Here is a 230,686-nt window from a genome sequence, read left to right on the forward strand (position 1 = left end):
TGAAGTTGACCTGACTTTTGGAATACGCCAGCTAAGTGGTAATGAATGAGGGGGTGCGTTCAACGCAACAGCGTCTTTTTGTGGATATGGGTAATTATTTGGCATGTTTGCCGAACTTAAAACCGGTTAACCTCAAGGGTAACCGGAGGTGCAATATTGCCGTAAGCGCTGTGAACATTACTTGCGACTATTGAGCAATAAGCTCATATGCAAAATATGGGCAAGTGTTGCTATTTATTGTTTCTTAAATCGACATAAATAATCAATATAACAACATATTGTAAATAAAATATAACAGTTTATAGTTGAGCCGCACTCACTCAAGCGACTGAAATCAGTCTAGGCGGTAAAATGAAGAAACCAAACAAGCTGTATAGAAAACTCGCCTTGGGTTTTTTATTTATTCTCGGTCTGCTCAGCTTCCTACCAGCAGAATTCGTATTGGCTACCTTGCTGTTTATTGCTGTGACCTATGGCGGCGTGGTGGTGATCAAATTAGCCACTTCTTATGACTTAAAAGACAAACGGGAAAACAAAACCTAAGCTGCCATCGTTCTCGCACCGCAAGTCACTTAAATCCGTGGTATGTGATTCAATGCCACGGGCCGCCTATTCTCCAACGCTGCACCCGGCTGTACTGTCGTCGCCTTCTCTACCCTGCCACGAAATCGACGACAGTAGTTACTTTTTGGGGATGGTAACGGTTAACACACCGTTACGGTATTCCGTTTGCATCCGCTCCGAATCAACCGGCCCCGGCAATGTCAACAGCCGATGAAACTCGCCTACAAAGCGTTCCCGATATCGGTAGCTGTCGTTTTTGTCATCATCCTGTTGCTTGCCCTGCTCGGTTTTAATCGTGATATTCAATAATTGCCCGTCGAGTTTTACAACTATCGACGCTTCATCGGCGCCCGGCGCGTTCACGGTCACCCGATAATGGTCGGCCTTATCCTGCAGATCGACCTCGGGTGTTTTGCTTAAGCTTCCTAGCGGTGCGTTTAAATGGAAGCGCGAAAACGACTCACCGAACATTTTTTCCACTTCATCCTGCATACGCTGCATCTCTTCATAAGGATTCCATGGCTGGCTATTTAAGAAATCCTCTTGGGGCAATGGCTTTGGTGTCAGCGGCTTAGGTATATTCGGCCGGGTGCCTGGAGAAGCTTTAATTGATTGATTTTGCGATGCGAGTTGATCGACCCGCGCATTTAAGTGGTACAGCATATAAGCTTGAATACCTAGAATGACGACTAACACAGTTGCTATTACTGCAAAGGTATTGTTTTTCATTATAAATCCTCCCAAATCAATGCCGCCCATACGACAAGACCAAGGAGAGTTTGTTCAGCGCATTTTATCGATTCGATAGGTGAAAATCTAACAGAACGAAACGCTGCCGATTAATGTATGGCGTTTTGCTGCTGGGGTTGCATCGCTGCCACTAAAGCCAAATGGGCCGGCGCATCGAACAATATGCGCTGTTCGGTAAAAAACTCGCCGGCTGCATCAATGGCATCCAATAAGATGGCTATTACGTAACGCTCGGCATGCGCCGATTCCAGCATTTTTGCGGGCACCGCCGCTTCTATTCTCAGCGTCTGAGTATCTTTTTCGAAAGAATGTAACCGTAATCCTTCAAAATCGGCTTTTTCCAGCCGGCTGGGTAACAAAAAAACGATATTCAAAATAGGCAGTTTGTTTTGAATCGGTTGATTCATAAACCCGGCCCAATCGATAGCGACTTTTGTAATGGCTTTGAATAGCGTACTCTCGTCAAGAGCGCGATCCGGAATCATCGATGAAATATGCAATGTCATAGTAATCTCTTTATTAAACCCCAACTAAGACAAGCAATACCTATTCCAATACCTTAGCCGGTAGGTCATTAAGGCAGCACCGGTGTAATCCACCAACGTATTGCGTATTACTGTTTGAATTCACTGGTATTTTAAAATTACTCGCTGAGCCAAACACACCCGGAGTGAGCCGTACAGTGCATGAGCATGGTCAAAGTATTGATGCCAAGCTTACAAAACATCTGCTTATATCGGTTTTATGAGCCATAACGAACAATCTTGTCCGCTACACTGAAATGAGCGCTCAAGTCTGCTGTCCGCGGTTAACATTCGGAATGCATTATGCTGAAAATCCCGGCTATAGCAGCCATACCCGTGGTGATATTGCCATTATTTGAGTTCGGGTTCATTTCGATAAGGTTTCAATGATCCGCTTTATCAAATTAATAGAGGCCGTTATCGCCTATAGACATATTTATTAATTCGATAAACTCATCGAAACTTAACATTTTATCTGTACGGATGTTTTCGTTACCATGCCCCCCCAAACGCAACACGGTTAAAACCATTTTCAATTTTCACGGAGCCCAATATGACAGATGCGGAGGGGGGCGATTTATTTAAATTAGCGCAGAGTCAGAATATCGCGCAGCTTATCGAATCGTTGCTGAGGGATATTCGCTTTGGCTCGATCGAACTGGTCGTGCATGACGGTCGTGTGGTGCAAATCGAGAAACACGAAAAATTTAGACTGAATCACTAGGCGTCAAGCCTTGCAAACTTAAGCCTAAGCTGACCGGACCGCCGGAAGTTAGGGTGATTAGAAGCACTTAATTACTTTAATTTTCACGGGAGAAATCAGCCATGAAACGGCATGTTTTTAGCTTTAATAGCAAAACCCGGTTGGCAAGCGCATTGCTAATATTACCGCAGCTTGCCGCTGCCGAAGACTATTACCGCAAAACCAAAGGCTATCGTGTCGAGCCGGATTCCGATCCGCCGGCTTATGTGCGTAACCTCAGCAACACCCAGTTTGAACAATTCCGCGATGTGGAATGGCTGGATGTAGGTCTGGATTTTCGTACCCGTTATGAGTACCGGGAAAACGATCTGCGCCGGCGTAATGATCCAACCAGCGGGGCGACCTTGAATAGCTATCGTAATGATCCGGATAATCTCTGGTTGCTGCGCACCCGCGCTTACTTGGGTGTCAAAGATATTCTGGACCCGTTGCGGTTTGCGCTGGAATTCGAAGATGCTCGCAGTTATAGCGGGATTTACGAAAAAACCGATGCCGATATCAATGAGTTTGAACTGATCCAAGGCTATGCCGAATGGTATTTCAATCAGGCTTTGGGGCATAACCGGCCGCTCAGCATTCGGGCCGGCAGGATGGCTTTCGAACAATTGGACCGGCGTTTCATTGGCAACAACCAATTTCGCAACACCACCAATAACTTCGAAGGCTTCAGGGTCCGTTTCGGCAAAAAGCAGAATAACTGGGATTTGGATACCTTTGCCCTGCAACCCGTTGAGCGGTTGAAATACGCTTTCGACCGTCCGGATGAAAACACCTGGTTTTACGGCGGCATTTTAAGTTTGAAACAATGGTCTGACTTCATCACCATCCAGCCCTACTTTCTGGGCCGCAAGGTCGCTGGCGACCCTTACAATCCGGTGGCGCTGAATCGGGTCAATGACCAGGCTATCTACGCGCCGGGTTTGCGGGTGTACGGCGTCTTCGGCAACAGCGATTTTGATTTCGACGCTAATATCAACAAGCAATTCGGCCGCAAAGGCGCCACGAAAATCGTTGCCGGCAAATCGGTGCAGGTCATGGAACAGCATGATGCCCTGGCCTACTCGCTGGAAACCGGCTACAGCTTCAATCAGGACTGGAAACCGCGCGCCAGTTTGTATTACGGCTATGGCAGCGGCGACAAAAACCCCGGCGACAACATCAATCAGCGTCTGGATACCTTTTATGGTTTCAATCAACCCTGGTCGCGTAACGATTATTTCTCCTGGGACAACATTCATGCGCCTAAGGCACGCCTGGAGTTTACCCCGTACAAAGAGCTACGTATCGACATGGGTTACAACGCCTATTGGCTGCAAAGCGAAACCGGCGGCTGGAGTCGGGCCAACCTGCGTGACAGAACCGGTCAGAGCGGTAGTTTTCTGGGGCATGAATTCGATATCCGTTTGCGGCATCAGCTCAACCCTTATGTGGATTGGAGCCTGAGCTATGCCCGCTTTACGCCCGGTGCTTACACAAAGTCTTTCGACAAAGGTAACACCGCCAACGGTCCGTTTAGCAGCGAACCCGGTAACTTCTTTTACGTTGAAGTCTCGTTGAACGCCTTTGGTGGTGGCAAGCCGAAATATCAATAAACCAAGATAACGCCACGCCTGGGCGCGCTGACCTGACAAAGCAGTATCGCTAAATAATCACCAACAACCGCAGGCTGCTCTCAACGATCCGGCCTGGGTGCGTATTGGGCTGGTGACTATCAGTGTGTTGGTCATGACCTTGTTTTTACTTTTACCGCTGACGCTGCTGCCGATCGAAGCCTTGCCAAGGGCGGATCGGCGTTTGCCGCCGGTTTGAGTTTCGCGGCAAAAGCCCGTTTGTCACGTTGCTTGATTTGCCGTTTTCGGTATCGCCGATAATTGCCGGTCTGATTTATGTGTTGATTTTCGGCGCACATGGCTGACTAGGGCCCTGGCTTGCCGAGCATGACATCAAAATCATCTTCGCGGTGCCGGGTATTATCCGGGCGACGTTGTTCGTCACCCTTCCCTTCGTGGCGCGGAAATTAATCGCGTTGATACAGGAAACAGGGTCATGCAGCGGTTCCGTCCAGGCGCGCCAAATCAGCTGTTTGGGTACATCGACGATGCGCTGAAAAGGTCAACCCTGGCAAGTCGAATAGTTTTATTTTGGGTCTCCTGTATAAGAATCTTCCTGTTTATTGCAAAGCGTTTTAAGGTGTTTGGAACAATAATCAAACGGTGGTCAACGAAATAGACCCGCCGCGAAATTATTGTTGGCTACTCGCAGTGATAAGGATAATTGCGAAGAATAATCGCCTATGGCTACGCAGAATCGACACGGCTGCGGGATCATCGGCACAAAATCATTCCGCCAACGAGGCAACCAAGGGAGGCGCAGGGCTTTGTTGTAATGCAATTTTACGTCAGTGCCTGTTTAATGGATAAAGGCAGAGGGCCTTGCTCGAATACGGCCTCGAACTGATCGACCGGCACCGGTCGGCTCAGTAAGTAACCTTGATAATGGCGACAACCGTACTGCAACAGCAAAGCCAGTTGCTCCTTGGTTTCCAGACCTTCGGCGATCACTTCCAATCCAAGATTTTGCGCCATACCGATGATGGTTTGAATGATCACCGCTGCGCTGGGATCGCTGGTAATATCGCGCACAAAACTTTGGTCGATTTTAAGTTGATCCAGTGGCAAACGTTTTAGGTACGCTAATGACGAGTAGCCTGTGCCGAAATCGTCCATCGAGAAGCGTAGGCCCAAGTTCTTCAATATCTGAATTTTTTCAATGACGTCTTCCGCGCCAACCAGCATGACGCTTTCAGTGAGTTCCAATTTCAACAACGAGGCGATATCGTCATACCTGGCCATTAAGCGGCAAACCTTGGCGGTAAAGTCCTGTTGGTGGAATTGTACCGCACTGACATTCACGGCCAATTGCAATTGGCGCATATGCGGATGGGTTTGCCAGCTGCGCAGTTGCTCGCAGGCCATTTGCATCACCCAATCGCCGATTTCGATAATCGCTCCTGTTTCCTCAGCCAAAGGTATGAAGACGCCGGGCGATACTTGCCCACGCTTGGGATGCTGCCAGCGGAGTAAGACCTCGGCACCGGTAATGTGACCCAGGTCGTCGGCTTGCAATTGGTAATACAGCTGAAATTCCTTTAATGGCATGGCGCGCAGCAAATCGGCCTCCAACTCCAGCCGGGTCATGATGACGGACTGTAGCGCCGGATCGAAAAAACGAATGGTATTTCGCCCGGCGATCTTGGCCTGATACACCGAGGTTTCGGCATGTCTTAACAAGGTTTCCAGGGTATCCAAGTGTGCCAGGAATAAGCTGATCCCAATACTGAATGAGGCCGAACGCTCGCGTCCATTTAACCGATACGGCGGCGTCAGCGCTTGCTGTAGTTTTTGAGCGATCTGTTCGGCCTGAATGGCCGCCTCGTCCCGGATGGACGGCAACGGCCAAATCAACAGCATGAATTCGTCCCCGTCGTAACGTGCCACGGTATCGCCCTCGCGAATACAGGCTTCCAGTCTTCTTGCCGTATCGATCAGAAATCGGTCGCAGGCCTGGTAGCCGTAATAATCATTGAGTTGCTTAAAATGATCGACATTCAGCGTCATTAAGGCGCCGTATTGGCCGGTGTGGGTGCCCATCGCCATGGCTTGTTGGATACGGTCCAGCAATAACCCACGATTGGGTAAACCCGTCAACCCGTCATGAAGCGCAAGATATTCGGCCCGCGTATCCGCCTGCTGCCTGTCCGCAATCAACCGCGAGGTGTATTGATCGTTGTTACGGCACAGCACAATGGCCCGTTCCAGGTGCGACATGATCGGTTCAAACATCAGCGTCAGCGGCAAGCCGGTTTCGGGCATTCGGGGCGCGATCAAAATAATCACGCCCAATTTCCCTATCGGCAACCGCAGAAAAGCCTGGTAACGACCTCGGGTCGCCGGCATGCAGGACAGCAGCTCGGCTTGGCCATCCAGTTTTACCGCCGGCCCCAAAAGTAATTGCTTGGGTAAGGTAAATTGTTCGCCGACATGCTTGATTAATCGATAATCGCCGACCGCTGCGTCCAGCGTCGTAGTGACAAAATCCTCGCCGCCAACTTCGGCAACCGGCAGATCCAGGCAAATAAACCCGGCGGGAAAAGACGTGTAATACAGCAATCGTTGCAAGGTGCGGCTCAACAGCGATGCCACACTGACTTCGCCGCCTATCGCCAACGCCATTTCATAAAGTATCGGGATGATTTCGTCGCGATTCATTGGCCAATTTCCCAGTCGGCCGTCACCAAGGTGGCATTTTGAAATAAAGGATAACCCCATAGCGTCGACTTGCCGATCTCACCCAAGGCGAGTGCGCCGGCCACGGCGGCGGGCCGGGTCACTTCGCTGAACAGACGCAGTTCTTCGACAGCGGCTGCCTGGCCCATATGCTGCCGGCGACCGGCGCAATAAAACAACAGCACGCCATTGGCCTCCGGATTACCCCGCAACTCAGTCAAACCCTGTTGCAAAGTCTCCACGGTGTTCACTGAATCGACCCGAGGTGCCGCCAGTAAAGTCAACATGGAATGGGCCGGTACTTCGCCTATGCAAAATAGTGCGTTGTCCTCATCCAACATCACCGGAATACGCACCAGGGTGCAATGGTTGGCCCGCAGTATGCCGAACGGGAAATGCACTGCGTAGCTATAAAAATTTTCCCGGGTGATATCCACCCCGAACTCCGCACGCACCAATTCCTGATACACCTCGAACGCCGGCCGCCAATCGATATGAATAATGCGGTTACCATCCGTCGAAGTGGCGTGCAAGGACTGAGCCTGGGTTTGGTAACCATGCTCCAGAACCGCGCCCCGATGCGGCTTGAGCAAGATCACCAACACGGCGTTTCCCACCAGGCGGTAGCTATCGAACAGGCACGGCATCGCTTGAAAGCTCTCGCTGCCCGCATTTACGCCGGCGTAATGCACCCGGTTGGCCAGCCGCAGGTATAGTTCGTCCAGCAGCGTACTAATATGAGGTAGCAGTCCGTCCAGCAGCAAAAACAGCGTGGCAGGAATGTCATCGATCAATTCGGGACTAACGCCCAAAGCAATGGCCTGCGCGGATGCAAGCGTATCGTCGAGCACCCCGGTGTGCAGTGCCACGTAGGGCATGATGTCGAAACGTAACAGGCAAATACCGCTACAGTGAAATTCGTTGCCGTAAATCAATTGTGGAAAAATCGCTCCGCAGAGTGGGATTTGATGACGGCGGCACAGGGCTTGCAATTTGAGTACTTGGCTTTTTTCGGCTTCCGGAACCATGGCGAGAACCCCCATATTCGGGAACTCCGTCCGCCAATTCAGCAGCAGGGCCTCGATTTTAAGCTTGTCGATAGAGGAAAAATAAATCATGCCCGCGCAGCCCATTCATCACCCCGTTCTGTAAACCATAGCGTAAGGATATCCAGCAATCCGCCAAATGTAAAACACTGCATTTTCATAGAGATATAGCCGAACGAGGACCTTGGAGGGCGCTTGACCGGTGTCCGATCAGCTTATTGCCTAGCCATCCGAGGTTAGAGATGATATACGGAAATCCTTCAAAAACTTAGCGCTGATTCATGTATCAGCCCGTTGGGCACGATTTATGTGTCCACACCGAATAGCAACAACAGCTTATAACCGGTGGGCAGAAAAGCGTTGCCCACCCTACGTCTGTTTTGATGCTTTTACCGGCGCGATGAGTTTACCTGCTGCCCGCGATTTCCGTTCGGCCATAGGCGCTGAATTCGTTTATGGCACACTCCCAAAAAGGCCTAACCTATAAATCCAGTTTTAACTTACGGCCGCCGCTAATGCTAAAGCCCTCGCGCCGATAAAACCCCAAGGTCCTGTCGAATTGCGGCAGCGGCGGCGTAGTCACCTCCAACCGCTTCCAACCTTTAGTCGCACCAAATGCCTTGGCCCGCGAAATCAGCTTGAAGCCGACCTGCCTGGACCGATAAGCCGGACGCACATACAGCTCCGGTATGGTGCCGAAAGCGCCTTCCGCATACAGCGCATAACTTTCATACAAGGCCACGAAGCCCACTGCATTGTGCAAGCCGTCGTAAGCGACAAACACCACGTAGTGCTGTTTTGCCAGAAAATCCCGCAGCCGGGCGACGGTTGCCGGCAGATCAAAGTTGAAGGCCCGCACGTCGATCCGCCGCATGATTTCTGTAAGCAGTTCACCGACCATGACTGCAATTTCTCCGGCATCCGTCTCGCTTGCACGCTGAATGGTGAATTGCGTATTCATATTTGCTTATTGAAATGGCTGTGTCAGTTTCAGAATACGTCGCCGTTTTGGCACTGGCCGTAACCGCCGCCGCCCGGCGTTTCGATCACGATAGTGTCGCCGGCTTCCACCTGAATTTCGGCGCAGCCGGCCAGTTGTTCGCAGCGGCCGTCTTGGCGAATCAGCCGATTCGCGCCTAATCCGCCGGCGGCTGCGCCTTTTAAACCGAAGGGCGGCAGTAATCGATGGCTGGACAGGATGCCGGCCCGCATGGCTTCGCGAAACTCGATGCGTCTGATAACCCCGTCGCCGCCTTTATACTGCCCTGCGCCGCCACTGCCGGTACGTATCGAAAATTCCCGCAACAGCACCGGAAAACGGGCTTCCAGTATTTCCGGGTCGGTGATGCGCGAATTGGTCATGTGGGTGTGGATGGCATCGGCACCGTTAAAACCAAGGCCGGCCCCTGCCCCGCCGCAAATGGTCTCGTAATATTGGAAGCGCGCATTGCCGAAGGTAAAGTTGTTCATGCTGCCCTGCGAAGCGGCCAGCACGCCCAAGGCCCCGTACAAGGCGTCGACGATGTATTGCGAGGTCTCCACGTTGCCGGCCACCACTGCCGCCGGATAATCCGGATTGAGCAGGCATCCGGGCGGAATGACGATCTCCAACGGCTTTAAACAGCCGGCATTCAATGGAATATCGTCGTCCAGCAAGCTTCTAAACACATACAACACCGCCGCCCGGCACACTGCCGCCGGGGCGTTAAAATTGCCGGGCATTTGCGGCGAGGTACCGCTGAAATCGATGCGGGCGCAGCACTGCTCGCGGTCTATGCTGACCGCCACCACGATGTTCGCGCCCTGATCCATCGGGTATTCGAAGCGCCCTGCTTCCAGCCGGATCAATAATGCCCGTACGCAAGCTTCGGCATGATCCTGCACATGTTGCATATAGGCCTTTACCACCGGCAAGGAATACGTCGCGACCATGGCCGATAACTCCTGCAGGCCTTTTTGGTTGGCGGCGATTTGTGCTTGCAGATCAGCCAGATTCTGCCCCGGATTGCGGGCCGGATTCGGGTTGCTGGTCAGCCATTGTCTGACCGCCTGTTCCTGGAATTGGCCTTGTTCCAATATCCGCAAGCCGGCGCTGATCACCCCTTCGTCGTCGATATGCCGGCTGTTGGCCGGCATGGAGCCCGGCGAAATGCCGCCGATGTCGGCATGGTGACCGCGTGAAGCCACAAAAAATAGCAATTGCCCGCCGTCAGCGTCAAACACCGGCGTCACCACGGTAATGTCGGGTAAATGGGTGCCGCCGGCGTAAGGCGAATTCGACAAATAAGCCTCGCCGGTCTGAAAATCGCGGCCTTTCAGCGCTAGCAAGGCCTTGACGCTTTCGCCCATGGAGCCTAAATGCACCGGAATATGCGGGGCGTTGGCGATCAGCTGCCCGCCCGCATCGAATACCGCGCAGGAAAAATCCAGCCGCTCCTTGATATTTACCGAGTGCGCGGTGTTTTGCAGCACAAAACCCATTTGTTCGGCTACCGACATAAAGCGCCTGTTAAAGATTTCCAGCAACACCGGATCGCGTTGGCTACCGACGGTTTGCCAGCCGGGTAAGCCAATACGGCGCGTCAACAGCAACTCGCCGCCAATTTGCAATTGTGCCTGCCAGCCGGGTTCGATGACGATGGTCGAAGTGGCTTCAAGCACAATGGCCGGGCCCGCCAACGGCGCTTGCGTGGATAAATTTTCCCGGCGATACACCGGCGATTGGTGCCAGGCATTTTGACTAAAGATGCCTGTGATGCTTTCGGCTTGCAGGCTTGGCTGCTCGCTGGCGATGGCGGACACATCCGCAACCGGTGTTTCCCGTCCGATGCACTCGACTTCCAAGGCCGCTAATAACAACGGTCGGCGGGCAAAGCAAAAGCCGAATTGCCGGCGATACCGGGCTTCGAACTGGCTGCGTATCAGCTCCGGTTCGGCAAAATCCAGCGTTAGCGCGGTGTCGGTACCCTGGTAGCGCAAATCCAGCCGCCACCGGCTGCCGATCTGTTCATCCGCCAAGCCTTGTTCGCGTAAGGCCGCCCGGCCTTGCCGCTCCAATACCGACCACTGCTGTTTCAGCGCGACAAAATCGCTTTCCTCCCAGGACTGTTCAAGCGCCTGCTGTTTGACCACCCGAAAATCCGCCAACCCCATGCCGTAAGCGGACAGCACTCCCGCCAGCGGATGCAGCAATATGGTATTCATGCCCAATCTATCCGCCAATAAACACGCGTGCTGGCCACCGGCGGCGCCGTAACAACACAAGGCGTATTCGGCCAAGTGATAGCCTTTTTGCACCGAGATTTTCTTGATCGCTTCGGCCATGTTTTCGATAGCTATGCTCAAAAAACCTTCCGCGACTTGCTCCGCGCTGCGGCCATCGCCGCTGACGCCGTTAATCCGCGCGGCCAGATCGCCGAACAGTTGCCGCACCCGTTCCGCGTCGGGCGGTAAATGGCCGTCCGCACCGAATACGGCCGGGAAATGCGGCAACTTGCCAAGCAGCAAATTGGCATCGGTCACCGTCAACGGGCCACCGCGCCGATAACAGGCCGGCCCCGGATTAGCGCCCGCCGATTCGGGGCCGACCCGGTAGCGAAAACCGTCGAAACACAGAATCGAGCCGCCGCCGGCGGCGACGGTATGTATGGCCATCATCGGCGTGCGGATACGCACCCCGGCCACTTCGGTATCCAGCGTGCGCTCCAGTTCGCCGGCATAATGGGCCACATCGGTGGAGGTGCCGCCCATGTCGAAGGCGATGATTTTTTGCAACCCGGCCCGTTTGGCCACTGCCACCGCGCCTATCATGCCACCGGCCGGGCCGGACAATATGCTGTCCTTGCCTTGAAAATCGGCGGCCCGCACCAGCCCGCCGTTGGATTGCATGAACAGCAAACGACTGGCCGGACAGATCGTCGCCAACCCCTGCTGCAATTGGCGGATATAACGTCGCAATAAAGGCGATAGATAAGCGTCCAGCACCGTGGTATCGCCCCTGCCGACGATTTTCGGCAGCGGGCTGGCCTGATGGGACAGGGAAATTTGCCGGAAACCGATCTCCCTGGCCACGTCGGCCACGACCAGTTCGTGCTGTGGATAACGCCAGGCGTGCATCAGCACGATTGCAATTGCACGTATGCCTTGCCGGTAAACGGCCTGCAACTGCTGTCGCACATATTCCGCATCCAGCGCTTGTAATACCTCACCCTGCGCGCTGACCCGCACATCGATTTCAAGCACGCGTTGATACAGCGGCTGCGGGCGCTGGATATTCAGCGCAAAAATATCCGGCCGGTTCTGATAGCCGATCCGTAAACAATCCTTGAAACCGCGATTGATCAGCAGCGCCACCGCCTCGCCCTTACCTTCCAACAAAGCATTGGTACCGACCGTGGTGCCCATCTTGACACTGTCTATACAGGCGGATAAGCCTTCGGGCCCGGTCTGCAGAATCTCCCGTATACCTTGTAGGGCCGCGTCTTGATAGTGTTCGGGATTTTCCGACAGCAACTTACGGGTGACGATGCGGCCTTCCGGCGTATAAGCCACAATATCGGTAAACGTACCGCCTCTATCGATCCAGAATTGCCAGCCTGACATGAAAAAAATTTGTATGAAATGGGGTAGGTGAACCGTTAAACACCCCTCGAAAGAGATGTTGGCGTAATGCGCTGCAGATTATATGTCAATGTGCGGGGACCTAGCGATCACCCGCGGCAAATTCAAGCAATAACGGCGGAAGCTGTGACATATGTTCAAATACTCTGCTGTTTCCCTTACGGCAAACCGGCGTATCGCCCGCTTGATAGTGAAATGCGGCCATTCCGGCAGCAAGCGCGGCCTGGACACCCACTTCGCTGTCTTCCACTACCGCGCATTGCGCGGGCCGGAAACCCATGCTTCGGGCCGCAAACCGGAATAGGCCGGGTTCCGGCTTCCAGCTGCCGACCTCATACGAACTGAAGATACAACCGTTAAAGTAGGCATCCAAACCGCTGACTTGCAAGGCCAGTTGAATTTTGGCCGTCGGCCCGCTGGATGCCACGCATTTCGCGCCCTGAAGTATTTCCAGCATCTCCGGCACGCCCGGCATGGGTTGTAAGTGTTTAGAAAACAGCTCCGCGACCCGCTGGCGGTAATCCCGTTCAAAACCGCCCGGCAGTTTAAACCCAAGGCGTTGCTCAAGATCGGCCAGTATTGTTGCCAATTTATGGCCGCGATAACGTTGAACCAACGTGACCAGCCTGTCATCCAGTTGCGGCAACAGATCGAGAAAGGCTTGATTACATAAACTCTCGCTATCGACCAGCGTACCGTCCAAATCAAAAATGATACAAATATCCCGCATGTCTCTGATTGTCCGATCGCCTTACAAGGGTCAATCTTCTGCGGCTAGTTGCTTGCTGATCACCGTCGGCAGTTGTTTGGGCGCCTTAATGCGTAGTTGTTTATTGATATTAAAGCGACCGAACACCACTTCGATATCGTTAACCGCCACTCGAAACTGTTTGGCCAGAAAACGCACCATGTGATCGGTGGCTTTGCCGTTTTCCGGCGCGGCGGTGACGCTGATCTTGAGTTGATTACCTTTAGGCTTGCCTATCACATCCTGCTTTGCACTCGGCGTACCGAGAATATTCAGTACCAAGATGTCGCCATCCCAGGCGCAAAATGCATCAATCGGCATGCCCTTGCCTGATTCCTTAACCTTTGATTTTTTCGCCTTTGCCATGCGGATGAATATTCAATTACGGAAATGTTGGTTTTTTTATTTCGATGCCAAGTTTGTAGCCGGGTGAGCATGAAGCTTTGGCCACCCGGCTACCGACAAATAAGCACCTGGTTGATTTGAATCACGGGCTCTATATCAGTGTAGTTCGGCATATCGCTTTGCAGTTCGCCGGCATGCGGCAAAAATGCAGCCATAAAGTCTTCAACCGACTCAAACAGAAAATGGCACATGGCTATAAAAGCGGCTTCGCTTCCCGGCTCGGCACCACCGACGCCTTGTTCCACCGAAACCCCTTTAAAGCCCTGATGAGCGGCCAAGCATTCGATAGACCTCGGCATATGCGTGTCGACATAATAAGCAAAATCGAACCTGCCGCCCGGCTTATTCGGGTAAAGAATACTGATTCTGATCATGGATACCTCAAGTAAAAAGCCGTTTTTTCGGTGGTGTGGCATTTTAACCTGCTCAGCTATATATGCCGGTGACGGTCAGATAGTGTCAGTCGCACAGTTTCGCAATTGAAGCTCGCGGCGAAACGGATTGAAACAAGCTGTCGAGCAGCGTTTTGATTGAGAATAATGCCGCTTCAACAACACCCCAAGCACATACAATCAGCGATTCCTGCTAGTCTTTACCAACCGTCAACACCGCCGGCCATCAAATTATGATCAACACCGCCCAACTCAAATGCCTGTCCGTCTTTTCGATTTTTGCACTGATCGGTTTCGGCCCGATTTCTCCAGGCTGTCTGATCGGCATGTACCTGGTATGGAGGCGACCGGAATGGTTTAGCGTGCTGGTCGGCCGCCTCTATAACCATCCCAAAAACGCCGACTTTATCACCTCGGCGCAAACGCGGAAAACCCGAATCAAAAGCTTTATCGGCTTATTGACGCTGTTCGTTATCGACATTATACCCGTGCCGATCACACCGGCACTCGCCTTCATCATCATATTGAGCAGGCCGATGTGGTTTTACATGACAGTTAGGCGGATTTATGGCCTGAGTGCATAAGCTTTATCGCTATGGTGGTGTCGCAATAGCGAAACAATATTCATGCAAGCTTTTCAATCCGCGTGGGCAAAAAAACGTGCCCACCCTATCCGGCTGCTGCATGAATCGTAGGCAAAATTGCCGCGATAGCGGTTATATGGCAATTAACACAAAAATGTCAGGTAACGCTATCGCGCAACCTGACCTACCGGACTAAGCCGCGTTCAGACGTTCCCACGCAGCGCGTGGGAACGAGGAAAAGAAGAACTGTAGGGCGCATAAGCGATAGCGTCATGCGCCAATTTTTTAAATGTCAACCGGCGGAAGGCGCACACTTTTCCGCCCTACCATCACCCACATTTCGACTCGCCACAATTCAAACAAGTCATGCACCCATCCATCAACACCATCGCCTTGGTGGAACACTTGTTGCACAACACCGCCTGCTCCGGAAATGCCGAACTGTCCGATTCGCCGTGCTGGGCTTCGAATTCGGCGCGTTTTTCGGCCAAAAACTGTTGGTGATGGTCGCTGAGTTTCTCCGGTTTAATCATGCCGATGTGTTTCATGTGGGTTTCGATGGCGGAGCCGATTTCCGCTACCAGCGACGGCATGAACACCCCGCCTTTTTTGAAGTAGCCGCCGCGCGGGTCGAATACCGCTTTCATTTCTTCCACCAGGAAGGTGGCGTCGCCACCTTTACGGAACACCGCCGAGATAACTCGGGTCAGGGCCAACACCCACTGAAAATGCTCCATGTTTTTGGAGTTGATGAAGATTTCGTAGGGCCGGCGCTCTTCGTGGGCGGTGCCCAGGTTTAACACCATGTCGTTGATGGTGATGTACAAGGCGTGTTCGGATTGCGGGGTTTTGATTTTATAGGTAGAACCCAGCAGCACTTCCGGCCGCTCGACGTTTTCGTGCATTTCCTCCAACGAGGGTTTTTCCGCTACCGCGGGCGCCGTTTCGGTGTTGTCGTTGGTCAGCACTTTGTAGCCGACGATTTTTTTGCTGATTTTGTGTAGGGTCATGGGTATTCCGTAATCTGTAAGTTGGGCTAGCGAAGCGTATCCCAACATTGATGGCCTTCGTGTTGGGTTACGCCTATCGGCTAACCCAACCTACATTTTTTTTATCAAAACTTGCCGTAATAGCCTTCTTTCAGGGCGTCGAACAAGTTGGCGGCGCTGTGGACTTCGCCGTCGTATTCCACGTCTTCGTTACCTTTCAGTTCCACCACATGGCCGTCTTCCAGGGTGAACTGATAGGTGGTGTTTTCCAGGTCGGATTCTTTCACCAACACACCTTGGAATACTTCCGGATTAAAGCGGAAGGTGGTGCAGCCTTTCAGGCCTTGGTCGTAGGCGTATTCGTAGATGGACTTGAAGTCTTCATAGGGATAATCGGTCGGCACGTTGGCGGTTTTGGAGATCGATGAATCGATCCAGCGTTGCGCGGCGGCCTGAATATCGACGTGCTGCTTGGGAGTAACATCGTCGGCGGCTATAAAGTAATCGGGCAAGTGTTGGCTGGGGTCTTCGCTGTACGGCATGGCTTGCGGATTAACCAACTCGCGGTAGGCCAGCAGCTCGAAGGAAAACACATCGATTTTTTCCTTGGATTTTTTGCCTTCGCGGATCACGTTGCGCGAATAGTGGTGGGCAAAGCTGGGTTCGATGCCGTTACTGGCATTGTTGGCCAAGGACAAGGAAATCGTACCGGTGGGGGCGATGGAACTGTGGTGGGTAAACCGGCAGCCCACTTCGGCCAGCTCCTCCACCAATTCCGGCAGTTCCTGGGCGATTTTTTGCATATAGCGGCTGTATTTGGCGTGCAGCACCTTGCCTGGCAGCTGATCACCCAGTTTGTAGCCGTCGGCTTTCATTTCCGGGCGTTTGTACAGCATTTCGCCGCTGACGGTAAACAATTGCTCCATGATGGGCGCGGGGCCTTTTTCCTTGGCCAGTTCCAGGCCGGCTTTCCAGCCTTCCAGCGCCAGTTCCTTGGTGACTTGCTCGGTAAATTGCAGCGATTCGTCGTTGCCGTATTTCAAACCCAACATGGTGATGGTGGAGCCCAAACCCAGGTAACCCATGCCGTGGCGACGTTTGCCGGTGATTTCCTGGCGCTGTTTCTCCAGCGGCAAGCCGTTGATTTCCACCACGTTGTCCAGCATGCGGGTAAAGATACGGATGGTTTTACGGTAGTTTTCCCAATCGAAACGGGCGTCCTTGCCGAACGGTTTTTCCACGAAGCGAGTCAGATTGATCGAACCCAGCAGGCAGCTGCCGTAGGGCGGCAAGGGTTGTTCACCGCAAGGATTGGTGGCGCGGATGTGTTCGCAAAACCAGTTATTATTCATCTCGTTAACTTTGTCGATCAGGATGAAACCGGGTTCGGCGTAATCGTAAGTGGAAGACATGATGATGTCCCACAAGCGGCGGGCCGGCATCGTTTTGCTGATTCGGCAAGCCACCAGGCCGGCTTCGTTGACCACATAGCCTTTTTTGTTAGGCAAATCGCGCCACACCACTTTGCTAGTGTCGGTCAGATCGATTTGATCGGTGCTGCATTCGCGTTCGGTAATTGGAAACGACAGCGGCCAGGGGCTGTCGTTTTTCACCGCTTCGACGAATTCGCTGGTGATCAGTAAAGACAGGTTGAACTGGCGCAAGCGACCGTTTTCGCGTTTGGCGCGGATAAAATCCACCACGTCCGGATGTGCCACGTCGAAAGTGGCCATTTGCGCGCCACGCCGACCACCCGCCGAAGACACGGTAAAACACATCTTGTCGTAAATATCCATGAACGACAGCGGGCCGGAAGTATAGGCACCAGCACCGGACACATAGGCATCCTTGGGGCGCAGGGTGGAAAATTCGTAACCGATACCGCAACCGGCTTTTAGGGTCAGACCGGCTTCATGCACTTTGGCCAGGATGTCGTCCATGGAATCTTCGATGATACCGGACACCGTGCAATTGATGGTGGACGTGGCGGGCTTATGATCCAACGCGCCGGCATTGGAGGTAATCCGGCCGGCCGGAATCACACCCTTGCGCAGCGCCCACAAAAATTCCTTGTAATGCTTTTCCTGCAAGGCCTTGGTTTTTTCGACTTCGGACAAGGCCTTGGCCACCCGTTTATAGGTATCGTCTATCGTGGCGTCGATAGCGGTACCGTCCTTGGTCTTTAAGCGATATTTGCTATCCCAGATGTCCAGCGAAGCGCTTTGTAGTGGAATTTCGGCATTGATTGGCGTCACAACTTGAAGTTTTGCTGTCATGTATGGGTTCCCTTTGTCTGATGTGTTTTACGGTTCAATTGCAGCAACTGTTTACAAGAACGGCCTAACATCTTGATGTGCAATTGGTTTAAAGCGAAAGACACCACAACAGCCTAAAATACTGCATATAGTGCCTGTGTAAAAATATTAGCACAATATATTGTGTTGTCGAGGGGATTTTTTACTACTCGGGGCTTGACTCGGGCTAAGCTTTTATAGTTCAAAGGCTTAGCGCCGAGTATTAATATTTTGCTAACAAAAAAACTAACTCGAGACTTCGGTGGGCCGCCAATCAGGCTAGTCGCCTTTCATCAAGCTCAACAAATCGTCCGCCGACATTTTGCCGCTGATGTCGGCGCCATCCAGCAAGCTGTCGGCCAAATCGCGTTTATGGCTGTGCAAGGCGACGATTTTTTCCTCAATGGTATTTTTGGCGATCATGCGGTATATAGTCACCGGCCGCTGTTGGCCCATGCGGTGGGCACGGTCGGAAGCCTGATCCTCCACGGCCGGATTCCACCAGGGGTCCATGTGTATCACGTAGTCGGCCGCGGTCAGATTCAAACCGACGCCGCCGGCTTTCAGACTGATCAAAAACAACTCGCCCTCGCCGCGCTGAAAGGCCTCCACCTGCTTTTGACGTTCCTTGACCGGCGTGCTGCCGTCCAGGTATTGATATGCGATGCCGCGCTGTTCGATATAGTCTTTGATCAGTTGCAGATGATCGACGAACTGACTGAACACCAAGGCTTTGTGTTTGTTTTCCAGCAATTCGTCGACGATTTCACCAAATGCCGCCAGTTTGCTGCTGGGCAGTTCAAGTGCGGCATTCACCAAACGGGTATTGCAGCAGCTGCGGCGCAATTTGGTAATGGCGGCCAGGATTTGCAGATGCTTATGCCCGGCCGGACTGTCGGCATTGCTCAGCATGGCCACGCTGTCGCGGCGCAAGGCTTCGTAAAACACGTTTTCTTCCGGGCTAAGCTCGATATAGATCGGAATTTCGGTACGCGGCGGCAGTTCCTGCAATACCTGGGTTTTGGTGCGACGCAGGATAAAAGGCTGGATCAGTTTTTTCAGCTGCTGTTTGGCCTGCGTGTTGCGGTCCCGTTCGATCGGGCCGGCAAAACGCTGATTGAATTGTTCCATGGAACCCAGCAATCCGGGATTGATGAAACGAAACAGATTCCATAGTTCGCCCAAATGATTTTCCAGCGGCGTACCGGTCATAATGATTTTAAACTCGGCGCTCAGATTCATCGCCCCTTGCGAACGGCGGGTGGCGATATTCTTGATCCATTGGGCTTCGTCGAGTATCGCGGTCTGGAAATGGATGTTTGCCAGCATCTCGGCGACTTGTTCCTGCTGCAGCAAACCGTAGCTGCAGATCAGCAGATCGAACGGCTGCAGATTATCCAGCAAGCGCTGGCGGTCGCCGCTACCTAACACCATGGGATTCAAAGTGGGCGCAAAACGGCGGGCCTCGTTTTCCCAATTGGCGCACACCGAAGTCGGCGCCACGATCAGGCAGGGGCCGGCCGGTGCCCGCTCGACCAGCAAAGCCAGGCCCTGCACGGTTTTCCCCAAACCCATATCGTCGGCCAGACAAGCGCCGACCCCCCATTGCGCCAGTCTAGCCAGCCAGCGATAACCGTCGATTTGGTAATCGCGCAATTCGGCCTGAAAGGTGGATGGCAGTTGCGGCCGGTAATCGCGGGCCTGTTGCAGGCGTTGGATATGCTTTTGCCAGTGTTTGTCGGCCTTAAAACCGGCTTCGTCCTGCCAATCTTCCAGTGTCAAAGCCGCCAACGGATTCAAGCGCACATTTTTTCCGCTAATCTCCGCGTAGGCTTTTAAATCTTCCAGACGGCGACGAAATTCGTCCGTCAACGCAATAAACTGGCCGTCTTTCAACTGCAGAAACCGGCCTTGGCGATTATCCAGCAAACCCAGTAACTGCTGCATATCCAGAACCGTATCGTCATTGACTTTTAATTCGCCCTGCAAGGCAAACCAGTTATTGTCGCGCTTGACTTGTACGCTAAAGCCACTGCCGCCGCTTTGTCCCAGCACCTTGAAACGCACGCCCTCGGGCCATTCCAGCAAGGCCTGCGTCTCAGGCAAGGCCTGGGCCTGCAACAAAAATTCCAGGCAAGCTTCCGGGTGTTCCAGCAACCAGTCGCCGGCCGAGTCGCGCTCGGCATCCTGCAAAACCGGACAGGCGTTAATCACGGCGGCGGCCAGGCTTTGTTCCCATTTTAAATCGCGCTGGGTCTGTAGGCGTTTGCCGTCGATTTCCGCCAATACGCTTTCGCCGCCCTGCCCGGGTTGAAAATAGGCGCCGCCGTTGGCGAACGGCCGCACCAACACGGCCGCCCGCAGGCCTTCGCCGTGCGGCAGCAAATGAATGCGCGGCGTGGCGTCGGCATCGACTTGCTCGGCTGTGCTTGAGCTGCCGCCTATATCGGAATGCACGGTCAATAGTCCGGATATGCTGGTCAAGGTCCGCAGCACTTTTTCTTGCGCGGAGGCCGGCACTTCCAGCCCTTTGGGGCCGAGTACGCCGTAGACTTTGTGATGATCTACACCAAATTCAACTACCCGCAAACGGGTCGGGGTTTCTTTACTGATATGAAATTTTTGTTCGTGAAGGGGGGCCGGCTCCAAACTGATTTTGATCTTGTCGGTTTTAGGCAACTTTTTAACCCGTAATTCGGCTTCGCCTTTCACCACGTCGACCCGCACTTCGTGCGCATCGGCCCAAAACAGTAAAGGATGGCCGATGAGCGCTTGCGGGGTGCTGTTATCGAATTCAAAAGAAATTCCGCTGCCGTACCAGCCGGTATCGCGGTATTCCTTGATATGGGCGCAGATTTTGTGATCCTGCTCCGACAGATAATCGAAATTTTGCCGTTCATGCGCCAGGCGCTTTAAAGCAACCGCCCTGCCCTTGCTCCAGCCGCCCTTGGCTTGCTGCTTTTGTTCGCGGGGTTCGATATCGATATGCTTGTCGTGTTCGTCATAACTCAACAGCCAAACCAGACGGGTGGGTTTTTCCGCTTGAGTTGCAGCTTCGCTTTTCTTGTCGCCGACCGGTAAATTCAGCAAAGCGTCCAGCGCCACTTCCCAATCGGCGCGGCTGACAAACAAATCGGCCAACGCAGCACGTCCCTCTGTAAAAAAGCCTGTGTCCCACTGCGGCGATTTGGCCTGCTCTAAACTACTGAAAATTTTCGCCAGCTCAGCCGCCGGCCAGACATAACCGTTAGCAATCAGATGACTATAGAGTTGTTGATCGACCGCCTCGACCTTATTGGTGAAATCGGCCTTAACCCAGAACTTGATCAACTGCAGTAGCATGGGCTGTAGAATTGGCATGTGCACCACTGTTTCCGGGGTTCCGCTTTCCCGAAAGCCACTACTAACCCGATACGTAGCAGGAATGTACAACAGTTGGTCGCGAACCTGTAAATCGCCTTGCAAGTACTGCTGAAACATCAACAGGTATTGATAAACGCCGCTCCAGTAGCCACCCGATTTAATGGCCTGGTTCAGCAGTGTAGTCACTTTATTACGCAGCTTGCCGTCGTTACTTTTTAAGATGGCCAGTGGATAAAATATCCCGGCCAAACCGTAAAAATAAACACTGCGCTGGCCGCTGAGTTTTCTAAGTTGCGACAAGGCTGATTCATATCGTTTTACTGCACTGGTATAGTCGCCGTGTAGAAATTCCAGCATCGCGGCAATCGCCAATAATTCCGGATCATCGGCACCAGTCAGTAACCCGGTAACCTGTTCCCATTCGCCGCGCAATAAATTCAACTCCAGATACAAACGGATAAAAGCGGGATCGGCTCGCCCTTCGTCGCTATGCAGTTGCTGCTGAAAAAACCCCTCCAGCCGCGGATGTTGGTACAAGTAAATCAACTGGTGCAAACAAGCGTATCCGGCCATTTCCTGCAATACCTGGCTACGGTGCGTTTGAAACCAGGCCATATCCAACGGACTTAAAAACCACGATAAAAACAAATCAATATGGCTAGGCAAATTCCCCGGATAACGGCGGCCGATATTCAGGCATTCTTGCATCTTTTGGTAATCGCCCCGGTGAAAATGGATCCGCGCTTCGCGGATGCAATCCTCGGCGGTGTTGTAACGGTAATAGCCCTGGCTGGGCGAGCTGAGCGCGAATACCTGCGCCGCATATTTTTCAAACTCGTTATCGGCGACTAATTGCCGGGTTAGGCTTTCTACCAGGTTACGGGCGCAACGGGTACCGCCGGGACGGACGTTTTCCTCCAACAATCCTTCGGCTATCAATGGCCGCAAGCGGGCCTTGACGGTCTCCGCCTTGAGTACCCTATTGCCTTCCTTGATGCCCAGACCGGCCAGACACTTGGCGATATTGGTCAATGAGCAATAGCCGTAATATACCGCCAGCAAGTTGACCAGCATCTGCAGGTCCCCCGGCAGCGCGCGATAGGCATCTAAAAGCTTGGCTTGGTTGGATGCGTGCATGTACCTAAAAAGAGTGACGTAATCAAATCAATAAAAAAGCCCGCAACCGCGGGCTTTTTGGCGAGACCGCAGCCAGCTTACAGCTTGGCCAACACCTTGGCAATGGTTTCGCCCATCGCGGCGGGGGTTGGCGCAATGGTTACACCCAATTCCTTAAGCATTTCGACTTTTTCCGCCGCCGATTCGCCGGTCGAGGAAATAATCGCTCCGGCATGGCCCATGCGGCGACCTTTCGGAGCGGTCAAGCCGGCAATGTAAGCCACCACCGGTTTGCTCATGTGCGCCTTAGCGAACATTCCGGCTTCCACTTCTTGCGGGCCGCCGATTTCGCCTATCATCATCACCACTTTGGTGTCAGGATCCTGCTCGAATTTTTCCAGAATGTCGCGATGCGAGCTGCCGTTGATCGGGTCGCCGCCGATACCGACCGAAGTGGATACGCCAATGCCCAGAGCCTTCATCTGATCGGCCGCTTCATAGCCCAAGGTACCTGAACGGCCGACGATACCGACGTTGCCCGGCATATAAATATGACCCGGCATGATGCCCAGCATGGATTTACCCGGGCTGATGGTGCCGGCGCAGTTCGGACCAGTCAATACCATGCGTTTTTCCTTGGGGAATTTGCTCAGGAAGATTTTGACTTTCATCATGTCCTGGGTCGGAATACCGTCGGTGATGGAGACGCAGAATTTGATACCGGCCTCGGCGGCTTCCATGATCGAATCGGCCGCATACGCAGGCGGCACAAACACGATGCTGGCTTCGGCGCCGGCCTGCTGTACCGCTTCCTTGACGGTATTGAATACCGGCCGGCCCAAATGGGTTTGGCCGCCTTTGCCCGGCGTGATACCGCCCACCACGTTGGAGCCGTAGGCTATCATTTCCTGCGCATGGAAGGAGCCGATTTTGCCGGTGAACCCTTGGACGATGATGCGAGTGTCTTTATCGATAAAAATTGCCATATTGTTTCCTTATCCTTGCGCCTTACAGGGAAGTAATAGTGTCGCGGGAAGCAGGAGGCTGGTAGCGACCAGCGACTACTTCGTTACGCGCCTGCACCGCTTTCTCGGCGGCTTCCGCCAGTGTTTCGGCCATGATGATGGGTAAACCGCTATCTTTAATGATCTTGCGGCCTTCTTCGACATTGGTGCCGGACAAACGCACGATCAACGGCACTTGCATGTCGATTTTTTTTACCGCATGCACCACGCCTTCGGCGATCCAGTCGCAGCGGTTGATACCGGCGAAAATATTCACCAACATGGCTTTGACGTTTTTATCCTGTAACACCATGCGAAAGGCTTTTTCGGTACGTTCCGCCGAGGCGCCGCCGCCGACGTCCAAAAAGTTGGCCGGCTCGCCGCCCGCCAGTTTGATCATGTCCATGGTCGCCATGGCTAAACCGGCGCCGTTGATCATGCAGCCAATATCGCCATCCAGACCCACATAACTCAAACCGCGATCGGCCGCCGCCATTTCGCGCGGGTCTTCCTGGGTCTTGTCCCGCAATTCGGAGATTTTTTGCCGACGGAACAGCGCGTTGTCGTCGAAGCCCATTTTGGCGTCCAAAGCGACCAATTCGTCGTGCCCCGTGATCACCAGCGGATTGATTTCCACCATATTCGCATCCAGCTCACGCATGGCGCGATAGCAGCCTTGAATCAACTTGACGGCTTGCGGTACCAAATCAGCGTTTAAGCCCAGGGCAAACGCCATTTTCCGGGCTTGAAAATCCTGCAGGCCCACAGCCGGTTCGATGTAGATTTTCTTGATCGCATCCGGGTTGTTTTCCGCCAGTTCCTCGATTTCCATACCGCCTTGTGCGGAACCGACCATGACGATGCGTTCATGGGTACGGTCGATCAACAAACTGAAATAAAGCTCTTTGGCGATATCGGTGCCGGCTTCCACATACAAGCGTAAGCACTGCTTGCCGGCCGGACCGGTTTGATGGGTGACCAAGCGTTTGCCCAATAAGGCCTCCGCGGCTTCGCTGACTTCGTCATGGGTTTTGCACACTTTGATGCCGCCGGCTTTGCCGCGGGCCCCGGAGTGAATTTGTGCTTTAACCACCCAAACATGGCCGCCAATTTCGCGCGCCCGTTGCACTGCGTCTTCCGGACTGTAGGCCAGTCCGCCGGCAGCGATCTTTACGCCATATTCGGACAGCAATTGTTTTGCTTGGTACTCATGTATGTCCATGCATCTCTCTCATCTATTTTTGAATTCATGTGAACATGGCGAAAGATCAAAGACGAAAACACCCTCGCCTTTAGCCTTTAGCCTTTAGCCTTGTTTTTTTGCAATCGCTTCGGCGGCACGCACAATGTTATTGGCCATACGCTCGGAAGCAGCATCGATTAAACGACCGTCCAGCGCAGCAGCACCTTTGCCTTGCGCGGCAGCTTCCCGCAATGCGACCAGAATCCGTTTGGCTTTTTCCACTTCAGCTGCGGGCGGCGTGAAGACTTCGTTAGCCAAAGCGATTTGGGAAGGATGAATGGCCCATTTGCCTTCGCAACCTAAAGCAGCTGCGCGGCGGGCACCGGCTTTATAGCCTTCGGGATCTTTGATATCACCGAAAGGGCCGTCGATAGGACGCAAACCATAAGCACGGCACGCCACGGTCATCCGGCTGATGGCGGCATGCCATTGGTCGCCGGGATAATCGGGATTCAAACCGCCGATATTGACGGTACGGGCCCGGTTGCTGGCGGCATAATCGGCCACGCCGAAATGCAGGGCTTCCAAACGACCACCGATGGCGCCCTGTTTGGCAATATCTTCCACATTGGCCATGCCCAACGCGGTTTCGATCAGGGCTTCGATACCTATTTTTTTAGTCAAACCTTGCTGCATTTCTAGTTGATTCAGCATGGCTTCCACCATGTACACATCGCCGTAAACGCCGACCTTGGGTATCAACAGGGTTTTGATTTTGCTACCGGCCTGTTCGACCAGGTCGACCACGTCGCGCACCATGTATTGGGTATCCAAGCCGTTGATGCGTACGGACAAGGTCACGCCATGCCCTTCCCAGTCCAGGTCGTTGATGGCTTGAATAATATTTTTGCGGGCTTGCAGCTTGTCGTCGGGCGCAACAGCGTCTTCCAGGTCGAGAAACACAAAATCCACACCGCTTGTTAAGGCTTTTTCGAACATTTCAGGGCTGGAACCCGGTACCGCCAATTCGCAGCGTTGAACGCGTTGGGCATTGGCTTCGTATAGTGTGTGGCTCATGTATGTATTCCTACTGGGTTGATATCGACTGGAACATTTCCAGCCCAGGCTATAAATAAAGAACCCGTCATTTTACTTTCAGGGCAGGCAATGTCAATTGCCGTAGGCCCATGAATTCGGCGGTTTTTAACAATCCTTGCTTGCAAACGACTTGCCGAACGCCGGCAAATATGACACTATCCGGCGATTTTTAGCAGACTAAATTTATTCAAAGGAGAAACCTGATGGCGGGTCGCAATCACTTATTTATACCGGGTCCAACCAACTCCCCCCACGAAGTTCTGAGCGCGATGCATGTACCGATGGAAGATCACCGTTCGCCGATCTTTCCTAATCTGTTTAAGCCGCTGCTGGAAGATCTAAAAAAAGTATTCCGCACCGATGCGGGACAATGTTTCGTATTCCCCGCCACCGGTACCGCCGGCTGGGAAGTGGCATTAACCAACTGCCTGAATCCCGGCGATAAAGTATTGATTTACCGCTTCGGCCAATTTGCCCATTTATGGATGGACGCCGCCAGAAAATTGGGCTTCGATGTCGAAGCGCACGAAGTGGAATGGGGCAAGGGCATTCCGCTGGATGCGCTGCAAGCCCGTCTGAAACAAGACACCCATCACGAAATCAAAGCCGTGTTGGCTACCCACAACGAAACATCGACCGGCGTCACCAGCGACATCGCCGGTGTGCGTAAAGCCATGAATGCGGCCGGCCACCCCGCACTGCTATTCGTCGACGGCGTCAGTTCCATTGCCAGCCTGGAATTCCGCATGGACGACTGGGGCGTGGACGGCGCGATCAGCGGCTCGCAAAAAGGTTTCATGCTGCCGGCCGGCGCCGCCATCCTGGCCTTCAGCCAAAAAGCCCTGGCAGCGGTTGAAACCAGCACCTTTCCGCGCTCATTTTTCTCGCTGAAAGACCAGATGAATGCCAATAAAGACGGCTACACGCCTTACACCCCATCAACGCCTATGCTGCATGGCCTGCGTAAAGCGCTGGATCTGTTGCTGGCAGAAGGCATGGATAATGTTTACGCCCGCCATCATCGCCTGGGCGAAGGCGTACGCCGTGCGGTTGCGGCTTGGGGTTTAACAATCTGTGCCCAGCCCGGCTTCGAATCGGATACCGTTACCGCCATCGTGGTACCTGCGGACAAGGATGCCCGCCACGTTATCGGCACCGCCTATAACAAATACAACATTTCACTGGGCGCCGGTTTAACCGAAGTGGCCGGCAAAGTGTTCCGTATCGGTCATATCGGCGATATGAACGATGTATCCCTGCTAGGCGCCATCGCCGGCGTGGAAATGGCCATGCTGGACAACGGTTTCGACATTAAACCCGGTAGCGGCGTGGCGGCAGCGATTGAGTATTATCGTGCAACCGCGAAATAATTAATTTCCTTAAGCTACTAAAAAGGCGCCTATCGGCGCCTTTTTTTTGGCAAACTAATTAAACAAGGCCAAGGCTTTTTTTAGGGTAGACGCCACGCCCCATAATAACGGCAAGGCCACGTATAGCCAGAACAACACCAACCACACTCTTGAGCCGGGCTTTTGTTTGTCGTTTTTCATCACGCCTCCTCCTGTTCACTACCAGGATAAATCCCATCCAACTCATCAAATTCATCGTGCTTCATGTGATGTTTTTCATGTACGGGTTTGATCAATAAATTGCACACAAATCCCAACACCAAAATCCCGGCCATAATGTACATGGTTACATTGTAGGCATCCGCTTTTGCCACACCTTGGTTTATCTGGTATTCCCTGATGTAATTCACCAGCACCGGCCCCAGCACCCCCGCCGTCGCCCAAGCGGTTAATAAGCGTCCATGGATGCCACCGACATACCGGGTACCGAAAATATCCGCCAGATAAGCCGGTATGGTGGAGAAACCGCCGCCGTACATACTCATGATCAAGGCATACAGCAATACGAACATGGCCATATTACCGATCATGCCCATGCTCGGCACCAAAGCGTATAAACAGGCGCCCACCACAAAGAACACGAAATAAGTATTCTTGCGCCCCAGGTAATCCGACGCCGACGACCATAAAAACCGCCCGCCCATGTTGAATAAACTCAACAAGCCGACGAAGCCGGCCGCTGCCGCCGGGGTTACTGTGCCTTTAAACATCTCCTGTATCATTACCGATGCCTGCCCCAGTACACCGATGCCGGCCGTGACATTCAAACACAACACTAGCCACAACAAATAGAACTGCGGGGTTTTCAGGGCTTGGTCGATATGCACATGATTTTGGGTAATCATCTTGTTTTCCACCTGCGGCGGCGTCCAACCTTCCGGTTGCCAATGGGCGGGCGGTATGCGGATAGTCAAGGCGCCTATCAGCATGGAGACAAAATACAGGCCGCCCATCACCAGAAATGCCTCCATTACCCCCACCGAACTGGTGGATTTAAATGCATCCATCAACAACACCGAAAGTGGCGCACCTATCATGGCCCCGCCGCCGAAGCCCATGATTGCCATGCCGGTGGCCATGCCGCGCCGGTCGGGAAACCATTTGATTAGGGTCGACACCGGCGACACATAACCCAGCCCCAAGCCGATACCGCCTATCACGCCGTAACCCAAATAAATCAAGCCGATTTGATGTAGATAGACACCCAGAGCCGCCACCCAAAATCCGCCGCCGAAACAACACGCAGCCACGAACATGGTCAAACGCGGCCCAACCTTTTCCAGCCATTTACCGCCAAAGGCCGCGGACAAGCCCAAAAATACAATCGCCAGGCTGAATATCCAGCCTAGCGTAGTCAGCTTCCAGTCTTCGCCCGCCGATGCGGACACACCGATCACCCGGGTTAAGGGATCGTTAAAGACACTAAATGCGTAAGCCTGGCCGATGCATAAATGTACCGATAAGGCAGCCGGCGGCACCAGCCAGCGGTTAAAGTCGGCACTCGCTGTAATTCGCGACTTGCAGAAAAAGTCAGACATAAAAACTCCCTAAGGTTGTAACGTCTTTGCCGATTGAACAGGTTCGAAGGCATAACAAACCCCCTTAAAATCCACAACAAAGCCCTATGAATAGGTTATCAGGGAAAATCATGAAACCAAAGTGTGTGATTTCACGCAACACTGAGGCATATCCCTTATTTTTCAAGCATTTCCGATTCCTCCGTCCTAGAACGCATTGCCAAAACAGCAACCACCGACTTGAAAAATCGCTCCGTAAGCCATCACTGACAATCTGCAATCAGTTGTTATTACAAGCTTTTACGCTTCACTGACGCCGATCCAGCCAATGCGCACCCAATTATACGGCCACCTTTACATTTCATTGGCACGCATAATGCGTAGACAAAGGCGTTTGCTGATAAGCACCGGCTCGCCAGGAGGGCAGCGCCGTACCTTGTCCGCATCAACATTGCCACACTCGCCGCAAGGCGGGGCCGGAAAGCCACGGATCTGCCACAGATGGCCGGGTTGCATCGAAGTTTTCGTAAAAGCCGCATGTTAAAGCACCAACAGGGATAGCGCCGCAACATTCGGTTTGGAAATTTTCGAATAGCGAAAACAGTAACTGTCAATTCGCCCCAGTACCCAAACCAAATCTTTAGGAGAATCAACGCATGAACGACAAGTTTAAATTCACAGTCCGCACCACATTAATTGGCGCAATATTATCGCTGGCCAGCGCCAGCGCCAGCGCTGCCGGCGCGGTTAGCATTCATACCTGGACGGATGGCGACAACAGCGTGGGCGCGGGTGAAACCATTACCTCCAGCGTATTCAACATGGCGGACTCTGCCGGCGGACGCGCGGGCTGGACCGGAAACCCATCGCTCAATTATTCCGGCTGGGGACATGCCGTCAAATGGCTGGCCTTTGAAGTCACAGCCCCTAATCAGAGTGTAAGCATTACCAGTAGCACATTGTCGGGCAACCGGGATTTCGGTATCACCGCATATGCCTCCAACGGCGCGTTCGATGGCGGCACGGGCGCAGGAGACGGTACACCGCATAGCTACAATGCAGTTGGTGCGCTTGGCGACGATGGCACGACCTGGCTGAACGGTTCCAACGGTAACATGCTGCAGACCCTGGCTTATGTAAACGGCGGCGCAGCTCATAACGGCAGCGAAACCGATTGGGGCGAAACAATTAACAGCGGCGTCAACCAAGTTGGCGACAACACTTATTTTTCGGCGGTTTCCGGCAGCTTCGGCGAAAATTTTGCACAATTGGTCTTCGATAATCTGGCTCAAGGCTGGTACACCGTTGCGTTCGGCGGTGCCAACAACTCTTTGACAGGCTTGGCTTCTTCGGAACTTTCCGTTTCCGTTAACGCAGTACCGCTACCCGGCGCCGTTTATCTGTTTGGCTCCGCCCTGGCGGGTTTAGCGGTTAGCGGCCGTCGTAAATTCAAGGCAGCTTAAAGGGCAGCTCTAGCCTAAGAGCCTGCTCAATAATACTCGCGAGCGAATGAGTCGCCCGCATGCGATAGAACATCGTCGCATGACAGTTCAAACAAGGAATCGATAGCGTGTGCCTCTGCCTTTCAAGCGAACGGTAGAGGCATTTTCGTTTTTAGCTTATTCAGATCAAAAATTCCCGGAGCGCTCCATGTCCCTCAAGCCTTACCCGACATCCATGCTGGTGCTGTCAATCATTGCGGTTACCGGCATGTCCACGCCAGCCCGTTCGGACGGCTTCGGCCCAATGCCGATCAGCCTGAAAAACGTTCCCATTCCGGAAGTACCCGGGCTGCTTGACGGACCGGAACCTATCGTGGTCGATAAAAAAGTCGCCATACAGCTGGGCAAAGCGCTGTTCTGGGATAGCAATGTCGGCAGCGACGGCATGGCCTGCGCCAGCTGCCACTTTCATGCCGGCGCCGACTCCCGTGTGAAAAACCAGCTGGCCCCCGGCGGCGTGTCGCTAAGCGAAACCGCCTCCACCTTTGAAGCGACCGGAACAGACAATTCAGGCGGACCCAATTACACGCTGAAGAAAGACGATTTTCCGTTTCTGCAACGCAGCAACGACTTCGATACCACGTCGCCCATTACATTTCAAACCGACGATGTAGTATCGTCGTCAGGCACATTCAGCGGTGATTACATCGGCGAGGCGCCCTACGGCAGCGGCGACGACATTTGCGACCGTAACGCGGATGCCGTGTTTCATGTCGGCGCTATCGGAACCCGCAAAGTTCCACCGCGCAACGCACCAAGCGTAATCAACGCCGTATTTAATTACCGCAATTTTTGGGATGGTCGCGCCAATAACGTCTTCAACGGCAACAACCCCTGGGGCGACCGCGATCCGGATGCCGGCGTCTGGATCAGCACCAACAGAACCACTGTAAAAAAACAACGTTTGCACCTGATCAATTCTTCGCTGGCCTCTGTGGCGACCGCCCCACCGTTAAACGACAGCGAAATGAGTTGCCGCCAACGCACATTCAAGAGCCTGGCGCGCAAACTATTGGACCGTAAGCCACTGGAAAACCAAAAAGTGCATTACAACGACAGCGTACTAACCGGCTTGACTTTCAGTACCCCCGGCAATTTACTGTCTGGCTTGGAAACCAGCTATCGGATGATGATTATGGAGGCCTTCAACCGTAAATACTGGTCTTATGCCAAACGCGACAACTTCGGCCGTCCCGCAGATCCGAACCAGCCGGCCTACAGCCAGATTGAGGCCAATTTTCCGCTGTTTTTCGGTCTGGCGATTCAATTATACGAATCGACCTTGGTTTCGGACGATTCGCCATTCGACCGCAGCGCTCGCGATGCCCAGGGGGTACCGGTCGATTTGACCGAAGCGGAACGGCGTGGGCTGGAGCAGTTCCGCAACGGCCACTGCGCCATGTGCCATGTCGGACCGACATTTACCTCGGCAACCGTGGCGACCAACGCCCTGCTGGTAAAAACCCATCCCGAGGCCTTCGGCAATGAAATCATCAGCTTGGCGACTTCGAACAACGTGGTAGGACGTAGTCTAAGCCTAGCTGGCAGAACCCTGAGCGACACCGGGTTTACCTCCACCGGCGTCACGCCGCTGGACGGCGACATAGGCTTGGGCGGCGTCGATACTTTCGGTAAACCGTTATCTTTCAGCCTGCAATACCTGCAATTCTTGGCCGCCAACGATAACGGCATTTACGACGGCGAAGTAAGAAACGTCAGACCTTGCGATTTTCAACAGCAACTGGCCGCAGATACCAACAAAACCAGTCGCAAAATGTTTACCGCTGTCGACGGCGTTATGCCGCAAGCCCAAGCAACCGATGACTGCATTCAGCCAAACTGGGCGTACCAACCGACGCCTGCCGCAATTCTGACCGAGCTCAGCAAGGCCGACGCCGGCAAAGCCCTGGCGGTAATGGAAGGCGCGTTCAAAATTCCGGGATTGAGAAATATCGAATTGACCGGGCCGTATATGCATAACGGCGGCATGGCCAATCTTGAGCAAGTGGTAACTTTCTATGCCAGGGGCGGCAATTTCGATACGCCGGGCAAGGATTTCGGCTTTGTGGGCGGCTCGGGCGAGTTGATCACTTCGGCGCAAGCACGCGCCGACTTGGCCGCATTCTTGAAGACATTGACGGACGATCGGGTGCGTTATGAAAAAGCGCCCTTCGACCATCCGGAAATCAAAATTCCACACGGCCACGTCGGCGACCATATGACAGCATTCGGCGGTCACCAATTATCGAACCAACTCGCCCTGGACGAATTTTTAATCCTCGACGCCGTGGGTGCGGAAGGCAAACCGCAACCCAATCTACCCTTTGAAGATTACTTGGAATAGCTCGGCGGCGCGGCGTTAGCATTGCAATTAGGATGTGGTCGTTAATAAACCCGGTGATTTAGATTATGCCAAACCACGCATTTACTCACGCTTGAGAACGCCGCAAAAGGTTGGGTCGAGTGCAAAGCATGTTACAGGCCGGCATTACGGTTGCCGGTCCGCGGACCGGCATTCGCTCAAGCATCGCAGTAGCGAATCATCAATTTTGCACGGTTAAATTTCCGCTTAGTAAGCAATAACCGTGCCCACCCTTGTTTGATGAATTCTAACAACGACCAGCCCGGTCTTTTAGGTCAGGTTGCCACGACAGTGGTTACCTGGCATCTGCAAGCCTTGGTCTTTGAATTGGTCAGGGAACGCTTTCGTTAAAAATCTACACTCCGCTGCAATTCGCGATTGACAACAAAGTCCGATAGAATTTCTCCAAGGCTAGCGGCGATTTCATTCAATGCAAAACTACAAGCTCGGTAGGAAAGCTCACCTTAGGTAAGGTATTGATTTCAATCAAGCTGATTTATACTAATCGCCAAACCTAAGTCTGTCATACCGCCGGGGGGCACCGCATAGTTGCAGGCGATAGGGCAAGGCATGGAGCAATTGCCGGATCCAGGTGCCGGGATGGATTCGCTTCGCGGTCTGCTGCGCCGGCAAACCCGGCCGGAGCGACGGTCGCCAATGCGTGTAATACAATTTAGCTGAAACAGCTTGCTAATCAGGAAAGGAATTGTCATGAGCAAACCCAAAGTTTTGATCACTCGCCGCTGGCCTGCCTCGGTGGAAGCCACGTTACAACAACAGTACGATGTGACTTTAAATCGCGATGATCACCCCTTCACCGTCGACGAATACAAACAGGCTTTGCAAAATTACGATGCGGTGTGTCCCACCGTTTGCGACAGCCTGCCGGCCGACGTGCTCAATGTGCCGAATAAACGCTGTAAAATTTTGGGTAATTTTGGGGTGGGCTACAACCATATCGACATCGCTGCCGCCAAGCAGCAAGGACTGATTATCACCAACACGCCAGGGGTTTTAACCGAGAGCACCGCCGATATCGCCATGACCTTATTGTTAATGTCCGCCAGACGCGGGGCGGAAGGCGACAGAATAGTGCGTGCGGGGCGATGGACAGGTTGGTGCCCCACGCATATGATGAGCAGTGATGTCACCGGCGCCACCCTGGGCTTGATCGGTTTCGGCCGTATCGCCCAAGCCATGGCAGGCAAGGCGCACCATGGTTTCGGCATGAAAATATTGTACGTAAAACCTTCGCCCGCCGACTCAACGATCGTCGATGCGTTACAAGCCATACGCTGCGAAACCATAGAAGCATTATTGCCGCAGTGCGATTACGTATCTTTGCACTGCCCTGGCGGTAACCAAACCCGGCATTTAATCAATGAAAATACGCTAAACCTGATGAAACCCAGCGCGCATTTAATCAATACCGCCCGCGGCGATGTGGTGGATAGTAAAGCTCTGATCAAAGCGTTGCAAGAAAAGCGCATTGCCGGCGCCGGACTGGACGTATACGAAAACGAACCCTACATCGACCCGGGCTTTCTGGCGTTGGACAACGTATCGTTATTGCCGCACTTGGGCAGCGCGACTATCGCCACCCGAACGGCAATGGGCGAAAAGGTGTTGGCCAATTTGGCCGCTTATTTTGCCGGACAAGTGTTGCCCGATAGAGTGGTATAAAGCGAATTCAATGACTGCCGTCATTTGAACTCATTATTGAGAAATAATTCAGCGCAAAGTATCACAGGGCATTTAATCGGCTGGCATCAATTAAACACCGATTGAACTCTGCGCTGAATAGTGACCAGCCTTTAGGCCGCTTTAGTCTTCCTTCGATTAACACCGATCAAACCAAGCAACCCGCTAGCGAATAACCATGCCGCCGCAGGCACAGGCACTGCACTGATATTGACTTTATAAGCGTATGGCGTACCGAAGATATCGCCGCCTATGTCATTACCTCCCAAATAAACCGTGTATGCCTGGTTGGCTTGGGCAAAAAATTCGACATAGCTGCTGTCGCCATGAGTTAAATAGCTTAAACCGCTACCGCCAAAAGGGTTATCGACCATGGCCGGCGCCTCGTTCAATCCGGAAATATAACCGGCATTCCAAATGGAATGGTGATTGATTTCACCGGTGTGCATACCTTCAAAAACGGTAATACCGTAATTGAAAATATTATCTGCCGCGTTCACCTTGGACACTTCAATTCTGACCGTGGTATCCACGGCGGATTTGATTAACCCGAAGTCGGTATTATGCGCCCAGCCTCGGGTAAAGCTAGGGTTCTGCGGATCGGCCTGCCAGGAACCCCAGGCGCCATTGGCGGTGTCCAGATCAACGACGGCACCATTGAATCTACTGGCGGCATCAGCCGCTGATACTTCCAGGGTTTGGCCGGCATTGTCGATCATGGCCGCCCAGTTTAAGGCGTGTTTTTCCGAGGTAAAACCCATGGGTAGTGCGCCGCCCGGCGTGCCTAACCAAGGAATTGGAGCCCCGCCGCCGTCCGAACCGCCCGTCAACACCCAACCATCGGTAGCACCCCAGCTGGCGGTGTTATACATAACCTCCGCGGATGCCGAACCGGCCGCGCCCAATGTCATTGCGGTACCCGCCGCGGCCAACGCAATAGCCTTAACCAATTTTTTTTGTTGCATGAATACTCCTTGTTTTCAAAAATTAAAAATTCAACGAAGCGGTAGATCTATTTCCTCTCTAAATCCCACCAGTCTTCACAATCTATAAAGCAGTTCTCATACCAGTCGGCCACTCCTTAGCTTCATTAGGTATTTTTTCTTTAATTTCATATCGCTACAAAAACTACTACTCGTAGCAAATACTCTTAACCGTCCGGCGTTAAACGCCGAAAAACGGCAACCCCCTAAATTCCTCTAGCTGACTATGTTATATGGCCCAGCTTTTTAGCCTGTTGCTTGATTTGCGATGCGGATAAAAAAGAGCTGCCGGCAAAAACTAAGCCTTAGAAGATCGTTTACGTTGCATCCCCAACAAGCCTGCCATTCCGCTGCCGAACAGCCAAATCGCGGCCGGAACCGGCACCACGGTTGCCTCTAGCTGGCCCGTTACCGTGCTGTCGAAATAAAGATTCTCAGTTTGGCCGGCCGACAGCACAAAGCCGAAGGAATCGACGCCAAAAGCTTGTGCAAAACCGTCGTAAATGGAAGCATGCGAAATATCGAAGTTATCCAAGTCGAAATTTTCATTCGAATAAGCAAATGTAGCGTCCACATCGGCATTTTCGCCGGAAGCTTGGGTCGTTAGCGAATAGCTAAAATCGATGTTGATGTCGAAAATATCGTTTACATCCAACGAAATGTTTTCAAAAGAAATCAACAAATTGGAAAAGTAATCGCTGACCGCCGTACCCAGTTGGATAGTGTCTTGCGCTTGCAAGGAAAGGTTGTGCGATATACCCAGTCCGCTAAACGCTTGGTAATTCGGCGCGTAGCTACTGGCGGCACTTTCCGCGTATGCACCGGAATTGAAAAAATCCATGATCGATAAAGACTGCATATCGCCATTGGCATTGCGGTTGCTTGCCGTAACCGTGTACGAGAAATCAACATTCCCGCTGTAATGACTGGACGCTTGCGCGGATGACGTTAACGCCGGCAGTAAAAAAATAGCTGCCGTTAAAAGCGTTGATTTTCGATTCAAGCTATTCATTGTGTTTCCTGATATTCAAAAATATTGAGCGAAAGGTCATGGTCCGCTTAAATAGCGGGCCATGACCGGCTGAGTTGTCAGCGACCGATCAAGGCGCCAAAAACGGCTCGATTGGGGCAGCCCTACCACTTGCGCCTACGGCCGGCACAACCACTACTGCCTCTTTTGCCAATGCAGCAGACAGCGGGTGACCGGACTGCACGAACTGGTCGTCGCCTTCATGTCCGTTCGGCACGATTAACTCGGGATGATCGAACGGCGCCTGCTCGTAGCGCACTCTGTCGTCGGTCAAGGTTTTTAAGAACGCCAGTAGATCGGCGCGTTTCTGCGCATCGCTACTCATGGGCGTACGCGTTAAAAAGTCGCTTTGGTTGCTGTTATCAAAGTTACCGCCCCGCGCATAAAATTCGATGACTTGTTCCAGCGTCGCCATGCTGCCGTTATGCATATAGGGGCCTGTCAACTCGATATTGCGCAAAGTCGGAATCTTAAAGGCCGCTTTGGCGCCGATTAGCAATTTCTGATCATTCGGGTTATTAAACGCGGCAATAGCAGCATCGATGGTGGGTATGAAAGCGTAGCCAGGGTCTTGGCAATTCTGCCCGCGCAAGGATACTTCCGCCGGTCCTTCCCGGCTACCATCCACTTGTCGGTCCGCGGACAAAGTGAAAAAGGCTGGGAAGTTGATATCGAATCCCAAGTCCCAGCCCAGCGGCGACAAGAACTGGCAGCTATGCACGTGCCTGACGGCCTGGTCTTTAACCTCGCTGTCGTTACCCATTAAGTACTGCACGTATTGCGCACTGTACGACAACGGTTTGCCGAATTCATCCTGGCCGCCCAAACCGGGATCGGCTTCCGGATCACCAACTCCGGTATTAAAAAAGCCGAAATCGATCAGCTTTTGGCCCGTGGGGTTTCGAGTCACATCACGCATCACCACATTAGGTGTATCGGTAATACCTGCGTCCTTGGCCATATCGACCAGATTTTTGCCCATGGCTTCCGGTCCGAAGGCGCGTAAACTATGCTCGGGGCCAAAAAAGGCATTGGCCGTTGGCGTTACCAACAGCGAATTGGAAACGATTGCATTGGTTGTCATTACCGGCCCCGCATGGCAAAGGTTGCAATGGCTTTCGGTGAACACTTCCAAGCCGCGTCTTTCGGAATCCGTCAGGCTAACCGGCTTGTAGGTATCCGGGTCGCGCACGGCGGTATCGATGGGTGCCTGATCGGATACCAGGGTGGATTCGTACATCTGGATCGCCAAACCAAAGAACATCGGGAAATTGGCTTCCATCTGCGTATAAGCCAATCCTCCGCTAGCCGGCGAACCAAAACTGCCTCTTGTGGTATTCGACCAGAATTTCGAGGCGAATGCGGCGCGCACCATATCTTTGTATGTGGCCTTTAAACCGGGTTGCAGATTACCTTCCGTGCTGTTTGTCAGGTTCAAGGTACCGAATACACTGTCCATGTAATGTACTTTTTGATGCTGCAAGGGTTGGCGCAGCAGTAATTTTCGGCCGATATCAGCTATGCCGCGGTTGGCGCATGTCATTTCCAGCTGGCTCATGGCAGTTGCCACGGCTTGAGAAGCCAACGCCGAGTTCTCCAGGTGCAATGCCTGCTTTTGAACCGTGCGCCGATTCACCTGCACCCAGACCCCTGCATTGGGATCGCGGTCGCCCCAGTTATTAGTACCGTTGAAGACGTTGTTGGCCCGACCATCCCAGAAACCACGGTGGTTAAAAACAGCGTTAATTACGCTGGGAGCGTTTCTAGGCTCAACTCGCCGCGTGCCGACGCCATTGACGTTAAAGACCGGGTCCGCGCTACGCTGGCAGTTGTCATTACTGCCGGTAAAAGACGAAACACCGGTAAATTCGCCGCTAAAAGTCCCCGATGACGCAACCGCGTCGTCCGTGGCAAATATTCTACCGCTGGCCTTATCCAGAGGATTGGCGTATCGCACCAAAGGAAAGTCATCCGTATTCAAAGCGTGATTCGGCCCCCCGTTACCTGAAGGTAATGTGTCGAAAAGATTATCGGGATGCGGATTGAGTGTGCCGGGATTAATTTGATTTTTGACCCGGTTATCGGCGCCGGCATGAAAATGGCAAGATGCGCAAGCCATGCCGTCGCTGCCGACATTGACATCCCAGAACAACGCCTTACCTAAAGCAATGGCCATGTCCTTATTCACCACAATCGGGTCCTGGCCATCTGTCAAGCCCGGTACCGGTGGAGTAGGTACACCAATTAACGGCACCGGCAACGGCCCGTGAGCAAATCCAACCTGACAAACAAAGGCACAACAGGCCGACAATAAAAAGACGGATAATTTCATAATTTAACCCTGGTAAAAATATTTCTGCTCCGGTTGCTCAACCTCGGCGATTCCTATTCCATTGAAACCGCCGCGGAATCATTACAAGCCCCATAGCCCCTTAATACGATTCTGTTGGTATCTGACGACTTACATCGATCAAGCCATGCGCCTACAGAAGAGATTCAGCATATAACCGAACCCTTGTTCAGCAAAATACAGGCCACTCCTTAGTTCGCCTAGAAACAACAACTTAGAAAGTATGGGAAATTGATTTAGCTATTTTTGTGCGGGATATGCCGCACTTTTATAAAAAAATACTGCATATGCCTTGCTTTGTATAATCAGTGGGAAAAACAAAAACGTGCGGTTAAATAAGCGTTTTTCGGGGACTAACAGGGGAATTTAAAGACGCGATCAGTTAGGCAACCGGGTATGGCCGGGAGTTTCGGCGCAATAACCCAATGCCTTTATATAAGGCTGCAACAGATCGTCGACGGCATCGAACTCCGATGCGTAATATCGCCAACGCCCTACCGAAGTGGCGTATAAAGGTTGTGAAACTTGGCTGAAGCTGGGACTGGCGATAAATTTTTGCCCGGCTTGCTTATAAAACTGGTCCGCTTGTTGATGCCATGCCAAATCTAAAAATTCAAACAGTTGGCTGAATGTGCCCTGAAAGTCCGCGATACCGTCTTCGTAACGGAACGTCATAACTTCCACACTTAGCAACGGTTTGATATGCAGCCACCATTGCATGGTTTTGGCATACAGCTCGGCGGTAGTGCGCCAATTGAACAAGTGCACGGTCGCCGCGGACGGAATCATGACTTGCATATAGCAACTTAGGCAAACATCACGCGGATCTCTTACCATAAAAATCACTTTGGCGTCCGGGAACACCGCATTGATCAGGCCAACATCAAAGGTATTCATGGTGGTTTTATCGACAAACAAGCCTTGTATCGCATGCTCCCCATATCGCTGCGCGGCCAAACGCCAGTAGAAATCACGTAAATGTTTAATGGTATCCAGGTCGGCCAGACGCAACTGCTCTACCAAATTACCCTTGATAGCGGATATCCGATTCAGCTCGTCCTTCATCGCCACGACCAAATCGGTTTCGTCCGATACGAATACAGTGGGGTTGGTGGACAGAATTTCCTGGGTCAGCGTGGTACCGGAACGAAAAAAGCCTATCAGAAACGCCGGTGCGCGTTTCTCCTCCCGCCACTTTACGCCGGACCAACGCCGCAACAATTCGGCATCGAACCCGGCGGTATATTCGGCCAACAAATCAAACACGAACCTCGGCTCCTGCTTTTGTAGCTCAGGCAAACCGGCCGAGAGCGCCGCCGCCGCATGCAAATGTGCGAAGACCCGCGCGTATTCGCCTTGCTTGTCGTAAATTCTGGCCAGCTCCTTATGCGCGCGAAACGCTAGCTCCTCGCCCGCCTGCATCCGCAGAATACGCAATAACCGCGCAACGGCGTCGTCGTAGCACCCCTTTCCGGCCTCCAGCATGGCGTGCTGAAGATTTAATACCGCGTCGTCCGGCGCTTGCCGCAAAGCCTGCAGGCTGGCGGCAAGCGCCAGCTGATTTTGATTGAGTCGCGAGTAAGTGTGCGCCAATAATTGAAACCCTCTGACATCCTTTTTAATCTGCACGGCTTGTTTGATCAGTTCCAGCGAGCCTGGGTAATCGTTCCAGAATTGCAATTGCTCCACCAGCAGAAGCAACTGCCGGGTATCTCGCTGTTTCCGGCCGGCCTTCGCCAACAAGGCCCCTGCCTTGCGTAAATGTTCAATGCCCTGGCTGTGCTGTTTGACCCAACAAAGCGCCTGCCCGTAACAAGCCAAGGCTTGAGCGTCTTTTGGATTTTCCCGCACGGCTTTTTCAAACCAAACGACCGCCTCCGTCATATTCCGCGCGTTGACAGCCGCCTGGCCGTTTTTTAAATAGGGGGATAAGTTGGGAATTGTTGAAGGTTTTTTGACTGTATCCATACGCTAAGAGAGGATTCTCCTGAATAGATTACGCTAATGGCTAGCGGAAGGCATGTTGCAATACTATCCCGTCAATAGCTAAGGACTGGGGTTGGAATAACTTCCTGAATTGACATCCCCATTCAAAACATCGTCGTTCCGGCAGGGATTGCCGGAACTCAAAAACTTAAAATCGCAGCTAAAACATATAACTCCATTTAGCCGACAAAGCCCCCTCACGCTCCAACTGCACGCCGTTGACATTGTCTTGCAGCGGCTGTATCCACTCCACGCTAAAAGTATTGCCGGCCATGCTGCCGCCCGGAATGGTGGCATTCAACCCCATGCCGATGTCCCAATATTTACCACCGTGGTTGGCCGGCGTATCCATGGTACCGATGGGCACATGTAAGCCATCGTATTCGCCGTGCAGCGAGTCTTGTGTGGTGTAAATGCCGCGCACCGTACCGCCCAGCCAATCCAGAAACTGATAACTGCCCCAGGCGGTGGCCTGCAGCATATCACCCAGCCTATAGCCGGATTCGTTGTGATTTTGCAGCCTTTTAATGCCTTGTATTTGCGCGCCCCAGCCCCAATCATCGTGATGCCCGGTATAGGTTAAACTGGGGGTGAAATCCCAGGTACCGCTACCCAATTGCATGCCGTAATGAATGAACCCTAACTCGAAAGCATGATTAGGCCGTAAATGAATGTCGACATCGCCTGTCGGCGCGGATACGCCCAAACCCAGATGCAGATGATGCAGTTTGTCGTCATACAGCTTGACCAAAGCGGAAATATTGGTATCGCCGATACCGCCGGTCTGGTGTTCGTGGCCGGCATGATTGACAGCAGAACCTACAAGAGCCTTGGCTGGATCAGCATCAGTTGGTTGGGGGGCGTTGGTACCGCCAAGCTCCCGCATATTCATGCTCATATCCATGAAGGTCGGCATCAGCATCAGATTCAGCCAATCGGTCGGCGCGTACATGACCATAAACATATGCATATGCATGGTCATATCGGTGGGCGCGACAAAACACTGTGCATCCGCGCAATTAGGGTTATGCAGCGCATTATTTTGGGTAATGGCAGCATCTGAAATCGGCTGGGTACCCTGCAATAAATTACCGGCTTGTTTACCGTACATGTATTGGTAACCGATCATCCAGTCGTCCGCCATATTCAGCATATGCCCGAACATCAGGCCGGCCGGCTGCGCCGGACCGTGTTGATGATGGTGATGATGGTGGTGTCCGCCGCCGCTTTCAGCCAGACTGCGGCCGAGAGTGTCCAAATCGACCTTCAACGCCGCATTGGCGGAATAGGCGGAAAAATCGGCGTAACCGCCCTCGCCGCCGCTGCCCAGTCTCAAGCCGCCTTGATGGGTGTAATACTCAAAGCCCATTTCCAGATTCAAACCGCGGGCGAATTGCTTGTTTACAATCACGCCGCCGCTTAAGGCGCCATAAGCGGATAAGCGGTGATCGCTGGAAAAGTTAGGGTATTGTTGAATTAAAGCCCGGTAAGCCGCTACATTATTCACATCGCCCGAACCGGCGGTTTTCAGCACCAGATAAGGATGGTAAAAATCCGCCGCGCTCTGGCTGTAATAGCGAATAGTGGGGGTAACCGTCAATCCCCAAGGCAGCGGCTGCACCCATTTACCTTCGAAGGTGTGGGCATTGATACCCCAGTCATCGAAGAAATAGTTGTATTTCAGGTTCATCGCCGCATCCAGCTGCGCTATATGCTGCACATAGCGAAGATTCAGATTGACTTGATTGCGCTTGTTGGGCCGCTGCTCCGTATAGGCCGCGGTATTTGCACCAAGGTACACACCGCTACCCGCGTCGAACGAGTTCGGATCGACGAAAAACGCGTAAGTGGCTTTGTAGGGGTTTTCCATGAAACCACTGCTATGGGTATAACCCACCCCGGCCTCGGCGAGCGCACTTTTGCTCAGCACTTGCGTCACACTCAGATTGGTGGCGATATCCTCGCGTTTGCCGTGCAATGTCCCTTCATTTACGCTCCCGTCATAATAACCGTTATCATCTTTGCCATTTAATTGGTAACCGATAAAGCCAAGATAGGGCAGCGAATCGTGGTCCAACAAGGCCGACACCGTACTGTTGGTATAACTCTGGCTAAAATTCAGGGTCGTCAGTTTGCTATTGAAATCCAGCCGCCCGCCCCAATTGACGAAGCGGGATTCGTAATCGTTTTCCAGCGACAGACCGCCGCCGACGTCCACCGCCGCCTCGTCCCATTCATAACCGAGTTTAAAGTCGCCCTGTTTACGGGTTTCCGGCGAAGCCATGGTCATGGTATGCGTCAATGGCTGCGGGCCGAAGCCGTACGCTTGGTTAAAGTCCGCATCCAAACCTTTATCTAAAACCGGGTTAAAATTTTGATCGAATACCGGAGTCAGAGACTGTATATAGGGGGTGGCGCCGGTTATGGTATCGCCCAAACTAGGATCGGTATGTTTAACGCTACCGCCTCCCCCATAAGCCTTATTGCCGCCGAATCCGGCCGGCGCGGTAGCCACCGGCGTGGCGCCGGACCAGGTGTCTTCGCTGTAGTTGGCGGTAAATCTCCAACGGTCGCGCAGCAAGGTCTTGCCTTGCACATGAATGCTGTCAACCGTAATCGGCGCGAAGTTATTCGGTATTTTTTTCAGATCAAAACCAAATTCGCTGGTAGGTACGCGGGAATAAACATCACGGGGGCTTTCCTCGTAATGCCCGTATTGAATACTGGCTTCGTCGTCGGCCGCCCGCGCGGGTTCCGTCAGTCCGGGCAGCAGCAAGGCCGCCGCGGTCAAAGCCTGCAAGGCCGGACTGATCCGGGCAGCGGCCGGCCTGTTAACCTCGGCAGCCCCGGCGCCTTTCATATAAACGGATGCCGTATTGGCCGGCATGGTTCGGCTCCGTAACGGCACCGGATCCGCGGACGGCATTTTTATATTGCGCAACAGCGTTTCGATGGCCAAACTCAGGCGCGTCCTGTTAATAACAACCACAACCGCCCCCGCTGCCGGAACTGCTGCCTGTCGCCGCTTCCCGCGCGCCATACGCATGGCCGCGCAACTCGGTCTGCAAGGGATTCGACTCCAAGGCCATTTGCGGCTTGGCCAAGGTACCCCGCTCCCACGGCGCCACCGCGCAGCCGCCGAGTAATTGCATCGCCAGCGCCATCGAGACGACGCTTACGGCTCGTTTGAACATAATCATGGACTTTCGTTGAGTAATTGTTTGACTTGTTCTTCCAGTTCAACCGCTTCGCTTTCGCGGAAACCCAAATGCACGTAACGCACCACGCCTTTGCGGTCGATCAAATAGGTTGACGGCATGGCCTGGACGTTGAAAAGTTTAGCGCACTCGCTTTCGCTATCCCATGCCACTTTAAACCCCGCCGGCTGCTTGTTTAAAAAGCTTTCGGCGTCGGCCAGATTTTCGTCCACGTTAACCGCGACAATTTGCAGGCCTTTATCGGCCAAACCCGCATGCAGGCGGTTCATGAAAGGAAAGGATTTTGCGCAGGGCCCGCACCACGACGCCCAAAAATCCACATAAACCACCTGCCCGCGCGCGGCCTGGAAATCCGCTTTTTCATTATTATCGGACGAAGCTATGGCGCAGGCCGGCGCGGCTTGGCCGACGTCGACGGCAGCGGTATCCGTCAAGCCTAGTACGATAAGCAATATTGCGAAACGCAGTTTGAACAAACTCATGGGCATGGCAAAATTTTAGTGTTTTTAATGACTTACCCCCCCACTTATCTTGGAAGGACGCACAAGGCTATTAGGCCTGGACAAGAGCGACGACTATCATGGCGACGCTATCGTTCTTCCCGCTGACGGCTGCCATTATACGGGGATCGATTTTTATCGGAAACACAACACGGCATATAATTGGCTGTAATCGTTACAACGACGGGTGAGCTTATCATGCTAGGCAAGCCTGCCGATCTCGACTGTGGGCAGGGTTAACAATGCGTAACCCGACAAATATCGCCTTTCAATTATCGTTCCGACGCTCCGCGTAGGAATGCAGCCTTAACCGCTCCGCAGTTCTGGACGCTGTAGCATCCGTCACTGGGTTACCAGCAGAGCGCGGGAACCATTAGAAGATACCGCTTTTCAATGCCGGCTTACACGCCGTTAACCTAACCTATTTTTTGTCGCGACGAAGCGTTGCTGCCGCCATGACTGTCACAACGAACAAACCGCCCGACCTCAACAAAGCGCCGGACAAGCTTAGTTATCTTGTACCGGCAACGTAGGCGTAGTGGTTGGGGTGTGGTCGCCACCGGCATTCTCGCAGTGGAATTCGATGTTATAGACTTTATTGCCTGACTGGGTATGGTTGACCAGCATGGTGTAAACGCCGTTGCCGCCGGCGACCTCGACGAAAGGACTGGGGGTCGTATCACCGCCTTTGGAATCGACAGTCGTGGCCGCCGCCGTGCCTTTGACGATAATCAACGACAGTAAATTCGTGCCGGGACTTTTATCCAAAATTTGCGCGGCAAGATTGTGGCTGTTGCCCAGCACCGCATCGTTACTGCACGTCACTTGCCAAACGTCGGTTGCCTGCGCGCCGAACCCGACCCGCAGAGTTTTATTGCTCAGCGTATGCGCGGAAACCGGCAAAACAAATCCCGCCACGGCCAGTGCCAGCGCTGTTTTTAATAAATGCTTTAAATTCATGTCTTTTCTCGTTTAATTGAATGTGATCAACGGCCGGCATTTCCAGTCCCTACCCGCCAATCGAGTTAAAAACCGAACAACCGACCCCGTAAAATATAAAACCCCGGTTTGCATATCTCAATGCACAAGTTCGTCCAGCTTGGCCTTCGCCAGCTGCCTGACCATGGCGTCGCTATCGTGTAAACCCTGACTGAGCAAATCCGGGCTGTCCGTCAACTCAATCGCCTGCATGCGCACGGCAGCATCTACATCGGACATTGCCTGCTGCAATTCGCCTTCGGCGGCTTCGGCGCCATGCCTCCGCACCCAGCCGCCGATAGCCTGCCCGCGCACCAGAGCGGAAGCATCGCTCATAGCATCACGCAACATGGCTTCGGCTTCCTTGTCGTCATTGGCGGCCAATGCATACAAGGCTTCGGCACGGCGGCGCGGGTCGGCGCTTTGCACGCCCGCATATAGCTCCGCATTATCCTGCCGGGTTGACGGCGTTTGCGGCACGGCGGCCGCCACGGCTGGACAATCGGAGGCCTGTCCGGCCGCCGTACTGCCCAAGATCCAGACTTCCTTGGGTTCGGCTGCATCGGCCTGGCCGAACACCAAACCGGAGGATTCCCCCAACAGACACTTCAGCAAAGCCGGCAGCTTTTCAGCGGCGCAGGTTGCCGTCACCGAGGCCGGCGGCAACACGCTGTAATGGATGGCCATGCCGCTGACGCGCTGCAACTCGCCCAAAATCGCCGGCAGAGATACACTTTTAGCCTGCAATTGCCAAACCCGTGCTTCCCGGTCCAGCCGCACCATAATGCTTGGTTTGTCTTCCGCATGCACCACCTGAAAGACGATTCCAACCAACAACACCATTGAACCAGCGAAACGCATAAAGCTAATATTTAGCTCAAATTCCGGATAGCCGACAAATTTGCCGTCACGCAGCAATGCGTTGTTTGCGGCGCGACACCGTAACCAAACCGGCTATAGCTGAGCCAAATAACCAAATAGCACCCGGCACAGGAACAGCAGCCGGCATAGCGACATCACCGCTGATAAACAATTTATAGGCGTGCGGTTGGCTGTTATCGCCGTACGGATAACTGCTCCAGGTATCGCCGAATCCAAAGCCGTTTACCGGATCCGTGGTATCCACATAGCCGGCGGAATAGGTTTCGCCATCCACGAAATCGAATTCCGCTTTAGCCCAATAACTATCGAACGAATTCACCAACAAATAACTGCCTTGAGTGAGGTTTAAAGTGCCGCCAGCATCCGAAATGCCAACTTGGGTTGGATCATTAAGCACAAAGCCGTTTTTAAGTGCGACGCCGAAATCGTTGACGCCGGTGGGGTTGTAGCCCAATACCGGGTTAAAACCGCTTTCAAATGCATCTGCTATAAAATAAGCCGTATTCCATTCGTACTCCCCGCTGACCTCGTTTAGTTTGAACAAGGTAAGTTTGTTATTCAAACCATCCGTCAAAGTATCGGTCCACATGCTCACCGAGCTATTGCTTAACACATCAAAACGAAATTCCTGCATATCGAAGTCGCCGAAAAACGTGTCGTCAAATTCCAGCTGCGCCGCTTGCGCGGAACCGATTGACATACCCAACAAAGCTATTGCCGCAAATTGTTTAATTTTCATACAATCTCCATAAAATAAAAAAAACTAAAACTAACCCTGTCTAAAGTTGACGCTTTGAACCAAGCAACAACCAAGCCAACTTTAATTTAGCCCCTTATCTTCCCTCTGCTATTTCTATATAGCTTGGCTACCGGAGGGGATCGGGCTTATATATCTACTTGTTAATACTCTAATTAGCCATCGAAAAATTAATTTATCGGCATATAACATAGTTAGAATAAGTTATATAACATAGATTAATTAACTAACTAAATGCAGGGCTCAATATCGCCTGTTGCGCACTAAATATGCCCCATCGCATTAATACCACTATTTCTTTCACGGCTTTTATGCGCTATCAAACCTTCCGCAACAACGCAGCTTGATATGCGCATTAAATTAACTTAGCCTTTAAAAAGCCCTTACGGACCTGTTTTTCCGAATTGTATCTATTTTTTCGCACTGCGTTTATTGTCTTTGAACACTAAAATCCTTCAACATTTTCAATTCAATTTCAAAGCCATGGGCACCCCGTGCGACTTGCAGCTATTTGCGCGGAACAGTAGTGCCGCCCAAAAAGTCGCCGATATTGCCATTCAGGATATTCAGCGCCTGGAAATGAAATATTCCCGTTACCGCGACGATAGCCTGTTATCGGAAATCAATCGGGTTGCCGACCTAGGCGGAAGCATTATAGTTGACGACGAAACCGCCGGTTTGCTTAATTACGCCGACGCCTGTTATCAACAAAGCGGCGACCTGTTTGACATTAGCTCCGGCCTGTTACGCAAAGCCTGGCGTTTTGACAAAGGCGAATTGCCGGCACAAAGCTTGATCTCATCGCTATTGGAACGGGTGGGCTGGGAGAAAGTCAAATGGTCGCCGCCTGAATTGACATTTTTAGTACCCAACATGGAGCTGGACTTTGGCGGCATCGTTAAGGAGTACGCGGCCGACCGGGTGGTCACGCTGTGCCAGCAGGCCGGTTGCCGGCAGGGTTTGATTAACCTGGGCGGAGACGTAAAGATCGTAGGTCCGCGCATGGACGGCCAACCCTGGCGGATCGGCATCGCCCACCCGCGCGACAAACATGCTTTATTGGCAAGCTTGGCGCTACATCAAGGGGCGGTGGCCAGCAGTGGGGATTATGAACGCTGCATTATCATGGACGGTAAACGCTACAGCCACGTACTGAATCCGAAAACCGGCTGGCCGGTCGGCTACTTGACTTCGGTCACCGTGGTCAGCGACCACTGTGTGATTGCCGGCAGCGCCTCCACTATTGCCATGCTCAAGGCAGAACAGGGACCGGCCTGGCTAAAAGATTTGGGGCTGCCGCATATTTGGACGGATATTAAAGGCCGACAAGGCGGCTCATTAACATAAAAACCCAACGGGCAATAAGGCAATTTTCACACTGGACCAACCTAGGTTTGCATTCCATCGGGTCAAATGCGGTTCAAAGCAAATGCTTCACAGCCTGCTTTTCTTCGATTAATTCCGCCTCGTTTTCGCGCAATCGTTCCAGACTGAATGCATTCATATCCAGCCCCTTGACGATATGATATTGACCGTTCGCAATCGTGACGGGGAAAGAAAATACCAAACCGGATTCGATACCATAACTGCCATCCGAAGGCACGGCCATGCTTACCCAATCGCCCTCATCCGTACCGCGTATCCAGGTAGACATCTGCATGATGGCGGCATTGGCGGCGGAGGCCGCGCTGGATTGGCCGCGGGCTTTAATTACTTCCGCTCCGCGGTGCTGCAAAGTCGGCATAAACTCGTTGACAAACCAATCCCGTTCAACCAAATCCAATGCCGGGCGCCCTTTAACCAAAGCGTTGTGCAAGTCTGGATATTGCATGCAGGAATGATTGCCCCATACCGTCATATTTCGAATCTCCCGGGTAGGCACACCGCACTTTTGCGCCAACTGACCGACCGCACGGGTGTGATCCAGCATCGTCATGGCGGCAAAACATTCAGAAGCCAAATCCGGGGCATGGTTAATCGCCAAATAAGCATTGGTGTTGGCCGGATTACCGGTAACCAAAACTTTGACATTACGATTGGCGACTTCGTTAAGCGCTTGGCCTTGCACCAAAAAGATTTCCGCGTTCTGGGATAGCAAATCGCTTCTGAGCATGCCTTGTTTACGAGGTTTCGCGCCCACCAGAAATGCATAATCGACGTTATCGAACGCCACCTTCGGTTCGTCGGTGATAATGACTTTATGCAATAGCGGGAATGCGCAATCGTGCAATTCCATCACTACACCTTTCAACACCTCCAAAGCGGGCGTAATTTCCAGCAACCGCAATATAATGGGTTGATCAGAGCCTAATAAATCACCTGCCGCCAACCGAAATAACAATGAATAACTAATCTGGCCTGCGGCACCTGTTACAGCAATATCGACGGGTGTTTTCATAGCTTCCTTAGAGTCTGGGAGTGTGTTCTCGTGAACGACACAACGGCCGCTATTGCACACTCTTTAAAGTTAAGCGAACAATACCACATTCCGGGTTTAATCGAACTGCATTGGATTATAAAGCGATTGAATTAATATGCCTGTATAATGGCGCGCCTTAAATTGAACGCCTTAATTCATCTGGTAAGTTAATGAAAAAACTACTATTTCAATTCGACACTGACACTCATCCTTCAGTTTTTGACACAGTGGTAGCTTACGACGGCGGTGCCGATCATGTCATCGGCCATGGCGGTTTAACCCCGGACAACGTCGGCGGTTTAGTCGACGGCTGTATTTTTACCCGTGCGCCCAAAGACAAAAAAAATACCGCTATTTTTATCGGCGGCAGCAATATGAAAGCCGGCCAGAATCTGCTGGCGGCCGTACAAAAGCATTTCTTTCCGGGTTTTCAGGTATCGGTAATGCTGGACAGTAACGGCAGCAATACCACTGCCGCGGCCGCGGTAGCCAGAATCGCCACCAGTTGCAGCTTGGCCGGCAAAAAAGCCGTGATTTTGGCCGGCACCGGCCCTGTCGGCCAACGTGCCGCCGCCATGATGGCACTGGAAGGCGCCCAGGTCAGCGTTACTTCCCGGCATATTTTTAATGCCGAAAAAGCCTGTTTTGCCATGAAAGAACGTTTTAACGTGGATTTAACCCCGGTCGAGGCGGCGGACTTGGATGCCAGGGCCGCGGCCATTCAAGATGCCAATATCGTTTTAGCCACCGGTGCCGCGGGCGTCGAACTGCTTAAACCGGAACACTGGCAAGACAATCCTGATCTGGAAGTATTGGCCGACGCTAACGCCATCCCCCCTGTCGGCATCGGCGGCACCAACGTCATGGACAAAGGCGAACGCCGTCACGGCAAAATTATCTGGGGCGCCATCGGTTTCGGCTCCTTGAAACTAGCGCTGCACAGAGCTTGTATCGCCCAGCTGTTTACCGATAATAAACTGGTATTGGACGCTGAAATTATTTTCCAGCTCGCCAAGCAAATGGCTTAACTCAAAACCGAATCTCAAATGACTCACAAGGCGGCTATTTTGCATGAACACTGTCTAGCGCTTTTTCAGGCTGGGGTTGCCGCCGCGGACCCGCATGCCGCGGTTCGACAATGCCTGCTGGTCGATGACGACCAATTAAGGATACCTTTAGCACCCGATTCCTGCCAATTCCGCGACGCTCACTGGCAAAAAATTCATATTATCGGCTTTGGTAAAGCAGCTTGCGCGATGGCAAGCGCCGCTCGCCAAGTAATTCCCAAGCATAAATTAGCCGAACCCGGCATTGTAGTGACGACATACGAGAACCTCGAGGCGGTGACGGGGTTTGAAGTCTTGGCGGCGGGCCATCCTTTACCCGACCGGAACGGCCTGAATGCTGCGCAAACCATCGTCGGCAGAATCCAGTCCATCCCGGCGGGAGAGTTGGTTTTGGTGCTGATATCCGGCGGCGGTTCGGCATTGCTGCCCTATCCGGTTGATGGCGTTAGCCTGGCCGATAAAATCGCCGCCACTCAATTGTTGCTGGCTTGCGGTGCTACCATTAATCAAATCAATTGCGTGCGCAAACATTTGTCCCGCCTCAAGGGCGGCGGCTTGGCCCGTTTGACGGCACCGGCCGACTTACATGCGCTGATTCTGTCCGACGTGCTGGGCGACGACTTAAGCAGCATCGCCAGCGGCCCAACCGTAGCCGACGATAGCTCATTCGCCGATGCTATAACGGTTTTTAAAAGTAAACAGGTTTGGGATAAAGTACCGGCCTCGGTTAAAGACTATCTGACACAAGGCGCGGCGGGATTAAGACCCGAAACGCTCAAATCGGCCGATCCGCTGTTAAATACGACCTCGCATACGCTGGTCGGCAGCAACGCCATCAGCGTTACCGCCGCAGCGCACGCGTCTAGGCAACAAGGCTATCAAACCCTGATTTACAGTCAAAACCTATGCGGCGAAGCCCGAGAGGTAGCCGAACAATGGGTTTTAGACGCTAACAGCCTGCTAAGCCGAGGCCTTGCCGATGCCACCGCAATGATAGCCGGCGGCGAAACCACGGTAACCTTGACCGGTAACGGTAAAGGCGGCCGTAACCAGGAAATGGCACTGGCATTTGCCCTGGCGGTGGAGCAACACGGCCTGCCCTGCCGCTGGACATTTTTGAGCGCCGGCACCGATGGCCGCGATGGGCCGACCGATGCCGCCGGCGGTATCGTCGATAGCGACACCTTGCATCGCATCCGCCGCGCCGGCATCGATCCTCAAGCCGCATTGAACCGCAACGACTCCTACCCCGCGCTTAATGCCGCCGATGCGCTGGCCCTTACCGGCGCCACCGGCACGAATGTTGCCGACCTGCAAATACTTTTACTGTATCCTTTTAGCGAATAAACCCTCACCAGGAGAGACTATGTTTAACCCTTCCATGACCATAGCTGGTTTTGACAACGAATTAGCCAAGGCAATCGAACAAGAGCGTCGCCGCCAGGAGGAGCACATCGAACTGATAGCGTCCGAAAACTACGCCAGCCCGCGGGTCTTGGAAGCGCAAGGCACTTTGTTGACCAATAAATATGCGGAAGGTTATCCGGAAAAACGCTATTACGGCGGCTGCGAATATGTGGATATCGTCGAGCAACTGGCCATAGACCGCGCCAAGGAATTGTTCGGCGCCGATTACGCCAATGTGCAGGCACATTCCGGTTCGCAAGCCAACATGGCGGTCTTCATGTCGTTGATTCAGCCCGGCGACACCATTTTAGGCTTGAGTCTGGCCGACGGCGGCCATTTGACCCACGGCGCCAAACCCAACTTTTCCGGCAAACTCTATAACGCCATCCAATACGGATTAAATTCGCAGACCGGCGAAATCGATTACGAACAAGTCGAAGCCCTGGCCCTGGAACACAAACCCAAAATGATTATCGCCGGCTTCTCGGCCTATTCCCGCATCTGGGACTGGCAGCGTTTCCGCGACATTGCCGATAAAGTCGGTGCTTATCTGGTGGTGGACATGGCGCACGTCGCCGGCCTGGTAGCAGCGGGCGTCTATCCCAATCCGGTGCCGATCGCCGACGTGGTGACCAGCACCACCCATAAATCCCTGCGCGGCCCACGCGGCGGTTTGATTTTGGCTAAAAGCAATCCGGAATTGGAGAAAAAAATCAATTCCAACATTTTCCCAGGCATCCAGGGCGGACCGTTAATGCATGTGATCGCCGCTAAAGCGGTAGCGTTTAAGGAAGCCATGAGCCCGGAATTTAAAACCTACCAGCAACAAGTAATCAAGAATGCCCGGGCCATGGCTGAAGTGTTCATGAAGCGCGGTTTCGACGTGGTATCCGGCGGTACCGACAACCATTTGATGCTGGTTTCCCTAGTCGCCAAAGGCATCACCGGTAAAGCCGCCGATGCCGCTTTAGGCCGCGCCAATATCACCGTCAATAAAAACGCCGTGCCCAACGACCCGCAATCGCCATTTGTCACCAGCGGCATCCGGGTCGGTACCCCCGCCCCGACCACCCGCGGATTCAAGGAAGATCAAATGCGGGAAATCGCCGGCATGATGTGCGACGTGATGGACAATATCGAAGACGAAAATGTCATTAGCGCCGTGCGCGATAAAGTGAAATTATTGTGTTCGCGGTTTCCAGTGTATTCGGAAGCTTAATTAACGCGACAAGGCGCCATACATAGCGCGGAAAGATGTTAACCGTAATGCGCCGTATAACTCTCGGCGCATTACGCATTTCACGAATGCACCCTTCCCGAGCTTAGTCCAATAATTGTTTGGGTTGCGCATGTAGTTGATTGTCACAAACCTCTGTCGCGGCACGGTGACAGCTTAATGGGTTTTTCTGGCTCAATGGCTCCAAATCCGGGTGGGCACAAACAGCATGTGCCCACCCCACCACTTCAATACGGAGATTCGAAGCGAATATTTTCGGACCTCAATCCTTAAGCAACTGATCCCGAATCGGTAATTGCCGAATCCGCTGGCCGGTAGCGGCGAAAATCGCGTTGCAAAGTGCCGGCGCGATCGGCGGTACGCCCGGCTCGCCGACGCCACCCAGCGGCATGTCGTATTCGCTGCTAGGCAATAGATGCACCCTGATTTCGCGCGGCGCATCGTCGATGCGGGTCAATTGATAGTTATGAAAATTATCCTGTTGCACGGCACCATTCTTGAAGCTGATTTCGCCCAACACGGCCAAGCTGACACCCATGATACAGGCGCCCTCTAACTGTGAACGTATCCGCTCCGGATTGACTTGCGGGCCGCAATCCACGGCGATATCGATACGAGGTATGCTGAGTTTACCTTCTTCGTCGACGGCGACTTCCGCCACCACGGCAACATAAGTGACGAAACTGTAATGCGCCGCCAAACCAAGGCCGTGGCCTTTGGGCATTTCCCGCCCCCAACCGGCATTGCCGGTTACCGCTTCAATCACCCGCCGCAACCGCCCGGTATCTACAGGGTAGATGTCCGGCGATTCGCCTTGATTCCAGCTATCGCTCAAAGCCCGCGGATCGATGCGCCGGGCCGGGCCGATTAATTCGAGTAGAAACGCCTTATGGTCGCGGCCGGCGGCGGCTGCCAGTTCCGCTACAAAAGACTGGATGGCGAATGCGTGCGGAATGTTTGACACCGAGCGAAACCAGCCGATACGGGTATGCGCTTCCGCTTCCGGGTTTTCGATGCGTACATTGGGAATGGCGTACGGCACGCTAACCACACCCATGCCCAGCTCCACAGGCATTTGGTGTTTGCTGTCCGGACCGAAGGTGGCCGAAATGCTGGGCGCCACCGTTCTATGCAGCCACGCGACTGTTTTAGCTTGGCTATCCAAGCCGGCTTCCAGGCGTTCCACGGATACGGTATGAAAGTAGGAATGGTGCAAATCGTCTTCGCGAGTCCAGGTCACTTTGACGGCTTGGCCGTGCATGGCTTGCGACAACAAGGCTGCTTCGATGACGTAATCCGGTTTGGATTTGCGACCAAACCCGCCGCCCAACAGTGTGACGTTGATGGTGACGTTATCCTCCGGCAATTTCAGCCATTTCGCCACCCGCTCGCGCGATACTTGCGGCGCTTGGGTGCAGGCCCAGACTTCGCAATGGCCTTTGACGATGCGCGCCGTGGCCGCCGGCGGTTCCATGGGCGCCTGAGCCAAATGTGGTGCGTAATATTCGGCCGCCAATGTTTTAGCGGCGGTTTTGAATGCCGCATCGATATCGCCGTCATTACGTACCACTTTACCCGGCTGGCGCGCCGCTGCTTCCATTTCGGCTTTGTATGCTACCGAATCGTAACCGGCATGCGGACCATTTTCCCATTCGATCTTCAGCGCCTTACGGCCCTGTATTGCCGCCCAGGTATTACGGGCAATCACCGCCACCCCGCCCAGCGGATTAAAATCCGCCGGTAATGGACTGCTTTTGAGCTCGACCACCTTGACCACGCCCGGCACTTTCAAGGCTTCTCCGGCATCGTAATTGGACACTTTACCGCCCAACACCATTGGCCTGGCCACCACGGCATACAGCATATCCGCCAGGCGGGTGTCGATACCGTATTGGGCTTGGCCGGTGACGATATCGTGACCGTCAACGATGCGTTGCCGGCCCTTGCCGACGTAACGAAAATTCTCGGACTTTTTGAGTCGCAAACTGTCTCTGGCCGGCACCGGCAGTTTAGCCGCCGCCTTGGCCAACTCGCCATAGCTCAACGATTTGCCGCTGGCAGGATGCAGAACCCGGTGCAATTCGGCGCGCACTTCCGTAACCGGTACTTGCCATTGCGCAGCCGCCGCAGTCTCGAGCATCTGCCGGGCTGCGGCACCTACCCGGCGCATGGGCATGAAGAAATGCCGCATGCTGCGCGAGCCGTCGGTGTCCTGATTGCCGAAACGTGCTTCGTCGCCGGGTGCTTGCACTACTTTTACATGCAGCCAGTTAGCGTCCAGCTCGTCGGCCACCACCATCGGTAAACTGGTGCGTACGCCCTGCCCCATTTCGGAACGATGGCAGACGATCGTCACCGTGCCGTCTTCGGCAATGGCCACGAACACCAGCGGATTGTCTACCCAGCCGTGCGGCATGGCGTCGGCGCCGTATTTTTTCGGTTCTTCTTCCGCCAGCGTCAATATTGGGAATCCCGCCGCCAGCACAAAACCGCTCAGCGCCATGTCTTTTAAAAAAGTACGCCGGCTGATATTGACGATACTCAGGCTATCGGCTTCTTCGCCGGATAAATCGGAAAACGCAACAGGTTGATTCATGACGGATTCTCCATGCTGGCAGCCACTTGTTTGATCGCGGCGCGAATGCGCGGATAGGTGCCGCAACGGCAAATGTTACGGCTCATGGCCTTGTCGATGTCGGTATCGGAGGGATGGGGATTGTGTTTCAGTAGTGCCGTGGCCGCCATTACCTGCCCGGGTTGACAGTAGCCGCATTGCGGCACGTCCAGATTGAGCCAGGATTCCTGAACTTTTTGCCCGGTGGCATCCTCGGCCATGGCTTCAATGGTCTGGATATTTTTATTGGCCAGCTCCGAAAGCGGTGTGACGCAAGCCAGCGCGACCTGACCATCAATGTGCACGGTACAGGCTCCGCACAATGCCATGCCGCAGCCGAACTTGGTACCGGTCAAACCCAGGCCGTCACGCAGAGCCCAAAGCAATGGGGTGTCGGGCGGTAAATCGATGCTATGGCGAATGCCGTTAATCGTCAGCGTAATCATCGGATATGCTCCTTCCAGTTATTGGGTATGCCAGACGTCCATATTTCGGCTCTAGCGTAGCTTTAATTTGAATGGTACACGGGCCATATTTTGCCGTAAAGCATTCAGGCCAAACTAGGGATGCTAGTCTCGGCTGCCGGTTGGTTTGCACTCAAACAACCGCCATGTCCGCCACGCCGAACCAAAATCATTTCCGAGACGATGGACAAGGCAATCTCCTCCGGCAGTTTTGCACCTAAGTCAAGGCCAGCCGGCGCCCGCACTCTGGCAAGCATGCTCTCGTCAAAGCCCTCTTGCCGCAATCGCTTCAATACCAATTGCGCGCGTTTGTGGCTGGAAACCATGGCGATATAGCCGGCCTGGGAATTCAACGCTTGCGTCAAGGCGTCATAATCGCCTTTATGATGCGTGGCGATCACCACATAATCGCCGGCCTGCGGTTGTAGTTGTTGATAACGACTGTCGTTAACAATCACAACGCTGGCGGCGGGAAAATGCGCCGTCTCGGCTTGCGGATCATTCACAATTACCGCAAATCCCAAGCGCTGCGCGAATTCGCATAAATTTTCCACGATGCGGCCATGCCCCATCAACCATAGCTGCGGCTTGGGTAAAAAAGGTTCGACATAAACCCGCATGCTGCCACCGCACGGCATGCCGGCCCCGAAAATTTCATCGGTCAAATCGATATCAATCACACTGGGCTCTCCGCTTTTCAGGCATTTCAAGGCTGTTTGCGACACCATGGATTGCGCACAGCCGCCGCCGATCCAACCGGTAACCACCTGCCCGGACTGATCGATCAGCGCCTTGGCCGCCGGTTTGGCGGAAGACGACCCGAGTATTTCCACGACCGTCGCCAATACGTATGGCTGGCGGGTCTGCTGCAACTCCAGTTGCAGCTCCAAGATATTCAAAGTCACCACGGTCTTCTAAAAGGTAAGGTTAAGTAAATCGGCTGGTTGGTCTATGTCTCTAAGCACACCGGCATCGTCGCCATCGATGATATGCAGCAGTTCCGGGTGCGTCTGAATCAACGCTTTGGCGCCGCTATCGCCGCTCAGCGCGGCCAATTGGTCGGCAAATCGCTCCGAAAATCCCACAGGATGTCCGCGCCGACCTTGATAACATGGCACAACAATAGCTGCACCGCCCCGTAAACAATCCGCCACTTGGCAAATAGTCGCGGGCATTACCCAGGGCATGTCCGCCAAAGCGATTAGCCAGCCGCCGCTTGCCGGGCTGGCTTGTATCGCAAAGGCCAGACTACTGCCCATGCCTTGCCGGGCGTCGGCAAAAATATGCACCTCCGCGCCTTCTGCTTGCAAGCAAGCCATCAGCGCTTCATTTTCGGGACGCACTACGGCCAGCACTTTATCCACGCCAGCCGCCAAATTACGGCAAGCGCGTGCCGCCACCAGATCGCCATTTGGCAAAGTTTGCGTCAATTTATCTTTTCCGAACCGCCGACTGGAACCGGCGGCCAACAGTATGCCGGTAATGTTGCTCATGTTTTATAGATTACGTTACGCGCTTTATAATTCAAAATCCACTTTGCTATTTTCAACCCGATGACCAGCTTTGAAAGACAACTTCCCATTCTTTACAGCTTCCGCCGCTGCCCTTATGCCATGCGGGCCCGTTTGGCCATAACCTATGCCAATACCCCGGTGGAATTGAGGGAAGTACAATTACGTAACAAGCCAGGCGCCCTGTTGACCGCATCTTCGAAAGGCACCGTACCGGTATTAGTTTTGCCATCCGGTCAAGTCGTCGACGAAAGCCTGGACATCATCCAATGGGCGATTCAGATTAACGACCCGGACGATTGGGCGTCCTGCTGGGAGTCCGCCGGTTGCCAAACCCTTATCCAACGCAATGACGGCGAATTCAAATATTATCTGGACCGTTACAAATATGCCGACCGTTATCCGGATCAGTCAATGGAATATTACCGGCAACAGGGAGAATGCTTTTTAGGCGACCTGGAACAACGGCTACAACAAAGCACTTACTTGTGCGGCCCTGGTTTCAGTATTGCGGATGCGGCGATTGCGCCTTTTATCCGCCAATTCGCTGCTGTCGAGCAAGACTGGTTTGCTCACTCTGAATACCATGCCCTGCGGCATTGGCTACGGGTTTTTCTCGATTCGACACTGTTTGCCGGCAGCATGCAACATTATCAACCCTGGACCGCCGATTCTCCACAGCAGCTGTTTGGCCGCGCTGAGTCAAATCGCAGCAATTCACCACCTAAACCGTTAAAATAGCACCCATTATTCCCCAGCCCGCGTCGTTTGGCCCCTACCAGCCAAGGCCGCTAGGCAGCAACCACTTATTCCTTTTCACTAATTCTCGTTGGAGACGTGCATGTCAGACATTGAAATTGCTCAACAGGCCAAGATGCGGCCCATTATCGATTTGGCCGGGGAAACATTCGGCATACCTGCGGAGCAGCTTGATCCTTACGGCCATTACAAAGCCAAGATTTCTCTGGAGTATGTCAACAGTCTGAAGGACAAAACCGACGGTAAGCTGATTTTGGTCACCGCTATCAGCCCCACCCCTGCCGGCGAAGGTAAAACCACCACCACGGTAGGCTTAGGCGATGCCCTTAACCGGATAGGCAAAAAAACCATCATTTGCCTGCGAGAACCGTCCTTGGGCCCTTGCTTCGGCGTCAAAGGCGGAGCAGCCGGCGGCGGTTATGCGCAAGTGGTACCGATGGAAGACATCAATCTGCATTTCACCGGCGACTTTCACGCGATTGGCGTTGCTCACAATTTATTATCGGCTTTGATCGATAATCACATCACCCATGGTAACAAGCTGGACATCGATCCCCGCCGCATCCAGTGGAAACGCGTGATCGATATGAACGACCGGGCCTTGCGGAAAATCACCGTCGGCATGGGCGGTCCGGCCAACGGTTATTTGCGAGAAGACGGTTTCGACATCGTGGTGGCGTCGGAAGTAATGGCGATTCTGTGTCTGGCCACCAGCCGCGCGGATTTAAAGGAACGCTTGGGCCGCATCGTAATCGGCTACAAGTCCGATAAAGTCACGCCGGTTTACGCCCGCGATTTAAAAGCCCACGGCGCCATGGCGGCAATTTTGAAAGACGCCATTAAACCAAACCTGGTGCAGACCCTGGAGAACAATCTCGCCATCATTCACGGCGGCCCGTTCGCCAATATCGCCCACGGTTGCAATACCGTCACCGCCACCAAGACGGCGCTGAAGTTGGCCGATTATGCTGTTACGGAAGCCGGTTTCGGTGCGGATTTGGGCGCGGAAAAATTCATCGATATCAAGTGCCGTATGTCCGGTCTGAAACCATCGGCGGTAGTTTTGGTTGCCACGGTACGGGCAGTGAAATTCCATGGCGGCGTAGCCAAGGACGACTTGAATCAGGAAAACCTGGCGGCAGTGGAAAATGGATTTGCTAATCTAGAACGGCATTTGAGTAATATCCAGAACCACTTTGGTCTGCCTTGCGTGGTCGGCATCAACCATTTCAGTTTCGATACCGACGCCGAAATTAATTTATTGAAACAAAAATGCGAAGCGCTGGGCGCTAAATGCGTGGTCGCAAAACACTGGGCCCACGGCGGTGCCGGTGCCGAGGATTTGGCCCGCGAGGTATTAAATATCGTCGACCGGCGCGAGCCAGCGTTTAGCTTTGTCTACGACGCGGAATTGCCGCTGTGGAATAAAATCGAAGCCATCGCCACCAAACTGTACGGTGCCGGCAGTGTTAGCGCCAGCCCCAAGGTTATGTCTGAAATCAAAGCCTTACAGTCAAACTACGGCAACTTCCCGATCTGCATGGCCAAGACCCAAATGTCGTTTACGACCAACCCCAACGCTAAAGGCGCACCGTCGGGACACAATGTGGAAATCAGCGAAGTGCGACTGGCTAATGGTGCCGGCTTTATCGTCGCCATTGCCGGCGATATGATGACCATGCCGGGCCTGCCGAAAATTCCGGCCGCGGAACGCATCGACATTAGCGATGAGGGCGTGATAAGCGGTTTGTTTTAGTATTTAAAAGACCGGTAAACGCATCTAAAAGCCGAAGCAAATGCTTCGGCTTTTTTTATTTTCGGCATATATTGATCTTACCGAGCCCGGAAAAAAATTCCGCTGCAATAAAAATTGCCCGCAAGAGTGCATCATAGCGACTTAATAAACGAGCGAATAAAACTGACTTCTGAAATTTGAGGGTTTATCGATGCGGCCACTGTGGTATGTTGCGCCTTATATGTTTCATATAACAGGTCGACATCGTGCGGCGTCAGGTAGGCGTATGCGCCATATCCTTTCAAATATAAAAACTCATGATGTATTTGTTCAAAGAAATTGATTCTTTGACTGACTGCTTGATCTTCTAACATGATTTTTCTCCTTGTAATTAGACTAAGCAGCATTGTCTACTTTTAGAAAAAGTTTTCTGTGATTTGGAATTCAATACTCGCCATTTTATTAAGTACGCTAGCTGATGGCCGTCACATTTTGACTAATTATATCGGTAGTTTGAAACCTTTCACCCAACGGATGCCGATTCATAGTCTTCATCGTAATTCAGATTACGGCATCACATTGTAGTCCGGCCACCCTCCAATCATGCAAAACCGTCGTTTCCGGACATAGCAAAGCCGTGTCAAAAACTGCCTTGACAACTACCTAAAGGTAAACGCCGAACGATAAACCGGCACACAAAGCCGATTTAAATGTTAGCGGTGAAGCACGGCTCCTATCCGAACGTATAGCCTGCCATAGGTTTATGCATAATTTGCAATTTTAGACATTAACAATAAACCGGTTAACGCTTGTTGAAATAGATGGCCGTGTTATTCCAAAATTGACGAAAACCGGTCAAGCCAAATTTTCCGCCAACTTGCTCTCAAGTAATTGCTGATAATGGCGTTTTAGAACAGAGTCTTGCGGAAGTTCAATTTTCGGTGACGCTAAAATCGCGGCATCTGAGGCAGTCGCTTCAACCGGTTCGACCTCTGTCGTTTTCTTGACCCGCTTAGTTGGCGCGAACGTAGCGACTAAGGCGCTTTCAACGTGCCGGCGCAATACCGAATCGGTCGGATAAGGATGGGTAATAGCTTGCCGCTCGGCAACTCGTTGCGCCAAATAGTGGCGTTTAAGCACGGAATCTTCAGGAGCTTGATTAGTACTGGCTCGTAAGGATGAGACTGACTCAACCCCGACAGATGCCACTGTCGACTCCGAAAGCGCCAGAACCGCCTCGCTTGCCTCCGGCGCGGAATCAACCTGTTCAACTACAGCGATTTTCGCGGAGCCGGTTTCCGCAGTTGCTTGCTGGTCGTGGCTTCTTTTGACCAATGGCACACCACGACTGGGAAATATTTCAATATCCTGGGGAATGTCCGGATTTAACAATTTTGTTTTTACCCAAAAATACCCGCCGCCGATAACCCCGAGCCCTATCACTAAATCAAACAATACATCCATACTCTTCCCTCTCTCGATTAAATTTTTATACAACCAGAACTCTTGGTTGAGAACCCTGACAGTCTTTTACTGGTTATGGCATCCAAACCATAGGTTTGACGCTTTTTGTTTCCTTATACTTAACAAACAATGTCATTTACCGGGCATTGTTACCGCAATAAAACAAGTCTATATTGTAAACCTCTTCATTTCGCGAGTATTGTACAAATGAACAGTCTATCTAAACACTTATTAACAGGCTTGTTATTTGCCGCGGGCATATACGGCGTTGTGAACGGCGAATTTATTATTTCATCGGCGTTATTTGCCATTACCACCTACACCAGCAGCATTAAAAACCAAAAAAGCTAATTCATGGAGACGGGTGGTATTGAATAGCGAAATCTACCCTGACATAGTATCCGCCTGCTTGACCTAATTTCGGCCTGCAAAAAGCCGGATCTTGCCGCCCATTGCCTGAAAATCACAGCTCATCTTCCAATAGTCGTTTAATCGCCCTCGCCAGCTATAAGCTTTACAGCGTCATATCAAAAGCGACAAGCATTCATGGATGTGTCTCGCCCCAATCCAGCGGACAACTGCACATCACATGTCTGTCACCAAAGACATTATCGATGCGACCCACGGGCGGCCAATATTTGTCGTCATGCTGTTCATTGTCGGGAAAAAAGGCTTTTTGCTTGGAATAAGGCAGCAACCATTCATCCAGTAATAAACGATGGGTATGTGGAGCATTGCGCAGCACATTGTTTTCCCGTTCGGACAAAGCGTTTTCAATCTCGCTAATTTCCTGGCGTATCTGGATCATGGCGCCACAAAAACGGTCAATTTCGGTTTTATTTTCGCTTTCGGTCGGCTCTATCATCAACGTATCCGGTACTGGGAACGATACGGTCGGTGCATGAAAACCGTAATCGACCAAGCGCTTGGCGATATCTTCCACGGTGATATTGGCAGTTTTCTTAAAATCATGGCAGTCGATGATGCATTCGTGAGCTATCCAGCCGTTGGCATCCGTGTAGAGAATTGGATAATGCGGCGCCAGCTTCCGGGCGACGTAATTGGCATTTAGGATGGCGGCCAGTGTGGCTCGCTTCAATCCCGCCGCGCCCATCATGGCGATATAGGCCCAGGAAATGGTCAATATGCTGGCCGAACCCCACGGCGCGGCTGAGACGGTACCTACCGTACCGTGTACGCTCTTAGCTGGATTGACGCCTTCCACTACCGGATGATCAGGCAGATAAGGCGCCAGATGCGAGCGTACCCCAATCGGGCCGACGCCGGGTCCACCACCACCATGCGGAATGCAAAAAGTTTTATGTAGATTCAGGTGCGCGACGTCGGCACCAATGCGGCCCGGCCTGCTCAGCCCGACCAAAGCGTTAAAGTTAGCTCCGTCCAGATAGACCTGGCCACCGTGTTGATGGACGATATCGCAAATCTCCCGGAATGCTTGTTCATACACGCCATGCGTGGATGGATAGGTAATCATTAAGGCCGCTAGCGTTTCCCGATATAAGCTGACTTTGGCGCGCAAGTCATCGACACTGACATTGCCGTTGGCATCGCAAGCCACCACCACCACTTTCAAGCCCGCCAATACCGCGCTGGCCGGATTGGTACCATGTGCCGAGGCAGGAATTAAACAGACATCCCGCTGGCTCTGTCCATTGACTTGATGATATTTCCGAATCACCAGCAATCCGGTGTATTCGCCTTGCGAACCGGCATTGGGTTGCAGCGAAAAGGCATCGAAACCGGTTAAGTCGCACAACATGTCTTCCAGCTCGGCAAACAACTGCTGGTAACCCTGAGCTTGGTATAAGGGCACAAAGGGGTGCATGGCATTGAATTCGTAAAACGAAATGGCCTGCATCTCGGTGGCCGCATTCAGTTTCATGGTACAGGAACCCAATGGAATCATGGACCTGTCCAGCGCAATATCGCGCCGAGCCAGTTTGCGCATGTAACGCATTATCTCGGTTTCGGAATGATATCGACTAAACACCGGGTTTTGCAGAATTTCATCGTCGCGCAGCCAGTCGTCCGGGATACATTCGGCAACCACTTTATCCAGCGCGTTGATATCCGGCATTTCATAACCGGGTGCTGAAAACACCTGCCATACTGCCCGGATATCGTTACGGGTGGTGGTTTCGTCTAGCGAAATGCCGATGTGGTCGGCGTCGATAACTCGTAAGTTGATACCCGCCTCTACCGCTCGCGCCGCGATACGTTTGGCACGATTTGGGGTTCCGACCAACAAGGTATCGAAATAACATTGACTGACGACCTGGTGGCCGTATTGAGTGATACCGGCCGCCAAAATTTGCGCATAACGATGCACCCGCCCGGCGATCATGCGCAAGCCGTCGGCACCGTGGTACACCGCATAAAAGCCGGCAATCACCGCCAGCAATACTTGTGAAGTACAGATATTGCTAGTGGCTTTGTCGCGGCGAATATGTTGTTCGCGGGTTTGCAAGGCCATCCGCAAGGCGATTTGGCCGTGGCTGTCTTTGGATACGCCGATGATACGGCCCGGCATGGAGCGCTTGAATTCGTCTCGGGTAGCAAAAAACGCCGCATGCGGTCCACCGTAGCCCATAGGCACACCGAAGCGTTGCGCACTACCCACCACGATATCAGCACCAAAGCTTGCCGGCGACTTCAATAGCACCAGACTCAACAAATCCGCGGCCACCGTTACCAACGCCTGTTTACGATGCGCGGCGGCAACGGCGCTACCGAGATCGCGAATTTCACCGCTAGTGCCCGGATATTGCAGAATCAAGGCGAAAAAATCGTACCGATCCAAATCGGCATATGGATCGACCACTTGCACCGTGTAACCCAACGAGCCCGCCCGGGTTTGCACGACGGCAATGGTTTGCGGATGGCAGTCCCTATCGATCAGCACAGTATTGGACGTGCCTTTGGCGACCCGGCGTGATAACGTCATGGCTTCCGCAACCGCGGTCGCTTCATCCAACAAGGAGGCATTGGCCAACTCCATGCCGGTCAAATCGATGATCATCTGCTGGAAATTCAACAGGGCTTCCAACCTGCCTTGACTGACTTCGGCCTGATACGGCGTGTATGCCGTATACCAACCCGGATTTTCCAGCACATTGCGTTTAATCACCGCCGGCATAATGGTGTCGTAATAGCCCATGCCTATCATCGACACCAAGACTTTATTGCGTTCGCGCATGTTACGCAGGTACTTGATCACGGCCCGCTCGCTGATGGTTTCGGTCAGTTTCAGCGGTTCATGATTCAAGATATTGGCCGGAATAATTTTTTCCACCAAATCATCGAGCTCGGTTAAACCCAATGCGGCCAACATAGTTTCAATTTGCTGTTGATCGGGGCCGATGTGGCGCGGAATAAAACTGCCGCGCATTTCCAGTTGTTCAAGACGGGGGGCTTTAGATGACATGGCAATTACCGGTGATAGCGGTGGGGAACAAAGGGTAAACGGCTGACAGTGACGGCTATTGGTTTTCCTCGCACTGCCGCGAATAAATGAGTACCAATAGCGGCACGGTCGGTTTGGATTAAGGCCATTGCTACGGGTCTTTGTAACGATGGTGAAAAACTGCCGCTGGTGACGATTCCCACCGGATGATCTTGATCGTCCGTAATTACACAGCCTTCTCTAACTGGAATTTTAGCCTCTACCCGCAAACCAACCCGCAACCGTTGCAAGCCATTTGCTAATTCATTGAGGATATATTCCGCGCCGGGAAAGTCCGCATGGCTTTTTTTAAACAGCCATTTCAAACCTGCTTGCAAGGGCGAAATAGTTTCACTTAATTCATGCCCGTATAGACACAACCCCGCTTCCAGACGCAAGGTATCCCGAGCGCCTAAACCGATAGGCGCTACACCCGGTTCGGCCAACAGCAGCCGGGCAATAGCCTCGGCATGTGATTGATGGACGGAAATTTCAAACCCGTCTTCGCCCGTATAACCGCTGCGGCTCACCCAACATTCAATGCCATTGATACGGGCCCGGCATGTTTGCATAAATCCTAAAGCGACTGCTTCGGCGCAAAACCGACCCATTACAACTGCGGCATCAGGGCCTTGCAAGGCTAATAGAGCCAATTCAGGACAAGTCTGCAAGATGCAGTCTTTGGGTAGTTGCTGGTTGAGATAAGCATAATCCTTGTCTTTACAGCCGGCATTCACTATCAGGCTCAGGCCCCGATCGATACGGGCCACCATGATGTCATCTATTACCCCGCCTGCCGGATGGGTCAAGACCGTATACTTTTGCGCTCCCATGGCCAGATCCACAATACCGCCGGGCGTGAGGTTTTCCAAGGCGTCCGCGGCCTTGTCACCCAAAATCCGGCATTGGCCCATGTGGGAAATATCGAATAAACCGGCCCGACTGCGACAATGCAAATGTTCACGTATGATGCCGTTGCTATATTGCACCGGCATGGTATAACCGGCAAAGGCGGTCATTTTGGCGCCGAGCTCCCGGTGCAAGCTATACAGCGGCGTTTGATTCAAATCCGACACACTTTCCTCCTTCATATGGCGCGTAGCAACACATGGATTATTCTATAACAAAGAAGCTGCATCCAACTGATCGCCGGATTACAATCCATTTTGCCGATTTAGCAAACCAGAAAACTCAACAGAAGCAACCGGCCTGGAAAACAAAAATCCTTGACCATAATCGCAGCCGGCTCTGACTAACAACTCGTACTGTTCGCCAGTTTCAATGCCCTCGGCTATCACTTTGATGCCTAACTTATGCGCCATAATAATGATCGCTTCACATAGCGCCATATCGCTTGATTCGGCTTGCAAGTGACTGACAAACGATTGATCGATTTTCAGATAATCGATATGGAATTTTTTCAGGTAAGCCAACGAAGAATAACCGGTCCCAAAGTCATCCAACGCCACTTGTATGCCGCCATCCTGAAACGTTTGCAGGTGCTCACTGACCTGATGAGTGGCGTCCAGCAGTAAACCTTCGGTTATTTCCACCACAATACTTTGCCCGGGTAAACCAAGCTGCTGTAAATACTGTAACCAGTGTTTCCGATCATAATTCGTCTTACTGAATTGCACAGGTGATTTATTGACACTGATTTGAAACAAGGGGTCGAATTGCTTGCGCCAAACGTCGACTTGCCGGGCGGCAGTGCGAAATACCCAGTCACCGATCTCAACGATCATCCCGGTTTCCTCCGCCAAAGGAATAAACTGCGAGGGACTCACCGAACCCAATGCGGGATGATCCCAACGTAACAATGCCTCAGCTTTGCAGATTTTTTGCGAAACCAGATCAACAATAGGCTGGTAATAAACCGTCAACTGTTGTTTATCGAGTGCACCGTGCAGTTCATTCAGCAACCGCATGCGATTTTGCGCGCGGTGCTGCATGTCTTTGGTAAAAAAACTGAAACAATCGCGCCCCATTTTTTTTGCCACGTACATGGCCTGATCGGCGTTTTTCAATAATTCTTCGCTTTTTTTGGCATCGTCGGGATAAATCGCAATGCCGATGCTGGCCGAAAGATATACCGTGTCATTGGCCAGATTAAACGGATTGGACAGACAGGCTAGAATGCTTTGCGCCAGCGGTTCGATGCAATCATTGTTATCCATCGCCCCCACGATAACGGTAAATTCATCTCCTCCCAACCGGGACAAGGTAAAACGTTCACTCACCACCCCCCGTAAACGCCGGCCGGCTTCCCGCAATAAAATATCGCCCATAAAGTGACCCAAGGTGTCGTTGACATCCTTAAACCGATCAAGGTCGATAAACATCAATGCCATACGTTGATCGTTTTTACGTGCTTTGGCCATTTCCTGTGCCAGCGTATCTAAAAACAGGGTGCGATTGGGCAGCTCGGTTAAGGGATCGAGGTGGGCTTGTTTCCAAATTACCTGCATGGTTTCAACCTGGTCGGTAATGTCCTGCAAAATCATTACCTGATGGCCGACCAATTTATCGCCCAAAAGCGCGACATTCATCAAAATAGTCCGTTTACCGCCATCCTTGCAAATCACATCAAGCTCCATGGGCAATAAAGAGTCCTTGCTGGAAAAGGCCTGCTCGATATGGCGTTGCCAATAATCGATGCAACGCTGCCGGTACTCGTGGTCAGGAAAGGCACTTTCCCACCAATCTTGAAGGTAAATTAAGTCGGCTTCGGTGTATCCGAATGTAGCTATAAAGGCTCTATTCAAATACCGGATGCGTCGCTGTTCATCATAAAGAAGATAGCCGACTGGCGATTCGTTGATAATGGCATGAAATTTAGCTTCACTGGCTTTTAAGGCCTGATTACTCTGATACACGCGCTGATAGGGCAACGCGACGCTGTTCATAAACACCGCTTTATAAACTAAACCGTATGCAACGATTTTATAAATGTGTCCTAAAAAATTGAATACATCGGCGACATCGGCATACAAAGTAAAAAATACTTCGCTCATGGCCATGATTGCCGCGGCCCCGAACAAGCCGGCAACATCGTACACATGCTGTGTATCGGCTTTCCGATAAAAACGAAATGCCAGCAGTAAATACACTAACGCTAATACGTATTCGCAGTTCTTTTTGAATTCCGTTAGCCCCAGTCCGGCAATAAAGGTGCGAGGCATCCATGCCTGATGCCACAACACAATCCAGCCGAATAAACCGACCATCAGCAAAATCACCCCAAGAATCAACCAACGATTCCAGGCATGAGTTAATGACCGGTTAGGCAAAAACGCCACGCTCGACATTGCAACGGCAGCGAATCCCCTGGCCATCAACCAGAAATTGATGGCTTTTTCGGGACTGTTCATGGTGATCAAATCCGGCATTCCCGCATAGGATAAGGTGTGCATCAAATCAAGCATGGCCACGCCTAAAAAACAGCAGGCCAGCAGCATCAAATTAGCGGAATCTTCTTTCTGATAGACGACCCACCCGGTAAAAAATACCAAGGCCGAAATCACAATAGCCAATACTTCGAGAGCGGTATGTAGCGGTACGTAATTTGCCAAACCCTGTAGCGCATAAAGCGGCGGCGAAAACACGCTCGCTATTTGAACGAGCAGTAATATAACCAGCAGCCGCAGTACCGATGTCAATCCTAACGGATTATTCAAATGGCTATCGGGCATAAGATTACGCTTAACCGACTATTACGTTCAGCTCGGCGCGCCGAGACTGTAAATTCTCTGACCTACTTAGCCTACCCGCATCCGACAGCAATAGCCTGACTTGCATGATCCTACCCGCATCCAGTTGGGCCGTTCGACAATGTTGACGACAAAGAGCGCCTCTAAAACCCAGATAATCCGCCTGCAAGGGGAGCAGTCCGGGTATATCGGCTTGAGTCAGCGACCCTGCCAGCCCCGTCAATAAACCCGCCGCTTTACCAAACCCCACAAACTGGGCCAATTCGGATAACGTCATCAACTGCGTCAATGAACCCAGGTTTTTATCCATGGTATCCAGCATAACGCCGGCGAAACCCGCTGACCGTAACGCATGAATCGTGGCCATATCGGGCCGAGTATCGGCAAATAACACCGCAATCAAGCGATGCTTTTGCGCCAAAGTGACAAGTCCATCCATGCAAGCTTGCCAGTCGCCGCCAGGGAAAAAGCCGATTTTGACATAGTCGACGCCCGTGCCAGCCATCGCTTGCACTGCAGCAACCAACAAATCGGCCTGCATAGGTAAATCACCCACCGTGGCACTGATAACATTTCGACCGCTCAAGCGGGAGACGATTGCCGCGACCTCGGACACAGGCAATGCTCCTAATGCCCCTTGGGTGGGTTGTTTCAAATCGACTATATCGACACTAAACGTCTGCATCAGCAACGCCTCGTCCAGATTGCTGACGCTGGCCAACATGCCATTCATGACGCCACCGTTCCTTGTTTATGCTCCTCCATGGCCTGCATTAACCAGCCCCAGGCTTCGAGTTCACGGTCGCCGGCACATTTATCCACTGCTATCCGTAGATAGGCCAGTTCGGTTTGAATTTTCCGCCACGGCAGCCTATCGAGGCGACTGAGCAAAATCGCCGCTTCCAGAACCGCGAACTGGGCTCGATTGAAACCTTGAAAGGGTCTATGTGCGTGCATATAGTCAGCAGTACAAACCAGTCTGGGACGAATGGGGTCGTCTTCCAATTGGCGCATGGATAATTCGATATGGGTCAGCGTATCGGCAAGATAATACCCTGAAATGCTTTTGCAGGGTTTTAACCCCCAATCCCGCCGCCCGGTAAGACAACCGGCAAATATTCGCACATCATCACAATGATTCAGGACCGCATGGCCCGTTGCCAAGATATTATTTAAGGTAACGGAAGGTTTGAATGGCAGAATAACGAAGTTATCCGCCTCCACATGAACACCCATGGGTGCAATATGTACTGTACCTAATGCGCTTATGCTGGTTACTATGGTTTCTTGTATCATCTAAAAACGGTAAACTCGAAAATATTTCTTTAATCACAAACTATCAGAATACCACTACATGCACTCCGTCAACATCTGCGATTTGGCTATTTTGCTTATCGAACCTTCAAATACCCAGCTCAAGGTCATTCTGCAGCATTTGCTTAACGAGGGCGTCGCTAATATAGAGGGGGTAGTCAGCGGTAAGGATGCTATCAATAGTCTACAACACCACCGCCCTGATTTAATTATCAGCAGTCTTTACTTGCCCGACATGACCGCTATTGAATTGATCGGGCAAATTAAACACGATGAATCCTTGAGCCAAATTCCGTTCATGCTGATCTCCAGCGAATCCAGCTTTCAGATTTTGGATGCCATTCGCCAGGCCGGTGTTGTCGCCATTCTGCCCAAGCCGTTTGCCCATCAGGATTTAAAAAACGCCTTGCGGGCGACCATTGAATACATCGACCCTCAGGAAATCGATCTGGAACATTACGACATTAGAAATGTACGGGTATTGGTGGTCGACGACAGTAATTTAGCCAGAAAGCATATTTGCCGGGTATTGAACAATATGGGTATTCAACAGATTACCCAAGCTGTAGATGGTCAAAAAGGCGCCGAGTTATTCGCCCGGGATCAGGATGCCTTTGACTTGATTGTCACCGATTTGAATATGCCGATTATGGATGGTCAGGCCATGATCCAATATATTCGCAAGGATTTGGACAATGCTATTATTCCGATCCTGATGGTAACCAGCGAAGACAATGAAACCCGCTTGAGTAACGTTTACAAAGCGGGAGTTTCCGGGATTTGCGATAAGCCGTTCGATCCACAGACCGTCAAGGAAATGTTATTTCGGGTATTCGAGGCGGATTAGATAACCCAATAGTTTATAAAATTATGCCCTTATGAAGCCACGCGGAACCGACAACATAAAAAAGGGAAGGTTTCAAACCTTCCCTCAAAAAGTATAAGCGGTCGCGTCATTCTTGCCGATTTTTCTAGCAATATGCTCGAAAAAATCTTTAGGCAAAAATAGAGACACTCCGGTTCTTTCTGCCGACAGCCAAAAAGCCCATCATTGCGCTTAAGAACAACCATGCGGCACCAGGAAGTGGAACGGCTGTTAATTGCATTTGTCCATCCAGCTCGAAAAGCTGCCCCCCCGTGGCACTAATACCGCCTACAGTATTATCCCCAGTTGCGACCTGATTAATGATTGGGGTGTTGTTTAATGGCGTTTTTACTTTTACCGAAAACAACGCCGACCCGCCATTGATAGTATCGGGCTCGTAGACATTTGCATTAAAGTTACCGAAAACCCCGGAAAAATCCAAATCAATTTGCTCGAAGCCGACACCGATTACCGCTGGCGCAAAAATCGAACCTACCCCTCCGGTGATGCTGCCGGTAAGAATGGATGCGCCGTCAGCAAAACCTAAATCGTTGGCGAAACTGTAATTAGGATTGCTGTCAAAATAGAGATTAGCTGTACCGCCTGTGATAATTATATCTAGCGAACTCGCGGAAACATTGGTGAATTGACCGGTAAAAGAAGAGCGCACTGTAAGTTCGAACCCGTTACCTGTACCGTTAAAATTAGTGCCGCCCGACACATCAAGCTGCCCTACGTTGAGTGCGGTGCCATCTAAAATATGACTAGTCACTACGGTTTGAAAAAAACCGGAAAAAGTATTGCCTGCGGCTACGGTAGTATCGGGTTTTACTAAGCCGATACCGGGGCCGAAATCGTATGTGTCGAACGGCCCCACACTAGCTTCGTCACCCGTAGCACCGGGTGCAACCGAGTAGTCCGCCGTACCAACCCAGTTGCTAGCATATGCGGCCGGCCCAGCTATCAACGCTCCTGTTACCAATAACAAACACTTTGCAACCGTATTTTTCATGAAAAATCTGTTCATATTAGGTATTCCTTTAACTTATAGAGAAATCTCGTAGCGAAATAAAACGCGACTGATTAGTCACGGATTGTTTCAAGCGCATTATTGCCTAAAAAACATGACAAAACAATTAAGATTCTGTTATGGCACTATTAAGTTTGTTGACAGACTATCGTCGCAATGATAGCCGAAGGGATAATTAAAGCCCAACGAACGTCATCAGTAGCTGAAGTTCCGTTGCCTCCAACTCATAGAACGAATGCGACCTGATTTTTTCCGGCAAAGCCACATCACCATACCTCACGCGTATCAGACGGCTGACTTTTACCCCTTGCGATTCCCATAAACGTCTAACCAGCCGATTGCGGCCTTGCTTGACCGTAACATAAAACCATTTATTAGCGCCTTCGCCGGCGTAAAAACGCACTTCATCGAAATGAGCGGGTCCATCCTCCAACTCCACGCCGCTGCGTAGCCTTTCCATCATAGCTTCATCCACTTCACCCAAAATGCGCACGGCGTATTCGCGTTCGACTTGCCGGGAAGGATGCATTAATCGATTGGCCAGTTCGCCGTTATTGGTTACCAATATCAAGCCGGAAGTATTAATATCCAAGCGGCCAACCGCAATCCATCGCCCCACGGCCAACCGCGGCAATTGGGTAAATATTACCGGCCGCCCCTCGGGATCCCGACGAGTCACTAATTCGCCAACCGGTTTGTGATACACCAATACCCGGGTCGGCTGCTCGGCGTATTTTTCCCATTTCACCACCCGTCCGTTGATTTGCAAATAATCGCCGGGCTTTAGGTGATATCCGGGTTGCACAGGCTGGTTGTTAACGGTGAGTTTACCCTCTTCTATCCAGCGTTCGATTTCTCGTCTCGAACCCAGGCCCGCTCGCGCCAATAATTTCTGAATCCGTTCGCCACCATCGGCCGGTTTAGTGGAGTGTTCTAATGTCGCTGTTACCGGCTTCGATTGCGGCCTGCTGGACGGAGTCGGCTTCCGGCTCTGCGGCTTGACGGAGGATTTGGGTTTCGGCGAGGTCGGTTTGCGATCTTTCACGGGGTTCCTGCTGCGGTGTTTCGTTACTGAAATCCAGATGGCTAATTTCTTCCAAGGTCGGCAATTCATTCAGCGACGATAAATTGAAATAATCCAGAAATTGTTTGGTGGTGCCGTATAAAGCCGGGCGACCGGGCACTTCCTTATGTGCAATAACACGTATCCATTCGCGCTCCAATAAGGTATGAATAATACTGGAACTGACACCGACACCTCGAATATCTTCAATCTCGCCGCGCGTCACGGGCTGGCGGTAAGCAATGATGGATAAGGTTTCCAGTAGCGCACGGGAATACCGGGGCGGCTTTTCTTCGAACAAACGCGTCAGCCAAGGCGCCAGACCCTCTCTAACCTGGAAACGGTAACCGCTGGCTAATTTTTTTAAACCAATGGGCCGGGTTAGATAATCTTGGGCAATCGTCTCTAGCGCCGTTTGGATTTCCAGGGTGTCCGGTTGCTCCAATTCAGGAAAGGTTTCTTGAATTTGTTTGATCGTCATCGGTTTATTGGCGGCAAACAAAATGGCTTCTACGATGCGTTTGATATTCACGTCGAACTCTATCGATGACTCGGATAACGTTGGTTGGTGCTCAGTAATCAGGGGCGTAGCCAGGTTAGCGCGCAGTTTATCCGCCCAGATTGCGGGTAGGCGGGTAACCGGTCGCCGCATCGGCACGGACTTTGAGCGGTGAGGTCTGTCCCGTAATTCAATTGTCCAGATTTCCGGGAATCGGACTGCGGCTTTTCTGGCTTGCACCACGGTAATAACCGGTACGGGTTTGGTTCTGGGCTTACGGGGCTTGGGTTTATGGTCCGGAACAACATTTTCTAATTCTAATAGGACTTCAGGGCGAACTTCGTCAATCGCCGCTACTGCCGTTAGCGCGGATTCTGATGTAAATGCCGGCATAGGGCTCGGGCTGGATGATATCGACGATTCGCTCCTTGGAGAGTTCAAGGATGGCAAGAAACGCGACAACCACCCCGTTTTTTCCTTCACTTCCGGTAAAACACGCTGGGAAAGGGAGCTGATTTGCTCCGTTAAGTTTTTCCAAAATGGCTGCCATTCGTTCACGGACTGATAAGGGCTCTTTGGTTATTTGATGATGACTGAGTTGCTCGACACGTTTTAACACATCCTGAAATGCCAGTAGCAATTCCTTGAGCTGTATATCGGGCAACGCTTGTTGAACAGTCACGGCGGAGACATCGACCATCGCTTCGAAAGTATCGCGTTCATTTCTCGGCAACAAATCGATTTCTTCGGCAACTTTCTTGATGGCTTCGTATTCCTGCAGTTTGCGAATCAAAAATGCTCGCGGATCTTCTTCTTCCTCTTCGCTTTCCGGCTGCCGCGGCAACAGCATACGGGATTTGATTTCCGCCAGTAAGGCCGCCATCACCAGATACTCCGCAGCCAATTCCAGGCGCAAGTTGTCCATCATGTCGATGTAGGCTATATATTGCCGGGTAATCTGGGCAATGGGAATATTCAGAATATCCAGATTCTGGCGCCTAATCAAATACAACAGCAAATCCAGCGGTCCTTCAAAGGCATCCAGAAACACTTCCAGCGCATCGGGCGGGATATATAAATCATCCGGCAAATCCTGATAGGGCTGTCCTTGCACCATTGCCAAGCGCGGAATCGGACTTTCCACCTGGGATTCCAATACGTCAATATTCACAACAGACAGCGCGGTAGCTTCCCACGATGGTTAAACCCACTCATAATCCAGCCAAACTAAAAAACATTTGCTGAGCATAATACAAGGGATAGCCCAAAATCATACTCAACATATTGGTCGCTAACAGCACCAGCAGAATCAAAAAACCCCAACGTTCCAATTTATTATAGCGCCAGGCCCAATAGTCGGGTAACAAGCCGGACAGAATCCGACTACCATCCAATGGCGGGATGGGCAGCATGTTAATCAGCGCCAGCACCAAATTTATGGTGATACCCGCCACCCCGCTATAAATCAACGGCATGGAAACAAATTCCATATCAATGGCAACCCCAATACGTATCAGCAAGGCCCAGGCGATGGCCATCAGCAGATTCGACAAAGGCCCGGCCAATGCCACTATCATCATGGCTTTTTTAGGATTTTTGAAATTACGTGCGTCCACCGGCACGGGTTTGGCCCAACCAAAAATAAAGCCGGTAAAGGTAATCAACAATAAACCGGGCACGATAATAGTACCAACCGGATCGATATGTTTCAGCGGATTTAAGGTCAGCCGACCTTGCTGATCGGCGGTTTTATCGCCGTACTGTTTAGCCATCCAGCCGTGCGCTACTTCATGCACGGTAATGGCAAAAATTACCGGCAAAATCCAAACTGCAATGCGTTGCATCAGCGTTAGTTCGTCCATCATATTCAGTTCTCCAGCATGGGGGCTAGGCCAATACCCTGCCTGACAATCTCGATCACATTATCCGTGCAGGCGATCACGGTGGTCGGCTTGTAGTCGATAATGCCGCCATCGATGATTAAATCGAGTTCGCGGTCCAGTTTTTGACGAATATCATACGGATCGGCCATGGCTTCATCTTGCCCCGGCAAAATCATGGTCGTGGTCAGCAAGGGTTCGCCCAATTGTTCCAGTAAAGCCCGGGCGATATTGTTATCGGTAATCCGCACACCGATGGTTTTCTTTTTGGGGTGTTGCAATCTGCGGGGTACTTCGCGGGTTGCATCCAATAAAAAGGTAAACGGGCCCGGGGTCAGGGTCTTGATCAACCGGTGAGCATCATTACCCATTTTGGTAAAGGTCGACACTTGCGACAGATCGTTACACAGCAAGGTGAAATTATGATTATCGTCCAAACGGCGAATACGCCGTATCGTATCCATGGCCTGTTTATCGCCGATTTGCGCACCCAGCGCATAGGACGCATCGGTTGGGTAAACGATAACCCCACCATTACGAATGATATTAACCGCTTGTTGAATTAATCGTGGTTGTGGATTTTGCGGGTGGATTTCCAGAAATTCGGCCATGTGCGGTTATAAGGCATAAATAAAAAGCATTGTACCTTATCTTTCCGACTGCTTTTTAGCGACTTTGTCGCGCAAATAGACCGGCATGGCCTGTTCGACCGGCACAGCCAGACCGTTGGCAAAATCATAAGCGCCCAATTGCGCAATACAGGTGGCGCGCGGCCAGACCTCGCTATCGATACTTTGCAGGCGTGTACCCAAACGGGCTGTCAAAATTTCGCCATGCACGGCCCAGCCGGAACCCACCCCCGCCCCCTTCAACTCCGGATAAAGCGCTTCGCCGGCTGGCGTGACCGCCTCGTCGCCCCGCAAAACCGCCAAACCCAGCGCATTGCGTTGATAAACGCCCCAAAAAATTTCATTCATGCGGGCGTCCATGGCGGTAAACGCCACATCCTCCGGCCGCCGATTGAAAAAATCCTGGGCGATGGCCGCCAGCGTGGATACCAGTACCACCGGAATATCGGCGCCAAAGGCGATGCCATGCGCCACGCCCGTAGCAATGCGCACACCGGTAAATGAGCCCGGACCGCGACTCAACGCCACGGCATCCAGTTGCTGGGGCCTTAACTGCGCATCGGCCATCAGACTGTCTATCATCGGCAATATCAGCTTGGTGTGCTCGCGCGGCGCCAGTTCGAATTTTTCCCTGATCTCGCCATCGATAAACAAAGCCGCCGAACAGGCATCGGTGGAGGTTTCTACTGCCAATAATTTCAATGCTGTTCCTCGCTGGCGAAAAAACGCCGCACATCCTCAATATCCCGACTGCGTTTCATGGCCGGCACACTATCCAAAAACAGTTGTCCATAGGACTTTTTCAACAGCCGCGGATCACACACCATCAACACCCCTCTATCGTTGACATCACGAATCAATCGCCCCACGCCTTGCCGCAGCATGATGATGGCGGTGGGCAATTGATGCTCGAAAAACGGATTGCGGCCTTGCTTCTCCAGGGCATTCATCCTGGCTTTCAAGACCGGATCGCCCGGGGAGGCGAACGGCAGCTTATCGATAATCACGCAAGACAAGGCGTCCCCGCGCACATCCACGCCTTCCCAGAAGCTGGCGGTTGCCAGCAGTACCGCATTGCCCAATTCTTTAAACTGATCCAACAAGACGCCTTTGGAACGACTGCCTTGCACCAGCAATGGGTGATCAATTTTGCCCTCCAGCAGCTGTGCCGCACGCTGTAAGGCACGGTGACTGGTAAACAGGAAAAACGCTCTGCCGCGACTGGCCTCCAAAACCGGCAAGGCGAACTCAACTATTTTGTCGGTAAAGTCCGGATCACTGGGTTGCGGCAGCCCCTTGGGGTGATAAAACAAGGCCTGATTGGGATAGTCGAATGGACTCTCCCAGCTACGGCCTAATTCACTGCTTAAACCCAAGCTTTTAGAAAAATGCACGAAATTGTTTGCAACACTCAAGGTTGCCGAAGTAAAAATCCAGCTGGCTTTATGCCGGGCCATAAAGCCGCGAAACTCTTTGGCGATATCCAACGGCGTGCGGCTGAGGGTAAACGACTTGCTGTAGGTTTCGTACCATTTGATCCACTGTCCGTCCTTATCCTTGATCAGGGTTTCCAGCTGCATATCCAGCGTTTCCGCCCTATCGAAACAAGACTCCAGGCCTTTGCTGCGCACCGAAGCACGTTCCAGTTGGTTAGTCAGCCGGGCCAGTTGTTTCTGTAAAGACTCCAAAGCTCCGGCAAGCTTGGGATTGGCTTCAATGTCCCGCCAGTCGCCGCGGCGCAATTCCAGGCCAAACGCCAAACGCATATCCTTGACTTCCAATTGCAGATCTTCGCAGGCGGTCCGCAAATCCGGCATATCCTTCGCATCGGCAAAATATTCGGCCAGTGTATCGTCGGCTAGATCGGTCAATTGCTTGCCGCTGAGCGTAACACCCAAAAAATTGGAAGCCGTGTCGGCCAGCTGGTGTGCCTCGTCGATGATAACCACTTCGGCATCGGGCAGTAATTCACCGAAACCGATTTCGCGTATAGACCAGTCGGCGCATAACAGATGATGATTAACCACAACGATTTCGGCTTCCTGCGCCTGTTTACGGGCCTTGGTTAAAAAGCAATCGGCATAATCCGGGCAGTTCTGCCCCAGACAATTATCGGCGGTAGAGGTGGCATGAAACCACACCGGGTCGCCTTCATGCACATCCACTACCTCGGAAACATCGCCGGCTTTAGTGCGTTTGGACCAGGCTTTAATTTGCGCCAGGGCAGCAGCATCTTCCTTGCTGTAGCCAAACGCCGCAGTCAAGGCTTGTTCCAACCGGTAAGTACATAAATAATTGGCACGGCCTTTCAACAAGCTGGCTTTGAACGGGACGCGCGGCAGCGCTTTACGGATCAACGGCAGGTCTTTATTGAACAATTGATCCTGCAAATTTTTGGTGCCGGTGGAAACGATGACCTTTTTACGGGACAAAATCGCCGGAATCAGATACGCAAAGGTTTTACCGGTGCCCGTGCCGGCTTCGGCAATCAAATGCTGCTGACTTTCAATGGCATCAGCGATTGATTGCGCCATTTCAATCTGTCCGGCGCGCGGCGAATAGGCCGATATGACACTTGCCAGCGCACCGTCACTGCCGAATATCTCGCTAAGCTCAATCACGGAAAATTTGCGCCATCAACGACCGAAAAAACTTTCCGACTTGGCTTTAGCGTCTTTGGCGCCTTGATAGTTTTGTTGCATCCGCCGGGCTTCGGCAATCAACAACCAACTTTTGCGTTTTAGATCAAGATCGCTACCAGCCAATAGCGCGGCCTTACCTGCCAATTCTTCCGCCAGTTGCGGTTTATTTTGCTTGATCCTGAGTTGAGCCAATTTGTAGGTAAGCGTGGGGTTGCGTGAATCAATCCGCAGAGCTCGTTCCGTGGAAACCACCGCCGCATCCAAATTACCCGATGCACGATTGCGATCGGCCTCGGTCAATAACGCCAATACCGCGGGTGGCGTGCCTGTGGGTATACGGGCCTCTTCGACGGCAAAGGCTGGCAGTGCCGGCATTGTTGCAATAGCGCCCGGCACGGGGGCCCCGTCTATCTGCGGAATCAGCGGTTCCGCTTGAATTGCAGGTAGACTGGGCTCGACTTTGAAATTGTTCTTACCGTCATCTATTGGGTAAGTCGCCGTACCCGGCAGCTGTTTTTTAGTCGAATAAGCTTGCGGTCTTTGGGCGGGCGCACGAGGAGGTAACGGCTTGGGCCTAACGATTTTAGCTACCGGCTTGGGCGGTTGTTCGTAAACGGTGCTACAACCCGTAGCCAAAAGCACAGCAGGAAAAAGGTATAACAGGACTTTATTGTTCATTTAAAACTTAAGATGCTTATAACTATTAAAAGAGTTCGATATCGTCTTCAGCCGATTTGCCATCGAAATTTGTTGCCGATGCCAACGCCTCTTCAATGCTTTTACCCTGAGGGATCGCATCGAACATGATTATTTGGGTTGCCATGGTGTGGCGCCCAGGTATGTCTTGCTGAAACCCGTGCCATTCAGCCGGATTATATAACCGATAAGGATTTTCTATGCTGGCGGATATGCCATTTTGCCCAACCGACACGTACTGTAAACGCTGCTGAAAGCGATCATGGAATTGAAACGCCGCAATGGACGAGCGGATTTTTTCCCGGGTTGCCGAGCAATGACCTAATGCCGCATCCCGCTGCTCACTGGGTTCTAATCTGGCCAAAAGGCTTTGAATAGCGTTCATATCAGCCGCCATTTCATAAAGATGGCAGCAACACATTCACGGACTGATCGCCGATTCTCATGCTCCCTTCAACCTGGACCGCGGAAACAACCAACAGTTTGACGGTTTCCCGGATTTGGCTCCAATCCGAATCCGACCGAACCTGAACTAATCATTACTGGATACCAAAAACTGATTTAAAAAAGACATACTGCACCATTTGCCAACGCGGCATTCTATTGTAATTACCACACCAATACAAACCACATCCACATTAGTGCGGACCAATCTCAATCGAGTATCCGCCCGGGTTGACGCCAACTCGGCATATGGAGTAGAAATACTTAAAGGCTTACGCTTAATAGCAACACTTTGACCTAGTTTCCCAAGGACGCCATGAATATTCATTCCACTACCAAAAAACTGTTCGTGCTGGATACCAATGTATTAATGCATGATCCCGCTTCTATTTTCCGCTTTCAGGAACACAACCTGTTTATTCCAATGGTGGTATTGGAGGAACTGGATCACGCCAAAAAAGGAATTTCGGACGTATCGCGCAACGTACGCCAAGTCAGCCGGTTTATGGACGAACTGATACGCGATGCCGACCAGCGCACTATTAATGAAGGACTGCCGCTATCGCGCATCGAACACGGTCCCAGCGGAAGTAACAACGAATCTCCCGGCCGCCTATATTTTCAGACCCGGCAATTAAAACACCTGCTACCCGACGATTTACCCGGCCAGATTGCCGACAATTCGATTTTGAGCATCGTGCTGGCACTCAGCAAAGAATACCCGGAGGTGAATGTCATTCTGGTTTCCAAAGACATCAACATGCGTATCAAAGCCGCTGCGCTGCAGATCAATGCCGAGGATTATCACAATGATCAGACCATAGAAGACATCGATTTGCTGTATAGCGGTTCCACTGCCTTGGAAGCTGACTTTTGGGAAGAACACGGCAGCAAGATGGAGTCCTGGCAGGAAAACAATCAAACTTACTACCGCATCCACGGCCCGCACGTCGCCGACTGGTACCCTAATCAATTTCTGTATATTGACGATGTGTCCGGCTTCGAAGCGGTCGTCAAAACCTGCGACGGGGAAACAGCCGTCTTGCAACTGGCCCGGGACTTTCGCACCAAACATCATAGCGTTTGGGGGGTCACGGCCAAAAACCGCGAACAAAATTTCGCCTTAAACGCGCTGCTTGATCCCGACATTGATTTTGTTACCCTGTTAGGCGCTGCCGGCACCGGAAAGACCTTATTGGCCTTGGCGGCCGGCTTATCCTTAACGATGGAACACAAAGCCTTTCTGGAAATCATCATGACCCGGGAAACCATGCCGGTAGGGGAAGATATCGGCTTCTTGCCCGGTTCCGAAGAGGAGAAAATGGCACCTTGGATGGGTGCTTTGATGGACAACCTGGAATTACTTGGCAGCCGTTCCGGTACTACCGACTGGGAACAAGGAGCGTCGCAAAATATGATGATGAACCGGGTCAAGATCCGCTCGCTGAACTTCATGCGCGGACGCACCTTTTTAAACCGGTATTTGATCATTGACGAAGCGCAAAACCTGACGCCTAAACAAATGAAAACCCTGATTACCCGAGCCGGTCCGGGCACTAAAATCATCTGTATCGGCAACCTGTCGCAAATTGATACGCCTTATCTCACCGCCACCAGCTCAGGCTTGACTTATGTGGTGGATCGTTTCAAAGGCTGGGAAAACAGCGCTCACATTACCTTGAAACGGGGCGAGCGCTCGCGCCTGGCCGATTATGCGTCGGATAACTTATAAGCCGTTATAAATCCGCTGAGACCTCGCCCGCCTGCGGCCATGCGGTTATTACGGCTTTAACCAGCGTGGCCAGCGGAATGGCGAAGAACACCCCCCAAAATCCCCACAAGCCGCCAAAAAATAAAATTGCCACGATAATCGCAATGGGATGTAGATTGACAGCTTCCGAGAACAGCAAGGGAACCAGGACTACCCCATCGATTGCCTGGATCACGGAATAAGCAATCAACACATACATGAATTCGTCGCCCCCGCTGACCCCCCATTGCACATAGGCAACCCCCAATACCGGAAAAGTTACCAACGTCGCCCCCACGTAGGGAATAACCACCGACAAGCCCATCAATACGGCCAACAGCATGGCATAGTTTAAATGCAGCATTGAGAAAGTCAGGTAACTGGCAGCCCACAGAATAAAAACCTCGACAAATTTACCTCTGACATAATTAGCGATTTGTGAGTCCACTTCCTGCCAGACTCGCATGGTCAGCGACATATCCCGAGGGAAAAACTGGGCGAACCAACCTATTAATAAATCTTTGTCTTTCAGGCAGAAAAACACCATCATCGGCACCAGGAACAAATAAATAACCGCCGCCAACAAACCCGCAAACGATTGCGCCGACCCCGAAATGACATCTTGTCCATATTTCAACAAGTCCTGCTGAATGGAAAACATGATTTCCCTGATGCGCGCTTGAGTAATAAATTCCGGATATATTTCCGGTAAGCGCATGATCTGGCTTTGGGCGCTGGACACCATTTCGGGAATGCGCTGTACCAATTGTACGGTTTGTTCCGACACCATGGGGACCAGCACGAATAACACAAAACCCAATATGGTTAAAAATGCAAAAAACACCACATGCACGGCAATAATTCTAGGCACTAACCTGCGTTCAGCTTTTCCTACCAGGCCTTCAAGCAGGTAGGCGAGAATAATTGAAGCAAATACCGGCATTAATAGGCCGGACAAACAGTATATCAATACTGAGCCGACCATGAGACTAATGGCTAACGAGACAACTTGCGAATTGGGTAAAAATCGATGAAAAAAGTCCCTGACAAAATCAAGATTAGAAAAATTGGTTTGTTTACTCATTTATACTTTATGGCCTGAAAACAGGCTGATTTATGATTTGTTGACGGGCTAAAAAAGAGTGCAAATTATATAAAGGTGAAAAGCTTATCAAAATTAGCAATTTGGAGGACTTTTTTTACCTCGGCTGCCGCCCCTTTAATAACAACCGCATCTTTGCTACCGGCCACCTTATCACGCAAAATCAGCAACATGCCCAATGCGGAACTATCTAAATAATTCGTCTTGGACAAATCGACCTCTATCTTTTTAATATCCGAGTTGAACTGATTCAAAGCCCCCCTAAACTCCTGGTGTAAACTAAAGTCAAACCGACCGGCGATCTGAATATGCAGAATATCCGACTCGATTTTTGTCTCGAAACTCATTTATTACTCCCGTGGACTTGATGACGCGCGATTAAATTATCCATTTAGAATAACTCAACATCGCCTTCTTCTACTGTAGACTGCGATACAACTTTAGCACCCTGCGCCCGCCACTGCCCCTGCATTGCCTGCAAGCGCTTGATGCCTTCATTCAATTGATGCTCCCAATTGGAACTATCCGTGGTTTTAAACACCCCCATGCCGATAGCCACTTCATCAGCCATGGCTTGAAAATGTTGAGTGTTCGTCTGTAAAAACTCTATCAATTGCCGACACATGTCTTCAAATTGCAGACCTCTAACCGCATCATTGACCGTTATTCCAACGTTATCGGTGAGTTGGGATACCGTCGCAATGCTTTTTGATACTCTTTGATTGATTAAGGTAATAGCGGTCATCATGCCGTCGATTTTATCTTTAGAGCTGATGGCAATATTCATATCCTTGGACGCCATCATTTCAATTATGGATTGAGCCTGATGAATATTATTTTTGGATGCATTTACCACGGTCTTAATTTCTTCACTAAATTTATCGGAGTTTTTGGATAAATTCCGCACCTCATCCGCAACCACTGCAAAGCCTCTGCCCGCTTCACCGGCACGGGCGGCCTCAATTGCCGCATTCAGCGCCAATAAATTGGTTTGGTCGGCAATTTTTTGCACATCTACCAACAATTTTTCCACACGTGCCATGTTGGAACCTACGTCATTAATGACACCGACCATTTCCATACTTTGCTTGCTAATTTGCAATACGTGATCAATGAAAAATCGCAGAACCGTATCGGTTTCCTCGGCAAACTGCTGAAAACTCATAGACCCTTCTTTCTTGACAGTCGAACTATCCAAATCGTTGACCAGGGTATGAACAATACTGGACTGATCAGACGTCAAGTGGTGCAAACTATTGAAACTATTGGACATCGTTTTTACCGCATCCGCCACCATGGACTTGAGCTGTTGCAGGTCATTATTGAAATGGCGTGTTTCTTCGCCCAAACATTGGTTTAAACCTGCCACATAGCGATCGATACAACGATTCAAATTCTCTTCGTCCGGCTTGCTTAATTTAAGCTCAGCAACCTTTTGCAGCTCTAAATGTAAAACAAAGGCCTTTCTTATCCATAGCAAGGCAATCAGCAGAACGAGTAACCAAACCTCGAACCCGGCTGGCAATACAAGTGGTGACAATACCAGCAACAGTGTGAATATCAGCAAGCCGCGGTTAATTATTATAAATTTAGTCATATTGGTATCAATTGATTAACGACATTATGCGCGCAGCGATATTATCCAAGGGTAAAACCTGATGCGCCGCCCCTTGCTTAAATGCCTCTCCCGGCATCCCCCAAACAACAGATGAAGATTCATCCTGAACGATGTTGTAAGCCCCGGCATCGCGCATTTGCAACATGGCTTTAGCGCCGTCGGCTCCCATGCCGGTCAGCATAACGCCGATGGCGTTCTTACCAACATTTTCAGCCACGGATTCAAACAAAACTTCCACGGAAGGCTTATGTCTATTGACTGGAGGCCCGTCGTCCAGACGACAAATGTAGCGGGCACCGTCCCGAGCCACCCGCAAATGTTTATCGCCAGGGGCAATATAAATATTACCCGGCAAGATCAATTGACCATCGGTGGCGATACAGGCATACATCGGCCCCGCCTCATCGATATGCTTGGCAAACGATAAACTAAACGCAACCGGTAAATGCTGTGTAACTACCATGGCCGGAGCATCGGCGGGCAACATTTTTGCGACTTGCTTAATGGCCTCGGTCCCACCCGTTGAAGACCCTACCGCGACAATTTTATCGGTCGTTTTAAAGTGCCTGCTGGGTTTCGACTGAACCTGCACAGCAGATAAACCAAGCACTGCTACTTCCAAGGCTTTAACTTTAGCTTTAGCGGCCATGCGTACTTTATTTATAATTTCATCAGCATATTCTTCCAAAGCTTTTGGCACATCCGCTTTGGGTTTAGCAACGAAATCCACCGCCCCCAACGCCAATGCTTCAAGCGTTACTTCAGCACCCTTGGCGGTCAAGGTAGAAATCATTACCACCGGCATAGGCCTTAGCCGCATTAAATTCCGTAAAAACGTCAACCCGTCCATACGCGGCATTTCGACATCCAAGGTCAACACATCCGGGTTTAACGCTTTAATTTTATCTCTGGCAATAAGCGGATCGCTAGCGGTTCCGACCACTTCAATATCCTCGGTTTCGCTAAATATCCGCGTTAGCATTTGTCTGATTAAGGCCGAGTCATCCACTATCAACAGCTTTACCTTTTCCATATGCATCCTAAAAAAGTTCTATGCTGCTTTCGACCGCAATATTTTTGATTTGCGATCCGTATCGTTTTTCGCGCAACACGATCGTTTCATTATGCAAATCCCTGATTTTTTTCATTCTGACTCGTCCGGATTGCGGATAAAAGTTTACTTTTCGCGGATAAATATCCCCAAGATCTTGCGAAACCAAAGTTAGCGCTTCGGTATCCACATAATCCAATACAAATGCAATATTTCGGGAACCCACATCACCTAAAGTCGCAATCACTTTACCCCCGCCAAATAATTTGACTTCTAAATTTTTTCGTTTGCCCCCAAAGTGCAAAATAGTATTGATCAGGTGTTCCATTGCGAAATTGCCATAACGCATTGCCGTCCCTACCACCGATTCTTCTCTGGAATTTAAACGCGACGAGCTGGTTTCCGGCAACATAAAGTGATTCATGCCGCCGATGCCCAACACCCTATCCCGAATACAGGCTGACACGCAAGAACCCAATACGGTGGTTATCATCTCACCATCCTTGGTTACATAATAATCGCCCGGCAATAACTTGGCAGTAACTATCTGATTTTCTTTATCCCAATACCGATTGATATTTTCAAACCCGGGAATGGAAGCCGGGCTTACCAAGTTCTGGATTTTCATACGTGCGTTTTTTTATAGATGGTGTTCCCTATCAGGGAAAAAGGCGCATCGAGTTGATGTAATGACTCGGAATGACCAATGAATAAATAGCCTCCCTCTGCTAACAAACCAGCGTAGCGGTTTGCCAGGCGTTCCTTGGTTATTCTGTCAAAATAAATCAATACATTACGGCAAAAAATGAAATCGAAATGGCTTTTCATCGGCCAGTCTTGCATCAGATTCAATTGCTTAAAATAAACGATGTCGCGCAATTGAGGCTTAACTCTAACTTTATGGGCTTGCGCGCCCGAGCCTTTCTGAAACCAGCGGTGCAAGCACTCTTCACTGATTGCAGCAACACGGTCGACCGGATACACGCCGTCGGCCGCGGCAGACAACACATTGGTATCCAGGTCCGTGGCCAGAATTTTAATATCCCAGTCCCTGGGAAGGTTTTCTATCAACGTGATGGCTAAAGAATACGGCTCTTCACCCGTGGAACAACCCGCGGACCAGACCCTGATTTGTTTTTGGCCCTGATTTTTTTTTAGTAATTCCGCTAGCAGGGTTTTAGCAACAAACTCAAAATGATGGTTTTCTCTAAAAAACGAGGTTAGATTCGTGGTAACTGCATTTATGAATTCGGTGAATTCCTGGTCCGGATGCTCGTGCAAATACTCGCAATACTGTTTAAAACGGTTAAAACCGAATATCCTTACCCGTTTCGACAATCTTGAGTAAAACATGTCAAATTTGTCATCCGGCACCAAAATGCCTGAATGCTGGTTCGATAGCTTTCTTAAAAAATTGAAATCGTCCAGGGTATATTCAAATTCTCGCGCTTTTTCTTTGACAGCCACTCTATCAATACCCTTTGCAAACGATTATCGAATACCGATCCGAATCAGAAAAACCCGGAGGCGGCTTGATCCACACTTAGCATTTCCGATAACCCTAACAAATTAGCGGCCTCCATGAATTTTTCCGAAGGAAAATCAATGCTCACTTCTTTCTGCAACTTAACCGCGGTCAACTTTAAAACCAACAATAATTGCATCGACGCGGTATCAATCTGTATCACCGCGGACGCATCGATATCGATTTTGTTATAGTCATCCAGCATACGCTGCAACTGTTGATGCAATTGAGCGACAGTCTGAATAGTTTGCACCGGTTCCAATATTATTTGGCATTGCGTTATCGCATCAACTGACTGACTATCCCCTGCTTCATTTAAATGGGGATTGGAGGCAACTATTACGGTTAAGTCATCCGTCAAAGGGGGGGGAGTGTCCGGCGCTGACCGACATGGCAACTCAACATCCTCGGCCTCATGCATCCAGGCTAAAGGATCATAGCCAATCATACTGCTCTCGTCTTGTTCCGCCATTACATTACCCTGCCCTCTAAAAAGTCTCCAGCCAACGCTTCGAAGTCCTTCGCCGAGCGCCATCCCGGACGATATTCAAAGACCGTCTTACCAAAACTTGGGCATTCCGCTAACGAAGCCGTCTCTCGAATTGGTGTTGCCAAAATTTGCGTCGGAAAATATTTTTTCAAAGTACTCACTACATCCTTAGACAGTCTACGAGTGGGTATGTAGCGCGACATCACAAGCTGCAACCGGTATTTTTTATTTAAGACCGTCTCAAACTTTTTGATCGTACCCATTAAATGGGACAAACCTTGCAAGGCTAAATAATCACTGGTCATCGGCACCAAAAGCTCTTCGGCCGCAAACAACGCATTCGCCACCAAAATACCGGAAGAAGGCGGACAGTCGATAAATACCAAATCTCTTTGATCCGTTCCAGACATCAAGGCGTTACGCAATAAATCGCCCCTGTGAGAACCGCCCTGGCTTAACTGCTCAATTTCCTGCAACCGCGGCCCCGCCACAATTAAATTCAAATTCTCCCTGACGGGAATTTGCTGTTGAGCAAACGTGGCATGCCCCAATATAATTTCATCGATTCCTGTCCGTTGCTTCGACACCACTCCCAAAGCAACGGCAAGATGACTTTGCGGATCAAAATCGATCACAGTGATTTTTTTGCCCATTCTGGCCAAAGCATGAGCGAGATTGACGGTTGTTGTGGTCTTCCCCACCCCACCTTTTTGATTGAGTACAGCGATAATTCTGCTTGTCATTTATGCTCTGGTTCAAGAGGCAAAACAGCAATATCCATGAATTCATCCGGATTCAATAACTTATCCACATCCAAAAGCATGATCATGTTCTTTTTACCCACATACATCCCTCTGATATAACGGGTATCAATTTTAGCTCCTAGATTTGGCGAGGCTTTAATCTCGTTTAAGTGGATATCCAATACATCGGATACCGCATCGGCCACGATACCCATGACGGTCGAGCCGTTATTTTCGGTATGTATACACATAACGATAACCACGGTGGTCGGCGTATATTCGATTTTTTCCATATTAAACCGCTCGCGTAAATCGACGATAGGCACAATAGAGCCTCGTAAATTCAAAGCACCTTTCAAATATGCGGGTGTATTCGGAATTTTTCTGATCGGCTCCCATCCGCGGATCTCTTGCACCTTCAAAATTTCAATCCCATATGCTTCACCCGCCAATTCGAACGTCAGGAATTGTTCAGCATGTGCATCAGACGTCGCTTCGTCAGTCATTGTGGCGTACCCATAGGGAGGTGTAGTAAATGAAGCATCATCAAAAATCCTGCCATTCCTCGTCAGTAGCAGCGCTTTTGTAAGATGATTGCCTGGTTGCGGTTGCCGGCATCACATTCGGCTTGGTCACCGCAGCAGCAGATGCAGCTGCACGGGTTTGGTTAGACCTGTCGACAACCGTTCGCTCGTTACCACCGTCCAATTTAAAAAACGACAGTAATTCGACCATACTGGTGGACAAGTCACTCATTGATACGCTGGCGGCGGATGCTTGCTCGGCCAAGGCGGCATTTTGCTGGGTAATTTCGTCCATTTGCGATACTGCCTGATTGACTTGAGCAATCCCGGCCGATTGCTCAACGCTAGCATTTGCAATCGCCGCAACAATATCACCGACTTTTTTCACTCCAGCGACAATTTCAGTTAACGAAGCCCCGGTTTGATTCACAAACTCGCTGCCTGCCCGCACTTTCTGCACGCTGCTTTGAATCAATTCCTTGCTTTCCTTGGCTGCAGTGGCACTGCGTTGCGCCAGATTCCTGACCTCGGTCGCCACTACGGAAAAGCCTCGCCCTTGTTCGCCGGCTCTTGCGGCCTCCACCGAAGCATTCAAGGCCAATAGATTGGTCTGGAATGCGATCTCATCGATCACACCAATAATGTCGGCAATTTTATTGCTGCTATCATTGATTTCCTGCATCGCTGCAACGGCCGCAGCTACAACACCACCGCCTTTTTCAGCCAATTCCCTTGCGTTACTCGCCACCAAATTGGCCTGCTGGGCATTATCGGCGTTATTTTTAACCGTGCCGGTCAACTCCTCCATACTAGCGGCGGTCTGTTCCAGATTGGCTGCCTGCTGCTCGGCGCGTTGCGACAGGTTATTATTACCGCTGGCAATTTCTTGCGAAGAATTATTAATGAAGATGGCCGACTCATTGACTTGGCCGAAAATCTCACTCAGTTTATCGATAGTGGCATTGATATCATTTTTACAGGTGAGATAAACGCCCTGATAATCGCTGGTAATCCGGTTGGTCAGATCCCCTTCAGACATACTTTCCATAGTACTGCCCACATCTTTGAATACGTGCTCAATCACATCGGTCAATTCATTGATACCCTCGCTCAACTTGGCAAAAAAGCCTTGTTTGTCGACCAAGGATAAGCGTTTATCCAAGCGACCGATTTTGACGCTTTCAACTATTTCCTCAATTTCGCGCTCGACTTTGACTTCCCCCGTCCTATCCAGCCATTCCACCACGATACCAATCCGTTCGCCTTCGTCATTTCTGACTGGGTTGGCGACGATATTCATGTGCCGGCCACCAATCTCCAGTGTCGAACTAAAGGTTTTACTTAAACTCGCCAATAAACCGCGCTGATGGGCTGGGTTTTTATGAAATTGATCGATATTAGCCCCCATTAACTTATTGGCGTCGAAATTAGGCAGCTGGGTTCGAATATCGGCTTCCGCGTTTTGGAACATCCCTAAAACAGTGTTATTCATATAAATGATGTCGAGATCATTATTCGCTACCATTACGCAAGACTGCACATTGTCCAGAGCCTGTTTTATCCGGGTTGCTTCGGCGGCCACCTGTTTGGTATAGGCCATATCGGCATTCAACTTCACTTGCATGCCGTACAACGACCGATTGAAGTCCCCTATTTCATCGCCGCGATCAAGATCGATTTTATTCCGAAACTGTTCATCGGCTAAGCGGTAACAGATTTTTGCTGAATCTCCCACGCTGCGGAGGATGCTGTTGATCAGACTAAAGCCCAGCACAGTCCCTAGCAGTAAACATGCGGAATAGATAGATAACTCCAGCCATTGCTGCTGCTGGTAATACGAAAAAAGCGCCCCTAAAATCGGCAGCAGAAATAAAGCATATACAAGCCCGGCTTTTTTCCATGAATTCATGCCTTTAATAGTTTGCCAGACTGCTGCCAAACCGGTCGGCCGCATGGTGGCTTTGTTGGCATTCAGCTTTTCATATAACGCTTCGGCCTGTTGGACTTGTTCCCGCGACGGCGCGTAACGCACCGACAAATACTCGTGCAATTTCCCATTTCTAAAAACCGGGGTGACATTGGCTTCTACCCAATAATAATCCCCGGATTTAGTCCTGTTCTTTACTTGCGCCGTCCAAGGCTTACCCTGTTTCAGGCACTGCCACAAATCCGCAAAGGCAGCCGGCGGCATGTCGGGGTGGCGAACAACATTATGATTGGCGCCAATTAACTCATCCTTACTAAACCCGCTGATTTCAATAAAAGCATCATTGGCATAGGTAATAACGCCTTTTAAATTGGTACGCGTGACCAGGATAGTGCCCGGTTTCATTATCACTTCATGATCAGTCACGGGGTGATTGATTTTCATTGTAAATTCTCCGCTAATCCCCAGCTAAACAGTTCAATTTTTTTAACTTTCTTCGTCATTATTTATGCCCCTGAGGTTATCCACGTCATCTAATTTCAATAATTTGTCGACATCCAATAACATCACCATGCGCTGATTGACCGAAATCAAGCCATTAATAAATTCGGTACTGACTTTGGCACCAAAATTGGGCGAACTCTGGACGCTCTTTTTATCCACGTCAATCACATCGGACACCGCATCCACCACAACCCCCATAACGCGGGTTTTTTCGCTGCTTCTAGCTTGCAGCACCACCACTACGGTAAGTGGCGTATATTGACTATGTCCCAAGTCGAAACGCTCTCTCAAATCAATAATTGGCACAATAGCGCCGCGCAAATTAACCACGCCTTTTTCGTAAGCGGGTGCATTCGGTATGCGAGATACCGGCTCCCAACTACGAATTTCCTGAACGCGTAGAATATCCACAGCGTATTCTTCATTGCCCAAAGTAAAGCTCAGAAATTGGGCGTGCTCCTCTTGAGATCTTTTATCCTGTTGTTCCGCTTGTTTGCTTGTATCCGTCCGGGACATGTTATTCATCTACTGGTTGGCCAGGCGGACTAGGCCTGGAATATCAAGAATTAATGCCACCGACCCGTCTCCCAAGATAGTTGCCCCAGAAACACCCTCTACTCGGCGGTAATTGGCTTCCAACGATTTGATGACTACTTGCTGTTGGCCTAGCAGGTCATCGACAAATAAGCCGCATCTGACGCCCTGGCCTTCCACAACCACCAACAACCCTTCAGTCAGTTTAGTGTGCCTAGCGGATGCCACGTTAAAAATTTCATGCATGCGGATAATCGGCAGATATTGGTCTCGCAATAAAAACGTTTCTCCCTTACCCACCACCCGGTTGAGCCTGTCTTCTTTGATGTTTAGGGATTCTATAATGCTGCCCAAGGGCACGATGTAGGTCTCATCGCCTACCGCAATCGACTGCCCATCCAGAATCGCCAGCGTCAACGGCAAATGGATAGAAATAGTAGATCCTTTACCCAGCGAGGAAATAATTTCAATATTGCCGCCCAGGGCCTGAATATTCCGCCGCACCACATCCATGCCGACACCGCGTCCGGAGATATCGGTGAGTTTTTCGGCCGTGGAAAAGCCCGGCATAAAAATCAATTCGTAGCTTTGTTTGTCGGTCAAAATGACGTCCGGGTCGATCAAGCCTTTTTCGATGGCTTTAGCCCGCAGTTTTTCTTTATCCAAACCTTTACCATCATCGCTGACCTCAATGACGATATTGCCGCCGCGATGATACGCTTCCAGGGTCACGGTGCCGGTTTCCGGTTTCCCGGCAGCCAGCCGCACATCCGGCATTTCAATCCCGTGATCCAGGCTGTTTCTGACCAGATGCACCAGCGGATCACTAAGCAATTCCACCACGGTTTTATCGACCTCGGTATGCTCGCCCAGCAGTTTTAAGTCGATTTTTTTACCCAATTTGCTGCTAATGTCGTGGGCCAGTCTGGGAAATCGGCTGAACACAAAGCTGATAGGCAACATGCGAATATTCATTACGCTTTCTTGCAGCTCACGCGTATGCCGTTCAAGCTGCGACAAGCCGTTTTTGAGCTGATCCAGCTTGCCGAGCTCGAAATGCTCACCCACTAAACTGAGCATGGATTGTGTTATTACCAACTCGCCCACCATATTGATCAACGTGTCGATCTTGCTGGTATCCACCCGAATAGAGCTGGAACCCTTTGCCGCCGCTTTCGGCTCCTCGCTTTTCAGTTGTTTTGATTTTGTAGCGGGTTCCGACCTGGCCGGATCGGTATCGATGGTTTCGGCAACTCGGTTATCGGTTGCTCCAGCACCCAACTGTTCATCGAAAGCGGGTAGAGAGGCAAAGCGAGCCTGCTTGGCCAAATCACAATCCTCTTCAACCCAGTCAAATATCTCATCGATTTCGCTTACCGGCACGTTTCCATCTAACTCCAGTTTCCAGGAAAGATGACATTCTTCCGGATCCAATCCATAAAGATCGGGCATGCCTTGTAAATCAGCTGTTACACGCAAATCGCCCAAGCTCGACAACTCCCTAAACAACCGGATGGGTTCGTTACCTGTTTTCAGCAAATGCAAATGCGGACTAAATGCAATCAACCAACCCGACACTTGATCTTCCTTAGCGGCTGATTCCGGGACTTTTTGCGGATGATTTATGGGAACGGCACCCGCAGGGGAATGATTGTTTAACTCATTATCCAATGACCGTTTATGCGTGCTAACACTTTCCCCATCAATCTCCGCGCCATCTTGAATAGCTTGCAACATCTCGCGCAAACAATCCACCGAACCCAATAACACGTCAACCGCCGGCTGAGTTACCCGTCTGCGGCCATCCCGCATCTCATCCAGCAAGGTTTCCATGAGGTGGGTAAAATCGGACACTGACGTAAAACCGAAGGTGCCGCTGCCGCCCTTGATCGAATGAGCGGCACGGAAGATAGTGTTAATTTCATCGACATTCACGTCACCCATGTCAAGATTCAGTAATCCTGATTCCATGGCATCCAGGCCTTCGAAACTTTCCTCGAAGAAGACCTGATGAAATTGCGCCATATCGATAGACATAATCTTACCTGTTCTGAGATAGTCAGGTGTTTAACCCAAAACTTTTTTGATGGTTTTAAGCAACTGATCGGGATTAAACGGTTTCACAATCCAACCGGTCGCTCCCGCCTCTTTGCCTTGCTGCTTCTTATCCATGCCGGATTCGGTGGTCAGCATCAGCATAGGGATGAACTTATAATTCGGTAAAGCCCTTAACTCTTTAATCAAACTAATGCCATCTTTATTGGGCATGTTGACATCGGTCACCACGCAATCAAAAGCTTGTGATTTGGCTTTATTCAAAGCATCCAGACCATCAACCGCTTCCACAACCGTGTACCCAGCCCCTTTTAGGGTAAAGGAAACCATTTGTCTCATGGATGCAGAATCATCGACTGCAAGTATTGTCGCCACTGTTTAACTCCTAGAACCGTTGAAAAGTAAGCCTATCTAACCCCAAAAAAACCTAATAAACAATCATCGTGTCATAAAACTGAAACCAGCGATGTATTTGTGAGCATTCTATTGAAGATTAGAATCGAAACAATGGACGAGCCTATTTATGCGAACCACTTAACATACACAACAAACAGATGCATTCGATTGGCAACCCTCAAAAAAACAGCGAATGTGTAACTTTTAGATGCCTATATATGTCTGATAAGCAACCAAAAATTAATTCTTGATCTACTATTAGTAGGATAAAAGCATGGCGCGGGGGGCAATCCTCCTCGATACATATACCCGGCTCAAACCTTAACAAACCCATTATTGTGATTCGTTTAACAGACAAAACCTTGCTATGTGTTAGCCTTTCTTTCAAAAGACAATACCGTCACAGCAACTTAAACAGAGGCAACCATGCGTAGTACACATGTCGGAAGTTTAGGTTTTACCTTGATCGAACTTATGGTGACGGTAGCGATTGCGGCTATTTTGCTGGGCGTTGCCGTACCCAATTTCAGTTCGGCCATCGTCCGAAGCCGTTTGACTGCCAACACCAACGAATTCATAACGTCTCTGAATTTAGCCAGAAGCGAAGCCATCAAGCGAGGTCAGCAGGTGGTGGTGAGGAAAACCGGCGCTAATTGGGAAAATGGCTGGCAAGTATTCGTTGACATAGACCGCTCGACAGGGCCCAAACAAAACGTCCTTGATGTCGGCACGGATATTGAGTTGAGAGTTTATTCCGCGTTACCGGCCAATTTCACCCTGCGAGGTAACGGAAACTTCGTGAATTTCATCCGATATCAGCCCAATGGCACCAGTAGTCAGCCGGGTAGTTTTGCAATGTGTAATAACGGATCTACGACAGGAGCCAAGCTAATAATTGTCAACTCGGTCGGCCGGATACGCATGGCGTCGGATGCGGACGATGACGGAATCCCGGAAAAGGAAGATGGCAATGAAATTAATTCTTGCATAGCAGGTTTTTGATCCATGAAAACTAACAACGGCTTTACACTGATCGAAGTTTTGGTTGCCGTCATCATATTAGCAATCGGCCTCTTAGGTTTGGCGGGCATTCAGACTGTCGGCCTAAAAAATAATCAAAGCGCTTACACCCGAAGTCAAGCGACTCAGTTAGCTTATGATATTGCCGACAGAATGCGAGCCAATGTCGCCGGCGCCGCCACTTACACCGCAATTAATCCTCCCGACGCGGCAAGCACTAATAACTGCTTTAACGCCACTGGTTGTACACCCGCTGAAATGGCGGAAAGCGACTTGTTTGCCTGGAACGCTACGTTGACGGATGTTCTGCCGGGCGGTTCAGGCACAATTGTGGTCGCCGGAAACGTCTTTACTATCACGATTACCTGGGACGATGACCATGACGGCGATAATTCCAACAATCCCAGTTTCCAAACCAGTTTCCGGTTATGAGCATTGACAGATTCGCACAGATCAACAACAGCATTTGCAACAAAGAATGCTTAAGTAAAAGTATGGTTCGTCCTAAACAGCTAGGTATGACGTTGATCGAAATTTTAATCGCCATGCTATTAGGGGTATTTTTGTTGGCGGGCGTTTTACAAATTTTTATCAATTCCAAACAAACCTATCGCATGCAGGAAGGCTTATCCAGATTGCAGGAAAACGGTCGCTTTGCTATGGAGTTTATCAGTCAGGATGTGCGGATGGCCGGATTTTTCGGCTGTTTGAGTAATAATTTCAGTATGGCCAATGTCGAAAACGAACTTAATGACCAATCTGATTTTGCCTGGGATATAGCTAATCCCCTGATGGGTTACAATGACGTGGACAATACCTTCGCGGTAATTTCCAATGTCGTAGTCGGCACGGACGTCATCGCTGTACGCGGCTTATCCGGCGATGGCATCCCTTTGATAGCGCCCTATTCCGACGCGGCGCAGATGTTCGTTGACCCCACGTTCAATGCCGATTGCCCGGCAGGCAGCGCAACCACCTGTCACATAGGCGAAATTCTGATGGTGACCGACTGCTCTCAAGGCACTATTTTTCAGGCCACCAACACGACGGACATAGGCGGTGGCAGTGGCGTTAACGTGGTTCACTCAGCAAACAATACCTTTACGCCCGGCAATTCGCCTCCTGCAACTTTTAACAAAAGTTACGGCCCGGGGTCTCAAATTGCCAGACTGCAAACGTACGCCTACTACATCAGACTCAACCCAGGCAATCAACCTTCTTTATATCGTTCGGAATTAACCACAACCGGCAACGATACCAATGCCGTGTCGGCGCAGGAGTTGATCGAAGGCATTGAAGACATGCAGATTACTTACGGGGTGGATACCGATGCGAACGGCACCCCAAATTCCTTTCTACCTGCAAACAACATAATCGCCGCTAACTGGCCTCAGGTAGTCAGTGTCCGAATTAGTTTGTTGGCCAGAACTATTGAGAACAATCTATCCGCTAACCCAGTACCCTATGACTACAATGAAGCCAATAATATAATGCCCGCGGACCGCCGCTTGCGTAGGGTTTTTACCACTACAATTGCCTTGCGTAATCGCCTGCGCTAAACGAGGAGACCAGTATGCGAATCAACTCAAGCGCTCAATCCGGTGTGGTTTTAGTCGTCGGTTTAATCATGCTACTGCTGCTGACCATCATCGGTGTGGCAGGGGTGCAGAGCACTTCACTGGAAGAAAAAATGGCGGGCAACAACCGGGACAGGAATTTGGCTTTCCAATCGGCGGAAGCAGCCTTAAGGGCTGGCGAGGCGAGAATAGAAACCTTGTGGAATGGCGGGAACGGCTCGATTCAGGCTTTTTGCACAGGCACCGCCGGCCAATTTTCCACGGTCCCAGGTTGCAACAACGCCCCGCCGGACCCGAAAGCCGCGGCAACCTGGACAGACAACACCAAATCCATTACCCATGATACCGGCAGTAGCATGGTCGGCACGCAACCGCGCTATTTCATAACCTATGTGACCGCTTACAACCCAGGCCCCCCGGCCACGCCGATCAGTTTTACCGTGACAGCCAGAGGCACCGGCGGCCAGGATACAACAGAAGTAATTTTACAGAGCCATTTTGGCGGCGACTCGGCATTTCTGCCTTAAATTATGAATCACTCAATGATCCGCTCAGGCCAATTGGCCCGGAGTTAAACATGACTACTAACCTATCCAAATTAATTTTCTGGTCTATCGGTTTGATATTAGCCGTTATGGTAACGATACCGGCGCGAGCGGCACCAGGTTTACTGGCCGATTCTCCGCTATTCACCATGAGCAACGTACCGCCTAATGTATTCTTCGAACTAGACGATTCGGGCTCGATGGACTGGGAAATTCTCACCAAAAACTACTGGCATTCTTGTGCGTACGACAAGGATAGCCCCGGCAACAACAATAGTCCCGATGATTGCGGAGGTTTATTAAACGACGGTCTAATAAGAATTTATTCCGGTAGCGCGTTTCGCACCTATGCATACGTGTTTAACAATGGCGACAATCTCTATAACAGTGGCTGCAATGCCAGTGACTATCCAAAACTGGAAAGTTGCGATTCCGCTGTGCGTGGTTATGAGTGGCGGGTTCGTTCTTCCGACCTAAATGTCCTTTATTACAACCCGAATACCACTTATTTACCTTGGCAGAACGGCGACGGCACAGCCATGCCGAATGCCAGCTTCACTGCGGCGAGAAGCAATCCCAAAAGCGGCGAATCCGGCTACAACGACATCAAAAACCTGACCGGATTTGTATTTGAAGTTTGGACGGACAGCCACGGCTACAATGGCACCCGCCCCAATCGCGGTTCCAAAATCGATAGAACCGTCGGCGCAAACGGTTTAATGGATTATTGGGACGAACACACCCGGTATACTGTCAATGCCAATTCCATCACCAAGGATGTCATCACTTATTCCCCTACAGCCAACGGCAACAATAAAGGCCAACTAAATGAGTCCAAGGCCACTACCACCCTGTTAACAGGACTGAATGGCCGCAGCTTGGCCCAAGAAAAACAAAACATTGCCAACTGGTATCAATATTCCCGCCGCCGTTCTTTCGTTGCTAAAGGCTCCATCGCCAAAGTCATATCGGAAAAACCCAGTTTTCGCTATGGCTTGAACACGATCAACAGTAGTACTTTTTTTACTGAAGTACCGGATTTAGCGGCCAATTTTGCATCTCATAACTCAACCCTTATTAGCGATTTATTCCGTTTCAATTGGCCTGAGTCGGGTACCCCGCTTCGTCGCGGTCTGGAGCGCGTCGGTAAATATTACGACAACACCGATAGCAAGACCGACCCCATTGTCCAGGAATGCCAGCAAAATTTCGCCCTGTTGCTAACCGATGGGTATTGGAATGGTAATAATCCTTCCGACACCATTAGTGATGCTGATGGCGATGGCCACAGCCGAACGTTAGCGGACGTGGCAAGATACTATTACACCCGCGATTTAAGCCCTTTGGCCGATAACGTACCCAACAGCGTGTTCGATACCGTTAATCACCAACATATGGTGACCTTTGGGGTTGCCTTCGGATTAAGCGGATTATTAACCGACGCCGATGGCGACGGCTGGCCGGGCACGGCACCCGGTTTGGCTGAAAGCGGTAGCTGGGGTAACCCATTTAATAGCGATCCTGAAAAAATCGACGATCTCTGGCACGCCGCTTATAACGGCCGCGGCGCTTTCGTATCGGCTTCGTCGCCGGAAGCGGTTAATGCGGCTCTGACCACGGCGCTAGCCAGTATCGGCGACCGTTCGGGAAGTGCCGCATCGGTTTCTTTTAACACCACCACCTTAACCGGCTCCAGTGCGGTTTTTCTGGCCCAATTCAACAATCTGAATAATAAATGGAGTGGCGACCTACTGGCTTTTGCGCTCAACACCATGACTGGGGATGTGGCTCTTACCCCAAGCTGGTCCGTCAGCGGCAACCCTGCGGGGGCCGCGGATATTTTGGACAACCGCGCCAATCCGGTAACGACACGTATTATTCTGACCCGCGACGGCAGCGGAGGTATTCCTTTTCAATGGGCTAATCTGACAACCGCTCAAAAGGACGATTTATTGACCGATCCAAACGGAACCATTGGCGCCGACAATGCCAAGGGACAGGCGCGCCTCAATTACCTACGTGGCGACCGAAGCAACGAACAAAGCCGAAACGGTACTTATAGCTTTAGGGATCGTAGTAAATTACTCGGCGATATTGTCAATTCCGATCCGGTTTTTGTGGGCTCACCGCGTTCCGCATGGCCGGATAGCGCTCCATTCCCAACCGCATCCGGTGCCCAATATAGCGATTTTGCAGCCAACAATGTAAACCGAGCCGAAATGGTTTATCTAGGCGCCAACGACGGCATGCTGCACGGGTTTTCGGCCGCCGACGGCAGCGAAGCCCTTGGGTACATACCAGGCAATTTATTCAGTTCAGGTGACCCCCTAAACGGTTTGCATTATTACACCGACACTGCTTTCACGCATCGTTTCTACGTTGACTTGGCTTCTGCCGTTGAAGATGTGTACATTAATACCGGTACAGGCACATCTTGGCATACGGTTTTAGTAGGCGGAGAACGAGCCGGCGGCAGGGGGATATTTGCTCTGGATATCACCGACCCAACAACGTTTTCCGAGGCTAATGCCAGTCAAATTGCGTTATGGGAGTTCACCAACAACAATGACGCCGACTTGGGCTTTACCTTCAGTAAACCCAGCATAGGCCTGATGCCAAATGGCCGCTGGGCAGCCATTATAGGTAACGGCTATAACAATACCGGAGACGGACAAGCTAAATTATTCGTGCTGTTTCTGGACGGCGGCTTAGACGGCGTTTGGACCCCAGGCACGGACTATATCGAAATTAGTACAGGCATAGGCAGTATTGCCAACAGCGATTGCATCGATCCCACCAGCGATTGCAACGGCTTGTCCACCCCGCTCGCCGCCGACATATCCGGTGACCACGTTATTGACCGGATTTATGCGGGCGATTTAAAAGGCAATATGTGGGCGTTCGACGTATCAAGTGCGACTGCCTCTGATTGGAACGTAGCTTATTCCGGGCAACCATTGTTCATCGCCGGCAAACCAATAACTAGCAAGCCCGCATTGGTAGCTCATCCTTCGCAACCCGGCGGTGCGGCACCTAACGTACTGGTATTTTTCGGTACGGGCCAATATTTGGTCGACACGGATGTAACGAACACCGACGTTCAAGCTTTTTATGGCGTTTGGGATCATGGAACCGCCTCTATCACGTCGGCGCAGTTGGTCGAACAAACTTTTCTACCAAATGCTTTTACCCTTAATGACGTTGATGTTACCAATCGATTCAGCGTATTAACCAACAATACGGTCGACTACGCTACTAAACAGGGCTGGTTTATCCAATTAACGCAAAATACTGGTGAACGCGTGATAGTCGATCCCGACATTTTCGGAGATTTTTTGTTTTTCAATACCTGGATTCCGGAAAATACAGTTTGTAGCGCGGGCGGTTCAGGGGTGTTAATGTCTGTCGATCTTTCAACAGGAGGCCGTCCGGCAACTGCAATATTCGACATAAATGGCGACAACACGATCGATAGCGCTGACTTACTGTACTCAGGTGGCTCAACTTACGCTGCAACCGGACAACGCTTTACGCGCGGATTACCTGCTTCGTCAAGTTTCTTAACGGATTACCAATACACACCAGGAACAAGCGGCGGTTCAACCATAGAGAAACGCAGAGTCAGGCCACCAACCGCTCCACCGGAGCCTCCTCCTGCTACGCCTTTATCGAACATGAAAAGAAACTCATGGCAAGAAATGCATCATTAAGTTAAGGGGTCTACACATGAAAAGTATATTATTATTGTCAGTCATTTTGACCTTGGCGTTCGCACCCATATTGGTAACGGCAACCGATAGGGGAGCTAATACCGCGCAGCCTGAAAATACTAAACCGATTGCCCTTTACCCTTTCCAACCCAAAAATCACGAAAGTGGAACTGACAATCACAACTTTGATAGGAACTCCAAGGATGAATACCCCGAACCGGGCGGTACCATCCCAGAGACACAACCTGTCGATAAGTCGAACTTTCCTCCCAGTTAAATTTTATCCCCCGGCATTATGCAAAAACAAAAAGCTTTTACGCTTATCGAGTTAATGGTTACCGTTGCTATTATTGGAATTCTAGCTAGCATTGCGCTGCCCAGTTATCAAGACAGTGTACGCAAATCGCGCCGAGCGGATGCCAAAGCGGCGTTATTGGGATTAGCTAATGCCATGGAGCGACGCTTTACCGAGCGAAACAGCTATTGCGATGCGGCAGATGCTTCCGGAACCGACACCGGTTGCGGTACAAACGTTGAAGACACCGGCACACCTGCAATCTACACCGTTACGCCGGAAACCCAAACGTATTACACGATAACGATCAGTGACGCCACCCTCAGTAGTTATACATTAAGCGCGGCACCTACCGGTCCGCAAAGCGGCGATGATTGCGGCACATTTACACTTACTCAGACGGGAGCAAGGGCGGTCGATGGGACAGCTACCAATTGCTGGTAACAAACCAGCTTGAAAGCGTTTATGAATACATTTTATGGCCTTTAAAGCCAACTGGGTAAATCCATATTATCGGATTTGATCCTTGCCAGCCCGGTACTATGCTTAGAAACGGGCGATTGATAATCTTCATAGCGGCTTAATAATACATCACAGTCGGTTTCCACCATCAACAGACTGTGATGCAGCGGTTTAACAAATTGTTCTGTTCGTGCATGTTCTAAAAAACTGAGTAACGCATCGTAATAGCCATCTACATTCAATAAACCGCAGGGCTTGGAATGAATTCCCAGCTGAGCCCAAGTCCAAATCTCAAACAGTTCCTCAAACGTGCCTATTCCGCCCGGAAGCGCAATAAATCCATCGGCCAGCTCGGCCATCTTCATCTTGCGCTCATGCATGGAAGCGGTAATATGCAGTTCAGTCAGCCGCGGATGAGCAACTTCCTTATGCGACAGGGCCTTGGGGATGACGCCGACAACCTCGCCGCCAAGCTGCAGCACATGATCAGCCAGCGCCCCCATAATACCGATACCAGCCCCACCATAAACCAAACGTAATTTTCGATTAACCAGCGACTCAGCGAGCGCTTTCGCCGAAGCTAAATATACGTCTCGTCGACCGGGACTGGAACCGCAATAAACACAGATACTTTTGATGGTTGTCATATTAACTTTGCAAGTTGATGTCTGTTTAGTCTAGGTCCAAATGATAGTTCAGGCTTATGCGGATCAACGTCATAACATTGGTTACGCTCCCACATAATAGCGGCGGGAAAGCCGAATATCTGCCGGAAAGTTGGTATGTCATTATCCGCCCAGGTGTTGATTCGCTGGAGACTGCTGTATTTGTTCATTCACGAATAATTCTAGTGTTTTGCTGAACCCCAGCTTGCCGACATACAATAGCAATTTATCTTTTATACTTCGACCGTTGAGGAAACCGCATGAAATTCAATCCCTGTATCGATCAATGCACCAAAGAAGGTACGCACTGCGAAGGCTGCGGACGTTCGCATGAGGAAATTGCCGGTACCAAACACATTGTGAAATCCGCAGTAGCGTTTATTCAGTCTCAAAATTACGATAATCCTGAAGAATTTGTTGCGGCCATCAGCAAAAGTATTTTGAAAAAGTTGCAAAAAGCCAATGAAAGCCACACGGGTTAATGTTAACGCCCCTTTCTCGTTTCAATCATCGCAACCAGCCGCTCAAAAATATACAATTTATGAACATCAGTGATTTAAGTCAACTCAACCGACGTCCCGTGCCGGCCTTTCCCGGATGGTGGGCTGCACTGGGGCCGGGCGTGGTATGGATGGCGCTGGCGCAGGGTAGTGGCGAGCTGATCTGGTGGCCTTACATGGTTGCTAAATATGGTTTGACCTTTATCTGGTTGTTAGCCCCTGCTTGCTTACTGCAGTACCCGTTGAATCTGGAAATCGGCCGTTATACCTTACTGACCGGCGAAAGTATTTTTCATGGTTTCATTCGCCTGCACCGCGGCTTCGGGATATTTTTGTGGTTACTGATGAGTGTATCTTTTTTATGGTTTGGTGCCTTTGCTTCGGCGGGCGGTACCGCCATGGCGGAACTTACCCATTGGCCTGACGGTTGGAGCCAGCGTGGTCAAAGCCTATTCTGGGGCTACGCATCAATCGTGGTGTTCGTAAGTGCTATTTTAGCCAGCGGCGTGGTTTATACCCTAATCGAGCGTTTCATGAAACTGGTGGCACTGGTAACGGTCGTCGGACTGTTATCAGCCTGCATGCAAACCGAAGTGTTGGCCAGCTTACCCCAGTTTCTGCGAGGCCTGCTTGGGCCCACCGATGCGATACCTCGGCCTTGGGAGCCGGCTGATGCCAGCAAGCTGCTAACCGCCATCACCTTTGCCGGCCTGGGCGGTTTCTGGATTTTATTTTATTCCTACTGGTTGCGTGACAAGGGAGCCGGCATGGCGGGCCTGATCGGACGCATTACCGGCTTGGGCGGTTCCGAAGAAGCGGTTCTCAGCGACGGTTTCTTACCTAGCGACGATAGTCAAAGCGCCAATAACTGGCTGGTTTGGCGGCGATTTTTGAGCACCGACATCCTGGTTGGCATTATCGGCAATTTGTTCACCACCTTGATGACTTGTCTGTTGGCTTATGCATTATTGTTTCCAAAAGGCTTGCTGCCGCAGGAGTATGAACTGGCCGTGGTACAAAGCCAATTTTTTGCCGTGAGTTGGGGGGAAATCGGCCGACTGTTATTTTTGGTGATTGCCGCCGCCTTTTTGACCGACACTTGGCTGGCTACCGCCGATGCCGTCAGCCGTATCCAGGCTGACATTGTCATGACCTTATTCCCCAAAAGCCGCTGCTTGCCCGCCCGAAACTGGTATTACATTTTCCTGGCTCTTCTGACTGTAATCACTTCATTTACCATGCAACTGGATGCGCCGGGACCTTTAATTTTAACCAGCGCCTTGATCGGCTTTATCGGCACTATTATTTTCCCAGTGGCACTTTATCAGCTAAATCATAAACTCTTGCCACCACACTTACCTGCATGGGCGCGTCCCAAGCACCGACCTTGGTTGTTGGGCATCAGTTTTCTAGTCTATTTAACACTGGCTGTTTTATACCTTAAATCCAGCCTGGGTTATTGAAAATGTTGACCATGCGTGCGACTCCACCTTCTCGCGGTCAATTGATTGAATTAATAGGGCAAAATATTCTGGTGGCAGGTGCGCGCCCGGATTTATTAGCTACCATTGCGGATTGCCTGCAATTTATAAGCGTGGATCAAAGCACCTTGATTTTCAGGCAGGGCGAGGAAGCCAACGGCTTATATCTGGTCATGCAAGGCACGGTGCAGATCTTTAGCGAGCATGACAGCCACCGGGTAATCATGTCCCATTCCAGCAAAGGCCACTTATTCGGTGAGTTTCTGTTGTGCGGCAACAGCATGCGCTCGACTAGCGCATTGGCCCTGACCGGTTGCAATTTGTTATTCTGGCCTATCGAAACCTTCAGCACTTTGCTGCTTCAACAACCTGAAGATTTCACTCCCATTACCACCCGTTTGGTGCGACGGTTGGGCTGGAATCAGACCATGCTGGCGTTACGATTATCTAGTTTGTTTATCGGCCTCAATGAACAGATAGTCCGCGATTTAATCAATCAATTAACCATTAAGCCTATCCCCGCCAATACCTTGTTATTAAAGCAATACGACCCGGCCGAATATATGTGTATTGTCATTAACGGGCAATTTCAGATCAGCAAAGAAGGCGAAAATCATCAAGCCGAAATTATCAACGTGATTGGCCGCGGCGAAACAGTGGGTGAAATGGGCTTGTTATCAGGCAGCAAGCGCACCGCGACAGTGATTGCCCTGCGTGATTCGACAGTGGCTTTCTTGAACCGAAATGCTTTCGAGCACCTGCTAAAACAACACCCGTTAGAAATTAACCAAACCTTTGTCCGAAGTCTAATTAATCACCTAGAAAAAAAATCACACGTTAAAACCAATACCGCCAATACCTTTGCCTTAATTAATTTATCTCCACAACTGGATGCATTCGAGTTTAGTCAGTATTTACTCAACGGCTTACAAAACCATGGGCTTGCCAGAGTATTGACCAGCGCTATTATCGACCAGGCTTTTATGCGCCAAGGTGCTGCCCAATGCAAATTCAGCAACCAAGATAATGCCAGCCTAGTGCAGTGGCTTTCCGAACAGGAACTGGTGCATGAATACATCGTTTATTTAGCCGACGCTCAGCTAAATCCATGGACGCGACGCTGTCTGCGTCAAGCCGACCATGTGGTTTTTTTGGTTGCCGCCGATGATCCGCCCGAAATCAGGATTCTTGAAACGCAATTGCTGGCAGAATTAAACGATAACTCAGTCAAGAAAACTCTAGTGCTTCAACACCCGAAAAGCGCGCCAACCCCTATCGGCACATCTCGCTGGTTAAAGCTTAGGCAGTTGGATTCCCACTACCATGTCAGACGAGATCAACGAAGTGACTTTGATCGTCTGGCGCGATTTCTGACCGGCAATGCGCTGGGCTTGGTTTTAGGTGGTGGCGCAGCCCGTGGTTTCGCTCATGTCGGCGTGCTCAAAGCCCTAAAAGAACGCGGCATTTCCGTGGATATAGTGGGTGGAAACAGCATGGGTGCGGTATTGGCCGCCGAATTTGCGCTGCAGTGGCATGAAAAACGCATGTTGGAGAAAACCCGCCAACTCTGTATACAAGGCGATCGCATGACATTACCGTTAGTCTCACTGTTTTCCGGTAAGACCATGACGACTGCGTTGGAAAAATTATTCGGCGATATCTACATAGAAGATTTATGGATTCCATTTTTTTGCGTATCCTGCAATATCAGCCGTGCCACACTCATGACCCACCGCCAAGGCACCCTACTGGCAGCCTTACTCAGCAGTAACGCACCGCCCGGCTTGTTCCCCCCCCAAGTCAGTGATGGCGATCTATTAGTCGATGGTGCGTTATTAAACAACCTGCCGGTCGATATAATGCGGGAACTCAATCCAGGCGGGGGCATCATTGCCGTGGATGTTAACGAACGCGAAGACTTACTCAACAACACGGACAGCCTGGGCGGCATTAGCGGTTGGCAACTATTATGGAACCGCTTAAATCCTTTGGCGCCGCGCATCAACATGCCGGGCATGGTACAAATATTGACTCGCGCCAGCATGATAGGCGGTTTGGCGCAGCAGAAAAAAATGCGCGAAGGTTTGGCGGACTTATATCTGCGACCGCCAGTCAACAGTTTTCCACTAACCGGCTACCACCAGGCTCAAGCTATTTCCGACGCCGGCTATGAATATGCTCGCGAGCAATTGCAAAAATGGCAACCACAGCCAAGCAATAACTCGATACATACATTACGTCATCTGCAAACCGCGCTTGATCACTTGACTGAGGATGGGCAAGTAACGGCTACTAAACATAGCGCCATGTAAACCCGGCACGTAGTCGATGGTTAACTGGCTGCCAAACAAACCATCCCATCCGGAAAATAGCCAGCGCTTCGCGCCTCCCATCCGCTTGGACATGACCAACAATGTTCGTCCTGAATAAGGCCTAATCGAATGCTGACTCAAACCAGTCAGTTGTTGAATAATACCGGTATCGGTCAGCATGGCCCGCAACTTCCGTCCGTTCAGCGATATTTCGTTTAAACCCCATAGGCCGGACAAGCCTTGCAATGTTTTGAAAAGCCAAGCCGATTTTAATGGCCAGCGCGGATAAATAGTATCCAGTAAAATCAGCTTCATAGGAGGAAAGCCTTGCTGCTCAAGCTGGCGGGCCGTTTCAAGCGCTGTCACGCCACCAATTGAAAAACCGCCCAAATAAAATAATTGCGGCGCATTTACCCTGATTACCTGTGCATAATGACTAGCGATGGTTTCTATACTGACCAACTCTGCGGCTAGAGAGGGCGGATAAAGAACATGTAACGTGCAATGTTCTGACAAGACATCGGCCAAGGCTTGAAAACGCATTTGGTCCCCATATCCCGACGCCGCCAAGTAAAAGTTAACCTGCGGTTTTTTAGTACTGAGTGTCGCGCAACAAGGCGGCTTATGCACGGCAACTTGGTTTAATTGCTCAACTTGCTCCGCGACCGTTGGGTAAGCCATTAAAAATGCTATCGATTGCCGAAAACCGGTCATTTTTTCGATAGCGGCGATTAAACCGATGGCGGTGATTGAATCGGTATCCTGCTCGAAAAAATTGTCTTCCACCCCTAAACTTGGATTTTTCAGCGTTTCCCGCCAAATGGCCAGCAATTGCGATTCCAGTTCGGATATCGGCCCGCGTTGAGAGTCGCAACGCGTTACCTGTTCCAGTTTTGGCAAACGGTCATAGGCAACCTTGCCGTTGCTAGTGACCGGCAAGCTGTTCAGCACGCTGATTCTCCGAGGTTGCATATAGTCCGGCGCGCGTCCCCGCAGGAAAGTGGATAATTCAGCCCGCAAACTGTCTGGCTGATTCGTTATAGCTGCAACGTATGCGACCAAGCGTTTCTGGCCGTGTATCTCCACCGCAACCACCGCGGCACCCGCTACGATGGGGTGCTGTAACAACAGACACTCAATTTCGGCCGGCCCGCTTCTGTATCCACTTATTTTTACCTGCCGATCCAGGCGCTCGGCAAAATATAATTGCCCATCGGTACCAATATAACCTTGGTCACCGGTTCTATATAAGTATTCATTTGCCCCTTCACCGTAAGCGTCGTCCACAAAAACCTGCCGGCTTACCTCCTCTTGCCTTAAATAGCCTTTGCCCACGCCGGCACCACCGATGACGATTTCGCCGGGCACTGCCAACGGCAATAGTTTCAGCTGTCTATCGACGATCAAAATGCGGGTATCGTCCAACGGTTGTCCGATGGGCAACACTGCCGGGTCGTTAATGCTGCAAGGCCAGGCAGTGGCTAAAATCGTAGTTTCCGTAGGCCCGTACACATTAAACAATTGCGCCCCGGTGCGCGCGATAAAAGCCTTTGCCAGACCGGGCGGTAGCGTTTCACCGCCGCAACAGGCCACTCTTAGCGGGATATCGCCAGATGCGGGCAAACCTTGCATGAGCAATCGCAAACTACTTGGCACCAATGCAAGTGCGTTAATTTTTTCAGACAACACGAAATCGGCCAACTCATCCGCCATTAATCGCTGATGGGGCGCCAAAACCAGTTCCGCTCCTTGAGTTAAAGCCAAACCCATTTCGATTAAAGACGGGTCGAAATGGGTTTGAATAGTCTGCCCTACTCTTTCGTGGTTTTGAATCGCAAAGGCATTTTGTAGCCAGCGTAATCGCAGAGAGAGTGCGCGATGATGGATTTTGACACCCTTGGGCTGTCCGGTGCTGCCGGATGTATAAATCACATATGCCGATTCTTCCGCTTCAGGTTCAACCCATACCAATTTGCCGGGCAACTTTGCAGTATCAAGCTGATCAACGAATATACAACTTCGATGCATTTTGCTAACCCGCACTTCAGAGCAAACGGTCAATACGACCGCAGTGCCGCTTTGTTGCAAAATCGCTTCAATACGATCATGGGGGCTATCAACGTCGATGGGCAAATAAACCGCGCGGATTTTTAAAATTGCCAGAAAACTCACCATAGCCTCAATGCAACGCGGCATGCAGACTGCGACCAGGGCACCGGTCGATAATCGCAATTGTTGTAACTGTCTGCCCAGTTGATCGCTGAGCCTATCCAGCATCCGATATGTGACACTTCGCCCTTGCTGACTGACAGCAATGGCTTCGGGCGTTTTGTCGACCCAAGCCGAAAACTGACTGATAACACTGATGAAATGGGACGAGCGGGTTGGTGAGTTGAAACGTTGAAAGATAAACTGTTTTTCTGCCGCCGGTATCAAATCAAGGTCTCTTAAAAGCAAAGCGGACGAATCCATAAACTGCTGCAAAATCCATTGAAATCGTTGCGCTAAAAGCTCAAGTTCAACTTTATTGAAACAGGTTTCCGCGCCCTCAAAAATCACTTCGATATCGTCTGCCGCATTAAACTCGCAGACAGTCACTGCCAGCGGATAAAGTGCAAAACCGCTAAATAATTGCCGGGCATGCACAGTGGCTTCCCCAAAACGCACCGCATACTCTTGTTTTTCGAAAGACAGCACCAAATCGAACAAACTCTCACGATGATTTTTCAACAATTGCAGGCGTTGGTGCAAAGCGCTCAAAGGATAGCGCTGATGTTTATGGACCCGCCGTACCGCTAACGATATCCGCCTTAAAAACTCTTGCGCCGTTATCTCTGTATCGATATCAATCACCAAGGGAGACAAACTGGCGAACATACCCACCACTTTTTTAAACCGGGCTCCACTGCGATTCAAAGCAGGCAAACCGACAGTGATGCGATGCTGTTGGTGGGCACGGGCAAAATACGCACTCAGTGCGCTCAGCAAAACGTGATAGATGCTGGAATGTTGTTCGCCGGCCCATTCTTGTAGCCGATCATAAAATAACCGGTTCAAACTAAACCGATGCAGATTGGCCCGAGTCTCTTGTAAGCGGCTATTTCCGGCATATTTCCGCCGTATCAGGGATTCCGGCAATGCCGGCAATGCATGTTGCCAAAATACGGCATCATTAGTAAATGTCTTTGAATTCAAATACCGGTCTTCTTGCGCTACATAATCTAAATAGTCGCTGGTTTCCGGTAGCGGCGGCACGCCCCCCTTTAGCAGGGCGTTATACAATTCGGCCAGCCTATCGATGACAATTTTAGTTGACCAGCCATCGGCAATCAGATGATGGTATTTTGTTAACAGCGCGTATTGGCGATTACTGATTTTAAGCAAAGCAAATTGCCAATAAATACTGCTTTCCCCGATTGGAAAAGCTTGCTTAAACCGATCGTTCAACCATTCGGCAACCAAGCTTTCCGGGTTAGCCTTATGTGAGAAATCAATAAACGGTAACTCAACCGGCAAATGCGGACGAATGGTCTGCAATACCTGATCGCCGCTTTGGATGACGCTAATTCTCAATGCGGCATTTTGCGCGACCAATAGCTCTAAAGCCTGTTTCAGCAAAGCATAATTTAGCTCGCCATATATAGCCAAGCGTCCGCCAATGTTATACACGGGACTGCTTGAACGGGCGAGTTGGTCATACCAGATGGCCAGCTGATTGTCGGCTAAAGCTGATACAAGAACGCAATCAATGCAATCTGAGGAAGGTACAGTCATAACAGCTCATCAAAATAACTCAATGTTTTTAGACTATTTTAAGCTGTTATGCCAGTTCTCTGTTGTTTAAATACCTTGTGACTGGCTGTGAGTCTTTAATTGCGCTTGTTCCAAAAGCTTATCGATGAAATACCGGCAATAGGATGGCAGATACAATTGCTTCAAATAGGCGATTTTAGTCACCGATGTCTGTATTAACCGACTTAAATCCAGCGCCACCAAATCATTGTCCTTAATGGGTTCATATGACGTTTCCGCGATAATGCCGACCCCCAAGCCTAACCTGACATAGGTTTTGATAACATCCGAATCCGCTGCCGCCAGAATAATATCCGGCTGCAACTCGGCATCGTTAAAGGCTTTTTCAATCGCCGAGCGCCCTGTAAAGCCTGGACTATAGGTCAGAATCGGCTCCGTGGCCAATCGCCGCAAGGTCAACTCGCCGCTTGTCAACGGATGGTTTTTAGGCACGATGGCAACATGGTGCCATTGATAGCAAGGCCTTAGAATCAATCTATCGTCATCGGCCAGTTTTTCAGTGCAAATGGCAATGTCCGCCTGATGCTGATGCAGCAAATCGATCAAATTATCCGGCGAGGATTGCACCATATAGATTTTAATGCCCGGATACTGTTGGCGAAATTTTTGTACCGGCACCGGTAACAGATATTTGGCCTGAGTATGTGTCGTGGCGATATGCAGGGTACCGTTACGATTTGCCCGAAAGTCGTCCGCCATGCTTTGAATATTCTTCTTGGCCTGATGTATCTGCTCCACTTCCCGCATGATACGCTCCCCAAGCGGTGTCAACCCCAGCAAACGTTTGCCATGCCGCTCGAATACCGGAGATCCCAACTCCGCTTCCAATAACTGCAATTGACGACTGACGGCCGATTGCACCACGTGCATTTTTTCTGCCGATTTACTCAGGTTAAAGTCTGTCTCTTGCAAAATACGCAATAATTCGAGCTGATTAAGATTCATCGCGTGTATTAACCTCCTGGTAATACTGTAGTTCCATTAACAAAACATCTACTAGGCAATCCGATAATTTCAAGGGCAGTGGATATTAACTCACGGCAGATAGCGCGGTGGATTATCCTCATATACTGCAAAATACAGAAGGGTCTGTCGGGAATCAAGTTTCACCATCGGTAATAAATCCCCAGCAATACTGTTTCAAGCAACCACTATAGCTGTCAGACCCATTCAAGGGTAGCGGCTCAGTAGCCGAGGCGCGCGCGATACCGGATATCGAATTATGCATATTCAATTAAACCGAGAAAACCCTCATATACCCGCCAATACTTCAGCATAGGGCTTATATTGATCCGCCAAAGATAACGCTTCCGCCGCGGGTTGACAGCAAATAAAACCTTGATGGGTATTTAAGGCTTTGGCGAAACCCGGTTCTCGAGACAAGGCTGCCAATCCCTGCTCAGCCAACTTCAACACATAGGGAAAGGTTGCGTCGGTTAGCGCCATGGTGGCGGTGCGGGGAAAAGCACCAGGCATATTACTGACACAGTAATGTATGACGCCGTGTTTTTCATAAACCGGTGCAAGATGAGTAGTCGCATGGGCTGTTTCGATACAACCGCCCTGATCGATACTGACGTCTACGATGACCGAACCAGGTTGCATGGTTTGCACCATTTTCTCGGTGACCACGTGGGCCGCGCGCGCACCGTGTATCAATACCGCCCCTACCAACAAATCCGCATTTTCAACATATTCGGCAATAGTCACGGGATCGGAAATGATAAAACCAATTTCCGGGGATATCTCGCGTTGCAACCGAGCCGCATTTTCAGGAAATAAACCCGCTACCGTCACATTGGCGCCTAAACCGACTGCCGTGCGCGCCGCATGACTGCCGACTACACCGTCACCGATGATCAAGACATTGCCGTGGCGTTTACCCAATACCGAACCCAACATCACGCCTTTGCCGCCATTGCAGCGGGCGAGATAATGACAACCCATCTGTACAGCCATATTACCGGCCACTGCACTCATGGGCGCCAATAAGGGTAATCGGCCTTGCTGGTCTTCCAGCGTCTCGTAGGCCACTGCGGTAGTTTTTCCACTCAATAAAGACTCGGTAAGCGCTTTAGGCACACCCGCCAAATGAAAATAAGTAAATACGATTTGCTGTTTTAGGTACTGATACTCGGCCGCAATCGGTTCCTTCACCTTTATGACCAATTCCTGATTCCAAGCCTGCTCAACGCTGACTATGTCCGCACCGGCCCGTTGATAATCCTGATCGCTAAACCCGGATCCCAGTCCCGCCGACGTTTCTACTGAAACATCATGCCCTAGGGCAACCAAAGCCGCGACACCCTCCGGTGTTAAGCCTACCCGGTATTCCTCGCTCTTGATCTCTTTTATCAGACCTACTTTCATGAAATGACACTCCTAATTGAGTCAGTATGCAGCTCAAGCTGTTGCGGCAGTATTGCCAAGCCATTTAGGGCTGTCAATTACCTTATAAAGAAACAGATTAATTCATCCTGGTTTATAAGTTGCTCTGGTTACGTGTATTATCCAAGTTTAACGACAGCTCTTGCCGCATTGCCTCTAACTCAGTATCTTTAAAAGCTATCACCATGACCATTATCACCTGGAATGACCAACTCAATGTTGGGATATCAAAAATAGATCTACAACATCAAAAGCTAGTCGATATCCTGAACCAATTGGATGAAGCCGTTGCCTTGGGATACAAACACAAAAAAATCCTGCAACTGGTGGATGAGTTGGTTGAGTACACTCAATATCACTTTAGGGATGAGGAACAGCTGATGCAAGAAGCTAGTTTGGATACGCTCCACTACAATAAACACAAGCTCGAGCACGACGAATTCATCAAAAAAGTAACCCAAGAACGGCAGATGGCTATCGACAACCCGGATGCGGTCTCCAATGTTTTATTGGACTTTTTAGTCGCCTGGCTGATGGATCATATATTGTATTCAGACAAGCAAATGGCGCTGGCCTTGAATCACGCCCCGATAGTGAATGATGTTGAACTCCGCAAACAGCAAGCCGATATCATGCATAGCAATTTGTATTCAGCTCTACGGGAGAGTGAAAAACGCTTTAAAGAGCTGGCCGACCAGCTACCTGCGCTGATCTGGATTACCAACACCCAGCATATCCCTATCTTTTGCAACCGGTTTTGGGTAGAGACCTTCAGTCTTCCCAAACAAAAGATCACGATGGACAACTGGCATAGCGCCATTGACCCTGACGATATTGAACGGGTTAAACAGGCTTACCAGAAGGCCAGCACGGAACTGTGCGAGCAACAAATTGAATACCGTCTGAATCGGCCAGGGAAAAGCACGTTTTGGATGTTGGAAAAAATTGTCCCGCGCATCCGGGCAAACGGGCAGATAGCGGGGTTGATGGGTTTTGGCATGGATATCAGCCTGCGGAAACAGGCGGAAGCACAACTGGAGATTTTAGTCGATCAACGCACGCAACAATTGCAAGTAGCCAATCAACATCTGGAAACTGAAAAAGACCAACAAATTGCGCTGAATCAGCAATTAAAGGAAGTGCAAAGCCATCTCGTGCAGTCCGAGAAAATGGCCTCCTTGGGTCAATTGGCCGCTGGAGTCGCGCATGAAATCAATAACCCCCTCGGCTATATCTATTCCAACCTTAATACCCTAAAACAATATATTCAGGATTTATTAAGAATTGTAGAGTCGGGACAACAATTGGCGAATCATCTGCCTGCCGATGATTCGGCCGTAGTGGAGTTTCAGCAGCTGCAACAGTCGGTTGATCTGGATTTCATGAAAGACGACATCCCCGACTTAGTTCAGGAAGCTTTGGAAGGCGCGACCCGAGCCAAAAAAATCGTCCAGGATTTACGCGACTTTTCCCGGATAGACAAACAAGATAAGAGTCCGTTTGATCTGGAAGCCGGCATAGACGCTACTTTGAATATAGTTAACAACGAAATAAAATATAAAGCGGAAGTGGTAAAAGAATATGCCGGCATCAAACCGTTTGTCTGTGTCGGCAGCCAAGTCAATCAGGTGATTTTAAATTTACTGGTCAATGCCGCTCAGGCCATTGAAGAATTCGGCAAAATTTACATCCGGACCGGTTGCCAACCCAACTGGGTTTGGTTTGAAGTGGAAGACACCGGCAAGGGAATTCCGCCGGCGATTCAGTCTAAAATATTCGACCCTTTTTTTACCACAAAACCGGTGGGAAAAGGTACCGGGCTGGGTCTGTCACTTTCGTATAAAATCATTCAGGATCATCAAGGAAAAGTTGATTTGCAATCCACCGAGGGCAAAGGGACCAAGTTCAGAGTATCTTTGCCAATTCTATAATTAGAACCTGGGCTTGACCGTCATGACCGAAACCATTCAAATGCCGCCGGCTAATCTGCTGTTTGTTGACGATGAGCCCAATATCCTTAAATCCCTGAAACGGCTATTTCGAGGCGCGGAATATAATGTCTTATTGGCGGAAAATGGGCAGGCAGGCTTAAAAATATTAACCGAAAATCCTATCGATCTCATCATATCCGACATGCGTATGCCGCAAATGGATGGTGCGGAATTCTTATCCCGGGCAGCTGAGAGCTGGCCCAATATTACCCGAATTTTATTAACCGGCTATGCGGATATGGAATCCACCATCAATGCGGTCAATAAAGGCAAAATATACAGTTATTGCAGTAAGCCTTGGGAAGATAACGAGCTGAAAATCCTGGTCAATAATGCGTTGGACCAAAAGCGCTTACGGGACGAACGGCAGCAGTTGTTTAGCATCATCGAACAGCAAAATCTGGAACTGAAATCATTAAACGACCAACTGGAGAATAAAGTCCAACTCCGCACAGAGCAAGTTAGACTCTCGCTGCAAAAGCTTGACGGTGCCCATAACGCGTTAAAAAAACAATTTACCAACACTATTAAAACCTTTGCCCGCATCATTGAGATGCGCCCCGGCATCAAAAGCGGCCATTCCAAATACATTGCCGAAAACGCCAAAGAGCTCGCCCAACGCCTGAACATGACGGCCGACGATGTCAAAGACATTTTGTATGCCGGCCTGCTATTGCAAATAGGCAAAATCAGTTTACCGGACGATTTACTCAGACAGCCTTTAACCGACATGACCGCGGCAGGCAAAAAACGCTATCTACACCATGGTCAGGAAGGCTGCAATTTATTAAATGGCATCGATCAACTCAAAAATGCGGCCGAGTTAATCCTCTACCAACACGAAAATTTTGACGGTTCCGGTGAACCGCGCGGCATGTCAGGCAGCCAGATCCCTCTAGGATCACGAATTTTAGCCGTGGTGCGTGACTACATCAGCAGTCTGGACGGCTTTATCACCGGTACCGCATTAAGCACTGAAACCGCCCAAAAACGCTTATTGCTGAAAAAAGGCAGTCTGTATGATCCTGCAGTTGTGGATCTATTCCTGACCTTGCTGTCCGAATCACACATCGAAGACGAGCGTCCGGTAATCGACATTTCCTGGACGCAATTACAGCCCGGCATGGAAGCCGTTGAGATCATCCACAACGGCATGTTGTATTTAAAGGACCAGATATTAAGCCAAAGCCATATCGAGAAAGTCCTCGAAATGCGTAGTCACAGTAAAGATCTGATCTTACGAGTGCGCGTTTAGGTGTTGGGGCCTATTCAACGCCATAGCGCTTGAACAAATAACGGATACTTTCCAGTCCATCCTCGATTGACCAGGCAACCGACTGCGTCAATAAATCCAGTAGAATGATGCCATTAACAGCCGCGTCCTCGCTAATCGCGGCTCTCAATCTGCGCGCCAGGGCTCGGTTGATAATTTGCAACTCTTTGTATATTCGCGTGAGTTGATCTAACTCCATGGTAAAGGATTTGCCGTCCTTATTCAGAAAATATTGCGCCAATAAAAACATGGAGGTGGTGCGATAAATGGTTTCCTCATCACTAGCCAGCGGCAAATGAAACCGCGCCATCGGCTTAAAAAATTCGGTGTGCGGACAGGCGCTGGTGGCCATGATCAAACCCAGTATCGAACTGATCGCGCGCCGTACGGTAGTCTCACCGCTAATGGTGCGCTCGGGAGTCGCGACCTCCAAAGTTAAGGTTTGATAAGACTTCATGGACCCGCACAATTCGATCAGCGGCACCAGATTAGCCGCGACAGGACAATGGGGCATCTCATTCTTAGAGAGCGGACAATTGCTACACTGCTGGTAATCTAGCGCCGCCCAGGCAGGAGGCGGTTTTTGTTCCGACGGGATAAAGCTGTTAGAAGTTTTGTCGATATTTATCGAAAATTCCAGGCGGTTATCATCCGCAAACGATAATTTGTATAAAAACACCCAGTTTGATTGGTCGGAATGTTCCAAAGTCATCATTTTAATTTATGCTATACGTTATAGAAAAACAAACTCGTCACTACCATGAACAATGAACCCGGCAACGTTTTGCTCGTCGATGATGAACCCAATATACTCAAAGCACTCAGGCGTGTATTGAAAAACTATTCAATCACCACAGCCAACAGCGGCAAGGAAGGACTGGCTCATGCTCGCACCACACCTTTTGATATCGTCGTTTCCGATTACCGGATGCCTGAAATGGATGGCATAATGTTTCTGGAAAAATTCATGGCTATTCAACCGGAAGCCATTCGGATCATCGTCACCGGTTACGCCGATCTTCAAGCCGCTCAGAAAGCCATCAACACTCTCGGGGTATTCCGTTTTATCAACAAACCCTGGAATAACCTGGAAATCCTCAATGCCTTGGAAAAAGGCCTCGAATTAAAACGGATATTACAGGAAAACAAAGCGCTTGCCGATCAAGTCAGACAACAACAAACCAAGCTTAACCAACAGAATGCCATTTTAAAAGCCTTGGAAGCCGAAGAACCTGGTATTACTAAAGTGAATTGGGCGCCGGACGGTTCCATCATCATGAATGAAGCGGACATTGATGACGACTTTAAGCTTTAACCGTTGCATTTACGCCGCACTTTACCCTTTCTTTTAAATTGATTCTGCCTGATGCGTGAAGAAAGTACGACCGAAGACCAAAAACTGGATATCCGGCAAATCATCACTTGGTTGGAAGCTGACGACATGCTCTCGGTGGCGGATTTTAAAAAATGCCGTCAATACGCGCAGGCCGGCATCAACAAACATAAACATCCGCTTAAAATCCTGGCCGAGTGCGAATTGGCCGATAAATCGGCCTTGGGCAAATTGCTAACCCAGGAAGACTTGACGCAATGGCTGGCTAAAAAACTCAATACGCCCTATTACTACTTCGACCCGTTACGTATCGACGTCTCCAAGGTAACGACCATATTCAGTAAAGCCTACGCAAGCAATTACAATATCTTGCCCATCAAAATCAGCGATGACGAAGTTGTTGTCGCCACTGCCGAACCGTTTGTGCAATCCTGGCAACAGGATTTGGCCAAAATGCATACTGGAAAAATCCGCTGCGTATTTTCCAACCCGGATGAAATCAAACGCTATCTGGATGAATTTTATAATTTTTCCCGTTCGTTAAAAGGCGCCAGTCATCAAACCGGCCAACCGGATAACAGCTCGGCGCAAAACTTCGAACAGTTAATCGAACTCAGCAAAAATGCCGATCTGGATGCCAACAACCAACATGTGGTAAATCTGGTCAACTGGCTGCTGCAATACGCCTTCGATCAACGCGCCAGCGACATCCACATTGAGCCGCGTCGCCTGCAAAGCAATGTCCGCTTCCGTATCGACGGTGTACTGCATCAGGTTTATCAGCTTCCGAAAAACATTATGAATGCGGTCTTGAGCCGCCTAAAGATTTTGGGCCGCATGAATATCGCCGAAAAGCGCCTGCCGCAAGACGGCCGCATCAAAACTCAAAGTTCGGGCGGCAAGGAAATAGAGCTACGTTTGTCCACGATGCCGACCGCCTTCGGCGAAAAACTGGTGATGCGGATTTTCGATCCGGACGTGCTATTGCGCGATTACGAGCAGTTGGGATTCAACAAACAGGAGATGCAGATATGGAATCACATGACCAGCCAGAGTCATGGCATCATTTTAGTGACCGGACCCACAGGTTCCGGAAAAACCACCACTTTATATTCCACATTGAAAAGGTTGGCTACGCCGGAAGTCAATTTGTGTACCGTTGAAGACCCTATCGAACAAATCGAGCCCAGCTTCAACCAAATGCAGGTACAAGCCAATATCGGCCTGGACTTTGCCAACGGCATACGCACATTGATGCGACAAGATCCGGATATCATCATGGTAGGCGAGATCCGGGACATGGAAACAGCCGAAATGGCCGTACAAGCTTCCTTAACCGGCCATCTGGTATTCTCCACCTTGCATACCAACAATGCCCCGGCAGCGGTTACCCGCTTGCTCAACATCGGCGTGCCGTCTTATCTGATCCAGCAAACGGTGCTGGGCATTATGGCCCAGCGACTGATAAGAGTGCTATGCCACTGTAAAGCGGCCGTTGTACCGGATGAACTGAAATGGCAAGCGCTGACAGCCCCGTTTAAAGTCGCGGCACCCCCAAAAATCTATCAAGCCGTCGGCTGCAAGATATGCCGCAATACCGGTTTTGCCGGCCGTATCGGAATTTATGAAATTTTTGAGAATAGCGCCTCTTTGCAGAAAATGATTGTAGAAGGGTGCGATGTAAATCAGTTACAAAAACAAGCCATCAAGGAAGGTATGCGGCCGTTACGGCTAAGCGGTGCCGAAAAAGTTGCCGCCGGCATGACCACTATCGAGGAAGTCATCCGCGTTGCCCCAGAGCGCATAGACCTATAACCCCACCTCGAATTATTCTAATTATTAAAAAATATTTCCATATCAAACAGTTAATAATAATCATAATTTTAATATAACATTAACTTGACCCCCGCACCGTCATACCCAACAATTAGAATACTCTAAAACTCTGCTGGAGAATGATATGGATCGGTCGCCTCAACTCATCTGGCTTATCAGCTTATTGTTGACTATCGGTTTTGCTCATGCCGATGAAATATTCCGGAAAAGTACAAACCCCACTCTATAGTCTTTATCACCAGCCGGCGGCTTTCAGGGACAAAAAATCAACCTCACCGGCAATTATGTTGCTACTCGTAAAGGCCAAGCCTACTTTGACCACCCTGAACTAACCGAAAAAAATTCGCCTCAATGATTTTTTATCAGCCGATACTAACCAAGGATTCGACCATGAAAAACAAACTTAAGCGTGTCAGCCAGTTATTAGGCGTTAGCGCGCTACTGGCCAGTAATAGTGTCTTGGCCAGTACCACATTCGGCACCTTAAGCAATTTCGACGTTTTTAACGACTCCACGACCGATAGCTATTATGGTTTTGAAATTGAATTGGAAGGCATCGATTCATCTTCCATTGCCAACTACAACGGCAATTTCTACACTTTTCAAAATTGGCATTACGGGTCCGGCCAAATAAGCTCTGCAAATGGCAGCACCATTGTCCGATATTACGATGGCGGCCTGCATAGTACCTCCCCCTTTACGTCCCCAATAGCCAATACCGGAGGCCACTCCTGTATCACTATTGACGGCTGCGAACATTTTGGTTTGGCACTAAACGGCACCCCGACCACATCCCGCTATTTTTGGCTGGACCAAGCAGGCAACCGTACCACGGCGGTAAACCTGATCGGCGCACCTATCATTAATGTGGTGCAGCCGGTAGCGCCAGCGCCGGGCCTACCCGCTCCGGCGCCGCAAGTGCAGTTTGTCATGGAAGCACCGGAGGCCCCGGAAGTACCTGAAGCCAATCAAAAGTTTTCCGACGCTGTTTGGGTTAAGGTCATAAAAACCGAACTCGACCTGGAGCACATGGCCAATTTGAATGATTTGATGGCGGATAATCCGGATAAAATTGCGGATGCGGAACACGACGGCGTGGAAGTCGAGTGGAAACTACTGCAACGACGCCTGGATGACCCTAACGGCGTTAACAATAAACTGGATAGCGGTTTACAAGCAGCCGGCGCCAACGCCGAACAGGTATTGAGAACGTATCAGTTTTTCGCTTTTACGGGTAGTTACGATCCCGAACATGAAGCCAAATGCGTCGAAACAGGTTCTTGTGAAGACGACTTACAAACCGACCCAGCCAATATTGAACGCTATGTAGGCAGACTGCTTGGCCAACAAATGGTCGCGGCCAATCTAAACGGCCCGATCGAATTTCCAGCCCAAGTGCCTCTACCTGGCGGCGCATGGCTGTTTGGCTCGGTTTTAGCGGGATTTACAGCTTTTTCGCGCCACAAACCGATCACTAAAAAATAAATCCGTAGTTAAAAACTAGGCTTTAGATATTTACTTCAGAAGAGAGGCAAAATTTTGGCTCTCTTCTAATTCCGCTTTAACAACCCTCCACCCGAAATAATAAAAAACACCGATTAATACTAAAAAATCACATTAATAATTGAACATAGTTTAATTTGTCTTTATAGTATCTCCAGCAAATTGTAATCCGTCTGCTAAGATGCGCCCTCAGGAGGCATACTATGTTAAAGATTTTTCTACACTGGCTACTTTCATTGTTATACCGGGTCAAGGTCATCGGCTTGGAAAATTACCATCAAGCCGGCGATCGGGTACTGATCGTGGCCAATCACACCTCTTTTCTGGACCCGTTGTTATTAGGTGTGTTTTTACCGGACAACATTACCTTTGCAATCAACACCCAAATTTCCCAACGTTGGTGGCTAAGGCCTTTCCTGCGTTTGTCCAAAGTATTCCCGATGGACCCCACCCATCCGTTATCGCTAAAAGCCCTGATTCATCACCTGCAAAACGACACCAAGACCGTAATTTTCCCGGAAGGCCGCATCACCGTCACAGGATCGATGATGAAAATTTACGACGGCACCGGCATGGTGGCGGACAAGTCCGGAGCGACGATTTTACCGATACGCATCGACGGGGCGCAGTACACCCCGTTATCCAAGCTAAAAAACATAGTACGCTTGCGGTGGTTTCCCCCCATCACCATCCATATTCTGCCGCCTACCCGTATCGATACCCATGGCGAATTCACCGGCAAAGCCAGACGCAAACACAGCGGCCATATTCTGTCGGATATCATGACGGAAATGATGTTTGCCACCAGCCATTATCAGCAAACCATTTTCGCCGCCTTATTGGAGGCCCGCAAAATTCATGGCGGCAAGCATACGGTGGCGGAAGATCTGGAGCGTCAACCGCTCAGTTACGACGCCTTGATCACTCGTAGCATTATCCTTGGCAAACTGGTCAAACCGTTAACCAGCGAAGCTGAAAATGTCGGCATCCTGCTACCCAACTCCACCAAAACCCTGAATGTTATTTTAGGCCTGCAACTGTTTAAACGGGTGCCGGCCATGCTGAATTATTCCATCGGTTCGGCGGGCATGGTCTCGGCTTGCACGACGGGTCAAGTCAAGGTTGTGCTGAGTTCCCGCAAATTCATCGAACTGGCCCACCTGGAGCAAGACGCAGCGGTATTGGCAGAACATGTCAAGCTGGTGTATTTGGAAGACTTGGCGGCAAACCTATCCGGCATCGACAAACTCAAGGCGTTCATCGAAGCCAAAACCGCCGATTATTGGTACAAAAGTTATGCCTACGATTCCGACGATGCCGCCGTGGTATTGTTTACCTCGGGCTCGGAAGGCGCACCCAAGGGCGTGGTACTGTCCCATGCCAACGTAATTGCCAATCACCAACAAATCAAGGCACGCATCGACTTCAACCCGACCGACGTGGTATTGAATTTTCTGCCGATGTTTCATTCCTTCGGCTTTACGGTCGGCACACTGTTACCGATATTGAACGGCATGACTGCCTTTTTTTACCCCTCGCCGCTGCATTTTGCCGTGGTACCGGAAATGGCCTACGAAGTCGGCGCTACCATTATGTTCGGCACCAATACCTTCCTGGCCGCTTACGCTAAAAAAGCCCATCCTTACGATTTTTTCAGTATGCGTTACGTAGTGGCCGGCGCGGAAAAACTGCAGGAAAGCACCCGGTCAATATGGCTGGACAAGTTCGGCATCCGGGTACTGGAAGGCTACGGCGCTACCGAAACTGCACCGGTGACCTCCGTCAACACCCCGATGGACTACAAGGCCGGCACGGTGGGCCGCTTCATGCCTGATATGCTGTATAAACTGGAGTCGGTTCCCGGGATCGAACACGGCGGCAAATTGCACGTAGCCGGACCCAACATCATGAAAGGCTACTTATTAGCCGACAACCCAGGGGTGCTGGTTCCGCCCTGCTCTCTGTATGGCGAAGGCTGGTACGACACCGGCGATATTGTAACCGTGGATGAAGAGGGCTTTATTCATATCCAGGGCCGCAGCAAACGTTTTGCTAAAGTCAGCGGCGAAATGGTTTCCCTGACTGCGGTGGAACAACTAGCCAGCCAAGCCTGGCCAAGCGCCCAACATGCGGTGGTGAGCCTACCGGACGCCAAAAAAGGCGAACAAGTGATTTTATTGACCACCCAACCCGCCGCCACCCCCAAACAATTGGCGGAAGCCTCCCCCGGCATCGCGGCCATTACCCTACCCAAAAAAGTCCTGGTGCTGGATAAGATCCCGGTATTACCCACCGGCAAAACCGATTACATTTCCGCTTCTCAGTTGGCGGATACACTTATCAATGCCGAGGCATAAATCAGTATGAGCAAACACATCTACCCTCTCCTGATTGCCCAATTTTTGTCTGCCTTTGCCGACAATGCCATTTTGTTTACCGTGATCGCCCTGGTCATGCAAACCGCGCAGCCGCCCAGCTGGTATATACCGGCGCTACAAAGCGTGTTTTTGATCGCCTTTGTACTACTGGCGCCCTGGGTGGGCGCGTTTGCCGATAATTATGCCAAATCGCGGGTATTAATTGTCGCCAACTTAATCAAAGCCGCCGGCGCGGGTTTGCTGTTGCTAAACGTTGAACCGCTGATTGCCTACTGCCTGGTCGGCGTGGGCGCCGCGCTATACAGCCCGGCCAAATACGGCATTTTGCCGGAACTGGCCGGCCATAATGGTTTGGTCAAAGCTAATAGCTGGATTGAAGGCTCGACGATTTTAGCTATTCTGACAGGCATGGTGGTGGGGGCCAAAGTTGCGGATTACTCCATTACCTGGGCTTTGATTGGTACGGTGGCGCTGTTTTTGATCTCCGCTGCCACGACTTTGTTCTTGCCGGTCAATGTCAGCCGCACGCCGGTGGCCGGTTCGAAAGTCTTATTGTTTTTTCGGGAGGTGCGAAGCTTTTTAGCCACTCCACGGTCGCGATTCGCGGTTTTGGGCGCCTCATTATTCTGGGCCGCGGCCGCCTGTGTACGGGTGATTATCATTGCCTGGGCGCCATTGGTGTTAATGTCGCATAACGCCAGCGACATCGCTGACCTGACCCTGTTTTTGGCCGTGGGCATTATCGTCGGCGCGGCCATGGTGCCGCATCTAATTCCGCTGGAACATCTGCGCCGGGCGCGCATCCCGGCCTATCTGATGGCGTTGATGATCATAGGACTGAGTTTTACCAACGAGGTGTGGTCGGCGCGCGCGGTGCTGTTATTAATGGGCACGGCCGGCGGCATGTTCATCGTACCTATCAATGCCGCCCTCCAGGAATTGGGGCAACAAAGTATAGGTAGCGGCGGCGCGGTCGCCATGCAGAATTTTTTCCAAAACGTAGCGATGCTGGTTTCGGTAGGTTCCTATACCTTTGCCGCTTCCCTGCAAGTCGGCCCGATTGCCGCCCTACTGGGTCTGGGCGGCTTGTTGTTCGCCGCTACTTTTTGGGTGGTACTGCGTTTGCCGGAAGCAGCGACTGCTTCCAACCCACAATAAAGTTATTTACCAGCAACCCCACGGTCACTTGGACATCTTCCGCGCCGACCCTGCCCAGACTACCGTTCAACGACAACACGCAAGCACCGTGCACGCCGCTCCATAAAGCCTGGGCCGCCTGATGAGCCTGCCCCACCTCGGATGGATTCGGTAACAGCCTGCGAAACGGCTCTTCCACTATCAAAAACATCGCGCGAGTTTTTTGTTGATACCATTCGGGCACCGGCGCATCTTTAATCGCTTCAAAAATCATCCGCCAGCGGTTGAAATGCTGATGGGCAAATTGTAAATAGACATTGGCCAAAGCCAGAATTTGCTGCTCGGCGGTTTCGCAAGGTTCAAGCCGGCGCAACTGTTCGGCCAATTCATCCAAGGCCCTACCCTTAACATGCATGATCACATCTTCCATGTTGGCAAACACCATGTAGATACTGCCCACCGTATAGCCGATTTCCATGGCCACTTTCCTGACTGTCAAGGCATGAAAACCTTCTTCAATAACGATGTTTTCTGCCGCACTCAGCACCATTTCCCGGATTTGTTCTTGAGTGTGTTCACTTCTTCTGGCCATATTTGCTCTGCGAGGCGCATTCAAAAAGAGATACCATACACGACCTTTGATCCGGAATCGATACCCAAAATGTCAAATGAACTGCTTGCCGTCGTTGACGAGCGCGATCGCATCATCGACCACCGTCCACGCGGGGAAATTCACGCCTTATCTTTACCACACCGGGCTGTGCATATTCTGGTTTTTAACGACGGCGGCCAATTATTATTGCAGAAACGTTCACTGAAAAAAGATCTTAATAAAGGACTGTGGGATACCTCGGCGGCGGGCCATGTCGACCAGGGCGAAGACTACGCCACGTGCGCGCCCCGAGAACTAGAGGAAGAACTGGGCGTCAGCGCGGCATTGACAGCACTATTCAAACTGGAGCCCTCCCCGGATTCGGGCATGGAGTTTATTCAGGTGTATGAATGCCGACACAATGGACCTTTTGTATTTGCTGTTGATGAAATAGACGAGATCTGTTGGTCGGCGCGGGACGAAGTGAATCAACGAGTCGATGAAGACGATGCCACACTGACTAAAACCTTTAAGATTATTTGGCGTCACTACCGAGCTTTTTAAGATAGTAACGCGGGGCGTGGCGGTATTTATTGCCTATGACCTTCGCGCTGAGCAATTTAAGCCTGCTGGCTCGATTCGCCGCCACCCCGCCATACTTTATTCGATGGTCATCCGCTGCCCGGCTTGTTTTTGTTTTTTCAGCAGGTTCAGCGTCAGCACGCCGTTTTCATAGCGGGCTTTACTGCTGCTGTCGTCTATATCGACAGGCAATTGGAAGCTACGGGACACCTCGCCATAATAACGTTCGCTGCGCAGCAGCTTATCGTCTTTGGTCTGACTATCCACCTGACTGATTTCCGCGCGAATACTGACTACATTGCCGTCTATGTTGACGTGGATATTATCTTTGCTGGCACCGGGAATTTCCGCTTCCACAATAAACTCGCCGGGGTTTTCCTTGATATCAACCTTAATTTGGGTCGGCAACGAATCTCCGTGTAAAGGCTTGATAAAATAACCGGGGTTGACGTCGCGAAACAACTCATCAAACAGACCGCGACTGACAAATGGACTTAAATTAGCCATGGTATTTCTCCTTTGCGTTGTTAAAAATTTTCTGATCGCAGGAAGAATATGGTGATAGTAACGTGAATTTCAAGGTCAAAAATGCCGATTTACGATAATCAACATCAATTAAATAACCTTGCAAAAATCAAATGCAGAAGTGGCGGAGCGGACGGGACTCGAACCCGCGACCCCCGGCGTGACAGGCCGGTATTCTAACCAACTGAACTACCGCTCCGCAGTTGGAAGCCGCGCATTCTACAGCAAAACCCATGTCCGTCAAGCTTAATAATTAAATTCACCAAAATTCATGCCAATTACATCCTGCCCGCTTTGCTTGAGCACCGACACCGTAGCGTTTTTTCAAGATAAACAGCGAGACTATTTGCGCTGCCGGCAATGCCGATTGGTATTTGTGCCGCCCTGGCAACATCTTTCCGCCGCCGCCGAAAAAACTCTATACGATTACCATCAAAACCGCGTCGAAGATGCTGGGTATCGGTTGTTTTTATCCCGCTTGGCCCAGCCTCTGTCAAGCAGATTGCCGACTCCTGCCCGCGGCCTGGATTACGGCTGCGGCCCCGGGCCGCTGCTGGCCATAATGCTCCGCGAACAAGGCCATACGGTGTGTACATTCGACCCGTTCTACGCCAACCAACCCCAAACATTGCAAAGTCGATACGATTTTGTCACCTGCACCGAAGTAGCGGAACATTTCCGCCAGCCCAGGCAAGAATTTCAACGCTTATTTGGCTTGCTGAACCCCAACGGCCATTTAGGTATCATGACCAAACTGGTGATCGATGCCGACGCGTTCAGCCGCTGGCACTACAAAAACGACATGACTCATATCAGCTTCTTTTCGGAACACACATTGCAGTGGTTGGCGGCAACCTATCGAAGCCGGCTGGAAATCATCGGCAAGGATGTGATCATTTTTACCGCTCAAGCCTGATCGGCATCACCGTATCGGTTTAACACAGCGTGATAGATATCCACATCGTCTTTGCAGAAACAGCAAAAAGTCACCTGCATGTCCGCTTGTTGAGCCGTTAAAAAATCCTTTACCGTTGTCACGGCAATCTGCGCCGTTTGCGGCTTGGGAAACCCGAATTTTCCGGTGCTAATACAAGGAAAAGCCATGCTATGGATGTCGTTACGCAAGGCCAGCTTCAAGGCGTTTTGATAACACGCCACCAGCTAAGCGGCTACATGAATATGACCGACGCGCCACACTGGCCCCGCGGTATGAACCACATATTTGGCCGTCAATCGATAACCGGCGGTGATTTTGGCCTCCCCCGTCGCGCATCCACCCAATAACTGGCATTCGGCCAATAATTGCGGACCTGCTGCGCGGTGAATCGCCCCATCCACTCCACCGCCGCCCAGCAATGAATTATTAGCGGCATTGACAATGGCATCCACTTTTAAAGCGGTAATATCGACCTGAAGCACACTCAATAAAATTTGCATTTTTACCCGGCAAAATTGAATACATAATCCTGACTTAGCTACTCGCTTCCAATTCGGCATCATAAAACAAGCACACGCTTTGAACCTTGCTGAATCGATCCGGCTTTAAAAGGCCGGCCATACATTTCTCGCCCAACAATGTATAACCGTGGTTTACTCCTACTAAAAAGAACATTGAGCACCTCGGAGGCTAAAAATGTCCAATTATTGTTTTATTTATACCAGCGTTTCAAAGCAAAAATGGTCCGAACAGCAGTTGAAACAACTGCTTAAAGAATCTAGACAAAAAAACCAAAGCCTGGATATTTCCGGCATGCTGCTTTTTCTCGACCCGTTTTTCATTCAAATTTTAGAAGGCGAAGAAAGCAAGGTTAACGACCTTTTCAGCACCATAAAACAAGATCCCAGACACCACAAGGTATCGTTAATCTATAAAAAACCCATAGCTAAACGGTCGTTTGCGGATTGGAGTATGGGCTTTAACGTAATCAAGCCTGAAACCGTTGCGGACATCGACGGCTTCTCGGCATTTTTTGTCAATCCGGCAAGCGATTCCTCGCATATACCCGATGAAATCGATAGATTGTTAAAAATGTTTAAGGACGAGACTTTATTCTAAAATAATGGTCGCAAAAAATTTAGGCTGAGCTGAAACCATACCGATAACCGGTCCGCCCGCTAATCTACCGAACAGCCGATGGAAGAAATCAGTTGCTTGGTTCGCGCAAAGGTTTCCTGGACGATTAACGCGTCGCTACTGGCCCGATGGCGCCGCAACAGCAAATGGTCGATCACCTCCGCCTTGATTTGACTCCAGATTTCCATTTGCGCTTCCTTCAGAATCATTTCCAGGGGACTCAGATAGAAGCTGGGCTGAAGGCCGGAAGCGTAATACAGACGAGACATCCAGGGCTTGTCTACCACCCAGCCGTCGCTGTAGACGACTCGGTTCGCCAGAAATGCATTAAGTTCGGTTGCCACCACCTCTATCGGTTTGCCGTGTGTATATAACAACTCGCGGTTCAACCCATGGATCTGCTCGGCCTGCTCATCCCAAAAACGCCAGCTGCTGGCGGGTTTGATGATCGCGCAGTATTTTTCGCCATTGGCCAGCACCACACCGACTTCGATAGGATAGCTATCCTCGCCAAAACCGGAGGCTTCGAAATCGATAACATTAGGTCTAAAGTTTAGCAAGTCGACATCCTTCAAAAAATTCGCAACGGGTTAATCCTAGCTTAAATCGCCGGTTTGAGGGGCCACGACTGGAAAGTAACTGTTTGATAGTGATCATCCAAAGCCGAGGCTCGGATTGCTTTTCCCGTCTAACAGTTCACAATAACCGGCCGCAGTTGCGGGTTTACCTGAAAATGCCAATAATGGCCGAGCAAACAGCGCCTTTGGCGGAGACAATAATTTCAGCACACTTTGGATTTGCGGCATGACTTTCCGGATAAACGATTATTTAACACGAATAGGCATTAGCCGCCCAGAACCCACCGCCGATGGCCTGGCCCAAATACAACAGGCCCAGCTGAATGCCATCGCTTTTGAAAATATCAATCCGTTACTGGGTGTTTTACCCAATCTGGAAACCCCGGCCTTGGTCGAAAAAGTCCTGAGGCAAGGCCGCGGGGGTTACTGTTTCGAATTAAATGGGCTATTGGCTCTCACGTTGAACGAGTTGGGTTTCGACTATGAACCCATCATGGCCAGGGTGCGCATGGGACGCAGCGAAGGCGGCCCTCGGCATCATTTGGCCTTTATTGTGGAAGCCGACGGAGAAGCCTGGTTAGTGGACACCGGCTTTGGCGGCCCCTCTGCCCGCTTGCCGCTGCGACTCGAGTATGAACACGAACAACGGCAAAACCACGATACTTATCGCATCCGGCACGAAGTCCATAGCGGCGAACGCGTGTTGGAAAAACGCCAGGACGATGGCTGGTTTGCGTTATATAGCTTTGACAGAGCGACTGTGCGTCGTTGCGATGTGGATGCCGCAAACATACTCTGCTCCACATGGGACCAATCGCCGCTGTCCCGAAATCTGCTCCTGTGCCGCAATACCGAGCTAGGCAGGATTCATCTGTACAATCGAACCTTCACCGAATTCAATGCCGAAATGCAAACCAGCATGACCGTAGAAACCGCCGAACACTTGGGCGATTTGGTGCGCAACCATTTTGGAGTCGCCATTACCGACTCTAAATTAGCCGCTATCGCCATACATTTGGGATTGCTATAAGGGGCGCTTTCAGGAAAATCGAACCCTATAGTCCTGATAGCCTAGCCGACCGACTACGCTAAATTAAATCCTCGCTAATCCAATTCAAGCGCACCTTCACTTACAAATGACTCGGCAGCCCTAGTCGCGAATGAAATTCAACTCTCGACAAATACCGGCCGGACGATTTCGGTTGGCGGAATAGCACACTATAACTCTTGGCCTGCCGCGGTAGCAGCGACTACCGCGACCGGCTTACACGAATCGAAAATTCCGGCTAGGGCTTGCTATAACTTTTGCATATCAAATTTACAAATTCAGCACCTCAATTCGCTTTTCTGCCGGAGAGGATTAGGGTGAGGCGTTTTTAAAACCAAAATTTGCAGTGCAATGAGTATATATTACGGTAACGCACATCGAAACCGAGACCCCATACAACCAGCGACGTTTTCAACATGAAAAAAAAACTGCGGATTTTTATCTCCTCTCCCGGCGACGTCGGCGAGGAACGTTTGCTGACTCACCGCATCATCAAACGCATGCAAGGCGAATTCGGCAATAAAATCGAGCTTGAGAGTATTTTCTGGGAGCAGGAGCCCCTGCTGGCCAGCGCGGATTTCCAAAGCCAAGTCCCTGCGGCATCCAAGACGGATATCGCGGTATTTGTGCTCTGGTCTAGACTGGGAACGCCGTTGTCGGCCGAGCTGATTTCCAGACCGGATGGCAGCCGATACAACTCGGGGACCGAATACGAATTCGAAGATGCCATTAACGCTTTTCGCCAAACCGGATCGCCCAACATTCTGGTTTACCGCAAAACCGCCGACCCAGTCACCCCGCTAAAAACCAAGGAAGACGTACTGGCTCGTCTTGCGCAAAAAGATGCGCTGGATGCGTTTATCGAACGCTGGTTCATCGACAGCGAAGGCTCCTTTACCGCCGCGTTTCATCCCTACGCTAGCAGCGCAGAATTTGAAGAGCATCTGGAGGAGCATCTGCGCAAGCTAATCCTGCAGAGCATCGCCAATGAGGTGAAAGACTACGCCGAAGCTCCGCAAACCTTCTGGCATGGCTCGCCGTTCCGCGGCCTGGAAGTATTCGAATTCGATCACGCACCGATTTTTTTCGGCCGCACCCGAGCGGTCGGCGATATTCTCAACGCGTTGCGCAGCCGGGCCGCCGAGGGGCATCCGTTTGTGTTGATAACCGGCATGAGCGGTATCGGCAAATCGTCCGTAGTGCGGGCTGGCGTCCTGCCCAGCCTGACCCAACCCGGCATCATCGAAGGTGTCGGCTTGTGGCGGCAGGCCATCATGCGTCCGGCCGAATCCACCGGCGACCTGTTCGATGGTCTTGCGAACGCTTTGTTGCGCGAGCAGGCTTTGCCGAAACTGTCTTCAGCCTTAACCGCCACTGAATTGGCCAATACGCTACGCCAAAACCCCGCATCGGCTGTTCCACTGATCAAGTTGGCGCTTTCCCAAGCGGCAAACCAGCTTCAGGAGCAGCAGCAACTGGCCGCATTACCGGTCACACGTCTGGTGCTGGTCATCGATCAGCTTGAAGAGCTCTTTACCCTGCAAAGAGTCGCGCCCGACGAACGCAGCCAATTCGTTTCCGCGTTGGCAGCATTAGTTAACGACGGACAAATCTGGGTGATCGCCACACTACGCAGCGATTTTTACCACCGCTGCGCCGAGCTGCCGACTTTGCAGGAATTGAAAGCAGGCACTGGCACCTATGACCTGAAACCGCCGTCTGCGGCGGAAATCCTGCAGATGATTCGCCAGCCGGCACGCATCGCCGGGCTACGTTTCGAAGAAGATGCGGAAAGCGGCGCCCGCCTGGACGATACGCTGTATAACGCCGTTATCAATAGCGCCAACGCCTTACCGTTGCTGGAATTTACCTTGCAGGAACTGTTCAACCTGTGCGGACCACAGGGCATGCTTGGCTTCGCGGCCTATCGTTCGCTAGGCGGTGTCGAAGGCTCGCTGGCCAAGCGCGCGGAAACCGTATTCAACAGCCTGCCCAACCCGATACGCGAGCAGTTGCCTGCCGTGCTGTCCGCCGTGGTCGAGTTCGGCCATATCGACAAGAATACCCCGCTGCGCCGCTATGTGCCGATCGCCTCATTCGCGCAAAACCCGCAGGCCTCCGCGCTTATCGACGCCTTTGTACAGGCTCGGCTGTTCGTAACCGATCGTGCCGACGATGGCGGCGCCGTGGTCAGCGTTGCCCATGAGGCCCTGCTCCTGCATTGGCCGCGCATTCGGGAATGGATAGAGCAAAATCTTGCCCTGCTGTTTCAGCGCACCACGCTTACGGAAATGGCGCAGCACTGGCAAGACGCCAATAACGACCCGGACCTGCTACTGGAAAAAGGCAAACCGCTGGACGACGCCGAAGCCCTGCTCGAACAAACCGCCTCGACGCTGACCGAAACCGAGAAAAGCTTCGTCCGCACATCCACGCTTATCCGGCGTTCGCAAGGCAAATATGCCTGGCTGGGCGGGCTGATTTGCTGGACCGTGATGCTGGGCATCTCGACAATCAGCACGCTGAAGTTCGCCGCGGGCAGCGCGCTGTGGACCATCATCACCGCCAACGGCCTCGTTATCGCATTTGCCCTGGCATTGGCCGCACCGGTGGCCTGGGTAACAATGATGCGCTGGTTGGCCATGCCGCTGACTAAGGAACTGCGAGTCGGCAAACTATTCTGGACCATCTGTACCGCGCTCTACTGCTTACTTTTTTACCTGGGTTTTTACACCTATAACACACCGGGTACCGAACTAAAAAATCACCTGGGCTACGTGCTGATTCTTGCTGCGCTGCTTTACATCAGCGGCGAAAAGTGGCTGCGCGGCAACCGGCGCCAACGCCAACTGTTAGCCATGAATTCGGCAGCGAACCACACAGCCGGTTTCCGGGTTCCGCTTAAGGAATTAGCCTTTTTACTGCTGTTTCTGCTGATAGGCGCTTTTTATTTAATCACCGAAACCGGCTCTAACGGCAATCCGCGCATCGAGAACTACCGCGACATGGTGCATGATTCCAGCGGTCCCAGAGGTATCGGCCCGCTAGTCGGCGACCGGGATATGCCCTACATCTACTACCAGTTCAAACGCGACCCGGCAGGACACGTGCTGCGCGTGGAGCAAGTTGGTTTACCCTACCTCTGCGTGATGCCGGATTCCACCAATTACCAGAACCTGGCCCAAACCCTGGGTTTTGATGCGGGGGCCTGCGTGTTCGATTACAGTTACGGCGCCGACGGCAGCCTGCGTGGCGAAACGGCCTACAACAAAAGCGGTCAACAAGTCTGGAACCTGCAATACACCCTGCCCGGCCAAGCTTATTTATTGCTGGCGGATATGCGAAGCGCGTTTCTCAAATTCAAGAAAAATGCGGCAGGCTATGATGAGGAAATCGCCCAACTGCATGTAGACCAAGCCCTGCAAGGCGCAACGGCCAACCAAATCGTCTCACTGCATCACATCAACTATAACGCCGAAGGGTTGGTCACCCGCATCGAAACTAGCGATTTAAGCGGACAGCCGCGGCCGGTAAACAGGCTCCGCCACACCGTCACCGAGTTTCAACATGATGCGCGCGGCCTGACAACCGAAATAGGCTATTTTGCAGCCGACGGCCAGCCGATTCTGAATGAAAAGGGCTTTGCGGCCGAAGTCATTAATTACAACGCCAAAGGCAACCTGACCGACTTTAGCTTTTTGGACAGCCAGCGCCGACCCATCAAAAATACCGAGGGCTACGCCAGTATAGCGATTGGCTACAATCCGGCCGGAAAAATAACCGAAATCAACATGCTGGGCGAAAGCGGCCAGCCTATCGATCTGGCCAATGGCATTAGCCGCTGGACGCTGGAATACGACACCAACGGCAACTTACTCAGCCACTCGATCTGGGACAGTCACGGCAACCCTACTCATAGCGTGGTGACGGTGACCAGCCTTTGCTGCGAAGCCGAAAAGCTGGGGCTGAATGTGGGCGATATCATTACCCGCTACGACGGCCAGGAGGTTATCAACCACTTCACGCTGGAACAGCAAATGGTCCGGGTCGGTTTCAAAAAAAGAACCCTGGCGGTCGAACGCGACGGCAAGGAGCTGACGTTTCAGGTCAGTCCGGGGTTGATTGGGATATATTTTTGGAGCACTGCGAGTAAGAACGGGCAGTGACTCTAGCCGACTTACAGCGAGTGCTCGCACGGTGATCCGCCACTCGAAGTTCATCATGTACTGGCTCCCAAGCTTCAGCTTGGGAACCCACACTCCTCGCAAGCCCCTGCTTCCCGGCTCAATCACCAGTCCCGAACCACCTCGATCAAACCCTCCAAGCCCGCATAATTACGAGCGCTGGAATAACGCCAATAATTCCAGCACCCGCACCGAACCGCTTTGCTGCAAATGACAGATGATTTGCTTGGCGGTATACGCCTTAAACCGCTGCATGTCCCGGCTTAAATCCGGCGACGCGGCAATCAGGTGCAAGTGATTTTCCAGGATCACGTAACCGTATAGTTGAAACCCGCTTTCGCGCTGTAAAAACCGCCAGGAATCCAGCACGATATTCACCGTCGCCGGACGGGTAAACAGCGGCAGCCACTGATTTATCGTTGCAGTCAGGAAGTGCGGGCTGGGGTTTTGCAGGACTCGGTAGCGGCTGCGGGTCATGGGTTATGGTGAAGTAGGTGGAACGGAAGCTAGAGATTGGGAACGAGTAAAAGAAATTAGCTCATTTTAAAGCGTTAAAAAGATAATGAATAACACATCCGAAGTGTATTTGGGACTTTAATCCGATGTAGATCATTGCTGCCCAAAAAGGAATCCAAGACAGCCAACGATATAATTTTAGTTTCTTCTTTAATTCAGACGTCGTGTCATTTAAGGAGTCGACGACAACTTTTAGCTCTTGCTTTATGCCAGAAAACTCTTTATTTTCTTCCTTGTGATATTCTGAAAAGGCCAAATCACAACCTGACTTAATATTATTCAAATTTGTTTCTTGTATTTTTATAGCGGATAGCATCAAAATAGTAGTCAAAAAACTCCCTGCCACATAAAACCAATTCGCAATAATTGAATCTTGTTTTTCAAGTATTGCAACACCAGCAATAGCTACAGGCAAACTAAAAAGCTTGGTGCTTAGGCCAGCAATAACGTCTGTCATTTTTTGAGAAAATGACGTTTGTTTCTCTGCGATTTCTGCCTTTAGCTTTTGAAAAGAAAAGCCATTTATATAACTTTCCCAAGATTTCTGGAAATTGTCTAATACTTCGTTCCAGTGGCAAACCAAATGAGTAAATGTTTCTTTATCGTTGGAGGATTTTTTAATAATCTCAGCAAGTGCTATGCGAAACGTAGCAATACGCTCTAACGCATGCAGGCGATTATTGGCTTGTTCTTCAATTATATTTTCAATGATACTGACATCAGGTTGATATTCAAGCATTTTTGTTGACAATTTTGTTTCCAATACTACGGGATAAAACGACTTATCTTCTTTGCTTGGAACAACAAATACTAAACGAAACGGGCCTGATATTATTTTTTCATCATGGTAGTGAGCTATTTCCCCAAGTTTTTGTGTCAATTTGCAAATCGCAATAACGCTGTTTAACTCTGCAGATTCGTTTGCTTCGCCGACAAGCAAGTTTTCTTTAATCAGATAGGTATTCGGCGTCAATGAACCTCGATTTAGTTGTTCAGCAGTAGCGACCCATTGGTGAAGACTTTCATAGAATTTCCCATTTTCGGTTTGAGGAAGGCTAACCGTAATGATTATATTTTTGTTGAGAATTTCTTTCGGAAAAACCTCTTCTGAATCAGTATCATACGCTTCATTGTCGACATCTATCTCTATGTCAAATTTCTTGCATTCCCACAGGCTTTTCAACAGTACTTCAGTTTCTTCTAGGCACATAAGGCTGCCAGCGAACCGCTCGCCTTTTAATGTAGGGCAATTTAGCTGACGGTAAAGCTCTACAATAAGCTTAAATTCTGGGCTAACTTGCATTTCTCGAGCCTAACTCTTCTGCAATTTGCTTAACAAGGTCATCCGAACAGCGAATTGTTAGTTTTCTAGCATTATCGTCATAGTACAAATCACTATTATCGGTTGTCCCGAGAGCCTTTCTTCGAAAATTAAGCTCCCAACTATCAGTTTTAGACCGAATACGGGTATATTTTTTCAGACTGTTTGAATTTATATTGAATTCAGTAGGCAACTGCCACTCTTCATTGCTTACAAAATCAATATAGTCATTTAACAATTCATGATGTTCGGCAGGAACAGCCTGTCTAACCGAATGCTCAAGTCCTGCTAATGTGGCGGGTTTTTCGTTATCCAAACAATGTTGAAGGTATTCAATTAACGAATCTTTAACTTTATTTCTAAAAGCTTTTAATTCGTTTTTGGTATTGCAATAAGCTTTTGCACTTTTAAACACATTGTCAGTCGCAACTGCTGGTCGTACACCATCAATACAGTCTAATCCCTTAATAAAATAACCTGAAGCATCCTTGTTTGAACGAGGACTAACAAAACTTAGATAGTTTAATGTTGAAATTTCATCAGAAGGATTAGACGGGATTTCTTTGGATTTATCGAATTTATCCAAATTAATCCGTGCAGCTTGATGAATTTTCGAAAGATCAATTTGAATTACATCTTCAAGTTCGAGCTTCTGATTTATTTTCAAAGCATCTTTGTTTTTGATCATTACAATCAATAAAAATGGTTGTGCATTTGAATTATGGTAATGTGAAAATACAATGTATCCACCAGTTGCTGATTGCTGCCCTCTCGACTCGCGAGCAATCTCATTCAGCCCTTGTTTGCTGAAAGCAAGAAATTTTGACTCACTTTGATCATCTATAAATAGTTCGGTATATTTGGAAAACTGATTTGTAGGGTCTTTCTTTGAAAAAGTACCGTAAATAGCAGTATTTTCTTTTGTTCCATAAAGTTTATCCAATTCGCTTATGAGTTTAATTACTACCTCGGCGGAAGCAGGCAGAAGCTTGTCTGCCGGATTAACAGATGATGTTATTGTGCCAGCCGTTTTAATGAGTTCATGAATCACGGCGTAATTTACTGTTATCACTTAAAGACCTATACAAATAAAATTTTATTAAAAATCACTGCTGACTTGAGCGGAATAATACAGCCCCTAGTTCCCAAACTCCAGTTTGGGAATGTTATCTCGGAAGCTCTAGCTTCCCCATCTACAACCAAATTCGAAGCTGGAGCTTCCAAGGCCGGGGTTCCCAAGCCGGAGCTTGGGAACCAGATAGAATCCTCGGATGCCATATTCAACTCACCCAATATGATTAATCACATCCATGCTTTGATGAGGAATGCCGATTATCTCTATACCAGTGTCGTTAGTGATGTAAAAGACTAAATGCCGGCCTTCGGGGAAGCAAAAATAACCGGGTTTTATATCGTCGCGCGCCTTGCCTAGCTTGGGGTATTCCGCAAGCCAGTCGAAACGGTCAAACAGGGCGCGTAGGTATTGGTCGGCTTGCTCGGCACCCCATTGTTGAAAGCTATAGCGCCAAATTCGTTCCAAGTCATCTGCCGCCAGTTGCCTGATGCGATAGCTTGGCTTCATTGGCTGTGTTTTTTTCGCATCGAAACCAGAAATTGCTCTTCGTCGAAATCCTCCTGCAAAGGGCTGTCTTCGCCGGCTTGCAGCTTGGCTCTTAATACTTGTAGCTTAAGATCCTCTTCTTCCAGCTTGCGCAAGCCGGCGCGGACGGCCTCGCTAACCGACAGGAAGCGGCCTTGCTGTATTTTTTCCTGCACAAAATTATCAAAGTGGTCACCCAAGGTGACGGAAGTGTTTCTAGGCATAATCTCGCTCCCGATTAGGTGTATTAGATACTAATATAGATCGCGGCTAAAGCCAAACGCCAGCGTTGCTAGTTTTTATAATCCCCAAGCTGGAGCTTGGGAACCAGAGTGGACCAGCGCGATCAGGTCGGAGCAGACCGAACAGTCGATCATTCCAACTCATCATCCACCCCCAATGCCCGCATTTCCAAGCCCTCAATCTCCTGCAAGGACTTGCCGGCAATGCCCTGCAAGTCGCCGTACATACCCACCGTGGCGTTCATGACCCGCTCGATTTGGGCTTCGCGTTTGGCCCATTGTTTCATGATGGCTTTGCGCTCCTTGTCCAGATCTTCCTGCATGGTGGAGAAGGCTTCGACGATGGCTTCCACCCGTTGCCTAAAGCGCGGGCCGATCAAGTATTGGTAGACCATTTCGGTTTTGCCGTGCTCGCCTTCGGCGGCCAGGCGGGCCATGCTGACTTCCAACAGGGTGTGGCGCAAAATGGTGGCGACCGGCACCGCCAGTTCGGCTTTGGCGTTGCGTTGGTCTTCGCGCAGATTGACCAGCCAGCCGTCGCTCCAGTTTTTGGTGCGCTTGGCTTCCCACAGGATGCTGCCGGCGGCCTGCCCTGCCCCGCTGACCACGCGTTGCAGCAGGTCGACGCCGAATTCGCCCTTGGCGACCGGTTCTATGCCATCGAAGGGGAATTTAGCCCGCAGCAGGTTTTCCAGCTCCAACTCCTGTACTTCGCCTTGCAGTTGCTGCGAGCCTTGTTCGGCCTTTTGCTTGAGTTCTTCTATTTTTTGCTGCATGGCGGCGATGGTCTGGTCTTTTTCCATCACCCGCAGTTTCAGGCCTTCCTCGGCTTCACGTTTGGCTTGGTCTCGTACTTGAGCCAGATTGTCCCGCACCCGCTTTTCCACCGTTAATTCCAATTCACGCTTGGCATCGTCCAGTTCGCGCTGTTTTTTGATCAGTTCGGCCTGGGCGTTTTGCGCTTCGGCCAGTTTGGCATCGCGGACTTTCAACACTTCGTGCAGTTCCGTCAATTCCCGGCTTTTATGCTCCAGCTCTGCCGCCGCCGCTTGCTTGGCTTTACGGGTTTCTTCTTCAACGACCCGCCGGCGTTCGGCCTGTAGCTGTTTGTCGACTTGTTGTTTGACTTGGTCTTCCAGGCTGCGTTTGGCGTCCAGCAGTTGTTGTTCCTGTTCTTTCAGGCCTTGTTCGCGGCGGGCTATGTCGGTGTCTTTTGTTTGAGTTGGGCTTCAAACTGTTTGCGGGTGGCGGCGATTAACGGTGCGGCCAGCGACTCCGTTAAGGGGACTGCACTGTTACAGTTCGGGCAGGTGATGGTGGTTTCTGTCATGCTGTGGCATCCTTCTCTATCTACTGGTATTGATAGCGATATCATATAGACCGGATCGGCATTTGCCTAACAGCACGGCTGAACCGTACGCTTGCCAGACATATCCTCCCTTTGTGACACATTATCAAATCAGGCAATAGTTGCCGCCCGGGCTCGCAACCGTGATAAATTCCGCACACGTTTTCCGCTTTTATCTTGCCATGCCCAAACCCATGATATACAAAGGCCGCGGCAGCCTCAGCAATGCCGCCGGCCGCTTTGAAAAGCAATCCAGCCACACCGAGGACGACGGCTGGGGCAGTCTGGATGCGGAATTGCCGCCCTTAGCCACCGAGGTCATCACGGATAGCAGCCGCTCGCTGATCACTTACAACGATTCACCCGACCTTCCTTTCGATCGATCAATCAATCCGTATCGCGGCTGCGAACATGGCTGTATATATTGTTTCGCCCGGCCCAGCCACGCCTATCTGGGTTATTCCGCCGGGCTGGATTTCGAAACCAAGATTTTGATCAAGCCGAACGCGGCCCCGTTGCTGCGCGACGAATTGTGCAAACGCAATTACCGCTGCGCACCGCTAGCCCTGGGCACCAATACCGATCCTTATCAGCCGCTGGAACGTCAACAACGGCTCATGCGCCGAATTCTGGAAGTGCTGGCGGAAACTCACCATCCGGTCAGTATCGTCACTAAATCGGCATTGATCGAACGCGACCTGGATATATTAGCCCCCATGGCCGAGCAAGGTCTGGCCACGGTGTATTTATCGATCACCACCCTGGACAGATCATTGACGCGCAACCTGGAACCGCGTGCCGCCGCGCCACAACGGCGCCTGGAAACCTTGGCCCGCTTGCGAAAAGCCGGTGTACCGGCTGGCGTGATGATTGCCCCGCTGATTCCGGTATTGACCGATCCGGATCTCGAGACTATCGTCTCGGCGGCCCAGGCGGCCGGCGCGCTGAGTGCCGAATACATTTTGCTGCGCCTGCCGCTGGAAGTGGCGGATTTATTCGAGGAGTGGCTACGGCGCCACTACCCGCTTAAAGCTGAACACGTGATGAAGCGCATCCGCGACAGTCGGGCCGGCAAGACCAACGATGCGGCTTTTCACCAACGGCAAAGCGGTAGTGGCCTGTATGCCGATCTACTTGCGCAACGCTTCCGGTTAATTTGTCGTAAGTTGGGTCTGAGCAGCGGCTTGCCGCCCTTAGCTACCCACTTGTTCCGCAAACCCGAGGCGGGCGGGCAGATGAGTTTCGATTTTTTCGATTAATTTATTGTTCCAAGAGCTAGCCGAACGCGAGTATTTTATGCACATGGGAAAGTTACTGATAACTGCCGGCCTAGCCATGGCCACACTGGGACTGGTGCTGAAATATGCACCCTGGTTGGTTAACTGGTTCGGCAAATTGCCCGGCGACATTTATATCGAAAACGCCAATAGCCGGGTTTTCATCCCCATTACCTCAATGATCTTGATTAGCTTGCTGTTGACTCTGATCGCAAATTTCTGGTTCCGTAAATAAGTTCTCAATCTTTAACATCAATTGCCGACCGCCATCAGCTACAATAGCCGAGCGTTTGTGCCTTCTCCATGACCGATTAATTTTATTCATGAGCAATTCCATCATTCATGCCTTCGATTTCGACGGCGTCATTTGCGACAGTGCGGTAGAAACCGCTATTACCGGCTGGAAAGCCGCCGGTCAGATTTGGCCGGACATGCAAGCCGACATGCCGGACGCATTAATCGATAGTTTCCGCCGGATTCGTCCCATTATAGAAACCGGTTACGAGGCCATTCTGGCAATGCGCATGCTGCAACAAGGCGACAGCATTGGCGATATCTATAACGGCTATACCGACAGAACGACGGTATTATTGCAGCAGGCCCAGGTCAGCACCGACGAATTAAAACAGTTGTTCGGCGATACCCGCGACCAATGGATTGCCGATAATCGCGACGAATGGATAGCCATGAATCCGTTATTTTCCGGGGTCGCGGAAAAGTTGAAAACACTCGAAGCCGATAGCTGGTATATCGTCACCACCAAACAGGAGCGCTTCGTCAGAAAAATTTTGAAGGCCAATGATATCAGTCTGGCGGACCAGCGCATTTTTGGCTTGGATCGCAATATGAGCAAACCTGAAGTATTGACTGGCTTGTTGGCGAACCACCCGTCGCAAACCATGCGTTTTCTGGAAGACAGATTGCCTGCCTTGTTGGGTGTGCAAAAGCACCCGGCCCTGAGTTCGGTAAACCTGTTCTTCGCCAGATGGGGTTATAACACCCGTGAAGATAAAGCCCTGGTAGCGGCTCGGCAGGATATTATCGGCTTGAATTTGGAAAACTTTTTGAGTTGAGTCAGCAGGTGATTTTTGCTTAATAGATCGGCTGCCGGCCAAGCAAGCTTTTGGTTTTGACGGTTACCGTCTGTTTCTTGGTCACGATGCGGGTTAGTTTGAAGCAAACTTGCGCTCAACGGATTGTTACCGAGCGACAACAGAGTCGGCCACCCAAATGCTTAGCTAACTGAACACCCGATAACCCAAATTACCAGCCGTAAATCAATAACCCAGTTCCATCTTGCTGCTGGCAACGATTCAAAAACACAGTCGTTATGCCATACAACAACGAGATGTTTGCGTATTTCCATGATCAGTTTGAGGCAGATGGGGTAAACACAAAAATAGTAGGCAACCGTTTTGATTGCCAGCTAATTTGAGCCGATATTGGCATCCCCACCAAGTCAATGCCGTTCATACACCAATCGCCATAAGCACCAACATTAAGAGAATTATTATTACAACCCCAACTAACACTCCGATGGTAAACCATTTAAAGTTACTATCGCCCATTCAAAATACTCCGGCATCCAATTTTAAAGATCGTTAAAAATCCGCATGGTTAGCGGTTCTGTTTGGTTCAATTACTTATTGCTCTCGCCACACCGTGAATGACAAAAGGACAAAATCGCTGAAAAATAGCTCTTAAACTCCTGCTTAGCCACTGTTACATGCTATTTGATTCGTTTATCGTTTATGCCAGAAATTAAGATTGTTGGCACATATTTTCCCACCTTATAATTCAATCTGCGCTCACGCAATGATTAAGCGCCGACGTCTTCCCACGATCACCCGATTTGCTTAACTTCACAAACCTTTCCTCATTGCTCGCTGGCTAATTTTAAGGCCCCGGTTTCGTTGGCTTCCCATTAGTTAACGCGAGAGTTAAAGCAACTGACCTCCACCGCAGCATCAGTTTGGTTATCGCTTAATCCCGATTTTTTCTTCTTTTTGCCCTGTAAACAACGTTTGGTATCGTCGAAAGGATACCATACCCTGTGTTAATTCGATTGAAACGCGCCTTTTCCGCTTTCCTTTTGGTTGATAGAACGGGCATAGTTCGAGGAAAATCTCGGTTAATCCATATGATGCTCGAGCCGACAATGCCGATCGCTGAGTGCATAGCAGCAGATTCGCCTATTGCTCTGGCGTCGTAATTACGGCCTGGGTAGATCGGCATTAGAAAATGCCGACCAGTAAATCACAATCCATTGATTCTGTTCTGTTAGAATGGTGCCGACAATAGGGATGGAAGCTACGACCTTCTAGTGAAAAGTGCCGCCGCTAAAGTCTATATGATTTTTTCTCATTAATTAAAGATTCTTCGGCTGTAATAAAGTTGACCTTCATACCCGCCGGGATGCGGGTTGACTGCATGGAGCCATTGTCGAACCGGGAACCGTGGTTGGCAAGCTTCGCTCCATCCTGACGTCTGGATTCGCTTCGCGGATTACGACGCCGGCAATCCCCACCAGAACGACGCTTACCAATGAGCGCTGTACAAATTAGCTGAAACAGCTTCCTATGCAGGTTTTTTCGAATGAATTTTAACAACCCTGCTCGTGTGGATGATTTTCCCGGATTTTACCCGCTAGTCCGTTATTCCAGCGGGCGACGGCTTCAGGCGTTAAGCCATGTGTCCCATTGTGTCGTTTATCATTGACACCTCACCTGCCGAGGATTTCAGTAATTACTATCCTAAGCATGAGAATGTCATGGATTCATCCTTATCACGTCGCCATATAATCTCATTCCGATGCACTGTAAGCCACCCTGTTTGCATGACGGGGTGTGGCTTGGATTCTAAAAAGGCATCGGGTGTCAGTACCGCTATATACACCAAGATGAATCCGGGTCGCGAACGGACTGATATATGATTGCTTCGATGCTGACTTCTCGTGCTCGTGCTAAATGCGCAAATGCTTGAGTGGGGCCGTAGTCAGTCGGATGTGTCCACACAGAGGCATCTGACTCGAGCGGCGGATTACGCAGGTCAACCACACTAGCGCCAAATTCAACCTGAAAAGCGGTATGGGCAACGGGTTCAAGTTTAATCAGATCAAGCTATTGTTGCCGGGCTAAAACCCAATATTTTAGACAGCAGAGCATGTGAAATGGCTAAACGGTCTGCCGCACGTGCGACAGCCTTGCCGAGCACCATCGATGCCTCAAGTTTTTGAAATAAACCGATTTACTTCCGCAGCTGTGTAGAACCGAATTGGTCAACGCTTGTTTCTCATCGGTCCGCGCACCATGTATAGCTGTTGGTTAGCCAGCATGACAGTTTCATGTTTAGTTCGCTTGCAATGCAAGGCGCGCGATAAGCCGATCCGATTAGTGGAAAGGTAAGTTGGAAACATTGCGCTAAACGGGCGTTGCTCTAACGGTTTAACTTTTTTAAGCTAATAAAGCTAAAAACACTTACTCCGCCACCCGCCATCCAACAATCTCATCGAATTTCCTGGAACCACAGGAGCCACCAAATCGGCATTTGGCAATAGGTGTTCTTTATGAAAATCAGTTTACCGGGCTCGCTAATGTATTGTTGTTCAGTCGAATACGCGCTGAAAAATCAGCGGCTTGATCGGCGGCCTGCCCTAAACTGTTGATATGGGCCTGCTGTTGTAATTGTATAAAAGGCACCCGAGTGTCAAGCCATTGCGACTCATAAAGATATTCGGGCAAATAACCGCTCAGTAAAATTTTCCAGGAAAACGGCGGATGTTCCTCGTTGACCTGCGCAAGCAGCCAAATCGCTGTGCTGCAGTTATCGAATAGGGTATTGTAAAAGGCCGGATTTTGATGGAGTGCATTGATTTTATGCATGTATTCCAGAAACAGGCGTTTGCCGTTTTCGATCGATCCCTGCAATCGGTAGAGATAAACCTGTTCGGGCGGATCATGCCGGTAATTGGTGCGCAGTCGGATTACATCACGCTCGTCGGCCACGAAATAAATCTGCTCATACTGACGAAAAAACCCCTTGATGGTTGAATAGCCTTCTCCCTGCTCCTTACGCGCCTCGATAGAGACGGCCAGATGATCGTTAGCACCGAAATCGAAACTGAGGATGATATGAGCAATTGCCGGTCCCATCCAATACACCGAAAACAGGTCGATGCCTTGCAATTTATTCAAGTCAAACGTCTTGGTGTAATACGCGGACTGATAATCAAACTCGCTACGGTAATCGAAGTTACGGATATTGTGTACCGTCACCCTATCCCCGGCAAAAGTGGCATAAGCCACTTTTGCCGCATCGGCCTGCCATTGCCGTTGATTCGAAGGGCTAATGTTTAGCCAATAAATCAATACCGAGACAAAGACCAGCCAATAAACAATCAATAACTGTCTGCGCCAGCGTGGAAACCAATTACCGATTAACGCGGAAAGTCCCAATAAACCAAACAACACTGCCGACAAGCGTTGCGTCCATCCTGAGGCGGAGTCACCGAAATACAGGACACAGACACCCCACAGGCTTGTAAGCAGCAGTGCCGTAACGATGACACAGGCTTTGATAAAATGCATGGTGCTACCGGTTCGTCGAGCTCAAACAGCAATTATTTGCGCTGGCGGCGATGCCGATCAGACCAGTCCAAACCTGTCTGGCTATGTTCTTCCTGATCGTAGGCCAAGCCGAATTCAAGCGCAATTTTCTGCGCTATCGTTTCGATCTCCGCGCGGTTTTCCAGCGAGGGCGGCCGGATCGCTTTTCGTTTTGCACCGCAACCAGGATTGATGTTGTTTCGTACTACGGTTAAATAACATCAGCAGTTTCCCAATGATTAAAAAGTCTTTCCAACCTGAGTCTCGCTGCTCAAGACTTAAACGCAGGGGGTTTGCATTGTATAGATGGCCGATTGAACGGATTTAATGGATAGTTGCTGGTCCAAACAGCTCTGGCCTTCCCAAAAGTCGAACTTTAGATATGCATTTAGACAATATCTGGCCCTTTTTCCAGCCACCTGATTAATTGCCAATTCGCGACGATAACCCGAGCCACTGCAGACCGCGTAATTCGAGGGGCATTTAAAAACGCTCAAGAGGGAAAGCCTGGACACAGCGCCAGCCGTGGGCTTTCTGGCAAAAAAAAAACCGAGCTGATATCAGTTCGGTTTTTAATTTTGGTGGCGATACCGGGGATCGAACCTGGAACCTCGGGGTTATGAATCCCGCGCTCTAACCGGATTGAGCTATATCGCCATGAAACTATTTAAGAGCCGCTATTATAAAAACCTGTCATTAGCTTGTCAAACATTAAACCTAAAATGCATCACATCACCATCTTGTACTTTGTACTCCTTGCCTTCCAAACGCCATTTTCCGGCGTCTTTTGCTCCCTGCTCGCCTTTATAGGCGACAAAGTCGTTATAAGAAATGACTTCCGCTCGAATGAAGCCTTTTTCGAAATCGGTATGAATAACGCCCGCGGACTGCGGAGCCGTGGCGTTGACTGGAATGGTCCAAGCCCTCACTTCCTTGACACCAGCAGTGAAATAAGTCGACAGATTTAATAATTCGTAACCGGCCCTGACCACTCGATTCAACCCCGGTTCATCCAAGCCCAAATCATCCAAAAACTCCTTTTTTTCAGCTTCATCGAGTTGCACGATTTCAGCTTCAATGGCCGCGCATACCGCTACTACCCTGGAGCCCTCCTTTTCCGCAAATGCCTGGACCTTGTCCAGCATGGGGTTATTATCAAAGCCGTCATCCTGTACATTCGCCACATACAAAGTGGGCTTTAAGGTGATCAGACAAAGCTCTTTAATCAGCTTGACTTCATCCTCGGACAATCCCAATGTTCTAACCGGCTCGCCAAGATTCAAATGTTCAAGCACGCGTTCAAGTACTTGTTTTCTAGCCACCTCGTCTTTATTGCCTGACTTGGCCGCCTTTAGGGTTTTTTGTAAGGATTTTTCGACAGATGCCATATCGGCCAGTGCTAATTCAGTGTTGATTACCTCAATGTCGCTGACTGGATCGACCTTACCGGCCACATGTATCACATTGTCGTCTTCAAAGCAGCGCACCACGTGCACTATGGCATCGGTCTCACGTATATTGCCTAGAAATTGATTACCCAATCCCTCGCCCTTGGAAGCTCCCGCTACTAAACCGGCAATATCTACAAACTCGATAGTGGTGGGGAGAACTCGTTCCGGCTTAACGATTTCCGCCAGTTTGTCCATTCTGGGATCGGGTACCGGCACCACGCCCACATTGGGATCGATGGTGCAAAATGGATAGTTTTCCGCCGCGATAGTGGCTTTGGTCAAAGCGTTGAATAAAGTCGATTTGCCCACGTTAGGCAAGCCAACGATTCCGCAGTGTAGTGCCATGATAGTATTCTTAAAATAATGAGTGTCGGGCCCGAATAAAACCGGGTACAAAATGGGGTGGAATTATACAAGGGCGACGAAAAAAGTCTACTCGTTCAATTTAGCCCTATTGGAATGGAATAGTGAACTGCATCGGGACTAATATGGCGAGGACAACCCCGCAATCGAAACCAGAAACCCGACTATTAAACTGGACGTCACTTTAAGTGACTGCGGATTAATTTGATTGGCGATTCAAGCATGGTGCTTTTAGTCTCAACCATTTTCCAGCAGGTTCGGTCAATAACTTGTAAAACCAAGTTGTCGTAACACCCCCGCCTATAAGGATCAACGTTAAGACTTTTCGGTCAACGGACAAGCACCAAATACTTCCACCCGATCTCGTCCGTTTGCCTTTGCTCTATAAAGCGCGGTATCCGCACAATGAATAATCTGGTCGATATCGGTGTATTGCTTATCATTGTCCAGTTCCGGCACCATACAATACAAACCGATGCTTATGGTCAATTGGACTTGTTTATCGGCGACGCGCCACTTCAGACTTTTAATATTCTCTCTAATCCGCTCTGCGAAGGTTTTACCGTTATCGCAGCCGGTGTTAACAAAGATAATGACAAACTCTTCCCCACCAAAACGCACCAATATGTCGGTATTTCTAACCAATTTTTGCAATGCACCCGCTACGGTAATTAAAACCTCGTCGCCAAAGGCATGCCCATACTCGTCATTAATGTTTTTAAAGTGATCAATATCCATCATTAACAAACAAAATGGGTATTCGTACCGATTATGCTGGGCAAAGGCCAATTCGACTTGGTCGTAGAAATAGCGCCTATTATGCAAGCCCGTCAATTGGTCTTGCATTGACATACTGACATAATAATCTTTTAACCGTCGGGGCTCTTCAACCAATCGTTCCAGCTCGGCTGTTCTTGTCGCAATCTGAATTTCCATTTGCTGAAATAACCGCCGATTAGTAATCAGCTGTCCAAGGATATTGCTGAACACCTGAAGCAGGCGCATATGCCAAACCGTAAAAAAATCCGGTTCCGAATGTGAGACGTTTAATACCCCAATCAATTCTTTATGCAAGGTAAATACCGGAGTGCAGATGATGGAACCGGGCATATTTTCGCTATCCAGCCCTAAGGTAAATCGCTCATCTTCAAAGCAATTACTGCAATGCTGCATCTCGCCCGTAGCGGCCGCAGTACCGATTATCCCCTCGCCCATCCGAAAACTCATCGTGCTCTGAGAATATAAGGCGTCACTACTACTTTGCTCAGCCACACTTACGCCGGTAACGTTGCTCAGCAAATCATCATCATCCAAGATAAAGAACGAACATCTTTCAATATCTTGATTAGACAGCAGACAGGACAAGGCAAGCCTGATAACGGCTTTTTCGTCCGCCATCTCGCAGCTAATTTCAGACAGGGATCTTACAGCGGAAAGGGCATTGACCAGATCGACAATCAAGTCCTGTACGTTGGTACCATCCCAGTCTTTATCCAGATTCAGCAACGTGTTCTTTCTTAGCATCCCCCCATCTCCGACGCCAATTTTTGAACATTATCCTTACCGTCCAACATTGTGCGAAACACCGTTATGACTGCTTCGAAAGGAAGCTGAGCCTGCTCTGCGATCAGATTAAGGTCGCTTTCTTCCGCATCTTGATCAAGTATCGAATAACATATCCGCTGGCTGGCATGTAAGCAGCGATTAAGCTCTGTTTGATTTTCCGTTAAACCATTAGTGTTAAATTGATTCAGCATAGATTGATAAAACTCGGGTAATCGCCATTTTTTAAGCAGAATATAGCCCATCTGGTAATGACTTTGTCCAAATCGCTTCTCTATTTCAGCTTCGATATGAAAATAATTGTTTGAATCCTGACACAAAATACCGTCAAGCTCTTCCGGGAACAAATAGGCCGCCACCAAAATACCGATATGCAACAATAATCCGCAAGTATAGGCATTTGCGGGAGAAACGTTCTGCCAACGGTGCTGATTTGCCAATTTCTGAGCAGTAATAGCCGTGATTAAAGAATGCATCCAGAACGACTGGCTATCGAAACCTTTACAATGCTTTGGATCCAGCTGGACATTTAACAAAATACCTAGCGAAAGGCTCTTGACCAACTGTAACCCCAGCACGCGCACTATTGCGGTATGAAGATCGTCAATTTGGTTTAACTGGCCAAAAAAAGCCGAATTTGCCAGCCCCAACAACCGCGCAACCAAGGCCGGCGATAAGGAAATGACTTTTACCAGTGTTTCAATCTCTACATCCGGATCGTTTACCGCCTCTAAAATTTTGACACTTGCCTCGGGCAAAGCCGGCAAATTTTTAAGCTTATTAATCCGGGACTCAATTGACAGCTTAGTAATCTCATCCATTAATTTCGCTCGCATCCCGATAAAGTAAGACTGACCCTTAAAAGACGAAAATCATCCGCGGATAAGGCGTCATTCGCTATTAGTACTGACATTGTCGATTGCGTATTTGTTTTAAAGCTTAAAAATATGACCCATCTCGTAATGACGGTATCTGCTAATACCTGACCGGCTACAAAATCCGCACCATCAAATGCCATCTCCCAGCCATTACTTTTAGTATATCTCAGCAGCAGGCCGGATGTTTTCCAATATTTCCAGCTCGTCCACCACAGCGTGACAACCGCGGCAAGCAATAACGACTGATAGAGGATAGGCAGCGAATTCAAAACACATGCCAAAATGGCCAACAGATGTAAAAGATCAACTGCCAATCTAGACCTGGGTGAAGGCCTGACCTCAAAAAAATGTGCTGATTGGAAACTTTGCGCCATTTACCCGTCTTTATATCGCCGCTCAACGTGTAGAATAGTTGGCATACCGACTCTGTGTTTAACCTTTGTAATTTAGCGATTCAATGACCGCGCAAAACCAACCAACCACGTTTCTATATCATCTAAACCACCTGGCAATTATAGAAGTTAATGGCGAAGACGCCTGCCAGTTTTTACAAGGCCAATTGACATGCAATATCAACGAGCTAACTCAACAAAAAACCAGCATTGCCGCCTTTTGTAATGCAAAAGGCCGCGTGATCAGCACATTACTGATCATTAAAACTCAGCTTGGCTTCTTTTTAATATTGCCGGCCAGCTTACTGGGTACAGTCCTTAAAAAACTGCAAATGTACGTATTACGCGCTAAAGTCAAACTCACCGAACCGAAAAATATAGCCATAACCGGTCTTACTAGTTCGAACGGCATTGTCGATATCTCACTCCCCAAGCAGGACTTTTTTTGCACTGAAAACCACGAAACGCTATTTATCAAGCTGCCGTCTGCCGGCCGATTTTTGTGTATAGTCCCTTCCAACAAATTGGCGCAGCATCCTTTCGCAAGGTTACCAAGCGCACCCGTTGCCGAATGGCGTTTTGAAGATATATCCAGCGGCTTTCCCTGGTTCGAAGCCTCACGATCAGAACAATTCATCCCCCAGATGTTGAATATCGACCAGCTTGGTGGAATCAGCTTCAGCAAAGGTTGTTATACCGGCCAGGAAATCGTCGCCCGCACCCATTATTTAGGCAAGGCAAAACGCCAACTTTATTTAGCCGAAAGCAACGAAATTCTAGCGCAAGATACTGACGTTGCCGTAAAAGATGCCGAATCCGGGGAGAAATACGGGGATATTCTGGCATTGGAATCGTATGGCGCAATTACCCGTTTATTGGTAGTGCTACAAACAGTTGATGACAAACCAAAAATCCTTATACTGGACAACCAACAGCACACCCCAATCAAATTAATTCCTTGCCAATAGCCGGAAAGCTTAAGTATGCAATTTAAATCCGTTCAAGACTTCCTGGTCCACGTAAAAACCGAACTGGAAGCAAATCGGTTGATTTTACCCACCTTGCCTGATATCGCATTAAAAGTGCGCGATTCAGTATCCAAAGGCGATGCATCAGCGCAAGAATTGGCCGAAATGATCACCACCGACGCGGCCCTGTCCGCGCGCTTGATTCAGGTTGCTAATAGTCCGCTGTACCGTGGCGCCAATGAAATTAAAAATATCCAGATGGCCGTTACCCGGCTCGGCAACAGCACGATCCGTACCTTGATTACCAGCCTGGTAATGCAGCAAATGTTTAAGCCAACCACGGCATTGCTGGAACATTACTTCCGCAAAATCTGGGAACAAGGGGTTAATGTCTCAGCTATCAGCCGAGCGTTGGCCGCGTTTGTACCCCAACTGAATCCGGATGAAGCCATGCTGGCCGGCCTGATCCATCAAATCGGCAAACTCCCGATTCTAACTTTGGTGGAAAAAATCCCGGAGTTTAAAGACAGCCCTTCCCGGCTGGAAAAACTACTGGAAAAAGCTCACCCTCACGTGGGCAAACTGATCATGGATACCTGGAATTTCCCCGAGGAATTAAAGCTGGTTGCTTCGGAATATGTAGATTTCCAACGCGACCATGACGGGCCTGCCGACTATGTCGATTTGGTTCAAGTTGCATTTTTACAGAGTATTGTCGGCACGGATCATCCCGCCTGTCGGGTTGACTGGGCTATGGTACCGGCCTTTGCCAAACTGGGCTTACAAACCGATTCGGAAATCCTGGAAATCGAAGGGGTTTCGGAAGAAATCGAACTCGCCCAAGCCATGTTCTTATAAACATAATGATTGATTCACACGCTGCAGCCCGTTTCCGTAAACTGGGTACACTGACTATTTTCGCGGTTTATTTCGTCATCCTGGTCGGCGGCATTGTGCGCGCCTCCGGTGCCGGCATGGGTTGCCCGGATTGGCCCACCTGCTTCGGACAGTGGGTGCCACCGACCGACGAATCGCAACTACCGAGCAATTATCACGAAATATATGCCGCGCGCGGTTACGAAAATACCACGTTCAACCTCATAAAAACCTGGACCGAATACACCAATCGATTGGTGGGGGTTACTATCGGGTTTTTGATTTTCCTCACCGCCTGGTCGTCGCGCATATACATAAAAACCGATAAAACCACGTTCTATCTGGCGATATCGGCATTTTTATTGGTGGGATTTCAAGGCTGGCTGGGATCAGCCGTGGTCGCCAGCAACTTAAAACCTTTCATGATTACGCTGCACATGCTGGTGGCATTGTTCATCGTGGCTTTATTAATTTACGCGATCAGCCGTTCGCAGCAAACACTGCTAACGGCTATCGATGCCAACTGGGTAAATCCGCGTTTTACATTAATATTAAAAATTGCCATGGCCATGACCTTGTTACAGGTGGCGATGGGTACCCAAGTCAGAGAATCGGTCGATTATATAGCGCACCAACACAGCTATATCGACCGCCAGTACTGGCGAGACAGTTTTCCCATCATTTTCTACGTCCATCGTTCTTTTTCCGCCATCATTTTATTCACCAACCTCTGGCTGGCCTGGACGATTCATATAAATGTCGAAAAGAACAGCCTGTTGCTTAAAGTGGCTTATGCGCTAACTGGTCTGATCGTGACGGCCATTTTGGCCGGGGTGAGTCTGGACCGTCTGGGTTTCCCGGCCTTTGCCCAACCCATACACCTGTTAATGGCTAATCTTATTTTCGGCGCACAGTTTTTCCTGTTTATTTGCCTACATTACGCCAAAGGCAAAGCCTTGCAATAACATCCTCGTTTTACCCAAATTATCAATAAGTTAAGCATTGTGCCGTAATTTTACGGTACAATGCCAGTATTGCCTGCCGTCCGCAGACAGTTCTCTTTATTCTCTACAGGTATATTTAATGTCAGACACCCCCACCGCCACGCCGTCCTTCAAAGATTTAGCACTATCCGAACCGGTTTTGAAAGCGCTGCAAACCATCGGTTACGAAACACCCTCTCCCATTCAGGCGCAAATCATTCCTTTCGTCATGGCTGGCCGCGACGTACTTGGGCAGGCGCAAACAGGCACCGGCAAAACCGCTGCCTTTGCCATGCCGATACTGACTCGCATCGACATTAAACAAAAAGATCCGCAAGCCCTGGTATTAGCGCCTACCCGGGAGCTGGCCATTCAAGTTGCCGAGGCATTTCAAAGCTATGCCGCCCACATCAAAGGCTTTCACGTACTGCCGATATACGGCGGCCAGGATTACTCCATTCAATTGCGTCAATTAAATCGCGGCGCCCACGTCGTGGTAGGCACGCCGGGTCGGGTCATGGACCATATGCGCCGAGGTACTTTAAAGCTGGATCAATTGAAAACCCTGGTTCTGGACGAAGCGGACGAAATGTTGCGCATGGGCTTTATCGACGACGTGGAATGGATCCTGGAACAAACGCCATCGACTCGGCAAACGGCATTATTTTCAGCCACCATGCCCACCGAAATTCGCAAGATTGCCCAAAAATATTTGAGTAATCCGGAACAAGTCACTATCAAAGTTAAAACCACAACCGCGGCAAACATTCGCCAGCGTTACTGGTTTGTCAGCGGCTTGCATAAAATGGATGCCTTGACCCGTATTCTGGAAGCCGAAAACTTCGATGGCATGATCATTTTTGTTAGAACCAAAACCGCTACTATCGAAGTAGCCGAAAAACTGGAAGCCCGCGGCTTCTCGGCGTCGGCAATTAACGGCGATATGTCGCAAGCCCTGCGTGAACGCGCCATAGAAAACCTTAAGAGCGGCAAGTTGGATATTCTGATCGCCACGGATGTAGCCGCCCGAGGTCTTGATGTCGACCGCATCACCCACGTGGTTAATTACGATATCCCTTACGATACCGAATCCTATGTACACCGCATCGGCCGCACCGGTCGCGCCGGTCGTACCGGCGATGCGATTTTATTCGTTTCGCCGCGTGAAAAACGTTTACTGGCCAATATTGAACAAGCCACTAAACAGAAAGTCGAAGAAATGCAGTTACCTTCGACCGAGTTTATCAATAATGCCCGCGTGAATCGCTTCAAACAACGTATTACCGACACTTTGGGCGCCGAAGAACTCAGCTTTTACAACCAGCTGATCAATCAGTATCAGGTTGAACACGACGTACCAGCCGTTGACATTGCCGCCGCACTGGCTAAGTTGCTGCAAGGCGATACGCCTTTATTAATGAAAGAGGTCTCTAAAAAACCACGCAAAGATGCGGATGACAAGGCGCGGGGTAAAGACCATGACCGTGAGCGTGGCCCCAAACGCGAGCGCGGCAGAACCGGCACCGTGGAAATGGATCTGTTTCGCATCGAGGTCGGCCATAGTGACGGCGTCAAACCCGGCAATATCGTCGGCGCCATCGCCAACGAAACCGGCATTGACGGCGACCATATCGCCCGCATCAAAATCGAAGAAAATTACAGCACAGTGGAATTACCTGCCGGCATGCCGAAAGACCTGTTTCAGGCCTTAAAAAGGGTTCGGGTTGTCGGCAAACCTTTGAATATTTCCAAATATGACCCTAATTTGGTTAAAAAGGATAAAAGCAAAAAACGAGTAGGTTCCACCTCTAGACGCGGCAAAAACCAAGAGTAATTGGCTTAATCCGGCTTTGACTGGTTATCAGGCGCCAAAGCCGGAGCAGTCGGAGATTCGGCGACTTGCAAACCGTTGCGGATATGCAAGTCGCGTTGCGGAAACGGAATCTCTATCCCGTATTTTCGTAACGCGGTTTCCAGTTCCCAATAATAAGCCGCTCTGACTCGTTGCGGCCTTTTCACCGCTTGCGGCTGCACCCAAACCACCAATTCAAAATCCAGACTGCTATCGCCGAAATTAATCAACCATACTTCCGGTTCGCGGTTTGTCTTGTTTTTTAGGGTATGCGGTGTGTTTTGCGCCGCTTCCAGAGCGGCCTTTCTGACAACATCCTTGTCACTGCCATAGGCGACCCCAAAAGGGATGTGAATCCGCCGAGAGGCGTCTGTCAACGTCCAGTTAATGACCTGGCCGTTCACGAACTCGGAATTCGGAACCAGAATATCCACCATATCCGTGGTTGTCACCAGGGTACTTCGTACATTGATGGCTTTGACCTCGCCCGCCAAGCCGGTCGATAGCTCCACAAAATCACCAATGCGCAAACTACGCTCAAACAGCACAATCAGCCCGGATACGAAATTACTGACAATAGCCTGCAAGCCAAAACCCACCCCTAAACTCAACGCACCGGCGATTAATGCAAAGTTACTGAGATCGACGCCGATACTGGACAGACCGATGCTGATACCGATGATCAAGATCAGATAATGCGCCAAGCGTCCCAGGGTGTATAAATAGGTCAAACTGCCGCCCTGGCGCTCGCTAAGATGGGTCAAGCCCCTACGTACAAAATGCGAAAGCGCCCAAGCCAAGGTAATAACCAACACTACCCGCAGAATACCCAGCAGCGTCACCGGTGTTTCGCCTATCTTAAAAAGACTGCCCTCCATATGATCCCAAAATATTTCCCAAACTTTGACCGTGGAGATTTTGACATTCGCCAGCCCGGTAACCAAAGCTCCTTGCTTATCTGCCGCCAGCGCATCCGCCCTATCCGCAATTAACTTTGCATCATAAATTTCACTATCCAGACGCTGCAGCGACAGCAGGGTATTTTGTACTTCGGTTAAGCGCTTCTGGGTCAAAATCACCACGTCGCTATTCTGTTTTTCCGTGCTGACAAATAGGGTCGCCAGCGATTTTCCGGCCCGACCTTGATCGTATTCAACCTTTTCCTGCCAACCAATCAACTTATCGTCAATCTTCTTGATATTATCCAGATGGGCCTGCAATTCGGTTTTGAACTTATTTAATTCATCGCCATTATCGGTTCGCAACATCTGCATCAACAGATATTCCATGTGCTTGCGGGACAGCAATGCATCAGCCACGGCTTCTTTGATACTGGCGTGAATGACGCGCTGTTTGGACAGTAACGAGCGCGCGGCGCCCTCATCGGTATCCAGGCTTTCGACCTCAACCACGGCTACTAACTGAGTCAGGTTTTCTCGCGCATTCACATGGCCTTGTTCCGCGACCTTGATATCTTTTTTTAATTGCTCTATGTCTTGGTCACTAACCACGATCCGGCCGCGGGCCGTTCTGATTTCCTTGATTAATTGCGCCAGTTGCATATCGTTGACAGCCAATACCGCCCTTTTCAAACGCAACCTTTCTCGCTCTAAAACCCACTGAGCCCATGCGGACATAACCCGCACGCCTTGCCTGGATTTATCCTTAGCCTGCTCCGAAAGCTCCAAATAGGCCGCCATCAGCGTATCGAGGTGTCGCCGCGCTACGTTTTGACGCTTGTCATCCAGCCTTAATTCGTCTGTCTCGGATTGTAAATCGGCTTGCAGACTTTGCCGCTTCCGTACCATATCCAGCCATTGCCGTAAGCTATAGACGGTTTGGATGTCCAAAGTCGCGGCCGGCTCCGGGCTGGGCTTGTCGCGCAATTCGCGATACCGTTGCAGATACTCGATCAGATCGGCTATCTCTGCCGCGATATCGGATGATTCATCGGCATTTTGTTTTTTCAGCGAATCGCTGGTCCAATCAATGCGTTGCTTTAACCGGACGGAATCGACATCGAAATAACGCCACCAGCCGACTGCCAAATCGAGGGGATTTGGCGGTTGATTCAACGAAGCCGAATTACTATTTTCAGTGCTTGCCTTAGCCGTGGATTCGCTTAGTCCCGGTAAAGCAATTTGAGCCTGCGCGGCAGATATGGCACACAGTAAAATGAACAGCAAGTATCTCATCCACGGAATGCCCGCTTGATTTGTGAAATGAATGTTCATGTTTCCACGCCGCTTTTTGCTTCCCAAAGTATGTCTCTCAAACTGCGGTCCTGTAAAAAATTCGTGCTATGCTGCGCCAATTCCTGTAGCGTATTTTGCATGGCGGGGCTGGCCTCGATTTGCGTGGCGGCAATTTTGGGCGTATCGCCAGCCGAACGAATAGCCTGCACGATATCGCGCAAAAAAATGGCATCGGTATCATGGGCCAGCACAAAACGCGAATCTTCTTCTAGCGTCATCAACAAGCCACTTTGTTGCAGGCAAAGCAAAATATCCGCCACGGCTTCCCAAGGCACATTCACGGCATCCGCCAGATGCTTTAAGGTAAAGACTTCGCCGCCTTTTAGCTGTTGTTGTCCTATCAGCGCCATCAGCAATACAGCCAATCTTTCCTGACATTGAATACTCAAATGCGGACGGCGTTTAGCATAGTGCAAGTAGCGTGGATACTGGATATGAAACACAATCACGCTACCCATCAACAAAATCAGCCAACTGATATATAGCCAGATCATGGCCAACAAAATCACCGCAAAACCGGAGTAAATCGCGCTGTACTGGGCGGAATTAGCAATAAAACGCGCAAACAACACACCGGTGGTCTTCCATGCCAAACCGGCCACCAGGCCACCGATTAAAGCCGGAACCAGTTTGATTTTGCTATTCGGAATAAATGCATAGGCAAAACTAAAGGCGGCAACGATCAACAGATAAGGTAAGACCAGCCCGATCATGTAATACGCGGTTCCGAAGGGTTGCATTTGTATCAAACCTCTCACCACTTCAGAATTCCCCATCGAAGCCGTAATGCCCAGCGCGGAAAACAAAAAAACCGGGCCAATCAATATCACGCTCAGATAATCGGTAAAACGCCGATATATCGACCGTGGCTTAGTTACCCGCCAAATATGATTAAAACAATCTTCAATTTGCGCCAGCAAGGATATCGCCGTGTAAAACAGCAACAAAAACCCCAGAAAACCTAATACGCCTACTTTGATGTTTTCCACAAAAAAGATTACGTTGTCCGTAATTTCCGCGCCTTTTTCACCTAAGGGTTCCAGAAACTTCGACAGTAAAGGTTCAACCTGATTATGCACACCGAAACCTTTAAGAATGGAAAAGCTCACGGCCAACAGCGGCGCCAATGACAGTAAACTGGTATACACTAGACTCTTGGCACGTTCTTTTAGTCCGCCAGCGTCCATTTCGCGCATCAGCGCAAAAGACAGCATTCGCAGATAATGGGCTACGGGGTGAAGGTAGGCGAAGATAACCGGAAAGCGGCGTTTCAGGAATGTCATTTTGCTCGTCAAAGTAAATATATACCTGCTGAATAAAAATAACTATGCTCAATCAAGGATAGTTATTGATTATCTGTTTATGAGGCATTTATTCACTTAAACGCGTCCAATGATCAAACATTAGACCTGTCCGGCCACGCAGATAACCATTGTGAGCTTTAACAGGTTTAGGGCGTAGCTGGGTGAATAAAACCAATCGTTAACGCAGTAACAATAGCGACTTGTGACTCTGGGCGAGCATTTTCACGGTGAAACTACCGAGTAAAAGGTCATGGACGCGGGTATGACTGAAAGCGCCCATAATGGTCAAATCGATATCAAACCGGTTTTGGTACTCGCACAAGGCCTGCTCGGGATTACCGCTGAGTTTTTGGCTGATCAGTTTTAACCCAGATTCCTGCTTCAACGTATTAGCGGCCTTTTCCAGCAGCACACCGCCATGGTCATCCTGATTGACGCATACCAAGTGGCACAACAAATCGCGATAAAGCGGACTGCTGGCGACCATATCCACGGCTTTGTCCGCGGCTTTACTGCCGTCATAAGCAATCATGATACGCTCCGGTACCTTAAACGCGCCATTAACCACTAAAATCGGCTTATGCAATGAGCGAATAATAGACTCAAGCTTGGCACCGATTTTATCGGGTTGATGTTCGTGCACTTTACCGCGCACACCAATTACCAGCACCCGCAAATATTCTTCCAGCTCTATTAAAGACTCCACCAAGCTGCCATGGCGTTGATGTAAATCCGGCTTAACGATGCCCGCCCGCTCGACCCTTTGTTGGGCGGCCCGCATGATCAATTTACCTTGCTGCAACTTGAGCTTGTTTTGCGCCAATTCCAGCGCAACGATGTCGTGCAATAATTGATCCTGGCTATCCACACCAATATTGCCTGACAAATCCAGCGTGCTAGCCGTTTCCGGATGATGATCGATGCTATGCATTAGCGTTAATGGCGCATTGACCCGTTGCGCAATCCAGGCTGCGTAATCGCACACCGCCGGCATTAAGCCGGAGCCATCCACGCAAGCCAGTACCGTATTGTTTTGAACCTGCATTAGTGGCCTCCCATGACTTTTTCAATTTCTTCGGAATTATCGTGTATGTCGAACCGGCCGACGATGGTGTTGCTGGCTGCATTGAGCCCGAGCAACTCCACCTGCGCCACTTCGCGGCGAAACACAAGGACGCCAGCTAAAAGTGCCTATCGATACCATGATCATCACCGCTACTAAAGTAGCCATGGGTATCCTGGAAATCCATTCATCCAGAAATACCACCACCATCATCAACAATAAACAATCCGCGAATACAGTAGACAAGCGCCCTCGCCCAGCGGATTTGATATTGATTACCGACTGGCCGACCATGCCTCCCAGTAACCCGGCACCGAGATAGGCCAACCCCTGACCTTTGCATTCCCCGCTTTTGTCGCTACCGGTATCCAACAGTTCATCGATGACGGTGGCTGTCATCAAGGACGCCAGCAAACCCACTGCGGCCAGCGGTACTGAATACGGTGCGATGATTTGCAAGGTTTCCTGGTTCAATGGCACTTGCGACTGAACACCAGTAAAGTATCGGGCAACTCGCCCATGTCACCCACGACGCGAATATCAAGCCCAAAAACCACCGCTACCGCTGTCATCGAGACGATGCATACAACGACGAAGGCAACAATCTCCCAATGACCGGCAGCTAAGGAAACAGGTAAATAATGCCAAGACCGGCTGCCGTCATCGCATAGACAGGCTAGCTGACATGGGTTAATTCGGGCACCTGGGCCATGAAAATCAGGATAGCCAAGGTATTGACAAACCCGGTCACCACCGAGCGGGACACAAAGCCCATTAAACTACCCAATTTCAGGTAACCGCCAATCAGTTGCAGTATACCGGTCAACAGACTGGCCGCCAGCAAATATTGCAGGCCGTATTCCTTGACCGAGATCACCATCAACAGAGCCATCGCCCCGGTTGCCGCGGAAATCATACCCGACCTGCAGCGCACGACCGCCGAAATTACCGCGATACATAACGCCCCATATAAACCGACCTTAGGATCGACACCGGCAATAAGGAAAAAGGCAATGGTTTCCGGAATCAGCGCCGGCGCCACGACCAGCCCCGTCGGCAAGTCGCCCGCCGCGCAAATTACCGAGCCAATCTAGTTTATTGGATTAAAAAAGCATCGACTTCCTATCGATATATCAGCGTTAGTAATTCAGTCTGTTTTGTAACGCAGCTACGTTTTCATGCTTCATTTGTAACCGATTTTAGTCGCCATGGCCGGCAATACCAGCATGCTGCACACGATCATCAACGAAATACCGATCGCTAACAGTAAACCCATGCTTGCGGTACCGGCATGAGTATTGAACGCCAGGCTAGAAAAGCTGCATAAAGTCGTCAAGGCGCTATAAAACACGCCGCGCGCGGCACTGGTTTGCAATAACTGATTTTGAATTTCCTGGTGTCGAAGCCTATGCACGATGTGAATACCACTATCGACTCCCATGCCAAGCAATAACGGTAAAACAATGATATTGGCGAAATTAAACGGGTTATGCAGCAGCACATTGCAGGCCCCGGTCAGCAATGCCGCCAATAACAAGGGAGTTACCACTAAAACAGTGGTTTTTAAACAGCGCGTGACGACCAATAACAACAGCACAATCATCACCAACGCACCTGAGAACGCTTCGATAAATGCATCGACTATGGCTTGACCGGAAGTCACATCGCCAATCGGCAAGCCGAATGATTTAGGATAGGTGTCCAAAATATCCTTCACGAATTGCTTCAAATATTCCGGGTTATTCAAATCCTGCTTGGGTAACACCAACACCCTATATACACCATCCGCACTCACCCATTGCGACTTCACTTCCTGTGGGAGATCGTCAATTCCGAATTCAGTGGCGGACAGACCGTCGCGCAGCATCAACATGGTATGCGGCAACAACCTCAGCACACTATCCTCCAAGCGGGCGTATATATCGGCCGAATTGTGCTGTGCGTCGGCGTAGAGCAGAAACGCCCCCACATCCTGATACAGCTTCTGCAGCACCGTTATATCAACCGACTGCACAGGCTGCTCGATCGCTTTTTGCAGGGTGCCCTGCAACTTAAGTAACGCCGCCCGTAAATCCGATTTTTCCGGTTTTTCGGTAAATCGGTTCAACTGTACCGGCATGATCAGATTGAGATTATCGATGATCTCAAGCTTTTCTTCCTGTTGCTCCGGCACCAAGCTACTCAGCGTAATAGTTTCATATACACTAGGTAATTTAGCGAATCGAGTCGCTAACTCGTTAGCATGCGCCAGACTGTCGGTTAATGCCGATGTCGCAAACGGCGAATCGGTTTGGCTACGCAATAATTTTTTAAACGCGATGACGGACTGGGTATTGGGATCTCGTATATTGATCGGGTTGGAATCGAAACTTAATTGCGTTAACTCCGCACCCGCCAGCAAGGCCAACAATACGGCGGCAATCAAAATACCCTTAGCATGACGAAACGGAAATAGATAAACCCACAGAGGTAATAAGGTCTTGCCGTTGGCGGGTAACGGTTTAATTGGCAACAGTTTTAATAATGCCGGCAACAAACTTAAAGAGACCAGCAAACCGATAAAAATTCCGCCGCCGGAGATAATACCTAACTCCGACACACCTTTGAAGTCGGTTGGAATAAAGGCAAAAAAACCGATCGCCGTAGTTAACGCGCATAAAAACAAGGAGCGGCCAACAGTCTTCATACTGCTTAATATAGCTTGCTCGGTAGACAGGCTTTGTTGGCGGTATTCCTGATAACGCAAACATAGATGGGTGGCAAAATCCACGCCCAAACCGATATAAAGTACCGCGAACGCCACCGAGATTAGATTCAAATGCCCTACCGATAAAGCGGCAAAACCGGCGGTTAACATCAAACCGACAATCAATGCTATAACGGTCACCAACAATAAACGTAACGAACGCAAACCTATCCATAACGCTGAACAGACCAGAAACAAAGAAACGATACTAGAGATGATCATGTCTTTGTTTACGGTTTCCACCTCTTCATGTTCCAAGGCGACTTCACCGGTAAAACTCAAGCTCACACCCGGAAACTGTTCAGCCATGCTGTCGGCCAATTCACGCAAATATTGCATGGGCTTGCTGGCCGGCATCAATTGTTTGAAGTCCAGATGTACGCGGGTAATCACCAAGCGCCGGGTTTGGTCGTCACCGAAGCTTTTTTCGGTCAATAGCTGCTGCCAGGAAAGATAATGCGTTTGTCCTGCCTTAACAGCTAGCATAGACTGGTCTATGGCATTCAACAACGGCTCCTGCGGCATGGCCAAATCCTGTTCCTGCCCTTGCAGGGCCAAGTCAATGATGTCCATTAAACCGGCAAAGTGATAATGCGCGGATAAATAGCCAATAAACGGCTGAGCATCCACCATTTTATCGGACAGCGTTTCCAACTCGTCAAGACTCAGGTAAAGAAAACCTTGTTGGCGAAAAAACGCGTTATCGACCGGAATATAGGCCGAATCAAACAAGCTTTTTTGGGCTTGCAAATGTGCTTCAATAAACCGTGCCGCTTCGGAGGTTTGCTCCGGTGTCGGCGATTCCACCACCACAATAATGGCTGAAGCATCCTGCGGAAAAGCTTTGTCTAACTGGGCCCGTATCTTGATAAACGGTAAATCCTGCGATAACAAATCACTGGTATTAGTATTAATACCCAAATGTTCACGCGTGTAAATTACACTACCAACACTCAGCAGCGTAAACAGTAACAGCACTAACCAGGGAAATCGGATAGGTAATGCGGATAGAAACGATAATAAACGAATTTTTATCGATGTAGCAGCAAGAGGCATAGTTTTGAATTGCTTAAAATGGCTGTTTAATGAGGGAATCGTCAATGCTTGCCGTTAATGAGCAAACACGCTGTTCCGATAATAGACGAGGAAGCTTAAATTTCACTTTTTTCCAATACTGCTGGGGTATAACCTCAACTAGAAGCTAGCGATTGGAAAATCGAGCGGCCATTATATGCAATAACTACGGTTTAGACCCGGAATACAGTCAATTTAAAAGACTAACTCCTTGTAGAACTTTGTATTGATCAGAGGCCGAGGTGGCTTTTACCACCTCGGCGGATAAATTTAAAAGTATTTGGAAGGCTCCATTATTTGGTGTTTGGGAAGCGCAATTGATATTGACGCTCGCTTTCCGTCATTTGCTTACGGCCTTCCTCCACCAATGCCTGGCCGTCACTGACTTTGTCTTCTCCTTTGCGCATATCATCGCGAGCGTCTTTGATTAACGCATTGCCGTCCTTGATTAATTTTTCGCCTTTCGCGACTTTTTTGGAACCCGCCTCCCACTGCTCGCCCAGAACCGCAGTACCGGAACTTTGTTGAATCATACGCTCGCCTACGGTAGGCTGACTGGAGCAACCAACCAGGCTACTCATAGCAAGCAACACACCTGACATAACAACGAAATGTAAATTAATGTTTCTTTTCATAGCAACACCCTATGTGGTTTAGTTAAAAAAGCTTATGGATCATTGCCGGCTCAACTGTTGAACCGAAGTAGTGTTTTCAATAAGCCAGGAAAGCCGTACAAATAATTGAACGTTGATTAATAATACCAAGCTTTTAATTTTTTGCAAGCCTTTATCTAACCTTACTTGTTGATAATGTTTGGATTTAAACAAAACCCGGAAACGCGAATAATGGAAATTCAAGTCGCTAGAACCGAAATTGCCCGCAATGCGCAATTCGACAAGGCATTTATTATTATGAATGCGCTAGCGGCGATCATTGCTTCCTATGCCTTGTTAGCCGACAGCTCGTCCGGCGTAATCGGCGCCATGCTGGTCGCCATGCTGTTGAGCCCAATCGCGGGCGTATCGTTAGCTTTGGTGGATGGCGATTCTCTATTGTTCCGGCAGTCCCTGCTGTCGCTGGGCGGCGGGATTGGCATTGTAGTTTTATGTGCGTTGGTCGTCGGTTTAATACATACCGAAATCCCGGCAGGTAAGGAGCTATTAGGTCGTACTCATCCTAATTATCTGGATTTAATGATTGCTTTAGCGGGTGGAGCTGTCGGCGCGTATGCGGTTATTTCGCCGCGTATCGTCAACGCCGTAGTGGGCGTAGCCATTGCTACCGCTTTAGTACCGCCGCTTTGTACCGGCACTATTTTTGCCGCCCGTGGCGAATGGGATAACGCCGGTGGCGCCTACTTACTGGCATTTGCAAATATCGTTGCCATACAATTTTCGTCGTCTATCGTTTTATGGCTAGCCGGATTCCATCAATCCCTGGACAGGTTTTATCGCAATAAAAAAGTAGTTTGGCTCAATGCTGTCAGTTTTTTACTGATTGGCTTGTTGTTTACCGCGTTAGGCGCCAACACCAAGATGGTAATCACGCAAATACTTTATGAAACCAACGTCCGTAAAGCCTTACGGCAAGAAATCAAACGCTATCCAGGCGCTTATATGAGCGAAGCCAGAATCAATCAGGAGGACGGCAAAAATCTTGTTCGTATTGTGGTGCGCAGCCCGCACGCATTTTCGGCGAAACAAGTCGGCGGCATAGAATCCAAACTACCTCCGCCGCCCAACACCTTACCTACCGAATTGCGTTTACGGCATATCATGGTAGAAGTGATGACGAAAGAAGGTTCTAAATTCGATATAAAGATGAGTGAGGTCGCGCCTGAAATTCAAGAGATTGAAAGCGCTGAACCACCGTGAGAAAGTTAATGTCAGACTGCGATATGTAATCAATCCACACAACACATGCACATCATTCAGCGACTAATTCGCCTAACAGGTTTAATAATCTTACTTTGTTCTTCTTTGCCTGCTGTGGCGGAAGTCAACCTCTCGGGTTTATCCGACGAAGCTGAAACCAATGTAAAACTCACCCTGTCTTTGGAGCAAGAAGCCTGCGACAGTCCCGAATGGAAAATAGGTCAGCTATTCGTCAAAGCCGCTCAGGAAATTGACTTAGCCCTGCGCGCCCTGGGCTATTACCATGCCGTCAACACTAAACAACTGCAATTCGACGACAGATGTTGGCATGCGCAATTTGATATACACAGCGGCCCGCAAATCATTGTGGACAGTATAGAAATCGTATTGGAAGGTGATGCCGACAAGGACGAAAAATTTAACAAGCTGTGCGAGAAGCTACGCAGCGACGTCGGCATGGGCCTGAATCACGGCCGCTATGAATCCATGAAAAGCCGGATAGAATCTATGGCCATGGAACGCGGCTATTTCGAAGGCCGTTTTCTGGAAAAAACCTTACTCGTAAACAAGCCGCAAAACACTGCACAAATCCGTTTAGTATACGATGCGGGCCAGCGGGTGTTTTTCGGCGATATCGACATCGATCAGGACATCCTTGACCCCGACTTTGTACAAAAATTTATTAGCGTCGAACCCGACGCATATTACACCAGCACTCAATTGGCGAAAACACATAACACTTTATCGAAAAGCGGTTATTTTGAGATGGTGGATATTCATCCTGAACTGGAACAAATCAAGCAAAATCGGGTGCCCATCAGCTTGAAGCTCTATCCCAAAAAGACCCACCATTACAGCTTTGGCTTGGGTTACGACACGGATAAGGGGCCGTTACTGGCCGCGTCTTATATGAATCGCCGGCTCAACCGTCGGGGTCATTTTTTCAATGCCGATATTGACCTGTCGCCGGTATTATCCACCGCAACGGCTGAATACAGCGTGCCGCTGGAAAACCCGGTCAGCGATTTTTTCAGCTTTGGCGGCGGTCTGAAACGCGAAGACACCGATAGCTATAAATCCTTGTCCGGCAAGCTATCGGCACGTTTAAAACACGCCTTCGATAGCGGCTGGAAACAAACCTTGTTCGTGGATTCCGTATATGAAAGTTTTACCGCCGACTCGAAAAAAGACAGCACGCTGCTGCTGTTACCCGGCGGTAGTTGGTTGCGCTCGGTGGCGGACAATCCGCTACGCCCTACCCGCGGCTACCGGCTGGAACTCAACCTGACCGGCAGCTATAAAAACCCCATCTCCGACATCAGCATGGCGCAGGGTTCGATAGCGGCGGTTTGGACGCATCCGCTTCCCTGGCAGGCCCGTATCATCACGCGCGCGGAACAAGGCGCCACCCTCGTGGATAATTTCGATAAATTACCGACCAGCTACCGTTATTATGCCGGCGGCATGAACAGCATACGCGGCTATTCGTATAAAGAACTGGGCCCCAAGGATGCACAAGGCCACGTGATCGGCGGCCGTTTTCTTAGCGTGGTCAGCATTGAATACGAACAATCCATTTTGGACGACTGGGGAGTGGCAGCGTTTATCGACGGCGGCAATGCCTATAACTTGGATAATATCGAAATAAAGGCCGGCGCCGGTTTGGGCGCGCGTTGGTATTCGCCGATCGGTTTAATCCGGGTCGACGTGGCCGTTCCGCTCAGCGAATCCGATTCATCGTTTCAATTTCATTTTGCCGCCGGCACCCGCTTATGAAAAAACGTCTGGCTTTCCTCGTTTTGGCAATTATTCTGCTGTTGCCGATCGGCATTTTTACATTACTGAACAGCACATCCGGCAGCCGCTGGCTGGTACAACGCATTTTGGCCGGCCTGCCCGCCCAAACCAGTTTGGCGCAAATTGACGGTAACTTGTTGAACCGGATCAACTTGCAGCAATTGCATTATGAAACAGACACCGAATTGGTCGAAATAGCTCAACTCAGCTTTAGCTGGCAACCCGCGCAATTATTGACCGGCACCGTAAAACTCATCGACATTAGCCTGGATGGCATCACTATCGTCATCAAACAAACCCAGCCTTCCGAACCCGGCAACTTTGACTGGCAAGCCGATTTGGGCTTGCCGTTGCAGCTGATACTGGAAAATCTGTCGATTACCAATCTGCATTATCAGGACGGCGAAACCGATTACCGTTTACAACAACTTAAACTTTCCGCCTTGACCGAGCAAAACCGTCTCGACATCAAGACCTTCAGTTTGGATGCCAGCCCGCTCAGTATCGAGTTAATCGGACAGATCACCCTCGGCCAGGGCTTTCCTTATACCCTAACCAGCCATTGGCAGATCGACAGCGAGGAGTACGGCCACTGGCAATCCGAAACCAAAATTACCGGCAATGCAGATCAATTACAACTGGACAGCAGCCAACAATCGCCGTTCAAGCTGAGTTTGCAGGGTACTATCAACCAGCTACAACGCCAACCTGTCATCACGTTGCGCGGCGATTGGCAACAATTGCGCTGGCCGCTGAAAGGCGACAAACCGCAATTCAGTAGTGCCCAAGGGGGGTTTGAAATCAATGGTGTGTTGGACGATTATCAGTTGAGCTTGGCGGGCCCTCTGACGCAAGACTATTTACCGGACGCCAAATTGCAATTCACCGGCAAAGGGACTACTCAAACGCTGGATATAGCGGATTTACGCCTCGCATCCTCCGCCGGCTCCTTGCTAGTGACCGGTAATCTCGATTGGCGAACCGGCACGTTGCTGGATTTAAATGCCAGAGGTAAAAACTTTAATCCGGCCATCTTCCTGCCCGACTTGCCCGGCAGACTGACCTTTGACAGCCATATCCAAGCAAAAACGGACGATACCGGCAGCCAGGCAAAAATCACACTCGAATCGCTGAGCGGGCAATTGCGCGGTAAGCCCATCAAGGCCAATGGTAAAATAGCCTATGCCGACGACAGCTTGACTATAGACGATCTCGCCATCCACTCGGGCCGCAACCATATCAGCGCTAACGGCCAAATAGCCGACAACGCATCGAATCTTAGTTTCGATATCAACACCCCTAAAATGGCCGAATTATGGCCGGGCTTGTCCGGCGGTTTTAAAGGTTCGGGCCATCTGCGGGGCAACTGGCAAAACCCGCAACTGGTATTTCAGGCTAAAGGCAATAGTCTGCGGTTTGCGGAACACACAATTGGCCAGCTGGCAATCGACATCGACTACCAACCCAACCACGACAACACCTCCAAAATACAACTGCACGCCAAGCAGATCAAAACGGCGGGTATCGCTCTGGATATGCTGGCGCTGGAGGGCTCGGGGCGCTTAAAACAACATCAACTTAATCTGGAACTTCGCGGTCCCAACGTCTCTTTGGCAAGCACCCTCACCGGCAGCGTCAACGATAAAGACTGGCAAGCGAATTTAAGTAAATTCAGCTTGGCTAGTCCCGATTGGGGTAAATGGCAATTGCCCCGTCCCGCCGGAATTCAAGCCACTCGAACAAATGACGGTTTCGATCTGACTGTAGCTGACACCTGCCTAACCCAACACCAAGCGTCGTTATGCGTAGCAGGCAACTATCAAGCCAATACGGATTTCACCGCTCAACTCACCGCCAAGGCCTTACCAACCAAGCTATTCAATACCTATTTACCCGAACAGGTGCAACTTAAAAGCCATATCAATGCAGACCTAGACATTCGGCAACTAAACGGCCTTTTGACCGGCAAATACCAGTTTAAGTTACCAAACAACAGCAAACTGTTAGTTAAAAGCACAAAAAACAGTAGCGAACTGAATTTGGGCGGCATGAAACTAACCGGCCATTTAAAAAACAACCAGCTGGAAGCCAAAACGGATATCCGCCTGCTGGACAGCGATGTTGTGCGCGCGGAACTCCAATACGATATCCGCTCGGCGCAAATACAATCGGGCCATATCACAGCATCGGTGAACAACTGGGCGTTGGTGCAACCTTTTGCACCGCAACTTGCCAAGCTGGCGGGGCAATTGAATGCTGATTTGGATCTAAGCGGCAATCCGCGCGCCCCCAACCTTAGCGGCAACCTAGACTTGACCGGCGGAATAGTTGAGTTGACTGATACCACCATGGGTTTCCACGATCTGGAATTACACGCCCTAGCCAGCGGCGGCAGGTCAAAACACATCGATATTCGCGGTGCGGTAAAGCCTGTTTTTCTAACGCCAGATACAAGTGAAAGCGTGCAATTTAACGGCCGCATCGACTTTGCCGCGGACTTGCGGCAGATACAACCGCTGGCCGGCCACTATCAAATCAACATTCCAGCCAATAGCAGTATCGACTATAACGCTGCCCAAACACGCCTGAAGCTGCCTTTCGCCGCCTCTAGCCTTAAAGGCGAAATTAAAGGCGAAAAACTGTCGGCGAATCTTGATTTGCGGCTGCTGAATCAGGATTACTTGAGCGCCGAATTGCAAGCCGATACCGGACCGCGTCAGACCTTGGCCGGAAAAATTAATGCGTCTTGGCGGGATATGGCCTTGGTCGATGTGCTGGTAGCGGATTTAGCCCAAACCCAAGGTCAAATCAAAGCCGATCTTGCCGTTAACGGTAGCCTGGCTCACCCCATTACCACCGGTTCGCTTAATCTCAGCCAAGGCGCCACTGAAATCGGCAGACTGGGCATTGCGTTACATCACATTAATCTACAAGTAGTGAACGCCGATAGTAGCGGAGAGCAAATGCAAATCAGCGGTGTCGTTAAATCCGGACAGGGCCAGCTAAGCCTGAACGGCAGCGTTGGCTTGAACGGCACCGCGGATATTTCAATAAAAGGCGAGGATTTCGAGGTCGCCAAGCTCTCCGAAGCACAGGTGGATATCAGCCCTGATTTACATTTAGCGGCGACCGAGTCGGGCGGAAAGCTAACCGGCCAGCTGACTATACCCAAGGCCATCATCACCTTGCAGGAAATCCCCGAAAATGCGGTGACAGTCAGCGAAGATGAAAAAATCCTGGGTGAAACCGACAAGGCCCAACCAACGCCTGCAAGTATTGGCGTGGACGCCGATATCGAGATTATCCTGGGTAAGCAGGTTCACTTCTCGGGCCTGGGTCTGGATACGGGCTTGGCAGGTCGCGTGAAAGTCAGCCGTTCCGGCGATAACACCAATATGCATGGTGCGGTCGATATGCAAAAAGGCCGTTATGAAAGCTATGGCCAGGACCTGACTATACGCAAGGGCAGATTTTTGTTTAATGGCCCGGTCGCGGCCCCCTGGCTGGATGTGGAAGCCATTCGTGTTTCCAAAGACCAAACCGTCACAGCCATATTAAACATCACGGGCCCTTTGGAAAATCCCAAAACCCGTATTTCCTCGCAGCCTGCGTTACCGGAAGCCGACGCATTGGCTTATCTGATCACCGGTTCGCCGCTCAACCAAGTCAGCAAAGGAGATAGCAACATGGTAGCCAGCGCGGCGTTATCCTACGGTGCCGGGCAATTATCCTGGCTAACCGACAAACTCGGAGTGGACGAATTTGATGTGAAGCAGGGCAAAACCCTGCAGGACACTTTATTAACGGTCGGCCAATATTTAACCCCTGATTTTTATGTTGGCACTAAAGTCGGCATTTTCAATAAACAAGCCACCCTGGTGCTAAAACATAAACTCACTAAAACCATTAATCTGGAAACCCAAACCGGCACCTCGCAACGGGTTAAACTGAATTACGAAATCGATACCGATTGATATCCCGCCTATTGGCATACCACCGCATGTTTCGTCATATTCCTGTCATGTTTCCGAATTAGGCTGTATCCATTGAAGCGGCGTTGTTTTTGCAGCCATGGATCGCTTCACTCTGGACTTTCTAATTTACTGGATCAACATCAATGATTGATGCCGAGCGCATTCTGCAGGAAACCTACCCGGATTTTAATTTGGGCAAGCACAACCAACTGGCCGTTAAAGCCCTGAAAAAACTGCTACACGAAGACGATTTCAATGACGTCATCAACAAAAACCGCCATTTGCGCGGCTACGCATTTCTCGACAAATTACTGAATTACTTCAATTTTCATTATCAGGTCAGTAACCAGTCATTTAGCAACATTCCGTCCGAAGGCCGCATATTAATCGTCGCCAATCATCCCATCGGTACCTTGGATGGACTGGCGCTGGTTAAATTGATCCGCTCGGTCAGGCCGGATGTGCGCATTGTCGCCAATCGGGTTTTGTCGCACATGGAACCGCTACAATCGATTTTTTTACCGGTCGATGTGTTATCGGACAAAAAGTCGTTAAAAGACAGCTATAAAGCCATGCTGGATGCGCTAGAAAACGAAGAAGCCGTGATTATATTTCCGGCCGGCGAAGTGTCCCGTATCACCCCCAAGGGCATACGCGACGGCAAATGGCAAAACGGTTTCGTCAAACTGGCTAAAAAAGCCCACTGCCCTATCCTGCCTATCCATATCAAGGCCAAGAATTCAGCCATGTTTTACAGCATGTCCACACTCTATAAACCGCTGGGAACCATGCTTTTGGTCAAGGAAATGTTTAATAAAAAAGACCAGGAAATCAAATTCGTGGTCGGCGCCCCGATTCCGTTTAGCGTGTTCGCGGAAAGCGAGCAAACCAACAAACAACTCAGTCAACGATTTCGGAAACATGTGTTAAATCTGGGGAAAAAGCATAAGCCCTTGTTGTTCGATACGGTAGCCACCGTGGTGCATCCCCCCGACACCAAGGCCATCAAAAAAGCCTTGTTTCAATCGCGCCTGTTAGGTGAAACCCGCGACGGCAAGAAAATTTTCCTATACCAATTTCAGGACGATTGTCCGGTCATGCAGGAAATAGCCCGCTTGCGGGAATTGACCTTTAGAACCGTGGAAGAAGGTACAGGACTGGCTCTGGATTTAGACAAGTTCGACATTTACTATAGCCATATAGTGCTGTGGGACGACTACGCCCTGGAAATCGTTGGTGCATACCGGATCGGCGAAGGACCGAAAATCGTGCAGAGCCATGGTATCGAAGGTTTTTACAGTAATACGTTGTTTGATTTACATACCGAATTTGCCGCCCTGCTGCCTAATAGCCTGGAATTGGGCCGCAGCTTTGTACAGCCGCGTTATTGGGGCCAGCATAGCCTGGAATATCTTTGGTATGGCATTGGCGCCTATTTACGCGAGCAACCGGATATCAAATATCTGTTCGGCCCGGTGAGTATCAGCAACGCTTACCCTCAATTGGCCAAGGAACTGATCATCGGTTTTTACAAGCAGCAATTCGGTTCCGAATTGCCGCCAGCCACCGCCAAAACCCCGTTTGTCATTTCCGAACAATGCCAGCAATTTGTGGCGCAGGAATTCAATAGCGATTATTCCACCAGTTTTAAGATATTAAATAGCGAACTCCGCAAACTGGGCGTCAAAGTACCCACGCTATATAAACAATATGTCGAGTTATGCGTGGACAAAGGCTGCCATTTCATTGACTTCAATATCGACCCCGATTTCAACAACTGTATCGATAGTCTGATTATGGTGGAAATCGATAAAATCGCCCCTAAAAAGCGCCAACGCTATATCGAAACTACACTTTTGCATTAAGTTTTAATATGCCTGAGCCAATTTTTGCGGAACTGGCGCAATTGGAAGCGCTGATTGCCCAATTGGGTGATCGGGCGCAGACCAACGTAGTCAGCCGCGTTCAATATAAAAATCATTCCTTTCCCATCTACAGTGTTGTGCTTGGCTCCATGCGGGAAGACGTACCGGTTTTGGCGTTTACGGGCGGCGTGCACGGCTTGGAGAAAATCGGCTCGGAAGTCATTCTGTCGTATTTACAAACCATCATCCAGCTGTTGGAATGGGACGAAGAATTTGCTGATCGACTGGAAAGATCGCGGTTGGTGTTTATCCCTATAGTCAATCCGATTGGCGTGTATCGAGGCACCCGTTCCAATGGCAACGGCGTCGATTTAATGCGCAACGCCCCCATAGAAGGCGCGGGCAATACCAAACTCTACAGCGGTCACCGAGTCAGCCCACGGCTGCCCTGGTACCGTGGCGACACGACGCAAATGGAAAGCGAAGCACAAGCCCTTTGTCAAGTTATCCAAAAATACGTTTATAACGCTCCGCTATCGATTGCTTTGGATTTACATTCCGGGTTTGGCATACAAGACCGGCTATGGTTTCCCTATGCTTCCTGCAGAAAACCCTTCCCCGGCATTGCCGAAGCGCATGCCTTAAAACAAAGTTTCGACAACTGCTACCCCCATCATATTTATAAAATAGAACCCATGAGTCAGGAATATGTCATCAACGGTGATTTATGGGATTATTTGTACGATGGTTTTATGCAGACGAATTCAGAACACAAGCAATTCCTGCCGCTGACTTTGGAAATGGGCTCCTGGCTTTGGTTACGCAAGAGTCCGTTGCATTTATTCCAACGCCACGGTTTATTCCATCCATTGTTGCCACATCGGCAGCAGCGCATACTGCGCCGGCATATCACCTTATTCGATTTTTTGTACCGCAGCCTGCTGTATCCCAAACAATGGACGCAGCTGGATGAAACACAATTGAGTCAGCATAAACAACAAGCCCTGGCGCTTTGGTATGCCTAAGCAGATTGGCGAAAACTGGTTATTGCTGCGTGGACTGTCCCGGGAAGCGGCACATTGGGGAGAATTTTTGCCTTTGTTGCAAGCCCAATTTCCCCGGGCTAGTATTCATACGCTGGATTTACCCGGCACCGGCAGGCGTTTTCAAGAGACCAGCCCTGCTACCATTAATGCCATCATGGAGTCTGTCAGACAACAGGCATTAACCGAAGGTTTGCTAAATCAACCCCTGACTATCGTCGGCTTATCGTTGGGCGGCATGGTTGCCTGGGAATGGATATTGAAACACCAAAACGAAATTTGCGCGGCCACCTTGATCAATACCAGTATGGCGAGTTTAAGCCCTTTTTATCAGCGGCTGCGCTGGCAAAGCTATCCGATCTTTTTTAAACTACTGCTGCAACCGACTTGCTTCCATAAAGAATTGACTATTATCCGCTGCGTAGCCAATCGACGGAGCCAGGACCAAGTAATAGCCTCGGAATGGGCTCGAATTCAGACCGAACGGCCTGTAACACTTGGTAATACCGTCAGACAGCTGATCGCCGCGGCCGGATACCGACCGGAAAAACATAACCCGGATGTACCGCTGTTATTGTTAAGTAGCCGGGGAGACCGCTTGGTTGCCCCGGCCTGTTCGGTTGCCATTCAAACCGAATGGCAACTGCAATTAAAGTCGCATCCCTGGGCTGGTCATGATCTGACGCTCGACGACTCGGACTGGGCGGTCAAGCATCTAAAAGACTGGGTGGAACAGCTTAGTATGCCGTTTGAGATTACTTAATCTCAAACTCAGACTTATTACGCCCCGCAGCCAATAAATCCTGCATCCATTTTGGCGCCAGCCCACGGCCGGTCCAGGTTTGCGATGCGTCTGCCGGATTACGATACTTGGCGGCTACTTTACCGGTTTTTCTCTCGACTTTTTTATCGCCTTCGACTAACTCCACGGTAACGCCAATGGAGGCTGCCAATTCTTTAATTTTCGCAACCACTTCCTTACGTTTACTGGATTGCTTTTCTTTTAAAGCTTTCTCGGCATTGTCAATAAGTGCTTGTATTTCAGTCTCGGATAAATTATTAAAGTCAGTCATGTGTTCCTCGTTAAATCAAAAAATGCAATTTAATTGTAACTTCAAATCAATTAATAATAAACACCTAATTTAACGATTAACCGAGTAATTAGCTTCACTGAACTTCTTGCCTTTCTTATCCATTAACACCACCTGCCATTCGCCCACATCCCGAGCCGTTAACTTTCTGCTGGAAATAAGCCTGGCGTGGTTGTTTTTTACATCAAACTGCTTTTTTATAATCAATTGGCCATCTTTATACCAGGCATGAAATAAAGTATGACCTATCAGGTTTTTAATTTGGCTAAAATAAAATAATTCCTTAGCCTCGTTTTGACCCAACACAACCGGTTGTTTAATCGGATCCCCCGGCTCATTGTTTTTAGGTGCGCTATTAATAGAAGCCCTGATAACCCTTTTATCATAAATAATAGCGGGCGGCCGTTTGACAACGGCCACATTCTTGGTATCACTTTCATGAACAGGAATTGGCGCTACGGCTTTCGGCAACTCCTGTTTTACAATTTTCGGCGTTTCAGGCAGAGTAACTTCGGGTGAGTTAATAATCTCATCAGTCTGGCGTTTATTCTCATCGGCATCATTGCCTGAGAACATATAAATCACCCCAATCATCAAAATCAGTAATATAAAGACGGCTAATAATATGCGTCCAGTATGCCAAACCGTCACCATTTTAGGGTCGATGAGCGCCTTTCTTTGTTTGTCTTTGTCATAATTTATTTTAATCACAACTCGATTATCCGCCATGCTGCTTCTCTTTCTACTGTCTTAAGGTAACGACTGGCGGCTATGTGCCGCGAGTGCGCGTTTTTACTGCATTTTTCCCTTGGTAATATACCATTTTAGCTCTACCATAATGCTTAACACTTGCTGAAAACCCGGATGTTGTATGAGCAGCCTGCTTAAACTGTTTGAAGAAACCTCGGCATATTACGGTGGCAACGCCTCTTATATAGAACAGCTCTACGAGCAATATTTGAGCGATCCCGACTCGGTTTCCGGTAACTGGCGCCAGCGTTTTGACGATATCCATTGCGGCTCCACGGATGACACGCCGCACAGCGTGATCGTCGACCGTTTCGAAAAGCTTGCCATTTCAGAGCCGGGCAAACTGGCCAAAATGCAAGGCTTTACCGAGCAAAGCGTCAAAAAACAATCCGCCGTTGCCCGCCTGATTAATCATTATCGGGTTAAAGGCCATCAAATTGCCACTAACAACCCTTTGGGCAACCAAACGGTCATGCCGGCCGACCTGGAACCCGTCTATTACGGTTTGACCGATGCCGACATGAAAACCCTGTTCGATACCGGTGGTTTATGCGGTATCGATCGTTTGCCGTTGCACGCCATCATCAGCACGCTCAAGGAAATCTACTGCGGTAGTATCGGCAGCGAATTCATGCATATTGTCGACGCCGAACCTAAAAACTGGATACGCAAAAAACTGGAAGGTGCCAAACCCGATTATGCCAGTCACCCGGAAAAACGCCTGGGTTTACTAAAATTGCTAACCGCGGCGGAAGGCATGGAAAAATATCTGCACCGCAAATATGTCGGTCAGAAACGTTTTTCTCTGGAAGGCGGCGAATCACTCATTCCCATTTTGGATGAATTGATTCAACGGGCCGGCGAAAACAAAGCCACCGAAATCGTGATCGGCATGGCGCATCGCGGCCGGCTGAATGTACTGGTCAACGTACTGGGCAAAAGCCCGGCTGCTCTATTTGGCGAATTTGAAGGCACCCATACCTCCTCTCCCGGCGTATTGACCGGCGATGTAAAATACCACATGGGATTTTCCTCGAATATAGCCACCCCCGGCGGCCCTATTCACTTAACACTGGCGTTCAATCCTTCCCACCTCGAGATCATCAACCCGGTGGTAGAAGGCTCGGTTAAAGCCAGGCAAGACAGGCACGGTATCGGTGGTACCGATGTAATCATTCCGGTATTAATACACGGCGATGCCGCCTTTGCAGGCCAAGGCATCATCATGGAAACCTTGAATATGTCTGAAACCCGCGCCTTCCATACCGGCGGCACCGTGCATATCGTCATTAATAATCAGATCGGCTTTACCACCAGTAACCCATTCGACGCCCGCTCCACTTTATATTGCACCGACGTGGCCAACATGATCCAGGCGCCGGTGTTTCACGTTAACGGGGATGACCCCGAAGCCGTGGCCTTTATTACTCAATTGGCATTGGACTATCGCATGACTTTTCACAAGGATGTCGTCATCGATCTGATCTGCTATCGCCGCCTGGGACATAACGAAGCCGACGAACCGGCGGCAACCCAGCCCATGATGTACGAAAAAATCCGTAAGTTATCCTCTACCCGCCAGCTTTACGCCCAAAAACTGATCAGCGAGGGCGTGCTTAGCGAGGAAGCAGTGAATGCGATGGAAGAAGAGTATTACCAGAAACTCAGCGAAGGCCAAGTAGTCTCCCGCCCCATAGTCGTTAACAACAATTATGCATACTCCGCGCGTTGGGATAAATATCTGAACAAGGACTGGGACCAATCTGCGGACACCACGGTGCCTTTGGAACGGATAGCGTTTTGCAACCAAAAACTGCAAGACCTGCCGGCGGATTTTGAATTGCATTCCCGTGTTAGCAAAGTCATGGAAGAGCGCAACAAAATGGCTCACGGCGAGATTCCGATAGACTGGGGTTTTGCGGAAAACATGGCCTACGCTACACTGCTGGTCGAAGGCTATCATGTCCGATTGACCGGCCAAGATATCGGTCGAGGCACGTTTTCGCATCGGCATGCTATTTTACTGAATCAGAAGAACGGGGAAAGCCGCATTCCGCTCAAACACCTATCCGACGATCAAGGCCATGCGCAGATATTTAACTCGTTGTTGTCGGAAGCGGGTGTATTGGCCTTCGAATACGGTTATAGCTCGACCGAACCCGACAAGCTGGTCATTTGGGAAGCCCAATTCGGGGACTTTGCCAACGGCGCTCAAGTAGTCATCGATCAATTCATCAGTTCGGGCGAAACCAAATGGGGCAAACTTAGCGGTCTGGTGATGCTGTTACCGCACGGTTTCGAAGGCCAGGGTCCGGAGCATTCCTCAGCCCGTCTGGAACGCTATCTGCAATTATGCGCCGATCATAACATTCAGGTTTGTTATCCCACCACGCCGGCGCAAATTTTTCATTTGCTGCGCAGACAATTGATTAGGCAATTCCGCAAACCGCTGATCGTCATGAGTCCGAAAAGTCTGCTCCGGCATAAACTGGCGGTTTCCACGCTGGCGGATTTAACCGATGGCGGCTTTTTACCGATTATCGGCGAAATCGACGATATCGATCCATACCATATCACCCGGCTAGTACTCTGCAGCGGTAAAGTTTATTACGATTTACTGGAAGCCCGCCGCGAAGACGATCTGAAACATATAGTGATTATCCGCATCGAGCAACTCTATCCGTTCCCCAACGATAGCTTTAAAGCCGAAATTGATAAATTTCCCAATCTGGAACTGGTAGTCTGGTGCCAGGAAGAACCGAAAAACCAAGGAGCCTGGTACCAAAGCAAGCACCATGTTTATGACTTGGTTGACGATAGCACGCCGGTTATTTATGCTGGCAGACCGCCCTCGGCGGCGCCCGCGGTAGGCAGTTACAAAACCCACTTAAGCGAACAAAAAAACGTCGTCCACACCGCCCTATACGGCAGCAAAGAAGGAATAAAACATGAGTTTTGACATTCTGGTTCCCAGCCTCCCCGAATCCGTGTCCGATGCCACCTTAGCGGCCTGGCACAAACAGCCCGGCGACTGGGTGGAGGCTGGTGACAATCTGGCAGACCTTGAGACCGATAAAGTGATTTTGGAAGTCCCCGCGCCTTCCAGCGGCGTGGTCAAGGAAATTATCCGCGCCGCCGGGGAAACCGTGGTCGGCGGTGAACTACTGGCCAGACTGGATTTACAGAAACAAAACCCCACGCCGGCCCCGGCCCCCGCCGCAAAGGCTGCCAACAAGGAAGAACCGCCTTTAAGTCCATCGGTGCGCAAACTGGTGGCCGAAAATGAAATCGATCCCGCCAGCATCAGCGGTTCCGGCAAACATGGCCGGATTTTAAAAACCGACGTGCTGGACTTTTTAAACGAACAGCAACCCGAGCAGGAAGAGCCCGCCTCCACGGCTGATGCCAGCCACGCTCCGCTGTCCGCAACCGTCGTCGCCAGTTTACGGCCGGAACAGCGTGTGCCCATGACTCGGTTGCGCGCCAAGATTGCCGAGCGTTTGCTGCAAGCGCAACAGAATGCTGCCATGCTGACTACCTTCAACGAAGTCGACCTATCGGCGGTCATCGAATTGCGCAACCAATACAAGGAACGTTTCGAAACCAAGCACAACGTCAAACTCGGCTTTATGTCGTTTTTTGTCAAGGCCTCCATCGAAGCACTGAAACGCTTCCCGGCCATCAATGCCTCCATCGACGGTAACGACATTATTTATCACGGTTATTACGATATCGGTATCGCGGTTACCACCCCCCGCGGCCTGATCGTGCCTATTTTACGGGACGCCGACCAATTGGACTTTGCCGGCATCGAAAAAGGCATACACGATTTCGGCAGCAAGGCCCGTAACGGCTCTATCAGTGTGGAAGACTTGAGCGGCGGCACCTTTACCATTACCAACGGTGGCATATTCGGCTCCATGCTGTCCACCCCCATTCTCAATCCCCCCCAATGCGCCATCTTGGGTATGCACGCGATCAAGGACAGACCCGTGGTCGAGGATGGCCAAATAGTGATCCGTCCCATCATGTATCTGGCCTTGTCCTACGACCACCGCTTGGTGGACGGCAAGGAGGCAGTGCAATTTTTAGGCATTGTTAAAGAATGCCTGGAATCGCCAGCCCATCTGCTGCTGAATATTTAATTCATGGCGGCGCGCAGACCCGTCCTGCGCGCCGCCGACATTTTAAGCCAAATCATGCGCTATACCATCATTCCCGTCACCGAGTATCAGCAAAACTGCACGCTGCTAGTGTGCGAAAAAACCAACAAAGCAGCGCTGGTTGACCCCGGCGGCGATCTGGACATTCTGTTACGGGAAGTGGATCGGCAAGGCGTCGAGTTGGAAGCTATCCTGGTCACCCACGGTCATTTGGACCATATCGGGGGCGTGGCCGAATTATCCAAGCAATTGAACTTGCCCATTATCGGACCACACCGTGATGACGATTTTTGGATACAAAGCCTGGCGGAACAGTGCCGTATGTTCGGCTTCCCTAAAGCCGAATCTTTCCAACCTTCCCGCTGGCTAAACGACGGCGACACGGTTCAGGTTGGCAAACAAGTATTGCAGGTTATCCATTGCCCCGGTCACACGCCCGGCCATGTAGTGTTTTTTAACGCTGATGAACGCCTGGCCATCGTCGGCGATGTGCTGTTCAAAGGGTCGATAGGACGTACCGACTTTCCGCGCGGCGATTATCAAACCTTGATCGATTCCATTCTGCTCAAACTATGGCCGCTGGGTGGCGATATCGCCTTCATCCCCGGTCACGGCCCGATGTCCACCTTTGCCGCCGAGATGCGCAGCAACCCTTTTGTGGGCGTAAAGTAAGCATCCGCCCTCTGTCAATTTCCTGCGAAGAACGCTTTTATGTTACCGGTCAGAACATTATTGGCGAAACCGGCGATTAAACTCGATGTACTCGAACTTATAAGCTAAGTTAAATCTTTAACCTCGAATGCTGCAACCCGCCTAACTGCCGGAATGCCATGCCGGGTTATAACCGCGTCAAACTATATACTATTTTTTCCAGTATTCGCTCGCTTGCCATTTGCTAACCCATACCGCTATCTCGGTCGCCGGCATAGGATGGGCGATACCATAACCTTGCGCCAACTGACAGCCCATGGCTACCAATTTTTTAGCGTGATTCATGGTTTCCACGCCCTCTGCTATGACTTGGCGGGAAAAGGTGTTGGCCAAGCCAATTACACCGTTGACGATCGCCAGATCATCCTGGTCGACCAACATGCCTCGCACAAAACTTTGGTCAATCTTGAGAATATCGACTGGTAAGTGCCTGAGATAGGTCAATGAGGAGAATCCGGTGCCGAAGTCATCCAATGCAAAGCGGAGCCCCATCTCCCGACACGCTTTAATTTTTTTGGAAACCGCAGCAAGATCTTCCAGCGCACTGGTTTCCAGCACTTCCAGCTCCAACCGGGAAGGTTGAATATCGGGATGTACCGATAACAGCAAGGCGATACGATCGACAAAATCAATTTGCTGAAATTGCTTGGCGCCAATATTGACGCTAACGATAATATCGATGCCATTGGCATACCATTCGCGCATCTGGGCCAACACCGAATCTATCACCCACTCGCCGAGACTCACGCTGATGGGATGAGTCTCGATAAACGGTAAAAAATCAGCCGGCGACAACAATCCTCGTTGAGGATGTTGCCAACGAATCAGTGCTTCGACACCAATGACTTCGCCTGTGACGATATTGATCTTCGGTTGATAATACAGTACGAACTCCTGATTACCCATGGCGCTGCGTATATCCTCCAATCGCTCTTGCTGGGTCTTGATCGCGGCATCGTGTTCGATATCGAACAGATGGTAACGGTTTTTACCTTCCTGCTTAGCGATATACATGGCCTGATCGGCATGGCGCACTAACTGATCCGCTTCGACATTATCCTGTGGATGGAGGGTGACGCCGATACTAGCGGAAAGCTGCAATTCGGCATTCTCCAACTGAATCGAGCTGGAGGCGGCTTGTAATAGACGAGCCAGTACCGGTTCGCAATCGGTAATTTGTTCCAGATCGACCAGGATTGCCACAAACTCATCTCCGCCGATCCGCGCCAGTGTGTCACCTTCTCTGAGAGCCTCTTTCATGCGTTTGGAAATGGCAATTAACAGTTCATCGCCCACTTGGTGGTCGTAACTGTCATTTACCACCTTAAATCCATCCAAGTCGAGATATACCAAAGCGAGCGATTGATTGCGCCTTTCGTTTTGCAGCATGGCTTGTTGCAACCGGTCGGTCAGCAATACCCGGTTCGGTAAGCCTGTCAATGCGTCATAATGCGCGATACGCTCAAGCTCTTGCTGATGCTCTTTCATTTGGGTGATGTCGGTGAACAGCGCAACGTAATTTTGCACCTTTCCCGACGCATCGTTTACCGCGCTGATAGTGATCATCTCGGCAAACACCTTACCGTTCTTATGCCGGTTCCAGATTTCACCATACCAGTGTCCGTTTTCAAGCAGCGCTCTCCATATATCCGCGTAAAAATCCGGCCCATGCAGCCCGGACTGAAGTATGCGCGGGTTTTGCCCGACCGCTTCCTTCCGGCTATAACCGGTAATTTGGGTAAAGGTATCGTTTACTTCGATAATGGTACCCATGGCATCCGCTATCATGATGCCCTCGCGGGCATGCGTAAAAACCCTGGCCGCCAGCTGAAGTTTGATATCTGCTTGCTTGCGTTCAGTGATATCTCTACCCACTCCGATTATTCCCAGAATATTCTGATGCTCGTCTCTAAATGGTATTTTTAAAGTTTCAAGGCAACATTCTCTGCCATCCGCATAGGTAATCCACTCTTCATAGACACTGACCAGATCTGAAGCCAGCGTTTCCTGATCTTTCCGCCGGAACGATGTTGCGGTATCCGCATCGACAAATTCGAAATCGGATTTACCGATAATTTCGCTTTCAGGCACCCCGAAATAGTTCTCTACCGCCTTATTACAGGCAACATAAGTACTATCGGTATTTTTTATGAAAATGAAGTCCGGAATATTGTTTATCAGGCCGCGCAGTTGGGCTTTTTCCGTTTTCAAACGCTCATGCAGTAAGGTCAATTCACTCAAGGTACCCTGAAGTTGCCTATTTGTATCCGCTAGTGCTTCGGTTCTTTCCCCTACCCGTCGCTCCAGTTCGGTATTTAATATTTCCAGATCAGCCTTGGCCTGTTCCAGCTGCTGCACGGACGGCGCAAGCAAAGCTTCGGGCATTTTTAGCCAGATAATGACAGCGGTACCGAACGATAAGCCGGCTGTCGCCGCCTTCGCTATTGCATTGGCCCAATAATTAGGCCGCCAGATGGTAAGTACATCAAGGAAATGGGTTATCCCGCATGCGACGATAAACAGGCCAAATAATATGAATAGCCACCGATTGCGAATATCGGCTCTTTTTTGGGTGAAATACCAAAGCGCAAAGGGAATCGAAAAATATGATACCGCGATAATGGAATCCGAACCGACCAGAGTCCAAAGTAGCAAAGGGTTCCACTTCAGGCAGTAACCATGCGGAATTAGGCCTGTGAAATTAAAGGCGTCATTGAATAACTCCCCCATAGTATTCCCCATTAACAGACAGAGTCAGTATATTGACCAAATTAAGTTCCTCTCTGCAGCTTTCTACAGAAATGATTGCCAGTATTGATCAATACGAGACGACCGTCCCTAATCACATACGAAAATTGTGATGGACAGCCTAAACCCGTTACGGAATATTTGGGTTATATCAACTGGGGGTATAGGCATTTATCAAACTTGATCGGAGCGAAAAAACCAATTTATCAATGGGTATCAGGTATTTAAAAAATCGCCATGGCATCGCCATAACTGAAAAACCGGTAACGTTGCTGAATGGCGTGTTGGTAGGCATTCAACACTGCATCGTATCCGGCAAAGGCGGAAATCAGCATTAACAAAGTCGATTCCGGCAAATGAAAATTGGTTAGCATTGCATCCACTGTCTTAAACGCATAGCCTGGCGTAATAAATAACTGCGTATCCCCGCAACCGGCAAGTATTTCGCCCGAGGCGGATGCGGATTCCAGGGCCCTCACCGCAGTGGTGCCAATCGCCACCACCCGTCCGCCACGATCTTTGGTTTCTCTGACGGCCTCGACACAAGCCTCGGACACCTGAAAGAATTCTTTATGCATAACATGCCGGCTTAAATCATCCACCCGAACCGGCTGAAAAGTACCGCTGCCGACATGTAAAGTGACAAAACAACGCTGAATAGCTTTTTGTTCCAGCATCTGCATGGTTCCCGCATCAAAATGCAAACCAGCTGTCGGTGCCGCGACCGCCCCGGCCTGTTTGGCAAATACGGTTTGGTAGCGCTCTAGGTCGTCAATATCATCCGGTCGATCGATATACGGCGGTAACGGCATGTGCCCTATTTCTGCCAAAAGCGCCAGCACACCGATTTCAGTATCGAATTGCAACCTGAATAAATCCTGTTCTCTACCTAATACCCTACATGCAGCGCCATTCTGTAGTTGCATTAACGAATCAGCCTTGGGCGATTTGCTGGCTCTGATATGCGCCAAAACCCGGCATTGGTCTTCTATGCGCTCTATCAAAATTTCGACTTTGCCGCCCGTGGCTTTAGTCGCATAGAGCCGGGCGGGAATAACTTTGGTATCGTTAAATACCAATAAGTCATTCCGATTAAGCATACCGATAAAATCGCTGAATTGACTATCCCGTAACGCGCCGGTTTGTTTATTCAATTGCAACAAGCGACTAGCGCTTCGTTGTGCCAAAGGCTTTTGGGCAATTAATTCAGGCGGCAACTGATAGTTAAAATCGCTTTTTTTCATAAAATGGACATATCGGTCGTTCAGGTTTGGTACTGATTAACCCAACAGATACCGGAGGAACAGTATTTTGTGCCGTTTTATTGCGTAGCTTAATGCAAAAAGCGCTTTTAAGTCGGACCCGACAGGTATATGAATTGATTTTGATCCAACGCTGGGGCGTTTTTGAATGGTTAATTCGAAAACGCCCCAGCGGAGGCTTTACACTTTTTTGACAAACTCCGATTTCAGTTTCATGGCGCCAATCCCATCGATTTTACAATCGATATCATGATCGCCATCCACCAAACGGATATTCTTTACTTTTGTACCGACCTTAACCACTAAGGAAGAACCTTTGACTTTCAAATCTTTAATTACAGTGACGGTATCACCGTCTTGCAGCAGATTACCGTTAGCGTCCTTGATAACACGGTCATCGGTTGCATTGTCGGCTTGTGCCTCCGCGGACCATTCGTGCGCACATTCCGGACAAATGTACATACTGCCATCAGCATAAGTATATTCTGAGCCGCACTTCGGGCAATTAGGTAAGTTACTCATTATGTTTTTGTATTTGTGATATTTAACAAGGGTAAGGTAGCTAGTTTGGTGATTATCCGCCGTTATCGAAATTGCTCTTCCAACACCGCCAGCCGGACTTGGCTGGAAACGGGCCGACGCACTTGCAATACCGGCCCAAGAATTTGCAAATTTTCCAGCTCGGCACCCGCAAAACTGGGAAAATCCGGATGGATCGATACCAGCTCATAATCGATGCCGGAACCCGATTGCGATAGCACCCGATAGCGATTCAAATTCAGCCGTTCGGCACCCGGCTTAAACACAATCACCGGGTCGCTAGGTTGAATCGACGCATCCGGGTCGATAACCAATTGGTCTCCGGGTTTAAACTCCGGCTGAAAGGCTTCATCACTCAAACCCAATTTCAAGGCAAACAGCCGCGAACCGGATTCGGCAAAAGGCAAGGAATAATCCATGGACACCCATTTGCCGCTCGGCGACTGAACCGCCTGATCTTGCAGAAAAGCTTGCACCCACTCGCAATCGCGAGTCGAAAATAGTGGCACCCGGCGGGCCGTTGCCATTAATAACGGCTTGGATGCTTTAATACTGGTGGGCTGCAGTTTGCCAAACAGCAAGGTATCAAAATCAACGCCCAGCGTTTTGGCGATCTGCGGTAAAAACGTACTTTTACGGATCTTGCCTGATTCCAAACTTTGAATAGTCTGCTGGGCCGCGCCGACACGAAGCGCCAATTCATCCTGACTCAGCCCCAGTCGCTCGCGATAATATCTAACCCGCGTGCCCATGGTTTGCAAGTTTTCTTCGCTCATAATTTGATCAACAGCGGGGTTCGACATTGTGGGAAGAGCTTTTGGGGCTTTTTTCATGCCTTATGACTTAGCGTCGCGCAACCACTAGTTTAACGGTAAATTCAAGTAATTCGCGACTGAACGGAGTAGGCGAGTTTAAGCTTAACGGCGACCGCGCTTACCTTTAGCGCCTTTATCCACCTCGACATAAATGGTCTTGCCGAGGAAATCGCGGCCGTTAATAGCTGAAATGGCCGCACGCGCTTCATGACCTTCCATATCTACTGTTGCAAAGCCCCGTAATTGACCGGTAAAAAAGTCCTGATTGACTTTCATGCCAAACACTTTGCCGTATGCAGCAAATAAATCATGCAAGCCGGATTCGGTAGCGGTGGGCGGTATACCTCGAACAAACAGTGTCATCATGATGAAGCTCCAATGATAAAGTAAAAACTTGGATATTGGGCATGACCATCTACTCAATCTGGAAGCAAAATCTAACCTTTAACTCAACCCGAGAACTATTAAATTAAACAATTAGCGCCACAGCAATAACCACTAAAGTGACATTATACAAAATTTTTTACTATTTTAATAGTAAAAAAAACAATCAAAAGAGAAGACCCACTGTTTTTTGCTCAGACGCCCCCACTAGACAGCGATCTGTTGATGATCTCTTGCCAGCAACAAATAAAACGCCGGCACTACAAATAAGGTAAATAGGGTGCCAATCCCCAGGCCGCTGGCAATCACCAAACCTATATCGAAACGACTGGCGGCACCTGGCCCCGAGGCCATTAACAGAGGCACCATGGCTACGATCATGGAAACGGTTGTCATCAGAATGGGCCGTAAACGGATGGTGGCGGCCTGTTCTACAGCCTTGAACTTATTTAAGCGCTCCTGAATTTGCAATTGATTGGCAAATTCCACGATCAATATGCCGTTTTTGGCTACCAGACCGATCAAGGTGATCAAGCCAACCTGGGTGTATATATTGACCGTGGCGAAGCCCAGCATCATGAAGGCCAAGGCGCTGGCAATGGATAGCGGCACTGAGATCAGAATAATTAACGGGTCGCGCCAACTTTCGAATTGAGCCGCCAATACCAGATAAATAATTAATAGCGCCATGAAAAAGGTCACGATCAGCGCGCTACCTTGTTGAGAATATTGCCGGGATGCACCGGTGTAATCGAAACTAAAGCCGCGCGGAAACACTTGTTCCGCAGTTTCTTCCAAATAAGCCATCGCATCGCCTAACCCGACACCGGGCGTCATCATGCCGTTGATTGTCAAACTATTCAGCTGTTGAAACTGAGTACGCTTACCGGGCTCAACCGAGCTTTCCAGCTTAATCAACGAAGACAACGGCACTTGCCCTCCCGATGCGGTGCGTAAATAATAGTTAGCGAATTTACTGGCATCCATGCGGGCTAGATCGTCCACTTGCGGAATAACCTTGTAACTGCGGCCTTGCAAACTAAACCGGTTCACATATTGCCCGCCCAGCAATGTAGCCAGATTCTTACCGATATCCTGCATATTGATACCCAAATCGGCAGCCCTGTCGCGATCGATGACCAGCGTGGTTTGCGGCCGATTGAAATTAACGTCCTTCATCAAAAATGCGAATTTTCCGCTTTGCATGGCTTTATCCAGCAATTGATCCGCCACCTGATCCAGTGCGGCGTAATCGGCATCGGTGACCATTACGAACTGCATGGGCAAACCGCCACCGGAACCCGGCAGGCTGGGACGTGGAATAACCGCTGTTTGAAAACCGGCGATTTTGGCAACTTTAGCTTGCAGCTCGGGCTGAATCTCGGTTTGTGAACGCTTGCGATCGAATGCGGATGGCATTTTGAAGCCACTGAATACGGTACTGGTATCGCCGCCAAACCCCATCAGCAAAAAACTTTCCTTGTATTCCGGGATAGTTTCGAACTGTTTTATCAGCTCGCGGGAATAGGCTTCGTTGTAATGCAAGGTGGCCGTCTGCGGCCCAGTGGCAATCGCAAACAGAATACTCTGGTCTTCGGTAGGCGCCAGCTCTTTATTGGTCAGCATGAACATAAAATATATGCTTACCAGCACCATCAATGCAAACATAGCAACAGTAGAGGGATACTCGATCACCTTATGCAGCAGTCGTTGGTAATACCGGGCCAATCCGTTAAAAAAATGCTCCACGGCTAATTCAAAGCGTCCCGGCGTACCGGCTTCCTTTAAAAACCTTGAGCTCATCATCGGCGACAAGGTCAATGCTATCACCCCGGACACCAGCACCGCACCGGCCAGCGAAAAGGCAAACTCGGTAAACAAAGTGCCTACCAAGCCTCCCATAAAGCCGATAGGCGCATATACGGCGATTAAGGTAGTGGTCATGGCGATAACCGGCAAACCTAACTCCCTGGCTCCGAGTATCGCGGCCTGAAGGCGCGGTTGACCCTCTTCTATATGCCTATGGATGTTTTCCACCATGACGATGGCATCATCGACCACTAGCCCAATTGCCAAAACCAAAGCCAGCATGGTTAACAAATTGATGGAAAAACCCATGGCCAACATCAAAAAAGCACCGCCGATCAAGGACAACGGCACGGTCACCGCCGGTATCAATGCCGCGCGCAATGAACCTAATGATAAAAAAATCACCACCAACACGATGGCCACTGCTTCAATCAAGGTAGTGAATACCTCGTTGATCGAATCTTCGATAAACTGGCTGGCGTCGTAAGGCAGCAATATTTGCATGGCGTCCGGCAAATCGCGTTCGATGTCTTTCAATTGCAATTTGACGGCTTTCGCCACGGTAAGCGGGTTGGCTCCGGGCGCTTGCTCTATGCCCATAAAAATGGCCATTTTGCCCTTATACCAATTCACCGAATCATAGTCTTCACTACCCAGTTCGGTATCGGCAATGTCTTCCAGCCTAACCAGGGTACCATTTCGGTTGCTGACCACCAGCTGGCGGAATTCGGTTTCGTTGACCGCATCCGTGGTGGCGCGCAAATCGATTTTAACGAAATTACCCTTAGTGCTGCCTACACCGGATAAATAATTGTTTTCCCTTAATACGTCGCTAACGTCGGTGGCCGTGACACCCAACGAAGCCATCCGCTCCGGGTCCAACCAAATCCGCATGGCGAAGGTTTTATTACCCAATACTTTGGCTTTACCCACGCCCGGCACGGCCTGAATTTTCGGCTGCACCACCCGCAGGATGTAATCGCTTAACTGGGCGGCCTCCAGGCTATCGCTGTATAGCGCGATGTACATCAGCGCCGTACTTTCACCGGTTTGCGAAGTAATTACCGGATCCTCGGCTTCCGCCGGCAAGACGTTACGCTGACTGGCTACTTTAGCCTGAATTTCGGCAACGGCGGCATTGGGGTCGTAATTCAGGCGCATGTGGGCTTCAATGACCGAACTGCCCTGCCTGCTGCTGGACGACAAATAATCAATCCCGTCCGCTTCGGCAATAGCCTGTTGCAAGGGATTGGTAATAAAGCCCTTTACCAACTCGCTGTTGGCACCGGGATATGATGTGGTTACGGTAACTACCGTATTTTCGGTCTCCGGGTATTGCCGCAACTCCAATACCGTAATCGCTCGCAGACCTAATACCAAAATCAACAAACTAACCACGCTAGCCAGGACAGGCCGATGGATAAATAAATCGGTAAACTTCACTGACCGGCCTCCCGCTCACCGGGTGCGGGTTGGGCATCGAGGGTAACAGGTATTCCATTACGTAATTTGACCTGTCCAGCACTCACTACCCGATCTCCGACTTGCAGACCGCTTACAATTTCCACCCTGCCCTCCCGGCTTTGTCCGGTAACCACCTGGCGACTTTGCACAGTCAGTCCATTGTCATTTTTTTCGATTAAAAACACCGAATTACCATAAGGGTTATAGCTAATAGCGGTATCCGGCAATGTTAAAACAGACAACGCATTGCCGGATTCTATTTTGACTTGCGCAAACATGCCGGGACGCAGGCGTTTATCGGCATTATTTAATATGGCCCGTACTTTCAATGAGCGGGTATCTTGTTCCACGGAAGGATTCAGCGCAATAATTTTGCCGGTAAATATCTGGTCTGGATAAGACTGTATAGTTGCGATAATTACCTGGTTTTTGGCTAATTGACTGATATGCCGCTCCGGCAAACTAAAATCCAAATGGATCGGATCCAATTGTTGCAAACTAACGATATCCGTACCTTCACTTAGAAATTGTCCAAGATTGACCTCCCGAATACCTAACTCGCCCGCAAACGGTGCTCTGATCATTTTCTTATCAATGCGGGTACGCTTGGCATGCACGGCAGCGGCGGCCTGTTCCAACTGTGCCTTGTGTTCATCGTAGTCGGCCTGAGACACATATTTTTTCTGTATCATTTTTTCGCTGCGCTGCAATCGCGCTTTAGCCAGTTGCAATTCGGCTTGCAATCCAGCCAGTTCGGCCTGATCGGTATCCGTATCGAGCTCTACAAGCAATTGACCTGATTTAACCGTTTGTCCGGAATGAAAATGAAGCACTTTGATTTTGCCAACTACCTCGTTGCTGACATACACACCCGCGACCGGAGTAAAACTGCCTACTGCCGTTAACGACGATGGCCACTGCTCAAGTTTGACGGTAGCCGCGGCAACAACAGCGGGTGGCGGTGGCTTGATCTGACTGATAGCTTGTTGGATTTGATAAAACTTGAAACCAAAGATACCGCCCAAAATCACAAAGGTCAGCAATAAGACGATGAAAATGCGTTTAATCATGGGAAATATCGACGAATTAGAAAAGTTAGCGTTTTAAGTCAGCTGATATGAGCTATCAAATGTATAACCGTGCCATTTGCCGCCAATAGTAACCTTGATGAGCCCTGCTATCCCATTCATAATACCCATGCCGAATCCCTTTTTGATTAAGTATATGACTGAATTCCCGATTGTTATGCAAAAAGGGATCTTCCTTGCCGATGACCAGTGTGATGTCCATCCGGCTTATTTGGTTCAACTGATTTTGATCGGTCAAATTCGGCAAAAAATGGCTGGGGGTATGAAAATAGATATTGTCATCGTAGTAACCATTAAACAAGTCTTTGAAATGCTCCACTTCAAGCGTCAGATCAAAGCGCCCGGAAAAAGCCACTAACTTCTGAAAGCGTTGCGGGTGCCTGAAGGCCATATTGGCCGCATGATAAGCGCCCAAACTACAACCATGGACTATAGTACAAGGATGCGGATTTTTGGCCTCCATGAAAGGCATGACTTCATTAAGAATATATTCCTCGAATTGCATATGCCGTTGAATGCGGTCTTTCGGTTGGGACCAAAAACAATAAAAGGATTCATGATCTATGCTGTCCACGCAGAATAACTGCAGATGTCCCGCCTCGATTTTATGCTGTAAGGTTTCAACTATCCTAAGGTTTTCATATTCATAAAACCGACCGTCCCGGGTGGGAAATACCAACACTTTGGCACCTGCATGGCCAAATACCAGAAATTCCATATCCCGCCCCAAACGCGGACTGTACCAGTGATGATATTCGCGGTTCATAGTTTATTTTGACCAGTCGCCAAAAAATGCCTGTAATTTCCACAACAAATGCTGATTTTGTTGTTGTTGACGAGGATACTCATAATGCCCGGCGTCCAGAACAAATAAGTATTTAGGTCCCGCCCATGCATTATAAATAGCAAACTGCCCAGGCGGCGCCACCATGGGATCAAATAGCGCCGCAGCAATATGCACGGGCTGCATGGCAAAACCAGCCGCGATAGCAGCATCGTAATAGCTCAAAGTGTCCGGAATGTGACCGTGCCGACGCACATAGTCCGAAACAGCCGCACCACTGCCTATGGTTTGCAAGCGTAAGCGCAAGGGTTGACATCCAAAGGTCGGCACATTGAAATGCGCTCGTTGAATGCGCTTATCCCAGGGTAAGGCCAAAGCACCTATGCCGCCGCCAAAGCTAATACCCATGAAACCGATTCTATCAGCGGCTAACGGATATAGTTCCTGCATCAAGGTAACCCCTAACCATAAATCTTCGACACACCCCCCTAAAATGTAGCGATCTCGATCTTCGATATGATGCAGCACATGATAATTAGGTTGATCGGATACCCTTGCTGATCGACTCCTGGAAATACCGCGAAAACAAGGAAACAAATAGGCTGTCTCTGGAATATTGAAATGATAATCGGGTTGATCCCGACCGCCGTATCCATGCCCGACGACAATACATTGCCTAACAGTTTGCTGCTCCGGCTCTAGTAGCCAACCGCCAATAGTGAAATCGTCAGTAGATTGATATTGGATATCGAAGACTTTGAAGCCCGCATGCGAACCGCACTGCCCCATATTGAAATAAGGGTGTATGGAGAGGATATTTTGATATCGGTTTTTCCAGAACTCAACAAAGTCCGCCGGCGCAGCAGGCGCCTGGATGGCCAGCAATTGTTCCAGGATGTATCCGTAACTGGGGTCAAAGTGAAAAGGATGATGGACGTGTTTCACGACGATTTAATAAGTTGTGGGGTCGTGATGCCTGGGTAGCAATGAAAGAGACAAGCGTTAAATATACGGCTTTTGCCTGTCTCCAAATGGCTATATTCGGCTAAAACTTAGTCGACGATCTTAAATTTCTCCCTGGATGCATCGACTATGTCGCGCAGTTCTTTTCCAGGTTTAAAATGAGGTACATGTTTTTCGGTGAGCGATACGGACTCGCCGGTTTTAGGATTCCTGCCCAGTCGCGCCGAGCGATGATGCAAGGAAAAACTACCAAATCCGCGAATTTCGATCCGTTCTCCGCTTGCCAGTGTGTCGCTCAAGTGATCGACCACGCATCTGACTGCCAACTCAACATCTTTAAGCGGAAGATGTGGCTGTTTACGTGCCAACACCTCTATCAATTCTGATTTTGTCACATCCAACCCTGAGTAATCGAAAAAGGGTGATGCGCTAACGCATCACCCTGGCACGGATTTATTTATCCATTTGTTTAAAGATATCGCCCAATGTCGCTGTACCAGCGCTTTGTTGTGAATAATCTTTAATGGCGTTTGACTCTTCCTCAACATCCTTGGCTTTGATAGACAAAGAAATAGACTTGGTTTTCTTGTCGACGCCGACAAATTTAGCTTCGATTTCGTCGCCTTCTTTCAACAGAGTACGTGCATCTTCAACCCGGTCGCGCTGAATTTCGGCAGCCCGCAAGTAACCTTCAACATTATCGGCCAAGGTTATAACAGCGCCCTTGGCATCAACTTCTTTAACGATACCTTTAACCAATGCGCCTTTTTCGTTCAAAGCGATATAGTTTTGGAACGGATCTTGTTCCAGTTGTTTAATACCCAGGGAAATACGCTCGCGCTCCGGATCAACCGCCAAGATGACAGTCTCAACTTCGTCGCCTTTCTTGTAGTTGCGAATGGCTTCTTCGTCGCCCTCGTTCCAAGAGATGTCGGACATGTGAACCAGACCGTCGATACCGCCGTCCAGGCCAATAAAGATACCGAAATCGGTAATGGATTTGATTTTGCCGCTGATTTTGTCGCCTTTGTTGTGAGTGGCGGCAAATTCATCCCATGGGTTTGAACGGCATTGTTTCATGCCCAGTGAAATACGACGACGCTCTTCGTCGATTTCCAGCACCATGACTTCAACTTCATCACCCAATTGAACCACCTTGGATGGGTTGACGTTTTTGTTGGTCCAATCCATTTCGGATACGTGAACCAAACCTTCAACGCCTTCTTCGATTTCCACGAAGCAACCGTAGTCGGTCAGATTGTTGACTTTACCGAATACACGGGTACCGGCTGGGTAGCGGCGAGCAATGTTTTGCCATGGATCTTCTTCCATTTGCTTCATGCCCAACGACACGCGAGTTTTGTCTTTGTCGAATTTCAAGACTTTGACATTGACTTCTTGACCGATTTCCACGCACTCGGATGGGTGACGTACACGACGCCATGCCATATCGGTGATGTGCAACAGACCATCTACGCCGCCCAGGTCGATAAACGCACCGTAGTCGGTAAGATTTTTGACGATACCGGAAACGATAGCGCCTTCTTGCAGGGTTTTAACCAATTCTTCTCTTTCCGCGCTGTATTCGCTTTCAACCACAGCACGACGCGACAATACGACATTGTTACGTTTTTGGTCGATTTTGATGACCTTGAATTCCAGATCGCGGTTTTCCAGGAATGCGGTGTCGCGGATTGGACGCACGTCAACCAAGGAACCCGGCAGGAATGCGCGCAAAGCACCCACCGCAACAGTGAAGCCGCCACGGACCTTGCCATTGATACGACCGATAACGGTTTCTTGTGTTTCGAAGGCTTTTTCCAGCTCGGCCCAAGCTTTGCTTTTCTTAGCTTTATCGCGGGAAAGCAGTGTAGAACCTAAGCCATCTTCGAACATGTCGAGCGCAACTTCGATTTCGTCGCCGACATTGACTTCCAGATCGCCATCTGCATTTAAAAATTGCCATTTCGGAATCACGCCTTCCGATTTAGCTTGGGTGCTGACAATAACGAATTCATTTTCGATATCGATCACAGTACCCATTAACATGGCGCCAGGACGCATTTCAGTCTTGGCAAAACTTTCTTCTAACAACTGTGCAAAGCTTTCGCTCATTATTCTACTTTCCCAAACTTGTTAAGACACAAACAAGCTTTTTCTCATCAATAAATTAAAAAAAGCCGCCTAATGGCGACCGCCAAACCTAAGTTTTAACGAACTAGGTTTATTACCGCGTCTATCACCTGCTGGATGCTTAAACTGGAGGAATCAATAGTGGTTGCGCCTTCCGGCACTGTCAGAGGAGCAGTTGCCCGCTCCTGATCGCGACGATCGCGCTCTTCAATTTCTCGGGTAATCTGAAAAAGATTAGCATCGATTCCTTTTTCAATCAACTGCTTATATCGTCTATTTGCTCTTTCCTCGGCACTGGCCGTCAGATAAACCTTATATTCGGCATCAGGGAAAACCACGCTACCCATATCTCGACCATCGGCCACAAGCCCCGGTAACCGCCTAAAATCCTTTTGTTTTTGCAATAAAATTGCCCTGACAGCTGGATAAGCAGCCACGATGGATGCCGCATTACCGGTGGTTTCAGTGCCCAATTGCGCAGTGATATCGACTCCATCCAATCTAACAACCAGAACCTCGCCACAATCAAATTCAAGCTGCATCGCTCCCGCGATTGCCGTTATTTGTGACAAATTATCCAGCGCTACGTCGGATTGCAATACCGCAATAGCTAACGAGCGATAAATAGAGCCGCTATCTAAGTAATGCCACTCCAATAACTTGGCTACCGCGCGACTGACGGTACCTTTACCGGCCCCACTAGGGCCATCGATTGTTAAAACAGGAATATTCATGATTACAAAGTGCTGAGATTCAAGCCTAATTGAGTAGCCAATTGCCTGAATTCAGGAAACGAGGTATTGACGTTGGCGCAATCATTGATTGTGATCGGCCCAGCGGCGCGCAGACCGGCAATCGAAAACGACATCGCGATGCGGTGATCACCATGAGAATCCACCACGCCGCCAGCAATTTTACCGCCGCCCTGCACCACCATGCCGTCTTCGGTAGGTTGCGCATCCACACCCAGAATTTGCAAACCGTCCGCCATCACTTGAATCCGGTCGGATTCTTTTACGCGCAATTCCTTGGCACCGGTCAAAACAGTTTGCCCTTCGGCACAAGCCGCCGCCACGAACAATACCGGAAATTCGTCGATTGCCAAAGGCACCAATTCTTCCGGAATTTCGATACCCTTTAATTGCGCCGAACGCACCCGAATATCAGCCACCGGTTCGCCACCGACTTCACGCTCGTTCAGCACTTCGATATTGGCGCCCATCAGACGCAGAATATCGATCACGCCGGTACGGGTAGGATTTATACCAACATGCTTCAAGGTCACATCGGAATCCGGAGCAATACTGGCGCCAACCAGGAAAAATGCCGCCGATGAAATATCACTGGGCACATCGATTTCGGTTGCGGTCAACTTACCTTTGCTGTCGATTTTGGCGGTGCTGCCTTCACGTGTTACCGGGTAGCCGAAACCGTTCAGCATCCGCTCGGTATGGTCACGGGTCGGCGCCGGTTCGGTAACACTGGTCTGGCCTTCCGCATACATGCCGGCCAGCAAAAGACAGGATTTGACCTGGGCGCTGGCGATGGGCATATCGTAATGCATGCCTTTCAGCTTGCCGGCCTGGCCTTTAATATGCAACGGCGCGGTGCCCTTGTCCTGGGTTTCGATCACGGCACCCATTTGCGCCAATGGCGTGGTGACGCGTTTCATCGGCCGCGATTCCAGGGATTTATCGCCAGTCAATACACAATCAAACGGCTGCCCGGCCAACAAACCGCTCAACAAGCGCATCGAGGTACCGGAGTTACCCAAATACAACGGTTTTGCCGGCGCCTTCAAACCATGCTTACCCACACCGTGGATAGTGACTTCGCCATTGACCGGACCTTCAATTTCAACACCCATGGCGCGAAAGGCTTCCAATGTAGACATGGCATCTTCGGCATTCAAAAAGCCTCTAACATGGGTTACGCCTTCTGCCAGCGAACCCAACATGATGGAACGATGCGACATGGATTTGTCGCCGGGCACACGAATTTCACCGCGCAAACTGCCGCCGGGTAGAACCTGAAATGTAATGGATTGAGACATAATGTTTTATTTAATCGTCAAAATTATCGAGAAATCGTTGCCGCGCATCCCTAGCATAGGTAAAAGTATCGAACAATTGTTGAGCCTGATCATCGGCCAGCAACTGTTCAATATGAGTCAACTCGGCTTTAAATTGTTGAATCAACGGGATTATTTCACATTTATTTGCAAGACAAATATCCTGCCACATGGTCGGATCGCTGGAGGCGATACGACTAAAATCCTTGAAACCACCAGCGGCATATTTAAAAATTTCCCGCTGTTCGTCTTTGCGCCCCAACAGACCGACCAAGGCAAAGGCCAGGATATGCGGCAAATGACTGGTGGCCGCCAACACGGTATCGTGGTGCTCGACACTCATCACCGATACGCTGGAGCCGATTTGCCGCCAAAAATTGCTCAGCTTATCAACAAACTGCTTATCGGTATCCGCCAGCGGCGTAATAATCAGGCGGCGATTCTTAAATAACTCGGCATGCGAGGCGTCCACACCACTGCGTTCGGCACCGGCAATCGGATGCGCGGGCACGAAGTTGTTCGGGACATGACCGAATGCGGCGGCAACCGCTGCCACCACGCTGCCTTTGGTGCTGCCGGCATCGCTATACAAAGCCTGCGCATGCCAATGCGGCCTGATGAGTTCGAAGATACTCCGCATGCTGCCGACGGGCGTCGCAACGATCACCAAATCGGCATGCTCCAGGGCTTGCCCCATATCGATATAAAACCGGTCGATGACCCCCAGCTCCTTTGCAAGCTGTAGGTTGGGTAAATTCTTTTCGCGGCCAAACGCGACGATTTCCTTGCATAAACCTTGGGCGCGCGCGGCTCTGGCAATCGACCCGCCTATCAAACCGGTGCCGATCACGCATAAGCGTTCAAACACCGCTCAATACCTCACGCAAAGCGGCAATAAACAGCTGATTTTCACGCTCGGTACCGATGCTGACCCGCAAATGCCGAGGCATTTCGTAATTGGCTATCGGGCGCACAATCACGCCTTTGCTAAGTAATGCGTCATAAATAGATAGCGCGTCTTGCTTGAGATCGACCGACACGAAATTGCCCGAAGACGGGATCCAGTCCAAACCCATGCCTTGAAACGCATCAGTCAATTGCGCCATGCCAATCGTGTTGACTAACAAAGTTTCCGCCAAATATTCGGTATCGCTCAGTGCCGCTTCCGCCGCGACCAAAGCCAACATATTGGAGTTGAACGGTTGCCGTACCCTATTCAGCAAATCGGCTACATCGACCGACGAAATACCGTAACCGATGCGCAAACCGGCCAAACCGTAGGCTTTGGAAAAAGTGCGGGTAACGATCAAATTGGCATACCGCCGCGGCCAGTGCAGCGACTCTGCTCGGACAGCGGGATCGACAAATTCATAATAGGCTTCATCCAGCACGCACAACACATGGGCAGGTAAAGCGGTAATAAAGTTTTCCACATCCTGCCGCGCCAACAAGGTTCCGGTGGGGTTATTCGGATTCGCGATAAACACCACTCGGGTCTTATCGTTCACAGCCGCCAACATGGCAGGTAAATCGTGACCGAAATCCTTGGCCGGGACAACCCGCGCACGCGCTCCGACCGCTTGAGTCAATATCGGATACAAGGCAAAGGCATGTTGTGCAAATATCACCTCGTGATCGGGTGACACGAAGGTGCGCATGACCAATTCCAGAATCTCGCTGGAACCATTACCCAAGGTGATTTGCTCCGGTGCTATGCCCCATTTTTGCGACAAAGCGGTTTTTAACGAAAAGCCGCTGCCGTCGGGATAACGGGTCAGCTCAGGCAAGCTTGCCTGTATGGCCGCCGTCACTTTGCTGCCGGTACCGAGCGGGTTTTCGTTGGAAGCCAGCTTAATGACTTCGTTTAAACCCAGCTCACGTTGTAACTCTTCTACCGGCTTACCGGGCACATAAGGCACCAGTTGTTGAACACCGGCCAACGCAAGTTCTAAAAATTTGTTCATGTAGTAATTGGTTAAATGACAGCTTTGGGATAAGAACCCAATATTTTCAACATTTTGACATTGTTTTGCAGCACTTTCAGCGCCTTGCCGACATATTCATCGTCGCGGTGGCCCTCTATATCGATAAAGAACACATAATCCCACAAACCTTGCCGGGAAGGACGCGATTCGATGTGGGCCATGCTGATACCATATTCGGCAAACGGGCCTAGGATTCGATGCAAGGCACCGGACTGATTACCGGTCGATACCAGGATGGAGGTTTTATCCAACCCTGTCGACACCGGTTGCTGGGCACCGATAATGATAAAACGGGTGGTATTGTTGGCTTCATCCTCGATATTTTTCTCGATAATGTTCAGATCGTACAGTTCGGCGGCTACCAAACCGGCAATTGCCGCCTTGCTATGGTCCAAGGATGCCAATCGGGCGGCTTCGGCATTGCTGCTGACCGCGGTTACCGTAACACCCGGTAGATAAGTATTCAGCCATTGCCGGCATTGAGCCAGCGATTGTTGATGCGAAAACACTTCATCGATCCCGATCAGACCATCCATTTTGCCCAACAGGTTTTGATGCACTCTGATTTCCACTTCGCCGCAAATTTTCAACGGGCTGGCTATAAAACGATCCAGGGTATGGGCAATCACACCCTCGGTGGAATTTTCCACCGGCACCACCCCAAACTGACAATGCCCGGTTTCCACCGCCTGAAAAATTTCATGTATGGTCGGTACCGGCACGTCTTTGACCGCATGCCCGAAATGCTTAAAAGTCGCCTGTTGGGTAAAGGTACCTTGCGGCCCCAGATAGGCCACTTCCAATGGCTTTTCCAATGCCAGACAAGCGGACATGACTTCACGAAATAAATGCGCGGCGGCATCATCACTCAACGGCCCCGGATTAAGCTCTTTGATACGCCGTAAGACCTGTGCCTCCCGATCCGGTCGGTAAAAACTACCGGTCTCGCCCTCGGCTTGCTTGGTTCGGGCTACTTCAATCGCACACTTGGCCCGCTGGTTAATTAATTGCAGGATTTGTTGATCGATCGCATCGATTTGGGTGCGTAATTCCGACAAAGGGATGATATTTGTCATGCTCTGCTTAGTGGGTGCGTTCAAACTCGACCATGAAAGCAATCAACGCATCGACACCGGCCTCCGGCATGGCATTGTAGATACTGGCGCGCATGCCGCCTACCGAGCGGTGCCCTGCCAGGGTAGTCAAACCGTTTTTCTCGGCCAAGCTCAAAAATTCTTTATCCAGGGCAGCATCGGACAACACAAACGGAACATTCATGCGCGAGCGGCAATCCTTAGACACCGGGTTGCTATACAAACCGGACTGATCGATGGCTTGATACAACTTATTCGACTTATGAATATTACGTTGTTCGATAGCAGACACACCGCCTTCGCCTTTCAACCATTGTAAAACCAAGCCCAGCAGATACCAGTTATAAGTTGCCGGGGTATTCAACATCGAATCGCTTTTGGCCTGCTGTTCGTAATTAAACACCGACGGTACTGATTTTGGCGCCAGACCGACCAGATCTTCCCGGACGATCACTACGGTCACCCCGGAAGGCCCCATGTTTTTCTGAGTACCGGCATATATAATCCCGTAGCGGCCGATATCGACGGGTCGCGATAGAATATTGGAGGACATATCGCAGACCAATGTCAGCCCACCCACTTCCGGCAGGTGATTAAATTCGACGCCATGTATGGTTTCGTTGGAGGTGTAATGCAGGTAGGCAGCATCTGGGTCTATCCGCCATTGGTCTGCAGCGGGAATGGTGGTGAATTTGCTGTCTTCGGAACTGGCGACCGTTTTAACCTCGCAATATTTTCCGGCTTCCTTGATGGCACTGGTGGACCAAGCACCGGTATTGACATAACAGGCTGCCGTTTTGCCGTTTAAAATGTTCTGCGGAATCATGGCAAATTGTGCCGTGGCTCCGCCCTGCAAAAACAACACCTTATAATTGGCGGGAATCGCTAGCAGCTCGATCAGATCGTTTTTCATGGCTTCGGCAATTGCCATAAAAGGCTTGCCGCGATGGCTCATTTCCATTACCGACATGCCGGTACCCTGCCAATCCAGCATTTCTTGTTGCGCTTTCAACAGTACGGCTTCCGGCATCATCGACGGGCCGGCGCTAAAATTATATATCCTTGCCATTATTCTTCTTCCCCGCCCAGTTCGGCGTTATCGGTTATTGTATCGTTGCCTTCGCCTTCTTCAATTTCATCCTCGTCGTCACCCAAACCTTCTATCCTGTCGACGCCGACCACTTTTTCGCCTTTATCCAGCCGAATCACCGTCACGCCTTGCGTATTGCGGCCGACTACCGAAATTTCATTCACTCGCGTTCTAACCAGGGTGCCGGCATTGGTGATCAGCATGATTTCATCGGTGTCATTCACCAATACCGCTCCGACTACCGCTCCGTTACGTTCGGAGGTTTGAATGGCAATCAAACCCTGACCGCCACGTTTATGCTGGGTAAACTCTTCGGTACGAGTACGTTTGCCATAACCGTTTTCGGTAATATTCAGCACTGTACCTTCGGTGGAAATAATCAACGAGATAATTTTTTGGCCCTCCTGCAAACGCATGCCGCGCACACCGGCCGCGGTTCGTCCCATCGGACGCACATCGGTTTCATTGAAACAGACCGCTTTGCCGTCGCTGTTAAACAACATGACGTTTTGTTGGCCGTCGGTCAGCGCTACGCCCACCAACATATCGTTATCCCGCAAATCGATGGCGATTTTACCCTTGGCCAGCTGGTACGCAAATTCGGTCAGAGGGGTTTTTTTCACGGTGCCGGAAGCGGTGGCCATGAATACAAATTTGTCTTCACTATATTCGCGCACCGACAGCATGGCATTGATTTTCTCGCCCTCTTCCAGCGGCAATAAATTCACAAACGGTTTACCGCGCGAGGCCCGGCTAGCTACCGGCAATTCATAGACTTTCAACCAATACACTTTGCCGCGCGACGAGAAACACAAAATGGTGTCGTGGGTATTGGCGATGATCAGCTTGTCGATAAAGTCGTGTTCTTTAGTGGCCGTTGCCGACTTGCCTCTACCACCACGGCGCTGGGCTTTATAATCGGTCAGCGGCTGGGTTTTGACATAGCCTTCATGCGACATGGTCACCACCATGTCTTCTTCGGTAATCAAATCTTCAGCAGACAGATTAGAAAAATCCTGCATGATTTCAGTGCGCCGGGCATCCGAGTACTGTTCCTTGATAGCCTCGAGCTCTTCCTTGATCACTTCCATCAAGCGCACATCACTGCCGAGAATATGCAAATATTCATCAATCAACTCCAGTAACTGCTTGTATTCGTTGACGATCTTCTCTTGCTCCAGCCCTGTCAAACGATGTAAACGCAAATCCAGAATCGCTTGCGCCTGCTCTTCCGACAACCGATAAAAACCGTCCGCCAAACCATATTCAGGACCTAAGTTTTCCGGACGCGAGCGATCGGCATCGGCTCTATCCAGCAATGCAGCAACCAGACCGGCACTCCAGGTTTTACCCAACAAACCTTGCTTGGCTTCCTGGGGATTCGGCGAAGTCTTGATCAGCTCGATCATGTCATCGATGTTGGCAAGAGCAACCGCCAAACCTTCTAAAATATGCGCCCTTTCCCGTGCTTTACGCAGATTGTAGATGGTACGGCGGGTAACGATCTCGCGGCGGTGATCGATAAACGCCGACAGGATGTCTTTCAATGACATACAGTGTGGCCGACCATCCAGCAATGCCACCATATTGATACCGAACACGGTCTGCATCTGGGTTTGCTTGTACAGATTATTCAGCACCACATCGGCCACTTCGCCACGACGCAGTTCAATCACCATGCGCATGCCGTCTTTATCGGATTCGTCTCGCAGACCCGAGATACCCTCCAGCTTGCCTTCTTTAACCAACTCCGCGATTTTTTCCAGCAAGCGAGCCTTGTTGACCTGGTACGGCAATTCGGTAGTAACAATGGCTTGCCGGCCGCTATCGCCGATATCTTCAAAGTGGGAGCGAGCCCGGATATAAATCCGACCACGCCCGGTGGTATACGCTTCGTAAATACCGGAAGCACCGTTAATAATACCGGCGGTGGGAAAGTCCGGACCCGGCACGATTTGCATCAATTCGGGGATTGTCAGATCGGCGTTTTCGATCAAAGCCAAACAAGCGGAGACAATCTCGTTGAGATTGTGCGGCGGTATATTGGTGGCCATTCCCACGGCGATACCGGACGAGCCGTTGATCAACAAAGTCGGGATACGGGTCGGCATTACCGTTGGCTCGGATTCCGATTCGTCATAGTTGGACACGAAATCCACGGTTTCCTTATCCAGATCGGCCAGCAGTTCGTGAGCGATTTTTGACATTCGCACTTCGGTATATCGCATAGCCGCGGGCGAGTCGCCGTCAACCGAACCAAAGTTACCTTGACCGTCTACCAGCATATAGCGCAACGAAAAAGGCTGCGCCATCCTAACGATAGTGTCGTACACGGCCGTATCGCCATGCGGATGATATTTACCGATGACGTCGCCGACCACGCGCGCGGATTTTTTATACGGTTTATTCCAGTCGTTACCGAGCTCTCTCATCGCGAATAGCACGCGACGATGCACGGGCTTCAGCCCGTCTCTAACATTAGGAAGTGCCCTACCCACAATCACGCTCATCGCGTAATCGAGGTAGGATTGTTTCATCTCGTCTTCGAGATTAACCGGGATAATTTCTTTAGCGAAGTCTGACATGGGTCCGTGGTTCCAATTCAGCCAAGCGTTTGCGGCTCGACGGGTTTGCCTGAAGTATTAAATCCTTTTCACACTAGCAAAGGCTCATAAAAGCCGCCGATTATAGCAAATGCCCGTCAATCTAGTCAGGCAAAAATCTCGGCCAAAAAATTTTGCATGGCTTGCCAGGATCGCTTATCAGCCAAGGCTTGATAGACCGTACCAAAGCCAGGGTCATTTGCGACAGGATTGGTAAAAGCATGCAGGGTGCCGCCATAGACATGCACCTGCCAATCAGCGCCAGCCTGCGTTAATTCTGACTGTAAAGCCAACACCTGTTCAGGGGGGGCCATGGGATCGTCATGTCCATGCAGGACCAAAACCTTGGCTTTGATTTCAGGTTTGGGAATGTTATCGGCGGGAATCAACAAACCGTGAAACGACACCACACCGCGAATATCAACCCCGCTGCGGGCCAAGTCCAGCGCGCACAAACCGCCAAAGCAAAAGCCCATGGCGGCTATGCGCGTATCATCCGCCCAAGGCATCAACTTAACAGCCGCCAATGCTCGCTGCAGCCGCTGTTGCAGCTTCGCCCTATTCGCCATAAAAGGCTGCATCAGACTGGCATTTTCCTGCGGGGAACTACCAATTACGCCTTTTCCGTACATGTCGGTCGCAAAGGCCAGATAACCCAGTTCCGCCAACTTTTTAGCCTTTTCAGCCACAAACTCATCGCGTCCGGCCCAAGCGTGATGAATCAGCACCACCGGCCGAACACCTACCAGGGTATCGTCGTAGGCAAAAAAGCCCTCCAGTAATACATCATCATCTAAATAATCAACCGTATTGGATACGATAGCCATGCGCCCTCTCCGTTTAATATTTAAGTTAACGCACCTTCACGCTGCAAAGCCTCTATAAAACCTTCGGAAGCGGCTTCGACCATATCCAAAACCCGTTCAAACCCATAGGTCCCGCCATAATAGGGATCCGGCACTTCGCGACTTTTTACCTGCGGTGCGTAATCAAGAAATAAGCGAATTTTATGCTTGTGCTCATCAGGACAAAGTTCCGACAAGATAGTAACATTTTCTTCGTCCATGGCCAGGACATGGTCGAACAACTCAAAATCGGTCGGATTGACTTTTCTGGCCCGCAGATGTTTGAGCTCAACCCCCCTTTCCCTGGCAGCTTTCTGCGCTCTTAGGTCGGGCGAATCGCCAACATGGTAGGCATGCGTTCCGGCAGAGTCGACTTCAAAGGCGTCAACCAACTCTCGATTGGCAATAAATGCATTAAAAACACCTTCCGCCGTGGGGGAACGGCAAATATTGCCCATACAGACAAAGAGAACTTTAATTTTTTTCATATCAATCAACAATCTAAGTAGAAATTTTTCCAGAAAAACGCACCGCAAAACAGCCTATTGCGACCCTACAAAAACAAGACGTTACACCGTTATTTTCGGGCGGAAATCGGTTCTCTACCTCTATTATATGAGAAGACCACTTCTTTCAAAACAAACATTGTCGCTATCTCAATCGCAATCCAACCGTTCTATGTTTTAGCACCTGAAGCTTGGGTTTTCCTGTAACTGGGTAAATAGTTACGTCTTAACAATGTATATTAGAAGCGGTCATTTAAATTAATAATACTAGGTTATGCCCCTGTTTCGAGTCGGATTATTTGTATTTTTAGTACTTGCCTGAAGTCTGAACCCCGTATCGGTTCAGGCGAAAAATACACTTGTGCGTATTGGCAGAACGTGGGGAACAGAACACCCTCAATCAATGGCAACCGACCGCCGACTATCTGAGACAGCGTATTCCCGGATACTATTTTACCGTGGTGCCGCTGGGTTTCGAGCGCATAGGCCAGACAGTGGCGGCCGATGAAGTGACCACCCCTGAAATGTATGTCGACTTTGAAATGCGTTACGGCGCAGGACGACTCGCCACCTTGCGTAATCGCATTAATGGCAGCAGTTCTACCGATTATGGCGAGGTAGTCTTCACCCGTGCAGATCGAGATGATATTCAGGATCTAACAGACTTGGTAAGCAAAAAGTTTCGCGGTGGTCGATGAAAGCTCTTTGGGCGGCTATTTAATAGCTAGTCGGGAAAAGCAACATAGGGGGTATAAATGCCGACACCCTCGAACGCATGAATGCCGAAGGCTGCATTGATCTGACCGAATTGAAACTGCTGAACCCGCAACATTATGTGAATTTTGATTTTCTAGTCAGCACACAACTCTATCCGGAGTGGCCATTTGCCAAACTGCCCAACACACCCGACTCCCTCTGCCAGGCAGTGGTATCGGCATTGAGTTGGTGCCAGCCGACAGTCCGGCGGCCCGGGCGACCTTAATCGCAGGCTGAAGCGTGTTAGCCAACATTGGAACGAGGCTTTTGCTGCGATCAGTGACCCGATTTTCATCCATGACGGCCAGATGCATATCCCGCAAGCAAACCCAGCCTATTGCAAGCAAGCCGGCTGTAGTCTGGAGCAGATGCAAGGTCGTCCTTATTACGCCCCCCCCCCGGCCGGAAGGCCCGTTTGCGTATTCCGGTCCAACGTTGCCACCTAATCCAGGCGAAAGCTGCCATCCATATCCTCGAGGATGTGACGGATGTGCGCCGGCCTAAACTCGATAGTGTCGCAAAACGCCTGGTTAAGCCTTATTTCACTACTCAATTTTTACAATTGTTTGATGACGCGGACCGGAACAATAGTGCCGGCGCTGAAATGTTGCTGGCGGATACAAATAGCATCAGCGATGTGAATCAGGCAATCAGGATTACGTCATCGATCACCGTATCATCCTGCCCGAAGGCGGCGTGCGCATTGTTCACGAAGTTGGAGAGGTCCGCCTCAGCGAAAAAGGTCAAGCATTGCGTATGATAGGCACCGTGCAAGATGCAACCGAATTGCGTCAGGCGAAACTGGAGATGAGAAGACTCAACCGCGCGCTACGCACATTGAGTCTGTGCAATACCACCCTGGTACATGCGGTGCAGGAACAGACGCTAGTGAACGATATCTGCCGGATTCTGACTGAAAGTGGCGGCTATCGTTTTGTTTGGGTCGGCCATGCGCAAAACGATGAACATAACACCATACAACCCGTAGCCCACGCCGGCCATGAGCATGGATTTCTGGATATTTTGACACTGACCTGGTCCGAGGATCAAAGCGGGCAAAATCCAGCCGGTTATGCCATTCGCAGTAAGGAGGCTTTCATTACAAGAGATATCGTCCACGATGCACAAGGCTTTGCCGACTGGCGCATGGCTGCTTTGGAACGCGGTTATGTGTCGGTTTCGCCCCTGGATGGCAGCCTGTTACAGTTCAACCAAGCCTTGTGTGAGTTACTGGGATACGATCGCCAGACTCTGGCTAAAAAGAATGTTTTCGATCTTTATGCTGACACTGAAGCCGGCCTGAGTATGGCCAGACAAATTTTTGAGCGTTTCCTGCAAGGCGAAAGTGTCCGCGATTTCGAACTGCAGATGCGTCACTGCGACAGCCACCCCATATGGGTGACTGTCTGCATCGATCCGGTGTTTGATGAATCCGGAAAAGTGATTGAAAGCCGGTCCAGTGTAATCGATATTTCCACACGCAAGCAGGCAGAGGAAGAAGAGCACCGGGTCGCAGAGCTGGCGATACAAATCGGCAGTCGAATGGGCCTGGATCCGTTTCGCCTGGAAGGTTTACGTCTGGGTGCGACCATACACTATATCGGCAAGATAGCCGTGCCTTCCGAAATCCTCAATCGTCCCGACAGGCTCGATCCAATTCTGTTCAACGTCATCAAGGCCTATCCGACGGTGGGTTACGACATTATCTGCGGTATCGAATTTCCCTGGCCATTAGCGAAAATGGTGGCTCAGCATCACGAACGCCTAGACGGCAGGTTATCCTTACGGACTTAAAGGCGGGGAAATTATGCTTGAATCCCGCATATTGGCAGTAGCTGACGTCGTTGAAGCAATGGCTTAGCACCGCCCTTATCGTGCCGCGCTAGGTCATCAAGTAGCCCTAGATGAAATTGAGCGCGGCAAAGGCACAATTTATGATGCCGAGGTTGTGGCATGCTGTCAGGCACGGCGCCTTGAAAAAGGCTTCCCCTGGACCTGATACTTCAACACTATCAAACCCGCCAAGCACTCAAAGCATTCAATACAAGGCGGACAACCGACCTCTGTCGGATTTACCTATCCGCATCCACTAGCGTTTTCATAGCGGATATGCCTTACACATAAGCAAAACTTTGATTTTCCGCATGCTTAATTAAGTTTTTTAGTTAGTTGCCGATAGATTGTAAGCTATACTTTCGGCGCCTGTCTTCAGCCAAATATGGCACTAGAATTCAGAATAATAATTTTAAAGCGTTAGCAGGAGTTTCGGATGTTGATGATGAACTGGCATTCAGTTGGGGTAAAAGTGGTTGCCATAACCATGGGTGTACTTACGGTTGTTGGAATCGGCGCATTGGTTGCGTTCTCTAACGCTCAAAAGCAAAACCTAATCGATCGTAAAATCGAATCCTCCCGTCAATTGTTGCTGGTATCAGAATCGATCCGCGATAACGTGGTCAAAAAATGGGAAGAGGGACTGTATACGCCAGAATATCTGCTTGAAGTGACCCAAAACAAAACAGCTTCCGCCGCACGTGAATTGATCATCGCCACCGTGCCTACCGCAAATGCCTGGGACGTTATCGAAGCCAAAGCCAAGGAAGCCGGCTTCCGTTTTAAAGCCCCAGCACTTAACCCCCGCAATCCACCCAGAAATAATCCTGACGAAATCGAACGTAAAGTATTGGATCTCTTTCAAAGCGACCCTTCACTAACCGAATACAGCATGGTAGACGAAGAAAAGCAGGAGATTCGCTACTTCAGGCCCGTTAAAATGGTAAAGCAATGCGAATTATGCCACGGCGATCCCGCTACTTCAGCGGCCTTATGGAATAACGACCAAGGCAAGGATTTGTTGGGTTACCCCATGGAAAACCGTCGGGCCGGCGATTTACACGGCGCGTTTGAAATTATCACGCCCTTCAGCGTGGCCTTGGCAGGCTACAAAACCGAAATGTACTATGCAGTCGGTTTTTTGATACTTGGCTTGTTTTTAATCGGTAGTACCGGCTATTTTGTGATGGGTAAAATCATTATTGGCCCTTTAACCGATCTGGCTTTGAATTTACAAAAAATTTGTAGTGGCGACGGCGACTTGCGGGCCAGACTGAATGCATCGGGTAAATCCGAATTTGCCTGGGTTGCCTCGAGCTTTAACTCCTTCGTCAAGAAGATTGCCAAAACCGTGGACGAGATTAGCGTCACCAGTGAAAAACTTGCCAACGCCTCGCATAAACTGGCCAATATTACCCAAACAACCCAAAAAGGCGTCGAACGTCAATTACAGGAAACCACTCTGGTAGCCAACGCCATGAAACAAATGACCTCGACTGTTCAAGAAGTGGCCAGAAATGCGGTCAAGGCTTCCGAAGCCGCGGAAACAGCGGACCAAGAGGCAACCAGCGGTAAAAATATTGTTAACGACGCCGTTAACGGCATTAATAATCTGGCTTCTGAAGTGGAAAACGCAGCCAGCGTGATTCATGAACTGGAAAACGACAGTAACAGTATCGGCGAAGTATTGGGGGTTATCCAAGGCATTGCCGAGCAAACCAACTTATTGGCCTTAAACGCCGCTATTGAAGCCGCCAGAGCAGGTGAACAGGGTCGCGGTTTTGCCGTGGTGGCTGACGAGGTCAGGACCCTGGCCAGTCGCACTCAAAACTCTACTCTGGAAATACAGCAAACCATAGAACGCTTGCAAGACCGCGCCAAAAAGGCGGTGTCGGTTATGGATAACGGCCGCAAGCGGGCTGCATCCAGTGTCGAACAAGCTGCTTCCGCTGGCGGTTCAATTACATCGATCAGCCAACGTATCGATACGATTAACGATATGAATAACCAAATCGCCAGTGCCGCCGAAGAACAAACCGCAGTGGCTGAGGAAATCAACCGCAATATTAGCAATATCAGCCATGTTTCCGAAGAAACATCGGTGGGCGCTAAAAATACCGCGGACGCCTGCAATGAATTGCTGGAACTGGCGGACCAATTGCGCACCACGGTTGGTAGCTTCAGAACTTAACCTCATCAAACGCTTCGGAGCGGTCAATCAACCGCTCCGAATTCAAACCCGCTTTTCCAGCGGCTTCCTTTGCGCGCATCCCATGCTCGGATATATGATGCCCGCCCCTGTCACATTTCCGAAAAGGTGCCACATGACATTCCAAACCGCACTTAAAGCTCTGTTGATTAGCGTGCTGTTGACCAGCAACAGCCAAGCCCAGGAGCATTTTATAAAAACCTTTAACTCTGGCAGCTATCAACAATTACTGCGCGAAAACGCCGCCCAACCCTTTGTGCTGGCCATCTGGTCGGTGGATTGCCCGTCATGCATTAAAGATATGAGTGTTTTATCGCAAGTCAGACAAAACCACCCCGACCTAAAAATCATCACGCTCTCGACCGACGAACCCAGCGCCACGCCGGAGGTTAAAAATATCCTGGCCCGTCATGCATTAAACGATCTGGAAAACTGGGTTTTTGGCAGCGATGACGCGCAAAAACTGCGTTATGAAATCGACCCCGGCTGGTATGGCGAATTGCCCAGGACTTATTTTTTCAGTTCCGAGCATAGCCGGACCGGTAAAAGCGGTGCGTTGAAAATCGAAGAGTTTGAAGCCCAACTTAATACAATCAAACCTTGATGGCCACTCTTCAGGCTTGCCGACAAATTCAACTACAGTTTGAGCCCAAGCTGAACGAATTGGGCAAGGGTAAACGCCTGGCTGACGGGCTATCCGCCGTGGTTCAGATTGAAAATACCTTGTGGCTGGCCCACGACGAAACGGACACACTCGAAAGGCTGACGTTGAGCGAAACAGGCCGAACAGGCCAATTTTCCGCGACCGATCACAACCAGTTTTCATTGCATGATTTTCTAACACTGCCCGTATCAACCAAAAACACTCGCACCCGGCAACAAGAAATCGATATAGAGGGACTGGCTTATGCAGACGGATATTTATGGCTGACAGGCTCGCACAGCCTGAAAAGAAACAAGCCCAAACCCGACCAGAATGTTAACCGCAATCAAAACCGGTTAGCCAACATCATCAGGGAAGGCAACCGTTTTCTGATCGCCCGCATCCAGATCGAAACACATAAAGGTTCTTATCGACTCGGTAAAACCCATAAAAAGCGCTCGGCGGCCAGTTTGCAAGGCGATAAAAACGACAATGAACTTACCAAGGCACTTGCACACGACCCGCATCTGGCGGCTTTTTTAAGCATTCCCGGCAAAGACAACGGCTTCGATATTGAAGGATTGGCGGTTATTAACGACCGCCTATTTCTAGGCTTGCGCGGCCCGGTATTGCGCGGTTGGGCAGTTATTCTAGAAATTGAATTGGATGGGCAAGGCCGACATTTACAAACGATCGGACCCAACCGACAGCTATACCGCAAGCACTTCCTGCAATTGGGCGGACTTGGCATACGCGATTTATGCTTTCGGAATGCGGATTTATTGATTCTGGCCGGACCCAGTATGGCCTTGGATGGGCCGGTCAGCGTGTTCTGCTGGCAAAATGCCGGCAAGGTAAAAGATGAAAGCTTTATCAACGCAACTCAATTACAAAAAGTAATCGACATTCCGTTTGGCCACGGCGACGATCATCCGGAAGGTATGGCGCTGTTTTATCCGCCCAACGCTAAATCTGCGACTTTACTGATAGTCAATGATGCTGCGGCTAAACAGCGTCGACCCAAGAAAAACCGCATGCTGGCCGATATTTTCCCTTTGCCTTAAATTTTTATAGTTTCCCATGCAACACAACAACTTACGCCTAAACTCGGAGTCAAGTCCTCAGCGAGTCTTGTTTAACCCGATACAATACCGCTCTAAGTAAATTAAGCATTGTAAATCACATGGTTGTTATTGAATGTCCAGATAAGAGCAACTTGCAAATATACCTATCCGGCACGACTGGTAATTTTTTCCGTTAATTTATTCATTGAGCGAATGTAATGAATTCCATCGACATTTTTCCTTGGGACGATAACTTCAATACCGGAATCCGGAAAATCGACGAGCAGCATCGCAGCCTGGCCAACCTGCTGAACCGCCTGGCCAGCCAGATTGCCTTCACACCCGACAACAACTTAATCTCACAGATTCTCAACGAACTCACTGACTACGCGGTGTACCACTTCCAGTCCGAGGAAGAAATCTGGGCAACGTATTTAGCACATGATGATTTGGAGATCGAACACAAGGCCCGCCACCAACGGTTTATCGATACCGTGCAGCAACTCAAAGCCGAACAATGCCATCGCCCCATCGCCGAAATCACAAACGAGGTATTGGGTTTTCTAGCACGTTGGCTGGTCGCCCATATTTTTGAGACCGATCGCGAAATGGCTTACATCGTGCTCGCCCTGCAATTTGGGCTGAACCTCGAGCAAGCCAAACAACGCGCCGCCAATCAAATGGCCGGCACCACCCGCGCACTTATCGACGTCATTCTGTCGATCTACAAAAGCTTATCCACAAATACGCTACGTTTGATGCGCGAAATCGACGAAAACAAACGGATTCAAGCGCGAGAAAAATCGCGTAGCCTTATTCTGGAATTGATGGCGACGGGGACCGCGCTGCCAGAGATACTGGCAGCCATCGTGCGATCTGTGGAACAAGAAAAGCCCGACATGCTATGCAGCATCCTCCTGTTGGATAATGAAGGCAAGCACTTGTTACATGGTGCCGCGCCCAGCCTGCCCGAATTTTATAATTCGGCGATTAGCGGCACGGCTATCGGCCCTGGCATTGGCTCGTGTGCTACCGCCGCATTTTCGGGCCAGCGTGTGATTGTTGAGGACATTCAGAGTCATCCCTATTGGGCAAATTATAAGGCATTGGCAGGCCAAGCAGGATTGGCCGCATGTTGGTCAGAACCCATACTCTCAGCAAATGGTAACGTTTTAGGCACCTTCGCCATATATCACCACCAGACACATTTGCCTGAAAGCGGCGATATTGTGCTGATTGAACAAATAGCCCATTTAACCAGTATCGCCATTGAGAATTATCAAACCAGTCAGGCCTTAAAAACCAGCCAATCCAGACTGTCGACCATTTTGGATAACGTCAATGCCTGTATTTACCTGAAAGATACCGAAGGCCGCTACCAGTTTGTAAATCAGCGCGTGCTCGATTTATGGGGCACAACCCTAGACAAGGTGCTGGGCCAAGGAGACGAGCAGTTTTTTGATCCGCAAACCACGGCCACCATCCGCGAGAATGATCATCTTGTTCTGGTAGAAGGCAAAACCTTACAGAGAGAGGAGATCAATGTAGTGGCCGCCACGGGTTGCACTACCACCTATTGGACAACCAAACTGCCGCTTTTCAGGCCCGACGGCGAGATATATGCGCTTTGCGGTATCTCAACGGATATCAGCGAACGCAAACAGGCAGAGCAAGCCCTGCTCACCTCGGAACTATTTTCCAAAGCAATCATTGATGCGGTGTCCGCGCACATTTGCGTGTTGGATAAGGCCGGAAAAATACTGGCCGTCAATCAGGCCTGGATAGACTTCTACATGGAAAATCAACCGGAAAACCGGGATTACGGCGTTGGCACAAACTATCTAACATTGTGTGACTCGGTCACTGACGCCGATTGTGCGACGGTCGCTAAATTAATGTCCGCCAATATTCGCAAGGTCGTTCGCGGCGATATCAAGGAATTTGTACTGGAATACCCTTGCCATAGCTCAAATGAACAACGTTGGTTTATTGCCAGGGTGACCCGATTTCAAGGGGATAGCGGCAATGTGGTGATTGCGCATGAAAACATCACCCAACGCAAGCAAGCAGAAGAAAAGTTGCAACTCGCCGCCAATGTGTTTACACATGCCCGCGAAGGCATCCTGATTACCGATGCCGCGGGCAGCATTATCGACGTTAACGATACTTTCACCCACATCACAGGCTACAGCCGTGAGGAGATACTGGGCAAAAACCCAAACATACTCAGCTCAGGCCGGCAAGGTCAGGAATTTTATGCCGCCATGTGGCGCGACCTGGCCTCTATTGGCTATTGGTCCGGTGAAATCTGGAACCGGCGCAAGAACGGTGAAATGTATGCTGAAATGCTTACCATCAGTACAGTCCGGGATGCCTCGGGCCATGCACAAAATTATGTCGGCTTATTCATCGACATCACCTCGATGAAAGAATACCAGCAGCAACTCGAGCACATCGCCCATTTCGACGTGCTCACCAACCTGCCTAACCGGGTATTGTTGGCTGATCGGTTGCAACAAGCCATGTTGCAAACCCAACGGCACAAGCATTCTCTGGCCGTGGTTTACCTTGATTTGGACGGCTTTAAAGCCGTCAATGACAGCTATGATCACGAAACGGGCGATGAACTGCTGGTCGCCATATCGAAACGCATGAAAGAGGCCCTACGCGAAGGCGATACACTGGCGCGCATCGGTGGTGATGAATTTGTTGCCGTCCTTAGCGACCTAGAGCGAATGACCGACTGCGAACCCATACTGGAGCGCTTTCTTCAGGCGACCGCTAATCCAGTCATGATTGGCCAAAATGCACTGCAGGTTTCCGCCAGTATCGGCGTCACCTTCTATCCGCAAGACAACGTCGATGCCGACCAATTGATGCGCCACGCCGATCAGGCCATGTATACCGCCAAACAGGCGGGTAAAAACCGTTATCACTTGTTTGATGTTCAGCAAGACGCAGCCATCAAAACCCAACGAGAAAATCTCGAAGGCATACGCCAGGCTCTTATAAAAAACGAATTCGTACTGTATTATCAGCCAAAAGTGAATATGCAGACCGGCGATATCATTGGTGCCGAGGCATTGATCCGCTGGCAACACCCGCAGCGCGGAATTCTGGCACCTGGCGACTTCCTGCCCATTATCGAGAATCACCCGCTCAGTGTGGACTTGGGCGAATGGGTAATCGATACCGCATTGACCCAAATGAGTATATGGAATGCCAGTGGATTGAATATTCCTGTTAGCGTGAATGTCGGTGCGCGCCAATTGCAACAACGCCATTTCGCGATCCAACTATCGACCCTGTTACTCAAACACCCCAACGTTAAGCCTAACTTTCTGGAACTGGAAATACTGGAAACCAGCGCCCTGGCAGACATAGCCGAAGTGTCCGCCATCATGTATGCCTGCCGCGAAATTGGGGTACGCTTTGCCCTGGACGACTTCGGTACCGGCTATTCTTCGCTAACCTATCTCAGACGTCTGCCGGCAGATATGTTGAAGATCGATCAGAGTTTCGTACGGGACATGTTGGTCGATCCGGACGATCTGGCCATTGTCAATGGCGTCATCGGCTTGGCCGCGGCTTTCAATCGCCAGGTAATTGCCGAAGGCGTGGAAACCCTGGCGCACGGTAAACGATTGTTATCAATGGGTTGCGCGCTGGCGCAAGGGTATGGCATTGCCCGCCCGATGCCTGCCGCCGAAATCCCCAGCTGGCGCCCGGATAAGGCCTGGATGGCCTAACGGCTTTTCATGCATGGGCCGGTTAAACCAAAAATACCGCAACCCCAGGCCGACATTTGACGTTCGCGCCTGGCTATACAGCTTGCCGCCTCCGTCCAGGCTTTATACAATCGCACCAAAGCCGCCACAACGTCCTGCAGAGCCTGTACCCGATTTGCGCCAGCGGCGCACTACGCGGCGGCGTCACAAGGCTTGATAATCGGTAGTCCCCTATGGCAGTGCCACTTAAAATACCGCGGCTTTTACATTCATACTCCATCCTTTGCTGGCATTGATCGGCAAGCCGGATTATCCTGATGTCTGGCGGCACCGCCAAGCAGCGTCGAGTTTAGATTTAAGTAGCATCGCCGGCTGTTTTATATCCCATTCAAGAGGAGATATTTATGTCACAAATATTAGAAAAAAACCAGGAAGCACCATTTTTCCGCGCCAGCAATCAAGATAACCAAAGAATCTATTTATCCGATTACAAGGACGAAAAAATCGTAGTGTTATATTTTTACCCCAAAGACGACACTCCCGGCTGCACCATAGAAGCCAACGATTTCACCGCCATGGCCGATGAATTTGCCGCGCAGGATGCGGTGGTTATTGGCGTGAGCAAGGATGATTGCGAGAGTCACCGGGCTTTTATCAGTAAATACGCACTAAACGTACAGCTTTTGGCGGATACTTCGGGCGAACTTTGCGATAGTTACGGAGTCTGGCAGGAAGTAGAAAAAGACGGCGTCAAAAAATGGAAAATTGTTCGCTCCACGTTCATCATCGGCAAGGACGGCAAGTTGATCGAAGCCATGTATGGCGTCAATCATGAAGGCCATGCCCAAGCTGTACTGGATATCCTTAAAGGTTTAAACGCTTAAAAATATATACGGGAGGCGTACGTTAATACACGCCTCCCCTTTATCACGATATGGCAGCGCACTAGGCCAAGCCGGGGCAGTTATTACGCAGCAACCACTATTGTTCAGTTTATTGCTTAATTCTGGCAGCCAATCGATGTCCGCTGGCAGCCGCATGCTCGCTTAAACCATGAACTTCGCAACGCCCGCCATGTTCAATATAATCCTTTTTATACGCGTGGATAAATTCCATCACGGTATGGTCGATCAGGTATACATCCGCCAGATCAAATACGATAAAACCGCCCTTTGGCAGCATGGCCAGTTCGCTTTTTAAGGCAATAAAGTTAGAAAAAATAGCGGAACCGTCAACTTTGATCCGGTAGCCATGGTCGTGTTCGTGATGTATGTGATACGAGATGGATAGAACATTTTTTAACGGTACGCCTCTCACCGCATGAATCAATAACTTTGCGGCGATACCCAACATCACACCCAGCAACAAATTGGTGGCCAGTACGCTGACAATGGTCACCACAAAAATATACAGCTGTTCCTTGCCTAAATCCAAAGTCTTCGCAAACGCTTGCGGTGAAGCCAACCTGAAGCCGATGTAAACCAATAAGGCGGCCAACGATGCCAGCGGTATGCTATCGATAATTTGTGGAAACAACAGGACAAACAACAATAAAAAGCCGCCATGCCAAAAATTCGACCAACCACTTTTCGCACCATAATCAATATTTGCGGAACTGCGCACGATTTCTGCAATCATCGGTAAACCGCCGATCATGCCGGACAGCGTGTTGCCGATGCCAATTGCTTGTAAATCCTTGTTTAAGTCGGAATAGCGTTTTTCAGGGTCCAGTTTATCGACCGCCGCACTACTAAGCAGGGTCTCCAAACTGCCAACCAAGCAAATGGAAATAACGCTTTCCCAAAACGACGCGCTGCTTACTTTGGAAAAATCCGGAAAGAAAATACTGGCGGCAAGATTATCGGGCATAGTGATTAGAAACGGCCCGTTAATATTAATAGTCTCGGGCAAATTGAACAGCGTCTCCGGATGGAAATGTTGCAGGTCGAATAAATAGCCTAAGCCGATACCCAGCATAATCACCAACAACGGCGCCGGTACTTTTTTAAGTACGGGATGCTGAAGACTTGGCCAGCCAATTAATATGCATAAGGCAAATAAAGCGATCAGGGCAATCTTGGGAACAAAAAACGCCTGCACATGCAATAGTTGCAAGATGGCCCGCAACATATTGCCCGTCGTTTCAACTTGTAATCCCAGCATAACCGGGAGCTGTTTGGTCATAATAATGATGCCGATCGCCGCCAACATGCCGTGAACGACCGAGGCGGGGAAAAACACCGCCAAGCGTCCTGCCTTGAAATGTCCCAACACGATTTGCAACAACCCGGATATCACGATCGCCGCCAGGGTGTAACGATAGCCGGCCAGCATATCGCCCGATCCCAAATTTTGTACCGAGGCAAAGATGACCACGATCAGACCGGCCGCCGGCCCGACAATAGTGAGAGACGAACCGTTAATCCTTGAAACCAGTAAACCGCCAATAATGGCGGAAATAATGCCTGCCATGGGCGGAAAACCCGAAGCGACCGCCACGCCCAGCGATAAAGGCAGGGCGATTAAAAACACCAGAAAACCAGCGACAATATCGGTCCGCCAATCGGCGGTTTTCCAGGTACTACTGATACTTTTATCCGTACTTGAGTTGAAAGAATTGTCCATTTATTGTCCTTGATATTTACCTTATCGTGAATGAATAACCGTGCTTCATATAAAGCCAGCGGCTTGAGCGGCACGGAACTCCGAAAGCATCAGCGGGCGAAACTGTAGATCAAACCGCCGGCCAACACCAGTGCTACCAGGCCCCAGCCTAACCGATCCATATACTCTCTAAGTTTGCTTTCCAAACGTTCGCCGCCAGCAGCAAGCAGCATGGCCACCAAAAAGAAGCGCCCACCGCGTCCCAACATGGACGCCAATACGAACGGTATAAAAATCATATTTAATGCGCCGGCGGCAATGGTAAACACCTTGTATGGAATGGGTGAAAAACCGGCCACCAGCACGGCCCAAAAACCCCACTCACCGAACCAGCTTGTCGCCTTAAGATAAGCAGCCCAGTAATGAGAGGTTTGCAGCCAGGGTTCTATATTGTCAAATAGAAAAAAACCGATACCGTATCCAGCCATTCCACCTAAGACCGAGGCAATCGTAGTCCAAAGAGCAAAGCGGAAGGCACTTTTCGGCTGCGCCAATGCCATCGGCGCCAGCATCACATCCGGCGGCACAGGAAAAAATGAAGATTCCGCAAAACTCAGTGCAAATAAAAATTTTACAGCGTGGCGGTGTTTGGACCAAAGAATGACACGGTCATAGAGCTTTTGGAACATACGAAAAGGTACCTGTAGTGTCTGATTAATGACAATTTGTCCATGAAAATTCCGCAACCGCGGATTGAGGAACATTATCAGTGTTGCGCAAGCACCCGTGTTCACTCACCAATCTAACCCGTAAAGACCACCGCTTTGGTGCGCGCGCACCAAAGCAAAACGATTTTCGTGCCTATTGTCCTTCATCTTTGATAAAAAACCATAGGAATTACAATAATTCTTCGCATTACATGTATTATGCGGCAACACTATCGATTAGATCAGCAGATTGGGATCGTTCGAATAGCCAATCGCATTTTCAAAATGCAGCGATCCGCCTTGCCGGCAGTGCATGTCGAAGGCGTTTTGGACTCTAAAGATGCGGCACACATGAAAGACTGGCCGAAAACTCTATCGCTGGCACTGGCCTATCGCTTGAGCAATGACGGCCGTTACCTTAACAAAGCCCAAGAATACTTGAACGCCTGGCTGGATTTGTATTATCTAAGCCTGCATCCCATACCGGCCGATCCTACCTGCCTGACTTACCCTATTCCCAATCCCGGCACACAATGCCTCAATCCCATCGACGATACCACCTGAGTACCCTGCTGCTGGCTTACGAGTTGCTGAGTGGCGAACTTCCAGACGATATAAAAGCAAAAATGCTCCGCTTCATGCAAAACATGGCGGTGAGTTATCTGGGCGACATCGAAATGAGAAGTTCTCGTGCGGAAGCAATGCTGGATCAGCGCTCAAACCATTATCTCTACACCAATTGGCATAGCCACAGAATAAAGCTGGCCATGATGTCGGCTTTCTTTTGCAGGGATGCGGGTTTGGTCAAGCGCGCTGTGGATGCATTCAAACAGCAGATTGCCGGTAACCTGGTATATCCAGGCAATCAAACCGTGTATAAATCGTATGTTAGTAATATACCACTCGACCAAGCACAAAAAATCGCGCTCAAAAACGACCTGAGTTTGATCAATAACGGTTCGGTGTACGATTTTTATCAAAGAAACGCCTTGCACTATGTAGTCTATGATTTAGATCCTTTGTTGCAGGCCGCCCTGATTAGCCATGCCAACGGTTTCCACGAAAATCTGTACGAGTACACGGCGGAAAATGGCGCGCAATTGGCCCACGCGATGAAATGGCTGCTGCCGTTTGCGGAAGGCGAATCGCTACATAAAGAGTTCGTCAATTCATCAGTGTCGTTCGATGCCCGGCGGGCCAAGGCGGGTCTCAAGGATTATTCGGGAAACTGGGAACCGATTAGATCAAAAGGACTATTCAGATTGGCCGTCATTCTGGATAAAGCATTAATGACGAAACCGATCAGACGTTTGCTGGAGACACCCTATGCAGGTAATGTATACGATCCTTGGTTTAACCATAAATTTGCCGGCCGCGAATTATTAAATGTCGTTTGGAGCGCCGTCGCAGCCCATTAATCCCTGCCCAGGCCACGGGTATTTTCCGGACCGAAGGTTCAACCTGGAGCCGCCATGATTCGCAGGCAACTCCAGATTGAGAAAAACATTACCCAGTATGGCAAGCCGATGCGCACTTCGGGCAGGCATTCACGGGTTTGAACAACTCCGCCGCTTTTTTTAAGGCGCTGTTGCAGCTGGCGATAGAGCCTAAATAGCGGATGGATTCTTTGGGCGGCAGCAGTGTGCAGTTTGCGTTATGTACGATGTGTTCGCCATTACTTTGGGCGGTGATGTCGACGTAAAACTCGGCCATGGTAAATACCTCTTTGAATTGGATAGGTTAAGCTTCGAATCCGAACCAACCCGGCAATTACATCTGTCGCTGATCAGACATTCTGCAACATGAATGTGGCGAAAATGACAGAAATAACAGCCGATTCGGCTGAATTTCGAATGCAAGCAACTACCGCGCAAAACCCATACCAATCTCGATCAAGTCGATTTTAACCCTGACACGGTCACGGGAAGCCGTCAATAAGGTTTGCAGGCTATTTAGACCGGATAAATTTAAAGTTTGGTGTGTTATTTGCTGGTATTTAGTTTTCCAATCAACAATACCCACTCACCATGCGCTACGAACCTTACCAAGACGAATATGCGGCCGTCCCCACCATGACCGATGAGGAGTTGCTGGAATATTTTCTGTACCGTATTTTGGAAACAGATGAAGTCTGGGGACTAAAAGACGGACCGAATTGGGTAACCCGACTTATCGGCGAGCAGGCAACCTTGCCGGTATGGCCATTCAAACGCTTTGCCGATGAAGCTGCGGTCGGCGATTGGCAAAACCTTAAGCCCAGCGCGGACTCGATGGAGTATTTTATCTATCGAACCTTGAATAAACAGGCTATGAAAGGTGCGATGATAGAAATCATGCCTAGAACATCAGGTGCGGGTTGTCTGATAACGCCCCAGCGTCTGCTGACGATTCTTGAGAGCACCATGCATTTGGGGGAATATACGCTGGAGGATTGATTAAAATCCGACCGTCCGATAAATCTCGCCAGATTCCAATTCCCGCCGCTGCTTGCGGCGCGATTAACTGAGTTGTGAATCTTGATAAAACCGACGATCAGGCCGTCAAACGGCTTTGAAAATTTTCCAAAAACAGCGTCGAATAGCTTCCTCTAATACTATAGGGGTATCGGCTAGCCGCCACCTTTTTTGTGCAACTCGACAGGAATCGGTTACCCATGAACGTTAGAACGTGTTTAAGATGGGTTAGCGATAAACCACAGAAAACGGCGCATACGTTCCATCTTTACGAATTGCGTTGCGGGTTAGCCATTATCTCCGGAGAATCGCTGGTTATTTCTCGATTTTTTGGCCTGATACACGGCTTTACGGCATGCTTGATTAACGTTTCGCGATCTGCAGCTTGCTCGGGGACATAGGCATAACCCAGTACTGTGCTTCATCATTGATGGCGAAGGGTTGTGATAACGCCTGGAGATTGGTTCCGCCACCCGGTTGACCTGTTCCCTAAGCTCTACTTCGGAGAGAAGGGCTATAAACTCATCGCCCCCATTTACAGTGTGAACCGAGTTGGCGACATTAACCGCCAAAGGTGATGATGATTTTTCGCGGCGCCCTCACCTTCACGCTAGACTGTATTTCATCTCCACCTCGCGAGCCTCCCATTCAGATCTGATCTCCAGCACCTTGGGCATGATATCCAAAAACGCCTCGACCAAGTGGCTATCAAAATGACTGTTAGCATTCTCCTTAAAGAATTGCAGTATCCTTTCCAGCGGCCAAGCTTCTTTATAAGGCCGTTCCATGGCAAGGGCATCGAAGACGTCGGCAATGGTCACGATGCGAGCCGATTGGGGAATTTCTATTGAGGAGAGACCATTTGGATAACCACTGCCATCCCATTTTTCATGGTGGTTTAGGGCGATTTCCCCGGCCAGCTGGAATAAAGGCGCGTTGCTTTGTGTGAGGATACCGTGGCCAATACTGGCGTGGGTCTTCATGATCAGCCATTCGTCCGCATTCAGCTTGCCGGGCTTTTTAAGCACAGCATCAGGTATGCCGATTTTGCCGGTATCATGCATGGGGGCGGCCAGCTCCAGCAGATGGCAGCGTTTCTCGCTCCAGCCTATCGTTTCGGCCAGAGACCGGCTGTAAGCGGCCATGCGCCAGATGTGGGCGCCGGTGTCGGTATCGTTGTAATGCCCGGCTTTGCCGAGCATATGGATTGCATCGTGATAACTTTTTTCAAGTTTGTCTGCTTGCACCAAAGACAGGTGGGTTTGCACCCTGGCCTGCACGATAGGCACCGAAATGGGTTTGGTGATGTAATCTACCGCGCCGACTTCGAAGCCCGCTTTTTCGTCGACTTCCTGGGTCATGCCGGTGACGAAAATGACCGGAATGTCCCGTGACCGTTGATTGCTCTTGAGTCGCCGACAAACTTCATAGCCATTCATATCCGGCATCTGCACATCGAGTAATATCAGGGCTGGATTGTGTTTTTCCACGGCCAGCAGCGTTTCCTGACCGCTACGGGAAAATGCCAAGGGATGACGATCTTTTAACGCCATGCGCAGGATGCCAAGATTGTAAGGTTCATCGTCGACACATAGAATTGGACGGCTCGACATGGTTAAGCTTTCACCAATTGGGCGGCTTGACATGGTTAAACTTCCTCCGGATTGATATTTAACTGGTCAATAAGCGCTTTAGTCTGCTTCTCGGCGGCACGAAAGTCAAAGTTATCCAACATTTCCCGTATCGGCCTCAACAACTGTGCGGGTAACGCTTTGTCCAATGCGCATAATGAAGGTTCGGCTTCATCGGGATTATCCTGATCGAGGGCCCGCAATAAATCATGTAAAATTTGGCCGATAATGTTTTTATCTATCTCTCTGCTAATAGCCTCATCGTCGGTGGAAATATCTGTCCGGGTAAGTTCGTTGATCATTGCCAATGCGTTATTCAAAGCTAGTTGCAGTTTTTGCGGCCAATCGCCTGCCTCTGTTCCTTCATCCAGCATTTGCTCGATCTTTTCGGCCAGCTCCCACACCACCATGATGGCCATGTTGCCGGCGGTGCCTTTCAATTTATGCGCCAAGGCACGGGCTTTTTCCGGGGCATCTCGGGCAATTAGCGCGCCGATTTCATCGCCATCATGAGCGTGGGTGTCGGCAAACATGCGCAGGTATCTGTGGTAGGTCGCGGCATCCCCCCAACCGCGAAGTCCGCGCGCCAAATCAATGGTCGGGTTTTCGATGGTTTCAGTGGCGACAGCGATCTCGGCAGGCTTCGGTTTAGTGTTTTCCTCAGGTTTGTTGGATAGATAGTACTGTAGCATGGTAATCAATTCATCGACATCGAACGGCTTGGCGATGAAGCCGTTCATGCCTGCAACCAGGGCCGCAGTCTGTTGGTTTTTGAAAGCGCCCGCAGTCAATGCGATGATGGGCAGCGAGGATAACCCCAAGGTTTCTCGTATTTGGCGGGTCGCTTCATAACCGTCCATGACTGGCATCTGGATGTCCATTAGAACCACGTCGATGCGCTCTGAGTTTTTACTTAACCATTCCACCGCGACTTGGCCGTCATCGGCCAGATAAACGACAGCACTTTCCAATTCCAGTATACGCCGCGCCATGTCGCGATTGATTTCACTATCATCCACAACCAATACGCGCAATTGGTGAAGACGGCTGTCGCTAGATGCCATTACCGAGGAATCGCCAACATGCCCTCCCTGCTGTTGGCGCTTAGCTTCGGATACGGCGTTATATAATGCGGAGGCCGTGACCGGCTTGTTCAGTATGGCATCAACCACATTTGAATCCGCCTTATGCATCAAGGTTTCGCGGTCATGGGCCGTGGCCATTACAATCAATGGCGCGTTCGGAATGTCACCCAAGGCTTTCTTGATCTGCCGTCCGGCCGTGAGTCCATCCATGCCCGGCATGCGCCAGTCCAGCAGCAACAGGTCGGGAATCTTGTTGTTCCGCGCCCGGGCAATAACGCGCTGTATGGCTTCCTCGCCCGAGGACACGACCTCCGGAGTCCAACCCAGGCTACGCACGGTGGCGGCCAACATTTCCCGTGCGACGGGATGATCGTCGGCAATCAGGACATTTTGGAAAGCCATGGCTGGCTGCACATAGTCACGGGGTTCGACCAGCTCCACGGGCAGCACGAACCAGAATTCGCTGCCTTTGCCGGGCTCGCTGATGACGCCGATCTCGCCACCCATCATTTTTACTAGGTGACCGCAAATAGACAGACCCAATCCCGTACCGCCAAAGCAACGTGTCGTGGAGGTGTCCTCCTGTACAAAGGGGGTAAAAATTTCCACTTGCTTGTCCGCAACGATGCCTTTGCCGGTATCCAGCACACTGAAGCGCAAATAATCGCGTTCGTCGTTTGCCGGCAGCCGCGTTATCGTCAGCGTAACGCTACCGCGCTCGGTAAACTTGAGCGCATTGCTGATCAAATTGACCAGTATCTGTTCCACCCGCAAGGCATCGCCGCGTAGAAACTCCATGCCTTCCGGCGCAGGCCCCATACTCAATTCGACCTCATCTTTATATTCCACGGCCGACATCAAGGTTGCCACATTATCCAGCACGTCGTTAAGCCGGAACGGCGCATGCTCGATTTCAAGACGGCCGGATTCGATTTTGGAGAAATCCAGGATGTCATTGATAATGCCCAACAACGAGCGGCCGGCGATACGAATTTTTTTGACTAGCGTAAGTTCCTCGGGCCCGAGATGCGCTTTTTCCAGCAGATACGCCAAACCCAGAATGGCGTTCATCGGCGTGCGGATTTCATGGCTCATGTTGGCCAGAAAATTGCCTTTGACGCTGGCCAGACGCTCCGCCTCTTGGCGCGCGGCCTGCAATTCCGTAGTGCGTTCGGCGACGCGCTGTTCGAGGATTTCCTTCATGCGCACGATCTCGTCCTGGATGTGCTTACGCTCGGAAATATCGACTATGGTGGCCAGTACAAAAGGTTGACCATTATCTTGGTAGGGGCTTAAGCCGATTTCAATCGGAAATACGCTACCATCCTTATGGGTCCCATACAATTCCCGATTGGCCCCCATGGCTCGGTTGGTGGGGGTGCGGAGATAGGCCTCGCGCTGCTGTGCATGCTGGGTGCGGATAGTCTCCGGCAGCAGCATTTCGACCGATTGGTGGAGCAGCTCCGAAAGCGGGTAACCAAACATGCCTTCGAAGGCGGGGTTAGCCATGACAATACGGCCCAAGGCATCCACCACCAGCAGGCCGCTGGTGTTGGCTTCAAACAGCATCTTAAAACTGGCTTGCGCGTCTCGTATTCTATGGGCGGATTCCGCTTCGCTACGAGCCAGTGCCGCATCCTTTTCAGCCTGTGCGCGTGCCGATTTAGCCTGTACCAATCTATCGATTCCGACGCCGAATAGTAATAGCGCGATTATTGCATAGGCTATCTTAGTCGGCCAGACTTGGTATTCCAGCGCAATTAAATCCTGCTCGGGAAGGTGGGTAATTGCTTTCCAGCGGATGTTATGCGCCAAGCGGCTGTCCGTTCCCGGCACCGGCGAAACGGAATTCCAGGTCCAAAGTCCATCCGGCAATCGAATTTGTCCCTTGACTGTCTTCGATATGGCCATCCAGGCGTCAGGGTATCGGTTTTCCATGTTCACTTTGCGCTGGAACATGAAAGCCCACTCGTCGGCCTGATCGGGACTCTTCAGCCAATAGCCGTTTGCATTGATTAGCATCAGGCGGTTGGCGGCGGGACCGACACTACTGACGACGGCATTCAACATCGAACGGGCGGCGATGTTGATAATCAGAATGCCTCGAGGATTACCGGTCTTATCAAAGACTCGAGTCGCAATCCTGATGGTCGGCTTGTACGGCATCTCGACTTGAGCGTTGTCCACGTTCAAATCGAGTGGCGAGATAAAAATCACACCTTTTTCGAGCCGCATGGTATCAACGAAAAAATAACGCTCGTGCTTGTCCTTTAACTGAGTTTCGGGAACGAGATATTGTTGACCGCTTTTATTATTGACTCTAACGCGCTCTCGGCCGAGTTGGTCTATCCAGCGCACTTGGTCATAGTTTGGATTGCGCGACATCAACGAGATAAAAGCCTCCTCCATGAGGCCCAGGTCAGTGACATCGACAGTCTCATATATCCGCCGCACCGGCATTTCATTGACTAGGCTCGCCAGATGCCGAATGGGTATGGCCAATTCCTGATCCAAGCGTCCCTGACTTAGCTCCACATAGGTTTTTTCCTCGGCCATTAGCATGGACAGTTCGGCGCTGATGCACGAGTCGGCTAAAGTCCAGGTTCCAACAACAACCAATATTGCAATAGGAATGAACAGCAGCAAAAAATCCTTAACCTGTTGCGGGCGCTTAAATAATTTGAAACTGAAAACCTGGTGTGTTATGCGACCTGAAACTAGACTCATGATCGGCTCCCGTTGCTGTGTTATAGCTTGAAAAATATTTTGCAACATTTATGCCAATCAATCGAAAATCTTATAAATCAGGCATTCATTGTTTGAATATTGACCGATGTATCAGTCGGTTCGCTAATGTGCCAGTTCGCGGCAATGGTTGCGCTGCGATATAAGCTCTGTATTGGTGCAATTTACACCTACGATTAAGATACGGGCCAGACTCGGCGGCGCAGTGAAGGCGCTTGAAAAAATACCCCCATTACCACTACAAGTCTGATTAATAGTTACAGGCTTTCTATCATGCTAACTCACGAGCAATTGTCAATGTCATACATACGAATGACTTCGTGATAGCAATCACGAAATATTTTTGTTGTAGTATCTGGTTTGCATCGAAATTCAAACTGCCTCTCGGCTTGCGAAATAGACGGTTGATCGTGCCGCTGCAGCCTGATCTGGCGACACTAAACCGGGCACGCTTCTCGAATTTACACTGTGGAAATAAGCGGTAGGAATTCACGCCAATACAGCCCCTCTTCCAGCCAAGAACCCACTGTGGCTAGGCTGGCTGGGTAATGATATTTTTGTAGCAGCGCTAGCGCACGGCCGTAAAAATCCACATCACCATCATCAAAAGTCGCTAGTATTGCTGGGCAATATCCCGCCTTTCCAGGCATCCAAAAAATTACTGATTTCGGCTGCCGCAAATACCGGATTGGCCAACGATAAAAAATAACCGCCATAAACAGCAAAGTGGCCGGCATTGAGAAAAGATGAATAACGAAAAACAGGGTAATTAACGGCTAATGACAGTATTCGGCAGCCGATTGGCTGGTGTATTCCACTCTATCGGATTAAATTTTAAAGCGATAGCCAACGCCGGATTCCGTGAGTAAAAAACGCGGTTGGGTAGGATTCTGTTCCAGCTTTTGCCGCAGCTGGCTCATATAGATGCGTAAATAATGGGCATTTTCCTGATAGGACGGTCCCCATACTTCTCTGAGTATTTGTTGATGGGTCATGACTTTTCCGGCATGTTTGACCAATACCGATAGCAATCTAAATTGAATCGGGGTCAGCCGAACTTCTTGCCCATCGACACTCACCATACGATTCAGCAAATCGATATTCAGGTTGTCGATACTGAATAATTCGCCTTGCGGACTTTCCGACGCCCGGTTGGCGTGCCGCAGCGCAACCCGGATGCGCGCCAACAATTCGCCGAAACCAAACGGTTTGGTTAGATAATCATCGGCGCCTATATCCAGAGCATCGATTTTATGTTGTTCGTGATTACGTGCCGACAGTACGATGATGGGCATGCCTGACCAAGCCCGTATCGCCTTGATGACTTCCACCCCATCCATATCCGGCAAGCCTAAATCCAGAATCATCAAATCGGGTTTACGCATGCCGGCCTCGATAATGCCTTGCTTACCGGTCTCGGCATCGAAAACGCTAAAGCCTTGCGTACTCAAACTGGTGCGCAGAAATTTACGGATAGCCGGGTCGTCTTCGATGACGATAATGATGGGGTCGGTTTTTGACATACGCAGGGCTATTCGTCTTCCGGGGCCAACTCGGGCGGTGTTTGATCCAGCGGCAGTTCAAGCTTAAATACCGCCCCGCCTTCCGGACGATTGTGCGCCTTGATGCGCCCGCCGTGGGCTTCCACAATGGCGCGGCATATCGCCAACCCCAAACCCACACCACTTTGGGCGGCTTCGTTGCGGGTTTGATAAAATTTTTCGAACAGTTTTTCTTCCATTCCCTCGGGAATACCGGCGCCGTGGTCGGCCACCGAAATTCTGGCCGTTTGCGTGGCGGTATCCACGGTAATCTCCAAGCCGCTGGCTTTCGGCGTGTAGCGAACCGCATTCTCAATTAAGTTGATCAATACCTGTTCTATCATCACGGCATCGACATACAACATGGGTATGCCGGGCGGCATGGTGACTTTTACCGGTCGGTTTTGCAGACATTTGTGCTGACGGGTCAACACCGAACCGATGATTTCCTCGACCGGATACCATTGTTTATTCAGCTCAACCTTGCCCGCATCCAGTCGAGCCATATCCAATAAGTTGTTGATCAACAAGGTCATGCGTTCGGCTTCATCAACGATAGCGCGGCTTAAATCCAGGCGATCGGATGCTTGCAAATGCCCTTCGTCATCGGCCAGAGCGCTGGCCGAACCGATGATGGTAGACAGCGGCGTGCGCAAATCGTGTGAAATCGCGCTGAGCAGCGCGTTTCGCAAGCGCTCGGCTTCAATTTGAATCTGTGTCGATTTAGCCTGCTCGGCAAAGCGTAACCTCGACAGTGCCTGGGCGATTTGTCGTAACAAGGTTTCCAGTAATTGCTGTTGCTCCGGCAGGTCAATGCACACCGAATCGCGGGGTAACAGCGCCAGTACCCCCATGACCTTGTCTTCATCGTGTAACGGAAAATACCGTGTTTGGCTAGGGCAGTCGCGGCCGGCCAGGCTGTCGTTATCCAGCGACCATTGTGCCAGTAATAAATCGGCGGCCCGCAAGGATTCCGGTAACTCGGGCGCATGAGGATAATGCAATTGACCCACTGCATCGGCAAACAAAATCACGGCGCGACTGTTGAATTCGCGGGACAGATGCCTGATGGCCGTGCAGACGATTTCGTGCTCGGTTTGGCAGGTGGCCAGTTCCTTACTCATGGCGTACAACGCAGTGGCCATGCGTTCTCGATAGGCGGCAATATTGGCCTGCGATTTAACGTTAATCATTAAATTACTGATCACGATCGCCACCACCAGCATCGCCAGCAAGGTAATTAAATACTGGCTATTGGCGGGCGACAAGCTCAGGTAAGGCGCGACGAAAAACAGATCGAATACAGCCACGCCCAGCAGCGAGGCAACTATCGATGGCCCTCGGCCGAAGCGCATGGCAATAAATACCACACCCAGTAAAAACACCATCACCAGATTGGATAACTCCAACCGCTGATACAAAACATGACCGATCAAGGCATTGATGGCAGTGATCAATATCGCCCAGACATACCCTGCCCAACCCTGTAAAGAGTTACGCCGTAAATACGGTTCTATCCGGTAAGGCCGAGGTTCTTTAAGCCCAAGATAGTCGACGGGTGAATTTTGGCAGTTGCGCACAGAAATTGATTTGGCGAAAAGTATTTATAAAAAGAACATTTATACACGCAAAGCGCCAACAAGCGGTTGTATGGAATTGCGCTTATCCTGCAAAACCGGCGAAATTCTAAGCCACGATTTGCGCCAAGCCTATGGGGTGCGAAAATTTTTATATTCTTTTTATGCCTAGCCAGGTTTTTTTTACAAAATCTTTAGACGTATTTTCCTAAAGTATCCGCCGACACCAAGCACGCCATTTACGCGTGTCGGTTACAACAGCTTATCGGTTTCAGTCCTCCATGACCGATAGCCTGCAGTTTCCAGTGTCGTGGGAATAATCCACTCTCTTGGTGGTTGACTCCAGTTTTTGTCGAATGCCGTAGCCGAGACCTTGACTGGACCAGCCGCTTTTTTTGGAATTTTAATCACCTATCGTGCATGGAACTTGGTCGCATGAAGCTCGCGCTTCTGTTGTTATTTTGCTTGTTGCCTTGCCAGGCTTTCGGTGCATCCGATAACGCCACAACCCAACATTTGGATTTAACCAAGCATTGGGTCGGCTATGCGGCAATTGGAATTTTCGCAGCAGCTTATGTATTGGCGATGATTGAAGAAGTCATCGAGCTGAATAAATCCAAACCCATGGTATTGGCGGCCAGTTTGATTTGGGTGTTAATTGCCTCGGTATATGTATCCGGTGGGTTGGATAAACAAGCGGGTATCGCCTTCCGCTCTGCTTTGGAAGGTTATGCCGAGTTATTTTTATTCATTATGGTGTCCATGGCCTATTTAAATGCCATGGAAGACCGGGGCGTATTTGACAATTTGCGGGTCTGGTTACTCAGTAAAGGCTTTAGTTACCGCAAATTGTTCTGGATTACCGGAGCGATGTCGTTTGCCCTATCGTCCATTTGCAACAATCTGACCACCGCCTTACTGATGGGGGCCGTCATCTACGCCATGGGTAAGGATAATCGGCCATTTCTCAGCATTGCTTGTATCAATATCGTAGTGGCCGCCAACGCAGGCGGCTCATTTAGCCCCTTTGGCGACATTACTACCCTACTGGTTTGGCAAAGTGGCATGGTACCGTTTGCCGACTTTTATGCGTTGTTTATTCCCGCAGTGATCAATTTTGTGGTGCCAGCCGGCATCATGCATTTCCGGATTCCCAAGCAACAGCCCATTGCCATCGGCAAAGCGCCGATCATGAAGCGTGGCGCCTTGGCGATGGTCGTACTGTTTTTATTAACCATCATTACTGCGGTGTGTTTCGAAAACTTCTTGGAGTTACCGCCCGCCGCCGGCATGTTGGCCGGCCTGACTTACTTGAAATTCCTGGGCTTTTACCTGCAAAAAACCGAACCCAAATCTCCCAGGAGCCCGTTTGAACATGTCTACAAATTGTTCAATGTCGAACTTCCCGAAATCAATAAGAACCATCGGTTTGACGTCTTCAAAAGCGTGGCGGATTTGGAGTGGGACACCTTGTTATTTTTTTACGGCATCATGGTCAGCGTGGCCGGCCTGAGCTTTATCGGCTATTTGACGCTGATGTCCGACCTTTTATATGTCGGCATGGATCCCACAATCGCCAATATTCTGGTCGGTATCCTATCGGCATTCATCGACAACGGCACCATCATGTTTGCAGTGCTGACCATGCATCCCGATATCTCCCAGGGACAATGGTTGCTGGTCACCCTGAGCGCCGGTGTGGGCGGCAGTTTGTTGGCGATTGGCTCCGCGGCCGGCGTGGGGTTGATGGGGCAAATGAAAGGGGCGTACAGCTTTGGCGTACACCTGAAATGGATGCCGGCGATATTGCTGGGCTTTATCGCCAGCATCGCCGCGCATTTTTTATTAAATGCTCGTTTCTTTTAATCGAGGAGAAGAATGATGGGTTTTAGTATGCCGCATTTACTGGTGGTATTGGCGATTGCCTTATTACTATTCGGCACCAAGCGTTTAAAAAACCTGGGCGAGGATTTAGGTAGCGCAATCAACGGTTTTCGTAAAGCCGTGCTGGAGGGCGATAAATCACAAACGCCGGCAAACAAAGATGAAGATCCGGAGAGTCCGTGCTGAAGCAGTGCATTTATGTACCTTATCCGCAAATACCTTTTAGCCGAGCCGCTTTAATCATTCGCATATAGCCATGGA

General features: G+C 50.2%; 188 protein-coding genes, 2 tRNA genes, 3 pseudogenes and 1 riboswitch (1 of these 194 running past the window's edge). Of the genes and pseudogenes, 70 read left to right on the plus strand and 123 right to left on the minus strand.

Going from position 1 to position 230,686, the window contains the following annotated elements:
* The first annotated feature begins 351 nt into the window (after positions 1–351).
* Positions 352–543, plus strand: a complete 192-nt coding sequence (locus M0R33_RS00280) for a hypothetical protein (protein WP_292563327.1) — start codon at positions 352–354, stop codon at positions 541–543.
* Between the two features lie 138 nt (positions 544–681).
* Here M0R33_RS00280 and M0R33_RS00285 read toward each other — a convergent pair whose 3' ends face one another.
* Both M0R33_RS00285 and M0R33_RS00290 read right to left on the minus strand, forming a co-directional pair.
* Positions 682–1,293, minus strand: coding sequence for an Hsp20/alpha crystallin family protein (locus M0R33_RS00285; RefSeq protein ID WP_292563329.1), 612 nt, complete (start codon positions 1,291–1,293; stop codon positions 682–684).
* Between the two features lie 110 nt (positions 1,294–1,403).
* Positions 1,404–1,820, minus strand: coding sequence for a hypothetical protein (locus M0R33_RS00290; protein WP_292563332.1), 417 nt, complete (start codon positions 1,818–1,820; stop codon positions 1,404–1,406).
* Between the two features lie 571 nt (positions 1,821–2,391).
* On the opposite strand from M0R33_RS00290, the gene M0R33_RS00295 reads away from it, so the two are divergent.
* The 3 genes and pseudogenes from M0R33_RS00295 to cysW all read left to right on the plus strand — a co-directional run.
* Entirely contained in the window at positions 2,392–2,562 is a 171-nt protein-coding gene (locus M0R33_RS00295; protein ID WP_292563334.1) for a YezD family protein, read from the plus strand.
* 101 nt (positions 2,563–2,663) lie between these two features.
* On the plus strand, positions 2,664–4,193 hold the full coding sequence (locus M0R33_RS00300; protein WP_292563336.1) for an alginate export family protein: 1,530 nt from the start codon (positions 2,664–2,666) through the stop codon (positions 4,191–4,193).
* 212 nt (positions 4,194–4,405) lie between these two features.
* A pseudogene (gene cysW / locus M0R33_RS00305) lies at positions 4,406–4,648 on the plus strand (sulfate/thiosulfate ABC transporter permease CysW); the annotation flags it as partial.
* A gap of 346 nt (positions 4,649–4,994) precedes the next feature.
* On the opposite strand, the gene M0R33_RS00310 reads toward cysW, so the two are convergent.
* From M0R33_RS00310 to M0R33_RS00340, 7 genes are all read right to left on the minus strand, one after another.
* Positions 4,995–6,869, minus strand: a complete 1,875-nt coding sequence (locus tag M0R33_RS00310) for an EAL domain-containing protein (RefSeq protein ID WP_292563338.1) — start codon at positions 6,867–6,869, stop codon at positions 4,995–4,997.
* Entirely contained in the window at positions 6,866–8,005 is a 1,140-nt protein-coding gene (locus M0R33_RS00315; protein WP_292563340.1) for an FIST C-terminal domain-containing protein, read from the minus strand. Before M0R33_RS00315 ends, M0R33_RS00310 begins: the two co-directional genes overlap by 4 nt.
* A 409-nt stretch (positions 8,006–8,414) precedes the next feature.
* On the minus strand, positions 8,415–8,894 hold the full coding sequence (locus M0R33_RS00320; protein ID WP_292563343.1) for a GNAT family N-acetyltransferase: 480 nt from the start codon (positions 8,892–8,894) through the stop codon (positions 8,415–8,417).
* A 29-nt stretch (positions 8,895–8,923) separates the two neighbouring features.
* The gene (locus tag M0R33_RS00325; protein WP_292563345.1) at positions 8,924–12,535 is read right to left on the minus strand and encodes a hydantoinase B/oxoprolinase family protein; all 3,612 of its coding nucleotides are present in this window, start codon (positions 12,533–12,535) and stop codon (positions 8,924–8,926) included.
* Between the two features lie 100 nt (positions 12,536–12,635).
* A complete protein-coding gene (locus M0R33_RS00330) occupies positions 12,636–13,283 on the minus strand; it encodes an HAD-IA family hydrolase (protein WP_292563348.1) in 648 nt (215 codons plus the stop codon).
* 30 nt (positions 13,284–13,313) lie between these two features.
* A complete protein-coding gene (locus M0R33_RS00335) occupies positions 13,314–13,667 on the minus strand; it encodes a DUF167 family protein (RefSeq protein WP_292563351.1) in 354 nt (117 codons plus the stop codon).
* A gap of 89 nt (positions 13,668–13,756) precedes the next feature.
* Complete coding sequence (locus M0R33_RS00340; RefSeq protein ID WP_292563354.1) at positions 13,757–14,122, minus strand: EthD family reductase; 366 nt, start codon at positions 14,120–14,122, stop codon at positions 13,757–13,759.
* Positions 14,123–14,331: 209 nt separating this feature from the next.
* Here M0R33_RS00340 and M0R33_RS00345 point away from each other — a divergent pair, with 209 nt between their 5' ends.
* Positions 14,332–14,682, plus strand: coding sequence for a hypothetical protein (locus M0R33_RS00345; protein WP_292563357.1), 351 nt, complete (start codon positions 14,332–14,334; stop codon positions 14,680–14,682).
* Positions 14,683–15,011: 329 nt separating this feature from the next.
* Here the strand turns inward: M0R33_RS00345 and M0R33_RS00350 are convergent, their stop codons facing one another.
* From M0R33_RS00350 to M0R33_RS00375, 6 genes are all read right to left on the minus strand, one after another.
* A complete protein-coding gene (locus M0R33_RS00350; protein ID WP_292563360.1) occupies positions 15,012–15,692 on the minus strand; it encodes an NrdJb in 681 nt (226 codons plus the stop codon).
* Positions 15,693–15,796: 104 nt separating this feature from the next.
* Positions 15,797–17,947 carry an adenosylcobalamin-dependent ribonucleoside-diphosphate reductase gene (locus M0R33_RS00355; RefSeq protein ID WP_292563362.1) on the minus strand — a complete coding sequence of 717 codons (2,151 nt, stop codon included), beginning with the start codon at positions 17,945–17,947 and terminating at the stop codon, positions 15,797–15,799.
* A gap of 297 nt (positions 17,948–18,244) precedes the next feature.
* Entirely contained in the window at positions 18,245–22,465 is a 4,221-nt protein-coding gene (locus M0R33_RS00360) for a DEAD/DEAH box helicase (protein ID WP_292563365.1), read from the minus strand.
* A 77-nt stretch (positions 22,466–22,542) separates the two neighbouring features.
* Complete coding sequence (sucD, locus tag M0R33_RS00365) at positions 22,543–23,430, minus strand: succinate--CoA ligase subunit alpha (RefSeq protein ID WP_292563368.1); 888 nt, start codon at positions 23,428–23,430, stop codon at positions 22,543–22,545.
* Positions 23,431–23,452: 22 nt separating this feature from the next.
* Positions 23,453–24,670 carry a malate--CoA ligase subunit beta gene (locus M0R33_RS00370; protein WP_292563371.1) on the minus strand — a complete coding sequence of 406 codons (1,218 nt, stop codon included), beginning with the start codon at positions 24,668–24,670 and terminating at the stop codon, positions 23,453–23,455.
* Between the two features lie 84 nt (positions 24,671–24,754).
* Complete coding sequence (locus M0R33_RS00375) at positions 24,755–25,708, minus strand: CoA ester lyase (protein WP_292563374.1); 954 nt, start codon at positions 25,706–25,708, stop codon at positions 24,755–24,757.
* Positions 25,709–25,932: 224 nt separating this feature from the next.
* Between M0R33_RS00375 and M0R33_RS00380 the strand changes: the two genes are divergently transcribed.
* The gene (locus M0R33_RS00380; RefSeq protein WP_292563377.1) at positions 25,933–27,099 is read left to right on the plus strand and encodes an aminotransferase class V-fold PLP-dependent enzyme; all 1,167 of its coding nucleotides are present in this window, start codon (positions 25,933–25,935) and stop codon (positions 27,097–27,099) included.
* Between the two features lie 54 nt (positions 27,100–27,153).
* Here M0R33_RS00380 and M0R33_RS00385 read toward each other — a convergent pair whose 3' ends face one another.
* Together M0R33_RS00385 and M0R33_RS00390 are read right to left on the minus strand one after the other, a co-directional pair.
* A complete protein-coding gene (locus M0R33_RS00385) occupies positions 27,154–27,279 on the minus strand; it encodes a hypothetical protein (protein WP_292563380.1) in 126 nt (41 codons plus the stop codon).
* The gene (locus M0R33_RS00390) at positions 27,279–28,676 is read right to left on the minus strand and encodes an OFA family MFS transporter (protein WP_292563383.1); all 1,398 of its coding nucleotides are present in this window, start codon (positions 28,674–28,676) and stop codon (positions 27,279–27,281) included. The genes M0R33_RS00385 and M0R33_RS00390 overlap by 1 nt, the downstream gene beginning before the upstream one ends.
* Positions 28,677–29,098: 422 nt before the next feature.
* Positions 29,099–29,173: riboswitch (cyclic di-GMP riboswitch) on the plus strand.
* Positions 29,174–29,311: 138 nt separating this feature from the next.
* On the opposite strand from M0R33_RS00390, the gene M0R33_RS00395 reads away from it, so the two are divergent.
* The 3 genes from M0R33_RS00395 (at position 29,312) to M0R33_RS00405 (ending at position 34,202) form a co-directional block, all read left to right on the plus strand.
* On the plus strand, positions 29,312–30,118 hold the full coding sequence (locus M0R33_RS00395; protein WP_292563386.1) for a hypothetical protein: 807 nt from the start codon (positions 29,312–29,314) through the stop codon (positions 30,116–30,118).
* A 187-nt stretch (positions 30,119–30,305) separates the two neighbouring features.
* Positions 30,306–32,501: a cytochrome c peroxidase gene (locus M0R33_RS00400; RefSeq protein ID WP_292563388.1), complete on the plus strand. Its 2,196-nt coding sequence runs from the start codon at positions 30,306–30,308 to the stop codon at positions 32,499–32,501.
* A gap of 729 nt (positions 32,502–33,230) precedes the next feature.
* Positions 33,231–34,202 (plus strand): D-glycerate dehydrogenase, encoded by a 972-nt coding sequence (locus tag M0R33_RS00405; RefSeq protein ID WP_292563390.1) that lies wholly within the window; start codon positions 33,231–33,233, stop codon positions 34,200–34,202.
* A 131-nt stretch (positions 34,203–34,333) separates the two neighbouring features.
* Here the strand turns inward: M0R33_RS00405 and M0R33_RS00410 are convergent, their stop codons facing one another.
* The 10 genes from M0R33_RS00410 to M0R33_RS00455 all read right to left on the minus strand — a co-directional run bounded on the left by M0R33_RS00410 (position 34,334) and on the right by M0R33_RS00455 (position 46,886).
* Positions 34,334–35,185, minus strand: coding sequence for a VPLPA-CTERM sorting domain-containing protein (locus M0R33_RS00410; RefSeq protein ID WP_292563393.1), 852 nt, complete (start codon positions 35,183–35,185; stop codon positions 34,334–34,336).
* Between the two features lie 316 nt (positions 35,186–35,501).
* Positions 35,502–36,215, minus strand: a complete 714-nt coding sequence (locus tag M0R33_RS00415) for a VPLPA-CTERM sorting domain-containing protein (RefSeq protein ID WP_292563395.1) — start codon at positions 36,213–36,215, stop codon at positions 35,502–35,504.
* Positions 36,216–36,303: 88 nt separating this feature from the next.
* The gene (locus M0R33_RS00420; protein WP_292563397.1) at positions 36,304–38,565 is read right to left on the minus strand and encodes a cytochrome c peroxidase; all 2,262 of its coding nucleotides are present in this window, start codon (positions 38,563–38,565) and stop codon (positions 36,304–36,306) included.
* Positions 38,566–38,961: 396 nt separating this feature from the next.
* The gene (locus tag M0R33_RS00425; RefSeq protein WP_292563400.1) at positions 38,962–40,467 is read right to left on the minus strand and encodes a sulfotransferase; all 1,506 of its coding nucleotides are present in this window, start codon (positions 40,465–40,467) and stop codon (positions 38,962–38,964) included.
* 262 nt (positions 40,468–40,729) lie between these two features.
* Positions 40,730–43,528, minus strand: coding sequence for a DUF3570 domain-containing protein (locus M0R33_RS00430; protein ID WP_292563402.1), 2,799 nt, complete (start codon positions 43,526–43,528; stop codon positions 40,730–40,732).
* Positions 43,529–43,544: 16 nt separating this feature from the next.
* Positions 43,545–43,763, minus strand: coding sequence for a DUF4266 domain-containing protein (locus M0R33_RS00435; RefSeq protein ID WP_292563406.1), 219 nt, complete (start codon positions 43,761–43,763; stop codon positions 43,545–43,547).
* Between the two features lie 2 nt (positions 43,764–43,765).
* Entirely contained in the window at positions 43,766–44,269 is a 504-nt protein-coding gene (locus tag M0R33_RS00440; protein WP_292563408.1) for a TlpA disulfide reductase family protein, read from the minus strand.
* 525 nt (positions 44,270–44,794) lie between these two features.
* On the minus strand, positions 44,795–45,247 hold the full coding sequence (locus M0R33_RS00445) for a hypothetical protein (RefSeq protein WP_292563411.1): 453 nt from the start codon (positions 45,245–45,247) through the stop codon (positions 44,795–44,797).
* 117 nt (positions 45,248–45,364) lie between these two features.
* Positions 45,365–46,126 carry a HEAT repeat domain-containing protein gene (locus M0R33_RS00450; RefSeq protein ID WP_292563414.1) on the minus strand — a complete coding sequence of 254 codons (762 nt, stop codon included), beginning with the start codon at positions 46,124–46,126 and terminating at the stop codon, positions 45,365–45,367.
* A gap of 46 nt (positions 46,127–46,172) precedes the next feature.
* Positions 46,173–46,886 (minus strand): VPLPA-CTERM sorting domain-containing protein, encoded by a 714-nt coding sequence (locus tag M0R33_RS00455; protein WP_292563417.1) that lies wholly within the window; start codon positions 46,884–46,886, stop codon positions 46,173–46,175.
* A gap of 501 nt (positions 46,887–47,387) precedes the next feature.
* On the opposite strand from M0R33_RS00455, the gene M0R33_RS00460 reads away from it, so the two are divergent.
* Positions 47,388–48,251, plus strand: a complete 864-nt coding sequence (locus M0R33_RS00460; protein ID WP_292563877.1) for an FAD:protein FMN transferase — start codon at positions 47,388–47,390, stop codon at positions 48,249–48,251.
* 73 nt (positions 48,252–48,324) lie between these two features.
* Here the strand turns inward: M0R33_RS00460 and M0R33_RS00465 are convergent, their stop codons facing one another.
* On the minus strand, positions 48,325–49,302 hold the full coding sequence (locus M0R33_RS00465) for a malate dehydrogenase (protein WP_292563420.1): 978 nt from the start codon (positions 49,300–49,302) through the stop codon (positions 48,325–48,327).
* Positions 49,303–49,493: 191 nt separating this feature from the next.
* Here M0R33_RS00465 and M0R33_RS00470 point away from each other — a divergent pair, with 191 nt between their 5' ends.
* From M0R33_RS00470 to glyA, 3 genes are read left to right on the plus strand one after another with little or no spacing between them, the layout of a single operon-like run.
* On the plus strand, positions 49,494–50,351 hold the full coding sequence (locus M0R33_RS00470; protein WP_292563423.1) for an NADP-dependent methylenetetrahydromethanopterin/methylenetetrahydrofolate dehydrogenase: 858 nt from the start codon (positions 49,494–49,496) through the stop codon (positions 50,349–50,351).
* Between the two features lie 18 nt (positions 50,352–50,369).
* On the plus strand, positions 50,370–51,737 hold the full coding sequence (locus tag M0R33_RS00475) for a DUF4147 domain-containing protein (RefSeq protein ID WP_292563425.1): 1,368 nt from the start codon (positions 50,370–50,372) through the stop codon (positions 51,735–51,737).
* A gap of 19 nt (positions 51,738–51,756) precedes the next feature.
* Positions 51,757–53,016: a serine hydroxymethyltransferase gene (glyA, locus tag M0R33_RS00480; protein WP_292563428.1), complete on the plus strand. Its 1,260-nt coding sequence runs from the start codon at positions 51,757–51,759 to the stop codon at positions 53,014–53,016.
* A gap of 280 nt (positions 53,017–53,296) precedes the next feature.
* Here the strand turns inward: glyA and M0R33_RS00485 are convergent, their stop codons facing one another.
* From M0R33_RS00485 to M0R33_RS00500, 4 genes are all read right to left on the minus strand, one after another.
* On the minus strand, positions 53,297–55,630 hold the full coding sequence (locus M0R33_RS00485; RefSeq protein ID WP_292563431.1) for a xanthine dehydrogenase family protein molybdopterin-binding subunit: 2,334 nt from the start codon (positions 55,628–55,630) through the stop codon (positions 53,297–53,299).
* Positions 55,627–56,094, minus strand: coding sequence for a (2Fe-2S)-binding protein (locus tag M0R33_RS00490; RefSeq protein WP_292563434.1), 468 nt, complete (start codon positions 56,092–56,094; stop codon positions 55,627–55,629). Before M0R33_RS00490 ends, M0R33_RS00485 begins: the two co-directional genes overlap by 4 nt.
* Before the next feature lie 104 nt (positions 56,095–56,198).
* Entirely contained in the window at positions 56,199–57,017 is an 819-nt protein-coding gene (locus M0R33_RS00495) for an XdhC family protein (RefSeq protein WP_292563437.1), read from the minus strand.
* 9 nt (positions 57,018–57,026) lie between these two features.
* Entirely contained in the window at positions 57,027–57,605 is a 579-nt protein-coding gene (locus tag M0R33_RS00500; protein WP_292563440.1) for a nucleotidyltransferase family protein, read from the minus strand.
* Between the two features lie 60 nt (positions 57,606–57,665).
* Here M0R33_RS00500 and M0R33_RS00505 point away from each other — a divergent pair, with 60 nt between their 5' ends.
* Positions 57,666–58,364, plus strand: a complete 699-nt coding sequence (locus M0R33_RS00505) for a glutathione S-transferase (RefSeq protein ID WP_292563443.1) — start codon at positions 57,666–57,668, stop codon at positions 58,362–58,364.
* A gap of 100 nt (positions 58,365–58,464) precedes the next feature.
* Entirely contained in the window at positions 58,465–60,138 is a 1,674-nt protein-coding gene (locus M0R33_RS00510; RefSeq protein ID WP_292563447.1) for a formate--tetrahydrofolate ligase, read from the plus strand.
* Positions 60,139–60,269: 131 nt separating this feature from the next.
* On the opposite strand, the gene M0R33_RS00515 is transcribed toward M0R33_RS00510, so the two are convergent.
* The gene (locus tag M0R33_RS00515; RefSeq protein WP_292563449.1) at positions 60,270–60,491 is read right to left on the minus strand and encodes a hypothetical protein; all 222 of its coding nucleotides are present in this window, start codon (positions 60,489–60,491) and stop codon (positions 60,270–60,272) included.
* Between the two features lie 481 nt (positions 60,492–60,972).
* Positions 60,973–61,581: a hypothetical protein gene (locus M0R33_RS00520; protein WP_292563451.1), complete on the minus strand. Its 609-nt coding sequence runs from the start codon at positions 61,579–61,581 to the stop codon at positions 60,973–60,975.
* Between the two features lie 207 nt (positions 61,582–61,788).
* Between M0R33_RS00520 and M0R33_RS00525 the strand changes: the two genes are divergently transcribed.
* A complete protein-coding gene (locus tag M0R33_RS00525; RefSeq protein WP_292563454.1) occupies positions 61,789–61,932 on the plus strand; it encodes a hypothetical protein in 144 nt (47 codons plus the stop codon).
* A gap of 193 nt (positions 61,933–62,125) precedes the next feature.
* On the opposite strand, the gene gcvP is transcribed toward M0R33_RS00525, so the two are convergent.
* From gcvP to M0R33_RS00550, 5 genes are all read right to left on the minus strand, one after another.
* Entirely contained in the window at positions 62,126–65,026 is a 2,901-nt protein-coding gene (gcvP, locus tag M0R33_RS00530; protein ID WP_292563456.1) for an aminomethyl-transferring glycine dehydrogenase, read from the minus strand.
* A gap of 5 nt (positions 65,027–65,031) precedes the next feature.
* On the minus strand, positions 65,032–66,120 hold the full coding sequence (gcvT, locus tag M0R33_RS00535; protein WP_292563460.1) for a glycine cleavage system aminomethyltransferase GcvT: 1,089 nt from the start codon (positions 66,118–66,120) through the stop codon (positions 65,032–65,034).
* 78 nt (positions 66,121–66,198) lie between these two features.
* On the minus strand, positions 66,199–68,736 hold the full coding sequence (locus tag M0R33_RS00540; protein WP_292563463.1) for an EAL domain-containing protein: 2,538 nt from the start codon (positions 68,734–68,736) through the stop codon (positions 66,199–66,201).
* A 10-nt stretch (positions 68,737–68,746) separates the two neighbouring features.
* The gene (locus M0R33_RS00545; protein WP_292563467.1) at positions 68,747–69,487 is read right to left on the minus strand and encodes a (5-formylfuran-3-yl)methyl phosphate synthase; all 741 of its coding nucleotides are present in this window, start codon (positions 69,485–69,487) and stop codon (positions 68,747–68,749) included.
* Positions 69,484–70,050 carry a DUF447 domain-containing protein gene (locus M0R33_RS00550; RefSeq protein ID WP_292563470.1) on the minus strand — a complete coding sequence of 189 codons (567 nt, stop codon included), beginning with the start codon at positions 70,048–70,050 and terminating at the stop codon, positions 69,484–69,486. The genes M0R33_RS00545 and M0R33_RS00550 overlap by 4 nt, the downstream gene beginning before the upstream one ends.
* A gap of 58 nt (positions 70,051–70,108) precedes the next feature.
* Between M0R33_RS00550 and M0R33_RS00555 the strand changes: the two genes are divergently transcribed.
* On the plus strand, positions 70,109–70,915 hold the full coding sequence (locus M0R33_RS00555) for a response regulator (RefSeq protein WP_292563472.1): 807 nt from the start codon (positions 70,109–70,111) through the stop codon (positions 70,913–70,915).
* 148 nt (positions 70,916–71,063) lie between these two features.
* Here the strand turns inward: M0R33_RS00555 and pepA are convergent, their stop codons facing one another.
* From pepA to M0R33_RS00605, 10 genes are all read right to left on the minus strand, one after another.
* Positions 71,064–71,960: a flocculation-associated PEP-CTERM protein PepA gene (pepA, locus tag M0R33_RS00560; RefSeq protein WP_292563475.1), complete on the minus strand. Its 897-nt coding sequence runs from the start codon at positions 71,958–71,960 to the stop codon at positions 71,064–71,066.
* Between the two features lie 178 nt (positions 71,961–72,138).
* A complete protein-coding gene (rluB, locus tag M0R33_RS00565; RefSeq protein WP_292563880.1) occupies positions 72,139–72,861 on the minus strand; it encodes a 23S rRNA pseudouridine(2605) synthase RluB in 723 nt (240 codons plus the stop codon).
* A gap of 22 nt (positions 72,862–72,883) precedes the next feature.
* Positions 72,884–73,918, minus strand: coding sequence for an SMC-Scp complex subunit ScpB (gene scpB, locus M0R33_RS00570; protein WP_366042945.1), 1,035 nt, complete (start codon positions 73,916–73,918; stop codon positions 72,884–72,886).
* Positions 73,869–74,642: a ScpA family protein gene (locus M0R33_RS00575; protein ID WP_292563886.1), complete on the minus strand. Its 774-nt coding sequence runs from the start codon at positions 74,640–74,642 to the stop codon at positions 73,869–73,871. Before M0R33_RS00575 ends, scpB begins: the two co-directional genes overlap by 50 nt.
* Before the next feature lie 94 nt (positions 74,643–74,736).
* Entirely contained in the window at positions 74,737–75,390 is a 654-nt protein-coding gene (locus M0R33_RS00580) for a site-2 protease family protein (protein WP_292563478.1), read from the minus strand.
* A 2-nt stretch (positions 75,391–75,392) separates the two neighbouring features.
* Complete coding sequence (locus M0R33_RS00585) at positions 75,393–76,016, minus strand: L-threonylcarbamoyladenylate synthase (RefSeq protein ID WP_292563481.1); 624 nt, start codon at positions 76,014–76,016, stop codon at positions 75,393–75,395.
* Between the two features lie 36 nt (positions 76,017–76,052).
* Entirely contained in the window at positions 76,053–76,736 is a 684-nt protein-coding gene (gene tsaB / locus M0R33_RS00590; protein WP_292563484.1) for a tRNA (adenosine(37)-N6)-threonylcarbamoyltransferase complex dimerization subunit type 1 TsaB, read from the minus strand.
* Positions 76,733–78,655 carry an ATP-dependent DNA helicase gene (locus tag M0R33_RS00595; RefSeq protein WP_292563487.1) on the minus strand — a complete coding sequence of 641 codons (1,923 nt, stop codon included), beginning with the start codon at positions 78,653–78,655 and terminating at the stop codon, positions 76,733–76,735. Before M0R33_RS00595 ends, tsaB begins: the two co-directional genes overlap by 4 nt.
* A gap of 15 nt (positions 78,656–78,670) precedes the next feature.
* Positions 78,671–79,354, minus strand: coding sequence for a tetratricopeptide repeat protein (locus M0R33_RS00600; protein ID WP_292563489.1), 684 nt, complete (start codon positions 79,352–79,354; stop codon positions 78,671–78,673).
* A gap of 25 nt (positions 79,355–79,379) precedes the next feature.
* Positions 79,380–79,757 carry a hypothetical protein gene (locus M0R33_RS00605; protein WP_292563492.1) on the minus strand — a complete coding sequence of 126 codons (378 nt, stop codon included), beginning with the start codon at positions 79,755–79,757 and terminating at the stop codon, positions 79,380–79,382.
* A 375-nt stretch (positions 79,758–80,132) separates the two neighbouring features.
* On the opposite strand from M0R33_RS00605, the gene M0R33_RS00610 reads away from it, so the two are divergent.
* Positions 80,133–81,548 (plus strand): PhoH family protein, encoded by a 1,416-nt coding sequence (locus tag M0R33_RS00610; protein ID WP_292563495.1) that lies wholly within the window; start codon positions 80,133–80,135, stop codon positions 81,546–81,548.
* 4 nt (positions 81,549–81,552) lie between these two features.
* Here M0R33_RS00610 and M0R33_RS00615 read toward each other — a convergent pair whose 3' ends face one another.
* The 13 genes from M0R33_RS00615 to M0R33_RS00675 all read right to left on the minus strand — a co-directional run bounded on the left by M0R33_RS00615 (position 81,553) and on the right by M0R33_RS00675 (position 94,014).
* The gene (locus M0R33_RS00615) at positions 81,553–82,650 is read right to left on the minus strand and encodes an AI-2E family transporter (protein WP_292563498.1); all 1,098 of its coding nucleotides are present in this window, start codon (positions 82,648–82,650) and stop codon (positions 81,553–81,555) included.
* A 65-nt stretch (positions 82,651–82,715) separates the two neighbouring features.
* On the minus strand, positions 82,716–83,015 hold the full coding sequence (locus M0R33_RS00620; protein ID WP_292563501.1) for an STAS domain-containing protein: 300 nt from the start codon (positions 83,013–83,015) through the stop codon (positions 82,716–82,718).
* Between the two features lie 44 nt (positions 83,016–83,059).
* Positions 83,060–84,265 carry a methyl-accepting chemotaxis protein gene (locus M0R33_RS00625; protein ID WP_292563504.1) on the minus strand — a complete coding sequence of 402 codons (1,206 nt, stop codon included), beginning with the start codon at positions 84,263–84,265 and terminating at the stop codon, positions 83,060–83,062.
* A 7-nt stretch (positions 84,266–84,272) separates the two neighbouring features.
* Positions 84,273–85,319 (minus strand): chemotaxis response regulator protein-glutamate methylesterase, encoded by a 1,047-nt coding sequence (locus M0R33_RS00630; protein WP_292563507.1) that lies wholly within the window; start codon positions 85,317–85,319, stop codon positions 84,273–84,275.
* Between the two features lie 7 nt (positions 85,320–85,326).
* Complete coding sequence (gene cheD, locus M0R33_RS00635) at positions 85,327–85,965, minus strand: chemoreceptor glutamine deamidase CheD (RefSeq protein ID WP_292563509.1); 639 nt, start codon at positions 85,963–85,965, stop codon at positions 85,327–85,329.
* The gene (locus M0R33_RS00640; protein ID WP_292563511.1) at positions 85,962–86,804 is read right to left on the minus strand and encodes a protein-glutamate O-methyltransferase CheR; all 843 of its coding nucleotides are present in this window, start codon (positions 86,802–86,804) and stop codon (positions 85,962–85,964) included. The genes cheD and M0R33_RS00640 overlap by 4 nt, the downstream gene beginning before the upstream one ends.
* Before the next feature lie 44 nt (positions 86,805–86,848).
* Positions 86,849–87,334, minus strand: coding sequence for an STAS domain-containing protein (locus M0R33_RS00645; protein WP_292563514.1), 486 nt, complete (start codon positions 87,332–87,334; stop codon positions 86,849–86,851).
* Positions 87,334–88,095: a ParA family protein gene (locus M0R33_RS00650; RefSeq protein ID WP_292563517.1), complete on the minus strand. Its 762-nt coding sequence runs from the start codon at positions 88,093–88,095 to the stop codon at positions 87,334–87,336. Before M0R33_RS00650 ends, M0R33_RS00645 begins: the two co-directional genes overlap by 1 nt.
* Positions 88,092–88,601, minus strand: coding sequence for a chemotaxis protein CheW (locus M0R33_RS00655; RefSeq protein ID WP_292563519.1), 510 nt, complete (start codon positions 88,599–88,601; stop codon positions 88,092–88,094). Before M0R33_RS00655 ends, M0R33_RS00650 begins: the two co-directional genes overlap by 4 nt.
* Before the next feature lie 40 nt (positions 88,602–88,641).
* Complete coding sequence (locus tag M0R33_RS00660) at positions 88,642–90,990, minus strand: methyl-accepting chemotaxis protein (protein WP_292563522.1); 2,349 nt, start codon at positions 90,988–90,990, stop codon at positions 88,642–88,644.
* 42 nt (positions 90,991–91,032) lie between these two features.
* The gene (locus M0R33_RS00665; RefSeq protein WP_292563525.1) at positions 91,033–91,566 is read right to left on the minus strand and encodes a chemotaxis protein CheW; all 534 of its coding nucleotides are present in this window, start codon (positions 91,564–91,566) and stop codon (positions 91,033–91,035) included.
* A 9-nt stretch (positions 91,567–91,575) separates the two neighbouring features.
* Entirely contained in the window at positions 91,576–93,621 is a 2,046-nt protein-coding gene (locus tag M0R33_RS00670; RefSeq protein WP_292563528.1) for a chemotaxis protein CheA, read from the minus strand.
* A gap of 30 nt (positions 93,622–93,651) precedes the next feature.
* A complete protein-coding gene (locus tag M0R33_RS00675) occupies positions 93,652–94,014 on the minus strand; it encodes a response regulator (RefSeq protein ID WP_292563531.1) in 363 nt (120 codons plus the stop codon).
* Between the two features lie 447 nt (positions 94,015–94,461).
* Between M0R33_RS00675 and M0R33_RS00680 the strand changes: the two genes are divergently transcribed.
* The 6 genes from M0R33_RS00680 to M0R33_RS00705 all read left to right on the plus strand — a co-directional run bounded on the left by M0R33_RS00680 (position 94,462) and on the right by M0R33_RS00705 (position 101,626).
* Positions 94,462–95,037, plus strand: a complete 576-nt coding sequence (locus tag M0R33_RS00680; protein ID WP_292563534.1) for a GspH/FimT family pseudopilin — start codon at positions 94,462–94,464, stop codon at positions 95,035–95,037.
* Positions 95,038–95,040: 3 nt separating this feature from the next.
* On the plus strand, positions 95,041–95,487 hold the full coding sequence (gene pilV / locus M0R33_RS00685; protein ID WP_292563536.1) for a type IV pilus modification protein PilV: 447 nt from the start codon (positions 95,041–95,043) through the stop codon (positions 95,485–95,487).
* A 62-nt stretch (positions 95,488–95,549) separates the two neighbouring features.
* Positions 95,550–96,614: a PilW family protein gene (locus M0R33_RS00690; protein WP_292563539.1), complete on the plus strand. Its 1,065-nt coding sequence runs from the start codon at positions 95,550–95,552 to the stop codon at positions 96,612–96,614.
* 14 nt (positions 96,615–96,628) lie between these two features.
* The gene (locus M0R33_RS00695) at positions 96,629–97,159 is read left to right on the plus strand and encodes a PilX N-terminal domain-containing pilus assembly protein (protein WP_292563542.1); all 531 of its coding nucleotides are present in this window, start codon (positions 96,629–96,631) and stop codon (positions 97,157–97,159) included.
* Positions 97,160–97,209: 50 nt separating this feature from the next.
* Positions 97,210–100,887, plus strand: coding sequence for a PilC/PilY family type IV pilus protein (locus tag M0R33_RS00700; protein ID WP_292563545.1), 3,678 nt, complete (start codon positions 97,210–97,212; stop codon positions 100,885–100,887).
* 295 nt (positions 100,888–101,182) lie between these two features.
* Positions 101,183–101,626, plus strand: coding sequence for a type IV pilin protein (locus M0R33_RS00705; RefSeq protein ID WP_292563548.1), 444 nt, complete (start codon positions 101,183–101,185; stop codon positions 101,624–101,626).
* A gap of 41 nt (positions 101,627–101,667) precedes the next feature.
* Here the strand turns inward: M0R33_RS00705 and M0R33_RS00710 are convergent, their stop codons facing one another.
* Positions 101,668–102,291, minus strand: a complete 624-nt coding sequence (locus M0R33_RS00710) for a TIGR00730 family Rossman fold protein (RefSeq protein WP_292563551.1) — start codon at positions 102,289–102,291, stop codon at positions 101,668–101,670.
* A 278-nt stretch (positions 102,292–102,569) separates the two neighbouring features.
* Between M0R33_RS00710 and M0R33_RS00715 the strand changes: the two genes are divergently transcribed.
* From M0R33_RS00715 to M0R33_RS00725, 3 genes are read left to right on the plus strand one after another with little or no spacing between them, the layout of a single operon-like run.
* The gene (locus tag M0R33_RS00715; RefSeq protein WP_292563554.1) at positions 102,570–102,791 is read left to right on the plus strand and encodes a DUF1289 domain-containing protein; all 222 of its coding nucleotides are present in this window, start codon (positions 102,570–102,572) and stop codon (positions 102,789–102,791) included.
* A 59-nt stretch (positions 102,792–102,850) separates the two neighbouring features.
* Complete coding sequence (locus M0R33_RS00720) at positions 102,851–104,272, plus strand: Nramp family divalent metal transporter (protein ID WP_292563557.1); 1,422 nt, start codon at positions 102,851–102,853, stop codon at positions 104,270–104,272.
* 2 nt (positions 104,273–104,274) lie between these two features.
* Complete coding sequence (locus tag M0R33_RS00725; RefSeq protein ID WP_292563559.1) at positions 104,275–106,602, plus strand: cyclic nucleotide-binding and patatin-like phospholipase domain-containing protein; 2,328 nt, start codon at positions 104,275–104,277, stop codon at positions 106,600–106,602.
* Here the strand turns inward: M0R33_RS00725 and M0R33_RS00730 are convergent.
* From M0R33_RS00730 to ald, 3 genes are all read right to left on the minus strand, one after another.
* The gene (locus M0R33_RS00730; RefSeq protein ID WP_292563562.1) at positions 106,525–110,376 is read right to left on the minus strand and encodes an amino acid adenylation domain-containing protein; all 3,852 of its coding nucleotides are present in this window, start codon (positions 110,374–110,376) and stop codon (positions 106,525–106,527) included. The genes M0R33_RS00725 and M0R33_RS00730 overlap by 78 nt on opposite strands.
* A gap of 66 nt (positions 110,377–110,442) precedes the next feature.
* Complete coding sequence (locus M0R33_RS00735) at positions 110,443–111,360, minus strand: LysR substrate-binding domain-containing protein (RefSeq protein ID WP_292563565.1); 918 nt, start codon at positions 111,358–111,360, stop codon at positions 110,443–110,445.
* A gap of 306 nt (positions 111,361–111,666) precedes the next feature.
* The gene (gene ald, locus M0R33_RS00740; RefSeq protein WP_292563568.1) at positions 111,667–112,785 is read right to left on the minus strand and encodes an alanine dehydrogenase; all 1,119 of its coding nucleotides are present in this window, start codon (positions 112,783–112,785) and stop codon (positions 111,667–111,669) included.
* Between the two features lie 203 nt (positions 112,786–112,988).
* On the opposite strand from ald, the gene M0R33_RS00745 reads away from it, so the two are divergent.
* Positions 112,989–114,734, plus strand: a complete 1,746-nt coding sequence (locus M0R33_RS00745; RefSeq protein WP_292563571.1) for a bacteriohemerythrin — start codon at positions 112,989–112,991, stop codon at positions 114,732–114,734.
* A 22-nt stretch (positions 114,735–114,756) separates the two neighbouring features.
* On the plus strand, positions 114,757–116,049 hold the full coding sequence (locus M0R33_RS00750; protein WP_292563573.1) for an HD domain-containing phosphohydrolase: 1,293 nt from the start codon (positions 114,757–114,759) through the stop codon (positions 116,047–116,049).
* Positions 116,050–116,059: 10 nt separating this feature from the next.
* Here the strand turns inward: M0R33_RS00750 and M0R33_RS00755 are convergent, their stop codons facing one another.
* Positions 116,060–116,782, minus strand: coding sequence for a hypothetical protein (locus M0R33_RS00755; protein WP_292563576.1), 723 nt, complete (start codon positions 116,780–116,782; stop codon positions 116,060–116,062).
* Between the two features lie 45 nt (positions 116,783–116,827).
* Here M0R33_RS00755 and M0R33_RS00760 point away from each other — a divergent pair, with 45 nt between their 5' ends.
* The 5 genes from M0R33_RS00760 to lplT all read left to right on the plus strand — a co-directional run bounded on the left by M0R33_RS00760 (position 116,828) and on the right by lplT (position 124,275).
* Positions 116,828–117,382, plus strand: a complete 555-nt coding sequence (locus tag M0R33_RS00760) for a response regulator (protein ID WP_292563579.1) — start codon at positions 116,828–116,830, stop codon at positions 117,380–117,382.
* 51 nt (positions 117,383–117,433) lie between these two features.
* Complete coding sequence (locus M0R33_RS00765) at positions 117,434–119,215, plus strand: GspE/PulE family protein (RefSeq protein WP_292563581.1); 1,782 nt, start codon at positions 117,434–117,436, stop codon at positions 119,213–119,215.
* 411 nt (positions 119,216–119,626) lie between these two features.
* A complete protein-coding gene (locus M0R33_RS00770; RefSeq protein WP_292563583.1) occupies positions 119,627–120,721 on the plus strand; it encodes a hypothetical protein in 1,095 nt (364 codons plus the stop codon).
* A 221-nt stretch (positions 120,722–120,942) separates the two neighbouring features.
* Positions 120,943–123,096, plus strand: coding sequence for an AMP-binding protein (locus tag M0R33_RS00775; RefSeq protein ID WP_292563586.1), 2,154 nt, complete (start codon positions 120,943–120,945; stop codon positions 123,094–123,096).
* Between the two features lie 6 nt (positions 123,097–123,102).
* Positions 123,103–124,275 carry a lysophospholipid transporter LplT gene (gene lplT, locus M0R33_RS00780; protein WP_292563589.1) on the plus strand — a complete coding sequence of 391 codons (1,173 nt, stop codon included), beginning with the start codon at positions 123,103–123,105 and terminating at the stop codon, positions 124,273–124,275.
* Here the strand turns inward: lplT and M0R33_RS00785 are convergent.
* Positions 124,217–124,846 carry a TetR/AcrR family transcriptional regulator gene (locus M0R33_RS00785; protein ID WP_292563593.1) on the minus strand — a complete coding sequence of 210 codons (630 nt, stop codon included), beginning with the start codon at positions 124,844–124,846 and terminating at the stop codon, positions 124,217–124,219. The genes lplT and M0R33_RS00785 overlap by 59 nt on opposite strands.
* A gap of 69 nt (positions 124,847–124,915) precedes the next feature.
* Here M0R33_RS00785 and M0R33_RS00790 point away from each other — a divergent pair, with 69 nt between their 5' ends.
* Positions 124,916–125,410, plus strand: a complete 495-nt coding sequence (locus M0R33_RS00790; RefSeq protein ID WP_292563595.1) for an NUDIX domain-containing protein — start codon at positions 124,916–124,918, stop codon at positions 125,408–125,410.
* 96 nt (positions 125,411–125,506) lie between these two features.
* On the opposite strand, the gene M0R33_RS00795 is transcribed toward M0R33_RS00790, so the two are convergent.
* Both M0R33_RS00795 and M0R33_RS00800 read right to left on the minus strand, forming a co-directional pair.
* Complete coding sequence (locus tag M0R33_RS00795) at positions 125,507–125,935, minus strand: Hsp20 family protein (RefSeq protein WP_292563598.1); 429 nt, start codon at positions 125,933–125,935, stop codon at positions 125,507–125,509.
* 140 nt (positions 125,936–126,075) lie between these two features.
* Positions 126,076–126,152 (minus strand) — tRNA-Asp (locus M0R33_RS00800).
* Positions 126,153–126,251: 99 nt separating this feature from the next.
* On the opposite strand from M0R33_RS00800, the gene M0R33_RS00805 reads away from it, so the two are divergent.
* The gene (locus M0R33_RS00805) at positions 126,252–126,869 is read left to right on the plus strand and encodes a class I SAM-dependent methyltransferase (protein ID WP_292563601.1); all 618 of its coding nucleotides are present in this window, start codon (positions 126,252–126,254) and stop codon (positions 126,867–126,869) included.
* On the opposite strand, the pseudogene M0R33_RS00810 reads toward M0R33_RS00805, so the two are convergent.
* Positions 126,860–127,453, minus strand: a pseudogene (locus M0R33_RS00810) (O-acetyl-ADP-ribose deacetylase). The gene M0R33_RS00805 and the pseudogene M0R33_RS00810 sit on opposite strands and share 10 nt — an antisense overlap.
* Positions 127,454–127,586: 133 nt before the next feature.
* Here M0R33_RS00810 and M0R33_RS00815 point away from each other — a divergent pair.
* Complete coding sequence (locus M0R33_RS00815) at positions 127,587–128,009, plus strand: BLUF domain-containing protein (protein ID WP_292563604.1); 423 nt, start codon at positions 127,587–127,589, stop codon at positions 128,007–128,009.
* Between the two features lie 59 nt (positions 128,010–128,068).
* On the opposite strand, the gene M0R33_RS00820 is transcribed toward M0R33_RS00815, so the two are convergent.
* Positions 128,069–128,587, minus strand: a complete 519-nt coding sequence (locus tag M0R33_RS00820; protein WP_292563606.1) for a hypothetical protein — start codon at positions 128,585–128,587, stop codon at positions 128,069–128,071.
* 244 nt (positions 128,588–128,831) lie between these two features.
* On the opposite strand from M0R33_RS00820, the gene M0R33_RS00825 reads away from it, so the two are divergent.
* On the plus strand, positions 128,832–129,635 hold the full coding sequence (locus M0R33_RS00825) for an arylamine N-acetyltransferase (RefSeq protein ID WP_292563609.1): 804 nt from the start codon (positions 128,832–128,834) through the stop codon (positions 129,633–129,635).
* 434 nt (positions 129,636–130,069) lie between these two features.
* A complete protein-coding gene (locus M0R33_RS00830; RefSeq protein WP_292563612.1) occupies positions 130,070–133,819 on the plus strand; it encodes an AAA family ATPase in 3,750 nt (1,249 codons plus the stop codon).
* A gap of 168 nt (positions 133,820–133,987) precedes the next feature.
* On the opposite strand, the gene M0R33_RS00835 is transcribed toward M0R33_RS00830, so the two are convergent.
* The 7 genes from M0R33_RS00835 to M0R33_RS00865 all read right to left on the minus strand — a co-directional run bounded on the left by M0R33_RS00835 (position 133,988) and on the right by M0R33_RS00865 (position 138,846).
* A complete protein-coding gene (locus tag M0R33_RS00835; protein ID WP_366042946.1) occupies positions 133,988–134,314 on the minus strand; it encodes a hypothetical protein in 327 nt (108 codons plus the stop codon).
* Between the two features lie 61 nt (positions 134,315–134,375).
* Positions 134,376–135,656 (minus strand): hypothetical protein, encoded by a 1,281-nt coding sequence (locus M0R33_RS00840; protein ID WP_292563615.1) that lies wholly within the window; start codon positions 135,654–135,656, stop codon positions 134,376–134,378.
* Complete coding sequence (locus tag M0R33_RS00845; protein ID WP_292563618.1) at positions 135,646–136,725, minus strand: nucleoid-associated protein; 1,080 nt, start codon at positions 136,723–136,725, stop codon at positions 135,646–135,648. Before M0R33_RS00845 ends, M0R33_RS00840 begins: the two co-directional genes overlap by 11 nt.
* 234 nt (positions 136,726–136,959) lie before the next feature.
* Positions 136,960–137,256 carry a type II toxin-antitoxin system RelE/ParE family toxin gene (locus tag M0R33_RS00850; RefSeq protein WP_292563621.1) on the minus strand — a complete coding sequence of 99 codons (297 nt, stop codon included), beginning with the start codon at positions 137,254–137,256 and terminating at the stop codon, positions 136,960–136,962.
* On the minus strand, positions 137,253–137,498 hold the full coding sequence (locus tag M0R33_RS00855) for a type II toxin-antitoxin system ParD family antitoxin (protein ID WP_292563624.1): 246 nt from the start codon (positions 137,496–137,498) through the stop codon (positions 137,253–137,255). Before M0R33_RS00855 ends, M0R33_RS00850 begins: the two co-directional genes overlap by 4 nt.
* A gap of 149 nt (positions 137,499–137,647) precedes the next feature.
* Positions 137,648–138,529 carry a DUF2130 domain-containing protein gene (locus tag M0R33_RS00860; RefSeq protein ID WP_292563627.1) on the minus strand — a complete coding sequence of 294 codons (882 nt, stop codon included), beginning with the start codon at positions 138,527–138,529 and terminating at the stop codon, positions 137,648–137,650.
* A 185-nt stretch (positions 138,530–138,714) separates the two neighbouring features.
* Positions 138,715–138,846 carry a hypothetical protein gene (locus M0R33_RS00865; protein WP_292563630.1) on the minus strand — a complete coding sequence of 44 codons (132 nt, stop codon included), beginning with the start codon at positions 138,844–138,846 and terminating at the stop codon, positions 138,715–138,717.
* 200 nt (positions 138,847–139,046) lie between these two features.
* On the opposite strand from M0R33_RS00865, the gene M0R33_RS00870 reads away from it, so the two are divergent.
* The 3 genes from M0R33_RS00870 to M0R33_RS00880 all read left to right on the plus strand — a co-directional run bounded on the left by M0R33_RS00870 (position 139,047) and on the right by M0R33_RS00880 (position 141,214).
* The gene (locus M0R33_RS00870) at positions 139,047–140,123 is read left to right on the plus strand and encodes a PA0069 family radical SAM protein (RefSeq protein ID WP_292563632.1); all 1,077 of its coding nucleotides are present in this window, start codon (positions 139,047–139,049) and stop codon (positions 140,121–140,123) included.
* A gap of 37 nt (positions 140,124–140,160) precedes the next feature.
* On the plus strand, positions 140,161–140,376 hold the full coding sequence (locus M0R33_RS00875; protein ID WP_292563635.1) for a DUF2905 domain-containing protein: 216 nt from the start codon (positions 140,161–140,163) through the stop codon (positions 140,374–140,376).
* 88 nt (positions 140,377–140,464) lie between these two features.
* Positions 140,465–141,214 (plus strand): HAD family hydrolase, encoded by a 750-nt coding sequence (locus tag M0R33_RS00880; protein ID WP_292563637.1) that lies wholly within the window; start codon positions 140,465–140,467, stop codon positions 141,212–141,214.
* Positions 141,215–143,026: 1,812 nt separating this feature from the next.
* Here the strand turns inward: M0R33_RS00880 and M0R33_RS24335 are convergent.
* From M0R33_RS24335 to M0R33_RS00910, 8 genes are all read right to left on the minus strand, one after another.
* The gene (locus M0R33_RS24335; protein ID WP_366042952.1) at positions 143,027–143,254 is read right to left on the minus strand and encodes an RES family NAD+ phosphorylase; all 228 of its coding nucleotides are present in this window, start codon (positions 143,252–143,254) and stop codon (positions 143,027–143,029) included.
* 1 nt (position 143,255) lies between these two features.
* A complete protein-coding gene (locus tag M0R33_RS24340) occupies positions 143,256–143,357 on the minus strand; it encodes an antitoxin Xre-like helix-turn-helix domain-containing protein (protein WP_366042947.1) in 102 nt (33 codons plus the stop codon).
* A 356-nt stretch (positions 143,358–143,713) separates the two neighbouring features.
* Positions 143,714–144,727: a DUF4105 domain-containing protein gene (locus tag M0R33_RS00885; protein WP_292563640.1), complete on the minus strand. Its 1,014-nt coding sequence runs from the start codon at positions 144,725–144,727 to the stop codon at positions 143,714–143,716.
* Between the two features lie 597 nt (positions 144,728–145,324).
* Positions 145,325–145,402, minus strand: a tRNA-Met gene (locus tag M0R33_RS00890).
* Between the two features lie 47 nt (positions 145,403–145,449).
* A complete protein-coding gene (ychF, locus tag M0R33_RS00895) occupies positions 145,450–146,541 on the minus strand; it encodes a redox-regulated ATPase YchF (RefSeq protein ID WP_292563643.1) in 1,092 nt (363 codons plus the stop codon).
* A 333-nt stretch (positions 146,542–146,874) separates the two neighbouring features.
* Positions 146,875–148,083: a sensor domain-containing diguanylate cyclase gene (locus tag M0R33_RS00900; protein ID WP_292563646.1), complete on the minus strand. Its 1,209-nt coding sequence runs from the start codon at positions 148,081–148,083 to the stop codon at positions 146,875–146,877.
* On the minus strand, positions 148,077–148,958 hold the full coding sequence (locus tag M0R33_RS00905; RefSeq protein ID WP_366042948.1) for an HDOD domain-containing protein: 882 nt from the start codon (positions 148,956–148,958) through the stop codon (positions 148,077–148,079). Before M0R33_RS00905 ends, M0R33_RS00900 begins: the two co-directional genes overlap by 7 nt.
* Positions 148,943–149,374 carry a protein YgfX gene (locus M0R33_RS00910; RefSeq protein WP_366042949.1) on the minus strand — a complete coding sequence of 144 codons (432 nt, stop codon included), beginning with the start codon at positions 149,372–149,374 and terminating at the stop codon, positions 148,943–148,945. Before M0R33_RS00910 ends, M0R33_RS00905 begins: the two co-directional genes overlap by 16 nt.
* 83 nt (positions 149,375–149,457) lie before the next feature.
* On the opposite strand from M0R33_RS00910, the gene M0R33_RS00915 reads away from it, so the two are divergent.
* The 4 genes from M0R33_RS00915 to M0R33_RS00930 all read left to right on the plus strand — a co-directional run bounded on the left by M0R33_RS00915 (position 149,458) and on the right by M0R33_RS00930 (position 154,053).
* Positions 149,458–150,360, plus strand: coding sequence for a folate-binding protein (locus M0R33_RS00915; protein ID WP_292563655.1), 903 nt, complete (start codon positions 149,458–149,460; stop codon positions 150,358–150,360).
* Between the two features lie 15 nt (positions 150,361–150,375).
* Complete coding sequence (locus tag M0R33_RS00920; RefSeq protein WP_292563658.1) at positions 150,376–151,218, plus strand: HDOD domain-containing protein; 843 nt, start codon at positions 150,376–150,378, stop codon at positions 151,216–151,218.
* Positions 151,219–151,223: 5 nt separating this feature from the next.
* Positions 151,224–152,201: a COX15/CtaA family protein gene (locus M0R33_RS00925; protein ID WP_292563661.1), complete on the plus strand. Its 978-nt coding sequence runs from the start codon at positions 151,224–151,226 to the stop codon at positions 152,199–152,201.
* A gap of 118 nt (positions 152,202–152,319) precedes the next feature.
* Positions 152,320–154,053: a DEAD/DEAH box helicase gene (locus M0R33_RS00930; protein WP_292563666.1), complete on the plus strand. Its 1,734-nt coding sequence runs from the start codon at positions 152,320–152,322 to the stop codon at positions 154,051–154,053.
* 5 nt (positions 154,054–154,058) lie between these two features.
* Here the strand turns inward: M0R33_RS00930 and M0R33_RS00935 are convergent, their stop codons facing one another.
* The 6 genes and pseudogenes from M0R33_RS00935 to M0R33_RS00960 form a co-directional block, all read right to left on the minus strand.
* A complete protein-coding gene (locus M0R33_RS00935) occupies positions 154,059–156,305 on the minus strand; it encodes a mechanosensitive ion channel domain-containing protein (RefSeq protein ID WP_292563669.1) in 2,247 nt (748 codons plus the stop codon).
* The gene (locus M0R33_RS00940; RefSeq protein WP_292563672.1) at positions 156,302–157,609 is read right to left on the minus strand and encodes a YhjD/YihY/BrkB family envelope integrity protein; all 1,308 of its coding nucleotides are present in this window, start codon (positions 157,607–157,609) and stop codon (positions 156,302–156,304) included. The genes M0R33_RS00935 and M0R33_RS00940 overlap by 4 nt, the downstream gene beginning before the upstream one ends.
* Positions 157,610–157,808: 199 nt before the next feature.
* Positions 157,809–158,675: a universal stress protein gene (locus M0R33_RS00945; RefSeq protein WP_292563675.1), complete on the minus strand. Its 867-nt coding sequence runs from the start codon at positions 158,673–158,675 to the stop codon at positions 157,809–157,811.
* A pseudogene (locus tag M0R33_RS00950) lies at positions 158,675–159,769 on the minus strand (SulP family inorganic anion transporter). Before M0R33_RS00950 ends, M0R33_RS00945 begins: the two are co-directional and overlap by 1 nt.
* 107 nt (positions 159,770–159,876) lie before the next feature.
* The gene (locus M0R33_RS00955; protein ID WP_292563678.1) at positions 159,877–162,495 is read right to left on the minus strand and encodes an MMPL family transporter; all 2,619 of its coding nucleotides are present in this window, start codon (positions 162,493–162,495) and stop codon (positions 159,877–159,879) included.
* A 311-nt stretch (positions 162,496–162,806) separates the two neighbouring features.
* Complete coding sequence (locus tag M0R33_RS00960) at positions 162,807–163,148, minus strand: hypothetical protein (RefSeq protein WP_292563681.1); 342 nt, start codon at positions 163,146–163,148, stop codon at positions 162,807–162,809.
* 210 nt (positions 163,149–163,358) lie between these two features.
* Here M0R33_RS00960 and M0R33_RS00965 point away from each other — a divergent pair, with 210 nt between their 5' ends.
* From M0R33_RS00965 to M0R33_RS00990, 6 genes are all read left to right on the plus strand, one after another.
* Positions 163,359–164,387, plus strand: coding sequence for a DUF389 domain-containing protein (locus M0R33_RS00965; RefSeq protein WP_292563686.1), 1,029 nt, complete (start codon positions 163,359–163,361; stop codon positions 164,385–164,387).
* A gap of 114 nt (positions 164,388–164,501) precedes the next feature.
* Positions 164,502–166,163, plus strand: a complete 1,662-nt coding sequence (locus tag M0R33_RS00970) for an outer membrane protein assembly factor (RefSeq protein WP_292563688.1) — start codon at positions 164,502–164,504, stop codon at positions 166,161–166,163.
* Complete coding sequence (locus M0R33_RS00975) at positions 166,160–170,158, plus strand: translocation/assembly module TamB domain-containing protein (protein WP_292563691.1); 3,999 nt, start codon at positions 166,160–166,162, stop codon at positions 170,156–170,158. The genes M0R33_RS00970 and M0R33_RS00975 overlap by 4 nt, the downstream gene beginning before the upstream one ends.
* Positions 170,159–170,301: 143 nt before the next feature.
* Positions 170,302–172,023 (plus strand): lysophospholipid acyltransferase family protein, encoded by a 1,722-nt coding sequence (locus M0R33_RS00980; RefSeq protein WP_292563694.1) that lies wholly within the window; start codon positions 170,302–170,304, stop codon positions 172,021–172,023.
* A gap of 8 nt (positions 172,024–172,031) precedes the next feature.
* Positions 172,032–173,048: a M14 family zinc carboxypeptidase gene (locus M0R33_RS00985; RefSeq protein WP_292563697.1), complete on the plus strand. Its 1,017-nt coding sequence runs from the start codon at positions 172,032–172,034 to the stop codon at positions 173,046–173,048.
* The gene (locus M0R33_RS00990) at positions 173,041–173,829 is read left to right on the plus strand and encodes an alpha/beta hydrolase (protein WP_292563700.1); all 789 of its coding nucleotides are present in this window, start codon (positions 173,041–173,043) and stop codon (positions 173,827–173,829) included. The genes M0R33_RS00985 and M0R33_RS00990 overlap by 8 nt, the downstream gene beginning before the upstream one ends.
* On the opposite strand, the gene M0R33_RS00995 is transcribed toward M0R33_RS00990, so the two are convergent.
* The gene (locus M0R33_RS00995; RefSeq protein ID WP_292563703.1) at positions 173,822–174,139 is read right to left on the minus strand and encodes an H-NS histone family protein; all 318 of its coding nucleotides are present in this window, start codon (positions 174,137–174,139) and stop codon (positions 173,822–173,824) included. The two genes, M0R33_RS00990 and M0R33_RS00995, sit on opposite strands and share 8 nt — an antisense overlap.
* A gap of 69 nt (positions 174,140–174,208) precedes the next feature.
* Positions 174,209–174,886 (minus strand): DUF2914 domain-containing protein, encoded by a 678-nt coding sequence (locus M0R33_RS01000; protein WP_292563706.1) that lies wholly within the window; start codon positions 174,884–174,886, stop codon positions 174,209–174,211.
* Between the two features lie 142 nt (positions 174,887–175,028).
* On the opposite strand from M0R33_RS01000, the gene M0R33_RS01005 reads away from it, so the two are divergent.
* The 3 genes from M0R33_RS01005 to M0R33_RS01015 are packed head-to-tail and all read left to right on the plus strand — an operon-like array spanning position 175,029 to position 179,742.
* A complete protein-coding gene (locus M0R33_RS01005) occupies positions 175,029–177,866 on the plus strand; it encodes a 2-oxoglutarate dehydrogenase E1 component (protein ID WP_292563709.1) in 2,838 nt (945 codons plus the stop codon).
* Positions 177,856–179,052 carry a 2-oxoglutarate dehydrogenase complex dihydrolipoyllysine-residue succinyltransferase gene (gene odhB, locus M0R33_RS01010; RefSeq protein WP_292563711.1) on the plus strand — a complete coding sequence of 399 codons (1,197 nt, stop codon included), beginning with the start codon at positions 177,856–177,858 and terminating at the stop codon, positions 179,050–179,052. The genes M0R33_RS01005 and odhB overlap by 11 nt, the downstream gene beginning before the upstream one ends.
* A gap of 3 nt (positions 179,053–179,055) precedes the next feature.
* Positions 179,056–179,742 (plus strand): MBL fold metallo-hydrolase, encoded by a 687-nt coding sequence (locus M0R33_RS01015; RefSeq protein ID WP_292563715.1) that lies wholly within the window; start codon positions 179,056–179,058, stop codon positions 179,740–179,742.
* A gap of 189 nt (positions 179,743–179,931) precedes the next feature.
* Here M0R33_RS01015 and M0R33_RS01020 read toward each other — a convergent pair whose 3' ends face one another.
* The 20 genes from M0R33_RS01020 to M0R33_RS01115 form a co-directional block, all read right to left on the minus strand.
* On the minus strand, positions 179,932–182,511 hold the full coding sequence (locus M0R33_RS01020) for an EAL domain-containing protein (protein ID WP_292563718.1): 2,580 nt from the start codon (positions 182,509–182,511) through the stop codon (positions 179,932–179,934).
* Positions 182,512–182,753: 242 nt separating this feature from the next.
* A complete protein-coding gene (queA, locus tag M0R33_RS01025) occupies positions 182,754–183,773 on the minus strand; it encodes a tRNA preQ1(34) S-adenosylmethionine ribosyltransferase-isomerase QueA (RefSeq protein ID WP_292563722.1) in 1,020 nt (339 codons plus the stop codon).
* 198 nt (positions 183,774–183,971) lie between these two features.
* Positions 183,972–184,313, minus strand: coding sequence for a zinc ribbon domain-containing protein YjdM (locus tag M0R33_RS01030; RefSeq protein ID WP_292563725.1), 342 nt, complete (start codon positions 184,311–184,313; stop codon positions 183,972–183,974).
* A gap of 62 nt (positions 184,314–184,375) precedes the next feature.
* Positions 184,376–185,107: a helix-turn-helix domain-containing protein gene (locus M0R33_RS01035; RefSeq protein WP_292563728.1), complete on the minus strand. Its 732-nt coding sequence runs from the start codon at positions 185,105–185,107 to the stop codon at positions 184,376–184,378.
* 141 nt (positions 185,108–185,248) lie between these two features.
* Positions 185,249–185,512: an RNA-binding protein gene (locus tag M0R33_RS01040; protein WP_013818556.1), complete on the minus strand. Its 264-nt coding sequence runs from the start codon at positions 185,510–185,512 to the stop codon at positions 185,249–185,251.
* Between the two features lie 225 nt (positions 185,513–185,737).
* Positions 185,738–188,782, minus strand: a complete 3,045-nt coding sequence (locus M0R33_RS01045) for an efflux RND transporter permease subunit (protein WP_292563735.1) — start codon at positions 188,780–188,782, stop codon at positions 185,738–185,740.
* Complete coding sequence (locus M0R33_RS01050; RefSeq protein ID WP_292563737.1) at positions 188,779–189,873, minus strand: efflux RND transporter periplasmic adaptor subunit; 1,095 nt, start codon at positions 189,871–189,873, stop codon at positions 188,779–188,781. The genes M0R33_RS01045 and M0R33_RS01050 overlap by 4 nt, the downstream gene beginning before the upstream one ends.
* 55 nt (positions 189,874–189,928) lie before the next feature.
* A complete protein-coding gene (locus tag M0R33_RS01055; RefSeq protein WP_292563738.1) occupies positions 189,929–190,657 on the minus strand; it encodes an alpha/beta hydrolase-fold protein in 729 nt (242 codons plus the stop codon).
* A gap of 3 nt (positions 190,658–190,660) precedes the next feature.
* On the minus strand, positions 190,661–191,620 hold the full coding sequence (locus M0R33_RS01060) for an acetylxylan esterase (RefSeq protein ID WP_292563740.1): 960 nt from the start codon (positions 191,618–191,620) through the stop codon (positions 190,661–190,663).
* 107 nt (positions 191,621–191,727) lie between these two features.
* Entirely contained in the window at positions 191,728–192,033 is a 306-nt protein-coding gene (locus M0R33_RS01065; protein ID WP_013818551.1) for an integration host factor subunit beta, read from the minus strand.
* Between the two features lie 58 nt (positions 192,034–192,091).
* Positions 192,092–193,753 (minus strand): 30S ribosomal protein S1, encoded by a 1,662-nt coding sequence (gene rpsA / locus M0R33_RS01070; protein ID WP_292563744.1) that lies wholly within the window; start codon positions 193,751–193,753, stop codon positions 192,092–192,094.
* Between the two features lie 95 nt (positions 193,754–193,848).
* Positions 193,849–194,505, minus strand: a complete 657-nt coding sequence (gene cmk / locus M0R33_RS01075) for a (d)CMP kinase (RefSeq protein WP_292563746.1) — start codon at positions 194,503–194,505, stop codon at positions 193,849–193,851.
* A gap of 2 nt (positions 194,506–194,507) precedes the next feature.
* Positions 194,508–195,824 carry a 3-phosphoshikimate 1-carboxyvinyltransferase gene (gene aroA, locus M0R33_RS01080; RefSeq protein WP_292563749.1) on the minus strand — a complete coding sequence of 439 codons (1,317 nt, stop codon included), beginning with the start codon at positions 195,822–195,824 and terminating at the stop codon, positions 194,508–194,510.
* A gap of 10 nt (positions 195,825–195,834) precedes the next feature.
* Positions 195,835–196,710, minus strand: coding sequence for a prephenate dehydrogenase/arogenate dehydrogenase family protein (locus M0R33_RS01085; RefSeq protein WP_292563752.1), 876 nt, complete (start codon positions 196,708–196,710; stop codon positions 195,835–195,837).
* Entirely contained in the window at positions 196,703–197,806 is a 1,104-nt protein-coding gene (gene hisC, locus M0R33_RS01090; protein WP_292563755.1) for a histidinol-phosphate transaminase, read from the minus strand. The genes M0R33_RS01085 and hisC overlap by 8 nt, the downstream gene beginning before the upstream one ends.
* An 11-nt stretch (positions 197,807–197,817) precedes the next feature.
* Positions 197,818–198,903 carry a prephenate dehydratase gene (gene pheA / locus M0R33_RS01095; RefSeq protein ID WP_292563757.1) on the minus strand — a complete coding sequence of 362 codons (1,086 nt, stop codon included), beginning with the start codon at positions 198,901–198,903 and terminating at the stop codon, positions 197,818–197,820.
* A 7-nt stretch (positions 198,904–198,910) separates the two neighbouring features.
* Positions 198,911–199,990 (minus strand): 3-phosphoserine/phosphohydroxythreonine transaminase, encoded by a 1,080-nt coding sequence (gene serC, locus M0R33_RS01100; RefSeq protein ID WP_292563760.1) that lies wholly within the window; start codon positions 199,988–199,990, stop codon positions 198,911–198,913.
* A complete protein-coding gene (gene gyrA, locus M0R33_RS01105; protein WP_292563763.1) occupies positions 199,990–202,596 on the minus strand; it encodes a DNA gyrase subunit A in 2,607 nt (868 codons plus the stop codon). The genes serC and gyrA overlap by 1 nt, the downstream gene beginning before the upstream one ends.
* 125 nt (positions 202,597–202,721) lie before the next feature.
* Positions 202,722–203,441, minus strand: a complete 720-nt coding sequence (locus M0R33_RS01110) for a dienelactone hydrolase family protein (RefSeq protein WP_292563766.1) — start codon at positions 203,439–203,441, stop codon at positions 202,722–202,724.
* A 20-nt stretch (positions 203,442–203,461) separates the two neighbouring features.
* On the minus strand, positions 203,462–203,947 hold the full coding sequence (locus M0R33_RS01115; protein WP_292563768.1) for a low molecular weight protein-tyrosine-phosphatase: 486 nt from the start codon (positions 203,945–203,947) through the stop codon (positions 203,462–203,464).
* Positions 203,948–204,333: 386 nt separating this feature from the next.
* Between M0R33_RS01115 and M0R33_RS01120 the strand changes: the two genes are divergently transcribed.
* From M0R33_RS01120 to M0R33_RS01155, 9 genes are all read left to right on the plus strand, one after another.
* On the plus strand, positions 204,334–204,663 hold the full coding sequence (locus M0R33_RS01120) for a PhnD/SsuA/transferrin family substrate-binding protein (protein WP_292563770.1): 330 nt from the start codon (positions 204,334–204,336) through the stop codon (positions 204,661–204,663).
* Positions 204,664–204,740: 77 nt separating this feature from the next.
* Complete coding sequence (locus tag M0R33_RS01125) at positions 204,741–204,947, plus strand: hypothetical protein (protein ID WP_292563773.1); 207 nt, start codon at positions 204,741–204,743, stop codon at positions 204,945–204,947.
* A gap of 49 nt (positions 204,948–204,996) precedes the next feature.
* On the plus strand, positions 204,997–205,167 hold the full coding sequence (locus tag M0R33_RS24345; protein ID WP_366042953.1) for a PAS domain-containing protein: 171 nt from the start codon (positions 204,997–204,999) through the stop codon (positions 205,165–205,167).
* Positions 205,168–205,417: 250 nt separating this feature from the next.
* The gene (locus tag M0R33_RS01130; protein WP_292563776.1) at positions 205,418–206,515 is read left to right on the plus strand and encodes a PAS domain-containing protein; all 1,098 of its coding nucleotides are present in this window, start codon (positions 205,418–205,420) and stop codon (positions 206,513–206,515) included.
* A gap of 475 nt (positions 206,516–206,990) precedes the next feature.
* Complete coding sequence (locus tag M0R33_RS01135) at positions 206,991–208,745, plus strand: methyl-accepting chemotaxis protein (RefSeq protein WP_292563779.1); 1,755 nt, start codon at positions 206,991–206,993, stop codon at positions 208,743–208,745.
* A gap of 133 nt (positions 208,746–208,878) precedes the next feature.
* Complete coding sequence (locus M0R33_RS01140) at positions 208,879–209,367, plus strand: hypothetical protein (RefSeq protein WP_292563782.1); 489 nt, start codon at positions 208,879–208,881, stop codon at positions 209,365–209,367.
* Positions 209,367–210,470, plus strand: a complete 1,104-nt coding sequence (locus M0R33_RS01145) for a DUF3616 domain-containing protein (protein ID WP_292563889.1) — start codon at positions 209,367–209,369, stop codon at positions 210,468–210,470. Before M0R33_RS01140 ends, M0R33_RS01145 begins: the two co-directional genes overlap by 1 nt.
* A gap of 218 nt (positions 210,471–210,688) precedes the next feature.
* On the plus strand, positions 210,689–214,219 hold the full coding sequence (locus M0R33_RS01150; RefSeq protein WP_292563785.1) for a bacteriohemerythrin: 3,531 nt from the start codon (positions 210,689–210,691) through the stop codon (positions 214,217–214,219).
* Between the two features lie 383 nt (positions 214,220–214,602).
* Positions 214,603–215,082: a peroxiredoxin gene (locus tag M0R33_RS01155; RefSeq protein ID WP_292563787.1), complete on the plus strand. Its 480-nt coding sequence runs from the start codon at positions 214,603–214,605 to the stop codon at positions 215,080–215,082.
* A 109-nt stretch (positions 215,083–215,191) separates the two neighbouring features.
* Here the strand turns inward: M0R33_RS01155 and M0R33_RS01160 are convergent, their stop codons facing one another.
* Together M0R33_RS01160 and M0R33_RS01165 are read right to left on the minus strand one after the other, a co-directional pair.
* Positions 215,192–216,823, minus strand: a complete 1,632-nt coding sequence (locus M0R33_RS01160) for a SulP family inorganic anion transporter (RefSeq protein WP_292563790.1) — start codon at positions 216,821–216,823, stop codon at positions 215,192–215,194.
* 89 nt (positions 216,824–216,912) lie between these two features.
* A complete protein-coding gene (locus M0R33_RS01165; RefSeq protein ID WP_292563793.1) occupies positions 216,913–217,491 on the minus strand; it encodes a YqaA family protein in 579 nt (192 codons plus the stop codon).
* Between the two features lie 303 nt (positions 217,492–217,794).
* Between M0R33_RS01165 and M0R33_RS01170 the strand changes: the two genes are divergently transcribed.
* Together M0R33_RS01170 and M0R33_RS01175 are read left to right on the plus strand one after the other, a co-directional pair.
* Entirely contained in the window at positions 217,795–218,073 is a 279-nt protein-coding gene (locus tag M0R33_RS01170; RefSeq protein WP_292563796.1) for a hypothetical protein, read from the plus strand.
* The gene (locus tag M0R33_RS01175; protein WP_292563801.1) at positions 218,043–218,927 is read left to right on the plus strand and encodes an alginate lyase family protein; all 885 of its coding nucleotides are present in this window, start codon (positions 218,043–218,045) and stop codon (positions 218,925–218,927) included. The genes M0R33_RS01170 and M0R33_RS01175 overlap by 31 nt, the downstream gene beginning before the upstream one ends.
* A gap of 88 nt (positions 218,928–219,015) precedes the next feature.
* Here M0R33_RS01175 and M0R33_RS01180 read toward each other — a convergent pair whose 3' ends face one another.
* Complete coding sequence (locus tag M0R33_RS01180) at positions 219,016–219,222, minus strand: hypothetical protein (RefSeq protein ID WP_292563804.1); 207 nt, start codon at positions 219,220–219,222, stop codon at positions 219,016–219,018.
* A 314-nt stretch (positions 219,223–219,536) separates the two neighbouring features.
* On the opposite strand from M0R33_RS01180, the gene M0R33_RS01185 reads away from it, so the two are divergent.
* Positions 219,537–219,944 carry a DUF2750 domain-containing protein gene (locus M0R33_RS01185; RefSeq protein ID WP_292563806.1) on the plus strand — a complete coding sequence of 136 codons (408 nt, stop codon included), beginning with the start codon at positions 219,537–219,539 and terminating at the stop codon, positions 219,942–219,944.
* A gap of 623 nt (positions 219,945–220,567) precedes the next feature.
* Here the strand turns inward: M0R33_RS01185 and M0R33_RS01190 are convergent.
* From M0R33_RS01190 to M0R33_RS01210, 5 genes are all read right to left on the minus strand, one after another.
* Entirely contained in the window at positions 220,568–221,608 is a 1,041-nt protein-coding gene (locus tag M0R33_RS01190; protein ID WP_292563809.1) for an HD domain-containing phosphohydrolase, read from the minus strand.
* A 2-nt stretch (positions 221,609–221,610) separates the two neighbouring features.
* Entirely contained in the window at positions 221,611–225,405 is a 3,795-nt protein-coding gene (locus M0R33_RS01195; RefSeq protein ID WP_292563812.1) for a response regulator, read from the minus strand.
* A 479-nt stretch (positions 225,406–225,884) separates the two neighbouring features.
* Positions 225,885–226,160: a polysaccharide deacetylase family protein gene (locus M0R33_RS01200; RefSeq protein WP_292563815.1), complete on the minus strand. Its 276-nt coding sequence runs from the start codon at positions 226,158–226,160 to the stop codon at positions 225,885–225,887.
* Between the two features lie 90 nt (positions 226,161–226,250).
* Positions 226,251–226,946: a response regulator gene (locus tag M0R33_RS01205; RefSeq protein WP_292563818.1), complete on the minus strand. Its 696-nt coding sequence runs from the start codon at positions 226,944–226,946 to the stop codon at positions 226,251–226,253.
* Positions 226,947–226,954: 8 nt separating this feature from the next.
* Positions 226,955–228,544 (minus strand): ATP-binding protein, encoded by a 1,590-nt coding sequence (locus M0R33_RS01210; RefSeq protein WP_292563821.1) that lies wholly within the window; start codon positions 228,542–228,544, stop codon positions 226,955–226,957.
* 432 nt (positions 228,545–228,976) lie between these two features.
* Here M0R33_RS01210 and nhaD point away from each other — a divergent pair, with 432 nt between their 5' ends.
* From nhaD to M0R33_RS01225, 3 genes are all read left to right on the plus strand, one after another.
* Positions 228,977–230,407, plus strand: coding sequence for a sodium:proton antiporter NhaD (nhaD, locus tag M0R33_RS01215; protein WP_292563823.1), 1,431 nt, complete (start codon positions 228,977–228,979; stop codon positions 230,405–230,407).
* Positions 230,408–230,422: 15 nt separating this feature from the next.
* Complete coding sequence (gene tatA / locus M0R33_RS01220) at positions 230,423–230,611, plus strand: twin-arginine translocase TatA/TatE family subunit (protein ID WP_292563892.1); 189 nt, start codon at positions 230,423–230,425, stop codon at positions 230,609–230,611.
* 70 nt (positions 230,612–230,681) lie between these two features.
* Positions 230,682–230,686 carry the beginning of a DedA family protein gene (locus tag M0R33_RS01225; protein WP_292563826.1) on the plus strand. Its footprint extends 580 nt past the window's final position, so the window shows 5 of its 585 coding nt (coding positions 1–5); the start codon lies at positions 230,682–230,684; its stop codon lies off the right edge, out of view.

The organism is Methylomonas sp., from assembly GCF_023228165.1.
Lineage (GTDB): Bacteria > Pseudomonadota > Gammaproteobacteria > Methylococcales > Methylomonadaceae > Methylomonas.

What these genes read in the sequence shown, in the direction of transcription:
- M0R33_RS00280 (WP_292563327.1), top strand. Translation starts at nt 352, where the DNA reads ATGAAGAAACCAAACAAGCTGTATAGAAAACTCGCCTTGGGTTTTTTA.
- M0R33_RS00285 (WP_292563329.1), bottom strand. Translation starts at nt 1,293, where the DNA reads ATGAAAAACAATACCTTTGCAGTAATAGCAACTGTGTTAGTCGTCATT.
- M0R33_RS00290 (WP_292563332.1), bottom strand. Translation starts at nt 1,820, where the DNA reads ATGACATTGCATATTTCATCGATGATTCCGGATCGCGCTCTTGACGAG.
- M0R33_RS00295 (WP_292563334.1), top strand. Translation starts at nt 2,392, where the DNA reads ATGACAGATGCGGAGGGGGGCGATTTATTTAAATTAGCGCAGAGTCAG.
- M0R33_RS00300 (WP_292563336.1), top strand. Translation starts at nt 2,664, where the DNA reads ATGAAACGGCATGTTTTTAGCTTTAATAGCAAAACCCGGTTGGCAAGC.
- M0R33_RS00310 (WP_292563338.1), bottom strand. Translation starts at nt 6,869, where the DNA reads ATGAATCGCGACGAAATCATCCCGATACTTTATGAAATGGCGTTGGCG.
- M0R33_RS00315 (WP_292563340.1), bottom strand. Translation starts at nt 8,005, where the DNA reads ATGATTTATTTTTCCTCTATCGACAAGCTTAAAATCGAGGCCCTGCTG.
- M0R33_RS00320 (WP_292563343.1), bottom strand. Translation starts at nt 8,894, where the DNA reads ATGAATACGCAATTCACCATTCAGCGTGCAAGCGAGACGGATGCCGGA.
- M0R33_RS00325 (WP_292563345.1), bottom strand. Translation starts at nt 12,535, where the DNA reads ATGTCAGGCTGGCAATTCTGGATCGATAGAGGCGGTACGTTTACCGAT.
- M0R33_RS00330 (WP_292563348.1), bottom strand. Translation starts at nt 13,283, where the DNA reads ATGCGGGATATTTGTATCATTTTTGATTTGGACGGTACGCTGGTCGAT.
- M0R33_RS00335 (WP_292563351.1), bottom strand. Translation starts at nt 13,667, where the DNA reads ATGGCAAAGGCGAAAAAATCAAAGGTTAAGGAATCAGGCAAGGGCATG.
- M0R33_RS00340 (WP_292563354.1), bottom strand. Translation starts at nt 14,122, where the DNA reads ATGCCACACCACCGAAAAAACGGCTTTTTACTTGAGGTATCCATGATC.
- M0R33_RS00345 (WP_292563357.1), top strand. Translation starts at nt 14,332, where the DNA reads ATGATCAACACCGCCCAACTCAAATGCCTGTCCGTCTTTTCGATTTTT.
- M0R33_RS00350 (WP_292563360.1), bottom strand. Translation starts at nt 15,692, where the DNA reads ATGACCCTACACAAAATCAGCAAAAAAATCGTCGGCTACAAAGTGCTG.
- M0R33_RS00355 (WP_292563362.1), bottom strand. Translation starts at nt 17,947, where the DNA reads ATGACAGCAAAACTTCAAGTTGTGACGCCAATCAATGCCGAAATTCCA.
- M0R33_RS00360 (WP_292563365.1), bottom strand. Translation starts at nt 22,465, where the DNA reads ATGCACGCATCCAACCAAGCCAAGCTTTTAGATGCCTATCGCGCGCTG.
- sucD (WP_292563368.1), bottom strand. Translation starts at nt 23,430, where the DNA reads ATGGCAATTTTTATCGATAAAGACACTCGCATCATCGTCCAAGGGTTC.
- M0R33_RS00370 (WP_292563371.1), bottom strand. Translation starts at nt 24,670, where the DNA reads ATGGACATACATGAGTACCAAGCAAAACAATTGCTGTCCGAATATGGC.
- M0R33_RS00375 (WP_292563374.1), bottom strand. Translation starts at nt 25,708, where the DNA reads ATGAGCCACACACTATACGAAGCCAATGCCCAACGCGTTCAACGCTGC.
- M0R33_RS00380 (WP_292563377.1), top strand. Translation starts at nt 25,933, where the DNA reads ATGGCGGGTCGCAATCACTTATTTATACCGGGTCCAACCAACTCCCCC.
- M0R33_RS00385 (WP_292563380.1), bottom strand. Translation starts at nt 27,279, where the DNA reads ATGAAAAACGACAAACAAAAGCCCGGCTCAAGAGTGTGGTTGGTGTTG.
- M0R33_RS00390 (WP_292563383.1), bottom strand. Translation starts at nt 28,676, where the DNA reads ATGTCTGACTTTTTCTGCAAGTCGCGAATTACAGCGAGTGCCGACTTT.
- M0R33_RS00395 (WP_292563386.1), top strand. Translation starts at nt 29,312, where the DNA reads ATGAACGACAAGTTTAAATTCACAGTCCGCACCACATTAATTGGCGCA.
- M0R33_RS00400 (WP_292563388.1), top strand. Translation starts at nt 30,306, where the DNA reads ATGTCCCTCAAGCCTTACCCGACATCCATGCTGGTGCTGTCAATCATT.
- M0R33_RS00405 (WP_292563390.1), top strand. Translation starts at nt 33,231, where the DNA reads ATGAGCAAACCCAAAGTTTTGATCACTCGCCGCTGGCCTGCCTCGGTG.
- M0R33_RS00410 (WP_292563393.1), bottom strand. Translation starts at nt 35,185, where the DNA reads ATGCAACAAAAAAAATTGGTTAAGGCTATTGCGTTGGCCGCGGCGGGT.
- M0R33_RS00415 (WP_292563395.1), bottom strand. Translation starts at nt 36,215, where the DNA reads ATGAATAGCTTGAATCGAAAATCAACGCTTTTAACGGCAGCTATTTTT.
- M0R33_RS00420 (WP_292563397.1), bottom strand. Translation starts at nt 38,565, where the DNA reads ATGAAATTATCCGTCTTTTTATTGTCGGCCTGTTGTGCCTTTGTTTGT.
- M0R33_RS00425 (WP_292563400.1), bottom strand. Translation starts at nt 40,467, where the DNA reads ATGACGGAGGCGGTCGTTTGGTTTGAAAAAGCCGTGCGGGAAAATCCA.
- M0R33_RS00435 (WP_292563406.1), bottom strand. Translation starts at nt 43,763, where the DNA reads ATGTTCAAACGAGCCGTAAGCGTCGTCTCGATGGCGCTGGCGATGCAA.
- M0R33_RS00440 (WP_292563408.1), bottom strand. Translation starts at nt 44,269, where the DNA reads ATGAGTTTGTTCAAACTGCGTTTCGCAATATTGCTTATCGTACTAGGC.
- M0R33_RS00445 (WP_292563411.1), bottom strand. Translation starts at nt 45,247, where the DNA reads ATGAATTTAAAGCATTTATTAAAAACAGCGCTGGCACTGGCCGTGGCG.
- M0R33_RS00450 (WP_292563414.1), bottom strand. Translation starts at nt 46,126, where the DNA reads ATGCGTTTCGCTGGTTCAATGGTGTTGTTGGTTGGAATCGTCTTTCAG.
- M0R33_RS00455 (WP_292563417.1), bottom strand. Translation starts at nt 46,886, where the DNA reads ATGAAAATTAAACAATTTGCGGCAATAGCTTTGTTGGGTATGTCAATC.
- M0R33_RS00460 (WP_292563877.1), top strand. Translation starts at nt 47,388, where the DNA reads ATGGGCACCCCGTGCGACTTGCAGCTATTTGCGCGGAACAGTAGTGCC.
- M0R33_RS00465 (WP_292563420.1), bottom strand. Translation starts at nt 49,302, where the DNA reads ATGAAAACACCCGTCGATATTGCTGTAACAGGTGCCGCAGGCCAGATT.
- M0R33_RS00470 (WP_292563423.1), top strand. Translation starts at nt 49,494, where the DNA reads ATGAAAAAACTACTATTTCAATTCGACACTGACACTCATCCTTCAGTT.
- M0R33_RS00475 (WP_292563425.1), top strand. Translation starts at nt 50,370, where the DNA reads ATGACTCACAAGGCGGCTATTTTGCATGAACACTGTCTAGCGCTTTTT.
- glyA (WP_292563428.1), top strand. Translation starts at nt 51,757, where the DNA reads ATGTTTAACCCTTCCATGACCATAGCTGGTTTTGACAACGAATTAGCC.
- M0R33_RS00485 (WP_292563431.1), bottom strand. Translation starts at nt 55,630, where the DNA reads ATGAATCAACCTGTTGCGTTTTCCGATTTATCCGGCGAAGAAGCCGAT.
- M0R33_RS00490 (WP_292563434.1), bottom strand. Translation starts at nt 56,094, where the DNA reads ATGATTACGCTGACGATTAACGGCATTCGCCATAGCATCGATTTACCG.
- M0R33_RS00500 (WP_292563440.1), bottom strand. Translation starts at nt 57,605, where the DNA reads ATGAGCAACATTACCGGCATACTGTTGGCCGCCGGTTCCAGTCGGCGG.
- M0R33_RS00505 (WP_292563443.1), top strand. Translation starts at nt 57,666, where the DNA reads ATGACCAGCTTTGAAAGACAACTTCCCATTCTTTACAGCTTCCGCCGC.
- M0R33_RS00510 (WP_292563447.1), top strand. Translation starts at nt 58,465, where the DNA reads ATGTCAGACATTGAAATTGCTCAACAGGCCAAGATGCGGCCCATTATC.
- M0R33_RS00515 (WP_292563449.1), bottom strand. Translation starts at nt 60,491, where the DNA reads ATGTTAGAAGATCAAGCAGTCAGTCAAAGAATCAATTTCTTTGAACAA.
- M0R33_RS00520 (WP_292563451.1), bottom strand. Translation starts at nt 61,581, where the DNA reads ATGGATGTATTGTTTGATTTAGTGATAGGGCTCGGGGTTATCGGCGGC.
- M0R33_RS00525 (WP_292563454.1), top strand. Translation starts at nt 61,789, where the DNA reads ATGAACAGTCTATCTAAACACTTATTAACAGGCTTGTTATTTGCCGCG.
- gcvP (WP_292563456.1), bottom strand. Translation starts at nt 65,026, where the DNA reads ATGTCATCTAAAGCCCCCCGTCTTGAACAACTGGAAATGCGCGGCAGT.
- M0R33_RS00540 (WP_292563463.1), bottom strand. Translation starts at nt 68,736, where the DNA reads ATGCCCGATAGCCATTTGAATAATCCGTTAGGATTGACATCGGTACTG.
- M0R33_RS00545 (WP_292563467.1), bottom strand. Translation starts at nt 69,487, where the DNA reads ATGAATGGCATGTTGGCCAGCGTCAGCAATCTGGACGAGGCGTTGCTG.
- M0R33_RS00550 (WP_292563470.1), bottom strand. Translation starts at nt 70,050, where the DNA reads ATGATACAAGAAACCATAGTAACCAGCATAAGCGCATTAGGTACAGTA.
- M0R33_RS00555 (WP_292563472.1), top strand. Translation starts at nt 70,109, where the DNA reads ATGCACTCCGTCAACATCTGCGATTTGGCTATTTTGCTTATCGAACCT.
- pepA (WP_292563475.1), bottom strand. Translation starts at nt 71,960, where the DNA reads ATGAACAGATTTTTCATGAAAAATACGGTTGCAAAGTGTTTGTTATTG.
- scpB (WP_366042945.1), bottom strand. Translation starts at nt 73,918, where the DNA reads ATGCCGGCATTTACATCAGAATCCGCGCTAACGGCAGTAGCGGCGATT.
- M0R33_RS00575 (WP_292563886.1), bottom strand. Translation starts at nt 74,642, where the DNA reads ATGGTGCAAGGACAGCCCTATCAGGATTTGCCGGATGATTTATATATC.
- M0R33_RS00580 (WP_292563478.1), bottom strand. Translation starts at nt 75,390, where the DNA reads ATGATGGACGAACTAACGCTGATGCAACGCATTGCAGTTTGGATTTTG.
- M0R33_RS00585 (WP_292563481.1), bottom strand. Translation starts at nt 76,016, where the DNA reads ATGGCCGAATTTCTGGAAATCCACCCGCAAAATCCACAACCACGATTA.
- M0R33_RS00600 (WP_292563489.1), bottom strand. Translation starts at nt 79,354, where the DNA reads ATGAACAATAAAGTCCTGTTATACCTTTTTCCTGCTGTGCTTTTGGCT.
- M0R33_RS00605 (WP_292563492.1), bottom strand. Translation starts at nt 79,757, where the DNA reads ATGAACGCTATTCAAAGCCTTTTGGCCAGATTAGAACCCAGTGAGCAG.
- M0R33_RS00610 (WP_292563495.1), top strand. Translation starts at nt 80,133, where the DNA reads ATGAATATTCATTCCACTACCAAAAAACTGTTCGTGCTGGATACCAAT.
- M0R33_RS00615 (WP_292563498.1), bottom strand. Translation starts at nt 82,650, where the DNA reads ATGAGTAAACAAACCAATTTTTCTAATCTTGATTTTGTCAGGGACTTT.
- M0R33_RS00620 (WP_292563501.1), bottom strand. Translation starts at nt 83,015, where the DNA reads ATGAGTTTCGAGACAAAAATCGAGTCGGATATTCTGCATATTCAGATC.
- M0R33_RS00625 (WP_292563504.1), bottom strand. Translation starts at nt 84,265, where the DNA reads ATGACTAAATTTATAATAATTAACCGCGGCTTGCTGATATTCACACTG.
- M0R33_RS00630 (WP_292563507.1), bottom strand. Translation starts at nt 85,319, where the DNA reads ATGGAAAAGGTAAAGCTGTTGATAGTGGATGACTCGGCCTTAATCAGA.
- cheD (WP_292563509.1), bottom strand. Translation starts at nt 85,965, where the DNA reads ATGAAAATCCAGAACTTGGTAAGCCCGGCTTCCATTCCCGGGTTTGAA.
- M0R33_RS00645 (WP_292563514.1), bottom strand. Translation starts at nt 87,334, where the DNA reads ATGGCGGAACAAGACGAGAGCAGTATGATTGGCTATGATCCTTTAGCC.
- M0R33_RS00650 (WP_292563517.1), bottom strand. Translation starts at nt 88,095, where the DNA reads ATGACAAGCAGAATTATCGCTGTACTCAATCAAAAAGGTGGGGTGGGG.
- M0R33_RS00655 (WP_292563519.1), bottom strand. Translation starts at nt 88,601, where the DNA reads ATGACTGACGAAGCGACGTCTGATGCACATGCTGAACAATTCCTGACG.
- M0R33_RS00660 (WP_292563522.1), bottom strand. Translation starts at nt 90,990, where the DNA reads ATGAAAATCAATCACCCCGTGACTGATCATGAAGTGATAATGAAACCG.
- M0R33_RS00665 (WP_292563525.1), bottom strand. Translation starts at nt 91,566, where the DNA reads ATGTCCCGGACGGATACAAGCAAACAAGCGGAACAACAGGATAAAAGA.
- M0R33_RS00670 (WP_292563528.1), bottom strand. Translation starts at nt 93,621, where the DNA reads ATGTCTATCGATATGGCGCAATTTCATCAGGTCTTCTTCGAGGAAAGT.
- M0R33_RS00680 (WP_292563534.1), top strand. Translation starts at nt 94,462, where the DNA reads ATGCGTAGTACACATGTCGGAAGTTTAGGTTTTACCTTGATCGAACTT.
- pilV (WP_292563536.1), top strand. Translation starts at nt 95,041, where the DNA reads ATGAAAACTAACAACGGCTTTACACTGATCGAAGTTTTGGTTGCCGTC.
- M0R33_RS00690 (WP_292563539.1), top strand. Translation starts at nt 95,550, where the DNA reads ATGGTTCGTCCTAAACAGCTAGGTATGACGTTGATCGAAATTTTAATC.
- M0R33_RS00695 (WP_292563542.1), top strand. Translation starts at nt 96,629, where the DNA reads ATGCGAATCAACTCAAGCGCTCAATCCGGTGTGGTTTTAGTCGTCGGT.
- M0R33_RS00700 (WP_292563545.1), top strand. Translation starts at nt 97,210, where the DNA reads ATGACTACTAACCTATCCAAATTAATTTTCTGGTCTATCGGTTTGATA.
- M0R33_RS00705 (WP_292563548.1), top strand. Translation starts at nt 101,183, where the DNA reads ATGCAAAAACAAAAAGCTTTTACGCTTATCGAGTTAATGGTTACCGTT.
- M0R33_RS00710 (WP_292563551.1), bottom strand. Translation starts at nt 102,291, where the DNA reads ATGACAACCATCAAAAGTATCTGTGTTTATTGCGGTTCCAGTCCCGGT.
- M0R33_RS00715 (WP_292563554.1), top strand. Translation starts at nt 102,570, where the DNA reads ATGAAATTCAATCCCTGTATCGATCAATGCACCAAAGAAGGTACGCAC.
- M0R33_RS00720 (WP_292563557.1), top strand. Translation starts at nt 102,851, where the DNA reads ATGAACATCAGTGATTTAAGTCAACTCAACCGACGTCCCGTGCCGGCC.
- M0R33_RS00725 (WP_292563559.1), top strand. Translation starts at nt 104,275, where the DNA reads ATGTTGACCATGCGTGCGACTCCACCTTCTCGCGGTCAATTGATTGAA.
- M0R33_RS00730 (WP_292563562.1), bottom strand. Translation starts at nt 110,376, where the DNA reads ATGACTGTACCTTCCTCAGATTGCATTGATTGCGTTCTTGTATCAGCT.
- M0R33_RS00735 (WP_292563565.1), bottom strand. Translation starts at nt 111,360, where the DNA reads ATGAATCTTAATCAGCTCGAATTATTGCGTATTTTGCAAGAGACAGAC.
- ald (WP_292563568.1), bottom strand. Translation starts at nt 112,785, where the DNA reads ATGAAAGTAGGTCTGATAAAAGAGATCAAGAGCGAGGAATACCGGGTA.
- M0R33_RS00745 (WP_292563571.1), top strand. Translation starts at nt 112,989, where the DNA reads ATGACCATTATCACCTGGAATGACCAACTCAATGTTGGGATATCAAAA.
- M0R33_RS00750 (WP_292563573.1), top strand. Translation starts at nt 114,757, where the DNA reads ATGACCGAAACCATTCAAATGCCGCCGGCTAATCTGCTGTTTGTTGAC.
- M0R33_RS00755 (WP_292563576.1), bottom strand. Translation starts at nt 116,782, where the DNA reads ATGATGACTTTGGAACATTCCGACCAATCAAACTGGGTGTTTTTATAC.
- M0R33_RS00760 (WP_292563579.1), top strand. Translation starts at nt 116,828, where the DNA reads ATGAACAATGAACCCGGCAACGTTTTGCTCGTCGATGATGAACCCAAT.
- M0R33_RS00765 (WP_292563581.1), top strand. Translation starts at nt 117,434, where the DNA reads ATGCGTGAAGAAAGTACGACCGAAGACCAAAAACTGGATATCCGGCAA.
- M0R33_RS00770 (WP_292563583.1), top strand. Translation starts at nt 119,627, where the DNA reads ATGAAAAACAAACTTAAGCGTGTCAGCCAGTTATTAGGCGTTAGCGCG.
- M0R33_RS00775 (WP_292563586.1), top strand. Translation starts at nt 120,943, where the DNA reads ATGTTAAAGATTTTTCTACACTGGCTACTTTCATTGTTATACCGGGTC.
- lplT (WP_292563589.1), top strand. Translation starts at nt 123,103, where the DNA reads ATGAGCAAACACATCTACCCTCTCCTGATTGCCCAATTTTTGTCTGCC.
- M0R33_RS00785 (WP_292563593.1), bottom strand. Translation starts at nt 124,846, where the DNA reads ATGGCCAGAAGAAGTGAACACACTCAAGAACAAATCCGGGAAATGGTG.
- M0R33_RS00790 (WP_292563595.1), top strand. Translation starts at nt 124,916, where the DNA reads ATGTCAAATGAACTGCTTGCCGTCGTTGACGAGCGCGATCGCATCATC.
- M0R33_RS00795 (WP_292563598.1), bottom strand. Translation starts at nt 125,935, where the DNA reads ATGGCTAATTTAAGTCCATTTGTCAGTCGCGGTCTGTTTGATGAGTTG.
- M0R33_RS00815 (WP_292563604.1), top strand. Translation starts at nt 127,587, where the DNA reads ATGTCCAATTATTGTTTTATTTATACCAGCGTTTCAAAGCAAAAATGG.
- M0R33_RS00825 (WP_292563609.1), top strand. Translation starts at nt 128,832, where the DNA reads ATGACTTTCCGGATAAACGATTATTTAACACGAATAGGCATTAGCCGC.
- M0R33_RS00830 (WP_292563612.1), top strand. Translation starts at nt 130,070, where the DNA reads ATGAAAAAAAAACTGCGGATTTTTATCTCCTCTCCCGGCGACGTCGGC.
- M0R33_RS00835 (WP_366042946.1), bottom strand. Translation starts at nt 134,314, where the DNA reads ATGACCCGCAGCCGCTACCGAGTCCTGCAAAACCCCAGCCCGCACTTC.
- M0R33_RS00840 (WP_292563615.1), bottom strand. Translation starts at nt 135,656, where the DNA reads ATGCAAGTTAGCCCAGAATTTAAGCTTATTGTAGAGCTTTACCGTCAG.
- M0R33_RS00850 (WP_292563621.1), bottom strand. Translation starts at nt 137,256, where the DNA reads ATGAAGCCAAGCTATCGCATCAGGCAACTGGCGGCAGATGACTTGGAA.
- M0R33_RS00855 (WP_292563624.1), bottom strand. Translation starts at nt 137,498, where the DNA reads ATGCCTAGAAACACTTCCGTCACCTTGGGTGACCACTTTGATAATTTT.
- M0R33_RS00865 (WP_292563630.1), bottom strand. Translation starts at nt 138,846, where the DNA reads ATGACAGAAACCACCATCACCTGCCCGAACTGTAACAGTGCAGTCCCC.
- M0R33_RS00870 (WP_292563632.1), top strand. Translation starts at nt 139,047, where the DNA reads ATGCCCAAACCCATGATATACAAAGGCCGCGGCAGCCTCAGCAATGCC.
- M0R33_RS00875 (WP_292563635.1), top strand. Translation starts at nt 140,161, where the DNA reads ATGCACATGGGAAAGTTACTGATAACTGCCGGCCTAGCCATGGCCACA.
- M0R33_RS00880 (WP_292563637.1), top strand. Translation starts at nt 140,465, where the DNA reads ATGAGCAATTCCATCATTCATGCCTTCGATTTCGACGGCGTCATTTGC.
- M0R33_RS24340 (WP_366042947.1), bottom strand. Translation starts at nt 143,357, where the DNA reads ATGGTGCTCGGCAAGGCTGTCGCACGTGCGGCAGACCGTTTAGCCATT.
- M0R33_RS00885 (WP_292563640.1), bottom strand. Translation starts at nt 144,727, where the DNA reads ATGCATTTTATCAAAGCCTGTGTCATCGTTACGGCACTGCTGCTTACA.
- ychF (WP_292563643.1), bottom strand. Translation starts at nt 146,541, where the DNA reads ATGGCACTACACTGCGGAATCGTTGGCTTGCCTAACGTGGGCAAATCG.
- M0R33_RS00900 (WP_292563646.1), bottom strand. Translation starts at nt 148,083, where the DNA reads ATGCTAAGAAAGAACACGTTGCTGAATCTGGATAAAGACTGGGATGGT.
- M0R33_RS00905 (WP_366042948.1), bottom strand. Translation starts at nt 148,958, where the DNA reads ATGCGAGCGAAATTAATGGATGAGATTACTAAGCTGTCAATTGAGTCC.
- M0R33_RS00910 (WP_366042949.1), bottom strand. Translation starts at nt 149,374, where the DNA reads ATGGCGCAAAGTTTCCAATCAGCACATTTTTTTGAGGTCAGGCCTTCA.
- M0R33_RS00915 (WP_292563655.1), top strand. Translation starts at nt 149,458, where the DNA reads ATGACCGCGCAAAACCAACCAACCACGTTTCTATATCATCTAAACCAC.
- M0R33_RS00920 (WP_292563658.1), top strand. Translation starts at nt 150,376, where the DNA reads ATGCAATTTAAATCCGTTCAAGACTTCCTGGTCCACGTAAAAACCGAA.
- M0R33_RS00925 (WP_292563661.1), top strand. Translation starts at nt 151,224, where the DNA reads ATGATTGATTCACACGCTGCAGCCCGTTTCCGTAAACTGGGTACACTG.
- M0R33_RS00930 (WP_292563666.1), top strand. Translation starts at nt 152,320, where the DNA reads ATGTCAGACACCCCCACCGCCACGCCGTCCTTCAAAGATTTAGCACTA.
- M0R33_RS00935 (WP_292563669.1), bottom strand. Translation starts at nt 156,305, where the DNA reads ATGAACATTCATTTCACAAATCAAGCGGGCATTCCGTGGATGAGATAC.
- M0R33_RS00940 (WP_292563672.1), bottom strand. Translation starts at nt 157,609, where the DNA reads ATGACATTCCTGAAACGCCGCTTTCCGGTTATCTTCGCCTACCTTCAC.
- M0R33_RS00945 (WP_292563675.1), bottom strand. Translation starts at nt 158,675, where the DNA reads ATGCAGGTTCAAAACAATACGGTACTGGCTTGCGTGGATGGCTCCGGC.
- M0R33_RS00955 (WP_292563678.1), bottom strand. Translation starts at nt 162,495, where the DNA reads ATGCCTCTTGCTGCTACATCGATAAAAATTCGTTTATTATCGTTTCTA.
- M0R33_RS00960 (WP_292563681.1), bottom strand. Translation starts at nt 163,148, where the DNA reads ATGAAAAGAAACATTAATTTACATTTCGTTGTTATGTCAGGTGTGTTG.
- M0R33_RS00965 (WP_292563686.1), top strand. Translation starts at nt 163,359, where the DNA reads ATGGAAATTCAAGTCGCTAGAACCGAAATTGCCCGCAATGCGCAATTC.
- M0R33_RS00975 (WP_292563691.1), top strand. Translation starts at nt 166,160, where the DNA reads ATGAAAAAACGTCTGGCTTTCCTCGTTTTGGCAATTATTCTGCTGTTG.
- M0R33_RS00980 (WP_292563694.1), top strand. Translation starts at nt 170,302, where the DNA reads ATGATTGATGCCGAGCGCATTCTGCAGGAAACCTACCCGGATTTTAAT.
- M0R33_RS00985 (WP_292563697.1), top strand. Translation starts at nt 172,032, where the DNA reads ATGCCTGAGCCAATTTTTGCGGAACTGGCGCAATTGGAAGCGCTGATT.
- M0R33_RS00990 (WP_292563700.1), top strand. Translation starts at nt 173,041, where the DNA reads ATGCCTAAGCAGATTGGCGAAAACTGGTTATTGCTGCGTGGACTGTCC.
- M0R33_RS00995 (WP_292563703.1), bottom strand. Translation starts at nt 174,139, where the DNA reads ATGACTGACTTTAATAATTTATCCGAGACTGAAATACAAGCACTTATT.
- M0R33_RS01000 (WP_292563706.1), bottom strand. Translation starts at nt 174,886, where the DNA reads ATGGCGGATAATCGAGTTGTGATTAAAATAAATTATGACAAAGACAAA.
- M0R33_RS01005 (WP_292563709.1), top strand. Translation starts at nt 175,029, where the DNA reads ATGAGCAGCCTGCTTAAACTGTTTGAAGAAACCTCGGCATATTACGGT.
- odhB (WP_292563711.1), top strand. Translation starts at nt 177,856, where the DNA reads ATGAGTTTTGACATTCTGGTTCCCAGCCTCCCCGAATCCGTGTCCGAT.
- M0R33_RS01015 (WP_292563715.1), top strand. Translation starts at nt 179,056, where the DNA reads ATGGCGGCGCGCAGACCCGTCCTGCGCGCCGCCGACATTTTAAGCCAA.
- M0R33_RS01020 (WP_292563718.1), bottom strand. Translation starts at nt 182,511, where the DNA reads ATGGGGGAGTTATTCAATGACGCCTTTAATTTCACAGGCCTAATTCCG.
- queA (WP_292563722.1), bottom strand. Translation starts at nt 183,773, where the DNA reads ATGAAAAAAAGCGATTTTAACTATCAGTTGCCGCCTGAATTAATTGCC.
- M0R33_RS01030 (WP_292563725.1), bottom strand. Translation starts at nt 184,313, where the DNA reads ATGAGTAACTTACCTAATTGCCCGAAGTGCGGCTCAGAATATACTTAT.
- M0R33_RS01035 (WP_292563728.1), bottom strand. Translation starts at nt 185,107, where the DNA reads ATGAGCGAAGAAAACTTGCAAACCATGGGCACGCGGGTTAGATATTAT.
- M0R33_RS01040 (WP_013818556.1), bottom strand. Translation starts at nt 185,512, where the DNA reads ATGATGACACTGTTTGTTCGAGGTATACCGCCCACCGCTACCGAATCC.
- M0R33_RS01050 (WP_292563737.1), bottom strand. Translation starts at nt 189,873, where the DNA reads ATGATTAAACGCATTTTCATCGTCTTATTGCTGACCTTTGTGATTTTG.
- M0R33_RS01055 (WP_292563738.1), bottom strand. Translation starts at nt 190,657, where the DNA reads ATGAACCGCGAATATCATCACTGGTACAGTCCGCGTTTGGGGCGGGAT.
- rpsA (WP_292563744.1), bottom strand. Translation starts at nt 193,753, where the DNA reads ATGAGCGAAAGCTTTGCACAGTTGTTAGAAGAAAGTTTTGCCAAGACT.
- cmk (WP_292563746.1), bottom strand. Translation starts at nt 194,505, where the DNA reads ATGAATATTCCTGTTTTAACAATCGATGGCCCTAGTGGGGCCGGTAAA.
- aroA (WP_292563749.1), bottom strand. Translation starts at nt 195,824, where the DNA reads ATGTCTCAATCCATTACATTTCAGGTTCTACCCGGCGGCAGTTTGCGC.
- hisC (WP_292563755.1), bottom strand. Translation starts at nt 197,806, where the DNA reads ATGAACAAATTTTTAGAACTTGCGTTGGCCGGTGTTCAACAACTGGTG.
- pheA (WP_292563757.1), bottom strand. Translation starts at nt 198,903, where the DNA reads ATGACAAATATCATCCCTTTGTCGGAATTACGCACCCAAATCGATGCG.
- serC (WP_292563760.1), bottom strand. Translation starts at nt 199,990, where the DNA reads ATGGCAAGGATATATAATTTTAGCGCCGGCCCGTCGATGATGCCGGAA.
- gyrA (WP_292563763.1), bottom strand. Translation starts at nt 202,596, where the DNA reads ATGTCAGACTTCGCTAAAGAAATTATCCCGGTTAATCTCGAAGACGAG.
- M0R33_RS01110 (WP_292563766.1), bottom strand. Translation starts at nt 203,441, where the DNA reads ATGGCTATCGTATCCAATACGGTTGATTATTTAGATGATGATGTATTA.
- M0R33_RS01115 (WP_292563768.1), bottom strand. Translation starts at nt 203,947, where the DNA reads ATGAAAAAAATTAAAGTTCTCTTTGTCTGTATGGGCAATATTTGCCGT.
- M0R33_RS01125 (WP_292563773.1), top strand. Translation starts at nt 204,741, where the DNA reads ATGAATGCCGAAGGCTGCATTGATCTGACCGAATTGAAACTGCTGAAC.
- M0R33_RS01135 (WP_292563779.1), top strand. Translation starts at nt 206,991, where the DNA reads ATGTTGATGATGAACTGGCATTCAGTTGGGGTAAAAGTGGTTGCCATA.
- M0R33_RS01140 (WP_292563782.1), top strand. Translation starts at nt 208,879, where the DNA reads ATGACATTCCAAACCGCACTTAAAGCTCTGTTGATTAGCGTGCTGTTG.
- M0R33_RS01145 (WP_292563889.1), top strand. Translation starts at nt 209,367, where the DNA reads ATGGCCACTCTTCAGGCTTGCCGACAAATTCAACTACAGTTTGAGCCC.
- M0R33_RS01150 (WP_292563785.1), top strand. Translation starts at nt 210,689, where the DNA reads ATGAATTCCATCGACATTTTTCCTTGGGACGATAACTTCAATACCGGA.
- M0R33_RS01155 (WP_292563787.1), top strand. Translation starts at nt 214,603, where the DNA reads ATGTCACAAATATTAGAAAAAAACCAGGAAGCACCATTTTTCCGCGCC.
- M0R33_RS01160 (WP_292563790.1), bottom strand. Translation starts at nt 216,823, where the DNA reads ATGGACAATTCTTTCAACTCAAGTACGGATAAAAGTATCAGTAGTACC.
- M0R33_RS01165 (WP_292563793.1), bottom strand. Translation starts at nt 217,491, where the DNA reads ATGTTCCAAAAGCTCTATGACCGTGTCATTCTTTGGTCCAAACACCGC.
- M0R33_RS01170 (WP_292563796.1), top strand. Translation starts at nt 217,795, where the DNA reads ATGCAGCGATCCGCCTTGCCGGCAGTGCATGTCGAAGGCGTTTTGGAC.
- M0R33_RS01175 (WP_292563801.1), top strand. Translation starts at nt 218,043, where the DNA reads ATGCCTCAATCCCATCGACGATACCACCTGAGTACCCTGCTGCTGGCT.
- M0R33_RS01180 (WP_292563804.1), bottom strand. Translation starts at nt 219,222, where the DNA reads ATGGCCGAGTTTTACGTCGACATCACCGCCCAAAGTAATGGCGAACAC.
- M0R33_RS01185 (WP_292563806.1), top strand. Translation starts at nt 219,537, where the DNA reads ATGCGCTACGAACCTTACCAAGACGAATATGCGGCCGTCCCCACCATG.
- M0R33_RS01190 (WP_292563809.1), bottom strand. Translation starts at nt 221,608, where the DNA reads ATGTCAAGCCGCCCAATTGGTGAAAGCTTAACCATGTCGAGCCGTCCA.
- M0R33_RS01195 (WP_292563812.1), bottom strand. Translation starts at nt 225,405, where the DNA reads ATGAGTCTAGTTTCAGGTCGCATAACACACCAGGTTTTCAGTTTCAAA.
- M0R33_RS01200 (WP_292563815.1), bottom strand. Translation starts at nt 226,160, where the DNA reads ATGCCGGCCACTTTGCTGTTTATGGCGGTTATTTTTTATCGTTGGCCA.
- M0R33_RS01205 (WP_292563818.1), bottom strand. Translation starts at nt 226,946, where the DNA reads ATGTCAAAAACCGACCCCATCATTATCGTCATCGAAGACGACCCGGCT.
- nhaD (WP_292563823.1), top strand. Translation starts at nt 228,977, where the DNA reads ATGAAGCTCGCGCTTCTGTTGTTATTTTGCTTGTTGCCTTGCCAGGCT.
- tatA (WP_292563892.1), top strand. Translation starts at nt 230,423, where the DNA reads ATGGGTTTTAGTATGCCGCATTTACTGGTGGTATTGGCGATTGCCTTA.